General features: G+C 67.0%; 221 protein-coding genes, 2 tRNA genes, 1 other RNA gene and 1 riboswitch (2 of these 225 running past the window's edge). Of the genes, 95 read left to right on the forward strand and 129 right to left on the reverse strand.

All coding sequences use genetic code 11. The annotated features are described in order from the left end of the window. From MXB90_RS17715 to MXB90_RS00275, 5 genes are all read right to left on the reverse strand, one after another. On the reverse strand, positions 1-53 hold the beginning of the coding sequence (locus tag MXB90_RS17715) for a diguanylate cyclase domain-containing protein (protein WP_349665889.1). 1,036 nt of this gene lie to the left of the window's left edge; 53 of the gene's 1,089 nt are visible here — the first part of the coding sequence; the start codon lies at positions 51-53; its stop codon lies off the left edge, out of view. After that, positions 50-634 (reverse strand): heme NO-binding domain-containing protein, encoded by a 585-nt coding sequence (locus tag MXB90_RS00260; RefSeq protein WP_250039538.1) that lies wholly within the window; start codon positions 632-634, stop codon positions 50-52. Before MXB90_RS00260 ends, MXB90_RS17715 begins: the two co-directional genes overlap by 4 nt. A gap of 88 nt (positions 635-722) precedes the next feature. After that, positions 723-2,483, reverse strand: coding sequence for a DUF4153 domain-containing protein (locus MXB90_RS00265; protein WP_284040684.1), 1,761 nt, complete (start codon positions 2,481-2,483; stop codon positions 723-725). Between the two features lie 123 nt (positions 2,484-2,606). After that, positions 2,607-3,365 (reverse strand): HAD family hydrolase, encoded by a 759-nt coding sequence (locus MXB90_RS00270; RefSeq protein WP_250039541.1) that lies wholly within the window; start codon positions 3,363-3,365, stop codon positions 2,607-2,609. Continuing rightward, the gene (locus MXB90_RS00275; RefSeq protein ID WP_349665890.1) at positions 3,362-3,649 is read right to left on the reverse strand and encodes a DUF3572 domain-containing protein; all 288 of its coding nucleotides are present in this window, start codon (positions 3,647-3,649) and stop codon (positions 3,362-3,364) included. The genes MXB90_RS00270 and MXB90_RS00275 overlap by 4 nt, the downstream gene beginning before the upstream one ends. 85 nt (positions 3,650-3,734) lie before the next feature. On the opposite strand from MXB90_RS00275, the gene MXB90_RS00280 reads away from it, so the two are divergent. Beyond that, positions 3,735-5,132: a diguanylate cyclase domain-containing protein gene (locus MXB90_RS00280; RefSeq protein WP_250039568.1), complete on the forward strand. Its 1,398-nt coding sequence runs from the start codon at positions 3,735-3,737 to the stop codon at positions 5,130-5,132. A 24-nt stretch (positions 5,133-5,156) separates the two neighbouring features. Here the strand turns inward: MXB90_RS00280 and MXB90_RS00285 are convergent, their stop codons facing one another. The 4 genes from MXB90_RS00285 to MXB90_RS00300 all read right to left on the reverse strand — a co-directional run bounded on the left by MXB90_RS00285 (position 5,157) and on the right by MXB90_RS00300 (position 7,445). Next, entirely contained in the window at positions 5,157-5,681 is a 525-nt protein-coding gene (locus MXB90_RS00285; protein WP_250039569.1) for a periplasmic heavy metal sensor, read from the reverse strand. Position 5,682: 1 nt separating this feature from the next. Next, positions 5,683-6,111, reverse strand: a complete 429-nt coding sequence (locus tag MXB90_RS00290) for a dihydroorotate dehydrogenase (RefSeq protein WP_250039571.1) — start codon at positions 6,109-6,111, stop codon at positions 5,683-5,685. Beyond that, entirely contained in the window at positions 6,104-6,688 is a 585-nt protein-coding gene (locus MXB90_RS00295; protein WP_250039573.1) for an RNA polymerase sigma factor, read from the reverse strand. Before MXB90_RS00295 ends, MXB90_RS00290 begins: the two co-directional genes overlap by 8 nt. A gap of 85 nt (positions 6,689-6,773) precedes the next feature. Next, complete coding sequence (locus MXB90_RS00300) at positions 6,774-7,445, reverse strand: EF-hand domain-containing protein (protein ID WP_250039575.1); 672 nt, start codon at positions 7,443-7,445, stop codon at positions 6,774-6,776. Positions 7,446-7,610: 165 nt separating this feature from the next. Here MXB90_RS00300 and MXB90_RS00305 point away from each other — a divergent pair, with 165 nt between their 5' ends. After that, positions 7,611-8,021, forward strand: a complete 411-nt coding sequence (locus tag MXB90_RS00305) for a DUF983 domain-containing protein (protein WP_250039577.1) — start codon at positions 7,611-7,613, stop codon at positions 8,019-8,021. After that, positions 8,014-8,757, forward strand: coding sequence for an NUDIX hydrolase (locus MXB90_RS00310; protein ID WP_250039579.1), 744 nt, complete (start codon positions 8,014-8,016; stop codon positions 8,755-8,757). Before MXB90_RS00305 ends, MXB90_RS00310 begins: the two co-directional genes overlap by 8 nt. Here the strand turns inward: MXB90_RS00310 and MXB90_RS00315 are convergent. The 5 genes from MXB90_RS00315 to MXB90_RS00335 all read right to left on the reverse strand — a co-directional run bounded on the left by MXB90_RS00315 (position 8,751) and on the right by MXB90_RS00335 (position 11,785). After that, on the reverse strand, positions 8,751-9,677 hold the full coding sequence (locus MXB90_RS00315; RefSeq protein ID WP_250039581.1) for an AEC family transporter: 927 nt from the start codon (positions 9,675-9,677) through the stop codon (positions 8,751-8,753). The two genes, MXB90_RS00310 and MXB90_RS00315, sit on opposite strands and share 7 nt — an antisense overlap. Further along, complete coding sequence (locus MXB90_RS00320) at positions 9,674-10,198, reverse strand: lipocalin family protein (RefSeq protein WP_250039583.1); 525 nt, start codon at positions 10,196-10,198, stop codon at positions 9,674-9,676. The genes MXB90_RS00315 and MXB90_RS00320 overlap by 4 nt, the downstream gene beginning before the upstream one ends. Continuing rightward, positions 10,186-10,536, reverse strand: a complete 351-nt coding sequence (locus tag MXB90_RS00325; protein WP_250039585.1) for a hypothetical protein — start codon at positions 10,534-10,536, stop codon at positions 10,186-10,188. Before MXB90_RS00325 ends, MXB90_RS00320 begins: the two co-directional genes overlap by 13 nt. Before the next feature lie 13 nt (positions 10,537-10,549). Continuing rightward, entirely contained in the window at positions 10,550-11,593 is a 1,044-nt protein-coding gene (locus MXB90_RS00330) for an aldo/keto reductase (RefSeq protein WP_250039587.1), read from the reverse strand. A gap of 115 nt (positions 11,594-11,708) precedes the next feature. After that, positions 11,709-11,785 (reverse strand) — tRNA-Met (locus MXB90_RS00335). Positions 11,786-11,927: 142 nt separating this feature from the next. On the opposite strand from MXB90_RS00335, the gene selD reads away from it, so the two are divergent. Continuing rightward, positions 11,928-14,099, forward strand: a complete 2,172-nt coding sequence (gene selD / locus MXB90_RS00340; protein ID WP_250039590.1) for a selenide, water dikinase SelD — start codon at positions 11,928-11,930, stop codon at positions 14,097-14,099. Here the strand turns inward: selD and mnmH are convergent. From mnmH to MXB90_RS00355, 3 genes are all read right to left on the reverse strand, one after another. Continuing rightward, positions 14,089-15,147 carry a tRNA 2-selenouridine(34) synthase MnmH gene (mnmH, locus tag MXB90_RS00345; RefSeq protein WP_250039592.1) on the reverse strand — a complete coding sequence of 353 codons (1,059 nt, stop codon included), beginning with the start codon at positions 15,145-15,147 and terminating at the stop codon, positions 14,089-14,091. The genes selD and mnmH overlap by 11 nt on opposite strands. Continuing rightward, the gene (locus MXB90_RS00350; protein ID WP_250039594.1) at positions 15,148-15,771 is read right to left on the reverse strand and encodes a L,D-transpeptidase; all 624 of its coding nucleotides are present in this window, start codon (positions 15,769-15,771) and stop codon (positions 15,148-15,150) included. 82 nt (positions 15,772-15,853) lie between these two features. Beyond that, complete coding sequence (locus MXB90_RS00355) at positions 15,854-16,057, reverse strand: YgaP family membrane protein (RefSeq protein WP_250039595.1); 204 nt, start codon at positions 16,055-16,057, stop codon at positions 15,854-15,856. A 136-nt stretch (positions 16,058-16,193) separates the two neighbouring features. On the opposite strand from MXB90_RS00355, the gene MXB90_RS00360 reads away from it, so the two are divergent. Further along, positions 16,194-18,632, forward strand: coding sequence for a heavy metal translocating P-type ATPase (locus tag MXB90_RS00360; protein ID WP_250039596.1), 2,439 nt, complete (start codon positions 16,194-16,196; stop codon positions 18,630-18,632). Here MXB90_RS00360 and MXB90_RS00365 read toward each other — a convergent pair. The 3 genes from MXB90_RS00365 to glpD all read right to left on the reverse strand — a co-directional run bounded on the left by MXB90_RS00365 (position 18,629) and on the right by glpD (position 22,948). Continuing rightward, positions 18,629-19,768, reverse strand: coding sequence for an iron-containing alcohol dehydrogenase (locus MXB90_RS00365; RefSeq protein WP_250039597.1), 1,140 nt, complete (start codon positions 19,766-19,768; stop codon positions 18,629-18,631). The two genes, MXB90_RS00360 and MXB90_RS00365, sit on opposite strands and share 4 nt — an antisense overlap. Then, entirely contained in the window at positions 19,765-21,249 is a 1,485-nt protein-coding gene (gene glpK, locus MXB90_RS00370; protein WP_250039605.1) for a glycerol kinase GlpK, read from the reverse strand. The genes MXB90_RS00365 and glpK overlap by 4 nt, the downstream gene beginning before the upstream one ends. 115 nt (positions 21,250-21,364) lie before the next feature. Next, the gene (gene glpD, locus MXB90_RS00375; protein ID WP_250040517.1) at positions 21,365-22,948 is read right to left on the reverse strand and encodes a glycerol-3-phosphate dehydrogenase; all 1,584 of its coding nucleotides are present in this window, start codon (positions 22,946-22,948) and stop codon (positions 21,365-21,367) included. A gap of 194 nt (positions 22,949-23,142) precedes the next feature. Here glpD and MXB90_RS00380 point away from each other — a divergent pair, with 194 nt between their 5' ends. Together MXB90_RS00380 and MXB90_RS00385 are read left to right on the forward strand one after the other, a co-directional pair. Further along, positions 23,143-23,907 (forward strand): DeoR/GlpR family DNA-binding transcription regulator, encoded by a 765-nt coding sequence (locus tag MXB90_RS00380; RefSeq protein ID WP_250039607.1) that lies wholly within the window; start codon positions 23,143-23,145, stop codon positions 23,905-23,907. A 97-nt stretch (positions 23,908-24,004) separates the two neighbouring features. Beyond that, on the forward strand, positions 24,005-24,484 hold the full coding sequence (locus tag MXB90_RS00385; protein WP_250039609.1) for a lytic transglycosylase domain-containing protein: 480 nt from the start codon (positions 24,005-24,007) through the stop codon (positions 24,482-24,484). Positions 24,485-24,570: 86 nt separating this feature from the next. On the opposite strand, the gene MXB90_RS00390 is transcribed toward MXB90_RS00385, so the two are convergent. Together MXB90_RS00390 and MXB90_RS00395 are read right to left on the reverse strand one after the other, a co-directional pair. Beyond that, positions 24,571-27,096: an ABC transporter permease gene (locus MXB90_RS00390; protein WP_250039612.1), complete on the reverse strand. Its 2,526-nt coding sequence runs from the start codon at positions 27,094-27,096 to the stop codon at positions 24,571-24,573. After that, positions 27,093-27,806: an ABC transporter ATP-binding protein gene (locus tag MXB90_RS00395; RefSeq protein ID WP_250039614.1), complete on the reverse strand. Its 714-nt coding sequence runs from the start codon at positions 27,804-27,806 to the stop codon at positions 27,093-27,095. Before MXB90_RS00395 ends, MXB90_RS00390 begins: the two co-directional genes overlap by 4 nt. On the opposite strand from MXB90_RS00395, the gene MXB90_RS00400 reads away from it, so the two are divergent. Further along, on the forward strand, positions 27,805-28,515 hold the full coding sequence (locus MXB90_RS00400; protein WP_462982174.1) for an arylesterase: 711 nt from the start codon (positions 27,805-27,807) through the stop codon (positions 28,513-28,515). The two genes, MXB90_RS00395 and MXB90_RS00400, sit on opposite strands and share 2 nt — an antisense overlap. On the opposite strand, the gene MXB90_RS00405 is transcribed toward MXB90_RS00400, so the two are convergent. Both MXB90_RS00405 and hemC read right to left on the reverse strand, forming a co-directional pair. After that, positions 28,512-29,777 (reverse strand): MFS transporter, encoded by a 1,266-nt coding sequence (locus MXB90_RS00405; RefSeq protein ID WP_284040685.1) that lies wholly within the window; start codon positions 29,775-29,777, stop codon positions 28,512-28,514. The genes MXB90_RS00400 and MXB90_RS00405 overlap by 4 nt on opposite strands. A 78-nt stretch (positions 29,778-29,855) precedes the next feature. Beyond that, on the reverse strand, positions 29,856-30,800 hold the full coding sequence (gene hemC / locus MXB90_RS00410) for a hydroxymethylbilane synthase (protein WP_462982195.1): 945 nt from the start codon (positions 30,798-30,800) through the stop codon (positions 29,856-29,858). A 115-nt stretch (positions 30,801-30,915) separates the two neighbouring features. On the opposite strand from hemC, the gene hemE reads away from it, so the two are divergent. Continuing rightward, the gene (gene hemE / locus MXB90_RS00415; RefSeq protein ID WP_250039626.1) at positions 30,916-31,947 is read left to right on the forward strand and encodes a uroporphyrinogen decarboxylase; all 1,032 of its coding nucleotides are present in this window, start codon (positions 30,916-30,918) and stop codon (positions 31,945-31,947) included. Positions 31,948-31,971: 24 nt separating this feature from the next. Here hemE and MXB90_RS00420 read toward each other — a convergent pair whose 3' ends face one another. Both MXB90_RS00420 and hemF read right to left on the reverse strand, forming a co-directional pair. Continuing rightward, complete coding sequence (locus MXB90_RS00420; RefSeq protein ID WP_250039627.1) at positions 31,972-33,879, reverse strand: DEAD/DEAH box helicase; 1,908 nt, start codon at positions 33,877-33,879, stop codon at positions 31,972-31,974. A gap of 203 nt (positions 33,880-34,082) precedes the next feature. Continuing rightward, positions 34,083-34,973: an oxygen-dependent coproporphyrinogen oxidase gene (gene hemF, locus MXB90_RS00425; RefSeq protein WP_250039630.1), complete on the reverse strand. Its 891-nt coding sequence runs from the start codon at positions 34,971-34,973 to the stop codon at positions 34,083-34,085. A gap of 110 nt (positions 34,974-35,083) precedes the next feature. Between hemF and MXB90_RS00430 the strand changes: the two genes are divergently transcribed. Then, positions 35,084-35,515: a hypothetical protein gene (locus MXB90_RS00430; protein ID WP_250039632.1), complete on the forward strand. Its 432-nt coding sequence runs from the start codon at positions 35,084-35,086 to the stop codon at positions 35,513-35,515. Positions 35,516-35,533: 18 nt separating this feature from the next. Here the strand turns inward: MXB90_RS00430 and MXB90_RS00435 are convergent, their stop codons facing one another. The 3 genes from MXB90_RS00435 to clpS are packed head-to-tail and all read right to left on the reverse strand — an operon-like array spanning position 35,534 to position 37,692. Beyond that, entirely contained in the window at positions 35,534-36,343 is an 810-nt protein-coding gene (locus MXB90_RS00435; RefSeq protein ID WP_250039635.1) for an SDR family NAD(P)-dependent oxidoreductase, read from the reverse strand. Positions 36,344-36,380: 37 nt separating this feature from the next. Beyond that, complete coding sequence (locus MXB90_RS00440) at positions 36,381-37,355, reverse strand: class I SAM-dependent methyltransferase (RefSeq protein ID WP_250039639.1); 975 nt, start codon at positions 37,353-37,355, stop codon at positions 36,381-36,383. Positions 37,356-37,371: 16 nt separating this feature from the next. Further along, positions 37,372-37,692: an ATP-dependent Clp protease adapter ClpS gene (gene clpS / locus MXB90_RS00445; protein ID WP_250040519.1), complete on the reverse strand. Its 321-nt coding sequence runs from the start codon at positions 37,690-37,692 to the stop codon at positions 37,372-37,374. 380 nt (positions 37,693-38,072) lie between these two features. Here clpS and MXB90_RS00450 point away from each other — a divergent pair, with 380 nt between their 5' ends. Then, complete coding sequence (locus MXB90_RS00450; RefSeq protein ID WP_284040686.1) at positions 38,073-39,998, forward strand: D-alanyl-D-alanine carboxypeptidase family protein; 1,926 nt, start codon at positions 38,073-38,075, stop codon at positions 39,996-39,998. Positions 39,999-40,068: 70 nt separating this feature from the next. Here MXB90_RS00450 and ccoS read toward each other — a convergent pair whose 3' ends face one another. The 8 genes from ccoS to ccoN all read right to left on the reverse strand — a co-directional run bounded on the left by ccoS (position 40,069) and on the right by ccoN (position 48,060). Continuing rightward, complete coding sequence (ccoS, locus tag MXB90_RS00455; RefSeq protein ID WP_250039652.1) at positions 40,069-40,227, reverse strand: cbb3-type cytochrome oxidase assembly protein CcoS; 159 nt, start codon at positions 40,225-40,227, stop codon at positions 40,069-40,071. A gap of 7 nt (positions 40,228-40,234) precedes the next feature. Further along, positions 40,235-42,436: a heavy metal translocating P-type ATPase gene (locus MXB90_RS00460; RefSeq protein ID WP_250039654.1), complete on the reverse strand. Its 2,202-nt coding sequence runs from the start codon at positions 42,434-42,436 to the stop codon at positions 40,235-40,237. A gap of 3 nt (positions 42,437-42,439) precedes the next feature. Further along, on the reverse strand, positions 42,440-42,901 hold the full coding sequence (locus MXB90_RS00465) for a FixH family protein (protein WP_250039655.1): 462 nt from the start codon (positions 42,899-42,901) through the stop codon (positions 42,440-42,442). Positions 42,902-42,904: 3 nt separating this feature from the next. Continuing rightward, positions 42,905-44,344, reverse strand: a complete 1,440-nt coding sequence (gene ccoG, locus MXB90_RS00470) for a cytochrome c oxidase accessory protein CcoG (protein ID WP_250040530.1) — start codon at positions 44,342-44,344, stop codon at positions 42,905-42,907. Positions 44,345-44,612: 268 nt separating this feature from the next. Beyond that, positions 44,613-45,479: a cytochrome-c oxidase, cbb3-type subunit III gene (gene ccoP, locus MXB90_RS00475; RefSeq protein ID WP_250039661.1), complete on the reverse strand. Its 867-nt coding sequence runs from the start codon at positions 45,477-45,479 to the stop codon at positions 44,613-44,615. A gap of 12 nt (positions 45,480-45,491) precedes the next feature. Further along, entirely contained in the window at positions 45,492-45,701 is a 210-nt protein-coding gene (locus MXB90_RS00480) for a cbb3-type cytochrome oxidase subunit 3 (protein WP_250039664.1), read from the reverse strand. A gap of 11 nt (positions 45,702-45,712) precedes the next feature. Next, positions 45,713-46,441, reverse strand: a complete 729-nt coding sequence (gene ccoO / locus MXB90_RS00485; protein ID WP_250039670.1) for a cytochrome-c oxidase, cbb3-type subunit II — start codon at positions 46,439-46,441, stop codon at positions 45,713-45,715. Between the two features lie 14 nt (positions 46,442-46,455). After that, complete coding sequence (gene ccoN / locus MXB90_RS00490) at positions 46,456-48,060, reverse strand: cytochrome-c oxidase, cbb3-type subunit I (RefSeq protein WP_250039675.1); 1,605 nt, start codon at positions 48,058-48,060, stop codon at positions 46,456-46,458. Between the two features lie 276 nt (positions 48,061-48,336). On the opposite strand from ccoN, the gene MXB90_RS00495 reads away from it, so the two are divergent. Then, positions 48,337-49,176: a universal stress protein gene (locus MXB90_RS00495; RefSeq protein ID WP_250039678.1), complete on the forward strand. Its 840-nt coding sequence runs from the start codon at positions 48,337-48,339 to the stop codon at positions 49,174-49,176. A 63-nt stretch (positions 49,177-49,239) separates the two neighbouring features. On the opposite strand, the gene gstA is transcribed toward MXB90_RS00495, so the two are convergent. Both gstA and fnrL read right to left on the reverse strand, forming a co-directional pair. After that, complete coding sequence (gene gstA / locus MXB90_RS00500) at positions 49,240-49,851, reverse strand: glutathione transferase GstA (protein WP_250039683.1); 612 nt, start codon at positions 49,849-49,851, stop codon at positions 49,240-49,242. 137 nt (positions 49,852-49,988) lie between these two features. Then, positions 49,989-50,735, reverse strand: a complete 747-nt coding sequence (fnrL, locus tag MXB90_RS00505; RefSeq protein WP_250040532.1) for a transcriptional regulator FnrL — start codon at positions 50,733-50,735, stop codon at positions 49,989-49,991. 59 nt (positions 50,736-50,794) lie between these two features. On the opposite strand from fnrL, the gene hemN reads away from it, so the two are divergent. After that, positions 50,795-52,150 (forward strand): oxygen-independent coproporphyrinogen III oxidase, encoded by a 1,356-nt coding sequence (hemN, locus tag MXB90_RS00510; RefSeq protein WP_250039686.1) that lies wholly within the window; start codon positions 50,795-50,797, stop codon positions 52,148-52,150. Positions 52,151-52,196: 46 nt separating this feature from the next. Here the strand turns inward: hemN and dapA are convergent, their stop codons facing one another. From dapA to MXB90_RS00540, 6 genes are read right to left on the reverse strand one after another with little or no spacing between them, the layout of a single operon-like run. Beyond that, positions 52,197-53,090, reverse strand: coding sequence for a 4-hydroxy-tetrahydrodipicolinate synthase (gene dapA, locus MXB90_RS00515; RefSeq protein WP_250039687.1), 894 nt, complete (start codon positions 53,088-53,090; stop codon positions 52,197-52,199). 11 nt (positions 53,091-53,101) lie between these two features. Then, positions 53,102-53,764 (reverse strand): dihydrodipicolinate reductase C-terminal domain-containing protein, encoded by a 663-nt coding sequence (locus tag MXB90_RS00520; RefSeq protein WP_250039688.1) that lies wholly within the window; start codon positions 53,762-53,764, stop codon positions 53,102-53,104. After that, entirely contained in the window at positions 53,764-55,161 is a 1,398-nt protein-coding gene (locus MXB90_RS00525; RefSeq protein WP_250039694.1) for an aldehyde dehydrogenase family protein, read from the reverse strand. Before MXB90_RS00525 ends, MXB90_RS00520 begins: the two co-directional genes overlap by 1 nt. After that, positions 55,158-56,438, reverse strand: coding sequence for an FAD-dependent oxidoreductase (locus tag MXB90_RS00530; protein ID WP_250039699.1), 1,281 nt, complete (start codon positions 56,436-56,438; stop codon positions 55,158-55,160). Before MXB90_RS00530 ends, MXB90_RS00525 begins: the two co-directional genes overlap by 4 nt. Beyond that, the gene (locus MXB90_RS00535) at positions 56,431-56,688 is read right to left on the reverse strand and encodes a 2Fe-2S iron-sulfur cluster-binding protein (RefSeq protein WP_250039705.1); all 258 of its coding nucleotides are present in this window, start codon (positions 56,686-56,688) and stop codon (positions 56,431-56,433) included. Before MXB90_RS00535 ends, MXB90_RS00530 begins: the two co-directional genes overlap by 8 nt. Further along, entirely contained in the window at positions 56,685-57,845 is a 1,161-nt protein-coding gene (locus MXB90_RS00540; RefSeq protein WP_250039707.1) for an NAD(P)/FAD-dependent oxidoreductase, read from the reverse strand. The genes MXB90_RS00535 and MXB90_RS00540 overlap by 4 nt, the downstream gene beginning before the upstream one ends. Positions 57,846-58,186: 341 nt before the next feature. Here MXB90_RS00540 and MXB90_RS00545 point away from each other — a divergent pair, with 341 nt between their 5' ends. The 5 genes from MXB90_RS00545 (at position 58,187) to MXB90_RS00565 (ending at position 62,603) form a co-directional block, all read left to right on the forward strand. Next, positions 58,187-59,029 (forward strand): transporter substrate-binding domain-containing protein, encoded by an 843-nt coding sequence (locus MXB90_RS00545; protein ID WP_250039710.1) that lies wholly within the window; start codon positions 58,187-58,189, stop codon positions 59,027-59,029. Positions 59,030-59,092: 63 nt separating this feature from the next. Beyond that, entirely contained in the window at positions 59,093-59,755 is a 663-nt protein-coding gene (locus MXB90_RS00550) for an amino acid ABC transporter permease (RefSeq protein ID WP_250039713.1), read from the forward strand. A 15-nt stretch (positions 59,756-59,770) separates the two neighbouring features. Next, entirely contained in the window at positions 59,771-60,532 is a 762-nt protein-coding gene (locus MXB90_RS00555) for an amino acid ABC transporter ATP-binding protein (RefSeq protein ID WP_250039717.1), read from the forward strand. Between the two features lie 8 nt (positions 60,533-60,540). Continuing rightward, positions 60,541-61,641: a saccharopine dehydrogenase family protein gene (locus MXB90_RS00560; RefSeq protein WP_250039721.1), complete on the forward strand. Its 1,101-nt coding sequence runs from the start codon at positions 60,541-60,543 to the stop codon at positions 61,639-61,641. A 17-nt stretch (positions 61,642-61,658) separates the two neighbouring features. Further along, positions 61,659-62,603, forward strand: coding sequence for a LysR family transcriptional regulator (locus MXB90_RS00565; RefSeq protein ID WP_250039725.1), 945 nt, complete (start codon positions 61,659-61,661; stop codon positions 62,601-62,603). On the opposite strand, the gene MXB90_RS00570 is transcribed toward MXB90_RS00565, so the two are convergent. The 6 genes from MXB90_RS00570 to MXB90_RS00595 all read right to left on the reverse strand — a co-directional run bounded on the left by MXB90_RS00570 (position 62,600) and on the right by MXB90_RS00595 (position 70,303). Then, positions 62,600-63,817, reverse strand: coding sequence for a glycosyltransferase (locus MXB90_RS00570; RefSeq protein WP_250039726.1), 1,218 nt, complete (start codon positions 63,815-63,817; stop codon positions 62,600-62,602). The two genes, MXB90_RS00565 and MXB90_RS00570, sit on opposite strands and share 4 nt — an antisense overlap. Then, on the reverse strand, positions 63,814-65,409 hold the full coding sequence (locus tag MXB90_RS00575) for an ABC transporter ATP-binding protein (protein WP_250039729.1): 1,596 nt from the start codon (positions 65,407-65,409) through the stop codon (positions 63,814-63,816). The genes MXB90_RS00570 and MXB90_RS00575 overlap by 4 nt, the downstream gene beginning before the upstream one ends. Continuing rightward, entirely contained in the window at positions 65,406-66,512 is a 1,107-nt protein-coding gene (locus MXB90_RS00580) for an ABC transporter permease (RefSeq protein WP_250039733.1), read from the reverse strand. Before MXB90_RS00580 ends, MXB90_RS00575 begins: the two co-directional genes overlap by 4 nt. Next, positions 66,512-67,672, reverse strand: a complete 1,161-nt coding sequence (locus MXB90_RS00585; protein WP_250039734.1) for a microcin C ABC transporter permease YejB — start codon at positions 67,670-67,672, stop codon at positions 66,512-66,514. Before MXB90_RS00585 ends, MXB90_RS00580 begins: the two co-directional genes overlap by 1 nt. Positions 67,673-67,700: 28 nt before the next feature. Further along, positions 67,701-69,608 (reverse strand): extracellular solute-binding protein, encoded by a 1,908-nt coding sequence (locus MXB90_RS00590; protein ID WP_250039736.1) that lies wholly within the window; start codon positions 69,606-69,608, stop codon positions 67,701-67,703. A 164-nt stretch (positions 69,609-69,772) separates the two neighbouring features. Further along, entirely contained in the window at positions 69,773-70,303 is a 531-nt protein-coding gene (locus MXB90_RS00595) for a c-type cytochrome (RefSeq protein ID WP_250039738.1), read from the reverse strand. Between the two features lie 290 nt (positions 70,304-70,593). Between MXB90_RS00595 and MXB90_RS00600 the strand changes: the two genes are divergently transcribed. Further along, a complete protein-coding gene (locus MXB90_RS00600) occupies positions 70,594-71,427 on the forward strand; it encodes a prephenate dehydratase (RefSeq protein WP_250040534.1) in 834 nt (277 codons plus the stop codon). A gap of 14 nt (positions 71,428-71,441) precedes the next feature. Here the strand turns inward: MXB90_RS00600 and MXB90_RS00605 are convergent, their stop codons facing one another. Next, a complete protein-coding gene (locus tag MXB90_RS00605; RefSeq protein WP_250039740.1) occupies positions 71,442-71,903 on the reverse strand; it encodes an SRPBCC family protein in 462 nt (153 codons plus the stop codon). Between the two features lie 45 nt (positions 71,904-71,948). Beyond that, the gene (nudC, locus tag MXB90_RS00610; RefSeq protein WP_250039744.1) at positions 71,949-72,917 is read right to left on the reverse strand and encodes an NAD(+) diphosphatase; all 969 of its coding nucleotides are present in this window, start codon (positions 72,915-72,917) and stop codon (positions 71,949-71,951) included. A gap of 185 nt (positions 72,918-73,102) precedes the next feature. On the opposite strand from nudC, the gene MXB90_RS00615 reads away from it, so the two are divergent. The 10 genes from MXB90_RS00615 (at position 73,103) to MXB90_RS00660 (ending at position 81,626) form a co-directional block, all read left to right on the forward strand. Then, positions 73,103-75,049 (forward strand): bifunctional 2',3'-cyclic-nucleotide 2'-phosphodiesterase/3'-nucleotidase, encoded by a 1,947-nt coding sequence (locus MXB90_RS00615; protein ID WP_250039746.1) that lies wholly within the window; start codon positions 73,103-73,105, stop codon positions 75,047-75,049. Between the two features lie 74 nt (positions 75,050-75,123). After that, an RNA gene (ffs, locus tag MXB90_RS00620) (signal recognition particle sRNA small type) lies at positions 75,124-75,220 on the forward strand. 73 nt (positions 75,221-75,293) lie between these two features. Beyond that, on the forward strand, positions 75,294-77,060 hold the full coding sequence (locus MXB90_RS00625) for a DNA polymerase III subunit gamma/tau (protein ID WP_250039748.1): 1,767 nt from the start codon (positions 75,294-75,296) through the stop codon (positions 77,058-77,060). Positions 77,061-77,070: 10 nt separating this feature from the next. Continuing rightward, complete coding sequence (locus MXB90_RS00630) at positions 77,071-77,415, forward strand: YbaB/EbfC family nucleoid-associated protein (RefSeq protein ID WP_250039754.1); 345 nt, start codon at positions 77,071-77,073, stop codon at positions 77,413-77,415. Between the two features lie 7 nt (positions 77,416-77,422). After that, positions 77,423-78,022 (forward strand): recombination mediator RecR, encoded by a 600-nt coding sequence (gene recR / locus MXB90_RS00635; protein WP_250039759.1) that lies wholly within the window; start codon positions 77,423-77,425, stop codon positions 78,020-78,022. Between the two features lie 106 nt (positions 78,023-78,128). Further along, positions 78,129-78,794, forward strand: coding sequence for an FtsZ-binding protein FzlA (gene fzlA, locus MXB90_RS00640; protein WP_250039768.1), 666 nt, complete (start codon positions 78,129-78,131; stop codon positions 78,792-78,794). Between the two features lie 78 nt (positions 78,795-78,872). Next, positions 78,873-79,919: a tRNA epoxyqueuosine(34) reductase QueG gene (gene queG / locus MXB90_RS00645; protein ID WP_250039770.1), complete on the forward strand. Its 1,047-nt coding sequence runs from the start codon at positions 78,873-78,875 to the stop codon at positions 79,917-79,919. A gap of 64 nt (positions 79,920-79,983) precedes the next feature. Beyond that, positions 79,984-80,379 (forward strand): DUF1294 domain-containing protein, encoded by a 396-nt coding sequence (locus MXB90_RS00650; RefSeq protein ID WP_250039772.1) that lies wholly within the window; start codon positions 79,984-79,986, stop codon positions 80,377-80,379. A 44-nt stretch (positions 80,380-80,423) separates the two neighbouring features. Beyond that, a complete protein-coding gene (locus MXB90_RS00655) occupies positions 80,424-81,341 on the forward strand; it encodes a DMT family transporter (protein WP_250039774.1) in 918 nt (305 codons plus the stop codon). A gap of 93 nt (positions 81,342-81,434) precedes the next feature. Continuing rightward, the gene (locus tag MXB90_RS00660) at positions 81,435-81,626 is read left to right on the forward strand and encodes a hypothetical protein (protein WP_250039777.1); all 192 of its coding nucleotides are present in this window, start codon (positions 81,435-81,437) and stop codon (positions 81,624-81,626) included. A 41-nt stretch (positions 81,627-81,667) separates the two neighbouring features. Here the strand turns inward: MXB90_RS00660 and MXB90_RS00665 are convergent, their stop codons facing one another. Continuing rightward, on the reverse strand, positions 81,668-82,537 hold the full coding sequence (locus tag MXB90_RS00665; RefSeq protein ID WP_250039780.1) for a branched-chain amino acid aminotransferase: 870 nt from the start codon (positions 82,535-82,537) through the stop codon (positions 81,668-81,670). Positions 82,538-82,687: 150 nt separating this feature from the next. On the opposite strand from MXB90_RS00665, the gene MXB90_RS00670 reads away from it, so the two are divergent. The 6 genes from MXB90_RS00670 (at position 82,688) to MXB90_RS00695 (ending at position 87,664) form a co-directional block, all read left to right on the forward strand. Next, a complete protein-coding gene (locus MXB90_RS00670) occupies positions 82,688-83,188 on the forward strand; it encodes a MarR family winged helix-turn-helix transcriptional regulator (protein WP_250039794.1) in 501 nt (166 codons plus the stop codon). After that, positions 83,188-83,916: a response regulator gene (locus MXB90_RS00675; RefSeq protein ID WP_250039796.1), complete on the forward strand. Its 729-nt coding sequence runs from the start codon at positions 83,188-83,190 to the stop codon at positions 83,914-83,916. Before MXB90_RS00670 ends, MXB90_RS00675 begins: the two co-directional genes overlap by 1 nt. Before the next feature lie 202 nt (positions 83,917-84,118). Beyond that, positions 84,119-84,682 (forward strand): ubiquinol-cytochrome c reductase iron-sulfur subunit, encoded by a 564-nt coding sequence (gene petA / locus MXB90_RS00680; RefSeq protein ID WP_250039798.1) that lies wholly within the window; start codon positions 84,119-84,121, stop codon positions 84,680-84,682. A gap of 11 nt (positions 84,683-84,693) precedes the next feature. Continuing rightward, on the forward strand, positions 84,694-86,016 hold the full coding sequence (petB, locus tag MXB90_RS00685) for a cytochrome b (RefSeq protein ID WP_250039809.1): 1,323 nt from the start codon (positions 84,694-84,696) through the stop codon (positions 86,014-86,016). A gap of 14 nt (positions 86,017-86,030) precedes the next feature. Beyond that, positions 86,031-86,822, forward strand: coding sequence for a cytochrome c1 (locus MXB90_RS00690; RefSeq protein WP_250040543.1), 792 nt, complete (start codon positions 86,031-86,033; stop codon positions 86,820-86,822). Positions 86,823-86,932: 110 nt separating this feature from the next. Then, positions 86,933-87,664: an NYN domain-containing protein gene (locus MXB90_RS00695; protein ID WP_250039811.1), complete on the forward strand. Its 732-nt coding sequence runs from the start codon at positions 86,933-86,935 to the stop codon at positions 87,662-87,664. On the opposite strand, the gene MXB90_RS00700 is transcribed toward MXB90_RS00695, so the two are convergent. From MXB90_RS00700 to aroC, 3 genes are all read right to left on the reverse strand, one after another. Beyond that, on the reverse strand, positions 87,661-88,278 hold the full coding sequence (locus MXB90_RS00700) for a TetR/AcrR family transcriptional regulator (protein ID WP_250039812.1): 618 nt from the start codon (positions 88,276-88,278) through the stop codon (positions 87,661-87,663). The two genes, MXB90_RS00695 and MXB90_RS00700, sit on opposite strands and share 4 nt — an antisense overlap. Positions 88,279-88,356: 78 nt before the next feature. After that, complete coding sequence (locus tag MXB90_RS00705; RefSeq protein ID WP_250039813.1) at positions 88,357-89,145, reverse strand: glycosyltransferase family 2 protein; 789 nt, start codon at positions 89,143-89,145, stop codon at positions 88,357-88,359. A gap of 2 nt (positions 89,146-89,147) precedes the next feature. Continuing rightward, on the reverse strand, positions 89,148-90,248 hold the full coding sequence (gene aroC, locus MXB90_RS00710) for a chorismate synthase (protein ID WP_250039814.1): 1,101 nt from the start codon (positions 90,246-90,248) through the stop codon (positions 89,148-89,150). A 90-nt stretch (positions 90,249-90,338) separates the two neighbouring features. Continuing rightward, positions 90,339-90,439: riboswitch (TPP riboswitch) on the forward strand. A 38-nt stretch (positions 90,440-90,477) separates the two neighbouring features. Here aroC and thiB point away from each other — a divergent pair. From thiB to MXB90_RS00725, 3 genes are read left to right on the forward strand one after another with little or no spacing between them, the layout of a single operon-like run. Then, entirely contained in the window at positions 90,478-91,461 is a 984-nt protein-coding gene (gene thiB, locus MXB90_RS00715) for a thiamine ABC transporter substrate binding subunit (protein ID WP_250039815.1), read from the forward strand. Further along, complete coding sequence (locus MXB90_RS00720) at positions 91,437-92,981, forward strand: ABC transporter permease family protein (protein WP_250039816.1); 1,545 nt, start codon at positions 91,437-91,439, stop codon at positions 92,979-92,981. Before thiB ends, MXB90_RS00720 begins: the two co-directional genes overlap by 25 nt. Further along, positions 92,965-93,660 (forward strand): thiamine ABC transporter ATP-binding protein, encoded by a 696-nt coding sequence (locus tag MXB90_RS00725; protein WP_250039817.1) that lies wholly within the window; start codon positions 92,965-92,967, stop codon positions 93,658-93,660. Before MXB90_RS00720 ends, MXB90_RS00725 begins: the two co-directional genes overlap by 17 nt. Positions 93,661-93,723: 63 nt before the next feature. Here MXB90_RS00725 and MXB90_RS00730 read toward each other — a convergent pair whose 3' ends face one another. After that, positions 93,724-94,854 (reverse strand): S-(hydroxymethyl)glutathione dehydrogenase/class III alcohol dehydrogenase, encoded by a 1,131-nt coding sequence (locus MXB90_RS00730; RefSeq protein WP_250039819.1) that lies wholly within the window; start codon positions 94,852-94,854, stop codon positions 93,724-93,726. A gap of 75 nt (positions 94,855-94,929) precedes the next feature. Between MXB90_RS00730 and MXB90_RS00735 the strand changes: the two genes are divergently transcribed. Further along, a complete protein-coding gene (locus MXB90_RS00735; protein WP_250039822.1) occupies positions 94,930-95,262 on the forward strand; it encodes an I78 family peptidase inhibitor in 333 nt (110 codons plus the stop codon). Positions 95,263-95,266: 4 nt separating this feature from the next. Continuing rightward, positions 95,267-95,554, forward strand: a complete 288-nt coding sequence (locus MXB90_RS00740; RefSeq protein ID WP_250039825.1) for an I78 family peptidase inhibitor — start codon at positions 95,267-95,269, stop codon at positions 95,552-95,554. Between the two features lie 45 nt (positions 95,555-95,599). Here the strand turns inward: MXB90_RS00740 and MXB90_RS00745 are convergent, their stop codons facing one another. After that, positions 95,600-96,043: a c-type cytochrome gene (locus tag MXB90_RS00745; RefSeq protein WP_250039832.1), complete on the reverse strand. Its 444-nt coding sequence runs from the start codon at positions 96,041-96,043 to the stop codon at positions 95,600-95,602. Between the two features lie 201 nt (positions 96,044-96,244). Between MXB90_RS00745 and MXB90_RS00750 the strand changes: the two genes are divergently transcribed. After that, the gene (locus MXB90_RS00750) at positions 96,245-96,595 is read left to right on the forward strand and encodes a DUF2794 domain-containing protein (protein ID WP_250039834.1); all 351 of its coding nucleotides are present in this window, start codon (positions 96,245-96,247) and stop codon (positions 96,593-96,595) included. Between the two features lie 33 nt (positions 96,596-96,628). Here MXB90_RS00750 and MXB90_RS00755 read toward each other — a convergent pair whose 3' ends face one another. The 3 genes from MXB90_RS00755 to MXB90_RS00765 form a co-directional block, all read right to left on the reverse strand. Next, positions 96,629-97,456, reverse strand: a complete 828-nt coding sequence (locus MXB90_RS00755) for a C40 family peptidase (RefSeq protein WP_250039836.1) — start codon at positions 97,454-97,456, stop codon at positions 96,629-96,631. Continuing rightward, the gene (locus MXB90_RS00760; protein WP_250039839.1) at positions 97,453-98,853 is read right to left on the reverse strand and encodes a leucyl aminopeptidase family protein; all 1,401 of its coding nucleotides are present in this window, start codon (positions 98,851-98,853) and stop codon (positions 97,453-97,455) included. The genes MXB90_RS00755 and MXB90_RS00760 overlap by 4 nt, the downstream gene beginning before the upstream one ends. Before the next feature lie 107 nt (positions 98,854-98,960). Further along, positions 98,961-99,368 carry a hypothetical protein gene (locus tag MXB90_RS00765; protein WP_250039841.1) on the reverse strand — a complete coding sequence of 136 codons (408 nt, stop codon included), beginning with the start codon at positions 99,366-99,368 and terminating at the stop codon, positions 98,961-98,963. A 142-nt stretch (positions 99,369-99,510) separates the two neighbouring features. On the opposite strand from MXB90_RS00765, the gene MXB90_RS00770 reads away from it, so the two are divergent. Together MXB90_RS00770 and MXB90_RS00775 are read left to right on the forward strand one after the other, a co-directional pair. After that, positions 99,511-100,161, forward strand: a complete 651-nt coding sequence (locus MXB90_RS00770) for a carbonic anhydrase (protein WP_250039842.1) — start codon at positions 99,511-99,513, stop codon at positions 100,159-100,161. 94 nt (positions 100,162-100,255) lie between these two features. After that, positions 100,256-101,152, forward strand: coding sequence for a lysophospholipid acyltransferase family protein (locus MXB90_RS00775; RefSeq protein WP_250039843.1), 897 nt, complete (start codon positions 100,256-100,258; stop codon positions 101,150-101,152). Positions 101,153-101,163: 11 nt separating this feature from the next. Here the strand turns inward: MXB90_RS00775 and MXB90_RS00780 are convergent, their stop codons facing one another. From MXB90_RS00780 to MXB90_RS00815, 8 genes are all read right to left on the reverse strand, one after another. After that, complete coding sequence (locus tag MXB90_RS00780) at positions 101,164-102,768, reverse strand: DUF4139 domain-containing protein (RefSeq protein ID WP_250039844.1); 1,605 nt, start codon at positions 102,766-102,768, stop codon at positions 101,164-101,166. Between the two features lie 119 nt (positions 102,769-102,887). Then, on the reverse strand, positions 102,888-103,910 hold the full coding sequence (locus MXB90_RS00785) for an aspartate-semialdehyde dehydrogenase (protein WP_250039846.1): 1,023 nt from the start codon (positions 103,908-103,910) through the stop codon (positions 102,888-102,890). Between the two features lie 101 nt (positions 103,911-104,011). Then, on the reverse strand, positions 104,012-105,199 hold the full coding sequence (locus tag MXB90_RS00790) for an MFS transporter (RefSeq protein WP_250039848.1): 1,188 nt from the start codon (positions 105,197-105,199) through the stop codon (positions 104,012-104,014). A gap of 207 nt (positions 105,200-105,406) precedes the next feature. Then, positions 105,407-105,877 (reverse strand): Hsp20 family protein, encoded by a 471-nt coding sequence (locus tag MXB90_RS00795; RefSeq protein WP_250040545.1) that lies wholly within the window; start codon positions 105,875-105,877, stop codon positions 105,407-105,409. 214 nt (positions 105,878-106,091) lie between these two features. Further along, positions 106,092-106,865 carry a trypsin-like serine peptidase gene (locus MXB90_RS00800; protein WP_250040551.1) on the reverse strand — a complete coding sequence of 258 codons (774 nt, stop codon included), beginning with the start codon at positions 106,863-106,865 and terminating at the stop codon, positions 106,092-106,094. A gap of 57 nt (positions 106,866-106,922) precedes the next feature. Then, positions 106,923-108,206, reverse strand: a complete 1,284-nt coding sequence (glcF, locus tag MXB90_RS00805; RefSeq protein ID WP_250039850.1) for a glycolate oxidase subunit GlcF — start codon at positions 108,204-108,206, stop codon at positions 106,923-106,925. Further along, positions 108,206-109,294 carry an FAD-binding protein gene (locus tag MXB90_RS00810; protein WP_250039852.1) on the reverse strand — a complete coding sequence of 363 codons (1,089 nt, stop codon included), beginning with the start codon at positions 109,292-109,294 and terminating at the stop codon, positions 108,206-108,208. The genes glcF and MXB90_RS00810 overlap by 1 nt, the downstream gene beginning before the upstream one ends. A 47-nt stretch (positions 109,295-109,341) precedes the next feature. Further along, positions 109,342-110,775 carry an FAD-linked oxidase C-terminal domain-containing protein gene (locus MXB90_RS00815; protein WP_250039855.1) on the reverse strand — a complete coding sequence of 478 codons (1,434 nt, stop codon included), beginning with the start codon at positions 110,773-110,775 and terminating at the stop codon, positions 109,342-109,344. Between the two features lie 79 nt (positions 110,776-110,854). Between MXB90_RS00815 and MXB90_RS00820 the strand changes: the two genes are divergently transcribed. Next, a complete protein-coding gene (locus MXB90_RS00820) occupies positions 110,855-111,577 on the forward strand; it encodes a DUF599 domain-containing protein (RefSeq protein WP_250039858.1) in 723 nt (240 codons plus the stop codon). A 77-nt stretch (positions 111,578-111,654) separates the two neighbouring features. Here MXB90_RS00820 and MXB90_RS00825 read toward each other — a convergent pair whose 3' ends face one another. The 4 genes from MXB90_RS00825 to MXB90_RS00840 are packed head-to-tail and all read right to left on the reverse strand — an operon-like array spanning position 111,655 to position 118,461. Beyond that, entirely contained in the window at positions 111,655-113,766 is a 2,112-nt protein-coding gene (locus MXB90_RS00825) for a hypothetical protein (RefSeq protein WP_250039860.1), read from the reverse strand. Beyond that, entirely contained in the window at positions 113,763-116,564 is a 2,802-nt protein-coding gene (locus tag MXB90_RS00830; RefSeq protein ID WP_250039862.1) for a DUF4159 domain-containing protein, read from the reverse strand. Before MXB90_RS00830 ends, MXB90_RS00825 begins: the two co-directional genes overlap by 4 nt. Then, positions 116,564-117,457, reverse strand: coding sequence for a DUF58 domain-containing protein (locus MXB90_RS00835; RefSeq protein WP_250039865.1), 894 nt, complete (start codon positions 117,455-117,457; stop codon positions 116,564-116,566). The genes MXB90_RS00830 and MXB90_RS00835 overlap by 1 nt, the downstream gene beginning before the upstream one ends. Then, positions 117,454-118,461, reverse strand: a complete 1,008-nt coding sequence (locus MXB90_RS00840; protein ID WP_250039868.1) for an AAA family ATPase — start codon at positions 118,459-118,461, stop codon at positions 117,454-117,456. Before MXB90_RS00840 ends, MXB90_RS00835 begins: the two co-directional genes overlap by 4 nt. Positions 118,462-118,531: 70 nt before the next feature. On the opposite strand from MXB90_RS00840, the gene MXB90_RS00845 reads away from it, so the two are divergent. Continuing rightward, entirely contained in the window at positions 118,532-119,143 is a 612-nt protein-coding gene (locus tag MXB90_RS00845; RefSeq protein WP_250039869.1) for a DUF1285 domain-containing protein, read from the forward strand. Continuing rightward, entirely contained in the window at positions 119,143-119,925 is a 783-nt protein-coding gene (locus MXB90_RS00850) for a hydroxypyruvate isomerase family protein (RefSeq protein ID WP_250039870.1), read from the forward strand. Before MXB90_RS00845 ends, MXB90_RS00850 begins: the two co-directional genes overlap by 1 nt. Here the strand turns inward: MXB90_RS00850 and MXB90_RS00855 are convergent. The 3 genes from MXB90_RS00855 to MXB90_RS00865 form a co-directional block, all read right to left on the reverse strand. Next, on the reverse strand, positions 119,904-120,815 hold the full coding sequence (locus MXB90_RS00855) for a cation diffusion facilitator family transporter (RefSeq protein WP_250039871.1): 912 nt from the start codon (positions 120,813-120,815) through the stop codon (positions 119,904-119,906). The two genes, MXB90_RS00850 and MXB90_RS00855, sit on opposite strands and share 22 nt — an antisense overlap. 22 nt (positions 120,816-120,837) lie before the next feature. After that, complete coding sequence (gene polA / locus MXB90_RS00860) at positions 120,838-123,684, reverse strand: DNA polymerase I (protein ID WP_250039872.1); 2,847 nt, start codon at positions 123,682-123,684, stop codon at positions 120,838-120,840. A 61-nt stretch (positions 123,685-123,745) separates the two neighbouring features. After that, positions 123,746-123,931, reverse strand: coding sequence for a zinc-finger domain-containing protein (locus MXB90_RS00865; RefSeq protein WP_250039874.1), 186 nt, complete (start codon positions 123,929-123,931; stop codon positions 123,746-123,748). A 106-nt stretch (positions 123,932-124,037) separates the two neighbouring features. Here MXB90_RS00865 and MXB90_RS00870 point away from each other — a divergent pair, with 106 nt between their 5' ends. Continuing rightward, a complete protein-coding gene (locus MXB90_RS00870; RefSeq protein WP_250039876.1) occupies positions 124,038-124,970 on the forward strand; it encodes an ABC transporter ATP-binding protein in 933 nt (310 codons plus the stop codon). Positions 124,971-124,976: 6 nt separating this feature from the next. Here MXB90_RS00870 and MXB90_RS00875 read toward each other — a convergent pair whose 3' ends face one another. Beyond that, positions 124,977-125,795, reverse strand: coding sequence for a sulfotransferase family protein (locus MXB90_RS00875; RefSeq protein WP_250039878.1), 819 nt, complete (start codon positions 125,793-125,795; stop codon positions 124,977-124,979). 139 nt (positions 125,796-125,934) lie between these two features. Here MXB90_RS00875 and MXB90_RS00880 point away from each other — a divergent pair, with 139 nt between their 5' ends. Together MXB90_RS00880 and MXB90_RS00885 are read left to right on the forward strand one after the other, a co-directional pair. Then, on the forward strand, positions 125,935-127,512 hold the full coding sequence (locus tag MXB90_RS00880; RefSeq protein WP_250039880.1) for a DUF5928 domain-containing protein: 1,578 nt from the start codon (positions 125,935-125,937) through the stop codon (positions 127,510-127,512). A gap of 11 nt (positions 127,513-127,523) precedes the next feature. Then, a complete protein-coding gene (locus tag MXB90_RS00885; protein WP_250039882.1) occupies positions 127,524-127,904 on the forward strand; it encodes a histidine triad nucleotide-binding protein in 381 nt (126 codons plus the stop codon). A gap of 56 nt (positions 127,905-127,960) precedes the next feature. Here the strand turns inward: MXB90_RS00885 and MXB90_RS00890 are convergent, their stop codons facing one another. Together MXB90_RS00890 and nth are read right to left on the reverse strand one after the other, a co-directional pair. Beyond that, on the reverse strand, positions 127,961-128,947 hold the full coding sequence (locus MXB90_RS00890) for an adenosine kinase (protein WP_250039884.1): 987 nt from the start codon (positions 128,945-128,947) through the stop codon (positions 127,961-127,963). Next, positions 128,944-129,588 carry an endonuclease III gene (nth, locus tag MXB90_RS00895; protein ID WP_250039886.1) on the reverse strand — a complete coding sequence of 215 codons (645 nt, stop codon included), beginning with the start codon at positions 129,586-129,588 and terminating at the stop codon, positions 128,944-128,946. The genes MXB90_RS00890 and nth overlap by 4 nt, the downstream gene beginning before the upstream one ends. A 162-nt stretch (positions 129,589-129,750) precedes the next feature. Between nth and MXB90_RS00900 the strand changes: the two genes are divergently transcribed. The 4 genes from MXB90_RS00900 (at position 129,751) to MXB90_RS00915 (ending at position 133,339) form a co-directional block, all read left to right on the forward strand. Further along, the gene (locus MXB90_RS00900; RefSeq protein ID WP_250039888.1) at positions 129,751-130,734 is read left to right on the forward strand and encodes a Hint domain-containing protein; all 984 of its coding nucleotides are present in this window, start codon (positions 129,751-129,753) and stop codon (positions 130,732-130,734) included. Between the two features lie 70 nt (positions 130,735-130,804). Beyond that, positions 130,805-131,710, forward strand: a complete 906-nt coding sequence (locus tag MXB90_RS00905) for a methylated-DNA--[protein]-cysteine S-methyltransferase (protein WP_250039890.1) — start codon at positions 130,805-130,807, stop codon at positions 131,708-131,710. 108 nt (positions 131,711-131,818) lie between these two features. Further along, positions 131,819-132,472, forward strand: coding sequence for an OmpA family protein (locus MXB90_RS00910; RefSeq protein ID WP_250039893.1), 654 nt, complete (start codon positions 131,819-131,821; stop codon positions 132,470-132,472). Positions 132,473-132,571: 99 nt separating this feature from the next. After that, a complete protein-coding gene (locus MXB90_RS00915; protein ID WP_250039895.1) occupies positions 132,572-133,339 on the forward strand; it encodes a FadR/GntR family transcriptional regulator in 768 nt (255 codons plus the stop codon). A gap of 52 nt (positions 133,340-133,391) precedes the next feature. Here the strand turns inward: MXB90_RS00915 and MXB90_RS00920 are convergent, their stop codons facing one another. The 5 genes from MXB90_RS00920 to MXB90_RS00940 form a co-directional block, all read right to left on the reverse strand. Then, positions 133,392-133,946, reverse strand: a complete 555-nt coding sequence (locus MXB90_RS00920; protein WP_250039897.1) for a F0F1 ATP synthase subunit B — start codon at positions 133,944-133,946, stop codon at positions 133,392-133,394. Positions 133,947-133,950: 4 nt separating this feature from the next. Then, complete coding sequence (locus MXB90_RS00925; RefSeq protein WP_250039899.1) at positions 133,951-134,517, reverse strand: F0F1 ATP synthase subunit B'; 567 nt, start codon at positions 134,515-134,517, stop codon at positions 133,951-133,953. A 78-nt stretch (positions 134,518-134,595) separates the two neighbouring features. Beyond that, entirely contained in the window at positions 134,596-134,832 is a 237-nt protein-coding gene (locus tag MXB90_RS00930) for a F0F1 ATP synthase subunit C (RefSeq protein WP_250039901.1), read from the reverse strand. A gap of 52 nt (positions 134,833-134,884) precedes the next feature. Beyond that, positions 134,885-135,631 (reverse strand): F0F1 ATP synthase subunit A, encoded by a 747-nt coding sequence (locus tag MXB90_RS00935; protein WP_250039903.1) that lies wholly within the window; start codon positions 135,629-135,631, stop codon positions 134,885-134,887. 2 nt (positions 135,632-135,633) lie between these two features. Beyond that, a complete protein-coding gene (locus MXB90_RS00940) occupies positions 135,634-135,975 on the reverse strand; it encodes an AtpZ/AtpI family protein (protein WP_250039904.1) in 342 nt (113 codons plus the stop codon). Positions 135,976-136,201: 226 nt separating this feature from the next. On the opposite strand from MXB90_RS00940, the gene MXB90_RS00945 reads away from it, so the two are divergent. Beyond that, entirely contained in the window at positions 136,202-136,549 is a 348-nt protein-coding gene (locus MXB90_RS00945; protein WP_250039905.1) for an ArsR/SmtB family transcription factor, read from the forward strand. 57 nt (positions 136,550-136,606) lie between these two features. Here the strand turns inward: MXB90_RS00945 and MXB90_RS00950 are convergent, their stop codons facing one another. The 12 genes from MXB90_RS00950 to MXB90_RS01005 form a co-directional block, all read right to left on the reverse strand. After that, positions 136,607-136,774, reverse strand: a complete 168-nt coding sequence (locus tag MXB90_RS00950) for a hypothetical protein (protein ID WP_250039906.1) — start codon at positions 136,772-136,774, stop codon at positions 136,607-136,609. Between the two features lie 161 nt (positions 136,775-136,935). Beyond that, positions 136,936-137,712, reverse strand: a complete 777-nt coding sequence (locus MXB90_RS00955) for a succinate dehydrogenase iron-sulfur subunit (RefSeq protein ID WP_250039907.1) — start codon at positions 137,710-137,712, stop codon at positions 136,936-136,938. Positions 137,713-137,715: 3 nt separating this feature from the next. Then, complete coding sequence (locus MXB90_RS00960) at positions 137,716-138,021, reverse strand: hypothetical protein (RefSeq protein WP_250039908.1); 306 nt, start codon at positions 138,019-138,021, stop codon at positions 137,716-137,718. A 2-nt stretch (positions 138,022-138,023) separates the two neighbouring features. Beyond that, positions 138,024-139,829 carry a succinate dehydrogenase flavoprotein subunit gene (sdhA, locus tag MXB90_RS00965; protein WP_250039912.1) on the reverse strand — a complete coding sequence of 602 codons (1,806 nt, stop codon included), beginning with the start codon at positions 139,827-139,829 and terminating at the stop codon, positions 138,024-138,026. 12 nt (positions 139,830-139,841) lie between these two features. Continuing rightward, a complete protein-coding gene (sdhD, locus tag MXB90_RS00970) occupies positions 139,842-140,213 on the reverse strand; it encodes a succinate dehydrogenase, hydrophobic membrane anchor protein (protein WP_250039921.1) in 372 nt (123 codons plus the stop codon). A gap of 10 nt (positions 140,214-140,223) precedes the next feature. After that, complete coding sequence (gene sdhC / locus MXB90_RS00975; protein ID WP_250039923.1) at positions 140,224-140,607, reverse strand: succinate dehydrogenase, cytochrome b556 subunit; 384 nt, start codon at positions 140,605-140,607, stop codon at positions 140,224-140,226. Positions 140,608-140,858: 251 nt separating this feature from the next. After that, on the reverse strand, positions 140,859-141,506 hold the full coding sequence (locus MXB90_RS00980; RefSeq protein WP_250039926.1) for a TorF family putative porin: 648 nt from the start codon (positions 141,504-141,506) through the stop codon (positions 140,859-140,861). Positions 141,507-141,680: 174 nt separating this feature from the next. Next, positions 141,681-142,712: a MaoC family dehydratase gene (locus MXB90_RS00985; protein ID WP_250039928.1), complete on the reverse strand. Its 1,032-nt coding sequence runs from the start codon at positions 142,710-142,712 to the stop codon at positions 141,681-141,683. A gap of 1 nt (position 142,713) precedes the next feature. Then, the gene (locus MXB90_RS00990; RefSeq protein WP_250039930.1) at positions 142,714-142,917 is read right to left on the reverse strand and encodes a DUF1737 domain-containing protein; all 204 of its coding nucleotides are present in this window, start codon (positions 142,915-142,917) and stop codon (positions 142,714-142,716) included. A 4-nt stretch (positions 142,918-142,921) separates the two neighbouring features. Beyond that, positions 142,922-143,467, reverse strand: coding sequence for an NnrU family protein (locus MXB90_RS00995; RefSeq protein ID WP_250039932.1), 546 nt, complete (start codon positions 143,465-143,467; stop codon positions 142,922-142,924). A gap of 10 nt (positions 143,468-143,477) precedes the next feature. Continuing rightward, positions 143,478-144,347, reverse strand: coding sequence for a (3S)-malyl-CoA thioesterase (locus MXB90_RS01000; protein ID WP_250039933.1), 870 nt, complete (start codon positions 144,345-144,347; stop codon positions 143,478-143,480). A gap of 188 nt (positions 144,348-144,535) precedes the next feature. After that, a complete protein-coding gene (locus tag MXB90_RS01005) occupies positions 144,536-145,270 on the reverse strand; it encodes a sulfite exporter TauE/SafE family protein (RefSeq protein WP_250040552.1) in 735 nt (244 codons plus the stop codon). Positions 145,271-145,500: 230 nt separating this feature from the next. Between MXB90_RS01005 and mdh the strand changes: the two genes are divergently transcribed. From mdh to lpdA, 8 genes are all read left to right on the forward strand, one after another. Next, positions 145,501-146,463 (forward strand): malate dehydrogenase, encoded by a 963-nt coding sequence (gene mdh, locus MXB90_RS01010; RefSeq protein ID WP_250039934.1) that lies wholly within the window; start codon positions 145,501-145,503, stop codon positions 146,461-146,463. A gap of 96 nt (positions 146,464-146,559) precedes the next feature. Next, entirely contained in the window at positions 146,560-147,786 is a 1,227-nt protein-coding gene (locus MXB90_RS01015; protein ID WP_250039935.1) for a hypothetical protein, read from the forward strand. A gap of 8 nt (positions 147,787-147,794) precedes the next feature. After that, positions 147,795-148,496, forward strand: coding sequence for a class I SAM-dependent methyltransferase (locus tag MXB90_RS01020; RefSeq protein WP_250039936.1), 702 nt, complete (start codon positions 147,795-147,797; stop codon positions 148,494-148,496). Positions 148,497-148,685: 189 nt separating this feature from the next. After that, a complete protein-coding gene (gene sucC, locus MXB90_RS01025) occupies positions 148,686-149,879 on the forward strand; it encodes an ADP-forming succinate--CoA ligase subunit beta (protein ID WP_250039937.1) in 1,194 nt (397 codons plus the stop codon). A 4-nt stretch (positions 149,880-149,883) separates the two neighbouring features. After that, the gene (gene sucD / locus MXB90_RS01030) at positions 149,884-150,768 is read left to right on the forward strand and encodes a succinate--CoA ligase subunit alpha (RefSeq protein WP_250039940.1); all 885 of its coding nucleotides are present in this window, start codon (positions 149,884-149,886) and stop codon (positions 150,766-150,768) included. A 57-nt stretch (positions 150,769-150,825) separates the two neighbouring features. Continuing rightward, positions 150,826-153,786 (forward strand): 2-oxoglutarate dehydrogenase E1 component, encoded by a 2,961-nt coding sequence (locus MXB90_RS01035; protein WP_250039941.1) that lies wholly within the window; start codon positions 150,826-150,828, stop codon positions 153,784-153,786. Between the two features lies 1 nt (position 153,787). Next, positions 153,788-155,320 (forward strand): 2-oxoglutarate dehydrogenase complex dihydrolipoyllysine-residue succinyltransferase, encoded by a 1,533-nt coding sequence (gene odhB / locus MXB90_RS01040; protein WP_250039942.1) that lies wholly within the window; start codon positions 153,788-153,790, stop codon positions 155,318-155,320. A 115-nt stretch (positions 155,321-155,435) separates the two neighbouring features. Further along, entirely contained in the window at positions 155,436-156,824 is a 1,389-nt protein-coding gene (lpdA, locus tag MXB90_RS01045) for a dihydrolipoyl dehydrogenase (protein WP_250039943.1), read from the forward strand. Positions 156,825-156,950: 126 nt separating this feature from the next. On the opposite strand, the gene MXB90_RS01050 is transcribed toward lpdA, so the two are convergent. Both MXB90_RS01050 and MXB90_RS01055 read right to left on the reverse strand, forming a co-directional pair. After that, the gene (locus MXB90_RS01050; protein WP_250039944.1) at positions 156,951-157,595 is read right to left on the reverse strand and encodes a GntR family transcriptional regulator; all 645 of its coding nucleotides are present in this window, start codon (positions 157,593-157,595) and stop codon (positions 156,951-156,953) included. A gap of 54 nt (positions 157,596-157,649) precedes the next feature. Next, positions 157,650-158,414 carry a M48 family metallopeptidase gene (locus tag MXB90_RS01055; protein WP_462982181.1) on the reverse strand — a complete coding sequence of 255 codons (765 nt, stop codon included), beginning with the start codon at positions 158,412-158,414 and terminating at the stop codon, positions 157,650-157,652. 51 nt (positions 158,415-158,465) lie between these two features. Between MXB90_RS01055 and MXB90_RS01060 the strand changes: the two genes are divergently transcribed. The 3 genes from MXB90_RS01060 (at position 158,466) to MXB90_RS01070 (ending at position 159,444) form a co-directional block, all read left to right on the forward strand. Next, a complete protein-coding gene (locus tag MXB90_RS01060; protein ID WP_250039945.1) occupies positions 158,466-158,792 on the forward strand; it encodes a TIGR02300 family protein in 327 nt (108 codons plus the stop codon). Positions 158,793-158,992: 200 nt separating this feature from the next. Then, positions 158,993-159,068: transfer RNA gene (locus MXB90_RS01065), tRNA-Ala, on the forward strand. Positions 159,069-159,201: 133 nt separating this feature from the next. Beyond that, positions 159,202-159,444 carry a hypothetical protein gene (locus MXB90_RS01070; protein WP_250039946.1) on the forward strand — a complete coding sequence of 81 codons (243 nt, stop codon included), beginning with the start codon at positions 159,202-159,204 and terminating at the stop codon, positions 159,442-159,444. A 49-nt stretch (positions 159,445-159,493) separates the two neighbouring features. Here the strand turns inward: MXB90_RS01070 and MXB90_RS01075 are convergent, their stop codons facing one another. The 5 genes from MXB90_RS01075 to MXB90_RS01095 form a co-directional block, all read right to left on the reverse strand. Then, positions 159,494-160,270, reverse strand: a complete 777-nt coding sequence (locus tag MXB90_RS01075) for an enoyl-CoA hydratase-related protein (protein WP_250039948.1) — start codon at positions 160,268-160,270, stop codon at positions 159,494-159,496. A gap of 90 nt (positions 160,271-160,360) precedes the next feature. Next, positions 160,361-160,813: a cytochrome c-type biogenesis protein gene (locus tag MXB90_RS01080; protein WP_250039949.1), complete on the reverse strand. Its 453-nt coding sequence runs from the start codon at positions 160,811-160,813 to the stop codon at positions 160,361-160,363. A 4-nt stretch (positions 160,814-160,817) separates the two neighbouring features. After that, positions 160,818-162,779, reverse strand: a complete 1,962-nt coding sequence (locus MXB90_RS01085) for a heme lyase CcmF/NrfE family subunit (RefSeq protein ID WP_250039950.1) — start codon at positions 162,777-162,779, stop codon at positions 160,818-160,820. Positions 162,780-162,978: 199 nt separating this feature from the next. Beyond that, positions 162,979-163,413, reverse strand: coding sequence for an Lrp/AsnC family transcriptional regulator (locus MXB90_RS01090; RefSeq protein WP_250039952.1), 435 nt, complete (start codon positions 163,411-163,413; stop codon positions 162,979-162,981). Between the two features lie 64 nt (positions 163,414-163,477). Next, positions 163,478-163,954: an Lrp/AsnC family transcriptional regulator gene (locus MXB90_RS01095; protein ID WP_250039955.1), complete on the reverse strand. Its 477-nt coding sequence runs from the start codon at positions 163,952-163,954 to the stop codon at positions 163,478-163,480. A 103-nt stretch (positions 163,955-164,057) separates the two neighbouring features. Here MXB90_RS01095 and putA point away from each other — a divergent pair, with 103 nt between their 5' ends. After that, on the forward strand, positions 164,058-167,504 hold the full coding sequence (gene putA, locus MXB90_RS01100) for a bifunctional proline dehydrogenase/L-glutamate gamma-semialdehyde dehydrogenase PutA (protein WP_250039958.1): 3,447 nt from the start codon (positions 164,058-164,060) through the stop codon (positions 167,502-167,504). Positions 167,505-167,535: 31 nt separating this feature from the next. After that, positions 167,536-168,264 (forward strand): rhomboid family intramembrane serine protease, encoded by a 729-nt coding sequence (locus MXB90_RS01105; RefSeq protein ID WP_250039960.1) that lies wholly within the window; start codon positions 167,536-167,538, stop codon positions 168,262-168,264. Between the two features lie 136 nt (positions 168,265-168,400). On the opposite strand, the gene MXB90_RS01110 is transcribed toward MXB90_RS01105, so the two are convergent. Together MXB90_RS01110 and MXB90_RS01115 are read right to left on the reverse strand one after the other, a co-directional pair. Further along, the gene (locus MXB90_RS01110; RefSeq protein WP_250039962.1) at positions 168,401-169,192 is read right to left on the reverse strand and encodes an inositol monophosphatase family protein; all 792 of its coding nucleotides are present in this window, start codon (positions 169,190-169,192) and stop codon (positions 168,401-168,403) included. A 140-nt stretch (positions 169,193-169,332) separates the two neighbouring features. Next, positions 169,333-170,238: a LysR family transcriptional regulator gene (locus tag MXB90_RS01115; RefSeq protein WP_250039964.1), complete on the reverse strand. Its 906-nt coding sequence runs from the start codon at positions 170,236-170,238 to the stop codon at positions 169,333-169,335. 92 nt (positions 170,239-170,330) lie between these two features. Here MXB90_RS01115 and metF point away from each other — a divergent pair, with 92 nt between their 5' ends. Next, the gene (metF, locus tag MXB90_RS01120) at positions 170,331-171,197 is read left to right on the forward strand and encodes a methylenetetrahydrofolate reductase [NAD(P)H] (RefSeq protein WP_250039967.1); all 867 of its coding nucleotides are present in this window, start codon (positions 170,331-170,333) and stop codon (positions 171,195-171,197) included. Between the two features lie 61 nt (positions 171,198-171,258). On the opposite strand, the gene lepA is transcribed toward metF, so the two are convergent. Beyond that, entirely contained in the window at positions 171,259-173,058 is a 1,800-nt protein-coding gene (gene lepA, locus MXB90_RS01125; RefSeq protein ID WP_250039975.1) for a translation elongation factor 4, read from the reverse strand. Between the two features lie 118 nt (positions 173,059-173,176). On the opposite strand from lepA, the gene MXB90_RS01130 reads away from it, so the two are divergent. After that, a complete protein-coding gene (locus tag MXB90_RS01130) occupies positions 173,177-173,365 on the forward strand; it encodes a heavy-metal-associated domain-containing protein (RefSeq protein WP_250039980.1) in 189 nt (62 codons plus the stop codon). 177 nt (positions 173,366-173,542) lie between these two features. Further along, positions 173,543-173,842, forward strand: coding sequence for a hypothetical protein (locus MXB90_RS01135; protein ID WP_250039982.1), 300 nt, complete (start codon positions 173,543-173,545; stop codon positions 173,840-173,842). Here the strand turns inward: MXB90_RS01135 and MXB90_RS01140 are convergent. Continuing rightward, entirely contained in the window at positions 173,827-174,291 is a 465-nt protein-coding gene (locus MXB90_RS01140) for a low molecular weight protein-tyrosine-phosphatase (protein WP_250039984.1), read from the reverse strand. The genes MXB90_RS01135 and MXB90_RS01140 overlap by 16 nt on opposite strands. Before the next feature lie 27 nt (positions 174,292-174,318). Between MXB90_RS01140 and MXB90_RS01145 the strand changes: the two genes are divergently transcribed. Next, positions 174,319-175,011, forward strand: a complete 693-nt coding sequence (locus MXB90_RS01145; protein ID WP_250039986.1) for an NAD-dependent deacylase — start codon at positions 174,319-174,321, stop codon at positions 175,009-175,011. A 138-nt stretch (positions 175,012-175,149) separates the two neighbouring features. Here the strand turns inward: MXB90_RS01145 and MXB90_RS01150 are convergent, their stop codons facing one another. The 4 genes from MXB90_RS01150 to meaB all read right to left on the reverse strand — a co-directional run bounded on the left by MXB90_RS01150 (position 175,150) and on the right by meaB (position 177,621). Next, on the reverse strand, positions 175,150-175,671 hold the full coding sequence (locus tag MXB90_RS01150; RefSeq protein ID WP_250039988.1) for a copper chaperone PCu(A)C: 522 nt from the start codon (positions 175,669-175,671) through the stop codon (positions 175,150-175,152). Between the two features lie 49 nt (positions 175,672-175,720). Then, on the reverse strand, positions 175,721-176,071 hold the full coding sequence (locus tag MXB90_RS01155) for a hypothetical protein (protein ID WP_250039990.1): 351 nt from the start codon (positions 176,069-176,071) through the stop codon (positions 175,721-175,723). Positions 176,072-176,193: 122 nt separating this feature from the next. Continuing rightward, positions 176,194-176,481 (reverse strand): 50S ribosomal protein L28, encoded by a 288-nt coding sequence (rpmB, locus tag MXB90_RS01160; protein WP_250039992.1) that lies wholly within the window; start codon positions 176,479-176,481, stop codon positions 176,194-176,196. A 150-nt stretch (positions 176,482-176,631) separates the two neighbouring features. Next, a complete protein-coding gene (gene meaB / locus MXB90_RS01165) occupies positions 176,632-177,621 on the reverse strand; it encodes a methylmalonyl Co-A mutase-associated GTPase MeaB (protein ID WP_250039994.1) in 990 nt (329 codons plus the stop codon). A 120-nt stretch (positions 177,622-177,741) separates the two neighbouring features. Between meaB and MXB90_RS01170 the strand changes: the two genes are divergently transcribed. Both MXB90_RS01170 and hrpB read left to right on the forward strand, forming a co-directional pair. Then, positions 177,742-178,482 carry a DUF3108 domain-containing protein gene (locus MXB90_RS01170; RefSeq protein ID WP_250039996.1) on the forward strand — a complete coding sequence of 247 codons (741 nt, stop codon included), beginning with the start codon at positions 177,742-177,744 and terminating at the stop codon, positions 178,480-178,482. 7 nt (positions 178,483-178,489) lie between these two features. Further along, entirely contained in the window at positions 178,490-180,934 is a 2,445-nt protein-coding gene (gene hrpB / locus MXB90_RS01175) for an ATP-dependent helicase HrpB (RefSeq protein ID WP_250039998.1), read from the forward strand. Between the two features lie 272 nt (positions 180,935-181,206). On the opposite strand, the gene argF is transcribed toward hrpB, so the two are convergent. The 3 genes from argF to MXB90_RS01190 all read right to left on the reverse strand — a co-directional run bounded on the left by argF (position 181,207) and on the right by MXB90_RS01190 (position 184,462). Then, positions 181,207-182,133 (reverse strand): ornithine carbamoyltransferase, encoded by a 927-nt coding sequence (gene argF / locus MXB90_RS01180; protein ID WP_250040000.1) that lies wholly within the window; start codon positions 182,131-182,133, stop codon positions 181,207-181,209. Between the two features lie 67 nt (positions 182,134-182,200). Further along, on the reverse strand, positions 182,201-183,373 hold the full coding sequence (locus tag MXB90_RS01185) for an aspartate aminotransferase family protein (protein ID WP_250040001.1): 1,173 nt from the start codon (positions 183,371-183,373) through the stop codon (positions 182,201-182,203). A 303-nt stretch (positions 183,374-183,676) separates the two neighbouring features. Continuing rightward, complete coding sequence (locus MXB90_RS01190; protein WP_250040556.1) at positions 183,677-184,462, reverse strand: ABC transporter permease; 786 nt, start codon at positions 184,460-184,462, stop codon at positions 183,677-183,679. Between the two features lie 273 nt (positions 184,463-184,735). Between MXB90_RS01190 and MXB90_RS01195 the strand changes: the two genes are divergently transcribed. From MXB90_RS01195 to ptsP, 8 genes are all read left to right on the forward strand, one after another. Further along, positions 184,736-185,392 (forward strand): GcrA family cell cycle regulator, encoded by a 657-nt coding sequence (locus MXB90_RS01195; protein ID WP_250040002.1) that lies wholly within the window; start codon positions 184,736-184,738, stop codon positions 185,390-185,392. A gap of 89 nt (positions 185,393-185,481) precedes the next feature. Next, the gene (gene rimO / locus MXB90_RS01200) at positions 185,482-186,876 is read left to right on the forward strand and encodes a 30S ribosomal protein S12 methylthiotransferase RimO (protein WP_250040003.1); all 1,395 of its coding nucleotides are present in this window, start codon (positions 185,482-185,484) and stop codon (positions 186,874-186,876) included. A 118-nt stretch (positions 186,877-186,994) separates the two neighbouring features. Continuing rightward, entirely contained in the window at positions 186,995-187,486 is a 492-nt protein-coding gene (locus MXB90_RS01205) for a CAP domain-containing protein (RefSeq protein WP_250040004.1), read from the forward strand. A 196-nt stretch (positions 187,487-187,682) separates the two neighbouring features. After that, the gene (locus MXB90_RS01210; protein ID WP_250040005.1) at positions 187,683-188,786 is read left to right on the forward strand and encodes an efflux RND transporter periplasmic adaptor subunit; all 1,104 of its coding nucleotides are present in this window, start codon (positions 187,683-187,685) and stop codon (positions 188,784-188,786) included. A gap of 10 nt (positions 188,787-188,796) precedes the next feature. After that, entirely contained in the window at positions 188,797-191,865 is a 3,069-nt protein-coding gene (locus MXB90_RS01215; protein WP_250040007.1) for an efflux RND transporter permease subunit, read from the forward strand. Positions 191,866-191,975: 110 nt separating this feature from the next. Next, positions 191,976-192,416, forward strand: a complete 441-nt coding sequence (locus tag MXB90_RS01220) for a DUF1178 family protein (protein ID WP_250040010.1) — start codon at positions 191,976-191,978, stop codon at positions 192,414-192,416. Positions 192,417-192,500: 84 nt separating this feature from the next. Further along, complete coding sequence (locus MXB90_RS01225) at positions 192,501-193,760, forward strand: aspartate kinase (protein WP_250040013.1); 1,260 nt, start codon at positions 192,501-192,503, stop codon at positions 193,758-193,760. Positions 193,761-193,796: 36 nt separating this feature from the next. Further along, positions 193,797-196,037 carry a phosphoenolpyruvate--protein phosphotransferase gene (gene ptsP, locus MXB90_RS01230; RefSeq protein WP_250040015.1) on the forward strand — a complete coding sequence of 747 codons (2,241 nt, stop codon included), beginning with the start codon at positions 193,797-193,799 and terminating at the stop codon, positions 196,035-196,037. A gap of 119 nt (positions 196,038-196,156) precedes the next feature. Here ptsP and MXB90_RS01235 read toward each other — a convergent pair whose 3' ends face one another. Beyond that, positions 196,157-196,924: an EcsC family protein gene (locus MXB90_RS01235; RefSeq protein WP_250040017.1), complete on the reverse strand. Its 768-nt coding sequence runs from the start codon at positions 196,922-196,924 to the stop codon at positions 196,157-196,159. Between the two features lie 54 nt (positions 196,925-196,978). Further along, the gene (locus MXB90_RS01240; protein ID WP_250040020.1) at positions 196,979-197,464 is read right to left on the reverse strand and encodes a GNAT family N-acetyltransferase; all 486 of its coding nucleotides are present in this window, start codon (positions 197,462-197,464) and stop codon (positions 196,979-196,981) included. Positions 197,465-197,546: 82 nt separating this feature from the next. On the opposite strand from MXB90_RS01240, the gene MXB90_RS01245 reads away from it, so the two are divergent. Beyond that, positions 197,547-198,143, forward strand: a complete 597-nt coding sequence (locus MXB90_RS01245) for a flavin reductase family protein (RefSeq protein WP_250040022.1) — start codon at positions 197,547-197,549, stop codon at positions 198,141-198,143. A gap of 8 nt (positions 198,144-198,151) precedes the next feature. On the opposite strand, the gene MXB90_RS01250 is transcribed toward MXB90_RS01245, so the two are convergent. Continuing rightward, a complete protein-coding gene (locus tag MXB90_RS01250) occupies positions 198,152-199,018 on the reverse strand; it encodes a DMT family transporter (RefSeq protein WP_250040024.1) in 867 nt (288 codons plus the stop codon). A 137-nt stretch (positions 199,019-199,155) separates the two neighbouring features. Here MXB90_RS01250 and MXB90_RS01255 point away from each other — a divergent pair, with 137 nt between their 5' ends. Next, positions 199,156-200,043, forward strand: coding sequence for an S-methyl-5'-thioadenosine phosphorylase (locus tag MXB90_RS01255; RefSeq protein ID WP_250040025.1), 888 nt, complete (start codon positions 199,156-199,158; stop codon positions 200,041-200,043). Beyond that, positions 200,040-200,570, forward strand: coding sequence for an adenine phosphoribosyltransferase (locus MXB90_RS01260; protein ID WP_250040026.1), 531 nt, complete (start codon positions 200,040-200,042; stop codon positions 200,568-200,570). Before MXB90_RS01255 ends, MXB90_RS01260 begins: the two co-directional genes overlap by 4 nt. Before the next feature lie 165 nt (positions 200,571-200,735). Here the strand turns inward: MXB90_RS01260 and MXB90_RS01265 are convergent, their stop codons facing one another. The 10 genes from MXB90_RS01265 to coxB all read right to left on the reverse strand — a co-directional run bounded on the left by MXB90_RS01265 (position 200,736) and on the right by coxB (position 209,723). Next, positions 200,736-202,151: an FAD-binding oxidoreductase gene (locus tag MXB90_RS01265; protein WP_250040027.1), complete on the reverse strand. Its 1,416-nt coding sequence runs from the start codon at positions 202,149-202,151 to the stop codon at positions 200,736-200,738. 71 nt (positions 202,152-202,222) lie between these two features. Then, the gene (locus MXB90_RS01270; protein ID WP_250040028.1) at positions 202,223-202,807 is read right to left on the reverse strand and encodes a GNAT family N-acetyltransferase; all 585 of its coding nucleotides are present in this window, start codon (positions 202,805-202,807) and stop codon (positions 202,223-202,225) included. Then, entirely contained in the window at positions 202,807-204,069 is a 1,263-nt protein-coding gene (locus MXB90_RS01275; RefSeq protein ID WP_250040030.1) for a M16 family metallopeptidase, read from the reverse strand. The genes MXB90_RS01270 and MXB90_RS01275 overlap by 1 nt, the downstream gene beginning before the upstream one ends. Continuing rightward, positions 204,066-205,457 carry a threonine synthase gene (gene thrC, locus MXB90_RS01280; RefSeq protein ID WP_250040031.1) on the reverse strand — a complete coding sequence of 464 codons (1,392 nt, stop codon included), beginning with the start codon at positions 205,455-205,457 and terminating at the stop codon, positions 204,066-204,068. The genes MXB90_RS01275 and thrC overlap by 4 nt, the downstream gene beginning before the upstream one ends. 11 nt (positions 205,458-205,468) lie before the next feature. Continuing rightward, positions 205,469-206,146 carry an SURF1 family protein gene (locus MXB90_RS01285; protein WP_250040034.1) on the reverse strand — a complete coding sequence of 226 codons (678 nt, stop codon included), beginning with the start codon at positions 206,144-206,146 and terminating at the stop codon, positions 205,469-205,471. A 66-nt stretch (positions 206,147-206,212) separates the two neighbouring features. After that, complete coding sequence (locus tag MXB90_RS01290) at positions 206,213-207,013, reverse strand: cytochrome c oxidase subunit 3 (protein WP_250040036.1); 801 nt, start codon at positions 207,011-207,013, stop codon at positions 206,213-206,215. A 19-nt stretch (positions 207,014-207,032) separates the two neighbouring features. Then, entirely contained in the window at positions 207,033-207,608 is a 576-nt protein-coding gene (locus MXB90_RS01295; RefSeq protein ID WP_250040038.1) for a cytochrome c oxidase assembly protein, read from the reverse strand. Beyond that, positions 207,605-207,865 carry a hypothetical protein gene (locus tag MXB90_RS01300; protein WP_250040039.1) on the reverse strand — a complete coding sequence of 87 codons (261 nt, stop codon included), beginning with the start codon at positions 207,863-207,865 and terminating at the stop codon, positions 207,605-207,607. The genes MXB90_RS01295 and MXB90_RS01300 overlap by 4 nt, the downstream gene beginning before the upstream one ends. A 1-nt stretch (position 207,866) precedes the next feature. Next, positions 207,867-208,799, reverse strand: a complete 933-nt coding sequence (gene cyoE / locus MXB90_RS01305) for a heme o synthase (RefSeq protein ID WP_250040040.1) — start codon at positions 208,797-208,799, stop codon at positions 207,867-207,869. 57 nt (positions 208,800-208,856) lie between these two features. Further along, positions 208,857-209,723, reverse strand: a complete 867-nt coding sequence (gene coxB, locus MXB90_RS01310; RefSeq protein WP_462982182.1) for a cytochrome c oxidase subunit II — start codon at positions 209,721-209,723, stop codon at positions 208,857-208,859. Positions 209,724-209,897: 174 nt separating this feature from the next. On the opposite strand from coxB, the gene tldD reads away from it, so the two are divergent. The 5 genes from tldD to MXB90_RS01335 all read left to right on the forward strand — a co-directional run bounded on the left by tldD (position 209,898) and on the right by MXB90_RS01335 (position 216,966). Then, positions 209,898-211,319 (forward strand): metalloprotease TldD, encoded by a 1,422-nt coding sequence (gene tldD, locus MXB90_RS01315; RefSeq protein ID WP_250040041.1) that lies wholly within the window; start codon positions 209,898-209,900, stop codon positions 211,317-211,319. A gap of 273 nt (positions 211,320-211,592) precedes the next feature. Continuing rightward, complete coding sequence (dprA, locus tag MXB90_RS01320; protein WP_250040042.1) at positions 211,593-212,762, forward strand: DNA-processing protein DprA; 1,170 nt, start codon at positions 211,593-211,595, stop codon at positions 212,760-212,762. A gap of 149 nt (positions 212,763-212,911) precedes the next feature. Then, a complete protein-coding gene (gene topA / locus MXB90_RS01325) occupies positions 212,912-215,551 on the forward strand; it encodes a type I DNA topoisomerase (protein WP_250040043.1) in 2,640 nt (879 codons plus the stop codon). Positions 215,552-215,627: 76 nt separating this feature from the next. Next, positions 215,628-216,323 (forward strand): CoA transferase subunit A, encoded by a 696-nt coding sequence (locus MXB90_RS01330; protein WP_250040045.1) that lies wholly within the window; start codon positions 215,628-215,630, stop codon positions 216,321-216,323. Positions 216,324-216,336: 13 nt separating this feature from the next. Then, positions 216,337-216,966, forward strand: coding sequence for a 3-oxoacid CoA-transferase subunit B (locus MXB90_RS01335; RefSeq protein WP_250040048.1), 630 nt, complete (start codon positions 216,337-216,339; stop codon positions 216,964-216,966). 59 nt (positions 216,967-217,025) lie between these two features. Here MXB90_RS01335 and MXB90_RS01340 read toward each other — a convergent pair whose 3' ends face one another. Then, positions 217,026-217,868 (reverse strand): lytic transglycosylase domain-containing protein, encoded by an 843-nt coding sequence (locus MXB90_RS01340; protein WP_250040051.1) that lies wholly within the window; start codon positions 217,866-217,868, stop codon positions 217,026-217,028. A 368-nt stretch (positions 217,869-218,236) separates the two neighbouring features. Here MXB90_RS01340 and MXB90_RS01345 point away from each other — a divergent pair, with 368 nt between their 5' ends. The 6 genes from MXB90_RS01345 to MXB90_RS01370 form a co-directional block, all read left to right on the forward strand. Continuing rightward, positions 218,237-218,443, forward strand: coding sequence for a hypothetical protein (locus MXB90_RS01345; RefSeq protein WP_250040054.1), 207 nt, complete (start codon positions 218,237-218,239; stop codon positions 218,441-218,443). Positions 218,444-218,640: 197 nt separating this feature from the next. Next, positions 218,641-218,826 (forward strand): hypothetical protein, encoded by a 186-nt coding sequence (locus tag MXB90_RS01350; RefSeq protein WP_250040056.1) that lies wholly within the window; start codon positions 218,641-218,643, stop codon positions 218,824-218,826. Between the two features lie 160 nt (positions 218,827-218,986). Continuing rightward, the gene (gene cpaB, locus MXB90_RS01355; protein WP_250040058.1) at positions 218,987-219,856 is read left to right on the forward strand and encodes a Flp pilus assembly protein CpaB; all 870 of its coding nucleotides are present in this window, start codon (positions 218,987-218,989) and stop codon (positions 219,854-219,856) included. A gap of 203 nt (positions 219,857-220,059) precedes the next feature. After that, positions 220,060-221,475, forward strand: coding sequence for a type II and III secretion system protein family protein (locus MXB90_RS01360; RefSeq protein WP_250040059.1), 1,416 nt, complete (start codon positions 220,060-220,062; stop codon positions 221,473-221,475). A 22-nt stretch (positions 221,476-221,497) separates the two neighbouring features. Next, positions 221,498-222,142, forward strand: coding sequence for an OmpA family protein (locus MXB90_RS01365; RefSeq protein WP_250040060.1), 645 nt, complete (start codon positions 221,498-221,500; stop codon positions 222,140-222,142). 263 nt (positions 222,143-222,405) lie between these two features. Beyond that, positions 222,406-223,468, forward strand: the 5' portion of a protein-coding gene (locus tag MXB90_RS01370) for an AAA family ATPase (RefSeq protein ID WP_250040061.1). 203 nt of this gene lie beyond the right edge of the window; 1,063 of the gene's 1,266 nt are visible here — the first part of the coding sequence; the start codon lies at positions 222,406-222,408; the stop codon falls past the right edge of the window.

A 223,468-nucleotide genomic window follows, 5' to 3' on the forward strand; every position in this document is an offset into this window, starting at 1 on the left:
TCATCCCCCCCCGATCCGCCGCGCCCGGCGCCATCCGGCCCCGCCGCGATCACTGCGCCACCACCGGGCTGGCCAGATCAAACTGCCGGCCCTGATAAAACTGCGTTTCATGCAGACTGACCTGCAGCTGCGCATGTCCGCCCGCGTCCTGCTGCAATTCGATGATCGCAAGCGCCCCGTAATCATCCGCCATCGCCCGCAAAAGGCCCGCCAGCACCGGCCCCCAACCCGCGACCTTGGCCCGCACCTGAAGCAAAAAGCGGCCGGCGGTGGCGGCGGTCAGGCGGATTTCCGGCAGGTCCAGATCGGGCAGCGCCATCAACCCGCGGCCCTGCAATTCTTCCAGCGACAGCAGGAATTCGCCGTAATCCGTCCCGCCAAAACGCATCAGCCGGCGCAAAGGTTCGCGCGTCACCAGATAGGCGCCCAGATCTTCCAGCAGCGCCGCGCGGGGCTTGCCCAGCCGCGCCGCCGCCGCATCGATCATCGCATCGGTCAGCGGGTCGGGATAGTGCAACATCGCCTCAAACCCCTCGGGCGGCAGATGCGCCCGGCCCAGGACATCGCGCCACAACGCCTCACCATAGGTGTCGCGCAGAAAACATTGGATCGAGCGGTTGATCAGGCCGTGCATGGGCGTCTCTTTCAAATTCCGACCAGCCTAGCCGCGCCGGGTTAAGAAAGCGCCAATTGCCGCAGGGCCCGCTTGGCCCGGCCCGCCGTCACGGGGCCACGGTAAAGACCTGCCCCCCGGCCTGCACCGCCTGAATGCCGGACGGCACCAGCGCGATCCCCTCGGCCAGGACCAGATCGATCAGCGCGGCTTCGCCCAGGCCCTCGCCCGCCAGCGTCAGAACGGAACCACCCCGCCGCCAGACCCCTTCGGCCTGGATCAGAACCGGCGCGCTGCGCAGGCCCTGGCCCCAGCGATCCAGCAGCACCACGGCCTCCTCGCCGGGTTGATGGGGTAAAAGATCCGCCAGGATCAGCAGGCAGCCGGGGTTGCCCTGCGGCGTGCGGCGGCCACAGGCGGCGGCCCAGCCCTCCAGCTCGGGGGCGGCCACGGCGTCAAACAGGCCTTCGGGCAAGGTGCGGTCCCGCGGGACCACCGCCAGCCCATCGATCAGCGCGTCGATCACCGCAGCAGGCGCGGGTTGCGCCGGATCCAGCGCCGGATCCCAGGGGCCCGCGGCCTGATCCAGCGCCGCCAGCCGCCGCGCCAGCACCTCTTGCCCCGGCGCGCGGGCCTGCGCCTGCAGCCGCGCCAGCGCGGCCAGCCCCGGCTTGCCCCAGTCATGCGCAAACTGCCACAGCGGCAGATCGTCGGGCGTGCTGCGCCCCGCCTCAAGGCGCGCCAGCTGGGATCGCGTGGCGATCGCCTCGGGCGTGATCAGCGGCGTCAGCCACAGCGCGGCCCCCGCCAGCAGCGCCAGCGCCATCGCCAGATTGCCGCGCCGCACCCAACCCATCCAGCCCCGCCCGGTCAGCACCGCCAGCGCATAAAGCCCCGCATAGCCCAGCACCGCCGCCGCCGCCGCCGCCCCCGCCACACGCCCCGGGGTCCAGCCCTGCTGCGCCACCTGCAGCGCCAGCGCCCAGGCCGACAGCCCGCCCAGCACCGGCAGCAACAGCGCCAGCGCGCGCGCCGACAGCATCAGCACCGGCGCATGGGCCGCCTCGACATCATCCTGATCGACCGCGATGGCAATCAGCGAAATCGCTGCCGCCGCCACCGCCAGCAGGATGCCCGCGGGCGAAATCGGCCCGAACAGCGCCGTCAGCCCCCGGATCGGCAGCACCAGAACGAACACCGCCACAACCCCAAGCACCACCGGCAGCAACAGCCGCAACAGCCGCAACAACAGCTGCGCCGAGATCAGGTCGGACATCTCGGTCACGACCGACAGGCCCAGCCCAAGCACCGCCCCGCTCAGAACCCAGACCACCGGCGCCTCACCCAGCAAACGGTCCAGCAAGGTGATGCCCACCAGATTCAGCAGCGCCGCCAACAGCCACAGCACCACCCAGACAAAGCCCAGAAACAGCGCCGCCGCCGCATAGCGCACAACGATGTTCCAGGAATTGACAAACAGCGCCGCATAATCGCGCCAACCTTGCGCGCCGTGCTGGCCCATCGCCATGAGGAACGGCACCGGCAGCGCCGCCAGGATCACAGACGCCACCACCGGATGCCCCGCGCCCAGAAACGCACCCGCATCGGCAAAGCTGAACGAGTCCAGCACCATCAACAGCGCGACCGGAACCGCCACCGCCGCCGCCCCCGCCAAGGCCAGCCGCGGGCGCATCTGGCCGACCATCGCCAGCGCCGTGCCAAAGAATGCCGCCGCCAGCACCGTCAGCCCCAGATGCACCCGGCCCTGGGCCAGATCACCCGACAGGCCGGTCAGAACCCAGAACACCAGCCCCGCCAGCGCGCCCAGCGCGATGTGCTGCAACCGCCCGATGCCCGTGCTGCCGTCCATGCGACCCCCCTCAAAAAGCGCCTGACCGAACGCTAGACCCGCGCGCCCGGAATTGCCAGTGCGCCCGGACTTGCCCACACGCCCGGACTTGCCAGTGAAAGGGGCCAGCACAAGGCCGCGCCGCTAGGCGCGATGCAGCGCGTCCAGCCAGGCCGGGATCGCGCCGATGTCGGGCAGGACCGCATCCGCCTCGGGCGCCAGATCCTCGGCGCTGGCAGGGCCGCTCAGCACCGCCAGCGCGCGCATGCCCGCCGCACGTCCCGCGCGCAGATCGTGGCGGCTGTCGCCCACCATCACCACGCTGGCCGGCGCCACGCCCACCGCTGCGGCAAAGGCCAGCAACTGCCCCGGCGCGGGCTTGGCGCCATGGCCGCTGTCATAGCCCGCGACGAAATCGAACAGATCCAGCACCCCGGCATGGGTCAGATGCGCGCGCGCCGGGGCCTCGGCATCATTGGTGGCAAGGCCGATGCGCAGGCCGCGCCCGCGCAGATCGGCCAGCAACGGGCGCAGCGGCACCGCCGGGGCCAGCGGGGCCCGGGCGGCGCGGGCGTTCATCTGATTGATCAGCGCGGGACGGTCCTGCCCGCGCAGATGCGGCAACAACAGGTCGGCCACCTCTTCGACCGTTCCCGCGATCACCGGCGACTGGGGCGCGAACCGGCCCGCCGCGCGGCGCCCATCGGGCCCGGGCGGGGCAAAGCTGTAGCCGATCGCCGCGGCCAGGGTTTCGGCCAGCCCGTCATCACCCGCGCTTAAGGCCAGCAGCTCATCGCGCGCCCAGACGCCCCAACTGGCGTGAAAGTCGAACAGGGTGCCGTCCTTGTCGAACAGGATCGCGGAAATGTGATGACCCACCGCCTTCGTCCCCGGCCCGGTCACGTCCAATGCGCCATGTCGCCGCCGCCCAGCACCGCGCGCGCCTGCAGCGGCGCCCCGGGGGGAACCCCTGCCTCTTGCGCGAATTCGATGACCCATTCGTCCTGCATCAGCAGGAAATCCAGCACGGCGCAAAGGAATTCGGGATCTTGCGCGCGGGCGCGCAATTCCGAAACCCCCGCCCCGGTCGCGCCCAGAAAGGCCTGGAACACCTCATCGCGCGCCGCGATCCACCCCAGCGCCCGGATCGCCAGAACCTGGGCGGATTCTTGCCGCATTTCTGCCATGCCATGCCTCCGGAAAGGGTTTGTTAACCATTTGCGCCGAAAGATGGCGATGAGGTTACGAAACGTAAAGGGAGCGCGTGGCACCGTGGCAGGAAAAATCCTGATCGTTGACGATGTGGCCACAAATCGCATCGTGCTGAAAGTGAAACTTTCCAGCGCGCGCTATGACATCCTGCAGGCCGATACCGGCGCCGAGGCGCTGCGCATCGCCAGCCAGGACCGCCCCGATCTGATCCTGCTCAATGTTCAACTGGCGGGGATGGATGGGCTGGAAACCTGCCGCCGGCTGAAACGCGCGCCCGCCAGCGCGGCGATTCCGGTGGTTTTGGTGTCCAACGATGCGCTACCCGAAACGCGGCTGGCGGCGCTGCGCGCGGGGGCGGATGACCTGTTCGTCAAACCGCTGGATGAACTGGTGCTGCTGGCGCGCATGCGCAGCCTGCTGCGCAACCGCGAAACCGATGCGGAACTGCAGCTGCACGAAAGCACCTGCCGCGCGCTTGGCTTTGCCGAGGCCAACCCCGCCTTTGATCGCCCCGCCCGCATCGCGCTGGTCGCGCCCAGCCGCGAAACCGGCATGGCCTGGCGCGCGGCGCTGGCGCGGCGGATGGCGCGCGACCATCTGTTGCTGCTGACCCGCGAAGAGGCGCTGGCCCTGCCGCAGGACCGCGACCTGCCCGATGCCTATGTGCTGGCCGCCGATCTGACCGCGCCGGGCGAAGGGCTGCGGCTGATGTCGGAACTGCGCTCGCGCAGCGGCTCGCGCCATGCGGTGATCTGCATCGCCCTGCCGGATACCGCGCGCGACACCGCCGCGGTCGCGCTGGATCTGGGCGCAAGCGACCTGTTGCCGCTGGATCTGGGCACGCCCGAACGCGCCGACGAGGCGGTGTTGCGGCTGCGCGCGCAACTGGCGCGCAAGCGCGTGGCCGACCGCAAGCGCGAAAGGGTGGCCGATGGGCTGCGCCTGGCGGTCACCGACCCGCTGACCGGGCTTTACAACCGCCGCTATGCGATGCCGCATCTGGCCCGCATCGCCGAGCGCGCGCGCCAGACCGGGCGCAGCTTTGCGGTGATGGTGCTGGATCTGGACCGCTTCAAGACGATCAACGACACCTATGGCCATGCCGCTGGCGATTGCGTTCTGGTCAAGATCGCCCACCGCCTTGGCACCAACCTGCGCGAGGTAGACCTGCTGGCGCGCATCGGCGGCGAGGAATTTCTGATCGCCCTGCCCGACACCACGCCCGAGGCTGCGCAGATCGCGGCCGACCGGATCCGGCGGCTGGTGCAGGACCGCCCCGCAAGCCTGGGCGCGGGCTGCGGGACCATCCCAGTGACGGTGTCGATCGGTCTGGCGATGGGCGGCCCGGATCACGAGCCGGTCGAGGATCTGGTCGCGCGCGCCGATCAGGCGCTGCTGGGGGCAAAGGTGCAGGGGCGCAACCGGATCGCCATTTCGCGTCACCCCGATGCCGCCTGAACGGGGCCGGTCGCGCCGCCCCGTTCAGTCGCGCCTGTCTCGCACCCGCTCGCGCAGGCGCTCGGCGCCCTGTTCCAGCCGGTCGGCAAAGGCCTGCCGCTGCGCAGGCGTCATCGCGGCGATGCGGTCCATCAGCAACCGCCCGCCAAAGACCGACCGTTCCACAAGCCGGTCGCGATGGGCCTGGAAAATGACGCGCACGGCGGCCTCATCCCAGGGGTCGGCGCGCAGGGCTTCGACCAGACGGCTATGATCCTCGCGCGCGGCCTGGCGCATGGCGCGCAGGTTCTGGCCCTCGGCCTGGGCCGCGCGGCGCAGCGCCTCGCGGTCGGCGGGATCAAGCGCCTGGGTAAAGGCGCCGATGCTGACATCGCTGACCACGGGCGGGCGCATGGGGTGGCGTTCACGCGCGATCAGCCCCCCGGCCACCACCCCCGCCACCAGCAGGTTCAGCGTCACCGACAGGATAAAGACCGCGCGCACCCAGCCCCGCATCGGGGCCCGGGCGGGCGCGGCCGACCCCGCCTGTTCCTGATGATCCGTGCCCATCTCAGCCCTCCTGATCCAGCATCATCGCCAGCACATCCGTATCGGGCAACAGATCGACGGTGCCCAGCGCATCGGCCGTGCCCAGATAGCCCGCGGCGATGTCGCCCAGTTGCCCCATCCCGGCGAAGCCGATCCAGACCCCGGTCAAGGCCGCCGTGGCCATGCCGCCAATCCCGCGCCAACCGCCCAGCATGGCCAGAAGCTGCGCCAGAACGCCCCCGCCAACGCCACTGCCAAGGTCGTGCGCCGGCGCGACGGCCCGCGCGGGCGGCTGCTGCGCCAACCCCTCGGCCAGAATCCGCGCCATGAAGTCCGCCGAAGGTTCAGGCGGGCTTTGGCGGGCTGCGGCGAATGTGGCCGCCAGCAGATCCGCCTGCACATCCATCTGCGGGTTCATCCGGGGGTCGGCCCCTGCGATCTTGTCATCCATGCCCATAGCCCAAGTCCTCTCGTTGCCCGGCCAGCATCGCCGCCAAGGCGCGTTTGCCGCGCGCCGTCAGGCTTTCAACGGCCTCGACGCCAATATCCATCACTTCGGCAATCTCGGGATTGCTCAGCCCTTCCAGATGGCGCAGCACCACCGCCTGACGTTGCCGCGCCGGAAGCCGGTCCAGCGCCGCCTGAAGCGCCGCGGCCCGGTCCGCCTCGATCATCACATCCAGCACGGCGGGCCGGCCGTCCTCGGGTTCGGGCGCCTCATCCAGGCCCAGCCCGCGCCGCCGACGCAGCCGGTCGGTGGCCAGATTGGTCACCACCCGGTAAAGCCAGGTGGACAGCTTCGCCTCGCCCTGCCGCCAGTCGGGCGCGATCCGCCACAGCCGCAGCATCGCCTCCTGGCTCAGATCCTCGGCCTCGGCGGCATCACCCAGCATCCGATAGGCCACGCGATAGGCCAGCGGCGCCAGCCGCAGCGTCAGGCTGCGCGCCGCCGCGGGGTCCCCGTTGCCATAGAGGACCAGCAGCGCCTCATCCGAGGCATCGGTCAACGCGTCAAATGCCATATCCATGCATCCTGCGGCCTAGCGCGAAACCCCGTCAAAGGCAATTCAGCCCCGGGCGGGGTCAGACCCGCCCGGGAATTGGTTCTGGGGCTTAGTTGCCCATCTGCCCGCGCGGGCCCCAGCCATCGCCGCGGCCTTCACCGCGACCATCGCCCCGGCCCCAGCCGCGGTCCCCGTCGCAGCCCTTGTCACCGCGCTTGCCCCAGCCATGGCCGTGGCCATCGCCCCGGCCCTTGCCATCGCGGCCCTTGCCATCGCGGCCCTGCATCCGCTTTTGCACATTGGCCAGTTCCGCCGCGCTGATCGCGCCGTCGCCATCGGCATCCAGACGCTGGAACATCCGCGTGGGCATCGGGTTGGCCATCAGCTCGGCCGCGGTCAGCGCACCGTCGCCATCACTGTCGCGCGCCTCAAAACGCGCCTTGGCCCGGGCCTCGATGCGGGCTTGCGCCGCGCGCATTTCCTGCGCGACCAATTCCTCAAGCGTGATCTTGCCATCGCCATCGGCATCCAGCGCCGCCGCCTCGGCCGCACGGGCGGCACGGATTTCCTCGGCCGTCACCTTGCCATCGCCATCCGCGTCGAAGCGCTGGAAATCAAAGCCCATGCCACGCATCGGGCCAACCGCGGGCGCAGGCGCGCTGGCCCCTGCCTCGGGGGCGGCGGGCTGGGCTGCGTCCTGCGCCAGCACCGGCAGCGAAAGGCCGACACCGACCCCCGCCAGAAGCACCACCGCGACCGAATTCCTGAAGCTGCGTTTCATCCTGTCGTCTCCTGTGTTCATCACGGCATCGGCGCCGTCATACCAACCAAACGCACAGGCCCCGCCAATCCGTCGCCCGAACCGCGCCATTCACCAAAGCGTGATATTGTGTGCTTTCCCTGCGCCGCCATTCCGTGGATAAAGGGCCAAGCGAAGGAGATCACGATGGCTGCCACCGATACCGATCTGGAAGACGACCGCCCGATGGGCCCCGCGGTGCTGCGCGGCCTGATGTGCCGCTGCCCGGCCTGTGGCAAGGGGCGGGTGCTGCAGGGCTATCTGCGCGTGCGCGATGAATGCCCCGCCTGCCATGAGGTGTTTTCCCATCACCGCGCCGATGACGGGCCGGCCTATCTGACCATCCTGATCGTGGGGCACCTGATGGCCCCGCTGCTGATGTGGGCCTTTGTGACCTTCCGCCCCGACCCGATGACGATGATCGCGATCTTTGCCACCGGCTGTGTGGTGCTGTCGCTGGCGCTGCTGCCGGTGTTCAAGGGCATGATCGTGGCGATCCAGTGGTCGCGCCGGATGCATGGCTTTGGCGCCGAACCGGCCGGGGCAGCCGATGTCTGACACCGCCGCCGCCACCACGCCCCCCCCCACCACAGCGCCCGCCGCGCTGGACAAGACCCGCATCCGCGATGCCGCGACCATCCTTTTGGTGCGCCGCGATCTGCCTGCAGGGGCTTCGGTGCTGATGGGGATGCGCGGGGCGGGGGCGGCCTTCATGCCCTCGAAATACGTCTTTCCGGGTGGCGCGGTGGATGCCGATGACCGGCTGGTGCCGCTGGCGGCGCCGCTGGATGCGGCCAGCACCGCGCGGCTGGATCAGTTTGCCCCGGCGGGCGGCGCGGCGATGCTGGCGGCGGCGGCGGTGCGTGAACTGTGGGAGGAAACCGGCCTTGCGCTGGGGGCGCCCGGCACCTGGCCCGGCGCCATCCCCGACGACTGGGCCGGCTTTGCCGCCGAGGGGCTTTTGCCGGCGGCGGCGGCGCTGCGCTTTGTCTTCCGCGCGATCACGCCCCCCGGCCTGCCGCGCCGCTTTGACGCGCGCTTCTTCCTGGCCGATGCCACGCAGGTGGTCGGCGACCCCGATGATTTCTCGCGCGCCTGTGATGAGCTGTCGCACCTGCACTGGGTCCCCCTGCATGAAGCGCGGCGCCTGAACCTGCCCTTCATCACCGAGGTCGTCCTGGCCGAGGTTGCCGCCCTTGTCGCGGCCGCGGGCCAGGGCGCGATCCCGGCCCCCGACAGCGTGCCCTTCTTTGACAATTCCGGGCCGAAATCGATCTTTCGCAGGCTTCAGTAAAGCAGCGGCACCAACGCCAGCGTCAGCGGAATGGTCAGGAAGGCCGCAATCGTCTGCGCGGTGATCATCGCCGCCATCAGCCCCGTATCCGCCCCCATCTGGCGCGCCAGCGAATAGGCCGCCACCGCAACCGGCAGGGCGGCATAGATCATCGCCACCTGCGCCACCAGGATCGGCGGGCCGATCAGCCAGATCGCCGCCAGCGCCACCGCCGGAAACACCACCAGCTTTCCGACTGCGGCCAGCACCACCGGCCCGATCGCCGCGCGCATCCCTTGCAAGCGCAGGTTGGCCCCCACGCACAGCAACATCACCGGCAACGCGCCCTGCCCCAGCACCAGCGCCGTATCATGCAGCACCGGCACATGGTGCAGCCCCAGCGCATTGAACCCCAGCCCCAGCAGGATCGACAGGATCAGCGGGTTGCGCGCCAGTTCACGCAGCGTCCCGCCCAGCCGCGATCCCCCGCCCAGGCCCAGCATCCCCGCCAGCGCCGTGACCATCACCACATTGACCACCGGCACCAGCAGCGCCGATCCCAGCACCGCCGCCTGCAACCCGGCGGGCCCATACAGCGCCTCGGCAATGGCCAGGCCCACAAAGGTGTTGAACCGCCCGGCGCCCTGAATCACGTCGGTGCCCTGTTCAGGCGCCAGCCGCGCCATCCGCTGCGCCAGCCAGCCAAAGGCCACGGCAGCGAAAAACCCCGCATAGAGGATGCCCGCAAACCCGCCCATCGGCGCCGAGCCCAGATCCGCCGCCGAGATCTTGGCAAAGAACAGCGCCGGCATAAGCACCCAATAGACCAGCCGGTCATTCAGGTTCCAGAACTCGAACGACGGGATGCCGCCCCGGCGCAGGCCATAGCCCAGCACGATCAGCGCAAAGGTGGGCGCAATCGCCAGCCAGACCCCGATCATGGCGCGGATCCCCGCGCTGCGCCGATCTGCACCAGATCATAGCCGTTGAAGGCCAGAACCTCACGCGCGGCCGCCGCCAGGTCGGGGCGCAGCACCGGGTCGCGCGACAGAACCTGCGCCCACCGCCCCGAGGGCGTGCCAAGCACCGCCACCCGATAACCCTCATCGACCCAGAGAACAAAGACCGGCTCGCGGCCAAAGGCGGCATCGGCCATGATCCGACCGCCCGGCCCCGTCACCACCGCGCCCCCGGTCAGCGGCGCGGGCGCGCGGCCCGTGCAGTCGGTGCCCGTCAGCCGGTAGCGCCCCGGCCCCGCCATCGCCCAATCCTGCACCGCACCCGCACAGCCCGGCACATGCGATTGCGCCACATGCCAGCGCCCCGCAAAGCGGTCGGGCGCGAACAGCGCGACCGATGCGATGCGCACATCACCATCCCGCCGCGCCGGCGCGTCATCGACCGGCGCACAGGCCGCGGCGGCCAGCGCCACGGCAGACAGGGCAAGCGTCACTGCACGCATTCGGTCACCCGCAGGCCAGAGGCGGTGATCACCTCATGGCAGCCCAGCAGCGGCACGAAGGGCGCGCAGGTCATCGACCGCGCCAGACAGGCACCTTCGCAATCCGCCCCGGTCCGGCAGGCCCGCCCGGCATCGCGCGGCGTGCGCAGACAGACCCACACGCCCGTGCCTTCGCGCTGCCGAAAGGCCCCGCCGCCGGCTTCGCAGGCCATCCGGTCCAGCGCAATCCGCGCCTCGCCCACGGGGGGCAAGGGTGCCGGGGTGGCGGGGTCGCCGGCGGGCTTGCAGGCGGCCAGCGCCAGCATCCCGATCAGGCCAAGGCAGGCGGCCAGTCGCATCCGATCCCCCCGCCTAGAACGGCATGCCATGGGCGCGATGCGCCTGCCCGATGGCGCGCAGCACGTCCTTGGACAGCACCAGATCAGCGGCATCGAGCGAGCGGTCCAGCTGCGCGACCGAGGTGGCACCGATGATCGGGATCACCGGGAAGGGCCGCCCCATCACGAAGGCCACCGCCATCGTCACCGGGTCCAGCCCGGCATCCGCGGCGATCTTCAAATAGGTCTCGACTGCGGCCTCGGCCGGGGCGGTGATCCGCCCGCCCAGATCGCCATTGATCGCCCCGCGCGACCCTTCGGGCCGGGCGCCGCCGCGATACTTGCCGCTTAACAGCCCCGCCGCCAGCGGCGAATAGGCCAGCAGCGTCACATCCTCATTCACGCCCAATTCGGCCAGATCGCCGTCATACAGACGGCACAGAAGCGAATATTCATTCTGGATCGCGGCAGCGCGCGGTCCATGACCGGCCTCGGCCAGCGCGAGCCACTGCGCCATGCCCCAGGCGGATTCGTTCGACAGGCCGAAATGGCCGATCTTGCCCTCGGCCTGCAGCGCGGCCAGCGTTTCCAGACAGGCGGTCATGTCGGCCAGCGTCTGCGCCCGATCCTGCCCCGAGGCGTCAAAGCCCCAGATCTGGCGGAAATGATAGCTGCCCCGGTTCGGCCAGTGCAGCTGATACAGGTCGATATAATCGGTGCGCAGGCGGCGCAACGACGCATCAACCGCCGCGCGGATCGCCGCGGGCGTGATCGGCGCGCCGTCGCGCACCGCCGCCGATCCCTTGCCGGTGATCTTGGTGGCAATGACCAGATCGCCCCGCCGCCCCGATTTCGCCAGCCACGACCCGATGATTTCCTCGGTCCGGCCAACGGTTTCGGCCTTGACCGGATTGGTCGGATACATCTCGGCGGTGTCGATGAAATTCACGCCCCGCTCAATCGCGCGGTCGATCTGGGCATGACCCTCGGCCTCGGTGTTCTGGCTGCCCCAGGTCATCGACCCAAGGCACAGCGCGGAAACGGAAAGGCCGGTGCGGCCCAGCGGCAACATCTTCATGCAAAACTCCGGAAGTCTACCTGCCGCGCGACCCTGCCACAGCGTGCCGGGAAGGGGAAGGGCACGAAAACACCCCGGACCGGCTCCGGTGTTGCCGCGCCGAAAGGGGGATAAGTGGTGGCGAGGGAGGGACTCGAACCCTCGACCTTGCGATTATGAGTCGCACGCTCTAACCAGCTGAGCTACCTAGCCACTGTGGCGGGTCTCTAAGCGACCGGCCCGGGGGCGTCAAGGGGCGAAATCCGATTTCCGCCTCTGCCATCGCCTTTCGCCCGTTCCCCGTGGCGCGAGCGCGCGCCGCGCGCTAGGAATGCGCCGCAACCCGGAGCCCATGATGCAGACCACCCTTCCCCTGACCCGTGACCTTGTGCTGATCGGCGGCGGCCATACCCATGCGCTGGTGGCGCGGATGTGGGGGATGCGCCCCCTGCCCGGCGTGCGGCTGACGCTGATCAACCCGCTGCCCACGGCGGCCTATTCGGGGATGCTGCCGGGCCATGTCGCAGGCCATTACCCGCGCGAGGCGCTGCAGATCGACCTGGTGAAACTGGCCCGCCATGCCGGGGCGCGGCTGATCCTGGGCCGGGCCGAGGGCATCGACCGCGCCGCGCGGCTGATCCATGTGCCGGGCCGCGCGCCGATCGGCTATGACGTGGCGTCAATCGATATCGGCATCACCGCCGACATGCCCGCCCTGCCGGGCTTTGCCGACCATGCCGTGCCCGCCAAACCGCTGGATGCCTTTGCCGATCGCTGGGCGGCCTTTGCCGAAGCGCCCGGCCCCGGCCGGCGCGTTGCGGTCATCGGCGGCGGTGTAGCGGGGGTGGAACTGGCGCTGGCCGCCGCCCACCGGCTGGGCCCGGGGGCCGAGGTGACCGTGCTGGAGGCCGGGCCCGTCGCGCTGTCGGCGCTGGGGGCGGGGGCGCGGCGGCGGATGCTGGCCCATTGCGCGCGGCTGGGGGTGCGGCTGCGCCCCGATGCGCCGGTGGTGGCGCTGCGCCCGGGCGCGGTGGTGCTGCGCGGCGGGGCCGAGGTCGCGGCCGATTTCATCATCGGCACCGGCAGCACCCGGCCCGCGGGCTGGCTGGGCGACACCGGGCTGGACCTGACCGATGGGTTCGTCACGGTCGATGAAACACTGCGCAGCAGCGACCCGGCGATCTTTGCCGCGGGCGACATCGCCCATATGGCACATGCCCCGCGCCCCAAGGCGGGGGTGTTCGCCGTGCGCCAGGCACCGGTGCTGCTGCACAATCTGACCGCGGCGCTGTCGGGCGGGGGCCTGCGCGCCTACCGACCGCAGCGCGATTATCTGAAACTGGTGTCCACCGGCGACAAGCGGGCGGTGGCCGACAAATGGGGCCTGCCGCTGAACGGGGCCTGGCTGTGGCGCTGGAAGGACCGGATCGACCGGCGCTTCATGGCGATGGTGCATGACCTGCCCGCGATGGCGCCGCCGCCCTTGCCCGCGCCTGTGGCCCTGGGCCTGCGCGAGGAACTGGCCGGCAACAAACCGCTGTGCGGCGGTTGCGGGGCCAAGATGGGACGCGCGGGGCTGGCCGCCGCGCTGGCCGCCCTGCCCGTGCCGCAGCGCGCCGATGTGCTGGCCGGGGCGGGCGATGATGCCGCCGTGCTGCGCCATGGCGCGGGGCGGCAGGTGATCACCACCGACCATGTCCGCGCCTTCATCGAGGATCCCTGGCTTCTGGCGCGGATCGTCGCGATCCATGCGATGGGCGACATCTGGGCGATGGGCGCCCAGCCACAGGTCGCGCTGGCGCAGGTGACCCTGCCGCGCCTGTCGCAGGCCCTCCAGGAACGCAGCTTGCGCGAGATCCTGGATGCCGCGGGCGCGACCTTCCGCGCCGCGGGCGCCGATCTGGTGGGCGGCCACACCAGCATCGGGGCGGAACTGACGCTGGGCTTCACGCTGACCGGCCTTGCCCCGGACCGGATCATCGATCAGGCGGGGGCGCAGCCGGGCGATGCGCTGATCCTGACCAAGCCGATCGGCACCGGCGTGATCCTGGCGGCCGAGATGATGCGCGCCGCCCCCGGTGCGGCGGTGGCGGGCGCGCTGGCCAGCATGGCCCGCCCGTCCGGCGCGGCGGCGGCGCTGCTGGCGCCGCGGGCCCGGGCGATGACCGATGTGACGGGCTTTGGCCTGGCCGGGCATCTGCTGGGGATTCTCGAAGCCTCGGGCTGCGCGGCGCGGCTGGACCTGGCCGCGATCCCGCTGCTGGCGGGGGCCGAGGCGATGTCGGCGGCGGGCCACGGATCGACCCTGCTGCCCGCCAATATCGCCGCGCTTGCGGGCCTGTGCGACAGTCCCGACACCCCGGCCGGTCGGCTATTGCATGATCCGCAGACGGCGGGGGGGCTTTTGGCCGCGGTGCCCGCCGATCAGGCCGATGCGCTGGTGACAGCCTTGCGCGCGGGCGGCGATCCGGCGGCGGTGATCGGGCATCTGCACGCGGGCGCGCCGCATATCGCGGTCAGCGGCTGACCAGCTGCAACGCCGCCTGCGCCACCTGCCGCGCCAGCGCGGGCAGCGCCACGGGCGACAGATCATCGGCCGCAACCACCACATCGCGCCCATCGGCATGGCGCGCGCGGTGCTTTTCATAGCGCGGGTCGTAATGGCGGCGCATCAGGTCCAGCGCCAGCGGTTCAAGCGCGCGCTGATCGGCCAGCGACAGCCAGTCGGCGATTACCTCGGCGGGGTGCAGCGGGCGCAGCCGGGCCAACGTGTCGCGCAGCCGCGCGTCATCCCCCGCGACATCGGCATAGGCGCGCGCCAGATAGGCCGCGCGCGCCGCCGCCGGCACCGCCAGGCGCACGCGCGGGGCCGCACAGATCGCCTGCCACAGCCCGCGCGGCACGCTGACCGCACCGATGCGGGAACTTTCCGCCTCGACCAGAACGGGGCGGGACGGGTCCAGCCGCGCCAACGCCAGCGCCAGCCGCCCCTCAAAGGCCTTCTGGCTGGGCTGGCCGCCCGGCATCGCGCCAAACAGGCTGCCGCGATGGTTGGCCAGACCTTCCAGATCAATCACCTGATGCCCGGCTTCGGCGCACAGCTGCAGCAGTTCGGTCTTGGCCGATCCGGTATTGCCATCCAGCACCACCACCGGCGCGCGAACCGGGGCTGCCACAGCCTCGACCACCAGCCGACGCCAGCTTTTGTAGCCGCCCTCAACCAGCTCGGCGCGCCAGCCCACCTGCCGCAGGATTGTTGCGAACGACCCCGACCGCTGCCCGCCGCGCCAGCAATAGACCAGCGGACGCCAGCCCCCGGTCCGGTCGGCCAGCGGCCCCAGCAGATGGCGCGCGGCATTCTGTGCCACCAGCGCCGCGCCGATCTTGCGCGCATCGAACGGCGACACCTGTTTATAGATCGTGCCCACGCGGGCACGTTCCTCATTGTCCAGCACCGGCAGGTTGATCGCGCCGGGAATGTGATCCTCGGCATATTCGGCGGGCGAGCGCACGTCGATGATCTGATCAAATCCCAGCGCGTCCGCGTCCAGCACCGACCCAAGAACAAGGCCCATTCAGTAAACCGTGACCTTGGTGCCCAGATCGACCTGATCGTAAAGCGCGATCACATGGTCGTTGACCATGCGGATGCAGCCATTCGACACCGCGCGACCGATCGATTCCGGTTCCGTCGTGCCATGGATGCGGATCGCCGTGTCCCGCCCGTTCTGATAGAGATAAAGTGCCCGTGCCCCCAGCGGGTTCTTCGGCCCGCCCGGCATGCCATCGGCATATTTCGCATAGCGCGCCGGGTTGCGCGCGATCATCTGCGGCGTGGGCTTCCAGCGGGGCCATTCGACCTTGCGGCCGACCTCGGCCTCGCCGCGAAAGACCAGTTCGGCGGTGCCCACAGCCACGCCATAGCGCATCGCCTTGCGCCGTTCCACGATGTGATACAGGAAGAACATCTGCGACACGACGATGATCGAACCGGGCTCAAACTCCGGTTTCACGCTGACCAGCGTCGGGTAATATTGCGGGGCGATCGGCCATTGCGGCGCGGCGGCTGCGGCGGGGGATGCGCCCGCGGGCGGCGCGGGCGGGCGCACGGCCGTGCTGACCGTCTGCGCCCGCACGATGGCGGGGGCGGACAGGATCGGCAAGCTGCCAAGCGCGGCGATCAGGGCACGACGATTCATCATCCACTCCAGACGGTTACAAAGGCAGGCTAGCAAAGCAGGCCTGCCTTCTCAACCGCCCGCGCGCGGCATGGTTCCGAAATTACTGGAACGCGCAGCCCGACTTGACGCCGAATTTCGCCAGGATCTTGGCGGCGGGGCAGAAGCCGGTGAAGGCCGACTGCAGCATGTTGGCGCCGACGAACACGGTCAGCCAGACGAAATTGGCGTGGACGAAATAGGTCAGCAGGACGCTGATCAGGACCATCGTCCCGGCAAAGGCAAACATCACTCGGTCAAGCGTCATGGCGGATCTCCGGCCAGGGGTTTCAGTTGGGGCCTATCTAACATCGCGGCGAAACAAATTCAAGTTATCGAATATTTATTCGGCCAGGTTGACCCGGCCCGGTCCCGGGTCCACTTTCCCCGCGAAAGGGGGCGCCATGACCGCCACGACCAATTTCATCATCGAAGGGATGCATTGCGGCGCCTGCACGGGCCGGGTGGAACGCGCGCTGGCGGCCGAACCGGGCGTCAAAAGCGCCGCCGCCAACCTGATGGCGCGATCCGCGCGGGTGGAATTCGACGCGCCCGCCACGCCCGCCAGCCTTGCCGCCGCGCTGGACCGGGCGGGCTACCCCCCCGCCCGCGCGCAGACCCGGCTGGGCATCGCGGGGATGACCTGTGCCAGCTGCGCGGGCCGGGTGGAACGCGCGCTGGGGGCCGTGCCCGGCGTGATCGCCGCCCGCGTCAACCTGGCCACCGAAACGGCCGAGGTGGATTATGCCCAGGGCGCCGTCGCGCCCAGCGAGCTGGCCGTCGCGGTCACCGCGGCGGGCTATCCCGCCCGCGTCCTGACCGCCGGGGACCCCCCCGCCCCGATCACCGACCGCCAGGCCGCCGAGGCCGCACGGCTGGCGCGCGCGGTGCGGATCGCGGGCGCGCTGACCCTGCCGGTTTTCGTGCTGGCGATGGGCGGGCACATGATCCCCGCCTTTCACCACTGGATCGCCGCCACCCTGGGGGACCGGCTGAACCACCTGATCCAGATGGTGCTGACCGCCGCGGTGATGGCCGGGCCGGGGCGGGTGTTCCTGCGGCTTGGCTTCCCCGCCCTGCTGCGCGGCGCGCCAGAGATGAATTCGCTGGTCGCGCTGGGGGCCTCGGCGGCGTTTCTCTATTCGGCGGTGGTGACGCTGGCGCCGGGCCTCTTGCCCGAAACCGCGCGCGAGGTTTACTTTGAGGCCGCCGCCGTCATCGTCACGCTGATCCTGCTGGGCCGCTGGCTTGAGGCACGGGCCCGCGGACAGGCGGGTCAGGCGATCTCGCGCCTTGTCGGGCTGCGCCCCGCCACCGCACGGGTGGAACGCGCAACCGGCGTGGTCGAATTGCCGGTCGAGGAACTGGCGCCGGGCGACATCGTCCAGATCCTGCCGGGCGAACGTATCGCGGTCGATGGCATCGTCACCGAGGGCCACGGCTGGATCGACGAATCCATGCTGACGGGCGAACCAGCGCCGGTCGAAAAATCGCTGGGTCAGCCGGTCACCGGCGGCACGGTGAACGGCGCCGCCGCCCTGACGTTCCGCGTCACCGCGACGGGGGCCGACACGGTCCTTTCGCGCATCATCGCCCTGGTCGAAGAGGCGCAGGGCGGCAAGCTGCCGGTGCAGGCGCTGGTCGACAAGGTCACCCGCGTGTTCGTGCCCGTGGTGATCGCGCTGTCGGTGCTGACCTTCGCGCTATGGATGGCCTTTGCGCCCGCGCCCGCCTTTACCCACGCGCTGGTCGCGGCGATTTCGGTGATGATCATCGCCTGCCCCTGCGCGATGGGCCTGGCCACCCCGGTGTCGATCCTGGTCGGCACCGGGCGCGGGGCGGAACTGGGCCTTTTGTTCCGGCGCGGCGATGCGCTGCAACGGCTGTCGCAGGCCCGCATCGTCGCCTTTGACAAGACCGGCACCCTGACCGCGGGCCGCCCGGCCCTGACCGACCTGATCCCCGCCGAAGGGTTTGATGCAGATGAGGCACTGCGCCTGGCCGCCGGCGCCGAGGCGCGGTCCGAACACCCGCTGGCCCAGGCGATCCTGGCCGCCGCCGCCGGGCGTGGCCTGACACGTGCCCGCGCGCGCAAGACCACAGCCCTGGCCGGACGCGGGCTTTCGGCCGAGGTCGAGGGCCGCGCGCTTCTGCTGGGCAACACCCGCGCGCTGCGCGAGGCGGGGGTGGATACCGCCGCCCTGCAGCCCCGCGCCGACCAACTTGCGTCCGAGGGAAAAACCCCGGTCTGGCTGGCGCTGGATGGCCAACTTGCCGCGCTGATGGCGCTGGCCGATCCGGTCAAACCCGGCGCGCCACAGGCCGTCGCCGCGCTGCAGGCCGAAGGGGTCAGCGTGGTGATGATTTCGGGCGATACGCGCGCCACGGCAGAGGCGGTGGGCCGCAGCCTTTGCATCACCGAGGTCGTGGCCGAGGTTCTGCCCGAAGGCAAGGTCGCCGCGCTGGAAAACCTGAAGACCCGCGGCACGGTGGCCTTCGTGGGCGACGGCATCAACGACGCGCCCGCCCTTGCCGCCGCCGATGTCGGGCTGGCGATCGGCACCGGCACCGATGTCGCGATCGAGGCCGCCGAGGTCGTGCTGATGCAGGGCGACCCGCAAGGCGTGGCCCGCGCGCTGGCGCTTTCGCGCGCCACGATGCGCAACATCCGGCAAAACCTGTTCTGGGCCTTCGCCTACAATACCGCACTGATCCCGGTGGCAATGGGCGCGCTGGTGCCCTTTGGCGGGCCGGGCCTGTCGCCGATGCTGGCGGCGGGGGCGATGGCGTTTTCGTCTGTCTTCGTCGTCACCAACGCGCTGCGGCTGCGGCGCGCGGCCTAGCCCGCCGCCGCCATCGCCGCGACCAGATCGGCCACGCCCAGCGCAACCGGATTGCCCGCCATCGAACTGGACCGCAGCGCGGCTTCTGCCGCCAGCGGGCGCGCCTCGGGCGCGAGGCCCTGCGCGGTCAACGGCGGCAACCCCGCATCCGAGGCCCAGCGCGCCAGCGCGTAGAACGCCGTGCCGGGTGCGGCCCGCAAGGCCCGCGCCACCATCGCCCGGACCTCGGCAATGCGGTCGGCGGCAGGGCCGGTGGCCTTGGCGGCATTGGCCTGCAGCACCGGCGCCAGCAGCACCCCGCAAATCGCCCCATGCGCCGCCCCGGTCATGCCCCCGATCGGCCCGGCCAGCCCATGCACCGCGCCCAGCCCGCCATTGGCCAGCGCCAGCCCGCCACACAAGCTGACCCAGGCGATCTGATCGCGGGCCTCGGCATCCTCATCCTCCATCAGGCGGATCAGCGCGCCAAGCCCCAGGCCGATCGCGGGCCGGGTCAGCGCATCGGTAAAGGGCGTGGCCCGGGCGGACAGGAACGGCTCAATCACCTGGGTCAGCGCATCCAGCCCCGAGGCCAGCGTCACCGCGCGCGGGCAGTGATCGGTCAACGCAGGATCGACAATCGCCAGCCGCGCCAACATCCGGTCATCGCGCAGGCTGACCTTGCGGCCATGCGCGGGCAGGCCGATGACCGCGTTCTTCGTCACCTCGGCCCCGGTGCCGGCGGTGGTCGGGATGGCGATGAAGGGCAAGGGATCGGCCTGCAGCGGCAGGCCGCGACCCACGATTTCCAGATAATCCATCGCGCCCCCGGGCGCGGGCACCAAGGCCGCCACCGCCTTGGCCAGATCCATCGCCGCCCCGCCGCCAAAGCCCACCACAAAGCCCGCGCCACAGGCCCGCGCGGCGGCAACCGCGGCCTCCAGCGTGGCCAGATCGGGCTCGGCCCGGCAGGCGAAGGTGTCAACCGCGATGCCCTGCGCGCGCAGCCCCGCCAGCAGCCAGCCAGCCCGGCGCGCCTGGGCCCCATGCACCACAAAGCCGCGCGCGCCGAACCCCGCGATCAGGTCCGCCGCCCGGTCCGCCTCGCCCCGGCCGAACAGGATGCGGCCCGGCGCCGCGATGGAAAAGGGTGTCATACCATCATCGTGGCCTGCACGGCCCGCCCCCAGCGGGCATAACGTGCCGCCCGCGTCTGTTCATCCATGCCCGGTTCAAAGCGCCGCTCCAGCGCCCAACTGCGGGCGAAGTCCTCGGCCCCGGGATAAACCCCCGCGTGCATGCCCGCAAGCCAGGCCGCACCAAGGGCGGTGGTTTCCGTCACGCGCGGCCGGTCCACCGGCGCGCCGATGATGTCGGACAGGAACTGCATCGCCCAGTCCGAGGCCGCCATGCCGCCATCAACGCGCAGCACCCCCTGCCCCGCCCCGCCCCAATCGGCGCGCATCGCCTCCAGCAGGTCGCGGGTCTGAAACCCCACGCTTTCCAGCGCCGCCCGCGCCAGTTCGGCCGGGCCGGAATTGCGCGTCAGCCCATAGATCGCGCCGCGGCAATCAGGCCGCCAATAGGGCGCGCCAAGCCCGGTGAAGGCGGGCACCAGAACCACCGCCTGCGCGGGATCGGCGGCCTCGGCCAGGGCCTGGGTTTCGCCCGCCGCGCGGATGATCCGAAGCCCGTCGCGCAGCCATTGCACCACCGCCCCCGCGATGAAGATCGACCCTTCCAGCGCATAGGTGGGTGTGCCGTCCAGCTGATAGGCGATGGTCGTCAGCAGCCGATTGCCCGAGGCGACCCGCTGCGCCCCCGTATTCAGCAGCGCGAAACAGCCCGTGCCATAGGTCGATTTCATCATCCCCGGCGCAAGACAGGCCTGCCCCAGCGTGGCCGCCTGCTGATCACCCGCCACACCCCGGATCGGGATTTCGCACCCGAACAGATCGGCCCGCGTGACCCCGAAATCGGCGGCGCAATCGCGCACCTCGGGCAGGATCGCCATCGGGATGTCCAGAAGCCCGCAGATCTCGTCATCCCAGCGCCCGGCCCCGATGTCATACAGCATCGTGCGTGCGGCATTGGTGGCATCGGTCGCATGCACCCGCCCGCCGGTCAGCTTCCAGATCAGGAAACTGTCCACCGTGCCAAAGGCCAGCTCACCCGCCGCCGCCCGCGCCCGCGCGCCGGGAATGTGATCCAGCAGCCATTTCAGCTTGGTCCCCGAGAAATAGGGATCGCACAAAAGCCCGGTGCGCGCGGTGATCTTGGCTTCATGGCCGGCATCGCGCAGCGCCTCGCAGATGGCAGCGGTGCGCCGGTCCTGCCAGACGATGGCATTGTGCAGGGGCTGGCCCGTCGCTCGGTCCCACAGGATCGTGGTTTCACGCTGGTTGGTGATGCCGATTGCGGCAATATCACGCGCCTGCACGCCCGCCTTTGCGATCACGGCCCGCGCCGTGCCCGCCACGCTTGACCACAGATCCGCCGGATCATGTTCCACCCAGCCCGGCTGCGGATAGATCTGGCGAAATTCCTCTTGTGCCACGGCCACGATCCCCAGATCCGCATCGAACAGGATGGCGCGCGACGATGTGGTTCCCTGATCGACGGCCAGGATATGGGACATGCCGGATTCCTTTCATGCTCTTCTTCTTGGAAAAAATACTCCCGCCGGAGGCAAGAATTTTTTGAGTATTTGGGCCAAGAAGAAGCCCATGGGGCTTTTCGGGCCACCCCGGGGGTCAGCCGGGGCGGTGATCGGCCATGAAGGCGGCCAGTGCGGCGATCTGTTCGGGGGTCATGCGCAGGCCCAGCTTGCTGCGCCGCCAGATCACATCCTGGGCCGCGCGCGCCCATTCCCGGGTCATCAGCCAGCGCAGTTCCGCCTCGGTCAGGGTGGCGCCGAAGTCACGGCCCAGGTCGGCGGGCTTGCGCGCGGCGCCCAGGATCGCGCGGGCCTCGGTGCCATAAGCGCGCACCAGCCGGGCGGCCCAGTCTTCGGTCAGGAACGGATAGTCGGCCCGCAACCCCGCGATCAGCGCCGCCGCCCCGTCATGGGGAAAGTCGCCCCCCGGCAGCGGCACGCGCGCGGTCCAGTCGCCGCCCGCCCCGGGAAAGATCGGCGCCAGCTTTGCCAGCGCGCTTTCGGCCAGACGGCGGTAGGTGGTGATTTTGCCGCCGAAGACATTCAGAAGCGGCGCCCCGCCGCCCTCGCCCGGATCAAGGCCCAGCACATAGTCGCGCGTGGCCGCCGTGGCCGAACTAGCCCCGTCATTGTAAAGCGGTCGCACCCCGGAATAGGTCCAGACGATCTGGTCCCGTGTCACCGGGCGGGCCAGGTATTGCGCGGCGAAGGCGCAGAGATAATCCTGTTCCGCCTCGGTGCATTCGGCCTGATCGGGGCGGCCCTGGTGATCCATGTCGGTGGTGCCGATCAGGGTGAAATCCCGCTCATAGGGAATGGCAAAGATGATCCGGCCATCTGTGCCCTGGAAGAAATAGCATTTGTCATGGTCGAACAGGCGGCGGGTGACGATATGGCTGCCGCGGACCAGGCGCACGCCTTGCGTGGTGTTGATGCGCAAGGTTGTGCGGATCACATCCTCAACCCAGGGGCCGGCGGCATTGACCAGCGCGCGGGCGCGATGGGTGGCCCGACCCGCGGGGCCCTCGGTCACGACATGCCACAGATCGCCGCGCCGTTCGGCGCTGATCACGCGGGTGCGCACCATGATCCGCGCCCCGCGCGCCGCCGCATCGCGCGCGTTCAGCACCACCAGGCGCGCATCGTCGATCCAGCAATCGGAATATTCATAGGCGCGCCGGAACCGCGGCTGCAACGCCTGCCCCGCCGGATCGGTCCGCAGATCCAGCGTGCGCGTGCCCGGCAGGATGCGCCGCCCGCCCAGATGGTCATACATGAACAGCCCCAGCCGGATCAGCCAGAAGGGCCGGCGCCCCTTCATCCAGGGCATCCCCCGCGCCAAAAGGCGCGCGGTCGGCGTATCGGCGGCAAAGCGCATCTCGGGGTGCATCGGCAGCACGAAGCGCATCGGCCAGCTGATATGCGGCATCGCCACCAGCAGGGTTTCGCGTTCCTTCAGCGCCTCGCGCACCAGGCGGAATTCGAAATATTCCAGATAGCGCAGCCCGCCGTGGAACAGCTTGGTCGAGGCCGATGAGGTCGCCTGCGCCAGATCGCCCATCTCGGCCAGCACAACCGACAGCCCCCGCCCCGCCGCATCGCGCGCGATGCCGCAGCCGTTGATGCCGCCCCCGATGATGAACAGATCGGCCACCCCATCGGCGGCGCCGGGCCCGGTCATGACCACCTCCTGCTGCGGAATGGGGTCAGAAGGCGCGAAATGCGCGGTTTTGTCAAATGTCATTTTTCGTTTATATTCGTTCATGATCGTATTCATGTATATTCGCGCATTTCTGTGCAGGTCGCGGCGCCCGCCCGCATGACAGGCCCGCGCGACGATGCGACACGGCATGCGACACAGGCGGCAGGGGGCCCATGGCGACCAGCTTTCGACAGACAGAGATTCTGGACATCGCCCGATCCGAGGGCCGCGTCATCGTCGAGGCGCTGGCCGAACGCTTTGGCGTGACGCTGCAGACGATCCGGCGCGATCTGGCCGAGCTGGCCGATGCGGGCCTGCTGGACCGGGTGCATGGCGGCGCGGTGATGCGCACCGGGGTCAGCAACATCGGCTATGGCGCGCGGCGGCGCATGAATGCGGCGGCCAAGGCCGCGATCGGCCGGGCCTGCGCGCAGGCCATTCCGGACAACTGTTCGGTCATCCTCAACCTCGGGACCACGACCGAGGCGGTGGCGCGCGAATTGCTGGGCCACCGCAATATCACCGTGGTGACCAACAACATCAACGTGGCCAATATCCTGATGGCCAACGAAAGCTGTGACATCATGCTGACGGGGGGCGCGCTGCGGCGGTCGGACGGCGGGTTGGTGGGCGATCTGGCCACCGATGCGATCGAGCGGTTCAAGGTCGATTACGCGGTCATCGGCGTCTCGGCGCTGGATCACGATGGCGATCTGCTGGATTTCGACCTGGCCGAGGTGCGCGTCAGCCGCGCCATCCTGCGCCAGTCGCGCAAGGCGTTTCTGGTCGCCGATGCCAGCAAGCTGGACCGTTCGGCGCCGGTCCGGCTGGGATCTCTGGCGGATCTGGATGTGCTGTTCACCGATCGCGCGCCGCCCGAAGACCTGGCCCGGGCCTGTGCGGACTGGGGCACCGAGGTGCGGATCTGCCCGCCCTGATCGGCAAGGCGCCGCGCATCGGCCAATGCCATGATGAAAAACGCTTCCCCGCCTGGAAACACGCCGCTATCACAAGGCGTGATCGCAGGAGTGCCCGATGACCCCAATGTCCCGCCGCGTGATGCTTTTGTCGGGCCTGGCCGCCCTGGCCGGCTGTGGGGGCGATCCGCGCACCTCGACCAAGGCGCCGGGCGGCGATGTGGCCGGCCTGCACGCCGGGGAAACGCCGCAATTGCGCGCGCTGATCAACCGTTATGCCGATGAATATGGCGTGCCGCGCAGCCTTGTGCATCGGGTGGTGCAGCGCGAAAGCCGCTATAATCCGGGCGCGCGCAACGGCCCCTATTACGGGCTGATGCAGATCCTGCCGCAGACCGCGGGGACGATGGGCTTTCGCGGCAAGCCCGCGGATCTGCTCGATCCGGCGACGAATCTGAAATACGGCGTGAAATATCTGCGCGGGGCCTGGCTTGTTTCGGACGGGTCCGAGGAGCGGGCCGTGATGTGGTATGCGCGCGGCTATTACTATGAGGCCAAGCGCCGCGGCCTGCTGCGCGAAACCGGCCTGCGCAGCTGATCCCGCGCCCGCCCCGCCGGTCACGGGCCGGGGGACGGGTTTGAGTATTTTTGCCAAGAAGAAGCCAGCGGCCGCGCCGCGCGCGATCAGTCGCGCGCGCGCAGGATTTGTGCGGGGCGCGTGGCCAGCGGGCGGCGGGCAAAGACCAGTCCCGCCAATAGCGTGGCCAGCACCCCGCCCGCAACAATCGCGATGGCCGGAACCGGGGCAAAGTGGAATTCGGCCTCCATCACCAGCACCAGCACGGCCCAGCCTGCCAGCGCGCCAAACAGGATCGCAACGATCCCCGCCGCCGCCCCCATCAGCGCCGCGCGCAATGCGAAAGACGCCAGGATCCGCCCCCGCGATGCGCCCAGAACCTTGAGCAAGGCCGCTTCCCAGGCGCGGGCGCGCTCACCCGCGGCGGCCGCCCCGATCAGCACGACAAAGCCCGTCAGCAGCGTGACCCCCGCGGCCAGCGCAGTGGCCCGCGCGATGGCGCCCAGCGCCTCGGTGACGCGGTCGATGGCGTCGCGGACGCGGATTGCGGTGATGTTGGGGAAATCGCGCGCCAGATCGCGCAGGATCGCGGCCTCGGCCTGGGGCGGGGCGTAGATCGTAGCGATATGGGTGTGGGGCGCGCCCGCAAGTGCCGCGGGGTTCAGCGTCAGCACGAAGCCGATCCCGCCAGTGGCGAAATCCACTTCGCGCAGCGAGGTGATTTCCGCCTCGATATCGCGGCCAAGGACGTTGACGGTGATGCGGTCGCCCAAGCCCAGGCCCAGTTCGCCCGCCTCTTCGGCGGACATGCTGGCCTGCGCGGGGCCGGTGTAATCGGCGGGCCACCAGCTTCCCGCAACGACCTTGGTGCCCTCGGGCGGGGTGGCGGCATAGGTGATGCCGCGATCGCCCCGCACGACCCAATGTTCGCCCGCGACGGTGCGGGCATCTTGCCCGTTGATGCGGCTGACGACGCCGCGCAGCATCGGCGCGGTTTCGACCTTTTCCACCGCCTCCATCGCGGCAAGGCGCGTAAGGAAGGGGGAAATCTGGTCGGGCTGGATGTCGACGACGAAATAGGCGGGCGCGCGCTGCGGCAGGTCGCGGTCGATGGCGCTGCGCAGGCCGGCGTCGATCTGGCCCACGGCGGCCAGCACCGACAGGCCAAGGCCCAGCGACAGGATCACCGGCGCCGCCTCGCTGCGCGGACCACCGATGGCAGCCAGGGCCGCGCGCAGGACGGGGCGGCCACGGGCGCGATGCGCCGTGGCGCGCGCCAGCCAGCGCAGCCCCGTCGCGGCCAGCGTCAGGATGGCCAGCGCCGCCGCGATGCCCCCCAAGGTGCCCAGCGCCAGCGCCCAGAGCCCCGAAAACCAGACCGCCGCCGCCACCAGCGCCGCCAACAGCCCCGCGATCAGTGCCAGCGCGCCCGCCCCGGGCAGCCGCCGCCGCCCCGGCCCCAAATCGCGGTAAAGCGCGGCTGCCCGCACCTCGGCCATGCGGGCCAGCGGCCAGAGCGTGAAGATCGCCGCGACCAGCGCGCCGTAAAGCGCGGCCTCGGCCAGCGCGGCGGGGGCGATGGTGATGTCCACTGCAATCGGCATGCGTGCCGCAATCGCCCCGCGGGCCAGCCAGGGCAGCCCCGCGCCCAGCATCAGGCCCAGCGCGATGCCCGCCACCGTAAGCGCCCCCAGCTGGATCAGAAAGACGTTGCGGATCAGGGCATTGGTCGCCCCAATCGCCTTCAGCGTGGCGATGGTTTCGGCCTTGCGTTCCATCCAGGCGCGCACCGCCGCGGAAATGCCCACGCCCCCCACGGCAAGCCCGGCAAGCCCCACCAGGACCAGGAAAGATCCGATCCGGTCGACGAAGCGTTCCGCCCCCGGCGCGGCGCGGCGGCTGTCCTGCCAGCGCATCCCGGCGCCGGCGAAATCCGCTTCGGCCGCAGCCTGCAGGCTGTCAAGATCGGTGCCGGGCGGCAGGGTCAGCCGGTATTCGGTTTCAAACAGCGATCCCGGTTCCAGCAGGCCCGCACCGTCCAGCGCCTCTGTCAAAAGCAGCGTGCGCGGGCCCAGCGCAAAGCCGGTGCCGGTGCTGTCGGGTTCGCGCAGGATGCGCCCCGTCAGGATGAATTCCGCCCGCCCCAGACGAAAGCGGTCGCCGATGGCAAGGCCCAGCCGATCGGCCAGAACCGGGTCCAGAAGCGCGCCGTAAAGCCCGCCGGGCTGCCGCCCCAGCGCCTGATCCAGCGGCAGGGCCGGTTCGACCTGCACCGCGCCGGTCAGCGGATAGGCGCCGTCGACCGCCTTGACCTGGGTCAGCGCGCGGTCTTCACCCTCACCCGTACCCGCCACGATCATCGAGCGGAACTCGATCACCTCGGACAGGGCGGTGGCGCGGGTCGCCATCCAGGCGCGTTCCGCCTCTGTCGCGGTGCGATAGGTGAATTCCAGCTGCGCATCGCCGCCCAGCAGGATCGCGCCCTGATCGCGCAGCCCCGATTCGATGGCGACACGCACCGTGCCCACCCCCGCAATCGCCGCCACCCCCAGCATCAGGCACAACAGGAACACGCGGAACCCCGCGATGCCCCCGCGCAATTCGCGCCGCGCGATCCGGAAGGCCAGGCTCATGCGCGGGCCCCTTCGGCGCGCATCCCCTGCACCGCAGGCTCCTCAACCACCATGCCATCGGCCAGCCGCACGATCCGGTCACAGCGTTCGGCCAGTTCGGGCGCATGGGTCACCAGCACCAGCGTCGCGCCGTGCCGGTCGCGCAGGCCAAACAGCAGATCCATGATCGCCGCGCCATTGGCCGCATCCAGGTTGCCCGTCGGTTCATCCGCCAAAAACAGCGCAGGCCGCGGTGCCGCGGCGCGCGCCAGCGCCACGCGCTGCTGTTCGCCCCCCGACAATTCGGCCGGGTAATGGCTGCCGCGATGGCCAAGGCCGACGGCGTGCAATTCCGCCGCCGCGCGATCAAAGGCATCGGGCACACCGGCCAGTTCCAGCGGCAGAGCGACGTTTTCCAGCGCGGTCATGGTCGGAATCAGGTGGAAGGACTGGAAAACGATCCCCATATTCCCCCTGCGGAACCGGGCCAGCGCATCTTCCCCCATCGCGGAAAGATCCTGGCCCAGCGCCGTGACGGTGCCCCCCGTGGCCCGTTCCAACCCGCCCATGAGCATCAGGAGCGATGATTTGCCCGACCCCGAAGGCCCCGTCAGACCGACACTTTCCCCCCGCGCGACATCCAGCGTGATCCCGCGCAGGATCTCGACCGGGCCGGCATTGCCCTGCAGCGTCAGCCGGGCGTCACGCAAACTCAGAACGGTATCTTTCATGCCTGCCTTCTTTTCTGTCCTAACAAGGGGATATGGGCCGATCCGGCGCCTAAGCAACCTTGTTTTGACGACATTTTTTCTGGCTCTGCCGATCCTGGCCCTGCCTGCACGGGCCGAACCGCTGGAACTGGTGGCCCTGGGCGACAGTCTGACGCAGGGCTATGGCCTGCCCACCGATCAGGGGCTGGTGCCGCAACTGCAGGCCTGGCTGGCCGCGCGGGGCGCGGATGTGCGGGTGGTGAATGCAGGGGTGTCGGGCGATACCACGGCGGGGGGGCTGTCGCGGCTGGATTGGTCGCTGGGCCCGCAGACCGATGCGCTGATGGTGGCGCTTGGCGGCAATGACCTGCTGCGCGGCCTGCCCCCCGAGGAATCGCGGGCCAATCTGGACGCGATCCTGACCAAGGCGCGCGCCCGCGGCCTGCCGGTGCTGCTGGTGGGTCTGCCCGCGCCGGGCAATTACGGCCCCGACTACAAGGCCGATTTTGATGCGATCTGGCCCGAACTGGCGCAAAAGCACGGCGCGGTGCTGGTGCCGAACCTGCTGGCCCCGATCATGGAAACCCCGCCTGAACTGCGCGCAAAAACCGACCTGATGCAGGATGACAACATCCACCCCGCCCCCGCGGGCGTCGCCCTGGTGGTCGAGGCGCTGGGGCCAAAGGTGCTGGATCTGATCGCGCAGGCAGGGGCCGGACCGCGCGGCTAATCCCGCGACCGGCGGTCCATCGCCCACAGCGCGCCCGCGCCCAGAACGCACAGCCCCGCACCCAGCGCCGCGGCCAAGCCATAGCCCGCCACCGCCGCCCCCAGCGCAAACACGCTGGCACAGATCGCATCGCCCGCCAGTTTCTGCAGCGCCATCAGGCTGGCCCCCGCCCCCGGCCGCATCCCCAGCAGATCCTGCAGATAGGCCATCGGCTGGGTCAGCACCACCGCACCCCCCGCCGCCGCAGGCAGGATCAGCACCCAGACCCAAACGGTTTCGGCCAACACCGGCAGGAACGCCAGATGGCAGGCATAAAGCACCGCCCCCAGCCAGATCAGCACCGTCCGATCTATCCGGGTGATGATCGCGGGCAGCGCCAGCATGAAGGGCACCTCCAGCCCGGCGACGAACCCCGCATACAGCGCCACATCCGATGCCCCGCGCCCCGGCGTCTGCGAAAACACAAGGCCGATCACCACCAGATACAGCATCACCGCCCCACTGATCGTGCCCAGCGCCAGAACCCGCGCCAGAACGCGGATCTCGGCCATCTCGCGCAGGGCGGCGGCAAAGCTCAGCCCCGATTTCGGGTCCGGCCAGCGCGTCGCGCCGTCGCGCGGCCAATACCGCAGCGTCAACCCCAGGATCGCCGCTGCCAGCACCAGACAGACCGGATAGACCGCGATCAGCGGCGCGCCCGCGCCAAAGGCCACCGCCCAGACCGGCAGCACCACCACCCAGGGCAGCGCAAAGGCCGCCCGCAGCGCCGACAGGATCGCGCCGCGCTGCGACTCAGGGTGGATAGACGCGGCCAGACGCGCCAGCGCAAACAACTGGCCGAACAGCGACCCCGACAGCGGCAGGATCAGCGCATGGGCAATGACAAAGGCCAATGCACCCTGCCCCGCCCAGACCAGCCCCGTTCCCGCCGTCAGCAACCCCGCCGACAGCAAGGCAATGGCGCGGCGGTTCGCGCGCTGATCGGCCAGAATGCCAAACCCCACCGAGGCCGATACCGACAGGACCGAGGCCACCACCAGCACCGTCGAATAGGCCCCGTCCGACAGGCCGAACACCGTCACCGCCAGCGCCGAGACATAGGGCATCAAGGTCGCCGCATGGGCCCCGAACAGGATCAGCAACCCCGCGGCCAGCGCCAGCGCGGGATCGGTCAGGATCGGGCGAAAGGGGGCAAGGGCTTGGCGCAAGGCAGGCTCCGGGATCACGCGGCCCGTCTTGCGCCGACCGCGCGGGCGCGGCAAGGGCCAAAGCGGGATGCCGCTTCTTCTTGGCCCAAATACTCAATCAACGCCCATCCCCCGCGCCACGGGCAGGCGCCTTCAGCGCCAGTCGAAAAAGCCCTTGGGCGCGCGGGCCAAAAGCCGGCGGGCCAGATCGGCGCCCAGCTCGGCCGCCTGCGACACCGGCGCGCGCGCCTCATCGCGCAGCGCTTCGGACCCGTCGGGGCGCAGGATCTCGCCGCGCAGCCAGATCTGGTCGCCCTCCAGCAGCGCAAGCCCCGCGATCGGGGTTTCGCAGGACCCGTCCAGCGTGGCCAGAAAGGCGCGTTCCGCCGCCAGCCGCTGGCCCGTTGGCCCGTCATGGATCGCCGCCAGCAGCGCGGCGGCGCGGGCATCATCGGCCCGCCGCTCAATCCCGATGGCGCCTTGGGCCACGGCGGGCAGCATCTCATCCACCTCGATGGCGGACCGCGCGACATGGGTCATGCCCAGCCGGTTCAGCCCCGCCATCGCCAGGAAGGTCGCCACCGCGACGCCATCCTCCAGCTTCTTCAACCGGGTCTGCACATTGCCGCGAAACTCGACCAGCTTCAGGTCGGGGCGGCGGTTGGCCAGCTGCGCGCGCCGGCGCAGGCTGGATGAGCCGACCGTGGCGCCCTGCGGCAGATCGGCCAGCCGCTCCACCCCGGGCGAAACAAAGGCATCGCGCACATCTTCGCGCGGCAGATAGCAATCCAGCAGCAGGCCCGCAGGCTGGGCCGTGGGCATGTCCTTCATCGAATGCACGGCGATGTCGATGCGGCCTTCCAGCATCGCCTCTTCGATTTCCTTGGTGAACAGGCCCTTGCCGCCCAGTTCCTTCAACGGCTTGTCCGCCGCGATCAGCGCGGCATTGTCGCCCGTCGTGCGGATCACGACGATTTCAAAAGCGTCCTCGGGCAGGCCATGGGCCGCGATCAGGCGGGCGCGGGTTTCATGGGCCTGCGCCAGCGCCAGCGGCGAACCGCGGGTGCCGATCTTCAGGGGGGTCTTGGCGTTGGGCATCTGTTCCATGCCCCCGGCATAGCCGCGTCAAAAGGCCCGCGCAAGCGCACATGGGCTGCCTTTGGCTTGACATCGCGCCGCAGGGGGCGATGAAGGGGCAAGAAGGAGATCCAAGATGAGTGACAAGACGATCCTGCGCGCCCTTCGCGGCGAGGTTTTGCCCACGCCGCCGGTCTGGATGATGCGCCAGGCAGGCCGCTACCTGCCCGAATACCGCGCCACCCGCGCGCAGGCCGGGGATTTCCTGTCGCTGTGCTACAATTCCGATCTGGCGGCCGAGGTCACGCTGCAGCCGATTCGCCGCTATGGCTTTGACGCGGCGATCCTGTTTGCCGATATCCTGCTGCTGCCGCAGGCGCTTGGCGCGGATCTGTGGTTCGAAACCGGCGAAGGCCCGCGCCTGTCCACGATCACCGATGCCGATGGCTTGCGCGCGCTGAAAGGCAAGGATGACATCCACGACCACCTGGCCCCGATCTATGAAACCGTCCGCATCCTGACGCGCGAACTGCCACGCGAAACCACGCTGATCGGCTTTGCCGGCGCGCCCTGGACGGTGGCCACCTACATGATCGCGGGCCGCGGCACCAAGGACCAGGGCCCGGCCCACGCGCTGAAGGCCGCCGACCGCGCGACCTTTGCCGCGCTGATCGACCTGCTGACGGACGCGACCATCGAATACCTGTCAAAACAGGTCGAGGCCGGGGCCGAGGTCATCAAGATCTTCGACAGCTGGGCTGGAAGCCTGAAGGGCCAGGATTTCCACGATTTCGCCGTTGCGCCCGCGGCCCGCATCATCGCCGCGCTGAAGGCGCGCCACCCCGGCCTGCCAATCATCGCCTTCCCGCGTGAGGCGGGCCAAGGCTATGTCGGTTTCGCGAAAAAGACCGGCGCGGATTGCGTGGCCATCGACAATTCGGTGTCCGCCGAATGGGCGGCCGAACATGTGCAGGTCGATGGCTGTGTGCAAGGCAACCTTGACCCGCGCCACATGGTCACCGGCGGTCAGGATCTGGTGGATGAAACCCGGCGGATCGTGAAGGCCTTTTCCAAAGGCCCGCACATCTTCAACCTTGGCCACGGGATCACGCCCGATGCGAACCCCGACAACGTCGCCCTGATGATCGAGACGATCCGCAAGGGCTGACCCGAGGGGGCGAAACCGGGGCGATCAGCCCCGGCTTTTCGGCTTGCCGCCCGCGGGTTTGCCGCCCTTGGCACCGGCGGGCTTGCCAAACGGTTTCGCCCCCGGTTTACCGGCAGGTTTCGCGAATTTCGCCCGCGGCGCGGGGCGTTCACCCGGATCGCGCAGACCGGCGGATTCGAATTCCGACCGCGGCGGCCCCTTGCGATGGGGCTTTTTCGCGGGCGCAGCATCATCGCGCGGGCCGCGCGCGAAGGGTTTTTTCGCACCCTGGCCGCGCGGGGCGCCGTCACGCGGGCGATCCCATTTGCCCGGGCGCGGCGGGGCCGAGTCCAGCCCCTGCGGCGCGCCATCCAGCACATCGACGCCGATTTCCTGTTCCAGCGCGCGTTCAGGGCCAATCGCGGCCAGGAACCGCTGCCCGGCATCGGCATGGATCTGCACCACGGTGTGATCGTCGAAAATCCGGATCGCGCCGATGTCGCGGCGCGACAGGTCGCCCGCCCGGCACAGCATCGGCAACAACCACCGCGGATCGGCGCGCTGGTCGTGACCAATGGTCAGACGCACCCAAAGGCTTGGCCCGAAATCCGCCGCTGCGGCGCGCGGGCGCGCCCCATCGGGCGTCACCGGCACCAGATCCTCGGGCGCGGACCGCGCGGCCATATACTGGCGCACCACCGCCGCCGCCAGCGCGCGGGGCGGGAAACCTTCCAGCAGACGCGCGGCCAACGCCGCCTCATCCTCGCTGACCGGCGCGGTCAGGATCGGATCGGACAACAGCCGCTGCACATCGCGGGCTGAAACCTCTTCGGCCGAAGGCGCGGGCGCCCAGGTCGCGGTGATATTGGCGAAGCCCAACAGCCGTTCTGCCTTGCGTCGCGCCGCATGCGGAACGATCAGCGCGGACACGCCCTTGGACCCGGCCCGACCCGTCCGGCCCGACCGGTGCAACAGCGCCTCCTTGTTCTGCGGCAGATCGGCATGGACCACCAGCTCCAGCCCCGGCAGGTCGATCCCGCGCGCGGCCACATCGGTGGCGATACACACCCGCGCCCGCCCGTCGCGCATGGATTGCAGCGCGCGCGAGCGTTCCTCTTGCGTCAGTTCGCCCGACAGCGCCACCACCTGGAAGCCACGGTTCAGGAACCGCGTCGTCAGATGCGTGACCATGGCGCGCGTGGAACAGAAGACGATGGCGTTCTTCGCCTCATAAAACCGCAGCACGTTGACGATGGCATTTTCCCGATCCGCCTGATCGACCAGCAGCGCGCGATATTCGATATCGGCATGCTGTTCGCGCGAGGCGATGGTGGAAATCCGCTGCGCATCGCGCTGGAAGGTCGCGGCCAGACGCGCGATTTCCTTGCTGACGGTGGCCGAAAACATCAATGTGCGGCGATCGGCCGGCGCAGCCTCCAGGATGAATTCCAGATCCTCGCGGAAGCCCAGATCCAGCATCTCATCGGCCTCGTCCAGCACCGCCACGCGCAGCGCCGACAGATCCAGCGCCCCGCGCCGGATATGGTCGCAAATCCGCCCCGGCGTGCCCACAACGATATGCGCCCCGCGTTCCAGCGCGCGCCGTTCGGACCGGGCATCCATCCCGCCCACGGCGCCTGCAATCACCGCGCCGGTGGGCGCATAAAGCCATTCCAGCTCGCGCCGGACCTGCAGCGCCAGTTCGCGCGTCGGCGCGATGATCAGGGCGCGCGGCGCCTCCAGCAGGCCTATGCTGCCATCGGCCAGCAACTCGCCCGCCATCGCCAAGCCAAAGGCCACCGTCTTGCCCGACCCGGTCTGCGCGGACACCAGCAGGTCCGCCCCTGCAAGGCCCGGATCGGTCACCGCCTCCTGAACGGGGGTCAGGGCGGCATAGCCCTTGGCCGCCAGCCCTTGGGCAAGGGCGGGGTGAACGGTGGGAAACTGGGTCATGGGGGACGTCTTTCGGAAAACAGAAGGGGCCAACAGGCCGAAGCGCGCCTTCTAGCGCGTTCGCCCAGCCCTGTATAGCCCGAATCTCGGCGCCTCAAAACCCGGAACACCGCCCCCTTCGGCTTTGCAAAAATATCCCGGGGGGTGAGGGCAAAGCCCGAGGGGGGCAGCGCCCCCCTGCCCGGCCCGCTACCTCGCGCGGCTTATGGCCATTTCGCCAGCGGCGGCAGGCTCATCAGCACCGCATTGGCATCATGACCGGTTTCCAGCCCGAATTTCGTGCCCCGATCATAAACCAGGTTGTATTCGGCATAAAGCCCGCGGTGGATCAGCTGCACATCCTTGTCCGCATCGTCCCAGGTCGTGTCGCGCCGCCGCTCGGTCACCGGCAGGAAGGCGGGCAGAAACGCCTCGCCGACCGAACGGGTAAAGGCGAAATCGGCCTCCCAGTCGCCGGTGTTCAGATCATCATAGAAGATCCCGCCCACACCACGCGCCCGACCGCGATGGGGGACAAAGAAATACTCATCCGCCCAGGCCTTGAAACGCGCGTAATACTCCGGCGCATGGGCATCGCAGGCGCGCCGCATCTGGCCATGGAAATGCGCTGTATCCTCGGCATATTCGATGCAGGGGTTCAGGTCCGCCCCGCCGCCAAACCACCAGGCATGCGGGGTCCAGAACATCCGGGTGTTCATATGCACCGCGGGCGTGTGCGGGTTTTGCATATGCGCCACCAGGCTGATGCCGCTGGCCCAGAACCGCGGATCGCGGTCCATCCCCGGCACGCCGCGCGCGGCCATCGCCTTTTGCGCCCGGTCCCCCAGCGTGCCCCAGACGGTCGAGATGTTCACGCCCACCTTCTCGAACACCCGCCCGCCGCGCAGCACGCTCATCTTGCCGCCGCCTGCGTCGCTGCCATCGGGGGCGGCGCGTTTCGTGGGCGTCACCTCGAACCGTCCCGGCGCAAGCTGGGCAAAGGGGCCGCTGGTCTGGGCATCCTCCAACGCCTCGAAGGCGGCCACGATCCGGTCGCGCAGATCGGAAAACCACTGGCTTGCGCGCGCCTTGCGCTCGGTGAAATCCTCGGTCATCGCGGTCCTCCGTTCCATCCTGCCTTGCGCTCTCTAGCAGGCCGGGCGGCCGGCGGGAATGGACTTTTCCGCCCCTTCGCGTAAGATGACCCCAACCCAAAGGTGCCCCGATGCCGCGTCTTCTGCCCCCCGTCTTGCTGCGCCCCGCCCTGCTACCCCTGGCCCTGCTGATCCTGCTTGCCGCCTGCGGCACCCCGCAGGAACGCTGCATCGACCGCGCCACGCGCGAAGTGCGCGCGGTGGAACAGCTTCTGGCCGAGGTAGAGGGCAATCTGGCGCGCGGCTATGCCTGGGAAGAAACGTCCGTCACCCGCGTCCGCTGGGAGGTTTGCGGCTATCGCCAGATCCAGCGCGCCGATGGCACGATCGTGACCCTGCCCGACAGATGCATGCAGCCCTATACAGACACGATCCGCAGCCGCGTGGCGATCGACCCCGAGTCCGAAAAGCGCAAGCGCGATGCGCTGATCGCCAAGCGCCGCGCGCTTCTGCCCCAGGCCGAGGCCAATATCGCCGCCTGCAAGGCCACCTATCCGCAATGACCGCCCTGCCGGGGCGGATCAGAACGCGGGCACGCGCACCGCATCCAGCAGGCCGCGGCCCCCGTCCACCGTCAGGATCTGCCCGGTGACAAAGCCCGCGCCGTCGGACGCCAGGAACTGCACCGCCTCGGCCAGCTCGCTGGGGGCGGCGATGCGGCCCAGGGGCGTGCCCTCGGCGATCGCTTCGCGCCAATCGCCGTGATCACGCAGCGCCGCCTGCAGCGACGCGCTCATGACCGAGGCGAAGGACACCCCGTTCACCCGGATCCGGTGCGGTGCCAGCGCCACCGCCATGCCCCGCGTGGCCTGATCCTGCGCCGCGCAGGCGATGGAATAGGCCAGCAACTCGGGCTGGGTGCGGCAGGCCGCCAGCGTCGAGATATTGACGATCGAGCCGATCTCGCCCTCGGTCCGGCCTTCCTTTTCCGCCTGCGCGATCATGCGCCGCGCGATCAGCTGCGTCAGCCGAAGTGACCCCTTCATGTTCTGGCGCAGCATCGTATCCAGCACATCCTCGGCCGGGTCCAGCGGGTCGCAGGGCGCAAAGCTGCGCGCGGCATTGACCAGGATGTCGATCCGGTCAAAGGCGTCGATCGTGGCCGAACACAGGTTGTTCACCGTCAGCTTCTGGCACAGATCGCCCGCGAAATAGCGCGCCGGGCCTTCGGACTTGGCCGCCTCGCCCAGATCGGCCTCAAGCTTGGCTTCGTCGATATCGGCGAACATCACATTCGCGCCACGGTCAAGCAAATGCCGCGCGATGGCATTGCCGATGCCATGGGCCGCGCCGGTGACGATGGCGGTCTTGCCGGAAATGGAAAGAGACATGGGCCCCCCTGCGGACGTTGGGCTGGATGGATCGGTTTCAGCGCCGGGCGCGGATCACCTTGAAGGCGCTGTCGCCGCCGATTTCCTCAATCTCATGAAAGGCGGCGCGCAACGCCTCTTCATAGGGCAGATGGCGGTTGGCGACCATATACAGCGTGCCCGACAGCGACAGCATCGCCCCCGCCGCGCGGATGAACGCAGCCCCCAGCCCCGGATCGGCCGCGCGCGTGGTGTGGAACGGCGGGTTCATCACCACCGCGCCAAGCCGCGCTTCGGGGTCGAACCGCGTGGCATCGGCCCAGTGGAACCGCGCGCGCGGATCGGTGACGTTGCGCCGCGCACAGGCCAGCGCGGCGTGATCGGCCTCGATCAGGTGCAGCTCTTCGACGCCCTTGCGCGTCAGGATCTGCGCGGCAAGCCAGCCCCAGCCCGCGCCCAGATCGGCCACCCGCGCGGGCAGATGATCAGGCAGCGCCGCCGCCAGCAGCGCCGAGCCGCGATCGACCGCATCGGCGGAAAACACCCCCGCCACCGTGACAAAGCCCGGCGCGGGCGCGAATTCGCGGCCCTGCCAGTCGGCCAGCGCGGCGGGATCGGCGGCAAAGCAGAAGATCTTGCCATGCGCCTTGGCGATGGGCGCGCTGACGGGCAGGCGCTGGCGCAGATCCTTCAGGACGCTATCCACCCCGTCATGCTTGGCGCCATCCACCCAGACCGGGCCGCCGGGGCTGACGCGCTGGCAGGCCTCGGCCAGGATCGCGCGGGCCTCGGCCTTGGCGCGGGGCAAAAAGACCACCGCCGCGGCATAGGCGCCCTGCGCCTCGGCCGCGACATCGAACCCGCGGGCCGCCAGCGCGTCGAAATCGGGGCGGAACCCCTGGATCAGATGCAGCTGGTCCTGCGGCAGATCCGACAGATCGGTGCCGCCCAGCGGACGAAACACGGCAATGCGCCCTTGCGGCGGCAGGGCATCGGGCGCTTGCAGCGCAAGGGAAAGACGCGGGTGGGTCATGACAGCGGGCGGTGCCCTATTCCTTTTCCATCGTGCATTGCAGCGGATGCTGATGGCGGCGGGCGAAATCCATCACCTGCGCCACCTTGGTTTCCGCCACCTCGAACGAAAAGACGCCGACCACCGCCAGCCCCTTCTTGTGCACGGTCAGCATGATTTCGAACGCCTGGGCATGGGACAAGCCAAAGAACCGCTCCAGAATATGGACCACGAATTCCATCGGCGTGTAATCGTCATTCAACAACAGCACCTTGTACATCGGCGGGCGCTGTGTGCGGGTGCGGGTCTTGGTGGCGACGCCGGATTCCCCATCGGCATCGTCCTTGCGGTCGGCCATCATATGAAGGGGGGTCGTCACTGCGGCGCGCTCCTGCAGGGAATCGGGAAATCGGTGACAGGCAATATAGGCGGAAAGCGCGATATGAAAAGCCCGCGGCGGCGGGAATTGCCCCGCCCTGCCCTGCCCCCCGCAGGGATCGGCACAAAGGCCCTGCACGCGCGCCGGACCCGCCCGCCACCGCCCCGCCGCGCCGCGCGTCAGACACACACCACGGGTTGTGGCGCATCTGGCGGCAGCCACGACATTTACCCTATCCGAAAGATGTGAACTTTGCCCTGAAACACCTTGAAATTCTGCTGTTTTCAGATCGGGCAAGGCATGCTAGGCTTGGATCTGAGCATAAAGCCCCACCAAAAAACACGGGGCGCAGAGGCAGTATGAGGGCAGGAACCGTGACCACGCTTGCGCGCTGGGTCCGCTATGGGCTTTGGGCAATCCTCCTGGGTCTGGCACCGCTGACGGCGCTGGCGGCGCCCTATGCGGCCATTGTCCAGGACGCCCGAACCGGCGAAATCCTGTATTCCAAGAATGCCGATACCCGGCTGCACCCGGCCTCATTGACCAAGATGCTGACGCTTTACATCGCGTTTGAGGCGATCGAGCGTGGCGAAATCAGCCTGGATTCGATGGTCACCATATCGCGCAACGCCGCCGCCCAGCCCCCCTCGCGGCTGGGGCTGAAGGCGGGGCAAAAGATTGCCCTGCGGCATCTGATCCGCGCCGCGGCGATCAAATCGGCCAATGATGCGGCCAGCGCCATCGGCGATGCGATTTCGGGCGACGAGGCGGCCTTTGCCGCGCGGATGAACCGTACCGCCAAGGCGCTGGGGATGAAGAATTCCTCCTTTCGCAACGCCAATGGCCTGACGCGGGAAGGGCATCTGTCCACCGCGCATGACATGAACATCCTTGGCCGCCGGCTGTTTTACGATTTTCCGCAGTATTACAACATCTTCTCGCGTCGCACGGCGGATGCGGGCATGGCCAAGGTGGCCAATACCAACCGCCGCTTTCTGGATGCCTATGAAGGCGCCGACGGGATCAAGACGGGCTTCACCAATGCCGCGGGCTTCAATCTGACCGCCTCGGCGCAGCGCGGCGGCAAGCGCATCATCGCCACCGTCTTTGGCGGCACCTCGACCGCGCAGCGCAATGCGAAGATGGCGGAACTGATGGATATCGGCTTCAGCCGCGCCCCGTCGCGCGGGGATGAAAAGAAACCCGCCGCGCCGCAATACCTGGCCGATGCCGCGCCCCAGGGCGGTGCGGGCGCCTCGGCCAAGACGATCCGGCTGGTTGCCGCCCCCGCCAGCAGCCCGCGGCCCAAGGCCCGCCCCGGCGCCCGCCCCGATCCGGTGCAAGAGGCGGATGCGATCGCGCTGGCGCTGGCCTCGGCGCAGGCTGCGGTGGTCGCCGCCACCGCCGAGGCGGCCGTGGTCGCCGCACAGGCCGAGATCGCGGCAGCCGAACCCGAAGCCGCGCCCCAGGTCGAGGTTGCCTTGGCCGAGGTCGCCGTGGCCGAGGCCGCCCCTGCTGCCGTGCCCGCCCCGCCACCCCGGCCCGAGGCGATCCTGGCCGCGGCCAGCTCTGCCGTGGATACGCCCGATGCGCCGATCGCCGAGGAGATCGCAGCCGATATCACGCTGGCCGCTACCCCGCCCGCCGAGGCGGCAGAGCCCGTGGCCCCGCAGATCCGCATCGCCACCGCGGACACGCCGCGCCCGATGGCCGCGCCGCGCGCCGCGCCGACCCCGGCCGCGCCGACCCCCGCCGTCGCGCCGGTTGTGGCCGATGCAGGCGGCTTCGTTCAGGACACCGAACCCCAGCCCGAAACCCTGGCCCTGGCCGAGGCGGTGCTGACCGAAGATTTCGACGAAAGCCTGTCCGAAGGCGATGCCCAGCCCAGCGGGCCGGTCTTTGCCCAAAGCACCATGCCGCAGCCCGAAACGCTGGCGCTGGCCAGCGCACCGGCCGTGCGCACCGAAACGATGATCCTGGCCGCGCTGACCCCGCCCGCCCCTGCCCCGCGCGAAGAACCGGTGGTGGTGGCGCGCGTCTCCTCCTCGGGGGGGCGGCATTGGGGCGTCAGCCTGGGCAAATACAATTCGCATTTCCACGCCGAACGCGCGCTGCTGACCACGGCGCTGATGGAAACCGCCTCGCTGGGCGATGCGCTGCGCAAGGTGGCCAACCGCAAGGGCGGGTTTGAGGCGAATTTCGTCGGCATGAGCAAGGACGGCGCGGAACTGGCCTGCGCCCGGCTGACGGCGCGCGGCACCAGCTGCACGGTCTTTGGGCCCTGATCGCAGGCTTCCCTACCACATGCGAAAACCGCGCCCCTTGGGGCGCGGTTTTGTTTTGGTCATTGCGGGGTCACGATTTCGGCTTGTCGTCGAATTCGGTGGACAGGATGCGCTCGCTGTCGCCCTTGGGGTCATCGAACTGCCCGCGGCGCAGCGCCCAGAAGAAGGCCAGAAGGCCAATGCCCCCCAGCAACAACGAAATCGGGATCGAATAGGTCAGGGCTTCCATTGTCGCCTCACTTCAGCCGCAGCGCGTTCAGCGACACCGTAATCGAACTGAGCGACATCGCCAAGGCCGCCGCCAGCGGCGTCGCCAGACCGACCAGCGCGATCGGCACCGCAATCACGTTATACAGGAAGGAAATCCCGAAGTTTTCCTTGATCCGCTTGCGCGCCTTGACGGAAATCCGCACCGCCTCGGCCACGGGGGTCAGGTCCTGGCCCAGCAACACGATATCCGACGCCGTGCGCGCCGCATCCAGCGCCGAGGCGGGCGAAACCGACACATGCGCGCCGGCCAGCGCCGCGGTGTCGTTCAGCCCGTCCCCCACCATCAGCACATGGCGGCCCGCCGCGGTCAGGTCGCGCACAAGGGCGGCCTTTTCCTGCGGCAGAACGCCCGCGCGCCAATCGGCAATGCCCAGACGCTGCGCCAGATCCGCCACCGCGCCCTGCACATCGCCCGACACCAGCCAGACCTGCTTGCCCTGCGCGGCAAAGGCGCGCACGGCCTGTTCGGCACCGGGGCGCAGGCGGTCGGCAAAGCGGATCGACAGCGGCACCTGCCCTTCGATCGACAGATGGGTGGCGGTGACCGTGCCCGGTTCCGCCCCGATCCAGTCGGCCCGGCCCAGACGGACGCGGACATCGCCCCAGCGCCCCTCGATGCCATAGCCGGGCACCTCGCGCAGATCCTGCACCGATGCGGGCACCACCCCCAGCGCCCGGGCCGATTCCGCCAACGCGCGGGCCAGCGGATGGCCCGACGCCTCGGCCAGGGCGGCGGCGACGGCCAGCGCCTCGGGCGGCAGATCGGCCAGGTTTTCCGGCTCGGGCGCGCCCATGGTCAGGGTGCCGGTCTTGTCGAAGACGACGGTATCCACCTCGGCCAGGCGTTCCAGCGCGGTGCCGTCCTTGATCAGAAGGCCGCTGCGGAACAGCTTGCCCGAGGCCGCCGTGACCACCGCCGGCACCGCCAGCCCCAGCGCGCAAGGACAGGTGATGATCAGCACAGCCGCCGAAATATTCACCGCAAAGCGCAGATCGCCCCCGGTCTGCCACATCCAGAAGCCAAAGGCGGAAAACGACAAAAGATGCACCAGCGGCGAATAGGCGCGCGCGGCCCGTTCGGCCAGCGAGGTGTATTTGTTCTTGGCACTTTCCGCCGCCGCCACCAGATCGGCCATGCGATGCAGCGAACTGTCGCGCCCCGCCGCCGTCACCCGCAGCGTCAGGGGCCCGGTCAGGTTGACCTCACCCGCCGACAGCACCACGCCCGGCCCCGCCCAGACCGGCAGGCTTTCCCCCGTCAGAAGCGAGCGGTCGGTTTCCGACGTGCCCTCGACCACCTCGCCATCGGCGGGGATGCGCGCGCCGGGGCGGATGCGCACCAGATCGCCGGGCACCAGATCGCCCACCGGCACCACCACCTCGGCCCCGTCACGCAGGATCGTGGCGCGCGGCACCTCAAGCGCGGCCAGTTCCTCGGCGGCGGATCGCGCCACCGCGCGGGTGCGGTAATCCAGATAACGCCCGACCAGCAGGAAGAAGGTCAGCATTACCGCCGCATCGAAATAGGCGTGATGGCCCGAATGCATCGTTTCGAACACCGAAATCGACGAGGCCAGAACGATCGCCAGCGAAATCGGGAAATCCATGCCCAGCCGCCCCGCCTTCAGCGCCGTCCAGGCCGAGGCAAAGAAGGGCTGGCCCGCGAACAGCACCGTCGGCAGCGCGATGGCGCCGGAAATCCAATGGAACAGGTCGCGCGTGGCAGCCTCGGCCCCGGACCAGACCGAGATCGACAAAAGCATGATGTTCATCATGGCAAAGCCCGAAACGCCGATCCGCATCAGCAGATCGCGCCCGCGCTTGTCGGTCTCGGTCGCGGACAGAAGGCCGGGGTCCAGCTCATGCGCCTCATAGCCGATGCGGTCCAGCGTGCCGATCAGATCGGCGGCGGTCACCTGCGGTTCAGCATCGACGCTGACGCGCTTCATCGTCAGGTTCACCCGGGCCGATCGCACCCCTGGATGGCGGTGCAGCGCGCGTTCCACATCGGTGATGCAGACCGCGCAATGCGCCGTGGGCAGCGACAGGATCAGCCGCGCGTCGCGGGGTGCTGCCCCCGCGGCCAGCCGTTCGGCCGACGGCGCCGCAATACAGGCCGGACAGGCCGATGGCGATGCACGTTCGGACAGAAGCGGCGAGGCGGTCATGGGTTACCCCCGGATATACAGATCAAGGCGCTGGCGGAACGGCGTGCCATCGGCCGCCTTCGCCTGCAGATGGATCAGCCAGGCCCCCGGGTCCAGCGTCATCGGCGCCGAATAGATGCCGCCGCGATAGTCAAAGGCCGGGGTGCGGTCATCGCGCACATGGGTGGTGCGCCCGACCACGGCGGACAGTTCCGCCACCGGCGCGGGCAGGCCCGCCGCATCGCGGATGATCAGCGACAGCTGCCCATCGCCATATTCCGGCGTGACCTGCCAGCCCAGCGCGTCTTGGGCGTCACGCTCGGCATCGAAGGTCTGCGAGGCGACGTAGGAATTCTTGACCTCCAGCCCCGGAAAGGTGGACACGGCCTGCCAGGCCAGCACCAGATTGACCGCGATGATCACGCCAAAGGCCGAAACCGCGATGGCCAGCACATGGCGCCCGGTCAGGCGGAATTCTTTCGTCATGGTTCAGTTTGCCTTTCCGTTGAAGACCGTATCGGCGCTGACCCGATCAGTCGAGCTGGTATCGGCCACCCAAAGCCGGATGTCGATCCGGTCCGCGGTGGCCGGGGCGCTGCCGGCGGGTGCCTCGATATACAACCGCTGGGTCAGGGTTTCGTCGGCGGGCACGGTGACGGTATCGGCGCTCTGCCCTTCCAGCGACAGGCGCAGCCCCTCGGCCCCCGGCGCGGCCGAGGTGACGGTGATGCGGAATTCGGTCGGCTCACCCTGCTTGTTGCGCAGCCGCAGCGTATAGATGTTGCGGATCGCCCCGTCCGACAGCTGGACATACAGCGGGTCGCGCGCCGGCGTGACGTTGAAATCGATGGGCGAGCGCAGGAACAGCGCCACCACCAGCCCCACACCGATCGCCGACCACAGGCCGAAATAGATCATCGTGCGGACGCGGAAGATATGTTTCCAGACCTTCGTCGGATGGCCGCCCGCGCGTTCCATCGCCTCATCCTTGAGCGCGAGATAGTCGATCAGGCCACGCGGCTTGCCGACCTTGTCCATCATCTCGTTGCAGGCGTCGATGCACAGGCCGCAGGTGATGCATTCCAGCTGCTGGCCGTTGCGGATGTCGATCCCCATCGGGCAGACGTTGACGCAGGCCATGCAGTCGATGCAATCGCCCTGCGCGGGGTCCATCTCACCCTTCTTCAGCTTGCCGCGCGGCTCACCGCGCCATTCGCGATAGGCGATGGTGATCGTATCCTCATCCATCATCGCGGCCTGAATCCGCGGCCAGGGGCAGGCATAGATACAGATCTGTTCGCGCGCGAACCCGCCAAAGGCGAAGGTGGTCAGCGTCAGGATCGCCATCGTGGTATAGGCGACCGGATGGGCCTGGCCGGTGACCAGATCGACCATCAGCGTCGGCGCATCGGTGAAATAGAACACCCAGGCCCCGCCGGTGGCCAGCCCGATCAGCAACCACAGCGTCCATTTGGTGGTCCGCTTGCGGATCTTTTCGCCGTCCCATTTCTGCCGCAGCAGGCGGATGCGGGCGTTGCGGTCGCCTTCAACCCAGCGTTCGACCAGGATAAACAGGTCGGTCCAGACCGTCTGCGGGCAGGCATAGCCGCACCAAACCCGCCCCAGCGCCGAGGTGAACAGGAACAGCCCCAGCCCCGCCATGATCAGAAGGCCCGCAACGAAATAGAATTCATGCGGCCAGATCTCGATCATGAAGAAGAAGAAGCGCCGGTTGGCCAGATCGATCAGCACCGCCTGATCAGGCAGCGCCGGACCACGGTCCCAGCGGATCCAGGGCGTCAGGTAGTAGATGCCCAGCATCACCGCCATCAGCACCCATTTGAACGTGCGGAAATTGCCCTTCACGCGGCGCGGAAAGATCGGTTCGCGGGCGGCGTAAAGGGGGGCGGGTTCGTTGGGGTCGGTCACGCTCACGGGAGGCTCCGTTGGCTGGGGATCTGGAACGGTTCTGATATGCCGCGTCTGAAAATACTTTGACATGCGTCAAAAAGACAGGTTTGTGATACAACTTATATCAAGCAGATTGCGATGGGGCATTTTGCCCGATCCGCGCCCGACAGCGGGCGCAACGGCGGCAAGGACCGCGCGCGCTGAAAAGTCACCGGCGCCCCCAGGAAACGCGCGAACAGGACGGGGCGCCGGTGCTACCCGGGGGGCCAAGGCCCCCCCGAATGTCTTACTCGCCACCGCCAAGGCTGTGGACATAGGCGGTCACGGCCCGGATTTCGGCTTCGGACAGGCGCGTGTTCCAGTTCGGCATCACGCCGAACCGCGCGTTGGTCACCGATTCCGTCAGCGAGGCGACGTCGCCGCCGTAAAGCCAGATCGGGTCGGTCAGGTTCGGCGCACCCTGGAACCTGTCGCCGGTGCCGTCTTCCATGTGGCACGCGGCACAGTTGTCGGCATAGACGACGGCGCCTTCGGTCGCGGCGGCGGCATCATGATCTTGGCCCGACAACTGGCGGACGAATTGCACCACCTGATCGATCTGCTCTTTTTCCAGCAGGCCATCGGCCCCGAAACGCGGCATTTCCGAATAGCGCGCATCGGGGTCATCGGTGTTGCGGATGCCGTGGCTGATGGTCAGATGGATATCCTCCATCGTGCCGCCCCACAGCCAGTCGTTGTCCAGCAGGTTGGGATAGCCGACGTTGCCGCCCGCCCCTGCCCCGTGGCACTGCGCGCACCAGGTGCCAAAGACGGCCCGGCCCGCGTTCATGGTAAAGCTGGCCAGTTCCGGATCGGCGGCGATCTGGTTCAGATCGGCGGCGACCAGTTTCGCCTCGATCGGCGCGTTTGCCGCGGCATAACGCTCGATCTCGGCGGCGACATCGGCCCGGGTCGAATGACCCAGGATGCCCGGCGTCGCCTCATTGATCAGCGGCCAGGCCGGATAGGCGATGGAATAACCCACGCCCCAGACCACGGTCGCATAGAAGGTCCACAGCCACCAGCGCGGCAGGGGATTGTTGAACTCCTCGATGCCGTCCCACTCGTGGCCGGTCGTCTGGACCTCTTTTTGGATGGTCGGTTTTTTGCTCATCTCCACGCCTCCTTACAACGTGGCGCCGTCGCGGGCGGATGCGCGGTCGCGCACCGGATCGCTGGCGGGTTTGTCTTCGTTCCGGAAGGGGATGTTCGCGGTGTCGTCATGCGTCTTGCGGCTTCCGGGCCGCCAGGCCCAGAAGACAACAAAGATGAACGTGCCGAACAGGCCGAGCATCGCCCAGCTGTCCGCGAATTCCCGGAGGATGTGATAGTCCATCCCCCGCCCCCTTACCGGTTCGCCACGGGTTCGAAGGTCGAGAAGTCGACCATCGTGCCAAGCACCTGCAGATAGGCAATCAGCGCATCCATTTCCGAAATGCCGGGCTTGTTGTCAAAGTTGCGCACATTGACCTTGTCGTCATAGCGTTCCAGCAGACCGTCATAGTCGCTGTCGGGATCGGCCTGGGCTGCAAAGTCGGCCTTGGCCGCCTCGATCATGTCCGAGGTATAGGGCACGCCCACCATCGCATCGGCGGTCAGCCGATCCTCGATATAGGTCGCGTCGATCATCCGGTTCGACAGGAAGCCGTATTTCGGCATGATCGATTCCGGCACCACCGATTGCGGGTCCATCAGGTGATCGACGTGCCATGCATCGGAATAGCGCCCGCCCACCCGGGCAAGGTCGGGGCCCGTGCGCTTGGACCCCCACTGGAACGGATGGTCATACATCGATTCCGCCGCCAGGCTGTAATGGCCATAGCGTTCGACCTCATCGCGCATGGGGCGGATCATCTGGCTATGGCAGACATAGCAGCCTTCGCGCACATAGATGTCGCGCCCGGTCAGTTCCAGCGGCGTGTAGGGGCGAACCCCTTCCACCTTTTCGATCGTGTTCTCAAGATAGAACAGCGGAACGATTTCCACGATGCCGCCGACGGTGACGACAAGGAAGGACCCGATCAGCAGAAGCGTCGCGTTCTTTTCGATGACGCCGTGTTTGTCAAGAATTCCCATATCCGGTCCTCCCCTTATTCAGCCGGAACCGCAGAGACGCCGGCAGCCGCGTGGCGGGGCTGTTTGGCGACCGTGGCCCAGAGGTTGTAGACCATGATGATCGCCCCGGTCAGGTAAAGCACCCCGCCCAGACCGCGCACCACATACATCGGGAACTTGGCGGACACCGTGTCGGCAAAGGCGTTCACAAGGAAGCCCTGGCTGTCGACTTCGCGCCACATCAGGCCTTCCATGATGCCCGTGACCCACATCGAGGACGCGTAAAGCACGATCCCGATGGTGGCGAGCCAGAAGTGCCAGCTGACCAGCGATAGCGAATACAGCCGCTCACGCGCCCACAGACGCGGCACCAGGAAGTAAAGCGCGCCAAAGGTGATCATGCCGTTCCAGCCCAGCGCGCCGGAATGCACGTGACCGATGGTCCAGTCGGTGTAGTGGCTCAGCGAGTTCACGGCCTTGATCGACATCATCGGGCCTTCAAAGGTCGACATGCCGTAAAAGCCGATCGACACCACCATCATGCGGATGATCGGGTCGGTGCGCAGCTTGTCCCAGGCACCCGACAGCGTCATCAGGCCGTTGATCATGCCACCCCAGGACGGCATCCACAGGATCACCGACATCACCATGCCCAGCGTCGAGGCCCAGTCGGGAAGCGCGGTATAATGCAGGTGGTGGGGACCAGCCCAGATATAAAGGAAGATCAGCGCCCAGAAGTGCACGATCGACAGCTTGTAGGAATAGACCGGGCGTTCGGCCTGCTTGGGCACGAAGTAATACATCATCCCCAGGAAGCCCGCGGTCAGGAAGAAGCCCACCGCGTTATGCCCATACCACCACTGCGTCATCGCATCCTGCACGCCGGCAAAGACCTGCACCGACTTCGAGCCGAAGACGCTGACGGGAACCGACAGGTTGTTGACGATATGCAGCATGGCGATGGTCACGATGAAGGACAGGTAGAACCAGTTGGCCACATAGATGTGGGGTTCACGCCGCTTCAGGATCGTGCCCAGGAACACCATCAGATAGACGACCCAGACGATGGTCAGCCACCAGTCGACATACCATTCCGGCTCGGCATATTCCTTGGACTGCGTCGCGCCCAGGATATAGCCCGCCGCCGCCAGGACGATCATCAGCTGATAGCCCCAGAACACGAACCAGGCCGCGTTGCCGCCGAACAGGCGCGCCGCCGAGGTGCGCTGCACGACATAGAACGAGGTCGCGATCAGCGCGTTGCCCCCGAAGGCAAAGATCACCGCCGAGGTATGCAGCGGGCGCAGCTTGCCGAAGTTCAGATAGCCATGCGTCAGATCCGACAGGTTCAGCGCGGGAAAGGCCAGCTGGAACGCGATAATCGTACCGACAAGAAAGCCCACCACGCCCCAAAGCGCGGTCGCGATGACCCCGGCGCGGATGACGCCGTCGTTATATTCGTTCTGGGGCGCCGGCTGGCGGTCCCCCATCGTGCGCAGCACCCAGATGAACGCGATCGCCGCCGCCAGCATGACGGTCAGCGCGTTCACCATATAGGCGAGATCGCGCGCGTAATTGGCCGCGATCGCGGCCAACAGCGCGATCACGCCCAGCGCGATCAGCTTAAGATAATCCCACATTATAGCGTCCCTTCGTCTGTCTCGGCCCCCGACTCGGAATTCTGGCGGGGGTCTTTCCGACTGATGCCCTTGTGAGCCGGGGGCATCAACCATGCTTTGATCTGTATCAAATCCAATCCGCCGCACCGAGGCAATTTGTCACGCCGTCGCATCGCCGACACATCTTGAAAGATCGCGCCCCGAAAACGTTTCCTTGCACCTTGATCCGCATCAAGGCACTAATTTGTAACACGGCTAAGCATTCCCGTGACATTCTTTTTCCGGCGGAGGACCCGAATGAGCTATAAGTCAATCCTGACCATCGTCACCGATGTCGAGGCCGCGCGCGCGCAGATCGACACCGCAGTGGCCATGGCGCGGCGCGAGGATGCGCATCTGGACGTGCTTTGCATGGGCGTCGACCGGACCCAGACGGGCTATTACTACGCCGGCGCCACCGCCTTCATTCAGCAAGAGACCATCGAACGGGCGCAAGAAGATGCGCGTAACCTGGAAGCCGCGATGCGCGACCGGCTGGCCGCCGAGGACATCCGCTGGGGCGCCGAGGCGATCGTGGCGCAGCTGGGCGCGATTTCGGCCGTGGTGGGCATGCGCGCGCGCTTTGCCGATCTGGTGGTGATGGGCCGCCCCTATGCCAAGGGCCGTGGCCAGGAAATCGAAGCCGTGGTCGAAGCCGCAATGTTTGAAGGCCAGGCCCCCGCGCTGGTGGTGCCCGATGGCTATGTCGGCGCAATCGCACCGCGGCGCGTGGTCGTGGCCTGGAACCAGTCGAATGAAGCGCTAAGCGCGATCCGCAAGGCGCTGCCGCTGCTGAAGGCCGCCGATCTGGTGGACATCACCATCATCGACCCGCCCGCGCATGGCCCCGAACGGTCCGACCCCGGCGGTCAGCTGAGCCAGCTTCTGGCGCGCCACGGCGTCAAGGCCGAGGTTTCGGTGCTGGCCAAGACGATGCCGCGCGTGTCCGACGTGATCAACCGCCATGTGCGCGACAGCAATGCCGATCTGGTGGTGATGGGCGCCTATGGCCATTCGCGCTTCCGCGAAGCGATCCTGGGCGGGGCCACGCGCAACATGCTGGAAAATGCCGAAACCCCGGTGCTGATGGCGCATTGATCGCGCGACACATGGAAAAGGGGCGGCCCGGCGGGCCGCCCCTTCGCGTTCCGGCAGACCGGATCAGTTCAGCAGGCCTTCGGCCTTCATCGCCGCCTGCACCGCCGGGCGCGCCGCGACGCGGGCGCGCAAGCCCTGCAGGTGCGGGAAACCCGACAGGTCATGGCCGACAAAGGCCGACCAGTTCGTCACCGTGAACAGATAGGCATCGGCGGGGGTGAAGCTGTCGCCCGTCAGCCAGGCGCGGCCATCGGACAAAAGCCCCTCGATCCAGGCCAGCTTGGCATCCAGAATGGCCTTTTGCGCCGCGCGCCCCTCATCCGTGATGCCGGGGGCGAAGAAGGGCGAATAGGATTTGTGCAGCTCGGCAGAGATGTAGTTCAACAGCTCCTGCACCCGCGCGCGCGCCAGCGTGCCCGACGACGGCAGCAGATCCGCCGTGCCCGCATGATCCACCACGAACTGCATGATCGCGACGCCTTCGGTCAGCACCGCGCCATCGTCCAGCACCAGCGCCGGAACCGCGCCCTTGGGGTTGATCGCGCGAAAATCGGCCCCCGTTTCGGTCGTCTTGGCGCGGATATCGGCGCGTTCAATCGCGAAGGGGCGGCCGACCTCTTGCAGGGTGATGTGGCAGGCAAGCGAACAGGCACCGGGCGAATAGAAAAGCTTCATCGCAACACTTCCTTCTGCGGCGGCCAGACCATTCCGCCGCCCGGGGCGGAACCTAGGCCTGCACGGCAACGGGGAAAAGTGCGCCCACAGGCGCGGGACGCGCGCGCCCTGCACAGCAGCTGCGCGCAAACGCACAGTCAGACCAGGAAGCCACCGTCGCTGTCATCGCCCGCCTCTTCCATCAGGCGGTCCATGTCGGGCACGGTCACGTGGCGCTTGCCTTCCAGTTCAATCACCCCGTCACGCTTCAGCGCCGACATCTGCCGGCTGACGGTTTCCAGCGTCAGGCCCAGGTAATCGGCCATCGCCTCACGCGTCAGCGGCAGGTCGAAGGTCATCCGCCCATGCGCCGCGCGCATCTGCACCGCCGCATCGCGCCGCGCGATGATCGACAGCAGCGAGGCGATCTTTTCCCGCGCCGTCTTGCGGCCCAGCAGCAGCATCCATTCCCGCGCCGCATCCAGTTCGTCCAGCGTCATTTCAAGCAGCCGCTGGGCGATATGCGGGGTGCGGCCCATCATGTCCTCAAAGGGCTTCTTGCGGAAGCAGCACATCATCAGATCGGTGGTCGCCGTCACGTTATAGGCCGCGCATTCACGCCCCGGCCGGCCCACGAAATCGGATGGCAGCAACAGGCCCACCATCTGCGTGCGCCCGTCTTCCATCGTCTGGGTCAGCGTGGCGATGCCCGACACGACCGAGGCCACGAAATCCATCTTGTCGCCCGACCAGACAACGGTCTGGCCGGCCTCGAAGCTGCGGTAATACTTGATCTCTTCCAGCTGTTCGAGTTCATCACTTTCGCATCGCGCACAGACGGCACGATGGCGTATGGGACAGTCCCCGCAGCGAAGCGAGACCGGGTGGACATCGTCAGGGGCCATCATGGCTTTCTTGATTTGTGTCAATTTCTGTTGCGCGTAGTTCTATTAAGAATACCCGCATGGAACAGGAATCGCAACTCACCCGGCTCGGTCTTTTCGACGCACGGGTGCCCCGCTACACCAGCTACCCCACCGCGCCGCATTTCTCGGCCGATGTGGGGTCAGCGCAGTTTGAAGACTGGATCGCGGCGATCCCCGCCGGATCCTCGATCTCGCTTTACATGCATGTGCCGTTCTGTCGGCGGCTGTGCTGGTTCTGCGCCTGCCGCACGCAGGGCACGCAAAGCGACGATCCCGTCCGCGCCTATGCCGAGGTGCTGCTGGCGGAACTGAAGATGCTGAAGGATCGCCTGGCCCCCGGGGTCACGCTGTCGCGCCTGCACTGGGGCGGGGGCACGCCGACCTTGATGCCCGCCGACATGATGCGCCGCGTCGCGGATGCGGTGTTCGAGGCGGTGCCGATGGGCGAAGGCGCGGAATTCTCCGTCGAGATCGACCCCAATGAAATCGACGATGCGCGCATGGATGCGCTGGCCGCGGCGGGGATGAACCGCGCCTCGATCGGGGTGCAGGATTTCGATCCCCAGATCCAGCAGGTGATCGGCCGCGACCAAAGCTATGAGGTGACGCGCCGCGCGGTTGACATGATCCGCGACCGCGGCGTGCAAAGCCTGAATGCCGACATCCTTTATGGCCTGCCGCACCAGACCAACACCAAGATCGCGCAAAGCGTGCAGAAGTTGCTGTCGCTGTCGCCCGACCGGGTGGCGCTTTATGGCTATGCCCATGTGCCGTGGATGGCGCGCCGGCAGACGATGATCCCGTCCGACCACCTGCCCACGCCGCAGGAACGCCTGGCCCTGTTTGAAACCGCGCGACAGCTGTTCGTGGCCGATGGCTATGACGAAATCGGCATCGACCATTTCGCCCTGCCCACGGACGGGCTGGCCAAGGCGCAGAAGGCGGGCCTGCTGCGGCGCAACTTCCAGGGCTACACCGACGACCTGGCGCCGGTTCTGGTGGGGATGGGGGCTTCGTCGATCTCGCGCTTCCCGCAAGGCTTTGCGCAGAACGCCTCGGCCACCTCGGCCCATATCAAGGCGATCCGCGAGGGGCGGTTTTCCACCGCCCGCGGGCACGCCTTCAGCGATGAAGACAAGCTGCGGTCGCGCATGATCGAGGCGCTGATGTGCGATTTCCGCATCGACGCGGCCGAACTGATGCGCGACTACGGTGTGCCGCGCGCCCGGCTGGAAACGATGTTCGCCGATTGCGCCGCCAAGTTCGAGGATATGGTCGAGGTCACGCCCACCGGCCTGTTCATCCCCGAAAAGGGCCGCCCCCTGACGCGGATGATCGCGCGCAGCTTTGACGCCTATGACCTGTCAAAGGCTGGCCATTCCTCGGCGATCTGACCGGAACCGCAAAATGGGAAAGGGGCGCCAGTGGCGCCCCTGACCGTTACAGAAGGCCCGCGTTGGCCATGGCCGCGCGCAGATGCGCATCGCCCGCCGGCGACAGCGGCACCAGCGGCAGGCGCACCGTGTCGGACATGACGCCCGACAGCGCCAGCGCGCGTTTCACCGGGCTGGGGCTGCTTTCCACGAACATCGCGGCGGCCAGCGGCGACAGGCGTTCGTGTAGCGCCAGCGCATCCTCGCGCCGCCCCTCGGCCCAGGCGGTGTAAAGCGCCACAACCTCGGCGGGCAGATAGTTCGACAGGACCGAGGTCAGCCCCCGCGCCCCCAGCGCAAAGAACGGCAGCGCCAACCCGTCATCACCGCAATGCACCACGAAATCCGGCCCACAGGCCGCGCGCAGCGCGGTCACGCGGGCGGCATCGCCCCCGGCTTCCTTGATCGCGACAATGTTGCGATGCGCGCGCGCCAATGCCCCGGCGGTTTCCGGCGCGATCGCCACCCCGGTGCGCCCCGGAACGGAATACAGCATCACATCAACCGGCGCGGCCTCGGCAACGGCCGAAAAATGCGCGATCAGGCCTTCTTGCGTGGGCTTGTTGTAATAGGGCGTGATCAGCAACACCCCATGTGCCCCCGCATCCGCCGCGCGGCGGGTGGCGGCCACGCTCTTCTTCGTAACATTGCTGCCGGTGCCGGCCAGCACATAGGCGGCATTGCCCGCGCGCTTGACGGTATGGGCGATGACGGCCAGCGCCTCTTCTTCATCCAGGGTGGCGGCCTCGCCGGTGGTGCCGACGGGCACAAGCCCCGCGATCCCGGCCTCCAGCTGGCGGTCGATCAGGCGGTCATAGGCGTCCCAGTCGATGCTGCCCGCATCGGTGAAGGGGGTGACAAGGGCGGTGAAAACGCCGTTGAAACGGGTCAGATCGGTCATCGCAGGTCCTTTCAGGAAATGTCGGCGGGCGCATAGGCCCCGTTGGGCTGGCCCACCAGCCAGCGTGCGGCCGCCAGCGCGCCCGCGGCATAGGCGGCGCGGCTGGCAACTGTGAGGGTCAGGGAAATCTCGGCCACGCCCAGATCGAAGCGCAGCTTGTTGATGCCGGGCGTGTCACCGATGCGGTGGATTTCGGTGCCCACCGCGCGGCCATCGGCGGACAGATCGGCCACAAGCCCCTGCGTCGTGCCCGAGGCCGCAGGCTTTTTCTGCGCGTTATAGGTCTCGGCCACGGTCAGGCCCGCGCCGGGCAAGGCGGCGGCCAGCATCAGGCCGGCGCGGCGAAAAGCCTCAAACCCCAGCGTGAAATTCGCGCCGATCAGGATCGGTCGGCGCGCGCCTTCGGCCCGCAGGCGCGCGGCCTGATCGGGGGAAAATCCGGTCGTGCCGATCACCAGCGGCAGGGCATTGCCCGCCAGCCGGTCCAGCAGGTCCATCACCGCGGCGGGCGTGGAAAAATCGACCAGCACATCGGCATCGAACCCCGCCGCGGCCAGCGCCGCGCCGTCGCGCCCCGAAATCGCCTCGGCCAGGGTCAGATCGGCGGCGGCGCCGATCTGGGCCACGACCTCGCGCCCGACCTTGCCGCCCGCCCCCAGAACCGCGACCCGCATCAGTCGATCACCACGCGGGGTTCGGACATTTCGCGCATGGCGATGCGCACGCCCTCACGCCCAAGGCCGGACTGCTTGATCCCGCCGAAGGGCACATGTTCGGCGCGGAAATCGGGGCCTTCATTGACCATGATCCCGCCGACCTGAAGCCCCCGCGTCAGCTTGCGGATCGCGGCGTGGTCGTTACTGAAGATCCCGGCCTGAAGGCCATAGTCGGACCCGTTCACCTCGGCCATGGCCGCGTCCAGATCGACGAAGGGGCGCAGCGCCAGCACCGGGCCAAAGGTTTCTTCGGCCACCAGCTTCATTTCGGGCGTCACATCGGCCACCACGGTCGGCGCGATCAGGTTGCCCTCACGCGTGCCGCCCGCCAGCAGCCGCGCGCCCATCGACTGCGCCGCCGTCAAGCGGGCCATGATCTCGTCCGCCGCAGCGGCGTCGATCACCGGGCCCATCTGGGTCGCGCCATCCGCCGGATCGCCAAAGCGATGCGCGGCCACGCCTTCCAGCAACACCTGGGTAAAGGCGTCGGCAACATCCTGATGGACATAAAGCTTTTTCACCGCGGCACAGCTTTGCCCGGCGATTTCATAGCGGTGGCCAATGGCCGTGGCGGCGGCGGCGGCCAGATCGGCATCGGGCAGCACGAACAGCGGATCGTTGCCGCCCAGTTCCATCAGGCAACGCACAAGCCCGCTTTCGCGCTTCAGCGCCAGCCCCGCCTGCGGCCCGCCGGTGAAGGACAAAAGGTCGATCGGCGCGCGCGCCAGCGCCAGCGCCGCCTGCGCCCCGCCGTGGACGATCTGCACCAGATCGGTGGGAAAGCCCGCCTCAACCGTCAGCCGCACCAGATGATCGGCGGCCAGCGGCGCCTTGGGCGAGGGTTTGACCACCACCGCATTGCCCGCGCCGATCGCGGGGCCAAGCTTGTGGCACAGCAGGTTGACCGGATAATTGAAGGGCGTGATCGCCGCCACCACGCCGGTCGGCGCCAAGCTGACCACCGCCTGCCGGTCCACCCCGCCCGCGACGATGGCGCAATGCATCACCTCGCCATCGAGGAAGGTCGCGGCATCGCCCGACAGGCGCAGGGTGTTCTGCGCGCGGCGGATTTCGTTGCGCGCCTCGGTGATGGTCTTGCCCATCTCGGCGCAGACGGTCTGCGCCAGGGTCTCGGCATCGCGGGCGACCAGATCGGCCAGCCGGTTCAGCAGATCGCGCCGCTGATGCGGGGTCGAGGCGCGGAACCCCGCCGCCGCGACCTTGGCGCGGGTGACGGTGGCGCGGATCTCGGGTTCGGTGGTTTCGGGCAGTTCACCCACCACGGCGCCGGAAAACGGGTTGCGGATGGTGAAGCATTCGGCATTGGCGGTGCGCAGCGGCGCGGCAAGGGTCATCGGGTCTCTCCTTCGGTCTCGTCGGTGGCGGCCAGCAAATCGGCCACGGCAATGGGTCGGGCGGGCCAACGGGGCGCGCCGATCCCGGGGGTGGGTGTGTCGGGGCCCGGATTGTCAGCCGCAGCCAGTCGCGCGACCCAATCGCCGCAGAACCGGCCCTGACAGGGCCCCATCGCAAAGCGGCCATCCAGCCGCAGTTGCCGCGCGCGGGGGCTTGGCCCCAAAGCGCGCAGGTCGTTCACTGTGCGCGCCTCGCAGCGGCAGATCACGGTGTCGCCCGGCAGATCGGCCAACCGCGCCGCGCCGTCATGGGCGTAAAGCTGCGCCAGCAGGGCCTGCGCCGCGCGCTGGCGGGCAAGTTCGGCATCGGGCGCGGGTTCGGGCCGGCCCAGCAGGCGGGCGGCCAGCGCCGCACCCCCGGCCCGGCCATCGGCCAGCGCGGCGCGGGCGCCCAGCGCCTCGCGGCAATCGCCAAGGCGAACCACGGGCAGGGTTGCGCAATCGGGCAGGCCGATGTCATTGGAACGTATGCCGTCATGCAGCGCGATGTGATCGGCAGTGAGGCGCCGTCCACCCGTCGCCTCGGCCACCAGCGCGCCACCCTCGGCCCGGATCGCGGTCAGATGGGTGCCGGTCAGAATGGGCACCCGCGCCAGCCGCAGACGGGTAAGATAGGTCGCTGCCTCGGCCCAATAGCTGCGCGGCAGGCGCAGTGCGGCGAGCGGCCGGGCAAAGGGCCGACCGGCCTCCAGGATCGCCAGCGGCGGGCGGCCCAATTTCACCAGTTCCGCCCCCAGCGCCAGCAACAGCGGGCCAGACCCTGCCAGCAGCACCCGCCCCGCAGGCGCCTCGGCCAGGGTTTTCAGCCGCGTCTGCAGGCTGCCTGCGGTTTCCACCCCCGGCAGGGTCCAGCCCGGCCGCGGCTGCACGCTTTCGCGCGCGCCCAGCGCCAGCGCCAGCGCGCGGGGCCGGATCAGCCGGTTCATCGCGCCGGTCAACAGCACGGCGCCGGTATGATCCACCCCGCCAAAGCGCGTGCCCAGCGCCAGCGTGATCCGCCCGCCCTGCGCGGCAACGCCCGCCATCACCCCCGCCCAGCGACGCTTCTGCGCGCCCGAGGCGATGCTGCGCACGCCCGGCAGCGGCTGGCGGTGGATCGCACCGCCCACCGCCTGCGCCTGATCGACGACCAGCACGGGCAGGCCCGCGCGGGCCAGTTCGGTGGCCGCCGACAGGCCCGCAAGCCCCGCGCCGACGACAAGAACGGTGTCACGCATCATCGCCTCCGATCTCGGGGGAAAGCCGCAGGCCGTCGCGCGCGGGCAACAGGCAGGCTTCGGTGATCCGGCCCTCGGCGCGGATCAGACAGCCCTGGCACAGGCCGATGCCGCAGAACACGGCGCGCGCCTGCCCGGTGGGGGCGGTGCCAAAGGCCGCGATGCCCGCCCGCATCAGGGCGCTGGCGACGGTTTCACCCACGCGGAAGGGCACGGGCTGGCCGGCCCAGAAGATCGTTCCGGTCGTCATGCCCGTGCCTCCTGCAGGGGGGCGCCAAAGCGCGCAGGCGTCAGCGCCGCCAGATCGGTGGCCAGCGCATCGGTGGGCGCAAGGCCCTGGACCATCCGCGCGACCTCTCGCCCGATAAGGGCGGACAGGCAGATGCCGTCGCCTTCAAAGCCGGTGGCAACGGTGATGCGCGGCGCGCCCGGCAGCGGCCCGACGATAGGCAGGCTGTCGGCCACGGCCGCGCGGATACCTGCAAAGGCCCGGATCACGCGGCGCTCGGCCAGCGCGGGGAAGGCATCGACCGCCCGGCGCATCAGCTGGCGCATCGTGGCGAAATCGACACGGGTAGGATCGGCGTGATCCTCGCGGCTGGATCCGATCAGGAACTGGCCGGTGGTCAGCGGGTCGATCACCACGGGCGGCAAGGGCAGAACGCCGGGGGCGTCGGTCTTGGCCACCAGATAGGCGGCGGCGGTCAGCGACCCGGGCAAAGTCCCCGCCGGGCCACGGTCGGTCACGAACAACTGGCCCGCGCGCGGCTGCACCGGCAGGGCGGGAAACAGCGCCGGCGTGGACACGCCCAGCGCCGCCACCAGATGGCCCGCGCGCAAGCGCCGGTCGCCCAGATCGATCGTGACGCCCGCATCATCGGAGTCCAGCCCGCGGATGCGGGCGGGCCAGATCGGCGTGATTCCCGGCGCGGCCAGATAGGCGCGCACCGCCTTGTGGCCGGGCATGTGGCCTTCACCATCCAGCGTCACCAACCGTTCAACCGCGGCGCCCAGACCCGGCAGCGCGCCGGCACCGCCATCGCCCGTCACCCGCACCGGACCCGCAATCTGCGCCAGCTTGTCGATCAGCGCATCCAGGGCCGCGATTTCCGCATCGCCCTGACCGAAAACATACGAGGGGCGGGCATGGAAGGCCCCGGCCAGAAGCCCCTGCCCCGCCAGATCGCGGGTATAAAGCAATGAGGCCGAGGCCAGCCGCGCCAGGGGCCCGGGCTTTTTCGAGGCCACCGACACCGCCCCATCCGACGCCCCCGAGGCCGCCGCCGCCGGGCCCACCGCATCGATCACCGCCACCCGCAAACCGGCCTGCGCCAGATGCCAGGCGACCGAGGCGCCGACGATTCCGGCGCCGGCAATGGCCACGTCATGGTGAAGGGCTTGGGTCAAGGCGGGCTCCGCTTTGGGCTGTTGCGGGGAAAGGCGGGGTCGGGGCGGCGGGCCGGAACGCCCGTCATGGGGAAAGGCTAGCCCGCGCCCCAAGGCCGCGCGATGCAAATTTGCACCGCCAAGTTACAACAATTCTTGGAGGATTCTGCCGCATCGCAGAAAGACCTGATAACACGCCCGTCATTCTACAATATATTTTATAGGATAAGGGGGCTTTCTTGTATTGATCGAAGGCCCGAAACACGGTGCTGTGTCAACGACGGCCCCGACAGAGGGTCGCACCAACTCTGGCCGTTACCTTTCAGACCAGCGCGGGGCACCGCGTCAACACGGAGGACATGATGACGTTTCTGAAACGACTTGCCACGGGGGTTGCCGCTGCGGCAATCGCGCTTGGCACCAGCTTCGGCGCCGCCCAGGCGCAAGACAAATCCAAAGTGGATGAGATTCGCGACCGCGGCGTGCTGCGCATCGCCGGCATCCTGAACGAAGACCCCTATTTCTCGAAAGACCCGCGCACCGGCGAATGGCGCGGCTTTGTGGTGGAAATGGGCAAGGACATGGCCACCGAACTGGGCGTGGAACTTGAGGTTGTCGAATCCAGCTGGGCCAATTCGATCCTGGACGTGCAGTCGGGCAAGGTCGACCTGGCCTTCGCGCTGACCGCCCTGCCCAAGCGCGCGCTGTCGGTGCATTTCTCGGCGCCGACCTATTACAACAGCTTCGTCATCATCTCGCCCAAGGAAGAGCTGAAGGGCAAGACCTGGGCGGACCTGAACGATCCGGCCTATACGATCGCGGTGGACCTTGGCTCGGCCCAGGACCAGATCACCAAGGCCTATCTGCCGAAAGCCAACATCCTGCGCTTCAAGACCCGCGACGAGGCGGTTCTGGCGGTCGCCACCGGCAAGGCCGATGCGATCATCAACACCGTGTTCAACGGCATGGTCATGACCACCAAGAACGCCGCCATCGGCGAGGTCTATGTGCCGACGCCGATCCTGTCGTCGCCGTCCGTCGTCGGCATGGCGCATGATTCCGACGAAATCTGGCGCGGCTTCGTGTCGGCCTGGGCCGATTACAACCGCCGGGTCGGCAACAACCAGACCTGGATCCTGAAAGGGCTTGAACCTTTCGGCATCACCATTGATGACCTGCCCGAAGGCTTTGACATCAACGGCTAACCCCCCCCATGCGCGGGCCACTGCCGGCCCGCGCCCACCAGAAGACGGCAGGAGACAGGCCGCATGTACAATTGGGATTTCTATACGGTCCTGCAATCCTTCGACCTTTTCCTGCACGGGATCTGGACGACCTTCCTTTACACCCTGGGCTCGGTCGTGCTGGGCGTGATCATCGGGCTTGCCGCCTGTTTCGCGCGCCTGTCACGCTTTGCCACCCTGCGGATCGTGGCGCGCAGCTATCAGGAACTGTTCCGCTGCACGCCGCTGCTGGTGCAGATCCTGTGGGCCTATTACGCGCTGCCGATGCTGCTGGGCGTGTCGATTTCCAACACCACGGCGGGCCTGCTGACGCTGTCGCTGTATGTCGGCTCGTTCTACGCGGAAATCTTCCGCGGCGGCATCAACGCCATCGACAAGGGCCAGCGTGAGGCGGCCGCGGCGATCGGCATGTCGGGGGCGCAGGCAATGCGGCGCATCATCCTGCCGCAGGCGGTAAAAAAGATGCTGCCGGCCTTTATCAACCAGTCGGTGATCCAGGTCAAGAACACCTCGCTTCTCTATGCGATCTCGGTGGCGGAACTGACCTACATGACCTCGGTCGTGAACTCGGAAACCTACCGCCCGCTCGAGGCCTATTCACTAGCCGCGGTGATGTATTTCGTGATGCTCTTCCCGCTGACGCAGGTTGCCGATCACTTTGAACGCCGCATGCGCCGCAGCGACTGAGCCGGGAGAGGACAGATGACCAACAAACAACCCGCCATCGCCGTGCGCGGCCTGACCAAAAGCTTCGGCAAGCTGGATGTGCTGAAAGGCATAGACCTGGACCTGATGCCCGGCGAGGTGCTGGGCCTGATCGGGCCGTCGGGGTCGGGCAAATCCACGCTGATCCGCTGCCTGAACATGATGGAAACGCCCACCGGCGGGAAGATCCTGTTCCGCGGCCGCGCCGTCAGCACCCGGTTTCGCGGCACGGGCGACACCATCGGCATGGGCGAATTGCGCCGCAACGTCGGCATGGTGTTCCAGCATTTCAACCTGTTCCCGCATCTAAGCGTGCTGGACAACATCACCGAAGGCCCACGCGTCGTGCTGCGCCAGCCCCGTGCCGAGGCCGAGGCCGTGGCGATGGACCTGCTGGCGCAGGTGGGGCTGGCCGACAAGGCGCGCGCCTACCCTGCGCATCTGTCGGGCGGGCAGAAACAGCGCGTGGCAATTGCCCGGTCGCTGGCGATGAAGCCCGAGGTGCTGCTGCTGGATGAGGTGACATCGGCGCTTGACCCCGAACTGGTGGGCGAGGTGCTGGCGGTGATCCGGCGGCTGGCGGATGAAGGCATGACCATGGTTCTGGTGACGCATGAAATGGGCTTTGCCGCCGATGTAGCCAGCCGCGTGATCTTCATGGAACAGGGCCGCATCGCCGAGGAAGGCAGCCCCGAAGACATCCTGCGCAACCCGAAATCCGAACGCCTGCGCGGCTTCCTGTCGCGTTTTCACGCATGAGCCGGGGAATGGACAGACCTGTTCCGGTGCTGATCCTGGGCGCGGGCCGCATGGCCCAGCGCATCGCGCGGATGCTGGCGCAGGATGCGCGCTTTGATGCGGCGCTGGCCGCGCGCGATGGCGATGCGCTGGCGGGGGCCGATGGGCTGACCCGCCTGCCGCCGCTGACCGGCACCTTGCAAGAGGCGCTGTCGGGCGCGCTGCGCGGACGGCGCGCGGTGATCCTGGCCGATCCCGCCCTGCCCGCCCCCGATGTCGCCCGCGCGGCGATCGCGGCGGGGTGCCATTACCTGGACATCACCGAAAGCGCCGCCTCGGGGGCGGCGGTGGCGGCGCTTGCCGCGGACGCGCGCGCAACCGGGGTCAGCCTGGCACCGGGCTGCGGGCTGGCACCGGGCTATGTCACCGCCCTTGCCGCCGAGGCGCTGGAGGCCGCGGGCCCGCGTGATGAGATCACCGTTTTCGTGGGCGTGCTGCCCGCGCGGGCCGAAAACCGGCTGGGATATGCCAATATCTGGGGGATCGAGGGGCTGGTGGGCGAATATTCCGCCCCCTGCCTGGCGCTGCGTGAAGGTGGGCTTGCGGAATTGCCGCCCCTGTCAGAATCCGAGACCGTCTGCCTGAACGGCACGGAATTCGAAGCCTTCACCACCGCCGGCAGCCTGGATGCGCTGGCGCGCGCGCATCAGGGACGCGTGGGCGGGCTGGTTTTCAAGACCCTGCGCTATCCGGGCCACCTGGATTACATCCGTTTCCTGCTGGAAGATATGGGCCTGTCCAAGCGGCTTTACCAGTTCCGCACCCTGCTGACGACCGCCCTGCCCCGGACCGAGGAAGACCGCGTGCTGATCGCCATTCGCCGCCGCAGCGGGGCCAGCGAAAGCTGGTCGGCGCGCAGCCTGTGCGCGGGGCCCGATGGCACGGGGCGGCAAATCAGCGCGGTATCCACCGCGACGGCGGCCCATGTCTGCGCCACGCTGGACCTGATCGCGCAGGGCCAGACCCAGCCGGGGCTGATCGCGCCGGGGATGCTGGCGCCGGGGGCCTTGCGGATGTCGCCCTTCCTTTGCCATCTTGATCCGGCCGATGCGGCCATCCCGGCCGCCTGAACGCGGCGGGGGGCAGAATGGCACGGCAAGGCGGAACCGGACAGACAGGCGGCGCAGAAGCCCCGCCGCGCGGCGATGACCGGCGCCCCAAGATCGACATTTCCCTGTTGCAGACCTTTCATCTGGTCGCGCGGACCGGGTCGTTTTCCGCCGCCTCGCGGGAATTGAACATTTCCTATCAATCCGCCGCCAACCATGTGCGCCGGCTGGAGCAGCTATACGGCGCGCGGCTGATCGAGGCGGAAAAGGGCTCGCGCCATGTCACGCTGACGCCGCAGGGGCGCGCGCTGCATGCCTCCCTGGGCGAGGAACTGGAAACCATCCTGTCGCGCATCTCGGTGCTGCTGCATGATGTGCGATCGGTGCTGCGTGTCGGCGTGCCGCAGGCGCTGTTTCATCATTTCTTCCCCGCGATCCTGCAGGATTTCCGCGCCCAGGCCCCCGATATCGAGCTGGCCTTTTTCGAACGCGACACGACGCTGGAAAAGATGATGATGGAAGGCGCGCTGGACGCCGCCGTCAGCGAACGCAGCTTCAGCCACCCCGCGATCACCCAGCACCTGCTGGGCAGCTATCGGCTGGCGCTGGTCTGGCCCGCCGACTGGGGCATCCCGGAAACCGAAACCGATCTGGCGGCCTTTCGCGACCGGCCCTTCATCACCTATGAAAGCGGCCAGACGGTGCGCAGCCGCGCGCTGGATTACCTGACGCGCCAGATGCAGGCCCCGCCCCGGATTGCCACCACCGCCTCGGGCAGCACCAGCGTGACGCGGCTGATCGAGGCGGGCCTGGGCTATGGCGTGGTGCCCGAATGGGCCGCGGCCGAGGATTGCCCGAAGGTCATGCGCCGCGTGCTGGGCGGGATGGAACCGATGAAGTTATGGTTCGCCCATACCGCTTTTCTGGGCAACAACACCTATGTCCGCGCGCTGCACCATTGCTGCCGCAAGGCGCTGGGTTAGGCGCCCGCCGTTTCCACGAAATCGATCAGCCGCGGCAGGCAGTGGCGCTTCAGGTCATAGCGCGCGGTGATCGTGTCGCGCGCCGCCCGGCGCAACGGCGCGAAACGGTCGGGGTCGGCCAGCGCCGCAACCAGCGCGGCCGACCAGCCGGGAATGTCGAAGAAATCCACCAGCCGGCCGTTTTCGCCATCGCGGATCACCTCGCGCACGGGGGCGGTGTCCGATCCGATCACCAGCGCACCCGCGGCCATCGCCTCCATCAGGGACCAGGACAAAACGAACGGATAGGTCAGATAGGCATGGACACGCGTGACCTGCAGCAGCGCCAGATAATCGGTGTAAGGCAGCCGACCCGTGAAATGCACCCGCGACAGATCCAGCCCATCGCGCACCTCGGCCAGGAAGCGGTCCTTCCAGCTGATGCCATCCTTGGGCGCGGCACCATAGCTTTGCCCCTCGGCCCCCACGATCACCACCTGCGCGTCGGGCCGCGCCGCCAGAACCGCGGGCAACGCGCGGATGAAGCTGTGATAGCCGCGATAGGGTTCAAGTGATCGGCTGACAAAGCTGATCACCTCATCCCCCGCGCGCAGCACCGGGCCGTTCGGCACGGTAAAGCGCGCCTGCGTGTCGGGGCGGACGGTGTCGGTATCGATGCCGTCATGGCAAACCGTGATCTTGGCGCGCAGTTCGGGCGGGAAGGTCGCGGCCTGAAATTCGGTGGGCGCCAGCGCGGCATCCGCCTGCACCATCGCCTGCAGCAGATGGGCGGACCGCGCGGTGGTCAGAACCCGCCGGTCCAGATCGGGGCGGGCGAATTCCGGGTCGAAATCGGTATCAAGCCCCGTCGCGCGATACATCAGTTCGGCATAGACCAACAGCCGCGCCCCGGGCCAGACATCGCGCAGAAACAGCGTCTCGCCCCAGCCGGGATGGCCCAGGATCACATCGGGCACATAGCCGTGCCGGTCACGCAGCGCGCGGGCGGCGCGGGCCACGCGCAGGCCCCGTTCGGCGCAATCGGCATAGGTCCGCGTCAGCGCCGAGGACAGGGTGACAGGGTCCGGCGCGCGGTATTTCACAACCCGCACCGGCGACGGGCGGGTGTTGTGTTCCGCCGTCAGGGCCAGAACCTCATGCCCGCGGGCGGCCAGCGCGGGGGCCAGATGGGGGAACTGGCCGGGAAAGTTCTGATGGACGAACAGAACCTTCAAGCCACCGCCTCGCCCAGGGCCGCGCGCATCAACTGGCGTGTATAGTCGGTCTGCGGCGCGCCAAAGACCTGGGCCGCGGGGCCGGATTCAACGATATCGCCCTGTTTCATCACGATCACCTTGTGCGACATGGCCCGCACCACGCGCAGGTCATGGCTGATGAACAGATAGGCCAGCCCGTAGCGGGCCTGCAGGTCGCGCAGCAGGTCCACGATCTGCACCTGCACCGTCATGTCCAAGGCCGAGGTCGGCTCATCCAGCACCACCACGCGCGGGCGCAGGATCATCGCGCGGGCAATCGCCACGCGCTGGCGCTGGCCGCCGGAAAATTCATGCGGATAGCGGGTCATCGCGGCGGGGTCCAACCCGACCTCGGCCATGATCGCGGCCACCATGTCGCGCCGGTTGCGGCCCGGTTCAACCCCGTGAACCGTCAGCCCCTCGGCGATGATCTGTTCCACGGTCATGCGCGGCGACAGGCTGCCGAACGGATCCTGGAACACGATCTGCATATCGCGCCGCAGCCGCCGCAACTGCCCCGCCGACCAGCCGGAAATGTCCTGGCCGTCATAGACGATCGGGCCTTCGGACCCGATCAGCCGCATGATCGCCAGCGCCAGCGTGGTCTTGCCCGACCCGCTTTCGCCCACAATCCCCAGCGTCTCGCCCGCCCGCACGGAAATCGAGGCGTCGTTGACCGCCTTCACATGGCCCACCGTGCGGCGCATCAGCCCGCGCTGGATCGGGAACCAGACCTTCAGGTGGTCGGTCCGCACCAGGTCCTGCGCACCATCCGGCACCGGGCCCGCCAGGCCCTTGGGTTCGGCGGCCAGCAGCTTGCGGGTATAGGGATGCTGCGGATTGGCAAAGATGTCCGCCACCGGCCCCTGTTCGACGATCTCGCCCATCTGCATCACGCAGACCCGGTCGGCGATGCGGCGCACGATGCCCAGATCGTGGCTGATGAACAGAAGGCACATGCCCTCGGCGCGTTTCAGATCGGCCAGCAGGTCCAGGATCTGCGCCTGAATGGTCACATCCAGCGCCGTGGTCGGCTCATCCGCGATCAGCAGGTCCGGCCCGTTGGCCAGCGCCATCGCGATCATCACCCGCTGGCGCTGCCCGCCCGACAGCTGGTGCGGATAGTCCTGCAAGCGGCTTTCCGGGTTCTGGATGCCGACCTTGTCCAACAGCTCAATCACCCGCGCCCGCGCGGCCGCCCCGGTCAGGCCCTGATGCAGCGCCAAGCTTTCGGTGATCTGCTTTTCCAGCGTGTGCAGCGGGTTGAGCGAGGTCATCGGTTCCTGGAAGATGAAGGAAATATCGTTGCCCCGCACCTGCCGCAGCAGCGCCTCGGGGGCGCCGATCATTTCCTGCCCGCCATAGCGGACCGATCCCGCCACCTCGGCATTGCCGCCCAGAAGCGCCACGGTCGACAGTGCCGTGACCGACTTGCCCGAGCCGGATTCCCCCACCAGCGCCACGGTTTCGCCCTTGGCGACGGTGAAGCTGACACCCTTGACCGCCGGGATCACCTTCCCATCCTGCCGGAAGGCCACGCGCAAATCGTTGACCTCTAGCACCGCCGTCATTTGAACACCTTGCGCGGATCAAAGGCGTCGCGGACGCCTTCGAAGATGAACACCAGAAGCGACAACATGATCGCAAAGGTGAAAAACGCCGAAAACGCCAGCCACGGCGCCTGCAGGTTTTGCTTCGCCTGCAACGCCAATTCGCCCAGCGACGGCGCCGAGGACGGCAGCCCGTAGCCCAGATAATCCAGCGAGGCGAGCATCGAGATCGTCCCGGTGATGACAAAGGGCATCATCGTCAGCGTCGCCACCATCGCATTGGGCAGGATGTGGCGGAACATGATCACGCGGTCCGACACACCCAGGGCGCGGGCCGCACGGACATATTCGAAATTCCGCGCGCGCAGGAATTCCGCCCGCACCACGCCGGTCAGGGCGGGCCAGCCGAACAGGATCGCCACAAAGACCAGCAACCAGAAGCCCCGCCCCAGGATCGCGAACAGGATGATGATGACGTAAAGCGAGGGGGTCGAGGACCAGATTTCCAGCGCGCGCTGAAAGATCAGGTCGGTGCGCCCGCCGAAATAGCCCTGCACCGCGCCCGCCGCGATGCCAATGACCGAAGCGACGGTGGTGACGATCAGCGTGAACAGGATCGAGGTGCGGAAGCCATAGATCACCCGCGCCGCTACATCGCGCGCGGTATCGTCGGTGCCCAGCCAGTGCCGCGCATCGGGCGCGCTGGGGGCGGTGCCGACGTTGTTGATCGTGCGATAGTGGTAGGGGATCGGCGGCCAGATCATCCAGCCCGTTTCCACCGGCGCACCGTCCACCGTGCCGGTGCTGCGGGCCTCGGCCATGTAGGTGTCGGGGTCGTCCCAGCATTCCTCACGCCCGCCGGTCACGATCAGGCATTGCACCGCCTCATCGCGGTAGATCGCCTCGGTGCGGAAATCGCCGCCAAAGGCGGTTTCGGGATAGAAGCGATAGGCCGGGAAATAGAACTCGCCCCGGTAGCTGACGACGATCGGCTTGTCGTTGGCCAGCACCTCGGCAAACATCGAGGCGACAAACAGCACCAGAAACAGCCACAGCGACCAGAAGGCCCGCCGGTTGGCCTTGAAGTTACGCCAGCGGCGCGCGTTCAGCGGGGACAAAGCCATCAGCCGGCCCTCCGCTCAAAATCAATGCGCGGATCGACGAAGACATACATCAGATCCGACAGGATGCCGACCAGAAGCGAGATCAGGCCAAAGACGTAAAGCGTGCCAAAGATCACCGGATAGTTGCGTTCGACCGCCGCCTGAAAGCCCAGCAATCCCAGCCCGTCGAGCGAGAAGATCGTTTCCACGATGATCGAGGCGCCAAAGAACACGCCCAGAAACTGCGCCGGAAAGCCCGCGATCACGATCAGCATGGCGTTGCGGAAGACGTGGCCATACAGCACGCCGCGTTCCGACAGGCCCTTGGCCCGCGCAGTCATCACATATTGCTTGTTGATCTCATCCAGGAACGAGTTCTTGGTCAGCAGCGTCATCGTGGCAAAGCTGGCGATCGTGGTGGCGGTCACCGGCAGGGCGATGTGCCACAGGTAATCCAGCGCCTTGCCGATCGCGCTCAGATCCTCCCAGTTGTCCGAGGTCAGGCCCCGCAGCGGGAAGATCTTCCAATATGATCCGCCCGCGAACAGCACCATCAGCAGCACCGCGAACAGGAAGCCGGGGATCGCATAGCCCACGATGATCGCGCCGCTGGTCCAGGTGTCAAACGGGCTGCCATCGCGCACCGCCTTGCGGATGCCCAGCGGGATGGAAATCAGATAGGCCAGCAGCGTCGACCACAGGCCCAGCGTGATCGACACGGGCATCTTTTCCAGCACCAGTTCCACCACGGATTTCGAATGGAAGAAGCTTTGGCCGAAATCGAAGGTCAGGTAATTGCCCATCATGATGACAAAGCGTTCCACCGCCGGGATCGGCTCTTTTTCACATTCGGGCGCGCGGATGTCGGGCGTGCCGGTGAAGCCTTCAGCGCAGACGATCCGGGCAAAGCCCATCTGCACCTCAAGGCGGGCCAGCTGATCGGGGGAAATGCCGCGCGCGCCCTGATAGCCGCTGGCTTCAACGCCCTGCGCGCCGCCCGCAGCCCCCGCATCGCCGCCACCGGCGATGTTGCGCAGGCTGTCGGCCTCGCCCTCGACGCGGGCGATGATCTGTTCGATCGGCCCGCCCGGCACGAATTGCGTCAGCGTGAAGTTCACCACCATGATCCCGATCAGCGTCGGGATGATCAGCAGCAACCGCCGCAGGATATAGGCGCCCATGTCTGCCCTGCCCTTGCCCCGCCCCCGGTCAGAACGCGCCGGCGGCTTTCAGTTTTTCGGCCTTTTCGGCGTTGTACCACCAGAAGTCCAGTTCGCCCAGCGCATAGGGCGGCAGGTTTTCGGGGTGGTCGAACATGTCGTAATAGGCGACCGTATGGGTGGCCTTGTGCCACTGCGGCACCCAGAAGCGCAGCGCGCGCAAGGCCCGGTCCAGCGCGCGGACGCGGGTGGTCATCTCATCGCGGCTGTCGGCTTCCTCGACCAGCCGGATCAGCGCGTCGATCGCCGGATTGGCCAGCCCCATCGAGTTGAACACATCGCCCACCGCGGCCGATCCGAAATACTGCTGCAGCCCCGACCCGGGGATGTAATCCTGCCCCAGCTGGTCGGTGATCAGATCAAAGTCATGGCTGCGTTCGCGGTTGGTGAACTGTGCGTCATCCACGCGCGAATGCACCGCATCCACCCCAAGCGCGCGCAGGTTTTCGACGTAAGGGTTGATCACGCGGTCGAAGGTCTGGCTGTCGTTCAGGATCTCGACCCGCAGGGTTTGGCCGCGCGCATTGCGTCGCATGCCGTCATCGCCGACGGGCCAGCCCGCTTCATCCAGCAGCGCCGCGGCCTTGCGCAGATTGCCCCGGTCCAGTTGACGCGCGCCCGAAGCGGCGGGTTCCACCGCCGGATCGGTCAGGATGCCGGGGGGCAGGTCGGCGGCCAGCGGTTCCAGGATCGCGACCTCCTCGGGGCTGGGCACGCCTTCGGCGGCCAGGTCGGAATTGTCCCAGAACGACCGGGTGCGCGCGTAGATGCCGTAGAACAGCGTCTCATTCGACCATTCGAAATTGAACATCAGGCCCAGCGCCTCGCGCACGCGAATGTCCTGGAACCGGTCGCGGCGCAGGTTGATGGAAAAGGCCTGCCCGGTGCCGATCGCGCCAGATGGCAATTCGCGCTTGACCACATGGCCCGCGTTCAGCGCCGGGAAATCATAGCCCGTCGCCCAGATGATCGAGGACGCCTCGTTGCGGAAGGTATAGGCACCGGCCTTGAACCCCTCGAACGCGGCCTGATAGTCGCCGAAATATTCGATGCGGATCGTATCGAAATTGTTGCGGCCCCGGTTGATCGGCAGATCGCGGCCCCAATAGTCGGGGTTGCGCTTCCAGACCACGCGGGTGCCGCCCTCGGCGCGGTCGAACATATAGGGGCCCGACCCCAGGAAGGGGATGTTGCTGCTTTCTTCCAGATCGCGGTTGTGGCGTTCGAAATCCGCCTTGGAAAAGACCGGCAGGCCGCCGACCGTCTGGATGATGTCGCGGCGCGGATAGCCGGGGACAAAGGTGAACCGGATGCGCCGGTCGTCCAGCAGTTCGGCGGACTGGACCTTCTGGCTCAGCACCGTGCGAAAGGATGACAGGCCCTTGTCGCGGAAGGCTTCATAGGAAAACAGCACATCTTCGGCCGTCATCGGTGTGCCATCGGAAAAGGTGATCCCCTCGCGCAGGGTAAAGATCACCCAGTCGCGGCTTTCGGGATATTCCAGGCTTTCGGCCAGCAGCCCATAGGCCGCGCCGATTTCATCGGCCGTGGTGGTCAGCAGGCTTTCCAGCATCACGGACGACAGCGCCGCCGCGCGCCCCTTCAGCGTGAAGGGGTTGAAACTGTCGAATGCCCCCGAGGTCCATTCCGAAATCTCGCCGCCCTTCGGCGCATCGGGGTTCACATAGTCCAGATGCGCGAAATCGGGGCCGTATTTCAGATCGCCATAGGTCGAAATGCCATGCGCGGTGATGGTGTCCTGCGCCCGCCCGGCAGAGGCAAGCCCCGCCCATAGCGCCAGCGCGATGACAAGCGCCCCCATGGCGCGCAGGGTCACCCCCCATGACGTCTTGTCCAGTGCCGCCCCGCCCCGTGCAACCGCCTTTGTCTGAACCATATTCTCACCCCCCTGCGCTGCGCGGGTCCGCGCCATTCCGTCACCATTGGTAACGGGCCGGGGCGCGGGGCTTCAAGTTGCGATTGCGTGAGAAGGGCGCGAAAAGCAAAGGCCGCGCCCGGGGGCGCGGCCTGATTGTCCCCGGTGGGGGAAATCGTGCAGGATCAGTTCGAAACGCTCTGCAGATAGGCCAGAAGGTTGACGCGATCTTCCGGCTTGGGCAGACCGGCGAAGGCCATCTTGGTGTCGGGCAGGTAATCCTTGGGCTTGATCAGGAAGGCGTTCAGCTCTTCCAGCGTCCAGGTGCCGCCGTGGCTGGCCATGCCGGCCGAATAGGCAAAGCCGTCAACGGCGCCGATCGCGCGGTTCACGACGCCGTCCAGATGCGGGCCGGTGCCGTTCGACCCATCGACCTTGTGGCAGGCCCGGCACTTGCCAAAGACCTTTTCGCCCGCGGCCGCATCACCCGAATCAAGGGCCAGTTCCACGACTTCTTCCGCGGCTTCCTCGGCGCCCTCTTCGGCCACGTCCAGAAGCCCGCCCGGCGCCGCCGTCATACCCGCGACCTCTTCCCCGCCATGAGCGCCATGGCCAACGGAATAAAGCGCGCTGGCCGCCCAGTTGCCGAGAAGGAAGGCCAGAAGCGCGCCGATCACGGCACCCCCTGCCTTCGTGATAGTCATCGTGTCGAACATGGCTCTTCCCTGATGTGGCTGTTCAGTTGTGCGCATCTACCCGTTTCAGCCCCTGCATTTCAAGGCATGTTTCTGCGCGCAGCGGTCAATTTGGCCCTGCAGGGGCCGTTTTTCACGCCGGTCACGCGATCACCATGCCAAGCGTTGCGCCAAAGCCGCGCCCCGGGCCATTGGCGCAACGCGGGGGTTTCACGTCTTTCCCTGCCGCGCGCCGCGGTATAACGCAAGACAAGCGGCGCTCCGGCGCCAGGGATGATCGCAGCGAAAGAGGAGGCAGGATGAGCATGCATGTGAAAGGGCGGATCGCATTTCAGGGCGAACCGGGCGCCTATTCCCATCAGGCCTGCCGCCAGTCGCGCCCCGCGATGGAGGCCCTGCCCTGCGCCACCTTCGAAGAGGTGATCGAAACCGTCCGCAAGGGCGAGGCCGATCTGGCGATGCTGCCGGTGGAAAATTCCACCTACGGGCGCGTGGCCGACATCCACCACCTGCTGCCCGAAAGCGGCCTGCACATCGTGGATGAGGCCTTTGTGCGCGTCCACATCAACCTGCTGGCGGTGCCGGGCGCGAAGATCGACCAGATCGAGGCCGCGATGAGCCATACCGTCCTGTTGGGCCAGTGCCGCAGCTTCCTGCGCCAGCACAACCTGCGCATGATCACCGGCGCCGATACCGCCGGATCGGCCAAGATCGTGGCCGAACAGCGTGACCCGAAGGTGGCGGCGCTGGCCTCGGAACTGGCGGGGGAAATCTACGGGCTGGACTGCATCGCCCGCCATATCGAGGACCGGCAGAACAATACCACCCGCTTTCTGGTGATGGCGCGCGAACCCGACCTGAAACGTCGCGCCGACCGGATGATGACCACCTTCGTCTTCCGCGTGCGCAACATTCCGGCCGCGCTTTACAAGGCGATGGGCGGGTTCGCGACCAATGGCGTGAACATGACCAAGCTGGAAAGCTATATGGTGGACGGCAATTTCACCGCGACCCAGTTCTATGCCGACATCGAGGGCCATCCCGATGACACCAACGTGCGGCTGGCGCTGGAGGAATTGGGCTATTTCACCTCATCGCTGACGCTGCTGGGCGTCTACCCTGCCGATCCGCGCCGCCACGGCTGATCGCGGGGGGCGGTTCAGCCGGCGGGCCGCACCTCGATGCTGCGGGCGAAGGCGCGGATCTGATCGGCATATCGGCGCCGCAGATTGGCCCGCCCCAGGCGCGCCGCCTGCACCAGAACCCGCGCGCGCAGGCTGCGCGGGCGCAGGGTCAGCTCGACATGCATCCGCGTATGCGCCCGCGACAGCGGCAGCAGCGACACCACCAGCAACAGGTCGAAATTCGGGGAAATCCCGCCATATTCCACCCGCTCGGGCCGGTCAAAGCGGCGGATGTCGCCGATCAAAATGCGCTGCTTGCCGCGAAAGCGGAATTCGATTTCCCAGGTCATCCCCGCCCCGGGTTCGGCCCGTTCATCCAGACGCCGCAGGCTGACGCCTTCCCGCGCCGCCATGCGTTCAAACCGCGCGATGTCGGCAAGCGCATCAAAGACCGCCTCGGGCGTGGCGGCCACATCCTCGCGGCTGGAAAACTTCATGCGAACCCTCGTACTGCACCGGACCGAACCGGCGCCCTTGTGCCGTCAACCCAGCCCATCCGCAAGCCAGTGACGCAACAGCGCCCCCGCGATCGCACCGCGCCGGGGCGGGCGGATCTGCGGATCGGCGCCGGCAAAGATCGCGGCCAGACGTTCGCGGCTGACCCACAGCGCATCTTCAAGTTCCACCGGATCCAGCGTGATCGCCTCGGTCTCGGCCAGGCCCTGACAGCCCAGCATCAACGAGGCCGGAAACGGCCAGGGCTGCGAGGCGACATAGCGCACCGCCCCCACCGCCACGCCGGTTTCCTCGCGCACCTCGCGGCGCACGGCGGCCTCTAGGGTTTCGCCCGGCTCCATGAAACCCGCCAGGCAGGAATACATCCCCGCAGGCCAGCCCGGCGACCGGCCCAGCAGGGTCTTGTTCGCGCGCGTGACCAGCATGATCACCACCGGATCGGTGCGCGGAAAATGCGACACGCCGCAAGACGGGCAACGCCGCTGCCAGCCCGCCTGCACCGGGTCGGAGGCCGCACCGCAGGCCGCGCAGAACCGGTGCGTGGCATGCCAGCCGATCACCGCCCGGGCGGTCGCGGCCAGTTCCGCCTCGCGCGCGGACAACAGGCCCATGCGGGCGCGCAATTCGGCAAAGACATGGCCTTCGGGCAGATCGGGATGGACCTGTTCGGACGGGTCAAGGAAACCGGCCTCGGGCAAGGGGCCTTCGGGCGTCCAGCCCGACAGGTCCAGCGCAAAGCGCGGGCAATCGTCGGAAATGCCCAGCAGAATGGGCGGCTGGCCCGCATCGCGCAGCGCGCGATGGCCGGCCTCAACCCAGCCCAGCCCCGCGGCATCGGGCGCAAACAGCGGCTTGCCGCGCCACAGCGGCAAAACGCGCGCGCGCGGGTCCGACAAAAGCCGCGCCACCGCCGCCGGATCGCCACGCAGTTCCGCCGCACGTTCCAGCCCCGAATCGGCGAAGGCCATGTCCTGAAGCACCGTCCCGTATCGCATCCGCATCCCCCAATTGCCCGGCCCGATCTTGCACATTGCCCGCGCCCTGACCAGTGGGCCCGTGGGCAGGATCAAAATGGCAATTTCGTACTGGCGCGGCGGCAAATTTCGCCTTAAGGTTGTATTCGTCAGGTGTTGCATAAGTAATGGTGAACCCGCGCATGCGCCGGGAGTTTAGGACGAGTTTGACACATCAGGGCAAACCTGACCCAACCGCCGCCGGACAGGGCCTGCCCGATGCCCGGCGCGCGGCCCCGGTTGGCACGCGATTGCAGCTGCGGGTGCTGGAAACCAGCGACCTGCACATGAACATCCTGCCCTATGACTATTTCGCCGACCGCCCCTGTGACGCGCGGGGCCTTGCGCGCACCGCCACCCTGATCGCCGCCGCCCGCGCCGAGGTGGCCAATTGCCTGCTGCTGGACAATGGCGATTTCCTGCAGGGCAATCCGCTGGCCGATCATGTCGCGCGCACCTGCCTGGGGCGCAAGACGCCCAACCCGATGATCGCGGCGATGAACCACCTGGGCTATGATGCCGGGACGCTGGGCAACCACGAATTCAACTATGGCCTGCCGGTGCTGGAACGCGCGCTGCGCGATGCCGCCTTTCCGCTGGTCTCGGCCAATGTGGCGCGCGCGATCGGCGCCGATCCGCAGGGCGATGACACCTTCGTGCCGCCCTGGGTGCTGCTGGACCGGCGCTTGCGCGACGCACAGGGGCGCGAAATTTCGTTCCGGATTGGCGTGATCGGCTTTGTGCCGCCGCAGATCAGCGACTGGGACCGCGATCACCTGCAGGGCCGTATTGTCACGCGTGACATCGTGCAGGCCGCGCGCGCCCATGTGCCCGCGCTGCGCGCCGCAGGGGCCGATCTGGTGATCGCGCTGGCCCATACCGGCATCGGCGCGCCCGGCGCGGCGAACCGGGGGGAACAGGATGCGCTGGAACTGGCGGGGGTTGCGGGCATCGATGTGCTGCTGTGCGGTCACAGCCACCTGTCCTTCCCATCCACCCAGGCGCCGATGACCGCGGGGATCGACCCCGAACGCGGCGCCATCGGCGGCAAGCCCGCGCTGATGCCGGGGTTCTGGGGGTCGCATCTGGGGGTGCTGGATCTGGATCTGGTGCAGGACCCCGGGGGCTGGCGCGTGGCCGATTTCCGGGGCCAGCTGCGCCCGATCAGCACCCGCGGCCCCGATGGGGTGGCGCGCGCCACCACACCGGCCTGCCCCCGCATCACGGCGCTTGCACAGGCCGCGCATGACGAAACCCTGGCAGAGCTGCGCCGCCCCGTGGGCCGGACCGCGGCGCCGATCCACAGCTTCTTCGCGCTGGTCGCGCCCGATGCCGCGCTGACGCTGGTGGCGCAGGCGCAAGCCGCCCATGTCGCGCAGCGTCTGGCCGGGCGCCCCGAGGCGGCGCTGCCGCTGCTGTCGGCGGTGGCGCCGTTCAAATGCGGCGGGCGCGGCGGGCCGGATTTCTTCATCGACATTCCCGCAGGCCCGCTGCTGCGCAGCCATGTCAGCGATCTTTACATCTATCCCAACACGATCAGCGCGGTCGCGGTTTCGGGCGCCGATCTGGCGGAATGGATGGAACGCGCCGCAGGCCTGTTTTGCCAGATCACGCCGGGGCAGACCGATCAGCCGCTGATCGACCCGGATTTTCCCAGCTATAATTTCGATGTGATCGCCGGGCTGAGCTATCAGATCGACCTGACGGCCCCGGCGCGCTATGCCCCCGATGGCCGGCTGGCAAATCCCGGGGCGCGGCGCATCCATGCGCTGTGCCATCAGGGCCGGCCCGTCGCCCCCGGGGCGCGCTTTGTCGTGGCGACGAACAATTTCCGCACCGGGGGCGCGGGGCATTTCCCCGGCGCCACCGGCCCGGCGCTGGATCTGGGCGCCCCCCTGCCGGTGGCCACGGCACTGCTGGCCGAAATCGTCCGCCGCGGCAGCGTCACCCCCAGCGCCGCCCCGGTCTGGCGCTTTGCGCCGGTTGCCGGGGCCACGGCGGTCTTTGACACCAGCCGACACGCTGCCACGGTGCCCCTGCCCTCGGGCCGGTTTGACCTGCTGCGCGACGCCCCGGCCCCGGCGGGTTTTGCCCGCTTTCGCCTGCACCTGTGATCGCCACCCGCGCGCGCCGCCTTTTCCCGATTGCTTCCTTGCGAATCCGCCCCGCCCCCCCTATATCACCGCGTGAGAGGTTGGCGCGGGCGAGCGCCTCGCCAACCCGGTCAGGTCCGGAAGGAAGCAGCCGCAACGAGCCCCGCTTGGGTCGCTGTCCAGCCTCTCACCCCCACCCTCTGCGATCGGTTTGACTTGACCGCCCCGCCGACTAGACTGCCGGCGAATTTCAGGAGCGCGCCGCATGTCCGAGACGCCAGAGACCGGCTATCAGGTTCTCGCCCGCAAATACCGCCCCGCCACCTTTGCCGATCTGATCGGGCAAGAAGCGATGGTGCGCACGCTGAAAAACGCCTTTGCGGCCGACCGGATCGCCCATGCCTTCGTGATGACCGGGGTGCGCGGCGTGGGCAAGACCACCACCGCGCGGATCATCGCCAAGGGGCTGAACTGTGTCGGCCCCGACGGCACCGGCGGCCCCACGACCGAACCCTGCGGCACCTGCGAACATTGCAAGGCCATCGCCGAGGGCCGCCATGTCGATGTGATGGAAATGGACGCCGCCAGCCGCACCGGCGTGGGCGACATCCGCGAAATCATCGAAAGCGTGCATTACCGGGCCGCCAGCGCGCGCTTCAAGGTCTATATCATCGACGAGGTTCACATGCTGTCCACCAGCGCCTTCAACGCGCTGCTGAAGACGCTGGAAGAACCCCCCGCGCATGTGAAATTCATCTTCGCCACCACCGAGATTCGCAAGGTTCCGGTCACGGTGCTGTCGCGCTGTCAGCGGTTCGATCTGAAGCGCATCGAGCCCGAGGTGATGATGGCGCATCTGTCCCGCATCGCGGGCCTTGAGGGCGCAAGCCTCGCCCCCGATGCGCTGGCGCTGATCACGCGGGCGGCCGAAGGGTCAGTCCGCGACGCCATGAGCCTGATGGATCAGGCGATCGCGCATGGCGCGGGCGAAACCACCGCCGATCAGGTCCGCGCGATGCTGGGGCTGGCCGATCGCGGCCGGGTGCTGGACCTGTTCGACATGATCCTGAAGGGTCAGGCGGCCGAGGCGCTGGCGGAACTGGCCGGGCAATATGCCGATGGCGCCGATCCGATGGCGGTGCTGCGCGATCTGGCCGAAATCACGCACTGGATTTCCGTCATCAAGATCACGCCCGAAGCCGCCGAGGACCCGACCGTCCCCCCCGACGAACGCACGCGCGGCCAGGCGATGGCGGCCGCGATCCCGATGCGGGTGCTGACGCGGATGTGGCAGATGCTGCTGAAGGCGCTGGAAGAGGTCGCGGCGGCGCCGAACGCGATGATGGCCGCCGAAATGGCGGTGATCCGGCTGACCCATGTGGCCGACCTGCCCGACCCGGAAACCTTGCTGAAACGCGTCCAGCAGGGGCCGGGCGCGGGCGCCCCGGGCCGCGGCCCGGCACCGGGTGGCGCGCCGGTGCATGGGGCGCCGGTGGCGATGGGCGGGCCTGCGACCATGGCCGGGCCCGTGGCGCGCGGCCCGGTCACGTCGTCCGGCGCGGCGACGGCGCGGGCGGTGGCACCGGAAACGGCGCTGGCGCGCTTTGCCCGCTTTGAAGACGTGCTGGACCTGGTGCGCAAGATGCGCGACGTCAAGCTGCTGCTGGATATCGAAAACCACCTGCGGCTGGTGCATTACGCCCCCGGCCGGATCGAGTTTCAGCCCACGGGCAACGCGCCGCGCGATCTGGCGCAGGTTCTGGGCGCGCGGCTGCAGGGCTGGACCGGCGCGCGCTGGGGCGTGTCGGTCGTGGCCGAGGGCGGCGGCGAAACCATCGCCGAGGCGCGTGACGCCGACCGGCGCAAGGCCGAGGCCGAGGCGCAGGACAACCCCCTGGTGCAAGCGATCTTCGCCGCCTTTCCACAGGCGAAATTCGAGGATATCCGCACCGCCGAGGCCCTGACCGCCGAGGCCCGGGCCGAAGCCCTGCCCGAGGTCGAGGACGAATGGGACCCTTTCGAGGACAATTGAGGAGAGCGTGATGTTCAAGGGACTGGGCCAGCTTGGCGACATGGCCAAGATGATGAAGGCCGCCAAGGACATGCAGGACCGCATGGCCAGCCTGCAGGAAGACCTGGCGCAGCTGACCGTTCAGGGCGAATCCGGCGCGGGGCTGGTGCGCGCCACCGCCACCGCCAAGGGCGAGCTGACGGGGCTGTCGATCGACCCGTCGATCCTGGTGGCCTCGGAAAAAGAGGTGGTCGAGGATCTGATCCTGGCCGCGATCAAGGATGCGCAGAAGCGCGCCGCCGAACGCGCGCAGGCGGAAATGGCCAAGCTGGCGCAGGAATTGGGCCTGCCGCCGGGCATGAACCTGCCGGTCTGAGGCCGCCTTGGCCCGCGCGGCGGATGATATCGAGGCGCTGATCGCGCTGATGGCGCGGCTGCCGGGGCTTGGGCCACGCTCGGCCCGGCGGGCGGTGCTGCATCTGCTGCGCAAGCGCGCGGCCCTGATGGCGCCGCTGGCCGCCGCGATGGCCCATGTCGCCGAAACCGCGCGCGATTGCGCGATCTGCGGCAATATCTCTTCGGGCGAGATCTGTGAGATCTGCGCCGATCCCGCCCGCGCCACCGGTGAAATCTGCGTGGTCGAGGATGTGGCCGACCTGTGGGCGATGGAACGCGGGCGCGCCTTCAAGGGCCGGTATCACGTTCTGGGCGGCACGCTGTCGGCGCTGGATGCGGTGGGCCCCGAGGATCTGGGCATCCCGCGGCTGCTGGACCGGATCGGGGCGGAAGGCGTGCGCGAGGTGATCCTGGCGCTGAATGCCACGGTCGAGGGCCAGACCACCGCCCATTACATCGCCGAGGCGCTGGAGGGGCGCGACATCGCCATCACCAGCCTGGCGCAGGGTGTGCCGATCGGGGGCGAGCTGGATTACCTGGATGACGGCACGATTCAGGCGGCCTTGCGCGCAAGGCGGCGGTTCTGACCCTTTGCACCATTGATCCCCCGCCGGTGCGGGACTATCACGGGGCTAGGCCCCGCGGGCACACCCCACCGACCCCGCCGCTTTTGCAACCGCACGAGAGCCACGCATGAACCGCCTCTATCACGTCACGCTTTCGCCCTTTTGCCGCAAGGTCCGCCTGACACTGGCCGAGAAGAAGATCGAGGTGGAGCTGATCGAGGAACGCTACTGGGAACGCAGCACCGAATTCCTGCGCCGCAACCCGGCCGGAAAGGTGCCGATCCTGCGGATGGATGGCCGCGTCATGGCGGAAAGCCAGGCGATCTGCGAATTCATCGAGGAAACCTGTCCCACCCCGCCCCTGATGCCGCGCGACCCCGAGGCGCGCTATGAGGTGCGAAGGCTGTGTGCCTGGTTCGACGACAAGTTCAACGACGAGGTCACCCGCAAGGTGATGGGGGAACGGGTCTGGAAGAAGGTGATGAAGCTGGGCTATCCCGACAGCAAGACCGTGAAATCGGGGCTGGGGGCGATCAAGTATCACCTGGATTACATGGGCTGGCTGCTGGATCAGCGCCGCTGGCTGGCGGGCGATGTGATGACGCTGGCCGATTTCGCCGCCGCCGCGCATTTAAGCTGTCTGGACTATATCTCGGACGTGGATTGGGACCGGTCGGCCAATGTCAAGGACTGGTATGCCAAGATCAAGTCGCGCCCGGCCTTCCGGTCGCTTCTGGCCGATCAGCTGCCGGGCCTGCCGCCCGCGCCGCAATATGCAGAGCTTGATTTCTGATCGGGCGCGCGGGCGGGACGCGGCGGGGGCGCTGCCCCCGCACCCCCGAGGTATTTGCGGCAAGATGAAAGGCGCATCGTGACGGATTTGAAGGCGCGGCTGATCGGCAAGGCCCTGCAAGAGGGGTTTTCCAAGGCGCGCATCTGTCGGCCCGATGCCATCCCCGAGGCGGCCGCGCGGCTGGAGGCCTTTGTGGCGGCAGGGATGCATGGGCAGATGGGCTGGATGGCCGAGCGGATGGGCTGGCGCGGCGATCCGGCCGCGCTGTGGCCCGAGGCGCGTTCCGTCGTGATGCTGGCCGAGGTCTATACCCCCGAGGCCGACCCGACCGCAGTTCTGGGCCGCCCGGACCGGGGGGCCGTGTCGGTTTATGCGCAGGGCAAGGATTATCACGATCTGGCCAAGCGGCGGCTGAAGCGGGTTGGCCGCTGGCTGTTGGATGAGGCCGGGCGTGCGGGCCAAACCGCCGGGATCAAGGTCTTTGTCGATACCGCGCCGGTGATGGAAAAGCCGTTGGCGCAGGCGGCGGGGCTGGGCTGGCAGGGCAAGCACACCAATCTGCTGGCGCGGGATCTGGGCAACTGGTTCTTTCTGGGGGCAATCTTCACCACGCTGGACCTGGCGCCCGACGCGCCCGAGGTGAGCCATTGCGGATCGTGCCGGGCCTGTCTGGACGCCTGCCCGACAGGGGCCTTTCCCGCACCCTACCAGCTGGATGCGCGGCGCTGCATTTCGTATCTGACGATCGAGCACAAGGGGCCGGTGGACCCGGACCTGCGCGCGCGACTGGGCAACCGGATCTATGGCTGTGACGATTGTCTGGCGGCCTGTCCCTGGAACAAGTTCGCCGCCGCCGCGCATGAAATCGGCTATGCCCCGCGAGAGGTCGATGCGCCGCTGTTGGCGGAGCTTGCGGTGCTGGACGATGCCGGGTTTCGCGCGCGCTTTGCCGGCAGCCCGATCAAGCGCATCGGGCGCGACCGGATGGTGCGTAACGTTCTGTATGCAATCGGCAATTCCGGCCTACCCGCGCTGGCCGAGGTGGCGGCGGGACTGACCGCGGACCCAGACCCGGCGGTGGCCGATGCCGCCGCCTGGGCGCTGGCGCGGCTGCGCAAGCCCTAACTTTGCCATGATCGACTGGCAATCGAAACCGGATTGTCATCAAAGTTGCACCACAGATCCTTCCATGACCCTATTGCTTGCCTTTTTGGGCTACATCGTCTTTGCCAGCCTGTTCACCTTTCTGGTCTTTGCCGTGGACAAGCGGCGCGCGATCCGCGGCGACTGGCGCATTCCCGAGCGGACCTTGCTGTGGCTGTCTTTCTGGGGCGGCTCGCCGGGGGCCAAGGCCGCGCAGGCGTTGCTGCGCCACAAGACCAGAAAGCAGCCCTTCGCGCGACGGCTGAACCAGGTCATCGCGATACAGGGGGTGATCGGGGTTCTGGCCTTCACGCCCGCGGGGGCGCATCTGCACGACGCCGGAACCACGGTGGTGCAGCGGTTTCAGGAAGAGCTGGCCACCGCCCTGCCCGAACCGTCGCGCGAAAAATCCTTGCCGCGCCGGTTCGGCCCGGGGTCGTGATCCCGGGGGCTTCCCTTTCGCGCGGGTGTGGGTAACCTGCCGCCATGTCACCGCTTCGGGGTATCCTTCTTAAAATCGCCTCGGTCCTTGTGTTCATCGCCATGTCGGCGCTGATCAAGGCCACGGCGGCGCATGTGCCGGCGGGTGAGGCGGTGTTCTTTCGGTCCTTCTTTGCGATCCCGGTGATCCTGGTCTGGCTGGCCTGGCGACACGAGCTTGGGTCCGGCCTGCGGGTCGCGCAGCCGATGGGCCATGTCTGGCGCGGGGTCGTGGGGACGGCGGCGATGGGGTTCGGCTTTGCCGGCCTTGGCCTGTTGCCGCTGCCCGAGGTCACCGCGATCGGCTATGCCGCACCTCTGCTGACGGTGGTCTTTGCCGCGATGTTTCTGGGCGAGGAGGTGCGGTTGTTCCGGCTATCGGCAGTGGCGCTGGGGATGGTGGGGGTGCTGATCGTGCTGTCGCCGCGCCTTGGCACCTTTGGCGCCGCCACCGAGCGTGAGATGCTGGGCGCGGTGGTGGTGCTGGTGGGCGCGGCCTGTGCGGCACTGGCGCAGGTTTTCGTGCGCAAGCTGGTGGCCACCGAACGCACCTCGGCCATCGTGTTCTGGTTTTCGGTCACCGCCTCGGCGCTGTCGCTGGTCACATTGCCCTTCGGTTGGGTTCTGCCATCGGCATACGAAGCGATGCTGCTGGTTTCGGCGGGGCTGTTGGGCGGGTTGGGGCAGATCCTGCTGACATCCTCTTACCGGCATGCCGATGCCTCGATCGTGGCGCCGTTCGAATATGTCTCGATGATCTTCGCGCTGGCGATCGGCTTTGTCTTCTTCGATGAGGTGCCGACGCTGGTGATGCTGGGCGGCGCGGCGCTGGTTATCCTGGCGGGGGTGCTGATCATCTGGCGCGAACGCCAGCTGGGGATTGAACGCGCGCGCCAGCGCAAGGCGATGACCCCGCAGGGTTGAAAACCGCCCGTTCGCGCCCGCGCCGCAACTTGGGGATGAAATTCCGCGCGCAGGGCCCTATACTTTGGGCATGCACAGCTGAAGGAGGATCAGATGGGCCGACATATCATCGACCGCGCCACGCCCCGGGCCGAAGGCACCCGCGTGAAAACCTATCTGGATATGGATCGCAAAAGCGGGCTTCACCCGGCGATCCGCATCCTGTCACAGCGCCCCGCCACCCGCGGGGACGACGGGCGCAAATTACGCGAATTCGCCCGGATCGAACGCGGCCAGCGGGCCTGATCCGGGGATGGGTGGGCGCCGGACGCCCACCCGCCTTGCGATTAGCTGCGCACCAGCTTTTCGTAAGAGGCTGCGATGTCCAGCGTCAGCGCGCCGACCTCGAAAGTGTAATCCCCGATCTGGCCGATCGGCGTGACCTCGGCGGCGGTGCCGGTCAGCCAGGCCTGCTGGAAGCCTTCCAGTTCCGACGGCTCGATCCGGCGTTCATGCACGGTGATGCCCTTTTCCTTCAGCATCTGGATCACGGTCTGACGGGTGATGCCGTTCAGGAAGCAATCGGCCAGCGGGGTGTGCACCTCGCCATCCTTGACGAAGAAGATGTTGGCGCCGGTGCATTCCGCGACATAGCCGCGCCAGTCCATGAACAGCGCATCCGAACAGCCCTTGGCCTCGGCCGCGTGCTTGGACATGGTGCAGATCATGTAAAGGCCCGCCGCCTTGGCCGCGACCGGGATGGTTTCGGGGCTGGGGCGCTTCCATTTGGCTATGTCGATCTTGGCGCCCTTGGTCTTGGCGTCGCCGTAATAGGCGCCCCATTCCCAACCGGCGACCGCCAGCCGCACCGGGTTGCGCTTGGCCGAAACGCCCATGTCATCGCCCGCCCCGCGCCAGGCCACCGCGCGCACATAGGCGTCGGTCCAGTTGTTGGCCTTCAGCATGGCATATTTCGCCTCTTCGATCTGCTCGACCGAATAGGGGATTTCCATGTCCAGCAGGTTTGCCGACATGCGCAGACGTTCGGAATGTTCCACGGATTTGAAGATCTTGCCGTTATAGCAGCGTTCGCCCTCGAACACGGACGAGGCGTAGTGCAGGGCATGGGTCAGGATATGGACCTTGGCATCGCGCCATTCCACCAGCTTGCCATCCATCCAGATCCAGCCATCGCGATCGTCATAAGCACCGGCCATCTTGTCCTCCTTCGGAACCCGATTTGCAAATGTTGCGCCCGATTGGTCCGTTTCGGACATAAAGTTGCGCAAATTTAGCGGATCGGTAACAATTGATTCTTGGAAAGTCAACAACGCTGACATAAAATCGCGGCAAAGCGAGGGGGCACAATGGCCGACACCGGGGTTCAGGGCGGGGAAGCCCTTCTGTTTCTGACCGATGAGCAGTTGCGCCGCGGCATCGAGGCGATGTTCTTTGCCTATCGCGGCTTCACCGCCGACCCCGACAAGATCCTGGAACAGATGTCCTACGGGCGCGCGCATCACCGCGCGATGCATTTCATCAACCGCCAGCCGGGGCTGACCGTGACCACGCTTCTGTCGGTTCTGGGGGTGACCAAACAAAGCCTGAACCGCGTGCTGCGCACCCTGATCGAGGACGGCCTGGTCGAAAGCCGCGTGGGCCGCAAGGACAAGCGCGAACGCCACCTGTTCCTGACCGCGAAGGGCGCCGATCTGGAACGCGAACTGTCCGAGGCGCAGCGCGGGCGGATGCGTGCAGCCTATCGCGCCGCCGGCCCGCAGGCGGTCGCGGGCTTCCGCCAGGTGCTGGAGGCGATGATGGACCCCGAGATGCGCCGCCACTTCGCGACGATGCGGGACGGCGCCTGATGTCGGGCGGCGGGGCGGGCAATCAGCCGGGGGTGCATCTGCTGATCGTGGATGATGACGAACGCATCCGCGGCCTTTTGCAGAAGTTCCTGATCCGCAACGGCTTTCTGGTGACCGCGGCGCGCGATGCGGCACAGGCGCGGCGCCTGCTGGAGGGGTTGGAATTCAACCTGATCGTGCTGGATGTGATGATGCCGGGCGAGGATGGGCTTAGCCTGACGCGCGATCTGCGGCGCCGTCTGGACACGCCGATCCTTCTGTTGACCGCGCGCGGCGAAACCCGCGACCGGATCGAGGGGCTGGAGGCGGGGGCCGATGACTATCTGCCCAAACCCTTTGAACCCAAAGAGCTGTTGTTGCGCATCAACGCGATCCTGCGCCGCGCCCCGACAGAGGTGCCGACGGGCCCCAAGGCGCTGCATCTGGGCCCGCTGCGCTATGACCCGGACCGGGGCGAATTGTGGCAAGGCGACGTTCCGGTGCGCCTGACGGCGACCGAGGCGGCGTTGATGCGCATCTTTTCCGCCCGCGCGGGCGAGGTGGTCAGCCGCACCGAACTGATCGAGGAACTGGGCCGCGACCGGGGCGGCACCTCAGATGAGGGCGGCGGGGACCGCGCGGTGGACGTGCAGATCACCCGGCTGCGCCGCAAGATCGAACCCGACCCGCGCGAGCCGCGATTCCTTCAGACGGTGCGCGGGCTGGGCTACATGCTGTCCCCCGAATAGGCCCGCCGCCCGTGCCGTGCCACCGCGCGGGCAAAACTGCGGCAAATTGGCTATCGCGCTGCAGCATTTCAACCCCGCTGCGCGCTATTGTCTTCTGGACTGACAGGGATGTGATTGCTAATAGGTCGGCCATGTTTGGCGGCACAACGTGCGGCCCGGCAAGTCGTATCGGCCCACCCAAGGCCCGGGAAGGAGAGATTTCGTGTCCCACGCTGAAGAACACGCAGGCACCCGGAGGGATTTCCTCTACTACGCGACCGCAGGAACGGGCGCCGTCGTCACCGGCGCGGCCGTCTGGCCGCTGGTCAACCAGATGAACCCCTCGGCGGATGTGCAGGCGCTTGCCTCCATCTTCGTCGACATCTCGGGCGTCGAGCCTGGCACGCAGCTGACGGTGAAATGGCGCGGCAAGCCGGTCTTCATCCGCCGCCGCACCCAGGAAGAGATCGACAAGGCGCGGGCCGAAGACAATGCCGCCGACATCATCGACCCGCTGGCGCAGAACGCCAACAAGCCCGGCGCCAGCGCCGCGGATGAAAACCGGTCGCTGGACGAAGCGGGCGAATGGCTGGTGATGATCGGCGTGTGCACCCACCTGGGCTGTGTGCCGATCGGCAATGGCGCGGGCGAATTCGGCGGCTGGTTCTGCCCCTGCCACGGGTCGCATTACGACACCTCGGGGCGCATCCGCAAAGGCCCCGCGCCGCGCAACCTCGACATTCCGGTGGCGCAGTTCACCGATGACTCCACGATTCTGCTGGGCTGAGGGAGAGCACCATGTCCGGAATTCCGCACGACCATTACGAGCCCAAGACGGGCATCGAACAGTGGCTGCACAAGCGCCTGCCGATCGTGGCGCTGGCCTATGACACCATCATGATCCCCACGCCCAAGAACCTGAACTGGTGGTGGATCTGGGGGATCGTCCTTGCGTTCTGCCTTGTGCTGCAGATCGCGACCGGCATCGTTCTGGTGATGCATTACACCCCGCATGTCGACCTGGCCTTCGCCTCGGTCGAACATATCATGCGCGATGTGAACGGTGGCTGGGCGCTGCGCTACATCCACGCCAACGGCGCCTCGCTGTTCTTCCTGGCGGTCTATATCCACATCTTCCGCGGTCTGTTCTACGGGTCCTACAAGGCCCCGCGCGAAATCACCTGGATCGTGGGCATGATCATCTATCTGTGCATGATGGGCACCGCCTTCATGGGCTATGTGCTGCCCTGGGGCCAGATGTCCTTCTGGGGCGCGACCGTGATCACCGGCCTGTTCGGCGCGATCCCGGGCATCGGCGAGCCGATCCAGACCTGGCTGCTGGGCGGCCCGGCGGTGGACAACGCGACGCTGAACCGCTTCTTCTCGCTGCACTACCTGCTGCCCTTCGTGATCGCCGCGCTGGTCGCGGTCCACATCTGGGCCTTCCACACCACCGGCAACAACAACCCCACCGGGGTTGAGGTGCGCCGCACCTCGAAGGCCGAGGCCGAAAAGGACACCCTGCCCTTCTGGCCCTATTTCGTGATCAAGGATCTGTTCGCGCTGTCGCTGATTCTGCTGGTCTTCTTCGCGGTCGTGGGCTTCATGCCGAACTACCTGGGCCACCCCGACAACTATATCGAGGCGAACCCGCTGGTGACCCCCGCCCATATCGTGCCGGAATGGTATTTCCTGCCGTTCTACGCGATCCTGCGGGCCTTCACCGCCGATGTCTGGGTCGTGATCGCGGTGGAATGGGTGACCTTCGGCATCGTCGACGCCAAGTTCTTCGGCGTGCTGGCGATGTTCGGCGCGATCGCCGTGATGGCGCTGGCGCCCTGGCTGGATACCTCGTCGGTGCGTTCGGGCCGCTATCGCCCGATGTTCAAGTGGTGGTTCTACCTGCTGGTGATCGACTTCATCGTTCTGATGTGGTGCGGCGCCATGCCGGCCGAGGAACCCTATGCCTCGATCTCGCTGATCGGTGCGGCCTACTGGTTCGCCTATTTCCTCGTGATCCTGCCGCTTCTGGGCGTGATCGAAAAGCCGCTGCCGCAGCCGGCCACGATCGAGGAAGATTTCAACGCGCATTACGGCGCCGACGCGACCCCGGCCGAGTAAGGAAAAGGACCGATATCATGAAAAAACTTCTGATCTCTGCCGTTTCCGCGCTGATGCTCGGGTCCGGCGCCGCGCTGGCGGCGGGTGCCGAAGGCCATGTCGAAGATTTCGCCTTCAGCTTTGAAGGCCCGTTCGGCACATATGATGAACAGCAGCTGCGCCGCGGCTTCCAGGTCTATCGGGAGGTCTGCTCGTCCTGCCACGGCCTGCAATATGTGCCGCTGCGCACGCTGGCCGACACCGACGGCCTGGGCATGGACCCCGCTTGGGTCCGCGCCTATGCCGCCGAGCTGGATGAGGTGATGGATGCCGAAACCGGCGAGCCGCGTCCGCGCAAGGAAACCGACATGTTCCCCACCCGCTCGGGTGAGGGCATGGGGCCGGACCTGTCGCTGATGGCCAAGGCGCGCGTGGGCTTCCACGGGCCCTATGGCACCGGCATCAACCAGTTCTTCCGCGGCATCGGCGGGCCGGAATATATCGCCTCGCTGCTGACGGGTTACACGGGTGAGGAGAAAGAGGAAGCCGGTTCCTATTTCTACGAAAACCACACCTTCCCCGGTGGCTGGATCGCGATGGCCGCGCCGCTGATGGATGACCTGATCGAGTATGAGGACGGCACCCCCGCCACGGTTGAAAACATGGCGACCGATGTGGCGGCCTTCATGATGTGGACGGCGGAACCCAAGATGATGGCGCGCAAGCAGATGGGCTTTGTCGCGGTCATCATGCTGACGGTGCTGACGGCGCTGCTCTATCTGACCAACAAGCGGATCTGGGCGCCCCACAAGGGCCGCCACGTCTGATCCGGCCGACATGGCCCCCGAACGCGCCCCACCGGGGCGCGTTTTCTTTTGGTCATGGCGCTTGCCGCGTCGCCACGATAGGCTGGCGGCAAATCCGGAAAGGAAGACCCATGGCCGAACCCCGCGCCCCGCGCCTGTGCGTCCTGATCGACGCCGACAACGTCCCCGCCAGCTATGCCGAGGCGATCTTTGAAGAAATCGCCAGCCTGGGCGAGGCCAGCGTGCGGCGCATCTATGGCGACTGGTCGGCGCAGCGTCTGGGCAAATGGGCCGAGCGGGTCGCGGCCCTGGGCCTGGTTGCCGATCAGCAATTCGCCAATACCAAGGGCAAGAACGCGTCCGACATCGGGCTGGTGATCGCGGCGATGGATTTCCTGCATTCGGGCCTGTTCGACGGCTTTGTTCTGGTGTCCTCGGACAGCGATTTCACCCGCCTGGCCGCGCGCATCCGCGAACAGGGGCTGGATGTCTATGGCATCGGCGAAAAGAAGACGCCCGAAGCCTTTCGCATGGCCTGCAAGCGGTTCATCTATGTCGAGAACCTGGGCGCCGAAGAACCCGCCACCCGCGATGAACCGCGCCCCGGCGGCGCCGAATCCCCGCGCGGCAAGGAGCCCGCCAAGAACGCGATCCCGCTGATCGTGGCGGCGATGCGCGCCATCGGCGGGGATGAGGAATGGTATTCCTTGGGCCAGATCGGCCAGTTCATCACCCAGGCCAATCCCGACTTCGACACCCGCAGCTATGGTGCGGCGAAGCTGTCGGATCTGATCAAGAAAACCGGCCGGTTTGAGGTGCAGCACGGCCCCGGCGGCCAGCTGACCGTGCGCGATCTGGCCTAGCCGCGTCTGCCATAGCGCGCCATGAACATCTGCACCGCGCCCTCGATCACGCGGGCGCGGTCGGGCGCCGGGCAACAGGGGCTGACGCCGAACAGCAGGCGGGCGTGGATATCGGCCTTGCACAATTCGGCGAACTGATCGGCGGCCAGGTCGAAATCCTCGATCGCCAGCTCGCCCCGCCCCGCCGCCTGGCGCAGGTAATCCACCAGCCGTTCGCGCACCAGAAGCGGCCCGGACTGATAGAATTCACGCCCAAGCGCGGGAAAGCGGTCACTTTCGGCCACGCAAACGCGATAGACGCGCGTCCCGAATTCCGAGGTCATGAAGGCGATGATGCGTTCGGCCGCTGCGCGCAGCACCTGTTCAGGTGGCAACGCGGGATCGATCAGTTCCACCGCAGCATCGGCCTGGCGGCGGCATTCGGTCTTGGCGACCTCCATGAACAACAGGCGCTTGTCGGGGAAATAGCTGTAAAGCGTCGCCTTGCTGACCCCCGCCTCGCGCGCGATGTCATCGACGCTGGCCCCTTCGAAGCCGTCCCGCAGAAAGACCGTCCGCGCGCCGTCCAGCACCTGGTCGAACTTGCGGCCCTTGCGGATGGCGGGGTCGGTCATGGCGGTTCCTTCCGGTGGTGATGCACGGCGGCACCCCCAGCATAGACTGATCGGTTCAGTTGGGGCAACGGCCGATCGTCACACCCCGGGCGCCCGCAGCACCCCCAGCGCGCGGGCCAGGCGCGGCGCTTTGTGGCGCAGGACGCCGCAAAGCGCGTAATGGGCGAAATACCACGTCGCCAGCGGCAACGGCAGGCCCAGGTGAACGCGATACATCGCCCAGGTCCCCCGCGCGGCCCGCCCCTTGCCTGCGGACAGCGTGGCATGGCCGTGATGATAGATGCACAGCACCTCATTCAGGCCGGCCGCCTCGGTGCCGCTGCGCAAAAGCGCGATCAGGAAAGCGAAATCCTGCCGCCGGCGCAACGCGGGCATCCGCCGCGCGCCCAGCCAGGCGCGGTCGATCATCACGGTGGAAAAGCCCATGACATTGGTTTTCAGGAAGGCCGGCATGGCAATCCGCCGCGGCAGGCCGATGGCCTCTTGGTCCCCGGTCAGATCGTTATGGCGCAGATAGGCGGTGGCGGCGATCCGCGCGCCGGTGGTCTGCAGAAAGGCGGTCTGGCGGGCCAGCTTTTCGGGCAGCCATTCGTCATCGGCATCCAGAAAGGCCAGCCAGCGCCCCCGCGCCGCGTCGATCCCGGCATTGCGCGCAGGCCCCGCGCCGCGATTGCCGGGCAGGCGGATCACCCGGATGCGCGGATCGGCCAGATAGGGCGACAGCGCGTCCAGGCTGGCATCGGTGGACCCGTCATCCACCACGATCGCCTCCCAGTCGGTCAGGGTCTGCGCCTGGACCGAGGCCAGCGCACGCCCGATGACCCCGGCGGCGTTGTGACAGGGGATGATGACGCTGACCTCGGCCAAGGTCAGCCGATCCGCCCGCGCGCGCCGCCGGTCTGGCCGCGATCCATGAGCAGATGATCCAGGATCACGCAGGCCATCATCGCCTCGGCCACCGGAACCGCGCGGATGCCGACGCAGGGATCGTGGCGGCCCTTGGTCACCACCTCGACCTCTTCGCCCGCCACGTTGATCGACCGACGCGGCGTCAGGATCGACGAGGTCGGCTTGACCGAGAAACGCAGGATGATCGGCTGGCCGGTGGTGATGCCGCCCAAGATTCCGCCGGCATGGTTGGTCAGGAATTCGGGCCCGTCCGGCCCCATGCGGATTTCGTCGGCATTGTCGATGCCGGTCAGGCCCGCCGCCGCCATCCCCTCGCCGATCTCGACGCCCTTGACGGCGTTGATCGACATCATCGCGGCGGCCAGGTCGGTATCCATCTTGGCATAGATCGGCGCGCCAAGGCCCGGGGGCACACCCTCGGCCAGCAGCTCGATCATCGCGCCGACGGAACTGTGGCCCTTGCGGATCGCGTCCAGGTAATCGGCCCATTCATCGACCACGGCGGCATCGGGAATGAAGAAGGGATTGCGCAGAATCTCATCGCGGTCGAACCGTTCGCGGCTGATCTGCTTGGCGCCCATCTGCACCATGTAGCCGGTAATCCGCAGATCGGGCACCAGCGCCTTCAGCACCGCCTGCGCCACGCCCCCCGCCGCCACCCGCGCCGCGGTTTCGCGCGCGCTGGACCGCCCGCCCCCGCGATAATCGCGCAGGCCGTATTTCTGGTGATAGGTGATGTCGGCGTGACCGGGGCGGAACTGGCGCGCGATTTCGCCATAATCCTTGCTGCGCTGATCGGTGTTTTCAATCATCAGCTGGATCGGCGTGCCGGTCGTGCGCCCTTCGAAAACGCCCGACAGGATGCGGACCTGATCGGGTTCCTGGCGCTGGGTCGTCATCTTTGACTGGCCCGGCCTGCGGCGGTCCAGGAAGACCTGGATGAAATCTTCGGAAATCTCGATCCCCGGGGGGCAGCCATCCACCGTCGCGCCGATCGCGGGCCCGTGGCTTTCGCCCCAGGTGGTGACACGGAACAGGTGACCGAAGGTATTGAAACTCATCACAGCTCTCCTCTCGCCCCACGGCATAGCGGCGCAGGGGGGCTGGCTCAAGCGATTTCCCTTGCGAAAGGCCACGGCGGGCCTATGTTACGGCCCACCTCGGGGTGCCCGGCTGGGCTGAGATGCGGCAACGCGAACCCGTTGAACCTGAACCGGTTAAGACCGGCGGAGGGAAGGTAGCACGGGGCATCCCCGGCCTGACCCCGCCCGTCAGCCATTGGAGACCCAGATGCGAACCACTCTGATGCTTGCGGGACTTTTTGCAGCCACCAGCGCCGTGGCGGATGAAAAGCCCGTCCTGACTGTCTATGCGCCCGATTACTTCACCTCGGAATGGGGTCCCGGCCCCGCGATCGAAAAGGGCTTTGAGGCGACCTGCGCCTGCGATCTGAAATTCGTGGCCGGTGACGTGCTGCCCCGTCTGCTTCTGGAAGGCGACCGGACCGACGCCGATGTGGTCATCGGCCTGACCATCGACGTGCTGGCCCGCGCCCGCGCCACGGGGCTTTTCGCGCCCCACGGGCAGGACAATGCCGCCCTGACCCTGCCGGTCGCCTGGGACGACGACACCTTCCTGCCCTTCAACTGGAGCGAGACGGCCTTTGTCTATGACACCACCCGCCTGGCCAATCCGCCCAGCTCGTTCGAAGATCTGCTGAACGCGCCCGATAGTCTGAAAATTGCAATTCAGGACCCGCGTTCGTCGATTTCGGGGCTGGCAATGTTGCTTTGGGTCAAGGCGGTCTATGGCGATCGCGCGCCCGAGGCCTGGGCGAAACTGGCGCCCAAGGTGCTGACCGTGACTGCCGGCTGGTCGGAAAGCTATGGCCTGTTCACCGATGGCGAGGTGGATATGGTGCTCAGCTACACCACCTCGCCCGCCTATCACATCATCGCGGAACAAGACACGACCAAGGCCGCCGCGATCTTCCCCGAGGGGCATTACTTCCTGACCGAGGTTGCCGCCCAGCTGGCCGGCACCGACCAGCCCGATCTGGCAGCCGCCTTCATGGACTATGTCGTGTCCGATGATTTCCAGGGCATGATTGCCACCGGCAACTGGTCCTATCCCGCGGTCATCAAGGACGGCTTCCTGCCCGAGGGCTTTGCCGCCCTGCCCCGCCCCGACAAGACCCTGTTCTATTCCGAGGCCGACGCCGAGGCTCTGCGCCAACCCGCATTGGACGAATGGCTCGCCGCCTTCGCGAAATAAGCTGGCCCGCGCCGCTGGCAGCCCTGCTGGTGGCGGCGCTGGTGCTGGGAACGCTCGGCGCGGTGGCGATCCGCGCCGGGGGCTTTGGTGTGCTGCGCCCCACCGACCTGTCGGCGCTGTGGTTCACGATCTGGCAGGCGGCGGTGTCGGCGGCGGTGTCGTGCCTGCTGGCGGTGCCGGTGGCCCGCGCGCTGGCGCGGCGGCGGTTTCGGGGCCGGGGTCTGCTGATTTCGCTGTTGGGGGCGCCCTTCATCCTGCCCACGATCGTGGCGGTGATGGGGCTTCTGACGGTCTTTGGCCGGCGCGGCATGGTCAATGCCGGGCTGGAAGGGATGGGCCTGCCGGGCCTGACCATCTATGGCGCGCATGGGGTGATTCTGGCCCATGTCTTCTTCAACCTGCCGCTGGCCACCCGGATGATCCTGCACGGCTGGCAGGGCATCCCGGCGGAACGGTTCCGGCTGGCCGCAGCCCTCGGGTTCGGCCCCGGCGACATCCGCCGCCATCTGGAAATCCCGATGCTGCGCGCCATCCTGCCGGGGGCCTTTCTGGCGATCTTCCTTGTCTGCCTGACGTCCTTTGCCGTCGCGCTGACGCTGGGCGGCGGCCCACGCGCCACGACCGTCGAACTGGCGATCTATCAGGCCTTCCGCTTCGATTTCGACCTTGCCCGCGCCGCAAGCCTTGGCCTGGTGCAGGTGGCGCTGTGCCTTGGCGCGCTGGCGATCACCGCGCGCGTCACCCTGCCCTCCAGCTTTGGCGCGGGGCTTGATCGCCCCCTGCCGATGCAGGCGCCGGGCCGCGCGGCAGTGGTCCATGACATCATCGCCATCACAACCGCCACGGCCTTTCTGCTGGTGCCCATCGGCACGGTCCTGGCCCGCGGCCTGCCCGGGATCGGCGCACTGCCCCCAAGCCTTTGGGCGGCCACCGGCACATCGGTCGCGCTGGCGCTGGGGTCAACCGCGCTGACACTGGCGCTTGCGCTGCCGCTGGCGCTGGCCGCAACCCGCGCCACCTGGGCCGAGGCGGCGGGGATGCTTCCCCTGACCGCCTCATCGCTGGTGATCGGCACGGGGCTGTTCGTGATTCTGCGCCCCGTGGTGAACCCCACCGCCCTTGCCCTGCCCGTCACCCTGGTCGTCAATGCAGCCATGTCGCTGCCCTTCGCGCTGCGCATGATCCTGCCCGAGGCGCGGGTGCTGGCCGCCGATTATGACCGCCTGGCCACCTCTCTGGGGCTGGCCGGCCTTGCGCGTCTGCGCTATCTGACCCTGCCGCGCCTGGCGCGCCCGCTTGGCTTTTCGGCCGGGCTGTCGGCGGCCTTCTCGATGGGCGATCTGGGCGTCATCACGCTGTTCGCCGGGGGTGACCAGAAAACCCTGCCGCTTGCCCTGTTTCAACTGATGGGCGCCTATCGCATGGATCAGGCCGCGGCGGCGGCGGCGGTGCTGATGGCGCTGACCTTCGCCCTGTTCTGGGCCTTTGACCGGATCGGACAACATGCTGACCCTAGATAAACTGCACATATGCCAGGGTGATTTCCACCTGCGCGCTGATCTGACCGTGCCGCGCGGGGCGCGCTGCGCAATCATGGGGCCTTCGGGCGGGGGCAAGTCCACGCTTCTGGCCGCCATCGCGGGCTTCCTGCCCCCGGTCTCGGGCCGCATCCTGTGGGACGGGCAGGACATCACCGCCCAGCCCCCCGGCGAACGCCCCCTGTCGATCCTGTTTCAGGACCAGAACCTGTTCCCGCACCTCAGCGTCGCGCAAAACCTTGCCATCGGCCTGTCGCCACAGCTGCGGCTGAACGCCGATCAACAGGCGCGCATCGATCAGGCCCTGGACCGCACCGGCCTGCAGGGGCTGGCCCGCCGCAAGCCCGGCGCGCTGTCGGGCGGTCAACAAAGCCGCGTGGCGCTGGCCCGCGCCCTGCTGCGCGCGCGCCCTCTGCTGTTGCTGGATGAACCCTTTGCCGCGCTGGGGCCCGCGCTGAAACGCGACATGCTTGACCTGGTCGATGCCATCGCCAGCGAACAGGGCGCCACTGTGCTGATGGTCACCCACGACCCCGAGGATGCCCGCGCCTTCGCCGACCTGACCCTGCTGGTGGCCGAAGGGCGCGCGCATCCGCCCCAGCCCACCGGACCGCTGCTGGACAACCCGCCCCCGGCGCTGCGCGTCTATCTGGGCGGGTGATCCTTCATCTTGCCACAAATACCTCACGGGGGTGCGGGGGTGTGAAACCCCCGCCTGCCCCACCTAGAACAAGACGACCGAGCGGATCGATTCGCCCGCATGCATCAGATCGAAGGCCTTGTTGATGTCTTCCAGCGGCATGGTGTGGGTGATCATCGGATCGATCTCGATCTTGCCATCCATGTACCAATCCACGATCTGCGGCACATCGGTGCGCCCGCGCGCGCCGCCAAAGGCCGTGCCCTTCCACACCCGCCCGGTGACCAGCTGGAACGGCCGGGTCTGGATCTCGGCCCCGGAGGGGGCCACGCCGATGATGATCGACTGCCCCCAGCCGCGATGGGTGCATTCCAGCGCATCGCGCATCACCTTGACGTTGCCGGTGCAGTCAAAGGAATAATCCGCCCCGCCGATCTGATCGAAGGGCGTTTTCGTCATGTTGACGATATGGCTGACGATATCGCCGTCGATTTCCTTGGGATTGACGAAATGGGTCATGCCGAACCGCTCGCCCCATTCCTTCTTGGCATTGTTCAGATCGACCCCGATGATCATGTCGGCGCCCGCCAGACGCAGCCCCTGGATCACGTTCAGCCCGATCCCGCCCAGGCCGAAAACAACGGCCTTGGCGCCGATTTCCACCTTGGCGGTGTTGATCACCGCGCCGATGCCGGTGGTGACGCCGCAGCCGATGTAGCAGACCTTGTCAAAGGGCGCGTCGGGCCGGATCTTGGCCAGCGCGATTTCGGGCACCACCGTGTGGTTGGCGAAGGTCGAACAGCCCATGTAGTGATGGATCGGCGTGCCATCCAGCATCGAAAACCGCGTCGTGCCATCGGGCAAAAGCCCCTGCCCCTGGGTCGACCGGATCGCGGTGCACAGGTTGGTCTTCTGGCTGAGACAGGACGGGCACTGGCGGCATTCGGGGGTGTAAAGCGGGATCACATGGTCGCCGGGCTTCAGCGTGGTGACGCCGGGCCCGACCTCGACAACCACGCCCGCGCCTTCATGGCCCAGGATCGCGGGGAAGATGCCTTCTGGGTCTGCTCCCGACAATGTGAATTCGTCGGTGTGACAGATGCCGGTGGCCTTGATTTCCACCAGAACCTCGCCCTGTTTCGGGCCTTCCAGGTTCACTTCCATGATTTCAAGCGGTTTCCCGGGGGCAAGGGCGACGGCGGCACGGGTTCTCATGGGTAAATCCTCGCTGTATAGATGCGCGAAGCCTGCGGCAAAGCCCGCGCAAGAGCAACCTCAGGAAGCGACAAAATGACCAGATTTTCCGCCTTGGCCGCCGTGATCCTGCTGGCCGCCTGCCAGCCCCCGATGCCGATCGAGGAACCGATGCCCCAGACCCCGGCGCCGATGCTGCTGGGTGCCGATCCTGCCGGCGGTCTGGAAGAACGCATGCCCGACACCTGCAAGGCGATCGACTATGTGGCCTATCTGGGCCAGCCCGGCGGCGTGATTGCCACCATCCCCTTCACCCAGCCCCATCGCGTGGTGGAATGGCGCGGGATCGAGGCGCAGGAATACAATCCCCAGCGCGTCGTGTTCCGGCTGGATGCGGCGGGCAACATCTACAACATCGACTGCGGCTGATCGGGTGGCGCGCGCGATCCCCCTGGCGCTGATCGCGGGGCTGGCATTGGCGGGCTGCCGGATGGCGCCCGCCTTGCCCGCCGATCCGGTCGATCCGGGCGCGGATGCCTGTGGCGCGTCCCGGCTGCAGTATCTGATCGGCCAGCCCGAATCGGTGCTGGACGGGATGCGGTTCGACGCGCCCGTCCGCGTGATCCGCCCCGGCATGGCGGTGACGATGGATTATCGTCCCGACCGGCTGAACATCGAGATCGACGCCCGGAACCGAATCGCGCGGGTTCACTGTTCGTGACCCGCGCGGCATCGGCCCCCGGTCCAGCGCCGGACGCTGAACGGCTTAGTTCGTCTGGATGCGGAAGTCGGTGTGACAATCCTTGCAGGCACCGGCAACGGCACCCATGCCGGCCCGCAGCGCATCAAGCGAGCTGGTATCGATCCCCTGCGCGGCCTTGAACAGCGCATCCGACCGGGCGGTGAAGGTTTCAAAATCAGTCCAGATCTCGGGCTTGGCCTCGGTGACGGGGTCGGTTTCATTGGCCTCGAAAGCCTGCGGAATTTCCGCGGCGGCGGCGGCCAGCGCGGCGGCGGCCTCGGCGGCCTTGTCGGCATCAAAGTCGGCCTTGCCTTGCGCCATGTCACCAAGAATGCCGGTATTGACGCGCACCACGCCCATCAGGTCCATCCGTTCCTTCACCACCGGATTTTGCACGCCTTCCTTGGCGACCGCGACGCCCGCCGCCAGGATCAGGCCAAGCGTCAGCATCTTGCTGGAAAATGTCATGTGAAACTCCCTTGTTAACACCGTGGCGACAGCATAGCGCGGCCAAGGCCCTTCGCACAGGCCCGCCATCCCCGCATGGGCCGGATCGCGCGCATGATCACCTGAATGTCATTGCCGGGTTGCGCGCGCCGCAGGGGGATATTTCGCGCGCCACGCGCCCGCGCGCTTGATTTGGGGCAGGCCCGCTGCCACCTTGGGAATATGACCATGCAGATCCCGCCCGTCTTACCCCCTGGCCCTGCCACCGCCCCCGCGCAGGTCGCCTTCGACCGGGCGGAACTGTCGGTGATCCTGTCGCTTTACGGGCGAATGGTCGCCGCCGGCGAATGGCGCGACTATGGCATGAGCTTTCTGCGCGACATGGCGGTGTTTTCGGTCTTTCGTCGTGCCGCCGAACACCCGATCTACCGCATCGAGAAACGCCCCGCCCTGCGCGCCCGGCAGGGGCAATATGCCGTGGTCGGCATGGACGGACAGATCCTGAAGCGCGGGCATGACCTGCCCACGGTGCTGCGCGTGCTGGAACGCAAGCTGATCCGCCCCGTCGACTGAACCTGTCCCGAAACCGGCGGGCCGTTCCCTTGGTCAGTTGCGCCGGTGCAGGCCCAGAAACGGCCCCTCGCCCGCGGCCTCGATCCGGCGCAGGCAGCTGTCGATCCGTTCATGCGCCACATTCATCGAATGGCCATTGGCATGGATCAGCACATCCGCATCACAGGCCAGCGCCACATGCCCCTTCCAGAAGAACAGATCCCCCCGCCGCGCCGGCGCGCCGGGCGGCAGCGGCGCGCCCAGTGCGCGGTGCTGCAGGTCGCTGTCACCGGGGCAATCCAGCCCACAGGCGGCAAAGGCCAGCTGCACCAGCCCCGAACAATCGATGCCAGACCGCGAATTGCCGCCCCACAGATAGGGCGTGCCGATCAGGCTTTGGGCGACGCTGACCGGATCCTCGGCCCAGTCGCCCAGCGCGCGCAGATGCTGGCGCGGGACAAAGCCCTGCGGGGTGATGGCGAACATCCCCTGCCATCCGGTCACGCAGACCCGCGCACCCAGCGACAACAGGGCCGTTTCGCGCTGCTTGATCGAGGGGCCGGGGTAGATGTGGGTGGCAGGCGCCGCGACCCAATGGGTCGGCGCGCAGGCCGGGCCCAGCGCCGCCGCATCCAGCCAGCCGCAATAGCCATCGGCCTCGGCGCGCACAAAGGCATGGCCATCCATGCGGTCCAGCACCAGAAGCGATGCGCCCATCAGCAGCTGGCGGTCACGCGCCCCGCCGGGCGTGGCGCAAAGATCGGCCAGGGGCGCGGCCACGCAGGCGGGATCGCCTTCCACGAAACGCTCGGCCGCCAGCTGGCCGCGCAGGCTTACATGCGCGACGCGGCCATTGGCGGGGGTCAGGCGGCGGTCGGTCACAGGCCCAGAACCTCGGGCAGGGCCTCCAGCAGGGCGCGCGCGCCCTGGCCCACGCCGCCCTTGGGCCGGGCGGGGGCGGCGGTGGGCTGCCAGCCGTAGATGTCGAAATGCGCAAACCGCGCGGTCGCGGTGACAAAACGGCGCAGGAACAGCGCCGCCGTGATCGACCCCGCCATCCCGCCCGAAGGCGCATTGTCCAGATCTGCGATGGCCGGTTCGATCAGCGGCTCATAGGGCGCCCAGAAGGGCATGCGCCATAGCGGATCGGCCACCCGCGCCGCCGCCCCTGCCAGCGCGGCGGCCAGCGCGTCATCATCGGTGTAGAAGGGTGGCAGATCCGGGCCCAACGCCACCCGCGCCGCCCCCGTCAACGTGGCCATGCAGATCAGCAGATCCGGCGTTTCCTCATCCGCCAGCGCAAGCGCATCGGCCAGCACCAGCCGCCCCTCGGCATCGGTATTGTTGACCTCGACGGTCAGGCCCTTGCGGCTGGTCAGCACGTCCTGCGGGCGAAACGCATTGCCCGCCACCGCGTTTTCCACCGCCGGAACCAGCACCCGAAGCCGCACCGGCACGCCCAGCGCCATGATCATCCGCGCCAGCCCCATCACCGTGGCCGCCCCGCCCATGTCCTTCTTCATCAGCCCCATCGAGGCCGCAGGCTTCAGATCAAGGCCCCCGGTGTCAAAGCACACGCCCTTGCCCACCAGCGTCAGCCGCGGTCCCGTCCCGCCCCAGCGCAGGTCCAGCAGGCGTGGCGCGCGCGGGCTGGCGCGGCCCACCGCGTGGATCATCGGCAGGTTTTCTTCCAGCAGACGGTCGCCCCGGATCACACGCGTCTCGGCGCCGAAAGCATCGGCCAGCGCCAGGAAGGCGGCCTCCAGCTCATCGGGGCCCATGTCGGACGCGGGCGTGTTGATCAGATCGCGGGTGAGCCATTCCCCCTGCGCGATCGCCTCAACCCGGGCGTTATCCACCCCCGCGGGGCATTTCAGGCGCGCTTTCAGGGGCTTGGCGGATTTGTAGCGGGCAAAGCGATAGCCCGCCAGCAACCAGCCCAAGGCCGCCTCTTGCGCCTGCTGCTGGGTCAGATCGCCCTCAAGGTGCCAATCGCCTTCGGGCAAGCCTTCGGCGGCGCGGGCAAGGGCGAAACGGTTGCGCGCCAGCGCCTCGGGGCCGCCCAGCCCGAACAAGGCCGCCTGCTGCGTGCCATCAGCCCCCGGCAACAGGCACAACTGCCCGGAGGCGCCGGAAAAGCCCTGCGCCGCAGCCCACCGCGCCTGCGCGGGCGGCAGCGCTGCCAGCACCGTGGCCGCCGCGGCCTCGGGCACCAGATGCAGCGGGCGGCTGTCGGCGTCGGCGGGGGCAAAACGCAGGCTGTCGGTAGCGGTCGTCATGGCGGAACCTTTCGCAACGGATCGTTGCGCGCAGCCTAACCGCTGGCACAGCGCCCGCAAGGGGCCGCCGGGCACCACAAGGCCAAGGCCCTTACCGCAGCCCCGGCCTACCCTGCCGGATCGGGGCGCAGATCCTGCAGGTCCCACACCGCCATCAGCGATCTGGCGCCCACGCGCTGCAACCGCGCCAGCGTTGCCGCCAGCGCCACGCCATCGCCCGCCGCCGCGCAGCACGCCACATCGCGCCCGACACCAGCCAGCATCGACAGGCCGATCTGGAGGGCCAGTTGCGCCAGATCCTCGGCCATGGTGATCAGCGACAGATCGCCCTGAAACGCCGCCGCCTCGATGCCCGACATCTGCACCGCCAGATCCTCCATCGCGGCGGAAATCAACCGCTCGGCCCCCGCGGGCCCAAGTTCCGAAAACAACGCCACGATCCGGTCCCGTTCCACGCCGACCCTTTCGTCATGGCGCATGCGCGCAATTGCCGACACCCCGTCCCCCTTCGCCATCCTATTTACCCCCGGGGCCCACCACCGGCCCCGCGCGACCATGGCGCGATTTCCTCAAGAAATGGTTTGCACCGATGGAAAACCTCTCGAATTTCGTGCCGGACCTGCCTATCTAGGCGGCGAACCCCGGAAAGGAGTGACGATGAAGGACCATGTGCGCCCGCTGCCATCCTATCTGATCCACCGCTATCACGGCTGGAAGGCAACCACCTATTCCGAGAACCGCACCTGGTATCGGCGGCTGGCCGAAGACGGCCAGCGCCCGCGCGCGATGGTCATTTCCTGCTGCGATTCGCGCGTTCACGTCACCTCGATCTTCGGCGCGGATCAGGGTGAGTTCTTCATTCACCGCAACATCGCCAACCTGGTGCCGCCCTACAACCCAGACGGCGACCATCACGGCACCTCGGCGGCGGTGGAATATGCGGTCCGCGCGCTGAAGGTGGCGCATGTGATCGTGCTGGGCCATTCGCAATGCGGCGGTGTTGCGGGCTGCCATGACATGTGCACCGGCCACGCCCCCGAGCTGGAGGAAAAGACCTCGTTCGTGGGCACCTGGCTGAACCTGCTGCGCCCGGGGTTTGAGCGTGTGAAAGACCTGCCCGCAGAACGCCGCATCGAGGCGCTGGAACGCGAGTCGGTGGTGATCAGCCTGGAAAACCTGATGACCTTCCCCTTCGTCAAATCCGCGCTGGAAGCCGGTGACATGACGCTGCACGGGTTGTGGACGGATATCGGCGAAGGCGGGCTGGAACAGTATGATCCGGTCAGCGGGAAGTTCATCCCGCTGTGAACGGCCCGCCGCGCAGGGCCGCAGCCGCGTGACCGGATCATCCGGCGCGCGCGGCCCGGCGCGCCGTTGCGGCACAGGAAAGGGGGTCCCCGCCATGCCAGACCATCGTAGCGGCCAGATCCGTCCCACCCTGCGTGAACGGCTGGAATATGCCGCCATCGCGTCGATCCTGGGGTTTCTGCGGCTGTTCCCCTATCGGTGGCGGGTGCCGCTGGCGGGCTGGGTCGTTGCGCGCGTGGTGGCGCCGCTGACGGGCATGCGGCGGCGCATACGGGCCAATCTTGACCTGGTCTGCCCCGACCTGCCCCCCGCCGAGCGCCGCGCGATCGAACGGGGCGTGCCCGACAATTTTGGCCGCATGTTCGCCGAGATGTTCTCGCCCGAGGATTTCGCGGCGGTCGTCGCGGCCACCCAGCTGGCGGGGCCGGGGCTGGCCGATCTGCGCCGCGCCCAGGCCGAAGGCCGGCCGATCGTGGCGGTGTCAGGCCATTTCGGCAATTATGACATCGGCCGCGCGCGGTTGATCCACGAAGGGCTGAACGTGGGGGGCCTCTATCGGCCGATGAACAACCGCCTGTTCAACCGGATCTATGTGCGCGCCATTTCCCGCGTGGGGGGGCCGCTGTTCATCCGCGACAAGGCCGGCTTTGGCCAGATGCTGCGCCATCTGCGGGCGGGCAACACGGTGGCGATCCTGCTGGATCAGCACATCGGCAGCGGTGCCCGGCTGCGGTTTTTCGGCCATCCGGCGCGCACCGCGCTGTCGGCGGCACAGATGGCGCTGCGCTATGATGCGCTTCTGATCCCGATCTATGCGATCCGCCAGCCCGACGGGATCAGCTTCCGGATCGAGGTGGAACAGCCGATCCCGCCTTCGGATGAGCTGTCGATGACCCAGGCCATCAATGACAGCCTGGAGGCGCAGGTGCGCCGCCACATGGATCAGTGGCTATGGATCCACCGGCGCTGGAAAGACCGGGGCGGCGCCTAGCGCCGCCCGGATCAGTGCAGCACCTGCCCTTCGGGCCAGGTCAGCGTGGTTTCCAGCGTGATCTCCTGCGTTTCACCGGCGGCCAGCGCCACCTCCCAGGCCAGGATGCCGCGCCCGCCATCCAGATCGGTTTCGGTTGCCGCAGGCCGCGCGGTGTGGCGGATCACCAGATCCTCCTGTTCGGAATAGGGCACCTGGTCGATCACCCGCACCGGCCAGTCCTGATCGGTCAGGTTGCGCACCGTCAGCACCGCGCGTTCGGTCAGCTCATTCGAGCGGGTGATGACGCCACGGTCGCCCTCGGTCCGGTCGGGAACCTGGCGTTCCAGCACGATCCCGTCGATCGCACCAAAGCCCAGCCGCAGGTCATCGCCCGCCGCCGTCAGCGGCAGATGCGACTGGCCCACCATCGCGCCATCGACAAATAGCGTGGCAGGCCCCGGCAGCAGCACCTGCCCGCTGTCATTGACGGTTTCGGCCACCAGATAGGCGGTCGCATCGCGCGAGGGCACGGCCTCGGCCACGACCTCGGGGGTGAAGGCCAGATCATCCAGCCGCAGGCGCAGCGCCTCGACCCCGTCGCGGATATCGACGGGCGCGGGATAGCGATAGGTGACGGTGGCACCCATCATCGCAAGCCCCGCGGTTTCGGGCACGGGGGCGGCGGCGCCGACCATCATGTCGGTGGCAAGCCCTTCGGCATATTTGGCCTGCGGGGCCACCATCGTGCGGGGGCTGGGGGCATCGGGCGGGCTGATCCGGCGCAGCCAGGGCCACAGCGGCGTGGGGTCCGCCCGATCCGACGGGCGGGCGGTGGACAGGGTCAGATCGACCCCGCGCCAATCCTCGCCCGAAGCCTGGGTCACAAAGACCCCGCGGTCCAGCGACAGGCGATTGGCGGCCCGGTCCAGCCGCAGGTCATAGGTCGGCTGCCAGCTGGCATCGGGGGTGAATGTGGTGATGCTGATCCGGCCAGCACCTTCGACGCTGGCGCGCAGGGTGGCGCGGCCCGCGGTTTCGTCGATCAGCGCGGCCAGCGCCTGGCGGGCCTTGTCCAGCGCCTCGCGGTCGGGGACAAGCGCGCGGTCGGCGGCCAGGGCCTGTTGTTCTGCATCCAGTGCTTCGCGGCTGGCGGCCAGGGCCTCGTCGCCCACCATGCGCGCAAGCGCGCGCAGATCCTCGGGCGTGGCCGTATCGGGGGCAAGGCCGCGCAGGAAGACGATGCGTTCCTCGGCGGCCCTGGCCTTCAGCCGGATCGCGGCCACGCCCGCCTCGGCGGTGGCCAGCGCGATTTCCAGCCGTTCCACCTCGGCCCGGGCGGCGGCGACGGCGGGCGGGGTCAGATCGCCGGTGGCGGGCGGACGCCCCTCGATCAGCGTGACCGCGCCGATCGCCACCCCCTCGCCCACCACGCGCAAGGTTGCCGGGTCGGTGCCCTGCGGCAGATCGGGGATGATCAGATCATGCACACCCGCGGGCGCGGTCAGATAGACCAGTCGGGTGACATTGGCGCCCCAGGGATAGAGCGTGACAGAGGTAACGCGGCTGCTGGCCTCAATCGTATCGGCCCAAAGGGCGGCGGGGGCGGTGGTGGACAAAAGGGCGACAAGGGACAAGGTGAAAGGGCGCATCGGGGAACCTCGCATGGCAATGGCCAAAGCCTTCCCCCAACCCCGCCCAAAAGCAAGAGGGCCCCGCATCGCAGGGCCCTCACATTCGCGGCAAAAGGCGAAGATCAGCCTTTCTTCAGGCAGCGGTTGCCCAGCGTCTCGGCGATCTGCACGGCGTTCAGCGCCGCGCCCTTGCGCAGGTTGTCCGACACGCACCACAGGTTGATGCCGTTGTCGATGGTGCTGTCCTGACGGATGCGGCTGATATAGGTGGCATAATCGCCCACGCATTCGACCGGGGTCATGTAGCCACCCGCCTCGCGCTTGTCGACGACCAGGATCCCCGGCGCCTCACGCAGGATGTCGCGGGCCTCGGCCTCGTCCAGGAAATCCTCGAACTCGATGTTGATCGCCTCGGAATGGCCCACGAAGACCGGCACGCGCACGCAGGTCGCGGTGACCTTGATCGACTTGTCGAGGATCTTCTTGGTTTCCGCGACCATCTTCCATTCTTCCTTGGTCTGACCATCCTCAAGGAAAACGTCGATATGCGGGATCACGTTGAAGGCGATCTGCTTGGGATAGACCTTGGGGGCCACTTCCTGACCGGGCACATAGAGGCCCTTGGTCTGGTTCCACAGCTCGTCAATCGCTTCCTTGCCGGTGCCCGACACGGATTGGTAGGTCGACACCACGACGCGCTTGATGCGGGCGCGGTCGTGCAGGGGCTTCAGCGCCACAACCATCTGCGCGGTGGAACAGTTCGGGTTGGCGATGATGTTCTTGGTCTTGTAACCCTCAACCGCCTCGGGGTTTACTTCGGGCACCACCAGCGGCACATCGGGGTCGTAGCGGTAGAGCGACGAGTTGTCGATCACCACGCAGCCCTGACCGGCGGCGATGGGGGCGTATTTCTTGGTCGCATCCGAGCCGATGGCAAAGAAGGCGATGTCATAGCCGGTGAAGTCAAAGCCCTCGATGTCCTTGGTCTTGAGGGTCTTGTCGCCAAAGCTGACCTCGGTTCCCAGCGATTTGCGCGACGCCAGCGCCACGATTTCATCGACGGGGAACTGGCGCTCGGCCAGGATGTTCAGCATTTCGCGGCCCACGTTGCCCGTGGCGCCCGCGACGACGACTTTGTAGCCCATCAGGACCTCCTTCGCGAAAGAACGACGCCCCTTAACGGAAAGGCGCGCGATTGGGAAGGGCTTCGTGGGCGCTTGCGCTTTTGTGATGCAGGAAAGGCGCGTCAGACCTCATCGCCGCGGGTGCGGCTGAAGGCATAAAGCGCCAGCCCCGCGATCAGCGGCAGCAGGAAGAACAGGAACAAGGCGGCAAAGGCCTCGGCCGGGGTGCCGCGGGCCTGCGCGCTTTCGAACACCGGGCGCGAGGCGAACTGGAACAGCCCCACCCCGCCGATCGAAAACATGTTCAAAAGCGTCACCCCCCGCCCCATCAGATGCGGCGGAAAGAAGCTGCGCCCATGCGCCATCATCGCCGGGAAGGACGCGCCGAACAGCCCGATCGCGGCGATCATCGCGGTGGATGCCCAGAACCCCGGCCCCGGCATCAGCCACAGCAGGCACAGGATCACCACCTGCAGCGCATTGCCCAGCAAGACCACGCGCTTGTGGCTGCCCAGAACCCGGTCGGCGGCGCCATAGGCAAAGTTGCCCGCCACCATCGCCAGCCCCATGACCAGCATCGCCAGCCCGATCGCGGCGGTATCGGCGCCATAAAGCGTGCTGAAATAGGGCCCCGCCCAGACACCGCGCAGGCCCGCGGCGGCGGCGTAATTCACACCGATCAGCGGCAGAAGGAACCAGATCGCGGGCAGACGCAGGATGTCCAGCACCGAACCGCCCCCCGTGGCCGGGCGGGTAATCCGTTCAGGGTCGCGGGTAAAGCGCGCGATGGCCAGCGCCACGACCAGCGTGATCACCGCCAGCCCCCATAGCGCCTGGCGCCAGCCCGCCGTCTCGATCAGCCACGCCAGCGGCGCGGCGCCGGCCAGGTTGCCCAGGCTGCCCACGCCGATCGTCGCCCCCGCCAGCGTGCCGAAGATCGCGGGCGGGAAGCTGCGGGCAAAGATGTAATAGGCCCCCATCAGAACCGGCGCGCAGCCGATGCCGATCAGCACCATGGCCAGATGCACCGCCATCGGCCCCTGCGCCAGCGCAAAGACCGCCGCCCCGCCGCCCCCGCCCAGGCCCAGCAGCACCGAGACCGTCAGCCGCGGCCCGATCCGGTCCAGCGCCTCGCCCACGGGGATCTGCATCAGCGCAAAGGCGATGTACCAAAGACCCAGCGACACCGCCAGATCGGTGCCGCTTGCGCCGATCTCGGACCCCAGGACAGGGGTCAGAACCGCCAGGCAGGCGCGGTAGAACTGGCTCAGGACATAGCCGGCCACGAGAAAGGCGATACTGACGCGCATGTGATCCCTCCAAAGGCGGGGGCAAGCTGCCGGATGGGGCGGGCCGGCGCAAGGGGATTGTTGACGGGCGGGTTGTTGCCGGGGGCTGGAGCTTTGGGCCGGGAGCCCGCGATCCGGCGAAAAGATGGTTCCCAGCGGGAACTTTCATTGAAAGGGGCGCGCGGGGGAACCGCGCGCCCGGATCGGGATCAAGCGATCACGAGGGGATCAGGCCTGAAGGGTCTCGACCGCGCGGCCTTCGACCGTGGCGGGGCCGGAAATCTCGATCCGGCGGGGCTTCAGCGCCTCGGGCACCTCATGCACCAAATCGATGTGCAGCATCCCGTCCACATGGCTGGCGCCCGCAACGCGGACATGATCGGCCAGCGCGAAGCGGCGTTCAAACGCACGCGTTGCGATGCCGCGATGCAAGAAGGTGCGCCCGGCATCGGCCGGATCGGCGGCCTTGCGCCCCGTCACGATCAACGCGCCCTCGCGCAGTTCCACGGCCAGATCGTCACTGGCAAAACCCGCCACCGCGATCGAAATGCGGTAGGCGTTTTCATCGGTCTTTTCGATATTGTAGGGGGGATAGGTCGGCTGGGCCACATCGGCCGACAGGACCCGGTCCATCAGATCGGCCACCCGGTCAAAGCCGACGGTGGCACGGTAAAGCGGCGAAAGATCAAAGCTGCGCATGGTTTCATCCTCTGTTGAGCGATGCTGCATGGCCCGCCCCATCGCGGGGCCGGGCGGATCACCGGGGCCCATCAGGCACCCCGGTTCAATTGATCTGGGAAAGCGCGCGCGCGGTTTCAAGCCCCCGCGCGCGTGGCGGGTGCGGAAGCCTCCGGCGGGGATATTTGGGCAAAGCCGAAGGGGCAGGCGCGGCGTCGGAAACCGGGGCGGCGGCCTAGGGGCGCAGGAATTTCGCGCCATTCGTGCGGGTAAACTGCCCCTCGCCCGCGCCGGGGCGTGCGGCAAGCGCGGCGCGCAGATCGGCCACCGCGCCGACCAGCGTGCCCAGTGAGACCTTGCGGTCATTCAGTTCCGCCTTGGCCGAGACGACCGAGACGATGCGCGGCTCGCCCCCGCGCATCGCAAAGACCGGCGCGCCGGATGACCCGAAATCGGCCGCGCAGGACAAAAGCAGCACGCTGCCTTCGCGGTTCATCACGCTGCACAATTCTTCCAGCGCGGGTGCCTCGGCCCGGTCATGCGCGTAGGACACGACACCGACCTGATCGCCGGGCCCCGGCGGGTCATCCAGCGCGAAAGGGTGGACCTTGGGCAGGCGGATCGGCTGATCAAGTTCCACCAGGGCCAGATCCCAGGCGACGCGGTCGATGCGGTCGCGGCCCTGAAAGCTGTAATCAGGATGGGCCAGCGCCCGGCGCGCCCCGCGATAGGCCACCGCCCGGCCATTGCGCCAGCCGGCGCGGAATTCGATCCGGGCGGCATCGATCATCTTGCCGGTTTCGCGTTCGAACAGGCAATGCGCCGCCGTCAGCACCAGATCGGGGGCGATCAGCGTTCCGGTGCAGAAGCTGTTCTGGCCCAGATCCAGCCGGCCCACCGCTTCCCAGCCGCGGGTGTCATCGCCCGTGGCCAGAAGCCGCAGGCCCTGCGCCGCAGTCGACAGGGGCTGGGCGCAGATCAGGGCAAGGACAAGGGCGATCAGGCGCATCGGGGCATCCGTCATCGTCGGGTCAAAGGCCCCCGATAGCGCAAGCCTTGGGCGAGATTAAGGCAGATCGGCCAGCGCGCGCGGCTTCGGCCCGCCGGTCGCCCAATCCAGCAGTTCCACTGTGTGGACAATGGGCACCTGCGTCCCCGACCCGATCTGCATCATGCAGCCGATGTTCCCGGCCGCGATCACCTGGGGCGATTTCGCCTCAAGCGTGGCGACCTTGCGGCGCTTGAGTTCAGCGGAAATCTCGGGTTGCAGCAGGTTATAGGTGCCGGCCGAGCCGCAGCACAGATGGCTGTCAACAGGTTCCACCACCTCAAAGCCCGCGGCCTTCAGCAGGGTTTTGGGCGCGGTTTTCACCTGTTGGCCATGCTGCAGCGAACAGGCCGCGTGATAGGCCACGCGCAGCGCCTTGGGGGCGGTTTCGGGCAGGCCGATGCGTTCGAGGAATTCGGTCACGTCGCAGGCCAGCCCCGCGACCTTGGCCGCATCCTGGGCCAGGTCCGTGGTGCGGAACATATGGCCGTAATCCTTGACGGTCGTGCCGCAGCCGCTGGTGTTGATGATGATCGCGTCCAGATCGCCCTCGCCCAAAAAGGCGCGGATATTGGCGCGGGCCTGGGCATGGCTTTCGCCTTCGCGGCCCATATGGTGGGTCAGCGCGCCGCAGCAGCCCATGCCGCGCGGGATCACCACCTCGCACCCCAGGCGGCGCAGCAGGCGGATCGTGGCATCGTTGATATCGGTGTTCAGCGCCTTTTGCGCACAGCCCGTCAGCAGCGCCACGCGATAGCGTTTCGCGCCGCGCGGGACGAAGGTCTGCGGATCGTCATTGCGGCTGACCGGGGGCACCTGTTTTGGCGCCATCGCGATCATCGCGCGCAGCCGGGCATCGGGGATGGCGCGGGCAAAGGGCCGCGCGATCTTGGCCCCCAGCAGCGCCAGCCGGAACCGCCCCGGATAGGGCACCACCTTGGCCAGCATCCAGCGCAGGGCGCGGTCGTGCCAGGGGCGGCGATAGGTTTTCTCGACATGGGCGCGGGCATGGTCGATCAGGTGCATGTAATGCACGCCCGAGGGACAGGTGGTCATGCAGGCCAGGCACGACAGGCAGCGGTCGATATGCTTGACCGTCTTGGCATCGGCGGGCCGGTCGTTTTCCAGCATGTCCTTGATCAGATAGATCCGGCCACGCGGGCTGTCCAACTCATCGCCCAGCACCTGATAGGTCGGGCAAGTGGCGGTGCAGAACCCGCAATGCACGCAGGCGCGCAGGATTTCATTGGCCCGCGCGATGCCCGGATCGGCCAGTTGCGTTTCGGTGAAATGCGTCTGCATCAGCCCATCCTTCCGGGGTTCAGAATCCCACGCGGGTCGAATTTGGCGCGTAGCCCCGCCGACAGCGCCGCGATGGGCGCGGGTTCGGGATGAAACGCCCCGGGCCCCTGCCCCCGCATCCGGGTTGCGTGGCCGGTGAACGCCCCGGCCCGGGCGCGGGCATCGACGCCTTCGGGCACCAGCGCCCAGATCAGCCCGCCGCCCCAGTCCAGCACCACCGGATAGCCCAGCCGCGCGATGACCGACGGTGCCTGCGACGGCTTGACCGAAAACCGCCACAGATCGCCCGTGGCCCCCTGGAAGGGCGCCACCTCGCCCAGATCGCGCCACAGCGCCGCCGATCCGTCGCGTTCATCGACCACCCGGCCAAAACGCGCCAGCAGAACCGCCAGCCGCCCGGCGCGGTAATCCACCGATTCGGCCAGCCCCTCGACGCGGATCATCGCGCCCACGCCCGGCAGCCAGCCCGCGCCGCTGACATCATAGGGCGAGCCCAGCGCCGCCGTCAGCGCCGGCACCGCCTCGGCCGCGGTCAGGCCGGGCAGGATCAGCGTGGCCTGCGCACCCGCGGCGGGCAGCAACTTGAAGCTGACCTCGCTTAAAACCCCCAGCGTGCCCCAGCTGCCTGCCAGCAGCTTGACCAGATCATAGCCGGTGACGTTTTTCATCACCCGACCGCCGTTCTTTACGACCGTCCCGGTGCCATCGACGTAGCGCACGCCGATCAGGCTGTCGCGGCAGGCACCCGCCTGCACCCGGCGCGGCCCCGACACATTGGCCGCCACCACGCCGCCCACCGTGCTGTCGCCCGCAGCGCCCAGCACCGGGCCCCAGCGCACGGGTTCAAACGGCAGGCGCTGGCCTTCGGCGGCAATCGCGGCCTCGACCTCGGCCAGCGGCGTGCCTGCGCGCACCACCAGCGTCAGCGCCCCGGGTTCATACAGCGTGATGCCGCGCAGCGCGCCGGTTTCCAGCACCGCACCGTCCAGCGCCGCACCAACGGGTCGGGTGCCCCCACCCACGATCTGCAAGGGGCCATCCGCGTCGCGGATCGCCTCGGCCAGCTGCGCTTCGGTTTCAGGTCTCATCACGTTGGTTCTTTCTGGCTGAACGGGCACCGGGCAAGGCGGGCGCATCACGCCGCGCGGCGGCTTTCGCTGGCGGGCAGCGGGAAGACCTTGGCGGGGTTCAAAAGCCAGGCCGGGTCGAACACATCCTTGACGCGCATCTGCGCCTCAAGATCCGCGGGGGCGAATTGCACCACCATCAGATCGCGCTTTTCGATGCCCACGCCATGTTCGCCGGTCAGGCAACCGCCCACCTCGACGCAAAGCTTGAGGATTTCGGCCCCGAACGCCTCGCATTTTTCCAGATCACCGGGCTTGTTGGCATTATAAAGGATCAGCGGATGCATGTTGCCATCGCCCGCATGGAACACATTGCCCACATCCAGCCCGAACTCGCGCGACATCTCGCCGATGCGGCGCAGCACCAGGGGCAGGCTGGACACCGGAATGGTGCCGTCCAGACACATGTAATCGTTGATCTGGCCCATCGCGCCAAAGGCCGATTTGCGGCCCAGCCAGATGCGGCGGGCCTCATCCTCGGTGCGGGCTTCGCGGAATTCCACCGGGTTGTGGCGTTCGGCGATCTGGCGGATCAGGCCCAGCTGTTCGGCGATCTCGGCCTCGCTGCCCTCAACCTCGACGATCAGAAGCGCCTCGCAATCGGGATAGCCGGCATGGGCGAAATCCTCGGTGGCGCGGATGCAGGGGCGGTCCATGAATTCGATCGCCACCGGCAGCACGCCCGCGCGGATGATGTCGGCCACGCATTCGCCCGCCACCTCATTCGAGGCATAGCCGATCAGCACCGGGCGCGCGCCCTCGGGCTTGGGCAGGATGCGCAAGGTGGCCTCGGTCACCACGCCCAGCTGGCCCTCGGACCCGCAGATCACGCCCAACAGGTCCAGCCCCGCCGCATCGCAGAACGGTCCACCGATTTCCAGCACCTCGCCAGCCATGGTCACCATCGTGACGCCCAGCAGGTTGTTCGTCGTCACGCCGTATTTCAGGCAATGCGCCCCGCCCGAATTCATCGCGATATTGCCCGAAATCGCGCAGGCCAGCTGGCTGGACGGATCGGGGGCATAGAACCAGCCATCGCCTTCGACCGCGCCGGTGACCGACAGGTTGGTGCGCCCCGCCTCAACCCGGATGAAGCGGTTGTCGTAATCGACCTCCAGCACCGCATTCATCCGCGCCAGCCCCAGGATCACCGCATCCTGCGACGGCATCGAACCGCCCGCCAGGCTGGTGCCCGCACCACGCGGCACCACCGGCACCCCTTCTGCATGGCAGATGCGCAGGGCGGCGGCGACCTCGGCGGTGGTGCGCGGCAGCACCACGGCCAGCGGCATGCAGCGATAGGCCGACAGCGCATCGCATTCATAGGCCCGCGTTTCGGCCGGGTCGTCGATCACGGCATCGGCGGGCAATTGCGCGCGCAGCCGCGCGACGATATCCGCCTTGCGGGCCAGAACAGCGGGATTCGGGGTGGGCATCTGCATGATAAATCCTCCACTGGTCAGTTTTTATAACCAATTTTGCCATATGGCAACAGAAGATCGCCCGCGCTAGGCTGTGGTCATGAGCGCAGATATCACCACGATCGCCGCAAAACTTCCCACGATCGGGCCGCTGGGCCCGGCCGATCTGGGCGCACTGGCGCTGCTTGTGGGGTGCTGGCTGGGAATCGGCTGGCTGTCCGAACATCCGCCCAAGGGACGCATCTCGGTGGGCCTGCTGATGGAGGGGTATCGGCGCGAATGGATGCGCCAGTTCGTGACCCGCAGCCCGCGGATCTTTGATTCCGCCATCATCGACAGCCTGCGACACGGCACCACCTTCTTCGCGTCAACCGCGCTGATCGCGATCGGGGGCGGCTTTGCGCTGATCGGCAATCCGGGGCGGCTGACGGAACTGGCCTCGGGGCTGGCGCTGGAAACGGGACCGGCGCTGTTGTGGGAAACCAAGATCCTGGTGGCGGTGCTGCTGGGGGCCAATGCCTTCCTGAAGTTCGTCTGGTCGCACCGGCTGTTCAATTATTGCGCCATCGTTATGGCGTCAGTGCCCAATGAGGTGTGCGCCGAGGCCTATGCCCGCGCTGCCCAGGCCGCCGAGGTGAACATCAACGCCGCCAAGGGATTCAATCGAGGGTTGCGGTCGGTCTATTTCGCGCTGGCATCCTTGGCCTGGCTGCTGGGGCCGCTGGCGCTGACGGGGGCGGCGGTGTTTACCACGGCGATGCTGTGGCGGCGCGAATTCGCCTCGACCTCACGCGGGGCGCTGCTGGCGGGGGCACCGCAGTAGGCCACCGTTTGGCGCGTGCGGGGCGTCGGATGCCTCCGGCGGAGGTATTTGGGGCAAGATGAAAGCGCAGGTCGCGATCATGCAGTCGGGCCGCGGCGGCCGCGCCCCTCGATCATCCAGGCGGCCAGGGCCAGCAGGGCGGCAAGCCCAAGCAGCGCCCAATCGGGCAGGATCGGGGCCACGCGGATGTCGGTGGTGGCGGTGGCGCCGCGCGGGGTGATGCCGATCCAGCCGCGGCCAGCGGCGGTATGGCCTTCGCGCACCCGGCGCAGATCGGGGATGCCGTCCTCGATCCGGGTCACGGCACCGGCGCTGGCGGCCAGAGCGGCGGCCAGGGGCGCGCCGCTGGCGATGGTCTGTTCGAATTCGCGCGGCGCGGCGGGGCCAAGCGCCACGACGCGGTCCAGATCGCCGTGGCGCAGCCGATACAGCCCCGGCCCCGGCGCGGTCCATCGCGCGGTGAACCGCCCCGGGGCGGTTTCGGCCAGCGCCACATCGGCCTGCGCGCCATCGGGGCCGGTGATCGTGACGGCGCCTGTGTCTTGCTGCATTGTGCGGCGCACCACGGTCAGGGCCAGGCTGCCGGGATCAACCTCGGCGTAAAGCGCCTCTTCCTCAAGTTCGGGTTCCTTCATCGACCAATGCGCGATGCGGCGCAGCAGTTCCAGCTGCGGCCCGCCGCCTTCATAGCCGCGATCCCACAGCCAGGCGTGATCAGACCCCAGAAGCGCCACCCGCCCCGCGCCCTGTCGGTCAAGGATCAACAGCGGTGTGCCCGCGGCGCCTTCCATCACCACCTGGCCGCGCACGCCCGACAGTTCGATCTGGCGCAGCCAGCGGCCCCAGTGCGGGCGGCTGGCATCGACCGTGCCATCGGGCCCGATCACCGGGGCACCGTCCAGCCCCGCGGTGACGGGGTGGCGCGCGCCGTCCGCGGTGACGCGGGGCAGGAAGGCCTGGGCCAGAACCCGGCCGCTGGGGCGGGCGGGCATGATTGTGCCCAGCGCGGTCTGCCACAGGCTTTGCACGGTGGCGAATTCCGGCCCCGCCGAGATCAAGACCGCGCCGCCGCGTTCGACATAGGCGCGGATATTGTCGAAATAGCCCGCCGGCAGGATGCCACGCGTGGCGTAGCGGTCAAAGATGATCAGGTCGAATTCGTCGATCTTTTCAACGAAGAGTTCCTGCGTCGGGAAGGCGATCAGCGACAGTTCCGAGACCGGCACCCCGTCCTGTTTTTCCGGCGGTCGCAGGATGGTGAAATGCACCAGATCCACCGCCGCATCCGATTTCAGCAGGTTGCGCCAGGTGCGTTCGCCCGCATGCGGTTCGCCCGACACCAACAGCACCCGCAGCCGGTCACGCACCCCGTTGATCTGCACCACGGCGGCATTGTTGCGATCGGTCAGCTCACCTTGCGCGGGGTCCAGCGTGAACTGAACCACGTTCTGCCCGCCGTGGGTCAGGATCAGCGGCAGTTCCAGATCCTGCCCGACCTCGACCTGATAGCTTTGCGGATCTTCGCCGTCGATGGCGATGGACAGCGTGGCGCGGGTGCCCACCGTGGCGGGAACGGCGCCCAGATCCTCGATCCGCAGCCGGATCGAGACCGGTTCACCGATGATGCCGAAGGCGGGGGCGGTCTGGATCACCAACCGCCGGTCCCAATCGGTCGCGCGCCCTGTCAGCAGGACATGCACCGGGGCGGGCATGGGCGGCATCAGATCAGCGTCATGGGCCTGTCCGTCGGTGACCAGAATGGCGCCGGCGACGCGGGCGCGGGGTTCCTCGGCCAAGGCCTGGGCCAGGGTAGTGGCGATCAGGCTGCCCGCATTCTCGGCCCCGTCCGCCACCCGCAGGCGGCGGATTTCGGTGTTGGTCAGGGCGGTGATGGCGCGCGTCATGGCGGCCATGGCGGCATCGGTCTGATCGGGGCGGCCCGGAAGATCCTGGCTTGCGCTGCGGTCTTCCAGCAGGAAGACGATGTCGGACAGCGGTTCCCGCGTTTCGCGCTGAACCGCCGGTTGCGCCAGCGCCAACAGCAGCACCAGCGCCGCCCCCGCCCGCAGCGCCCAGCCGCGCAGCCCCCGCCACAGCGCCAGCGCCAGCAGCACCAGCGCCAACCCCGCCGCGGCCCAGATCGCAGGCCAGGGCAAAAGCGGCGCGAAGATCACGCTCAGCCCGGTCATTGCCCCAGCCTTTCCAGAAGATCGGGCACATGGACCTGATCGGATTTGTAGTTGCCGGTCAGCACATGCATCACCAGATTGACCCCGAAACGATAGGCAATCTCGCGCTGACGTTCGCCCGCCTGGCCGCGCCCGACAGGAAACAGCGCCATGCCGCGCGCATCGGTGGCCCAGGCGGCGGCCCAGTCATTGCCGCCGATCACCACCGGCGTCACCCCGTCATTCAGGTTGCGAAACGGCATCCCCTCGGCCTGTTCGGCATCGGGGGGGGCGGCCTCGACCCAGATCGAGGTGCCCGCGTGACGGCCGGGGAAATCCTGCAGCAGGTAGAAGGTGCGGGTCAGGACATGGTCCGGCGGGATCGGTTCCAGCGGCGGGATGTCCAGCGGCGCGGCCAGCGCCTGCAGCCGGCGGCCCGCATCGGTCGCGGCGCCAAAACCCGCGATATCGGCATCGCGCGTGTCGAACAGAATCATGCCACCGCCGCGCAGATAGCGGTTCAGCCGGGCATAGGCCATCGGCGAGGGCGCGGGCTGATCGGCGGTGATGGGCCAATAGAGGAACGTGAACAGCGCCAGATCGTCGGTTTCCGGATCGACCGCCATCGGCGCCGAAGGTTCCACCGTCGTGCGCCGGGTCAGCACCTGCGACAGCCCCGCCAGGCCCGCGGCGGCGATCCGGTCGGTTTCGGCATCGCCGGTGATGACATGGGCCAGAACCACATTTCCCGCCGCGGCAATGGCGCGCGCCTCATCCATCCGGGGGGCGTCCGATGGGGCGGCGGTCATCTGGGCCTCGGCCCCGGTCGCGGGCAGGATCAGCGCCAGCGCCAGCGCCGCCGCAATCCCCGCGCGCGGCCCGCGCAGCCGCCCCGACAGCGCCAGCGACGCCAGGATATCGGCCAGCAGCAGCACCAGCGACGCCAACAGCAGCGCCCCCTTCAGCGGGGTCTGCTGCGGGGTCACCGCCCCCTCGACCGGCACCGAGGCGGGCCAGCTGGCACGGGCCAGCACCTGATCCGGGCCGATCACGTTCAGCGCGACCGCGCGGCCCTCGGCGGCATAAAGACCCGGCGGCAGGTCGGCCCCCGGTCCCGCGCCCGCCAGCGCCGCCGCAAGCGCGGCACCGTCAACACCGGGCGCCTCGGCCGCATCCTGCAACCGCCCGAACGCATCGATCAGGCGCGCCGGAACCCAGGTCACGCCCGCCAGATCGCCCGCCTCGGGGGGCGTGGCGCGGGCGGAAATCGCCAGCCGTTCCAGCATGCGCACGAACAGGCCCGACAGCGGCAGCGACGACCATTCGGCGTTGGCGGTGACATGGAACAGCACCACCGACCCATCGCCGAAGGCCGCCCGCGTCACCAGCGGCGTGCCGTCTTCCAGCGCGGCAATGGTGCGTTCGGCCAGTTCGGGCGCGGGTTCGGCCATCACCTGCGCGCGCACCGTCACATCGGCGGGCAGATCCAGCCCCGCGAAGGGCGAGCCTTCGGGGAAAGGCCCAAGCCGGCGCGGCTCGCCCCAGCTCATGGTGCCGCCGATCGACCGCCCCCCCGCGCGCAGCCGCACCGGCAACAGCGGATCGGCGCCGCTTTGCGCCGCCGCCAGCCGGGGCCCGGCAAAGCGCACCAGAAGCCCGCCTTCTTCAACCCATTCGGCCAGGCGGTCGGCCTCGGGCAGATCCGCCAGATCAGCAATATCGGCCAGAATGATCACATCGGGCGCGGCCAGAAGCACATCGGCCAGTCCACCTTCCAGCAGATCGGCGCTGGGGGCCAGCGCCTGGCGCAGGTAATGGGTGGGCGACAACAGCTCCAGCCCCTCGCGGGCAGCGCCGCCCGCGACCAGCGCCACCTTGCGCCGCTTGACCGCATCATCGGTCAGCGCCACCGCGCCCGCGCTGCGCTGGCCGGCGATTTCAAAGCGCGCAATGCGGTTGCGCAGTTCCGGGGGCAGGTCGAACACCGCCGCGCCCAGCCCCTCGGGGCCGATCGTGGCCGGGGCGCGGGCCAAATCACGCTCGATCCCGTTGGGGTCGAGCCCGATCGCCGCGACCTCGATGGTCGTGGCGGGCGGGGCGCCGGGCGCGGTCGCGGCCAACACGGTGACGTGCAGCCCGCCATCCTCGATCCGGGCGGGGCGCAGGGCCAGGACCGGGGTGCCCGGTTCCCAGACGCGCAGATTGCCCCGCGCCGACAGGGCCGCCAGCAGATCGGCGCGTGCGGGATGCGCCAGACCATCGGACAGCCACAGCGTGTCAAAGCGCCCTTCCGGCAGGATCGCCGCGGGATCGGCAGGCACAGGCGGGGCCCAGGGCCGGGGCGTGATGCCGGGCAGCGCCGCGGCCATATCCTCGGCCGGGGCAAAGACGGGCGGGACGGGGGGCGGATCGGACAGCAGCACCAGGGCCGCGGGCCTGCCCGCGCGCCCGGCCTCATCCAGTGCGTCGGTGATGCGTTCCACCCGGCGCGGCCAGTCCCGGGCCGAGGCCCAGCCGCCATCCTCGACGATCAGCAGCGGGCCATCGGCGGGCGCTTGCACCACCGGATTCAGCACCGGCCCGGCAAAGCCGATGATCGCCGCCGCAATCGCCGCCATGCGCAGCAGCAAAAGCCACCAGGGCGTGCGGTCGGCCTGTTGATCTTCGTCCGTCAGCCCCAGCAGCAGCGCCACCCCCGGAAAGCGCCGCCGCACCGGCGCGGGCGGAACCGCGCGCAGCAAAAGCCACAGCACCGGCAAGGCCAGCAGCCCCAGCAACAGCCAGGGCGCGCCAAAGCCAAGGGGGCCGATCATCCACATCAGCGCCCCCGCCCCAACGCGCCATGCAGCCACAACAGCGCGCCCTGCGCGGGCGCGCCGGTGTGATGGGTCGAAAACTGCCAGCCCGCCTGCCCGGCCAGCTGCGCCAGCCGGTCACGCCGTTCCGCCAGCCGCGCCAGATAGCGCGCGCGCAGATCGCCCGCCTGGCGGGTTTCGTGGCGCAGGCTGCCGCCCATGCTTTCAAAGATCGTGCGCCCGTCGAAGGGGAAATCCTCCTCGACCGGGTCCAGCACCTGCAACATCACCCCGCTGACGCCGCGATCGGCCAGCGCGCCCAGCGCCGCCGCGACCGGGGCCGGATCGCCCAGGAAATCCGACAGAAAGACCACCCGCGACCGCGGCATCACCGCCGCCACCTCGGGCGCGCCGTAATCGCCCGCAGCGGCAGGGGAAGACAACAGCCCCGCCAGATGCATCAGCTGCGCGCGGCCCGGGCGCGGCGGCGCCAGCGGCCCGGTCAGCCCCACCCGTTCGCCCGCGCGGATCATCAGCACGGCCAGCGCCAGCGCCAGAAGCCGCGCCCGCGCACCCTTTTCGGGGCGGTCCCCGCCGCCCGAAAACCGCATCGAGGCGGCCGCGTCGACCCACAGATGCACCGATTGCGCCAGTTGCCATTCGCGGTCGCGCACATATTGCTGATCCGACCGGGCCGATCGGCGCCAGTCGACAAAGCGCGCCTCATCGCCGGGATGGGCGGGGCGGTATTGCCAGAAATCCTCGCCCGCGCCGGCGCGGCGGCGGCCGTGACCGCCCATCTGCACCGCGGCGGCCAGATGTTCCGCCGCCACCAGCAGCGGCGGCAGCGCCTGGGCCGCGCCCTCGGCCTGACGCCGAAGGTCCAGCGCCGCGGCGCTATCGGGGGCAAGGCTCACGCCGCGGCCTCATGGCCGGTGACCTGGGCGGCCACGCGGTCAATCACGCCCGCCAGCGTTTCGCCACGCGCCCGCGCCGCAAACGACAGCGCCATACGGTGGCTGAGCACCGGACGCGCCAGCGCCAACACATCTTCCGCCGAGGGTGCCAGCCGCCCCTGCAACAGGGCGCGCGCCCGCACCGTCAGCATCAAGGCCTGCGCGGCGCGCGGCCCCGGCCCCCAGGCCAGCGCCTCACGCGCGGCGGGGGCCGCCTCGGGTTCATCGGGGCGGCATGCGCGGACCAGATCCAGGATCAGCTCGACCACCGCCTCGCCCACCGGCATGCGCCGCACCAGCGCCTGCGCGGCGATCAGATCATCCGCGCTGAACACCTGATGCGCGGCGGTTTCGGTCGCGCCGGTCGTGGCCAGAAGGATGCCGCGTTCGGTGTCGCGGTCGGGGTAATCCACGTCGATCTGCACCAGGAAACGGTCCAGCTGCGCCTCGGGCAGGGGATAGGTGCCTTCCTGTTCGATCGGGTTTTGCGTGGCCAGCACATGGAACGGCCGGCCCAGCGGGCGGTGGACGCCGGCCACCGTCACCTCGCGCTCCTGCATCGCCTGCAGCAGCGCCGATTGCGTGCGCGGGCTGGCGCGGTTGATTTCATCGGCCATCAGCAGCTGGCAGAACACCGGGCCCTCGATGAAGCGAAAGGCGCGGCTGCCGTCGGCGGCGGTTTCCAGCACCTCGGACCCCAGGATATCGGCGGGCATCAGGTCGGGGGTGAACTGGATGCGGCTGGATTTCAGCCCCATCACGGTGGCCAATGTGTCGACCAGCATCGTCTTGCCCAGCCCCGGCAAGCCCACCAGAAGCCCGTGCCCCCCCGACAAAAGCGCCGCCAGCACCAGTTCGACCACCCGGTCCTGGCCGATGAAACGCTGCTCGATCGAGGCCCGCGCCTGCGCCAGCCTGTCGCCCAAGGCTTCGATTTCCGTGATCAGATCCCCCGGACCGGCCATGACAACGCCCCCCTTCACGCTATAATCCCCTTCACGAGATAACGGTAACCGACGGATTGGCAAAGCCCGGATGACAGAAACAGACAAGTCACAACAGAACGTGAACCCCCAACCGGCGCCCCCCACGGCCGAGGGGCTGGCGGCGGCGGCGGGCAAGGCGGCGAAGAAAGGCCCGCCCCCGGTGCATCTGTGGAACCCGCCCTTTTGCGGCGATCTGGATATCGAAATCCGCCGCGATGGCAGCTGGTTCTATCTGGGCACGCCGATCGGCCGGCCCGCGCTGGTCAAGCTGTTCGCGTCAATCCTGAAGCTGGAGGATGGCAAGTATTTCCTGGTCACGCCGGTGGAAAAGGTGGGCATCCGCGTGGTCGATGCGCCCTTTGTCGCGGTCGATGTGGAACAGACCGGCACGGGCGCCGATCAGGCGCTGCGCTTTACCACCAATGTGGGCGATACCGTCACCGCGGGCCCCGACAACCCGATCCGGGTGGAACGCGACGCCGATGGCACGCCTGCGCCCTATGTCCATATCCGCCGCGGGCTGGAGGCGCTGATCGACCGCAAGACCTTTTACCGGCTGGTTGATATCGCCCGCCCCGCAACGCATCAGGGGCAGGACTGGCTGGGCCTGTGGTCGCAAGGCACGTTCTTCCCGATCATCCCGGTGGCCGAGCTGTCCTGATGCCGCGATTTGCCGCGAACCTGACCTTTCTGTTCACGGAACTACCCCTGACCCAGCGGTTCGCAGCGGCCCGCGCGGCGGGCTTTGGCGCGGTGGAACTGCTGTTTCCCTATGACACCCCGGCGCGCGACATCCGCGCGGGGCTGGATAACAATGGGCTGGATTTCGCGCTGATGAACGTGCCGGTGCCCGACTGGGCGGCGGGCGGGCGGGGCTGTGCCGCCCTGCCCGGGGCCGAAGCGCGGTTTCGCGCGGAATTCGCCCAGGCGCTGGACCTGGCAGAGGTGCTGAACCCGGGGCGGATTCACATCATGGCGGGCTGCGCAACGGGGGGCCGCGCGCAGGACACCTTCCTGCGCAACCTGGATTGGGCCGCACGGCAGGCCCCCGACCGCGCGCTGACGATCGAGCCGATCAACCCGGTCGACATGCCGGGCTATTTCCTGGGTGATTTCGATCTGGCGGCGCAGGTGCTGGATGCAATCGGCGCGCCCAATCTGCGCCTGCAATTCGATGCCTATCACGCGCATAGCATCACCGGCGATGTGCCGGGCGCCTGGACGCGCCACGGGGCGCGCGCCAGCCATGTGCAGATCGCGGGCTTTCCCGGGCGGCATGAACCGGCGGGCGGGCAGATCGACTTTGACGCCTTCTTTGCCCGGCTGGACCGGGACGGCTATGCCGGCTTTGTCAGCGCCGAATACATCCCCGCGGGCGATACGGTGGCGGGCCTTGGCTGGCTGGCCCGGGCGCAGGCCGTTCAGCAGCCGACGGCGCCCTGATCGGCACAGCCAAGCGCGGGGCTTTCCGGTTCCAGCGTGGCGTGGGTCAGGCCGAAATCGCGTGCCAGCATCGCCTTGGCCCCGGCGATCACGGCGGCGAAATCGGCGCCATCCTGCACGACCAGATGGGCTTGAAAGGCGGTGCGCCTTTCATCGATCTGCCACAGGTGGACGTGATGCACATCTGCCACGGCCGGTTCGGCGCGCAGCCGCGCCACCACCTGCGCCACATCCTGCGCGACCGGCGCCCCCAGCATCAGGATGCGCAGAACGGGCCGGATGTCGCCCGCGACATGCCACAGGATGAACAGCGAAATCCCGATGGTCAGCAGCGGATCAACCAGCCGCCAGTCATAAAGCAGGATCAGCCCGCCCCCGATGATCACCGCGACCGAGGCCCCGGCATCGGCCAGATTGTGCAAAAAGGCCGCGCGGATGTTCAGGCTTTCGCGCGAAAGCCGCCAGGTCAGCCCCGCCGTCACCAGATCGACCAGCAGCGCCAGCCCCGCCAGCCAGATCACAACCCAGCCCGCAACCCCCGGCGGATCGGCCAGCCGGCCCGCCGCCTCGACCAGCAGCCAAAGTGCGATGACGATCAGCACGACATAATTGACCAGCGCAGCCACCACCTCGGCCCGGGCCCAGCCAAAGCTCATGCCCGGGTCGGCGGCGCGCTGCGCCAGATGGCGCGCGCCAAAGGCCAGCACCAGCGCCGCCGCATCCGACAGGTTGTGCACGCCATCGGCGATCAGCGCGACGGACCCCGCGATCAGCCCGCCGATAATCTGCGCGACGGACAAGCCGACGTTGACCGCCACCGCCGCCGCCATGCGCCGATCCCCCGCCGCGCGGGGCAGATGGCCGTGGTGGTGGTGATGGTCATGGGGCACGGGTTGGACCCTTTCCGTAAGCCTAGTGCGCCTCGGCCCAGCTTGCGCCCTGCCCTGCATCGACGACAAGGGGGATCGACAGGCGCTGCGCGGGTTCCGCGGCCCCTTCCATCGTGGCGCGGGCGGCGGCGATCAGGGCATCGACGGCGGTTTCGTCCACCTCAAAGATCAGTTCGTCATGCACCTGCAACAGCATCGTCGCGGGCAGCCCGGCGATTGCGGCGGGCATGCGCACCATGGCGCGGCGGATGATGTCGGCGGCCGCGCCCTGAATCGGCGCGTTGATCGCCGCGCGCTTGGCAAAGCCCGCGCTGGGGCCCTTGGCGTTGATTTCGGGCGTGTGGATCTTGCGGCCAAAGATGGTCTGGACGAAGCCGTGTTCTTTGGCGAAGGCTACGGTGTCGTCCATGTATTTGCGGATGCCGGGGAAGCGTTCGAAATAACGGTCGATAAAGCCCTGCGCCTCGGCCCGCGGGATACGCAGGTTGCGCGCCAGGCCAAAGCCCGAGATGCCGTAGATCACGCCAAAGTTGATCGCCTTGGCCTGACGCCGGATATCGGGCGTCATCTGGTCCAGCGGGACGTTGAACATTTCCGACGCGGTCATCGCGTGAATGTCGATACCATCGCGGAAGGCCTGCTTCATCGCGGGCAGATCGGCGACATGGGCCAGAATCCGCAGCTCGATCTGGCTGTAGTCGAGGCTGACGATCCGCATGCCAGGGCCTGCCACGAAAGCCTCGCGGATGCGGCGGCCCTCTTCCGAGCGGACGGGGATGTTCTGCAGGTTCGGATCGGTCGAGGCCAGCCGCCCCGTCGCCGCGCCTGAAATCACATAGGAGGTGTGCACCCGGCCCGTTTCCGGGTTCACATGGGTCTGCAACGCGTCCGTATAGGTGGATTTCAGCTTGGCGATCTGGCGCCAGTCCAGCACGCGCGCGGCCAGTTCGGCGGCGCGGGGGTTGTCTTCGGATGCGGCGATATCCTCCAGCACATCGGCGCCGGTAGAATAGGCGCCGGCCTTGCCCTTGGCCCCGCCCGCCACGCCCAGCTGGTCAAACAGGATCTCGCCCAGCTGCTTGGGGCTGCCGACGTTGAAGGGCTGGCCGGCGATATCCTGAATCTCGGACTCAAGCCCTGCCATCTTTTGCGCGAAGGCATTGGACATGCGCGACAGGACCTGCGCGTCCACGCGAACGCCGGCCATTTCCATATCGGCCAGAACCGGGACCAGCGGGCGTTCCATCGTTTCATAGACGGTGGTGACCCGTTCGCGGTGCAGGCGCGGGCGGAAGGCCTGCCACAGGCGCAGGGTGATGTCGGCATCCTCGGCGGCATAGGCGGTGGCCTTGTCGACCGGCACGCGGTCAAAGGTGATCTGCGCCTTACCCGAACCCAGCAGTTCCTTGATCGGGATCGGGCTGTGGCCCAGATATTCCTGCGCCAGCGCATCCATGCCGTGGCCATGCAGGCCGGAAAACATCGCATAGCTCATCAGCATCGTATCATCGAAGGGCGCGACGCGGATGCCGTGGCGGGCAAAGATCTTGAAGTCATACTTCATGTTCTGCCCGATTTTCAGGATCGCGGCATCCTCCAGCACCGGCTTGAGCAGCGCCAGCGCCTGATCCAGCGGCATCTGGTCGGGCGCAAGTGCGGCGCCGCCGAACAGATCATCGCCCCCCGTCTTGTGACCCAGCGGGATATAGGCGGCCTGCCCCGGTTCGATGCAAAGCGACACCCCCACCAGTTCGGCGCGCATTTCATCCAGGCTGGTGGTTTCGGTATCGACCGCGACCCAGCCCCGCGCGCGGGCCTGATCCAGCCAGCCCGCCAGAGTTTCCGCATCGCGGATGCAGGTATAGGCGGCATGATCGAAGGGAACCTTCTCGGCGGGGGGCAAGCCCCCCTCTGCGCCGGTTCCGCGGCCCGGGGCCGCGGGCGCGTCCCCGGCAGGCGCCGCGGCGGGCGGCGGGGGTTCGGCCCCGAACTTGTCGGCCACGCGCTTGGTCAGCGTGCGGAATTCCATGCGGTTGAGGAACTCCATCAACTGCGCGGGATCGGGGTCCTTCACCTCAAGATCATCCAGCGCGAAATCCAGCGGGGTTTCGTCGAACAACGTTACCAGCCGCTTGGAAACCCGGATCTGGTCGGCGAAATTCTGCAAGGTCTCGCGCCGCTTGGGCTGTTTGATTTCGCCCGCGCGGTCCAGAAGCGTTTCCAGATCGCCATATTCGTTGATCAGAAGCGCCGCCGTCTTGATGCCGATGCCGGGCGCGCCGGGCACGTTGTCGACCGAATCGCCCGCCAGCGCCTGCACGTCCACGACCCGGTCAGGGCCGACGCCGAATTTCGCCGCGACCTCATCAGGGCCGATGCGCAGGCCCTTCATCGCATCCAGCATCTCGACCCCGCCGCCGACCAGCTGCATCAGATCCTTGTCGGACGAGATGATGGTGACGCGCCCGCCCGCGTCACGCGCCTGGCGGGCAAGGGTGGCAATGATGTCATCGGCCTCATAATCCTGTACCTCGATGCAGGCCAGGTTGAAGGCCCGCGTCGCATCGCGCGTCAGCGGAAACTGTGGGCGCAGATCTTCGGGCAATTCCGGGCGGTTGGCCTTGTAATCGGGATAGATGTCGTTGCGGAAGGTTTTGGAGGAATGGTCAAAGATCACCGCCGCATGGGTGGGGGCATCGTCGCCCTTGGCATCCTCGATATACTTGAAGATCATGTTGGCGAACCCCGCCACCGCGCCCACCGGCAGGCCGTCGGATTTCCGCGTCAGCGGCGGCAGGGCGTGATAGGCGCGGAAGATGAAGGCCGAGCCGTCGATCAGATGCAGGTGACAGCCTTTGCCAAAGCCCATTCCCGGCCCTCCTTCATGTCAGCAATTTCCGGGGCCGCAGGCGGCGCGACCCGGTCGGCGATCAGTGATCGTCGTGGGCGTGTTCGCGATCGATCACGAAGCGCTTGTCGCAATAGGGGCATTCGACAAAACCGGTGTCATGCGGGATCGTCAGCCAGACGCGCGGATGGCCCAGCGCGCCTTCGCCCCCGTCGCAGGCGACTTTCCAGCGTGTCACGGTCTGGGTTTCGGGGGGGGCGATGGTCATCGGCGGGGCTCCGTTCGAAAGGCCCTTGCGGGGCGCACTGCTTGAGGTTGGGCGCCGGGCGCCCTAACTTGGTGCGCATGATAGCGATTGGTGAAGGGCGGGCAAGGTGGAACGGCAGGCGATTGTGATCGAAGGTCTGCGCAAGACCTATGCGGCAACGGGTCGGCAGGCCCCGAAAGAGGCGCTGAAGGGCGTGGACCTATCGATCCCGGCCGGGTCGATCTTTGGCCTGCTGGGGCCGAATGGCGCGGGCAAGTCCACGATGATCAACATCCTGGCGGGGCTTGTGCGCAAGACCGCCGGCAAGGTCACGATCTGGGGCTTTGACCAGGATGTGAACCCGCGCCAGTCGCGCGCGGCGATCGGCGTGATGCCGCAGGAATTGAACATGGACCCGTTCTTTTCCCCCCGCGCGGCGCTGGAAATGCAGGCGGGGCTGTATGGCGTGCCCGCCCGCGACCGCTGGACGGATGAGATTCTGGAGCTGGTCGGCCTGACCGAACAGGCCGAGGCCTATGCGCGCAACCTGTCGGGCGGGATGAAACGGCGGCTGTTGCTGGCCAAGGCGCTGGTGCACCGGCCGCAGGTTCTGGTGCTGGACGAACCCACCGCCGGCGTCGATATCGAGCTGCGCAATATGCTGTGGACCAATGTGCGCAAGCTGAACGCGCAGGGCATGACCATCATCCTGACCACGCATTACCTGGAAGAGGCCGAGGAGATGTGCGACGAAATCGCCATCATCGACCGCGGCCGGCTGATCGTGCGCGACACCACGCCCGCGCTGCTGCGCAGGCTGGATGGCAAGGCGCTGGTGGTCGAACCCGAGGGCGAGGCCCCCGACACGATCGCCCTGCCCGACGGCATCACGATGGAACGCCGCGCGGATGGGCAGATCGCCTTTCACTATCGCCGGTCACAAACCAGCGCCGAGGCGGTGCTGGACGCGATCCGGCAAGGCGGCATCCGCATCCGCGACGTGGCCTCGGAACAGCCCGGCCTGGAAGAAGTGTTCGTGGCGCTGACCACCAAGGGCTAGGCCGTCTCAGGCGGCCAGCTTGGCATGCACCTCGTCCAAATCAATCTCGCCCACCGGGTATTTGTTGTCCGGATCGTCGAAATCATAGCGGAACAGCTGGAAATCCTTCTTGTAGATTTCCCAGACCAGATGGCGTGACAGATCGTCGAAATAGGCCGAAACGGGGTGGGCGCGCTTGGGCCCGTGGCCTTCGCTTTCATTGAACCGCGGGATCGCGCCCAGATCCACCGGATGCGGCGTCTGGATCGCATCCAGAACGGTCTGCATCCCCTCATTGAACTTTTCGGTAAAGAAGATGTGGTCGTAGCGCCCGCCATTGACGATGAAGGTCGAGATATGGCCCGACATGGCCGACCAGTGGATGTCCGGCTCCATCGGGCGGCGCCAGCGAATCGTGTCGCGCGCGAATAGCAAAAACCGCCGGAAGCTGGCGATCTGGTCGAAATCGAAACCGTTTTCCGGGCTGCCGACCTGCACCCCGTAACGCTGCGCCAGTTGCGGCACCAGATTGCCGCGATAGCGTTTGCCGTTGCGCTGGATGCCGGCGATCTTGTCGAAGAAGGACGACAGGATCCGCGCATAGGGGTTGCGCACGCAGGTGAAGGCAAAGGATTTGTGCGCGCGCACGTTGCCCTCGATCAGCGGCTGGCTTTCGGGCTGGGACCATTTGTGCAGCCCGGCGGTCGAATCGTGGATGTCCCCATCGAAGAACCGCCCGTGATCGGAATAGAACATGATCTGCCCGATGGTCGAACAGGCGCATTTGGGCACCACGCGGTACACGACGCTTTCGCTTTCCGTCATCCAGGTGCCGGGGAAACCCATCAAATCACTCCTGCAAACACACGGGCCGGGCCCGAACCGACAATTCCCGCCCTTTGAAGCAAACTGCCCCTGTCTTTTCAACGGGCATTGGCGGTATCTAGGCGAAATCTGATGTCTATTGCTGTTGATCCGGTTAACGATGGCCAAAATCGCCTTCATCCTGCTGACCCACAAGGACCCCGACGGGATCATCCGTCAGGCCGAACGGCTGACCGCGGCGGGCGATTTCGTCGCGATCCATTTCGATGCGCGCGCAAGCGGCGACGATTTCGCCCGCATCCGCACGGCCTTGGGGGACAATCCGGCGGTCACCTTCGCGCGGCGGCGGCTGAAATGCGGCTGGGGCGAATGGAGCCTGGTCGGCGCCACCCTGGAGGCGGTGAAGGCCGCCGTCGCGGCCTTTCCGCAGGCCACGCATTTCTACATGCTGTCGGGCGATTGCATGCCGATCAAGACCGCCGAATTCGCCCATGCCTATCTGGATGCCGAGGATGTGGATTATATCGAAAGCTTCGATTTCTTCACCTCGGACTGGATCAAGACGGGGCTGAAGGAAGACCGGCTGATCTATCGCCACTGGTTCAACGAACGCACCCGCAAATGGGCGTTCTACAAAAGCTATGAATGGCAGAAGAAACTGGGCCTGACCCGCGCGATCCCCGAGGATCTGCAGATGATGATCGGCTCGCAATGGTGGTGCCTGCGCCGGCGCACGGTGGAATGGGTGCTGGATTTCTGCCGCGACCGGCCCGATGTGATGCGCTTTTTCCGCACCACCTGGATCCCGGATGAAACCTTCTTTCAGACCATCGTCCGCCATCTGGTGCCCGACCGCGAAATCCGCACCCGCGCGCTGACCTTCCTGATGTTCACCGATTACGGCATGCCGGTGACCTTCTACAACGACCATTACGACATGCTGCTAAGCCAGGATTTCCTGTTCGCGCGCAAGATCAGCCCCGATGCGATGCTGCTGAAGGACCGGCTGGGCAGCCTGTGGACCCAGACCGGCGTGCGGTTCCCGATCTCGAACGAGGGGCGCAGTCTTTACAGCTTTCTGACCGGGCGCGGCCGGATTGGGCGGCGCTTTGCCCCGCGCTTCTGGGAAACCGAATCCAGCCTGGGGCGGGAACGGACCCTGCTGATGGTGGTGTGCAAGAAATGGCATGTCGCCAAGCGCCTGGTGCATCAGATCCGGCACCGGACCGGGATTCCGGTGGTGGAATACCTGTTCAATGAAGAAAACACCCCCCTGCCCGATCTGGGCGGCATCCAGTCGACGATGGACAAGCGCACCCGCCACCGTCGCGCGCTGATGCGGATGCTGTTCGACTTTCACGGCACCGACCGGCTGGTGATCTGCCTGGACCCGTCGTCCTTTGATCTGATGCAGGATTTCACATCCGACAAGGCGACTACCCGCATCCTGGAAATCGAATGCGATTTCACCGATGACTATCTGCTGGGCCACGCCCGCCGCGTGGGCCTTGCCGGCGAGCGGTCCCCGCAAGAGGTGATCGACCGGCTGTTGCCCACGATCCGCTATGACCTGCGCTTTGAAAGCGACCGGATGCGCGATGCGCAATTCCCCAGCTTCCTGCGCATGCGTCAGGGCGCCGATGTCGGGGCCAATGCCCGGGTGCTGGCGCGGTTTCTGGACATCGCGCCCGATCTTGCGCATCAGATCGGTGCGACCGATTATCTGTTCGTCGATTGAGGAGTGACCCCGTGGCCTATGCCTATGACGAAATGAACGTCTTTGCCCGCATCCTGCGCGGTGAAATCCCCGCCAACACGGTGCTGGAAACCGACCATACCCTGGCGTTTCGCGATATCGCGCCGCAGGCCCCCGATCATGTGCTGGTCATCCCCAAGGGCCGCTACGTCTGTTTCGACCATTTCGCGGCCGAGGCCAGCGCCGAGGAGATCGTCGATTTCCACCGCGCCGCGGCCAAGGTCTGTCAGATGCTGGGCATCGCGCCGGGCGCGAATGGCGGCGGCTATCGCACGATTTCCAACGCGGGCGAGGCCGGTGTGCAGGAAGTGCCGCATTACCACATGCATATCCTGGCCGGGCGCCCGCTGGGCCGAATGCTGCAAAAGGCCTGAACGGCCCGGACGGGCGCGCGCCTTGGCTGCGCGCCCGCAACAGGGGCAGATCAGGATCAGATCAGCCGCTGCGCGCGAAACAGCGCCTTGACGTCCGCCTCGGGGCGCGCGCCGAAATGGCTGATCACCTCGGCCGCGGCGATACAGCCCATGCGGCCCGCGACGTCCAGGCTTTGCCCCGTCGCCACGCCATACAGGAAGCCCGCCGCGAACTGATCGCCCGCCCCGGTCGCATCCACCGGCACGACGCGATGCACCGGCACCTCGACCCGTTCATCGCCCGCGATCAGCACCACATCCGCCCCCGACCGGGTGCAGACCACCAGCCCGCAATCGCGCGCGGCCTGATCCAGGGCACTGTCCAGATCGGTCTGATACAGCGCTTCCCATTCGTGCTGATTGCCGATGACATAGTCCATCGCCTCGCTGACCAGCCGGCGGAAGCTGTCGCGGTGGCGGTTCACGCAGAACGGATCGGACAGCGCGATCCCGGCCTTGCCGCCGCCGCGCCGACAGGCCTGCGCCGCCTTGAGGAAGGCCGCCTTGCCGTGATCCTTGTCGAACAGATAGCCTTCCAGGAACAGGATCGCGGCATGTTCCACCACATCCAGCGGCACGTCCCCAGTTCCCAGATCGGCCGAGATCCCCAGATAGGTGTTCATCGACCGCTCGCCATCCGGTGTGACGAAGATCATGGATCGTGAGGTGGGCAGATCGCCGCCCGCGACCGGCGGGTTGATGAAATCGGTGCCCTCCGCGGCCATCGAGGCGGCATAGAACCGGCCCAGCGCATCATCGCGCACGCGCCCGATGAAGGCCGTCGACAGCCCCAGATTGCCAAGCCCGGCCAGCGTGTTGGCAACCGATCCGCCGGGTGCCTGGGTGCGTTCGGACATCGCCGCATAAAGCGTTTCCGCGCGGTCCCGTTCGATCAACTGCATGATGCCCTTCTCGATCCCCATGTGATCCAGAAAGCTGTCGTCGGTCTGCGCCAGAACATCGACAACGGCATTGCCGATGCCCACCACCTGATAGGGTTTCACGGGGTCTTCTCCTCATACTGGCAGAGGTCACGGATCAGGCAGGCCCCGCATTTGGGCTTGCGCGCGACACAGATATAGCGGCCATGCAGGATCAGCCAGTGATGCGCATGGCGTTGGTATTCGACGGGCACGTTGTCTTCGATGGCGCGTTCGACCGCATCGACATCGCGGCCCGGGCAGATGCCGCTGCGGTTGCCGATGCGGAAGATATGCGTGTCGACCGCCTGTGCGGGATGGGCGAACCACATGTTCAGCACCACATTGGCCGTCTTGCGCCCCACCCCCGGCAGCGCCTGCAACGCCGCGCGCGAGGAGGGCACCTGACCATCAAAGCGATCCACAAGGATCTGGCTCATGCGGATGACGTTCTTGGCCTTCTGGCGGAACAGGCCGATCGTCTTGATATGATCTGTCAGGCCCGCCTCGCCCAAGGCCAGCATCTTTTCGGGCGTATCGGCGATGGCAAACAGCGCGCGCGTCGCCTTGTTGACGCCCGCGTCGGTCGCCTGCGCCGACAGCGCCACAGCGACCAGAAGCGTGTAGGCGTTCACATGCTCCAGCTCGCCCTTGGGATGCGGTTCCGCCGCCTCGAATCGGCGGAAGACCTCTTTCATCGCGTGATAATCAAGTTGCTTTGCCATGGCCCACCCTGTGCCCGCCCCCTATGCCCGCCCGGCAGGCGCCCGGCAAGGCCTTCGGCCAGATGACGCAGAAAAACGCGCAGGCCACAGCGGCGTTAACCTCGTATTTGCAGGCTGTCTGCATGCTGGCGCGGAAAGCCCTGCGGAACAGAAAGGTTCGCCATGCATCTTTGCTACCCGGCCACGGCGCTGCAGTTTGATCCCGGCCGCGAAAGCTGGCGGATCGATCCGGATTTCGGCGGGGAAGACCGGCTGTGGCGGATTGGGGATCAGGACGGGGTCGCGGTTCTGACGGATGGTCTGGGCCGCACGATCCGGCACGGGGCGGCGGCCGCAACCGGGCAGCCGCTGTTGCTGCGCCACCCCGACGGTGGTGTGATCCGACTGGATCGGCTGATCCTGGACGGCGGGCTTTGCCTTTACCTGCCCCCCGCGCCGCTGGACGCGGAACTGGCCTATGCCGCCGCCGCGCCCGGGCACGGCCGGGCGGTGGATGTGGCATCGCTGATCCGGCTGCCCTGGCTGGGCGGCGGGACGATGGTGGCCACGGATGACGGCTTGCAGCCGGTTGATTGGCTGCGCCCCGGCGATCGGGTGCTGACCCGCGACAACGGCTATCAGCGCCTGTTGTGGCTGGGCAAGACCGTCATCCCGCGCCACTGCCCGCCCGAGGCGTGGCCCCGCACCCTGACGCCCGCTGATCTGGGCACCGCAGATATGGACTCCGCTGGGTCCGATCCCATTGCCAGCGACGGGGCGGCGCCACCGCCCGCGCGCGACCTGCTGCTGGGTCCGGGCCAGCGGGTTCTGCTGACCGGGCCGAACCTGCAGCTGTGGTTCGGCGAATCGGAAACCTTCGCCCCCGCGGGGGCCCTTGGCACGCCCCTGTCGGCGATCCGCGACCGGATCGTGATGTATCACCTGCTGTTCGCCGCGCCCGAGGTGTTTTTGGCCGACGGGGTCTGGCTTGCCAGCGTGCAGGCGGATGCCGATTACCTGCAAACCCTGCCCGCGCCGTTACGCGCAGCCTGCGGCGCGCAGTTGCTGACCGCCCACGCCACCGCCGCGCGCGCCGTGCTGGAGGGGTGGGAACTGGCATTGGTGCGCCAGGCCCATGGCGGGCAATTGCCACGGATGGCCGCATGATGCGCTTTGCGCAGGTTCCGGGTCGCGTCCGCCCGCGCAGGCGCCTAATCTGTCGGGGACGGAGGCCAGAATGCCCAACACCCCGAACCCGAACCCCAGCACCGCCGAAACGGCACCGCAATCGCTGCTGGACTCGCATTATCATTACCGCCTGATCGCCCGGGCGCTGGAACGGATCGACGCGGCCGATGGCCCGATCAGCCTTGCCACGCTGGCCGCGGATCTTGGCCTTAGCCCGGCCCATTTCCAGCGGGTCTTTTCCAGCTGGGTCGGCGTGTCGCCCAAACGCTATCAGCAATATCTGTCACTGACCCTTGCGCGCGACCTGCTGGCGCGGCGCTGGCCGCTGCAGGCGGTGGCCGACCGGGCGGGCCTGTCCGGCGCCAGCCGGCTGCACGATCTGTTCCTGCGCTGGGAAGCGATGAGCCCCGGCGACTTTGCCCGGGGCGGCGATGGCCTGTCGATCCGCTGGGGCTGGTTCCCCTCGGCCTTCGGCGAGGTGCTGGCGATGGGCACCGCGCGCGGCATCTGCGGGTTGGGCTTTGCCGAAGACACCGGCCGCGAGGCCACCTTCGCCGATCTGGCGGCGCGCTGGCCGGGGGCCGATCTGCGCGAAGACCCCGGCGCGCTTGCCGCTTGGGTCGAGGCGGCCCTTGGCCAGCGCGGAGAGGCGCGAATGGTTCTGCTGGGCGCGCCCTTCCAGATCAAGGTCTGGGAGGCCCTGCTGCAGATCCCGTCGGGGCAGGTCACGACCTATTCCGACATCGCCACCGCAATTGGCCACCCCCGCGCGGTGCGCGCCGTGGGCACCGCGGTGGGCCGCAACCCGCTGGCCTGGCTGATCCCGTGCCACCGGGTGCTGCGCCGGTCGGGCGCGCTGGGGGGCTATCACTGGGGCCTGCCGGTCAAGCGCGCGATGCTGGCCTGGGAGGCCGCCCGGTTCGAGGCCGATCACCCGCCGCTCGCCAGGACGTGATGCGCAGAAACCTGCCGGTGGCGCAGAAGTCATGGAACATTTCGTCCCGAAGCGCGTAATGTGTGCCAGAGGCCCGCGACGCGGGTTCGGAATGAGAGGCTGACCAGCATGAATGCAAGATTTTCCCTGATGGCGGGCGTGGCCGGGCTGTTTGCCCTGTCGGCCTGCACCGACCCCTATGCCACCGGCACCACCGACAACAGCCGCCAGACCACCGGCATGATCACCGGCGCGCTGATCGGCGGCGCGCTGGCCCACGACCGTGGCGGCGATGAAAAGCTGACCAAGACGGCCGCGGGGGCCGTGGTCGGCGGTCTGATCGGGGGCGCGATCGGCGCGCAGCTGGACCGCCAGGCCCAGGAACTGCGCCGCGATCTGGATACCGACGGCGTGCGGATCGTCAACACCGGGTCCGAGCTGATCGTGACCATGCCGCAGGACGTGCTGTTCGCGGTCGACAGCGCATCCGTGCGGCCCGACCTGCAGCGCGACCTGTATACGCTGGCAGGCAGCCTGAACCGCTATCCGAACACCACGGTGAACGTGATCGGCCATACCGACAACACCGGCTCGGCCAGCTATAACCAGCGCCTGTCGCAAGATCGCGCCAATTCGGTGGCCAATGTCCTGATCAGTGCCGGCGTCCCGCGTCAGCGCGTCGTGGCCATCGGTCGGGGCGAAGACCAGCCGATTGCTTCCAACCTGACGGCCGAGGGACGCGCCCAGAACCGGCGCGTGGAATTCGTCATCCGCCCCAACTGATCGCGCCACAGATCCTGTCAAAGGCCGGGCCCACGCCCGGCCTTTTCCATTGTGCCCCCGCCCAAGTGGTCATACATCTTTACCGATCGGGAGGGGGCCATGCCGTTTCAGAAGATTGAATCCGAAAAACTGTCGCGCGCCGTCGAGCGCCAGATCGAAACCCTGATCCTGCAGGGCATCCTGCGACCGGGGGAACGTCTGCCCTCGGAACGCGAACTGTCCGAACGGCTGGGTGTGTCGCGGCCCAGCCTACGCGAGGCGGTTGCCGCGCTTCAAGATGCCGGCCTGCTGACCACCCGCGCCGGCGCCGGCATCTATGTGGCCGAGGTGCTGGGCGCCGCCTTCTCGCCCGCGCTGATCCGGCTTTTTGCGCAGCACGATCAGGCGGTGTTCGACTATATCTCATTCCGGCGCGACATGGAGGGGCTGGCCGCCGAACGCGCCGCCCAACTGGGCACGGATACCGATCTGAAGGTGATCGACACCATCTTTCAGCGCATGATGGCCGCGCATGACAAGCGCAACCCGACCGAAGAGGCCGCGCTGGACGCGCAATTCCATATCGCGATCATCGAGGCCAGCCACAATGTCATCATGCTGCACATGATGCGCGCGATGTTCGGCCTGCTGAAGGAAGGGGTATTCTACAACCGGTCCGTCATGTTCCGGAACCGGTCCACCCGCGACACGCTTCTGGCGCAGCACAAAGCCATCAATGATGCCCTGCAGGCGCGCGATCCGGTCGCGGCCCGCGCCGCCGTGTCCGAGCACATGGATTTCGTGGAAATGGTGCAGGCCGAACAACGCAAGGCCGACCGGAACGAGGCACTGGCCCAGCTGCGCCTGCAACAAGAAACCGGGCGCTGAACTGAAAAACCCGGCCCAAGGGCCGGGTTCTTTATTCGTGATGTCCGCAGGTTTAGTGCAGACGCTTTTCGACTTCGGCGATCGAGGCATCGATCAGGCCAGCCTGATCCTTGGCCGACATCTGCTTGGCCAGAACCTCGCCCGCGGCGGCAATCGCCACGCTGACAGCACGGTCCTTGACCTCACGCAGGGCCGAGGACTCGGCCGAGGCGATCTGATCTTCGGCCGCCTTCAGACGACGTGCGATCGATGCCTTCAGCTCTTCCTTGGCGGATTCGGCCGCAGCCTGCGCATCGCGCTTGGCAGCAACGACGATCTGATCGGCCTGGTCCTGAACCTCACGCGCCTTGCGTTCATAGGACGCCAGGATCGCCTGGGCCTCTTCGCGCAGCGCGCGCGCTTCTTCCAGATCGGCCTTGATGCCCGCGGCGCGCTTGTCCAGCAGGCCACCGATCATGCCCGGCACCTTGAAGTAGACCAGAATGCCGACGAACAGCAGGAAGGCCAGCGTCACGATGAAGTCGGTGTTCTTCAGGCTGAAGAACGGGCCGGAAGCAGCCAGCGCGGGATGGGCGGCGAGGATGAAAAGAACGGAAAGTTTTTTCATGGCCTTACCCTTTCAGCCGCGCATCGACGGCAGCCGCAAGCGCCTTTTCATCGGCCTTGCCACCCAGCGCCGCGACGATTTCGGCGGCGGCATCGCGGGCAACGGCTTCCACCGCCTCCAGCGCGCCGGCGCGGATCGTCCCGATCCGGGCTTCCGATTCCGCGGCACGAGCCGCGATTTCGGCATCGGCATGGGCGGTGGCGGCATCCAGATCCTTCTGGATTTCGGCACGCGCCTCGGCCACGATTTTCTGCGCCTGGGCGCGGGCGTCGGCCAATGCCTTTTCATAGGCGGCCTCGGCGTCCTTCGCCTTCAGCTTGAAGTCTTCGGCGGCGCTAAGATCGCCGGCGATGGTGCCCTGGCGATCGGCCAGAACCGCGCCAATGCGCGGCAGCGCAATGCGCGACAGAACCCAGTAGATCACGACCAAGGTGACCAGAAGCCAGAAGATCTGGTTCGGGAAAGTCGCGAAATCCAGTTGCGGCATGCCCGCAGATTCGGCCGCGTGGCCAGCGGCAGTGGCCGCGCCATGCGCCGCGTCGGCAGCCGCTTCGTGCGTTTCAGTTGCCATGTCGTCCCCCTGGACCCTTAAGATAACCGGATGGGCCTGCGTTACAGGCCCATCCGACCGCAAGGATGCAAATCAGGATCAGACCGCGAACAGCAGCAGAAGCGCGACCAGGAACGAGAAGATGCCCAGCGCTTCCGCGAAGGCCATGCCGATGAACAGCGTGGCGGTCTGGCCAGCGGCGGCCGAGGGGTTGCGCAGCGCGCCGTTCAGGAAGTTACCCGCGACGTTGCCCACCCCGACGGCGGCGCCCGCCATGCCGATGCAGGCCAGGCCTGCGCCGAGGTATTGACCGAGTTCCGAGATGCTGCCTTCCATTGTGGTGCTCCTTGAGGATTGGAAAGGTTGAAAAGGATTGCAGGTCCGCGCCTTAGTGGCCCGGGTGCAACGCGTCTTTCAGGTAGACGCAGGTGAGGATGGTGAACACGTAGGCCTGGATCAGCGCCACGAGCACTTCAAGACCGTACATCGCGGTGATGGCGACGACCGAAACCGGGGCGATGGCGGCAATCGCGGCAAAGCCCGCGAACACCTTGATCACCGCGTGGCCCGCCATGATGTTGCCGGCAAGACGAATGGAATGCGAAACGGGACGCACGAAGTAGGAAATCACTTCGATCACCGCCAGCACCGGGCGCAGCGCCAGCGGCGCCGAAGACACCCAGAACAGGCCCAGGAAATGCGTGCCATGCTTGACCAGACCAAGCAGCGTCACGCCCAGGAAGACGAACAGCGCCAGAACCGCGGTCACCGCGATATGCGAGGTGGTCGAGAAGGATTTGGGCAGCAGGCCCAGGAAGTTGGCGAAGACGATGAAGCTGAACAGCGTCATCACATAGGGGAAATACTTCAGCCCCTCTTTGCCGCAGATATCCTCGACCATCTTGTGCACAAGGCCAAAGGTCAGCTCGGCGATCGACTGCATCCGGGTCGGCACGACGGCGCGGCCGCGGGTGCCGACAACCAGCACCAGCACGATGGCCAGAACCGTCAGCGCCATCCACAGGGTCACGTTCGTGGGGGTATACCAGTGGATCGGCCCCTCGCCAAAGAGGGGCTTCACGATGAACTGATCCATCGGATGGAACACAAGACCGCTGCCAGCTTCTTCCGCCACGACTATCTTTCCTCTTCCTCAGCGGCCTCGGCCGCCGCGCGTTTTTCGTTCATCTCCGCCGCGGTGCGCAGCATGACGCGCACCCCGGCGACAAGGCCCAGCATCGTGAACACGACCATCAGCAAGGGCATCGTGCCAAACAGCACATCAAGCCCGTAACCGACGCCGAAGCCGATGCCCAGCCCCGAAACCATTTCGATGACCATCCGCCACGCCATGTCGGCCTGCGAAAACCCGGTCATCCCGCGGCCCCCCGGCTCCTGCGTCTTGCGCACCTTTGCCAGCTTCTCTTCCAGCGTTTTCAGCCGGTTCGGATCTGGACCATCGGTAGGCGCGCCGGACATCAAGGGACCCCGCATTCAGTCCCGCGTTTGGTAAGCGTCACAGCGGCGTGAGTCAAGCAGATCCCGGCGCCGGGGCATACGGCGCAAGGCAATGTTTTTGCTTGATTTTCCTGTTTTCACGTCGAAACACCCGGCGCCAATGCCGGGCTGATCGCGCTCACACCCGGGCCGGGGCATATTCAACCGGATGGTTGACGATCCGTGGCGCCTGCCCCATGACTGCCCCATGACCAGCGCCCCGCAAAGCCCCCTCGATGCGATCTTCGCCGCGCTTGCGGACCCGACGCGGCGCGCGATCCTGACGATGCTGCTGGAGGACGACATGGCCGTGACCGACGTGGCCGCGCCCTTTGCCATGTCGCTGGCGGCGATTTCCAAGCACCTGGCGGTCCTGGCCGAGGCCGGGCTGATCGCGCAGGAAAAGCGCGGTCGGGTGAAATGGTGCAAGCTGGAGCCCGAGGCGATGCGCGCCGCCGCGGTCTGGATGCGCGGCTTTGGTCAGGTGGACCCGATCGACCTGGACGCGTTTGAGCGGTTCCTGGAAAGCGAGCTGAGCCAGCCCCCCGCTGACTGACGCGGCCCGGCGCATGAAAAACCCGGCCGCAGGGGCCGGGCCAAGGGGCTACGGCACTCAGGCGGCGGTGTAATAGCCATACATCTGGTCAAGCGCCGTCAGGCTTTCCGGCGCAGGCGCGGGGCGTGCCTCGGGCCGGTAATAGGCCAGCGATTCCTCTAGCGCCTTGGTCGCGGTGGCAGCCTCGGCCGCGGATTTGCGGGTCAGGTTGACGATCTTGCTCATGGAACTCTCCGGGTTTCAGAGTTCCTCCCTGCGACAAATATAAACCAAACGGTTCGGATTGCGATGCCAATCCCTGCAACGGCGCCATGCAGTTTCTGCAATGCAGCAAAAAGCCCCGGCAGAACCGGGGCTTTGCAGTGTCGCGTCAAGGGATCGGTAGATCAGACGACCCGTTCCACCATCATCTTCTTGATATGGGCAATCGCCTTGGCCGGGTTCAGGCCCTTCGGGCAGGTCTTGGTGCAGTTCATGATCGTGTGGCAACGATAGAGCTTGAACGGGTCTTCCAGCGCATCCAGACGTTCGCCGGTCGCCTCATCACGACTGTCGATGATCCAGCGATAGGCATGCAGCAGCGCCGCCGGGCCAAGGTATTTGTCGCCGTTCCACCAATAGCTCGGGCACGAGGTCGAGCAGCTGGCGCACATCACGCATTCATACAGACCGTCCAGCTTCCTGCGATCCTCGATCGACTGGCGCCATTCCTTGGCGGGGCGGTTGGTCTTGGTTTCCAGCCAGGGCATGATGCTGGCGTGCTGGGCGTAGAAATGCGTCAGGTCCGGGATCAGGTCCTTGACCACCGGCATGTGCGGCAGCGGATAGATTTTCACATCGCCCTTGATCTCATCCAGGCCATAGATGCAGGCCAGCGTGTTGATGCCGTCGATGTTCATCGCACAGGACCCGCAGATCCCTTCGCGGCAGGACCGCCGGAAGGTGAGGGTCGGGTCGATTTCATTCTTGATCTTGATCAGCGCGTCCAGAACCATCGGGCCGCACTTGTCCATGTCGATGAAATAGGTGTCGACCCGGGGGTTTTCGCCGGTTTCCGGGTCCCAGCGATAGATCTGGAACTTGCGGACGTTCTTGGCGTCCGGCTTCGGCCAGGTCTTGCCGACGCGGATTTTCGAGTTCTTGGGAAGCGTGAGCTGAACCATGGATTATCCCTTCCACTCAGTTCGGGAATAAAGCGGCCGCGTCGGAAGCTGGCCGGATTTGTTGTAGACGCAGCGGTTATACACCTCGGCGGGGTCGCGGCCCATCAGATAGTCGGAGGAGATTTCCACCCCCAGGCTGCCGCTGGTGCCCCCGTCCGAGGCGACGCCAAGCGCCAGCGTGCCGCGCGGGCGCTGCGCAAGTTCGGCTTCGCGCAGGCAAATCTCTTCGGCGCGTTCCACCGGGATGGGCGCGCAGCCCGCCCCCAGCAGAACCGCCGCAAGGGCGAGATATGCCCGCGCGCCGCCCATGATCAGAAGGTACGTGCCTTCGGCGCGATCCGGGCCAGGCTGATGCCGCCCTCGGCCTCGGTCGTCAGCGGATCGGTGATGACCGGGCGGTAGGACAACGCCACCTTGTTGCCATCGACGCGGCTGACGGTGTGGACCCGCCAGTTTTCGTCGTCGCGCGTGGTGTGATCCTCGGACGCGTGGGCGCCGCGGGATTCCTTGCGCGCCTCGGCGCCGACGATCGTGGCCAGCGCGTTGGGCATCAGGTTGGTCAGTTCCAGCGTTTCCATCAGGTCGCTGTTCCAGATCAGGCTGCGATCGGTGACGTGCAGATCGTCCATCTTGGCGGCGATCGCGGTCATCTTTTCAACGCCTTCCTTCAGCGTCTTGTCGGTGCGGAACACGGCCGCATCGGCCTGCATCGTCTTTTGCATCTCAAGGCGCAGTTCGGCGGTCGGCATCGTGCCCTTGGCATGGCGCAGCCCGTCGAAGCGGTCGAAGGCCTTGTCGATGCTGGGCTTGCTCAGGACCGGGTTCGACTTGGAGCGGTCGACCACCTGACCCGCGCGGATCGCCGCGGCGCGGCCGAACACCACCAGGTCGATCAGCGAGTTCGAGCCCAGACGGTTGGCCCCGTGCACGCTGGCACAACCCGCTTCGCCCACGGCCATCAGGCCCGGCACGATCGCGGTGGGGTTTTCGGCGGTCGGGTTCAGCACCTCGCCCCAGTAGTTGGTGGGAATGCCGCCCATGTTGTAGTGCACCGTCGGCAGAACCGGGATCGGTTCCTTGGTCACATCGACGCCGGCAAAGATCTTGGCCGATTCCGAAATGCCCGGCAGACGTTCGGCCAGCGCCTCGGCCGGCAGGTGCGACAGGTTCAGGTGGATGTGGTCCTTGCCCTCACCCACGCCGCGGCCTTCGCGAATTTCCATCGTCATGCAGCGCGACACATAATCCCGCGGCGCCAGATCCTTGTAGTGCGGGGCATAGCGTTCCATGAACCGCTCGCCTTCCGAGTTGGTCAGGTAACCACCCTCGCCGCGCGCGCCTTCGGTGATCAGACAGCCCGACCCATAGATGCCGGTCGGGTGGAACTGCACGAATTCCATGTCCTGCAGCGCAAGGCCCGCACGCGCCACCATCCCGCCGCCGTCGCCGGTGCAGGTATGGGCCGAGGTCGCGCTGAAATAGGCGCGGCCATAGCCGCCCGTGGCCAGCACCACCATCTTGGCGTTGAACACATGCATCGTGCCGTCATCCAGCTTCCAGCAGACGACACCCTGGCACACGCCATCATCCGACATGATCAGGTCGATGGCGAAATATTCGATGAAGAATTCGGCCTTCTGCTTCAAGCTTTGACCGTAAAGCGTGTGCAGGATCGCGTGGCCGGTGCGGTCGGCCGCGGCGCAGGTGCGCTGCACCGGCGGGCCGTCGCCGAATTCGGTGGTGTGGCCGCCGAAGGGGCGCTGATAGATCTTGCCCTCTTCGGTGCGCGAAAACGGCACGCCGTAATGTTCCAGCTCGTAAACCGCCTTGGGCGCCTCACGCGCAAGGTATTCCATCGCGTCGGTATCGCCCAGCCAGTCCGAACCCTTGACGGTGTCGAACATGTGCCACTGCCAATGGTCCGGCCCCATATTGGAAAGCGAGGCCGCGATGCCGCCCTGCGCCGCAACCGTGTGCGAACGGGTCGGGAAAACCTTGGTCACGCAGGCCGTGCGCAGGCCCTGTTCGGCCATGCCCAGCGTGGCGCGCAGACCCGCGCCGCCGGCACCGACCACCACGACGTCATAATCATGCGTCTCGTAGGTATAAGCTGCCATCTTTCAGTTCCTTCAGAGCGCGATCTTGGCCAGCGCGAAAAGCCCGGTGGCGATCACCGCATAAGAGAGCGAGGTCACGGCGATGATGCCGATCTTGCGCGCGGTGCCACGGGCGTAATCCTCGATCATGATCTGTGCGCCCTTGGCGAAATGGCGCATCGCCACGAACAGCGTCAGCGCGGTGACGATGGCCGGGAAGGGGCGCGCGAAGGTGGCGACCACCTGTTCCTGCCCCTGCCCCAGCGCGCGGCCGAAGATGATCAGGAAGACCGGCACCAGAAAGGCCAGCGCCACGGCGGTCACGGTCATGAACCAGTGATGTTCGGTCCCGGTCCCCGAGGCGCCCTTGCCCTCGGCCCGTTTACGATCGGTCAGGTAACGCATGCTTGCCCCCTCAGACCAGAATGATGGTGATGATCGTCAGCACGACCGACCCGATGATGCAGGCCCAGCCCAGCTTTTCGGCGGTCTCGATTTCCAGGCCCTTGCCGGCATCGAAATACAGGTGCCGCAGCCCGGCCAGGAAGTGATACCACACCGCCCAGAGCGAGCCGGTGAAGACCAGATCCCCGAACCATGAGGTCGCAACCGCGTTGGCGGTAGCGAAATAGTCCGCACTGGTCGCCGCCGCAAGCAGCCACCACACCGCCAGCAGAACACCCACGATCAGCGCATTGCCAGTGATCCGGGTCAGGATCGAGCTGATCGAGGTGATCTGCGGGCGGTAGATTTGCAGGTGGGGGGAAAGGGGACGTTCAACCCGTTTCACATCAGCCATGATAGTTCCCTTCGTCTGGCAGGCCCGCGCGGGACACGCGCGAACAGGCTGTCACTTGGGCCAAAGCAATAGCGGTTTTTCGCCCGAAGTCACGGGGTCTTTGCAGCCTCGGGGTGCAAATTTGGCCGCGTTAGCGCAAAAGTTCGGCAAATGTGATCACGAAAATATGGGTGTGATCACATATATCGGACAAGCCGCAAAACAAAAGGGGCGGGTGTCGCCACCCGCCCCCTGTCCGCGTCACGCACGCATCAGCGGCTCAACAGCGTCATGTCATAGGACAGCGAAAAGACCAGGATCCCGTCGTCGATGTCGCTGTCGTGATAGCTCAGGTCCACAGAGGCCGCGTCGGACAGCGCATAGGTCAGGCCAAGGCTGCCATAGTCCTGCGCGTCCTTGATCGTGCCGATCTCGGCGGACAGACCCCACCTGTCGTTCAGCGCATAGGTCATGCCCAGGCTGGAATTCAGGACATCCGAGCTTGGATCAAAGGCGAAGTTCGCCGACACCTCAAGCGCATCCGTCACCGGCGCGCCGATCGCAAAGGTCACCTCGCCGCAGCAATTTCCGCTGTCGTCATAGAAATAGCGGGTATAGCCCACGTCGTAGCTGACGCCCTGACCGAACTCGCCACGGTAGCCCAGGTACAGGTCAAGCTCTGCCTCATCAACGCCATCGCCCACCGTCGAGGCCCATGCCCCCACATAGTAGCCGCGCGACTCGGCCTCGACATAGCCTTGCAGGGCCGGGTTGTCGTTGGAAACGGACACGCCGTTCGACACATAGTTGCTGGTGGCGGTCACACCGGCGCTGACCGTCATGTCCTGGGCCTGCGATGCCACGGGCAAAGCGGCGAACGCCGCGGCGAAGGCAACAGCGGAAACGCGCGAAAAAGTCATGTTCAGGTCCTTCTGAGAAGTTTGGCGGGGCCAGAGCGCGGGGGCGACGGGCATCCCGATCCGACACACCACGAATAAGACTGCATAATCCGCAAGTCACCTGCGGATATCCCGGCTTCCGCAACTTCCCATAAAAGCGGCGCCGATTGTGGCGCCGCTGCATCGCCCTGCCCCTTACTTCGGCATCAAGGCCCAGTAATCCAGATCCAGCAGAACCTCGGGGGCATATTTACAGTCGTCGCCCTTCAACGCGAAGGGCGCGGCGCCTTGCTTGACCGCCACCAGCCGCAGCCGGATCGCGCCGACGCCGGGGGCCTCGGTGTCGGCCTTGTCCAGCACCTCGGACCAGGCCTTGACGGTGTCGCCCGCGAAACAGGGGTTGGCATGCGCGCCCCCGTTCAGCGCCACGATCATCTGGGCATTGGCCAGCCCGTTAAACGACAGCGCGCGGGCCATGCTGATGACGTGGCCGCCATAGATCAGGCGCTTGCCATCCTCGCGGAAGGTCGCATCGAAATGGACCTTGGCGGTGTTCTGCCACAGGCGGGTGGCAATCATGTGCTCGGCTTCCTCGATCGTGACGCCATCGACATGGTCGATCTTTTCGCCAATCTCATAATCGCCCCAGCGGTGCGGCTCACCGGCCTGGGTGAAATCATAATCGCTGAAATCCAGCCCCTCGGGGATCACCAGATCGGCGGGCGCCACCACCTTCTTCAGCGTCGGGATCACCTCTTCGGGTGCGGGGGCGTCGGTGTCGCGCTTGCGGACCATGACCCAGCGGACATATTCCAGTACCGGCTCATCATTCTGGTTCAGACCGCGGGTGCGGACATAGACCACGCCCGACTTGCCGTTGGAATTCTGCTTCAGCCCGATCACCTCGGATTCCGACCGCAGCGTGTCGCCCGGATAGACCGGCGCCAGCCAGCGCCCCTCTGCATAGCCAAGGTTGGCGACCGCGTTCAGCGACACATCCGGCACCGTCTTGCCAAAGACCACGTGGAACGCGATCAGATCATCGACCGGAGAGCCATCCAAGCCACAGCGCGCCGCGAATTCATCCGACGAATAAATCGCCCCGCGCGCCGGATAAAGCGCGTGATAAAGCGCCCGCTCCCCCTCGGCCACGGTGCGCGGCACGGCATGGGCGATCACCTGCCCCACGCGGTAATCCTCGAAGAAACGGCCCGGATTGGTCTTCATCTTACTGCTCTCCCAGTTTCAGATCGGGGTGGTAGTCGCCGGGCACCTCTTTCACCACGGCCTGCGCACAGCGCATCACACCCTTGGCCGCGTCAAAGGCATAGGCGGGCGACCCGTGCAGTTCCCACCCTTTCGACAGGGCCAGGCTGACCTTGTGGCAGAAGGCCGAGGTGTCATCCTCGGTCAGCAGACGATACAGTTTCATACCCTCACCCGAATGCAGGATAGCCCAGCGCGTAATGCAGCCCGGCAATGGCGCCAAAGACGATCACGGTGCCCAGGATGGCAAAGAGTTCCATCTTGCCGCCCTTGCCCACAGGCGGGGTCCAGCGCGGCTCGGCCCGGTTGATCAAAGCGATCTCGACCAGCGCCCAGACCGCCAGCCCGCCGAACAGCACGAAGGATGCCACATCGCCATTGACCAGCAGATGCGCCACCGACCACAGCAGGAAACCGATCTGCATCGGGTGGCGGATCTTGCGCGCCAGGGCCGTCTTCATGCCCGCCGCGGCGAACAGATAGAGCGAGACCAGCATCAGCAGGTTGTTGATCCCCACCAGTGCGGGGCTGCGGCCCCAATAAACCGCGCCATCGGCGGCGCGATAGCCGATCACCATCAACACGACCGATATCGCCACCAGACCGCCCACCATGGCGCGGCCCTGCGGCCCCATCGCGGCCCGTGCCTGCGGGGCCAGCCGCTTGAACAGATGCGGCAGCGACCACAACAGGACGCCAAGGATCAGTAAAGTCATCGCAAACCTCTCACATGCCCATCGCGGCGATGGCCTCGGCTTTCGCAAGGATCTGCCGCGCGGTCACGATATGCAGGTTTTCCACGATCTTGCCATCCACAACCGCCACGCCCTGCCCCTGGCGCTGCGCCTCGTCGAAGGCGGCGATCTGGCGACGGGCCAGGTCGATCTCGGCCTCGGAGGGCGCAAAGGCGGCATTGGCGGTGTCCAGCTGCGCGGGGTGGATCAGCGTCTTGCCGTCAAAGCCCATGTCGCGCCCCTGATCGCATTCGGCGCGCAGGCCATCTTCATCCTTGAAGGCATTGTAGACACCATCGACGATGATCCGCCCATGCGCGCGCGCCGCCAGCAGGCACAGCCCCAGCCCCGCCTGCATCGCCAGACGGTCGGGGCGGAAGCGGCTGCCCAGTTCCTTGGCCAGGTCGTTGGTGCCCATCACCATGCCCTGCAGCCGCGGATGGGCGGCGATCTCGGCCGCGTTCAGCATGCCCAGCGCGGTTTCCATCATCGCCCACAGCGGCACGGCCGGGATCAGTTCGGCCACCGCATCCAGATCGGCGGCTTTCGACACCTTGGGGATCAGCACTGCATCGACCTTGGCCCCCGCCTTGATCGCGGCAGCAAAGGCCACCAGATCATCGCGGCCCCAGTCGCTATCCAGCCCGTTGACCCGCACGATGCGCGCGCGCGCGCCATAATCGGCGCTGGTCAGGGTCTGCGCCAGAAGCGCGCGGGCATTGACCTTTTCCTCGACCGCGACCGCATCTTCCAGATCGAAGATGATCGCATCACAAGCCAGGTCCCGCGCCTTTTCCAGCGCGCGCTCTTTCGAGCCGGGGATGTAGAGCACCGAACGATAGGGGCGGGCGGGGGCGTGCATGATTCTCTCCTCGCAATATTCTTTCGCCAAGGACCACATCCGCGCCACTTTACGCAAGCCCGATTTGCCGCAATGCAGAATGCGCCCGGTGACGGGCCCGGCACATCTGCGGCTTCTTCTTGGCCCAAATACTCAGGTCGCGCCTGCCCCACCCGTGGGACAGTTGAGTATTTTGACCAAGAAGAAGATCAGAACGCCTGCCAGATCAGCCGAAGCGAGATCAGCAAAAGCGCCCAGATCACGATGCGAAAGAACAGCACCTGCGGGATCACGCGCACCGCCCACACCCCCAGAAAGACCGCCGCCGCCGCCGGGGCCATCAGCATCACCGCCACGCCCAGGCTGGCGGTATTGATCTGGCCCAGCGCCCAATAGGGCGGCAGCTTCATCGCGTTGATGAAGGCAAACAGGATCGTCGAAGTGCCCGCGAACACCGTTTTCGACATGCCCAGCGGCAGCGAATAGACCTGCCAGGGCGGGCCGCCCGAATGGCTGACAAAGCTGGTGAAGCCGGTCAGCGCGCCCCAGAACAGGCCGGGGACCACGCGCGCGGGGCGCGGCTCGGCCACGGCGGGGCGGCGCAGGATCGCGTTCAGCGCAAAGACCGCGCCGATCACGCCCACCATCATGCCAACCCAGCGTTCGCTGACCAGGCTGGCCGTGGCCCAGCCAAAGGCGATGCCCGCCACCGCCGCCGGCGCCACGATCATCAGGACGCGGCGGTCGAATTCCTTGCGCCAGGCCCAAAGCCCGAAGACATCCGACACCATGTAGACCGGCAGCAGAAGCCCCGCCGCCTGCACCGGGCTCATGACCAGGGCAAGAAGCGGCACTGCGATGCCCGCGATCACCGGCAGCCCGCCCTTCGACAGCCCGACCGAGATAGCGGCGATCACCGCCAGCACCCAGCCCAGAAGATCCAGTTCCACTCAAAACTCCCTGCCGAGAATCGGCCCTGCCCCCCGAAGTCCTAGCCCCGCGCCCCGCGAAAGGCACGGGGGGCATCGGGAAATTTTAGCGCAAACGCGGTGTACAACGGCATACGAAAATACGCGCCGGGGCGCCGCCGCGCCGCGGCACCCTTGCCAGACTTGGCGCAAAGGGCTAACCCATCCGCGTCAACAACCCACCACCCCGTTTTTCGGAGGATTCCATGGCTCGACCCAAGATCGCCCTCATCGGCGCCGGCCAGATCGGCGGCACGCTCGCCCATCTCGCCGCCATCAAGGAACTCGGTGACGTCGTCCTGTTCGACATCGCCGAAGGCACGCCCCAGGGCAAGGCGCTCGACATCGCCGAATCCGGTCCCTCCGAGGGCTTCGATGCCGTGATGAAGGGCACCAACGATTACGCCGACATCGCGGGCGCCGATGTCTGCATCGTGACCGCTGGCGTGCCGCGCAAGCCGGGCATGAGCCGCGATGACCTGCTGGGCATCAACCTGAAGGTGATGAAATCGGTCGGCGAAGGCATTGCCAAATACGCCCCGAACGCCTTTGTGATCTGCATCACCAACCCGCTGGACGCGATGGTCTGGGCGCTGCGCGAATTCTCGGGCCTGCCGCATGAAAAAGTCGTCGGCATGGCCGGCGTGCTGGATTCGGCGCGCTTCCGCCACTTCCTGTCGGTGGAATTCAATGTTTCGATGCGCGACGTCACCGCCTTCGTGCTGGGCGGCCACGGCGACACGATGGTGCCGCTGGCGCGCTATTCGACAGTTGCGGGCATCCCGCTGCCCGACCTGGTGCAGATGGGCTGGACGACGCAGGAGAAACTGGACGCGATCATCCAGCGCACCCGCGACGGCGGCGCCGAGATCGTCGGCCTGCTGAAAACCGGCTCGGCCTTCTATGCGCCCGCCACCAGCGCCATCGAGATGGCCGAGGCTTACCTGAAGGACCAGAAGCGCCTTCTGCCCTGCGCGGCCTATGTCAAGGGCGCCTTCGGGCTTGACGGCATGTATGTCGGCGTTCCGACCATCATCGGTGCCGGCGGCATCGAGAAGGTCGTGGACATCAAGCTGAACAAGGACGAGCAGGCGATGTTCGACAAGTCGATCGACGCAGTGAAGGGCCTGGTTGAGGCCTGCAAGGGCATCGACCCGTCGCTCGCCTGACGCTGTTACGGTTTTTTGCCTTGAATGCGCGGCCCCGGGCCGCGCATTCTTTTTGCCAAGTCCTTTATTTTAACGAGTTCACTCAAGGAAACCTCCATGAAACCCGCCTTTGCTGCCGCCCTGCTGGCGCTGACAGTCGCCACGCCTGCCGCCGCCGATCTGTCGCTGTCGCAGGCGATCGGTCAGGATGGCATCGCCACAACGCTGGCGCGGCTGGACGCGCTTGACCGCGCGCCCGGCCCCGAGGAGCATTTTGCCAAGGCGGGCCTGCGGTTTCTGGGCGGCATCGAATCCGCCATGCAGCTTCAATGGCGCACCGGCATGGATCAGGCCGCGGGCAATGCGGGCGAGACGCTGGGCGTGCCGCTGCTGCGCCTGCCGCTGCCGCCGAACCCCGCGCCCGAGGCGTTTTCGGGCGCGCTGGTGTCGCAGTTGTTCGCCGATCTGGACGCCGGGATGGATCGCGCGCGCCAGGATCTGGCCGCCCTGCCCGAGGACGCCGAATTCGGGCTGGAGATCGCCTTTGACGACCTGTGGTTCGACGTGAACGCCAACGGCATTCGGGATCCGGACGAAGATGCCGGCGCGCTGCTGGGGCCTCAGCTGATGGGCTGGCAGTGGCAGAACCGCGACCCCGCCCAGCCGCTGCCGGTGATCCGCTTCGATACCGCCGATGCGGCCTGGCTGACGGCCTATACGCATCTGCTGTCGGGCCTGTCGAACACGATCCTTGCCTATGACCCGGCGGCGGCGATCGACCGTGTGCTGGCCGCGCGCAAGGCGATCAAGGTCGCCCCGCCCAATTCCGGCGATCCGTGGGATTTCGATTCCTCGTTCGGGCAATTCGCCGATGCCTTTGCCATGCTGGAAGGGGCGGTGAATGCCGAACCCGACGTGACCCGCGCGCAGGCCGCCAAGGCGCATTTCCTGGCAACCAGCGCCCACAACCGCCGGTTCTGGACGCTGGTCGCGCAGGAAACCGACAATGACCGCGAATGGGTGCCGGGCGAGGGCCAGACCTCGGCCCTTGGCTTCGATCTGCCACCGGGCACCGGCGATGTCTGGCAGGCCGTGCTGGCCGATGGCGAGGCGCTGCTGACCGGCCGCGTGCTGCTGCCTTACTGGCGGGGGCCCACAGGTCAGGGCGTGAACCTTGGCCGCATGTTCGACGAGCCCCGGCCGATCAGCGTGACGGGCTGGGTCCAGGGCTGGGCGGCGGTGCCCTATATTGAACAGGGGGCGCGGATCAACGCCGACAGCCTGCGACGGTTTGAAGAGTTGATGCTGGGCAATGCCGCGCTGATGGCGGTCTTTCTGAACTGAGGGCGATGATGGGCCATCCGACATCCGGCAAGACCACAAGCCCCGCCTCGCCCTATCTGGTGCCCGGCTTCTATGACCGGGCCCTGGCCGCCGGTCGGCACCGCGACATCATCGGCGGCCGGTGGGAGGAAACCGGCACGATCCAGATGCAGATGCTGCTGGCCGAGGGGCTGCGCCCCCACCACCGGCTGCTGGACATCGGCTGCGGCCCGTTGCGCACGGGCTGCCGTGTCGTGCCCTACCTGGACCCGGGGCATTACTGGGGCACCGATCTGTCGGGGGCGCTGATGCGCAAGGGCCACGCCGAGGAACTGACCGAGGCCGACCGCGCCCGCCTGCCCCTGTCGCAGCTGGTCGAGGATGGCGATTTCGGCTTTCCCGGCCTGCCCGATGAGTTTGACTATATCCTGTGTTTCGCAGTCTTCACCCATCTGCCGATGAACCACCTGCGCCGCGCGCTGCTGCGGGTGTCGGCGCGGTTTCCGCGGTTCGAGAAATTCCTGTTCACCGTTTTTCTGGCCCCCGATGCCGCGGCGGCGCTTGGCCCCGTGCGCCAACCCGACGGGGTCGTGACCCATGACATCCGCCCGCCCTATCACCTGCTGGCCGAGGATGTGGCCCACTTTGCCGCACAGGCCGGCCTGCGGGTTCAGATCCGCCCCGACCGGTTGCCCCGCGGGCAGGTGCTGTGCGTGGCGACTCGGGCCTGAGGGGCACGCCGCATTGCGGCATTGCAGCATGGCGGTAAACGAACTCCTTCTTGTGATCACACTTTTCAGGCCTGTGATCACAAACGTCGATTTTATGCGCGGGAAGCTGCCTGCGACGCATTTAGCAGTTTGTGGGCGGGGCCGGATGTGTCAAGAACCCCCAAATCTCACCAGCATGGGACAGGTGCCATGAACATCCATGAATATCAGGCGAAGCAGCTCCTCAAGAGCTACGGCTGCCCGGTCTCGAACGGCCGTATCGTTCTGAAGGCCGATGAGGCCAAATCCGCCGCCAGCGAACTGGACGGCCCGCTTTGGGTCGTGAAGGCCCAGATCCACGCGGGTGGCCGCGGCAAGGGCAAGTTCAAGGAAGCCGAAGCCGGTGAAAAGGGCGGTGTCCGCCTGGCCAAGTCGGTCGAAGAGGCCGAAACGCTCGCCAAGCAGATGCTGGGCCGCACGCTGGTGACGCATCAGACCGGCCCCGCGGGCAAGCAGGTCAACCGCATCTACATCGAAGACGGCAGCGACATTTCGCGTGAGCTGTATCTGGCGCTGCTGGTGGATCGCCAGACCTCGCGCATTTCCTTTGTCGTGTCGACCGAAGGCGGCATGGACATCGAGGAAGTTGCGGCCAAGACCCCCGAAAAGATCGTCTCGTTCAGCGTCGATCCGGCGACCGGCCTGTCGGATTTCCACGGCCGCCGCGTGGCCTTTGCGCTGGGCCTTGAAGGCGCCCAGGTCAAGCAGTGCGTGCAGCTGGTGAAAAACCTCTACCGTGCCTTCGTCGAGAAGGACATGGAGATGCTGGAAATCAACCCGCTGATCGTCATGACCGACGGCAACCTGAAGGTGCTGGACGCCAAGCTGGGCTTTGACAACAACGCCCTTTATCGCCAGCCCGACATCCTCGCGCTGCGCGACGAGACCGAAGAAGACCCGAAAGAACTGGCCGCGTCGAAGTTCGACCTGAACTATATCGCGCTGGACGGTGAAATCGGCTGCATGGTGAACGGCGCGGGCCTTGCGATGGCCACGATGGACATCATCAAGCTTTACGGCGCGGAACCGGCCAACTTCCTCGACGTGGGCGGCGGCGCGACCAAGGAAAAGGTCACCGAGGCGTTCAAGATCATCACCTCGGACCCGAATGTCAAAGGCATCCTGGTCAACATCTTCGGCGGCATCATGCGCTGCGACATCATCGCCGAGGGCGTCATTGCCGCGGTGAAGGACGTGGGCCTGAAGGTTCCGCTGGTCGTCCGCCTTGAAGGCACCAACGTCGAAAAGGGCAAGGAGATCATCCAGAACTCCGGCCTGAACGTCATCGCCGGCGACAACCTTGCCGATGCAGCACAAAAAATCGTCAAAGCGGTGAAGGGGTAATCCAATGGCCGTTCTCGTCAACGAAAACACCAAAGTCATCTGCCAGGGCTTCACCGGCAGCCAAGGCACGTTCCACTCGGAACAGGCGATCGCCTATGGCACCAAGATGGTCGGCGGCGTGACCCCCGGCAAAGGCGGCACCACGCACCTGAACCTGCCGGTATTCGACAGCGTCCACGCGGCCAAGGAAGTGACCGGCGCGAATGCCTCGGTGATCTACGTTCCGCCGCCGTTCGCCGCCGATTCGATCCTTGAGGCGATCGACGCCGAGATGGAGCTGATCGTCTGCATCACCGAAGGCATCCCGGTGCTGGACATGATGAAGGTCAAGCGCGCCCTGGTGAACTCCAAGTCGCGGCTGATCGGGCCGAACTGCCCCGGCGTCATCACCCCCGGCGCCTGCAAGATCGGCATCATGCCGGGCCACATCCACCAGCGCGGCAGCGTCGGTGTCGTGTCCCGTTCGGGCACGCTGACCTATGAAGCCGTGAAGCAGACCTCGGATCTGGGCCTTGGCCAGTCCTCGGCCGTGGGCATCGGCGGCGACCCGATCAAGGGCACCGAGCACCTTGAAGTGCTGGAAATGTTCCTGGCCGACCCGGAAACCCAGTCGATCATCATGATCGGTGAAATCGGCGGTTCCGCCGAAGAGGAAGCCGCGCAGTTCCTGGCCGATGAAAAGAAGCGTGGCCGCTGGAAGCCGACCGCCGGCTTCATCGCGGGCCGCACCGCCCCCCCCGGCCGCCGCATGGGCCATGCCGGCGCGATCGTGTCGGGCGGCAAGGGCGACGCGGAAAGCAAGATCGAGGCGATGCGCTCGGCCGGCATCGTCGTCGCCGAAAGCCCGGCGCATCTGGGCGAAGCCGTGATGAAGGCGCTCGGCAAGTAACATGTCAATGCCGCGCCCCAAGGGGGGCGCGGTTTCCCCATTCTGTCAGGTGCAGCCATGACCGACCAATCCCCGAACGACCAGTTCCACGCCTCCTCCTTCCTGCAGGGGCACAATGCGGACTATGTCGAACAGCTTTACGCGCGCTTTGCCGCCGACCCGTCCTCGGTCGATGCGGCATGGGCGGCCTTTTTCCATTCGCTGGGCGATGCCGAGCTGGATGTGACGAAATCGGCTTCGGGCGCGTCATGGGAACGGTCGGACTGGCCGCCGGTTCCGGCCGATGACCTGACCGCCGCGCTGACCGGCGAATGGCCGGTCGCCAAAGAGGGCAAGGCCGCGGGCGACAAGATCCGCGCCAAGGCCGCCGAGGCGGGCGTGACCGTATCCGATGAACAGATCAAGCGCGCCGTGCTGGATTCGATCCGCGCGCTGATGATCATCCGCGCCTACCGTATCCGCGGGCATCTGATCGCCGATGTCGATCCGCTTGGGATGCGCGATGCCGCGCTGCACCCCGAACTGGACCCCAAGTCCTACGGCTTCACCGACGCCGACATGGACCGCCCGATCTTCATCGACAATGTTCTGGGCCTGACCCATGCGTCGATGCGCCAGATCCTGGACATCGTGAAGCGCACCTATTGCGGCACCTTCGCGCTGCAATACATGCATATTTCCGACCCCGAGGAAGCCGCCTGGCTGAAGGAGCGGATCGAAGGCTACGGCAAGGAAATCAGCTTCACCCGCGAAGGCCGCCGCGCCATCCTGAACAAGCTGGTCGAGGCCGAGGGTTTTGAAAAATTCCTGCATGTCAAATACATGGGCACCAAGCGCTTCGGTCTTGACGGCGGCGAGGCGCTGATCCCGGCGATGGAACAGATCATCAAGCGCGGTGGCGCGCTGGGTCTGAAGGAAGTTGTCATCGGCATGCCGCACCGCGGCCGCCTGAACGTGCTGGCCAATGTGATGGGCAAGCCGTTCCGCGCGATCTTCCACGAATTCCAGGGCGGGTCTTACAAGCCCGAGGATGTGGATGGTTCGGGCGATGTGAAATATCACCTTGGCGCCTCGTCCGACCGGGAATTCGACGGCAACAAGGTCCACCTGTCGCTGACCGCCAACCCCAGCCACCTTGAGGCGGTGAACCCCGTGGTGCTGGGCAAGGTCCGCGCCAAGCAAGACCAGCTGAACGATACCGAGCGTTATCAGGTTCTGCCGATCCTGCTGCATGGGGACGCGGCCTTTGCCGGACAGGGCGTTGTCGCGGAATGCTTTGGCCTGTCGGGCCTGCGCGGGCATCGCACCGGCGGCACCATGCATATCGTGGTGAACAACCAGATCGGTTTCACCACCGCGCCGCATTTCAGCCGGTCGTCCCCCTACCCGACCGACATCGCCCTGATGGTCGAGGCGCCGATCTTCCACGTAAACGGCGATGACCCCGAGGCCGTGGTCCATGCCGCCAAGGTCGCCACCGAATTCCGCCAGAAGTTCCACAAGGACGTGGTGATCGACATCTTCTGCTACCGCCGCTTCGGTCACAACGAAGGCGACGAGCCGATGTTCACCAACCCGGTGATGTACAAGCGCATCAAGGGTCACAAGACCACCCTGCAACTTTATACCGAACGTCTGGTGGCCGACGGGCTGATCCCCGAAGGCGAGATCGAGGATATGAAGGCCGCCTTCCAGGCCCACCTGAACGAAGAGTTCGAGGCCGGCAAGAACTTCAAGCCGAACAAGGCCGACTGGCTGGATGGCCGCTGGTCGGGTCTTGACCGCGAGCGCGAGGAATATGACGCCGGCGCCACCGCGATCACGCCCGAAACGATGGCCGAGGTCGGGCGGGCGCTGTCCACGGCCCCGCAGAACTTCGACCTGCACAAGACCGTGGCGCGCCAGCTGGACGCCAAGGCCAAGATGTTCGAATCCGGCAAGGGCTTTGACTGGGCGACTGCCGAGGCGCTGGCGTTTGGTTCGCTTCTGACCGAAGGCTTCCCCGTCCGCCTGTCCGGCCAGGACTGCACCCGCGGCACGTTCAGCCAGCGCCATTCCGGCCTGATCGACCAGACGACCGAAGAACGCTACTACCCGCTGAACCATGTCCGGGCCGGTCAGGCGCGTTATGAAGTCATCGACTCGATGCTGTCGGAATATGCGGTTCTGGGCTTCGAATACGGCTTTTCACTGTCCGAACCCAAGGCCCTTGTCATGTGGGAGGCCCAGTTCGGCGATTTCGCCAATGGCGCGCAGATCATGTTCGACCAGTTCATCAACTCGGGCGAGCGGAAATGGCTGCGGATGTCGGGTCTTGTCTGCCTGCTGCCGCATGGCTTCGAAGGCCAGGGGCCGGAACATTCCTCGGCCCGTCTGGAACGTTTCCTGCAACTGTCGGCCGAAGACAACTGGATCGTGGCCAACTGCTCGACCCCGGCCAACTATTTCCACATCCTGCGCCGCCAGCTGCACCGCAACTTCCGCAAGCCGCTGATCCTGATGACGCCGAAATCGCTGCTGCGTCATCCGCTGTGCGTGTCGAAGGCCGATGAATTCACCACCGGTTCCTTCTTCCGTCGGGTGATGTGGGACGATGCCGACACCCAGCACACCGGCAATTCCGAGTTCAAGCTGGCCGCGGATGACAAGATCAAGCGCGTCGTGATCTGTTCGGGCAAGGTCTATTACGACCTGCTGGCCGAACGCGACAAGCGCGGCCTGTCGGACGTGTATCTGCTGCGGCTGGAACAGTTCTATCCCTTCCCGGCCCATTCGATGGTCAAGGAACTGTCCCGCTTCAAGGATGCGGAAATCGTCTGGTGCCAGGAAGAGCCCAAGAACCAGGGCGCCTGGACCTTTGTCGAACCGAACCTGGAATGGGTGCTGACCAAGATCGAGGCCCGCCACAGCCGCGCCCGCTATGCCGGCCGCGTCGCCTCGGCCTCGCCCGCCACGGGTCTGGCCAGCCGCCACAAGGCCGAACAGGACGCGCTGATCCACGACGCGCTGGAGGGCTGATATGGCAATCGAGGTCCGCGTTCCAACGCTGGGCGAAAGCGTATCCGAGGCCACCGTGGCCACCTGGTTCAAGAAACCGGGTGACACGGTCGCCGCGGATGAGATGCTTTGCGAACTGGAAACCGACAAGGTGACGGTCGAGGTTCCCTCGCCCGCCGCCGGCGTCCTGGCCGAGATCGTCGCCCCCGAGGGCGAAACGGTCGGCGTCAACGCCCTGCTTGCACAAATCACCGAGGCCGGGGCGACCGGCGCGAAACCCGACACGACTGGCCCGCGTTCCAAAGCCGGAAGCGCGCCGCAAACCCAAGAGGTCAAAATGACTGACGTAATGGTGCCCGCGCTTGGCGAAAGCGTCTCCGAAGCGACCGTGTCCACCTGGTTCAAGAAGGTTGGCGATACTGTCGCGCAGGACGAGATGCTCTGCGAACTTGAAACCGACAAGGTCTCGGTCGAGGTGCCCTCGCCCGTCGCAGGCGTGCTGACCGAAATCCTGGCGCACGAAGGCACCACCGTCGATGCCAAGGCGCGCCTGGCCGTGGTCGCCGAAGGCGCAACCGCCGCGGCCCCCAAGGCCGAGGCCGCCGCCGCCGTCGGATCGCCCGGCGCCGGCCCCGAACAGGCGACGCCGCGCAAGGATGTCGAACATGCCCCCGCCGCGAAAAAGGCGATGGCCGAAGCCGGTCTTGGCGCCGATCAGGTCACCGGCACCGGCCGCGACGGCCGCATCATGAAGGAAGACGTGGCCCGCGCCGCGGCCGCCCCCGCCCCGGCCGCCGTGTCGATCGCGCCTGCGCCCGCCAGCGCCCCGCGCGCGCCCGTCCCCGCCGATGACGCCGCCCGCGAAGAACGCGTCAAGATGACCCGCCTGCGCGCCACCATCGCGCGCCGCCTGAAGGATGCGCAGAACACCGCCGCGATGCTGACGACCTATAATGAGGTCGACATGTCCGGCATCATGGAGCTGCGCAACACCTTCAAGGACCAGTTTGAGAAGAAGCACGGCGTGAAGATGGGCTTCATGTCCTTCTTCGTGAAGGCCTGCTGTCACGCCCTGAAAGAGGTCCCCGAGGTCAATGCCGAAATCGACGGCGGCGACATCGTCTACAAGAACTATGTCCACATGGGCGTGGCCGTCGGCACCCCCTCGGGCCTTGTCGTGCCGGTGGTGCGTGACGCCGACCAGATGGGCTTTGCCGCGATCGAAAAGAAGATCGCCGAACTGGGCGTTCGCGCCCGCGACGGCAAGCTGTCCATGGCCGAAATGCAGGGCGGCAGCTTCACCATCTCGAACGGCGGCGTCTATGGCTCGCTGATGTCCTCGCCGATCCTGAACCCGCCGCAGTCGGGCATCCTCGGCATGCACAAGATCCAGGACCGCCCCGTCGTGGTGAACGGCCAGATCGTGATCCGCCCGATGATGTATCTGGCGCTCAGCTACGACCACCGCATCGTCGACGGCAAGGGCGCGGTCACCTTCCTCGTGCGCGTCAAGGAAGCGCTCGAGGATCCGCGCCGCCTGCTGATGGATCTGTGATCGACCGGGGCGGCCCTGCGCCGCCCCTTTTCTTCCCCGCCCCTTCTTCTTGGCGGAAATACTCCGGGGGGCACGGGGGGCAGCGCCCCCCGCCAGATCTCAAAGGAACGGACCAATGGCAGAATTCGATGTCATCGTGATCGGCGGCGGCCCCGGCGGCTATGTCTGCGCGATCCGCTGCGCCCAGCTGGGCCTGAAAACCGCTTGCGTCGAAGGACGCGAGAGCCTTGGCGGCACCTGCCTCAACGTCGGCTGCATCCCCTCGAAGGCGCTTTTGAACGCCACGCACCACCTGCACGAAACCCATGAAAACTTTGAAAAAATGGGCCTGATGGGCGCCAAGGTCAAGGTCGACTGGGCAAAGATGCAGGCCTACAAGGGCGATGTCATTTCCGGCAACACCAAAGGCATCGAATTCCTGTTCAAGAAGAACAAGGTGACCTGGCTCAAGGGCTGGGGTTCGATCCCCGCCGCCGGTCAGGTCAAGGTCGGCGACGAGGTTCACTCGGCCAAAGCCATCGTCATCGCCACCGGCTCGGAACCCGCGTCGCTGCCGGGGATCGAGATTGACGAGGAAACCGTCGTCACCTCGACCGGCGCGCTCGCGCTGCCGAAAATTCCGAAATCGATGGTGGTGATCGGCGCGGGCGTCATCGGCCTCGAAATGGGCTCGGTCTATGCCCGTCTGGGCACGCAGGTGACTGTGGTCGAATATCTCGACGCAATCACCCCCGGCATGGACGGCGAGGTCGCCAAGTCCTTCCAGCGCATCCTGTCCAAACAGGGGCTGAAGTTCGTCCTTGGCGCCGCCGTTCAGGGCGTGGACAAGGCCAAGGGCAAGAACACGGTGCGCTACAAGCTGCGCAAGGACGATACCGAGGCCTACCTTGAGGCCGAGGTCGTGCTGGTCGCCACCGGCCGCAAGCCCTACACCGCCGGTCTGGGCCTGGAAGCCGCTGGCGTGGAAATCCTGCCGCGCGGCCAGGTCAAGACCGACGCGCATTGGCAAACCTCGGTCCCCGGCATCTACGCGATCGGCGATGCGATCACCGGCCCGATGCTCGCCCACAAGGCCGAGGATGAAGGCATGGCCGTCGCCGAGGTGATCGCCGGCAAGCATGGTCATGTGAACTATGACGTGATCCCCGGCGTGATCTACACCACGCCCGAGGTCGCCTCGGTCGGCAAGACCGAAGAGGTTCTGAAACAGGAAGGCCGCGCCTACAAGGTCGGCAAGTTTTCCTTCATGGGCAATGGCCGCGCCAAGGCCGTGTTCCAGGGCGAAGGCTTCGTCAAGCTGATCGCCGACAAGGAAACCGACCGCATCCTGGGCTGCCACATCATCGGCCCCGCCGCGGGCGACCTGATCCATGAGGTCTGCGTTGCGATGGAATTCGGCGCCTCGGCCCAGGATCTGGCCCTGACCTGCCACGCCCACCCGACCTATTCGGAAGCGGTGCGCGAAGCGGCGCTGGCCTGTGGTGACGGCGCGATCCACGCCTGACGCGGCGGCCCGGCATTCCCCGAAAGGCGGCGCCATGCGCCGCCTTTTTCGTTTCACGCCGATCCCCTTCGGCTTTGTCCAAATATCCCGGGGGTCAGGGCCGCAGGCCCAAGGGGGCAGCGCCCCCTAGCCCGCCAGATGCCGCAGGCCATGCGTCACATCGGTGCGCACCGCCAACCGCAACGCCGGCTCATCCCCCGCCCGCAGCGCCGCCAGGATCATGCGGTGATGGCGCGGCGGTTCATTACGCTGCACCCGGCCATACAGCGCGCGCATGGTGGGGCCCAGCTGCAGCCAGATCGTCTCGATCACGGCCAGCATGGCGGGCGCCTGAGCGCGCAGATAAAGCGTGCGGTGAAATTCCAGGTTCGTGCGGATATAGGCCACCGCATCCTGTTTCGCCACCGCCTCGGCATTCGAGGTGTTGATCGCGGCAAGCCGGTCGATCAGCGCCAGGTGGGCCCGCGGCAAGGCCCGCGCCGCCAATTCCGGCTCGATCAGTGCGCGCAGCGCGGCCAGTTCCTCGATCCGGTCGTTCGACAGCTCGGGCGTTGCCACCCGTCCGGATGACGACAGCGTCAGCGCCCCCTCGGCCACCAGCCGGCGCAGTGCCTCACGCGCGGGGGTCATCGACACGCCATGCGCCTTGCCCAGGCCCCGCAGCGTCAGCGCCTGTCCCGGCAACAGCTCGCCATGCATGATCTGCTGGCGCAGGCTGCGGTAAAGCCGGTCATGCGCGGCCGTTTCAATGGGGCGGGCGGAAAGGGTCATGGGAAAACGTGATCACAAATTCCACCTGGCGTCAATCGCCCCCGGCGGTCGACCTCAATCCCCAAACCGGATCGCATGCAGCGCGCTGCCGTGCCGTTTCAGCCAGGCCCGTTCGGGCGCAAATCCGGGGCGCAGCCCCTCGACCACGGCCCAGAAGGCGGGTGAATGGTTCATCTGCGCCAGATGCGCCACCTCATGCGCCGCGACATAGTCCAACACGCCTTCTGGCGCCATCACCAGACGCCAATTATACATCAGGCAGCCATCCGCCGTGCACGACCCCCAGCGCGATCGGGTGTCGCGCAGCGTCAGCCGCCGGTAGGGCCGCCCCAGCGCCGCGGCATAGCGGTCCGAGGCCGCCTGAAGCCGCTGGCGTGCGGCCAGCTTGAAGAACGCCTCCAGCCGGGTTGCCACGCGCCCGGCCTCGGGCGGCACCAGGATCTGCGCCCCCTCCAGACGCGGGGCGGGCACGGGGGCCGCCACCACCTGCCGGTCCTGGCCCAGAAACGGAAGCACAGCGCCGATCTCGGCCCGGCGCGGGGGGGCGGCCTGCGCCACCGTCGCGCGCAGCCAGTCGGCCTTGTCATGGGCAAAGGCAAGCGCCTCGGATTCGCGCGCCCAGACCGGCAGCGTCAGCGTGACCTTGCCATCCAGCCGCGACACCCGCAGCGCAAAACGCCGCGCCCGGGCCGACCGGCGCAGGGTCAGCGCAACCTCGGGCGTTCCGGGGATCAGGGCGCGGGTCAGGGCGGGTCTCCTGTAACGGATGGGTGTGGCGGGGCGCGCAGGGACGAAAAGACTTTGACACCCCGCGGTCATTGTGGCAGTTGGCTTCGACTCTCTGAATAAGAGCGATGCCAGGAGATTTCCATGCCGAAAGAGGAATGGGGCGTCAAGCGCCTCTGCCCGCATTGCGCGAGCCGGTTCTACGACCTGAAGAACGACCCGATGACCTGCCCGGTCTGCACCAACAGCTTCACGGTGGAAAGCCTGACCGTGGGCCGCGGGCGCACGGTCGTGGCCGAAAAGACCACGCGTGAGCGTAGCCTTGATGTTGACGATCTGGCGGATGACGAAGATCTCGACGCCGATACCGGCGACGTCGATCTGGACGATGATCTGCTGGAGGATGACGAGGACGACAACGTCTCGCTGGACGAGATCGCGGACGTCAGCGCCAATGACGAAGAAAGCTGATCCTTTCCGGATCTTCCAATCGAAAGACGCGGGGGCCTTTCCCCGCGTTTTTTCGTTTTCGACCAGGGTCTGACGGCAGGTTCGGCGGGCGCATCGATTTTTGCGGCGGAATGTGGAAATTCCTCTTGCGCCCATCTTGGGAACTGCCTATACGACCCCCCACGCGAGTTGCCCAACCGGGCGGCACGCAGACCTCCGGTGGGGCCATAGCTCAGTTGGGAGAGCGCTTGAATGGCATTCAAGAGGTCAGGGGTTCGACTCCCCTTGGCTCCACCAATTCTCCTTATGTCTGAATTAGATACCTGCCTTCGGGCAACGCCCCGTGCGGGTGTTTTCGCATTGGTATGACGCGGCACATTCCCTGTGAAGCTGCTGCGATGTCGGGGTGTGACATCCCAAGGAATTGGTATTGGTGAAGTCCGTTCTGCGCCTGCTGGCCCGCTTGGCCGTGACACTTGCCCTGCTGGCGTTCTGGGCCTGGCAGAGCGAGCCGTTGCTGGATGCCATGGCACGCCGGGGTTGGTTCGGGTCCTGCTTTGAAGGGGCCTGCGGTTACGCAGCCGCCTTCCTCTATTGGCCCTTGCTCAGCCTAGGCCTGACAGTGGTGTCCCTGATGTTGATCCTCTGGCTGAAGCGCCGCGCGTGGCGCTGACCGGGCGGCGGGTGCGCGTCGGCACGGGCCCGCCGCCCGGCGCCGTCGGTCAGCGTCCCTCGAAGCGGGCGGGGCGCTTTTCCAGGAATGCCAGAACGCCTTCGCGGAAATCGCGGCTTTGGCCCAGCTGGCCCTGCAATTCCGCCTCGCGCGCCAGTTGCCCGTCCAGATCCTGGGCATAGCTGCCACGCAGCGCCCGTTTGACGGCGCTGTAGGCAAGGGTTGGCCCCGATGCCAGCTGGGCGGCGCGGGCGCGCCAGTGGGCCGCGAAATCGGCATCTGGCACGGCTTCCCAGATCATCCCCCAGTCTGCGGCCTGCCGCGCACTGATTCTGTCGGCAAACAGCGCCGCCCCCATCGCGCGGGCAAAGCCGATCTGGCGCGGCAGCCAGTAGGTGCCCCCCGCATCCGGCATCAACCCGATCCGGGTGAACGCCTGCACAAAGGCCGCGCTTTCAGCCGCGATCACCACATCCGCCGCAAGCGCCAGATTGGCCCCTGCCCCGGCTGCGGCGCCATTGACCGCCGCGATCACCGGCACCGGGCAATCATAGATCGCGCGCAGCATGGGTTCATATTCGTCGCGCAGGACACGCTCCAGATCCAGCCCGGCGGCATCGGCGCCGTCGCCCAGATCCTGCCCTGAACAGAATGCCCGCCCCTCGCCGGTCAGGACAATCGCCCGCGCCTCGGCGGTCGCGCGGTGCAGCGCCGCGGTCAGTTCCGCCCGCATCTGGGTGTTAAGCGCATTCATCACCTCGGGGCGGGCCAGCGTCAGCACCGCCAGCCCCTCGGACAGGTCATATCGGATCGTTGTATAGGGCATCGCGCCGCTCCTCTGCCATTGTATGGGGCAGATTAACGCCTGGGCGCAGCGGCGAAAGAGCCAGATTCGCGGGCGCGCCGCGACGTGGCGTTATTCCTTCAGCAATTCTTCCAGCCGGGCGCGTTCCGCCTCGGACAGGGCCGGGCCTGCGGCCTCGTCCCGGCGCCGGTTGCGCAGGAAGACAAAGGCACCGCCCAGCGCCACCACAAGCGCCGCCGGGCCCACCAGCCACAGCACCAGATTGGCACCGCGGCGGTCGGGTTCGAACAGCACATATTCGCCATAGCGGGTGACGATGTAATCCAGCACCTGGCTGTCGGTATCGCCCGCCAGCAGCCGTTCGCGCACCGCCACTCGCAAGTCGCGCGACACCTCGGCGTTCGATTCGTCGATATTCTCGCCCTGACAGACCGGGCAGCGCAGAACCTTGCTGATCTCTCGCGCGCGGGCCTCAAGCGCGGGATCGGACAGGACCTCATCGGGCTGCACAGCGGCCAGCGGGGTGGCCAGTAGGGCCAGGCACAGGGTCAGGCGTTTCAGCATCGGATCACTCCGCCGGGGTTGCGGTGACGGGGGTGGCCTTGCGCGCGCCCGCGGCCACGCGGAAGCGCCGGTCCGTCAAGCTCAGGACACCGCCCAGCGACATCAGGATCGAGCCCGCCCAGATCCAGTTGGCGAAAGGCTTGATATAGGTGCGCACCGCCCAGCCGCCATCCGCCTGCGCATCGCCGATCACCAGATAGACATCGCGGGTAAAGCGATAGTCGATCGCGGCCTCGGTCGTGGGCATTGCCTGCACCGGATAGACGCGCTTTTCGGGGTGCAGCACGGCGGTCAGTTGGCCGCCCTCGCGCACCGACATCGTCGCCATGGTCGAGGTGTAGTTCGGGCCCGGCACCTCTTCGACCTTGTCCAGCGTGATTTCATAGCCCGCAACGGTGAAGGGTTCGCCGATCTGGGCCACGCGGATATCCTCGGCCTGCCAGGCGGTCAGCAGGGCAATGCCGATGAAGGTGACACCAAGGCCACCATGCGCGGTGGCCTTGCCCCAATCGGCGCGCGGCAGACGCAGGATGCGCGCAGGCGTGCGCCCGGCGCGGACCCAGAGTTCGGTCAGCGCCCCGAACACAAGCCAGCTGCCAAGCCCCGCGCCAACCAGCGCGATACCCGACCGCCCGGTGCCCACCGACCAGGCCAGAAGACCCACCGCCAGCGCCAGCACCGCCGCCGGGATCAGCGGGCGGATCGTGCGGGCCAGCTTGGCGCGTTTCCAGGGCATCATCGCGCCCACCGGCAGCACCAGCGCCAGGATCAGCATGAAGGGGGTGAAGGCCTGATTGAAGAAAGGCGCGCCCACCGAAAGCTTGCGGTCCCAGAACATTTCGGCCACCAGCGGCCAGACCGTGCCCACGAACACCACCAGCGCCGACACCGCCAGCAGGATGTTGTTCAGCACCAGCGCGCTTTCGCGGCTGACCATGCCAAAGATGCCACGCGCCTGCATCGCGCCCGCGCGCGCGGCATAGAGCGTCAGCGCCCCACCCACGAAACCGGCCAGAATCATCAGGATGAAGATCCCGCGTTCCGGGTCATTGGCAAAGCTGTGGACCGAGGTGATGACGCCCGAGCGCACGATGAACGTGCCGATCAGCGAAAATCCGAAGGCCATGATCGCCAGAAGGATGGTCCAGCTTTTCAGCGCCTCGCGTTTTTCCACGACGATGGCGGAATGCAGCAGCGCGGCGGCCAGCAGCCAGGGCATGAAGCTGGCGTTTTCCACCGGATCCCAGAACCAGAAACCGCCCCAGCCCAGTTCGTAATAGGCCCACCACGACCCCAGCGCGATGCCGATGGTCAGGAACACCCAGGCCGCCAGCGTCCAGGGCCGCACCCAGCGCGCCCAGGCGGCATCCACGCGCCCCTCGATCAGGGCGGCGACGGCAAAGCTGAAGGCCATCGAAAGACCCACATAGCCCAGGTAAAGAAACGGCGGGTGGAAGGCCAGGCCGGGGTCTTGCAGCAACGGGTTCAGGTCACGCCCGTTGAAGGGCGGATCCGCCAGCCGCACGAAGGGGTTTGAGGTGAACAGGATGAAGGCCAGGAACGCCACGCCGATCATCGACTGCACCGACAGCACCCGCGCGCGCAGCTTGGGCGGCAGGGCCGTGCCGAACCATGAGGCCGCCGCCCCGAACAGCGCCACGATCAGCACCCACAGCAGCATCGACCCTTCGTGGTTCCCCCAGACGCCCGAAATCTTGTAAAGCATCGGCTTGTCGGTGTGCGAATTGGCCCAGACCAGTTCCAGCGAGAAGTCCGAGGTGACAAAGGCCCAGGTCAGCGCCGCGAAGGAAAAACCGATCAGCAGGAATTGCGCAGACGCCGCGGGTTCCCCCACCGCCATCCAGCCCGACCAGCCCCGCCAGGCCCCGATCAGCGGCACCACCGCCTGAATGATCGCCACGCCGAAGGCGAGGATCAGGGCAAAATGTCCAAGTTCGGTCAGCATCGCATCCTCCTGTTCGCGCGCTGATCATAGGGCCAACTGCGCCCGGGGCCAAGGAGGATGCGCCGCCATGTCGCGGGGATCACGACACCGGGATCAGGAAATGGGGGCGCTGCCCCCCGTCGCCTGACGGCGACGCCCCCCGGGATATTTGCGCAAAGCCGAAGGGGGCGGGTCCGGGGGCAGCCTGGGGCGCGGCGGATCAGAGCCGGGCCGAGGGCCGGCGGGTGGCCAGAAGCAGGTTCGTTTCCGATGTCGTGACCCCTTCAAGCCGCCGGATCTGCGCCAGGATGTCATCCAGTTCGACCAGCGTGCGGGTGCCGATCTCGACGATCAGATCCCATTTTCCATTGGTCGCATGCACCGCCTGCACCGCCGGCAGGCCCAGAAGCCGCGCCACGATCCGGTCGGTGCCGCGCCCCTCGATGCCGATCATCATCAGCCCGCGGACCGGGGCGGCGGTGACATCGGCGCGGGTCATCACCGTGAAACCCGCGATTTCGCCCCGCGCCACCAACCGCTCTATCCGGCCGCGCACCGTGGCGCGTGAAATGCCCAGCTGCGCGGCCAGGTCGGACACCGCCGCCCGCCCGTCGCGCCGCAGCGCCGCGATCAGCCGTTGGTCGGTTTCATCCATCGCACACTCCTGACGGTTCGAGATTTCGCAGGCCTTGCCCCGGGCGGCGGTGTCGCGGGCGCGGTCAGGGCGTCATGACGGGGCCTGCGTCCTTCACCGCCTCCATCGCGACATAGGTCGAGGTTGCCGCCACATGCGGCAGGGATGAGATGCTTTCCGCCATGACCCGGCGATAATCCCCGATATCGCCGGTGCGCACCTTCAGCAGATAGTCGAAGCCGCCCGCGATCATGTGGCATTCCTCGATTTCCGGCACGGCGCGGACGGCGCGGTTGAACGCCTGCAGCGCGGCTTCGCGGGTGTCGGACAGGCGCACCTCGACGAAGGCCACATGCGCCAGGCCCAGGCGAATCGGCGACAGGATCGCGCGGTATCCGGCGATCACGCCGCTTTCCTCAAGCTGCTTGATCCGCGCCTGCACGGGCGATTTCGTCAGCCCCACGCGGCGCGCGATCTCGGTCGCGGACATGCGCCCGTCAGCCGACAGCAGAGCCAGAATCGCCTGATCGTAGCGATCCATCTGCGGAAAGTCGTTTGACATGCCCACCCCCGGAATTTCAGTCGTTTCACCCGCAAAACCGACAAGAACGGGAAAACCGCCCGCGAAATCCCCGATATGATGGCCCAAACCGCAGGAGCGCGCAATGCACACGATCGCACAGACCATCGAAACCGGAACCCTGCAGCCCGAAGCGCCCCTGCTGGCGCGGCTGATCGAACAGGCCGCCCTGGACGTCCCCGCCCGCGCCCGCATCCGTGCCGCCGGGGCGGATCTGGTGCGCCGCATCCGCGCCGATGTGCGGCCCGGCCTGATGGAGGTGTTCCTGGCAGAATACGGTCTTTCGACCGAAGAGGGAATTGCCCTGATGTGTCTGGCCGAGGCGCTGTTGCGGGTGCCGGATGCCGAAACCATGGACGCGTTGATCGAGGACAAGATCGCGCCGTCGGACTGGGGCCGCCATCTGGGCAAATCGGCGTCAAGCCTGGTGAACGCCTCGACCTGGGCCTTGATGCTGACCGGCAAGGTGCTGGAGGATCGCGAACCCGGCGTCGTCGGCCATCTGCGCGCCGCCGTGCGCCGACTGGGCGAGCCGGTGATCCGCACCGCCGTATCGCGCGCGATGAAGGAAATGGGCCGCCAGTTCGTTCTGGGCGAAACCATCCAGTCCGCGATGAAGCGCGCCCAGACGCAGGAAGCGGCAGGCTACAGTTACAGTTATGACATGCTGGGCGAGGCGGCGCGCACCGCCGCCGATGCCACGCGATATGAGGCCAGCTATGCCGCCGCCATTGCCGCCATCGCCGGGGCCTGCCGGGGTGGGGACGTGCGCGCCAATCCGGGTATCTCGGTCAAGCTTTCGGCGCTGCATCCGCGCTATGAGGTCGCGCAAGAGGCCCGCGTGATGGCCGAACTGGTGCCCGTGGTCACGCGGCTGGCCCGGCTGGCTGCGGCGGCGGGCATGGGGTTCAACATCGACGCGGAAGAGGCTGATCGCCTGACCCTGTCGCTCAAGGTGATCGAAGCGGTGCTTGCCGATCCGCAGCTGGCGGGCTGGGACGGGTTTGGCGTGGTGGTGCAGGCTTACGGTCGGCGCGCGGGCGCGGTGATCGACTGGCTTTACGCGCTGGCGGGCCAGCTGGACCGCAAGATCATGGTGCGGCTGGTGAAGGGCGCCTATTGGGACGCCGAGATCAAGCGTGCCCAGGTGCTGGGGCTGGCCGATTTCCCGGTCTTCACCCGCAAGATCGCCACCGATGTCAGCTATATCGCCAATGCCCGCAAGCTGCTGGGGATGACCGACCGGATCTATCCGCAATTCGCCACCCACAACGCCCATACGGTCGCTGCCGTGCTGGACATGGCGGGCGATGCGCCGTTCGAATTCCAGCGCCTGCATGGCATGGGCGAACGGCTGCACGATATCGTGCTGAAAGATCGCGGCACCCGCTGCAGGATCTATGCCCCCGTTGGCGCACATCGCGACCTGCTGGCCTATCTGGTGCGCCGGTTGCTGGAAAACGGCGCGAATTCCAGCTTCGTGAACCAGATAATGGATGAGGACGTGCCCCCCGAGGTCGTCGCCGCCTGCCCCCTGACCGCGCTGGAAGATCTGGCCGATCCGGTCAACCCGCGCCTGACCCGGCCTGCCGATCTGTTCGCCCCGGATCGGCGCAACAGCCGGGGCTTCGATCTGACCGATGCCGGCACGCTTGCGGTGATCGAGGCCGCGCGCGCACCCGCCGCCACGGGCCTGCTGCCCGATGCGGCGCCGCTGCTGGCCGCCCCGGCGCAACCCCTGCCTGCCCAGCCGGTGCAAAACCCCGCGACGGGCGAAACGGTGGGCCATGTCCACCCCGCCAGCGCGCCCGATGTGCAGGCCGCGCTGGCCGCCGCCCGCATCTGGCAGGCCCCGGCGACCGAGCGCGCGCAGGTCCTGAACCGTGCCGCGAATCTGTATGAGGCCGAATTCGGCCCGATCTTTGCCACGCTTGCGCGCGAGGCGGGCAAGACCCAGGGCGATGCCGTGGGCGAATTGCGCGAGGCGGTGGATTTCCTGCGCTATTATGCGGCACAGGCCAGCGGCCTGACCGCCCCCCCGCGCGGGGTGTTTGCCTGTATCAGCCCCTGGAACTTCCCTCTGGCCATCTTCACCGGCCAGATCGCGGCGGCGCTGGCGGCCGGAAACGGCGTGCTGGCCAAGCCCGCAGAACAGACCCCGCTGATCGCGGCGCAGGCGGTGCGGCTGTTGCACAAGGCCGGTGTGCCGCCCCATGCGCTGCAACTGCTGCCGGGTGACGGGCCCACGGTCGGTGCGGCGCTGACCTCGGATCCGCGGGTGGCGGGCGTGGCCTTCACCGGATCGACGGAAACCGCACAGGCGATCCGCCGCGCCATGGCCCGGCACCTGGCCCCCGATGCACCGCTGATCGCGGAAACCGGCGGGCTGAACGCGATGATCGTCGATTCCACCGCCCTGCCCGAACAGGCAGTGCGCGATATCCTGGCCTCGGCCTTCCAGTCGGCGGGCCAGCGCTGTTCGGCGCTGCGCTGTCTTTACGTGCAAAACGACATTGCCCCGCATCTGATCGACATGCTCTGCGGCGCGATGCAGGAATTGCGGATGGGCGACCCCTGGCATCTGCCCACCGACATCGGCCCGGTGATCGATGACGAGGCCGCCAGTGACATCCGCACCTATATCGAGGCCGCCCGCCGTGACGGCCGCGTCATCCTTGACCTGCCCGCCCCGCCAACGGGGCATTTCATCGGCCCCACCGTGATCCGCGTGACCGGCATTGCCGACCTTGGGCGTGAAATCTTTGGCCCCGTGCTGCATGTCGCCACCTTCGAGGCCGAAGACCTGCCCCGCGTCATCGCCGATATCAACGCCACCGGCTATGGCCTGACCTTCGGGCTGCACACCCGCATCGACAACCGCGTGCAAGAGGTGACCGAGGCACTGGCCGTGGGCAACATCTACGTCAACCGCAACCAGATCGGCGCGGTGGTGGGCAGCCAGCCCTTTGGCGGCGAGGGGCTATCGGGCACCGGGCCCAAGGCGGGCGGGCCGGACTATATGGCGCGGTTCTGCGCCCCGCAACCCGCCACCCCCGTCGCGGCAACGCCATCGGCCGCTGCCATCGAGGCGACGCAGGTGCAGGCCGCGCTGGACGCTGCCCCCCCTGCCCCCACGCTGCCCACCACGGCACTGCCCGGGCCCACGGGGGAATCGAACCGCCTGACGCGCCATGCCCGCGACCCGATCCTGTGCCTTGGCCCCGGACCTGCGGCAGCGCGGGCCCAGGCGCAGGCCGTGCAACGGCTTGGCGGGCGCGCGGTCGAGGTCACTGCCCCCCTGCCGCCAGACGCGCTGACCACGCTGCGGGGCTTTTCCGCGGCGATCTGGTGGGGCGATGGCACGACCGGCACCGCCCTGGCGCAGGCCCTGGCCCGGCGCCCCGGCCCGATCCTTCCGCTGATCGGCGCCATGCCCGATGCGGCCCATGTCGCGCATGAACGCCACATCTGCATCGACACCACCGCCTCGGGCGGCAACGCGGCGCTGCTGGCCAGCGCGGGAACCGCTTGACCGTGCCCCGCGGATCGGAAAGGCTCGCGCCATGTTTCCGATCCGCGACCACAACCCGGCCACGACAACCCCCTGGATGACCTGGGCGCTGATCGCGCTCAATCTGGGGATGTTCCTGCTGACCTCACCCTGGCTGGGCGCGATGTTCGGCCTGTGGGAAATGGGCGCGCTCTACCCCGCCGCGGTGATGGAGGGGTTCTGGCTGCACGGGCTGATCACCCACATGTTCCTACATGCCGGGCTGATGCATATCGCGGGCAACATGCTGTTCCTGTGGGTCTTTGGCGACAACATGGAAGAACAGCTTGGCCATTTCGGCTTTGCGCTTTTCTACCTGGCCGGTGGTCTTGCGGCCGCGGCGGCGCAAATCCTGGCCGATCCCTATAGCACCATCCCGATGGTCGGCGCCTCGGGCGCGATCGCGGGCGTGATGGGCGGCTATCTTCTGATGTTCCCCAAGGCGCGGATCGACGTGCTGTTCATCATCGTGATCCTGGTGAAAATCATCCCGATCCCCGCCTGGATCGTGCTGGGGGTCTGGTTCGGTCTGCAGGTGCTGAACGGCACCACCGCGGGCGACGGCGGCGGGGTCGCTTATTGGGCCCATGCCGGCGGCTTTGCGGCCGGTGTGGCGCTGATGATCCCGCATTGGCTCAGGCGTGGCGGCCCGGCCTACTGGAACCGCACCCACGGCCACCCGCCGCACCCCGAAACGCACTACAGCCGATCCAGCATACCCGTGGTGCGCAGACGACGCTGACCGCACCTTTTCTTCTTGGCCGAAATACTCCGGGGGGTGGTCTCATCGGCCCCATCAAGGGGCTGATGAGGCCCGGGGGGCAGCGCCCCCCGCACCTAGCGCGAAACCTTGCGGCCCGATCAGACCTGCGCCCGGATCAAGCCGATGCGCGCAGGATCTTGCACAGCGGGTCGAACAGCTGCGCATTGGTGGCGATGATCGCGCCCGATTCGAAAATGTCGCGCCCTTCGCGGACCGGACCGGTGAACCCGCCCGCTTCCTTCACCAGAAGCATCCCCGCCGCCATGTCCCAGGCGCTGATCCCGCGTTCCCAATAGCCATCGAACCGACCCGCGGCGACATAGGCCAGATCCAGCGAGGCCGCGCCAAAGCGGCGCACCCCGGCGCAGACCGGCATCAGGCGCGCGAAATCCTGCAGCGTGGCTGGCAGCGTCGACTTGCCCCCAAAGGGGACGCCGGTGGCAAATATCGCCTCGATCATGTTGCGCCGCCCCGACACGCGCAGGCGGGTTTCGTTCATGAAGGCGCCAAGGCCCTTTTCGGCGTAGTAAAGTTCATCCTTTGCAGCGTCGAAGATGACACCGGCCACAACCTCGCCCTTGTGTTCCAGCGCGATGGACACCGCCCAATGCGGCAGGCCGTGCAGGAAGTTGGTGGTGCCATCCAGCGGATCGACGATCCAGCGCCGGGTCGGGTCTTCGCCGGGCTCTTCGCCGGTTTCCTCGCCCAGCCAGCCATACGAGGGGCGGGCACCGCGCAGTTCTTCCTTGATGATGCGTTCCGCCTCACGGTCGGCGCGGGTGACGAAATCCCCCGGCCCCTTGGCCGAGACCTGAAGGTTTTCCACCTCGCGGAAGTCTTTCACGAGGGAACGGCCTGCCTTGCGGGCGGCCTTGATCATCAGGTTGAGGTTCGCGCTGCCTTGCATCGGGGGCTCCTTCACATCAAGCGCGTGCCATACACGGGCGGGGACGGGATTCCAAGGGCTTTGCGCGGATCGGCTGGTGTTGCAACGGGGGGCTGTCTGCCCCCCGCACCCCCCGAGGATATTTTCGCAAAGCCGAAGGGTCAGACGCGCTGCAGTTTGACCGGCTCGGTCCGTGCCAGGCGCAGGAAATGGGCCATGAAGGGCTGGGTCGCATCCTCGGCGCGGGTGGCGGCGTAAAGCCGTTTGGTCAGGCCTTTTTCGGTGACGGGGCGGGTGATGTAATCGGGCTGGTATTTAACCTCGCGCAGGACCCAGTCGGGCAGCACCGCCACGCCGCGCCCGGAGGCCACCAGCATCAGGATCACGGCGGTCAGTTCGACCTGGCGCTGCGCGCGCGGTTCGACCCGGGCCGGCGTCAGCAGTTCGGTGAAAATGTCGATCCGGCCACGGTCGACCGGATAGGTGATCAGGGTCTGGTCGCGGAAATCCTCGGCCACGACAAAGGGTTTTGCGGCCAGCGGGTTGGTGGCGGCGGCAACAAAGGTGGGCGAATAGTCGAACAGCGGGTTGAAGATGATGCCGTCAAGCGCCTCGGGGTCGGAAGAGATCACCAGATCGACCTCTTCGCGCATCAAGGCGGGCAGCGCGTTGAATGCCAGGCCCGCGCGGATGTCGACGTCGATATCGGGCCAGGCGCGGCGGAACTGTTCCAGCACCGGGAACAGCCAGTCAAAGCAGGCGTGGCATTCGATGGCGATGTGCAGCCGGCCCGCGCGGCCCTGGCGCAGGGCCGAGAATTCTTCTTCGGCGGCCTCGATCTCGGGCAGGATGCGTTCGGCTAGCCGCAGCAGTCGCAGCCCCGCCGCCGACAGTTTCAGCGGCTTGGACCGGCGCACGAACAATTCCACCCCGGCCTGATCTTCCAGCCCCTTGACCTGATGCGACAGTGCCGATTGCGTGATGTGCAGCATGTCGGCGGCCCGGGCCAGCCCACCCGCATCATGGATGGCCTTGATCGTGCGCAGGTGGCGAAGTTCCAGGTGCATCTTGAACGAAACCTCATAACGTTCTTGAGGATTATGAGTTTGTCTCACATCGCCATATCTGGCACAAGGGGGCCAACGAAAGGATACCGACCATGACCTCGCCCCGCGTCAGCTTTGAATTCTTCCCGCCGCAGTCGCTGGAGGCCTCGTTCCGGCTGTGGGAAACCGCGCAGGTTCTGGCGCCGCTGAAGCCGTCCTTCGTGTCGGTCACCTATGGCGCGGGCGGCACCACGCGCAAGCTGACCCATGAGGCGGTGGAAACGATCCACAAGAATTACGGTCTGAACGTGGCCGCACATCTGACCTGTGTCGATGCGACCCGGGCCGAGACGATGGAAATCGTCGATGCCTATGCCGCGGCGGGCGTGACCGAAATCGTGGCGCTGCGGGGCGATCCGCCGAAGGGCAGTGACCGGTTCACGCCGCATCCGCAGGGCTTTGCCTCCTCGGTCGAGCTGATCGAGGCGCTGGCCCAGGATGGGCGCTTTACCATTCGCTGCGGCGCCTATCCCGAGCCCCACCCCGAAGCCACGGATGCGCTGGCGGATGTGCGCTGGCTGAAGCGCAAGGTGGATGCGGGCGCGACCAGCGCGATCACCCAGTTCTTCTTTGAGGCCGAGACCTTCTTTCGGTTCCGCGATGCCTGCGAAAAGGAAGGAATCACCGCGAAGATCATCCCCGGCATCCTGCCGATCCAGTCCTGGGCGGGCGCAAAGCGCTTTGCCGCGCGCTGCGGCACCAGCGTGCCGGCCTGGGTGGAAGAGGCGTTTGTGGCCGCCGTGCGCGACGGGCGCGAACAGCTGCTGGCGACGGCGCTGTGCACCGAACTGTGCGACGAGCTGATCCGTGGCGGGGTCGAGGATCTGCATTTCTACACGCTGAACCGCCCCGGCCTGACGCGCGATGTGTGCCATGCCCTGGGCGTGACGCCGGACGCCAGCCTGGAAAAGGTCGCCTGAACCGGCCCATTGCCACAGCGGAATGGAAAAACCCGGCCCCATCTTTGGGCCGGGTTTTTCGTCAGTCGTCCATCTTCAGCGCCGAGATGAAGGCGGATTGCGGGATTTCCACCTTGCCGAACTGACGCATCTTCTTCTTGCCGGCCTTTTGCTTTTCCAGCAGCTTCTTTTTCCGCGTCGCGTCGCCGCCATAGCATTTCGCGGTCACGTCCTTGCGCATCGCGCTTAGCGTTTCGCGCGCGATCACCCGGCCACCGATCGCGGCCTGAATCGGGATCTTGAACATGTGGCGCGGGATCAGCTCTTTGAGCTTTTCCACCATCGCGCGGCCACGGGCCTCGGCCCGGTCGCGGTGCACCATGATCGACAGCGCGTCGACCGGTTCATCATTCACCAGGATCGACATCTTCACCAGAAAATCCTCGCGGTATTCCGAGATCTGGTAGTCGAAGCTGGCATAGCCCTTGGTGACCGATTTCAGCCGGTCGTAGAAGTCGAACACGACCTCGGCCAGCGGCAGGTCATAGACGACCATGGCACGGCTGCCGGCATAGGTCAGGTCCAGCTGGATGCCACGGCGGTCCTGGCACAGTTTCAGCACATCGCCCAGATATTCGTCGGGCACCATGATCGTGGCCTTGATGCGCGGTTCCTCGATATGGTCGACATAGGTCAGGTCGGGCATGTCGGCGGGGTTGTGCAGGTCACGCACCTCGCCATCCTTCATGTGCAGCTTGAACACCACGCTGGGCGCGGTGGTGATCAGGTCCAGATCATATTCGCGTTCCAGACGGTCGCGCACGACCTCCAGATGCAGAAGCCCCAGGAAGCCGCAGCGGAAGCCGAACCCCAGCGCGGCCGAGGTTTCCATTTCATAGCTGAAAGAGGCGTCGTTCAGCGCCAGTTTTTCAATCGCGTCGCGCAAGCCTTCGAAATCATTGGCGTCCACCGGGAACAGGCCGCAGAACACCACCGGCTGCGCGGGCTTGAAGCCCGGCAGGGGCACTTCGCAGCCCTTTTTCTCATGCGTGATCGTGTCGCCCACGCGGGTGTCGCGCACCTGCTTGATGGATGCGGTCAGAACGCCAATCTCGCCCGGGCCAAGTTCCGCGATGTCCACCATCTGCGGCTTCAGCACCGCCAGCTTGTCGATGCCATAGACCGCGCCGGTCTGCATCATCTTGATGCGGTCGCCCTTGCGGATCACACCGTCCATCACGCGGATCATCACGACGACGCCCAGATAGGGGTCATACCAGCTGTCAACCAGCATCGCCTTGAGCGGTGCGTTACGGTCGCCCTTCGGCGCGGGCAGGCGCGTCACGATCGCTTCCAGCACGTCGGGGATGCCTAGGCCCGATTTCGCCGAAATCGGGATCGCTTCGCTGGCGTCGATGCCGATCACATCCTCGATCTGTTCCTTGACCCGGTCCGGTTCCGCCGCCGGCAGGTCGATCTTGTTCAGCACCGGCACGATTTCATGGCCCGCGTCGATCGCCTGATAGACATTGGCCAGCGTCTGCGCCTCGACCCCCTGGGACGCGTCGACCACCAGCAGGCTGCCTTCGACGGCGCGCATGGACCGGCTGACCTCATAGGCAAAATCGACGTGGCCGGGGGTGTCGATCAGGTTCAGGATGTAGGTCTGTCCATCCTTGGCCGGATATTCGATCCGCACCGTGTTGGCCTTGATCGTGATGCCGCGTTCCCGCTCGATATCCATGCTGTCGAGCATCTGCGCCTTCATGTCGCGCTCGGCCACCGTGCCGGTCATCTGGATGAGCCGGTCGGCGAGGGTGGATTTGCCGTGGTCAATATGGGCCACGATCGAGAAGTTGCGGATGAGATCAAGCTGGGTCATGGCCGGGCATATAGCTTGGAAAACAGGGGCCGGGAAGGGGGATTGCAGCGGCGCACGCCATTGACGCGCGCGCGCTTTCGGGCGAATGATCCGCCCCAGCCCGCGCAGGAGAAACGCCATGATCCTTTCCGTCCCCCAGATGAGCTGCGGCCATTGCAAGGCCGCCATCGAATCGGCCCTGGCCGCCGTGGGCGCCAAGGCCGATTTCGACATGGAAAACCGTGAGGTTGAGGTTGAGGGCCTGCCCGAAGCCACGGTCCTGGCCGCGCTGAAAGCCGCCGGGTATGAGGCCGAGGTTATCGGCTAAGCCACCCTTGGGGGGGCACGGCCGGCCCGCCCCCAACCCCTTGGGGCCCTGCGGCCAAGCCGCGCAGAGCGGCGGGTTCCCGCGCATTTCGTTGAATTTTCTTGCCTGCTGGCCTATCATTGCGCGCAAATAAGGACGCGCGGACACCGATTCCGCGCCGGAACAAGAGGCAGAGCAATGAAGAAATCCCTGCTTGTGGCAGCTTTCGTCGCCTTGGGCGCGGCCCCCGCGCTGGCCGGCCCCATCGACAGCGCCTGCATGAAGGCCGGCCGCGCCGCCGACCGGGCGCTGTGCGGCTGCATCCAGCAAGTCGCAAACAGCACGCTGAGCCGGGGCGACCAGCGCAAGGCCGCCGCCTTCTTCAAGGACCCCCACAAGGCACAAGAGGTGCGCCAATCCAGCCGCCGCAGCGATGAGGCGTTCTGGCTGCGCTACAAGAATTTCGCCGCCACCGCCGAGGCTTATTGCGCGCGCTGAAGCGCCGCGATCAGTCCAGCCGCGCGCGTCTCGATCAGGTCGAGGCAGCCGTCGAAATCACGGGTGAAATAGGGGTCCGGCACATCGGCCGGGCCAATGCGGGCGCTGCTGCCCGCATCCTCCAGAAACAGCCGCAGCGCCGCGCGCGGCTGTGCGGGCGCGATCCGCGCCGCATCGCGCAGGTTTTGCCTATCCATCGCCAGAAACAGGTCGAAGTCGCGGAAATCACGCGCCTGCAACTGTCGGGCGCGCAAGGGGGACAGGTCATAGCCGCGCGCCCGGGCCGCGGCCTGCATCGGGCCATAGGGCGGCTCGCCGACATGCCAATCGCCTGTGCCGGCGCTGTCGGCATCAACCGTCAGGCCCGCCCGGGTGGCCAGATGGCGAAACACCCCCTCGGCGGCGGGGGAACGACAGATATTGCCAAGGCAGAGAAACAGGATACGCATACCAACAGGATAACGCAGGGGGCAGGGATGGAAAAGATCGTCATTCTGACCGGGGCGGGCATTTCGGCCGAAAGCGGGCTGCGCACCTTTCGCGATGCGGGCGGGCTGTGGGAAGGCTACCGGATCGAAGAGGTCGCCACCCCCGAGGCCTTTGCCCGCGACCCGGCTCTGGTGCATGACTTCTACAACATGCGCCGCGCGGCGGCCGCCGCCGCCCGACCCAATGCGGCCCATGCGGCGCTGGCGCGGCTGGAAGCGGCGGGTCGGCACGAGGTGTTGATCGTGACGCAGAATGTCGATGACCTGCATGAACGTGCCGGCTCGGTGCATGTGATCCACATGCACGGGTCCCTCGCGGGTGCGCTTTGCGCGGCCTGCGGGTACCGCTGGGCGGCACCCGCGGTCATGGCCCCGCAAGACCCCTGCCCCGCCTGCGCGCGTCCCGCCACGCGGCCCGATATCGTCTGGTTCGGCGAAATGCCCTATCAGATGGACCGGATCTGGCAGGCGCTGCGGCAGGCGGATCTGTTCGTCTCGATCGGCACATCGGGTAATGTCTACCCGGCGGCGGCCTTCGTGCAGGATGCCGCGCGCGCCGGGGCACGGACGCTGGAACTGAACCTGGAACCATCGCTGGGCGCGCGGGATTTCGACGAAGCGCGGATAGGCCCGGCAAGCCGGATCGTGCCGGATTGGGTGGACACCTTGCTGCGGGCCTGAGCGCGGAGGGGGGGGCGCTGCCCCCCGCCTTGCGGCCCCTGGACGGGGCCGAACGGCGCCCCCCGGGATATTTTAGCAAAGCCGAAGAGCGGACAGGGGCCGCCGTTGCGGCGGCCCGCTGGGCTAGTTGGGTGGGGGTCAGTTCGAGGGCGCGTGCATGTGCTTGGGCGGCATGCCTGCGGGCGCGCCATGCATATGCTGCATCTGCTGGCCCATCGCCGCCCCGTCGCGTTGCAGGTCAACGGGGATGTCCACGACAAGCTCGCCGGCCTGTTCGAAGGTCAGCGTGACGGTGACGACATCGCCATGGCTCAGGCCCTGGCGCAGGCCCAGGAACATGACGTGATCGCCACCGCGTTGCAGCGCGTGGTTGCCACCGGCGGGAATGACGAAGCCTTCGGGAACGTGAAGCATCTGCATGACGCCCTTGTCATCGGCCTTGTGGGTGTGCAGCTCGACCCGGTCCGCGATGTCCGAGGACGCCGCGATAAGCCGGTCATCGACCGCGCCGGTATTTTCAATCTGCATGAACGCCGCGCCGGATTTCGACATGGCGGTCGAGACCCGCGCATAGGGGTCGTGAACGGTGATGCCTTCGGCAAAGGCAGGCAGGGCAAAGGCGACCGCCGTGGCGGCCAGAAGCGACTTGAGGAGGGACATTCCCGTCTCCTTGAATGGTCTTTGGGTTGATTGGAACGAAGGGGCCGGATCAGACCAGCGGCGGGCCGCGGGCCCGGGCACGCATCACCGCGCGCGAGGCGGGCGCGGCGGGTTCGGGGACGACCAGCGCGACGGCCTGGCCTTCGGGGCGCAGCGGAACGGGGGCTGGCACCCCCACCGCAGCCATCATCCCAAGCACCATGTCGGGGCACAGATGCACCGGCCCGGTGGGCTGACCGCGGTCATCGACGCTGATCGTGGTCATGCCATAGCCGGTGCAGATCACGATTTCACCGGCAACGCGGGCTTGTCCCCGCGCGACGGCCATGGTCAGGCTCGTCGCCGCAAGGATCGCCGCGAAAAGAAAAGCGGCTGCGCTGCGGGCGTGACGTCGTGTCATGATCCCCACATAATCCTTTGTGCCGGCCTATGGAAGGCCGCGCGGCACAAGGCCACGGGCGGGGCACATGCAAAAGGCCCCGCCGCTGGCGGGGCCTTGAGAAATGGTCAGCAATCGCGCGATCAGGCGGCGGCTTGCGCCTTGGCGATGGCTTTCTTGATCTTCAGCGCATTGGCGGACAGTTCTGCGTCCTTGGCCTTGGCCAGGAACGCGTCCAGACCACCGCGGTGGTCGACCGAGCGCAGGCCGGCAGCCGAGATGCGCAGCTTGAACGACTGGCCCAGCACGTCCGAGATCAGGGTGACTTCGTTGAGGTTCGGCAGGAAGCGGCGACGCGTCTTGTTGTTCGCGTGGCTCACGTTGTTGCCCGTCATCGGGCCCTTGCCGGTCAGTTCGCAGACGCGCGACATGGCATCAATCCTTCGTTTCCTTAGGGCGATTTGCCCGTCTTTTCCTAACATCAACGGGCGCCGCAACGGCAGCGCCCGGAATTCCGTTCGCGGGGGATACGGGGAAAGCGGCGCGCCGTCAAGCGATTCATCGCCGAAATCGCGCCGCTTTCAGCCCCGCAGCACCGCAAGCATTTCGGCCGCAGCCGCCGCAGGCGCGGTGCGCCCCCCGGCCACATCCGCGCCCAGCGCTTCCATCCGCGCCCGGATCACAGGGTCGGCGGTCAGGCGCGCCAGAAGGCCCTCACGCACCTCGGCTTCGAACCAGTGGCGGGCCTGCTGGGCGCGGCGACTGTCGAAATGCCCCTGATCGCGGCGCCAGCGGGCCAGGGCCTGCATGTCGTCCCAGGCGGCCTTCAGCCCCTCTTCGGCCAGGGCGGACACCGGCAGCGCCTTGGGAAAGCCTGCGGGATCCTGCGGGCGCTTTCGCAGCAGGCGCAGCGCGCCCGCGTAATCGGCCACGGTGCGCATCGCGGCGGGCTTCAGATCGCCATCGGCCTTGTTGACCAGAATCAGGTCGGCCATTTCCATGATGCCGCGTTTCACGCCCTGCAGCTCATCCCCGCCGGCGGGGGCCAGCAGCAGGATGAACAGATCCGACATATCCGCCACCAGCGTTTCGGATTGGCCCACCCCCACCGTCTCGATCAGCACCACGTCATAGCCCGCCGCCTCGCACAGGCTGACAGCTTCGCGGGTGCGCCGGGCAACGCCGCCCAGATGCGCCTGGCTGGGCGAGGGGCGGATGAAGGCATTCGGATCGCGCGACAGACGTTCCATACGGGTCTTGTCGCCCAGAATCGACCCCCCCGACCGGGCCGAGCTTGGGTCGACCGCCAGCACCGCCACCTTCAGCCCCTGTGCCGTCAGCATCATGCCAAACGCTTCGATGAAGGTGGATTTGCCCACCCCCGGCGTGCCCGACAGGCCGATCCGCAGCGCCTGCCGCCCCGCGGTCGCCAGCCGTTCCAGCAACGCGGTGGCCTGCGCGCGGTGATCGGCGCGCCCCGATTCCACCAGCGTGATCGCCCGCGCCAGCGCCCGGCGATCGCCGTTCAGGATGGCCGGGGCAAGATCGGTCGCGGGGGAATGGACAGTCATGGGCAGGCCTTCGCGCGGAAAAATGACGAAACCGTCACCATTCGTGACGGCGGCACGGGTTTCTTGCCCGCTCGGGGCGGTATATGTCCAGAGCGAAGGTCCGAATTCATGAGGTCTGCCATGCTTTCCCTCCCCCACACTGCACGTCGTGGGCTGGCCGTTGCCATGCTGCTGGCCGTGGTGGGCCAGCCGGTGCTGGCCAATCAGACCGACAGCGGGACCTTTTCGCTATCGCTGCGCGGCATCCCGGCGGGCGAGCTGAAGTTTTCGGGCACGATCAACGCCACCAGCTATGCAGTGAACGGCACATTGCGCAGCACGGGCATCCTGGGGGCGGTGCGCAAGGTGCGCTATGACGCCGCGGTCCAGGGCAGCCATGCGCAGGGCCGGTTCACCCCGTCCAGCTATACCGAAAAGGCCGATACCTCGAAACGCCAGTCGGAATCGGTCATGGCCTACAAGGCGGGCGTCCCGCAGGTCGAGGTTTACAATCCCCCCCGCGCGCCCCGCCCCGGCGACATCGACCCGGCCACCCAGGGCGGCACCATCGACCCGCTGACCGCGCTTTTCGCCGTGCTGCGCGACGTGCCTGAGGCCCAGGCCTGCAGTTTTAGCGCCTTCATGTTCGACGGCCGCCGCCGCAGCCAGATCGCGCTGACATCCCCGCAACCCGCGGACGATGGCACCGTCACCTGCGCGGGCGAATACCGCCGTCTAGCCGGGTTTTCCGACAAGGAGATGGCCGAGAAGGTCAGCTTCCCCTTCCGCCTGACCTATGTCCCCACGGGCGACGGGCAGCTGCGGGTTGATGAGGTGTCGATGGACACGCTCTATGGCAAAGGGCGGCTGAAACGGCGATAAGGCCGGGGTGAGTGACCACCTGCCCATAGATGACGCGCTGCCCGCGCTGAAGGACGCCCTGGCCCGGGCGGGCCGCGCCGTGCTGATGGCACCGCCCGGCGCGGGTAAGACCACGCGCGTGCCCTTGGCGCTGCTCGATCAGGTCGCGGGCCGGATCGTGATGCTGGAACCCCGCCGCCTGGCCGCGCGCGCCGCCGCCGAACGCATGGCCGAAACCCTGGGTGAAACCGTGGGCGCAACCGTCGGCTACCGCATCCGCGGCGAGACGAAGGTATCGAAGGCCACCCGGATCGAGGTGGTCACCGAAGGCATCCTGACGCGGATGATCCAGTCGGACCCCGAACTGTCGGGCGTGGGGCTGGTGATCTTCGACGAATTCCACGAACGGTCCCTGAACGCCGATCTGGGCCTGGCTCTGGTATGGGAGGCGCGCGGCGCCCTGCGCCCCGATCTGCAGCTGCTGGTGATGTCGGCCACGCTGGATGCCGACCCCGTCGCCGCGCTGCTGGAAGATGCCCCGGTGGTCCGTTCCGAAGGCCGCGCCTTCCCGGTGGACACCCGCTGGCTGGGCCGCCCCATCGCCCCGGGCCTGCGGTTTGAAGCCGCCGTGGCGGGCCTTGTCGAACAGGCCGTGGCAGAAACAGGCGGCGGCGTTCTGGTCTTCCTGCCCGGCGAGGCCGAGATCCGCCGGGTTGAGGCCGCGCTGAAGGGCCGCCTGCCCCACGGCGCCGCAATCCGCCCGCTGTTCGGCGCGATGGACTTTGCCGCCCAGCGCGCCGCCATTGCCCCCGCCGCATCGGGGCGCAAGGTGGTGCTGGCCACCGCGATCGCGGAAACCTCGCTGACGATCCAGGATATCCGGGTGGTGGTCGATGCGGGCCGCGCCCGGCGCGCGCGCTTTGACCCCGGGTCGGGCATGGCGCGGCTGGTCACCGAACGCGTCAGCCGCGCCGAGGCCGAACAACGCCGGGGCCGCGCGGGGCGGGTGGCGGAAGGCACCTGCTACCGGATGTGGACGAAGGGAGAGGAAGGCGCCCTGCCCGCCTTTGCCCCCCCCGAAATCACCGTGGCCGATCTGGCCGGGCTTGCGCTGGAACTGGCGCTTTGGGGGTCGGACGGGGGCGATCTGGCCTTCCTGACCCCGCCGCCCGCCCCTGCGCTGGCCGAGGCGCGGGCGCTGCTGGAAGGCCTTGGCGCGCTGGACCACGGTCGCATCACCGCACATGGCCGGGCGCTGGCCGCGCTGCCGCTGCATCCGCGCCTGGGCCACATGCTGGTGACCGCCGGCCCCGAGGCCGCAACGCTGGCCGCCCTGCTGGCCGAACGTGATCCGCTGCGCGGCGCGCCCGCCGATCTGGCCCTGCGCATCGCCGCCATCCGCGACCCAAGGGCGTTTGAACACGATCACCCCCACCCCGTCCATCGCGGCACCGTGGACCGCATCCGCGCCGAGGCCAAGCGCCTGTCGCGCCTGGTTCAGCTGCCCGCGCGCAGCTTCAGCCTGCCGGAAATGGCCGCGCTGGCCTATCCCGACCGCATCGGCCTGCGCCGCAAGGGCGAAGCGCCGCGCTACGTGCTCTCGGGCGGCAAGGGTGCGGTCGCGGCCGAGGGCGACCCGCTGGGCAGCAGCCGCCTGATCGTCGCCACCGATCTGGACGGCGACCCGCGCGAGGCGCGCATCCGCCAGGGCATCGCCCTGCCCGACGCCAGCCTGCGGCGCTTGTTCGGCCATGCGATCAGCTGGCATGACCTCTGCGAATGGTCCCGCCGCGAAGGCCGCGTGATTGCCCGGCGGCAGGAACGCTTTGCCGCGCTGGTGCTGGAAGACAGGCACTGGCCCGACGCCCCGCCCGAGGCGCTGGCCGGTGGCGCCCTGGACGGCCTGCGCCAGATCGGCCTGCCGCTGACCCCCGCCGCGCGACGCTTTCGCGCGCGCGTCGAACTGCTGCGCGCCCAGGGCGCCGACCTGCCCGATTTCACCGACGAGGGCCTTCTGGCCCGCGCCGAAGACTGGCTCTTGCCGCATCTGGCGGGCAAACGAACCGAGGCCGACCTGCGCGCGCTGGACCTGACAGAGGCGCTGAAGGGCGCGCTTGACTGGGACCAGCTGCAGCTGGTCAACCGCCTGGCCCCCAGCCATTTCGAAACGCCGCTCGGTCGGCGGGTGCCGATCGATTATGATGGCCCAGCCCCGGGCATCGAAGTCCGCCTGCAGGAACTTTTCGGCGTGACCGAACACCCGACCGTGGGACCGCGGCGCATGGCGCTGCGGATCACGCTGCTGTCGCCGGGCGGCAAACCGGTGCAGGTGACGATGGACCTGCCCGGATTCTGGGCGACATCCTATGCCGATGTGCGCAAGGAGATGCGCGGCCGCTATCCCCGCCACCCCTGGCCCGAAGACCCGCACGAGGCCGACCCGACCCTGCGGGCAAAGCCGCGCGGAACCTGAGCGGTGCAGGGGGCGCTGCCCCCTCTTGGCTTCGCCAATTCACCCCCGGGATATTTGGACAAAGCCGAAGGCATCAGGGGTTTCTTAACCAGAATCGGGCAAGGTCAGTGCACGGTACAGGCGGGGACGCCGATGACCGTCAAAGCCGAAGGCACCCGACTTGCCCGCCCCTCTGCGGATCAAGTCGGGTGTTTTTCATTCTGCCTTCGGCTTTGTCCAAATATCCCGGGGGTGAGGCGCGCCAGCGCCAAGGGGGGCAGCGCCCCCCTGCCTCATTTGCCCAGACACCAGCGCATCACCGCCTTTTGCGCATGCAGCCGGTTTTCCGCCTCATCGAAGACGACCGAGTGCGGACCGTCCATCACAGCCGAGGTCACCTCGTCGTTGCGATGGGCGGGCAGGCAGTGCATGAACAGCGCATCTGAATTTGCCTCGGCCATCAGCGCCTCATTGACCTGATAGCCGCGCAGCTGGTTGTGGCGGCGTTCCTTGGCCGATTCCGGATCATGCATGCTGACCCAGGTATCGGTCACGACCAGATCGGCGCCCTGGACCGCCTTGAACGGATCGCGCTCAACCTCGACCTTCACGCCTTTGGAACGGGCAAAGTCGATCCATTCGCGTTCCGGGTCCAGCGTCTGCGGCCCGGTGAAGGTGAAGTCAAAGCCGAACTGCCCCGCCGCATGCAGAAAGCTGGCGCAGACGTTGTTGCCATCGCCCGACCAGACCACCTTGCGGCCTGCGATGGGGCCGCGATGTTCCTCATAGGTCACGATGTCGGCCATGATCTGGCAGGGATGGGTGCGGTTGGTCAGCCCGTTGATCACCGGCACGGTCGCGTGTTCGGCCATTTCCAGCAGCGTCGCCTCTTCGAAGGTGCGGATCATGATCAGGTCGACATAGCGCGACAGCACCCGGGCCGTATCGGCGATGGTTTCGCCATGGCCCAGCTGCATTTCCTTGCCCGACAGCACCATCGTCTGCCCGCCCATCTGGCGCACCCCCACATCAAAGCTGACGCGGGTCCGGGTCGAGGGCTTTTCGAAGATCAGGGCGACCATGTGCCCCGCCAGCGGCTGTTCGTCATCGGGCGCGGCTTTGGGGCGGCCGTTGCGGGCGTCTTTCATCATGCGGGCGGTGTCGATCATCGCGCGCAGATCTTCGGGCCGGGTCGTGTGGATATCAAGGAAATGGTTCATCGGTCAGGCTTTCGTGGCGGGTGCCGGGGCATGCTGCCCGGCTTTCCGGGATTGAATGGGAAAGGGATCAGGGCCTCAAGGCGGTCGCGGCGCGATTAAGCCTTGCGACGGCTTCGGCGATTTCCTCATCCGTGATGTTCAGCGCGGGCAAAAGCCGCAGGACATTGTCGGCCGCCGGCACCGTCAGCAGCTTCTGGTCATAGCCGGCCTTGACCACATCGGCGGGCGCGGCCTTGCATTTCAGCCCCAGCATCAGCCCCTGACCGCGCACATGATCAAAGACGTCGGGATGCGCGGCGACAAGACCTTCCAGCTTCTGCCGCAGCAGCGCGGCCTTGCGGTTCACCTCGGCCAGGAACGCGGGCGCCGCAACGATTTCAAGCACCCGTGCCCCCACCGCGCATCCCAGCGGGTTGCCGCCATAGGTCGACCCATGCGTGCCCGCGGTCATGCCCGAGGCCGCCTTTTCCGTGGCCAGAACCGCACCCAGCGGAAAGCCGCCACCGATGCCCTTGGCGATCATCATGATGTCGGGCGTGACGCCTGCCCATTCATGCGCGAACAGCTTACCCGTACGGCCCACCCCGCATTGCACCTCATCAAAGATCAGCAGCGCGCCGGTTTCATCGCACAGATCGCGCAGGCCCTTCAGGCACTGATCCGGCACCGGCCGGATACCGCCCTCGCCCTGGATCGGCTCGATCAAGACGGCCGCGGTGCGGTTGGTGACCGCCGCGCGCAACCCGTCATGATCGCCCCATTTCACCTGCCGGAACCCGGGCAGCAGGGGGCCAAAGCCCTTGGTCATCTTTTCCGACCCCGCCGCCGCGATCGCGGCCGAGGACCGGCCATGGAACGCCCCTTCAAAGGTCACGATCTCGACCCGGTCGGGATCGCCCTGTTCATACCAGAACTTGCGCGCCATCTTGACGACCAGCTCTGCCGCCTCGGTCCCCGAATTGGTGAAGAACACCGTATCGGCGAAGGTCTGATCGACCAGCAGGTCGGCCAGGCGCTTCTGCTCGGGGATCTCATACAGGTTCGACACATGCCACAGCTTCGCGGCCTGCGCGGTCAGGGCCTCGACCAGCTGGGGGTTGGCATGGCCCAGCGCGTTGACCGCGATCCCCGCGCCCAGATCCAGGTATCGGGTGCCATCCGCCGTTTCAAGCCAGCTGCCAGAGCCTTTGACGAAGGCAAGCGGGGCGCGATTATAGGTGGGCAGGATGGAAGGGATCATCATGTGACTCCAGAAAGGGAAGGCCAAGGGGTGCAACAGGCCCGGCGGGCTGTCAACGGTTTCGGCGGTTTCACGCGGGATTTGGGCAAGATGTGGCACGCGGCCACGGGGGATCGGACGTCAGGCGCGGGTGGCGCTGCGTCGGGGACGTCGGGAAAGGGCGGTCCATGCGATCATGACCACCCCCTAGCGCGCCCGCACGCCCAAGTCAAAACCTTCCTGTTTTCGGCTTTGCGCAAATATCCCGGGGGTGAATTGGCCAAAGGCCAAGAGGGGGCAGCGCCCCCTTGCCCCCCAACCGGCTCAGGGCTTCATCCGATAGCCCGAGCGCAGCCACGACCAGGCCAGACCCAAAACGATCAGGCAGGCCAACACCACCACGCCCAGCCCCTGCCAGGGCGAGGCATCTGACACACCGATGAACCCATAACGCGCGCCGTCGATCAGGTAGAACACCGGATTGGCATGGGTCGCCGCGCGAAAGGCCGGGGGCAGCGCCTCGACCGAATAGAACGTGCCTGACAGGAAGGACAGCGGGGTGACAACGAAATTGGTGATCGCCGCCATCTGGTCGAACTTGTTGGCCCAGATCGCGGCCAGTACGCCCAGGCCCCCCAGCAGCACCGCCCCCAGCACCACCCAGGCCAGCGCCCAAAGCGGATGGGCCACACCCTGCCCCACCACCAGCCACAACCCCACCGCGATCACCGCCGCCACCACCAGCGCGCGCGCGACCGAGCCGATCAGGTAGCCCGCCAATATCTCCCACGGCGCCAGCGGCGGCATCAACGTGTCGACGATATTGCCCTGCACCTTGGCAATCACGATCGAGGATGACGTATTGGCAAAGGCATTCTGGATCACCGTCATCATCAGGATGCCCGGCGCCAGGAACACCAGATAGGACACGCCCATCACATCCGCCCGGCCCGCACCGAAGGCCAGCGCGAAGACCGTCAGGAACAGACCTGCCGTGATCAGGGGCGCCAGAACCGTCTGCTGCCAGACCGCCAGAAACCGGCGGATCTCGCGCCAGCCCAGCATCGCAAGCCCCAGCCAGTTCACCCGCCCGAAACGGCGCACCCCCATGTCGATCATTGTCCACCTCTGCTTTCGCGGCGCCGCAGGTCTAGCACCGGCGGGCAGGGCGGGCAATGCGGGGCCGGGGGCTTCGGGGCCGCCATCTGGCATCCGCCCCGGCCCGGGTGGCGAAAACCGGGGCACAGGCGACCTCGGCGGACTGCGGGCCTTGAAATCCGGGGGCCTGGCTTGTATCTCGGAGCATCCCGATTAGATTGGGGCCAAGCGGCAAACCGAACCTGCGCCCGGCATGTCCGGGCCGGAAATGTTGAAAGGCAGTCCATGTCCTGGACCGATGAACGCGTCGAGACGCTTAAGAAGATGTGGGCCGATGGCCAGTCGGCCAGCCAGATCGCCAAAGAGCTGGGCGGCGTGACGCGCAATGCGGTGATCGGCAAGGTGCATCGGCTGGGCCTGTCGAACCGCGTCGGCGGCCCCGGCGAACCCGCAGCCCCCACCCCGGCCCCGGTGACACCGCAAGCGGCGGCCCCCGCGGCCAAGCCCGCCCGCCCCGCCGACCCGGCGCCAGAGGCCGCGGCGCCGCAGGCCCGCCCGGCCCCGGCCGCAGCCCCCGCGCCCCCCAAGCCCGCGCCGCAACCGGCGCAGGCCGCCCCGGCCAGCCCCGCCCCCCGCGCGCCCGAACCCGTCGCGCCGCTGCGCCGTGCGATCATTCCGGCGGGCCAGCCGCTGCCGCCGCAGCCTTCGGCCAATGAAATCAGCCCCGAGGCGCTGGCCAAGGTGGGTGAGGTCGAAAAGCGCGCCCGCAAGATCAGCCTGATGGAGCTGACCGAGCGCACCTGCAAATGGCCGATCGGCGACCCGGCGACCGAACATTTCTGGTTCTGCGGCCTGCCCAGCCAGCCCGGAAAACCCTATTGCGAGGCCCATGTCGGCGTCGCCTTCCAACCGATGAGCGCGCGGCGCGACCGTCGCCGCTAAGGGCGGGCGGGGCAACCCGCCACCTTATGAAATCCCGACCCGAGTGAAAGCAGGACCGTTCCGGTCCGCTTTTGCGTTGGAGGCCCCGAATGACCAGCAATCCCCCGAACCTCCGCCCCGACCTGGCCCCCGCCCCGGTGTTCAACACGCAGCGCCGCGCGGGCCAGCCGACGATCGGCATGGTCAGCCTCGGCTGCCCCAAGGCGCTGGTCGACAGCGAACGCATCCTGACCCGGCTGCGCGCCGAAGGCTATGCGATCAGCCCCGATTACAAGGGCGCCGATGCGGTGATCGTGAACACCTGCGGCTTTCTGGACAGCGCCAAGGCCGAAAGCCTGGAAGCCATCGGCGAAGCTTTGCAGGAAAACGGCAAGGTCATTGTCACGGGCTGCCTGGGGGCCGAGCCCGACTACATCACCGGCGCGCATCCAAAGGTGCTGGCCGTGACCGGGCCGCATCAATACGAACAGGTGCTGGATGCGGTCCATGCCGCGGTGCCGCCCGCACCCGACCCGTTCATCGACCTGCTGCCCGCCACCGGGATCAAGCTGACCCCGCGCCATTTCAGCTATCTGAAGATCTCGGAAGGCTGCAACCACAAGTGCAAGTTCTGCATCATCCCCGACATGCGCGGCCGTCTGGTCAGCCGCCCCGCCCATGCTATTTTGCGTGAGGCCGAAAAGCTGCTGGATGCCGGGGTGCGCGAACTTTTGGTGATCAGCCAGGACACCTCGGCCTATGGGGTTGACCGCAAGCACGACCTGTCGCCCTGGAAGGGCGGCGAGGTGCGCGCCCATATCACCGACCTGGCCCGCGAACTGGGCCGTCTGGCGCAGCCCGCGGGCGCCTGGGTGCGGCTGCATTACGTCTACCCCTACCCGCATGTGCGCGACCTGATCCCGCTGATGGCGGACGGGCTGATCCTGCCCTATCTGGATATTCCGTTCCAGCACGCCCATCCCGATACGCTGCGGCGCATGGCGCGCCCCGCGGCGGCGGCAAAGACGCTGGACGAAATCGCCGCCTGGCGCCGCGCCTGCCCCGACATCACGCTGCGGTCGACCTTCATCGTCGGCTATCCCGGCGAGACGGAAGCAGAATTCCAGACCCTGCTGGACTGGCTGGATGAGGCGCAATTGGATCGCGTCGGATGTTTCCAGTATGAGAATGTGGCAGGCGCCCGGTCAAACGACCTGCCCCACCATGTGCCCGATGCCGTCAAGCAAGAGCGTTGGGACCGCTTCATGGAAAAGGCCCAAGCCATTTCCGAGGCAAAGCTGGCGGCCAAGGTGGGGACCATCCAGCAGGTGATCGTGGATGCGGTCGATGCCGAGGGCGCGACCTGCCGGACCCGCGCCGATGCCCCCGAAATCGACGGCAACCTGTTCATCGATGACGGGTTTGAGGGGCTGGCCCCCGGCGACATGGTCACCGTCGAGGTTGAGGAAGCCGGGGAATATGACCTTTGGGGCCGGCTGGCCTGACAGGCGCGCGAAAATCCGCCGGGCTTAACGGTTTGTCATGAAATTTCCGCAAGCATGGCTGAACTTGGCCGCGAATCCGGTTTACACACGCGGCAGTTGTCAGCGGAAGGGGCGCGGGATGCGGCGGATCAAGGCGATTCTCATTCTGATCACGACCTGCGGGATGTTCGCGGGCGCCGCACCGGCGCTGGCGGTCAGCTGCGGCGGCGCCCCGGCCGAGGTCACGCGGGCCATGATCCAGATGGTGAATGCCGAACGCAAACGCGCCGGGCTGCCCGCGCTTGGCCATGACAGGAAACTGGACAAGGCCGCCCAGGCCCATGCCTGCGACATGGCGCGGCGCGGCTTCTTTTCGCACAACGGATCAGGCGGGACCACGCCCAAGACGCGGGTAAAGAAAGTCGGCTACAAAACCTGCCTGACGGCCGAGAACATTTCATTCGGGTGGCGGTCGGCGGAACAGGTGATGCAGGATCTGATGCAATCCAAGGGCCACCGCGACAATATCCTGCGCCGCAATGTTGGGGAAATCGGCATTGGCTATGTGCCGCGCACCGGCAACCAGGGCCCCTGGTGGGTGCAGGTTTTCGCCAAACCCTGCCGGGGGTGATACCCGGGGTGGGCTTTGGACCGCCACCGCGCCAGGCGATTTTGCAACATCTCCCTTTACGAAACCGCTTCGCGCAACACATGTGCGCAGAAGCGGTTGACTCTGTCGACCGCATCTGAACCTTTCGGTTCAGTATTCGCCAGCGGGCCACGCGCCGCGCTGGCGTCATGTGTTTGAACGGGATTCAGGGGCCAACATGATCAAACGTCTTATCATCGCTGTCATCCTTCTGGGGGTCATCGGCGGCGGCATTGTCGGGTTCAACCTGTTCCGTTCAAAAATGATCGCCGATTTCTTCGCCAACATGCCCGTGGCCCCGGTCACCGTATCCGTCACCGAGGCGCAGTCGCAGCGTTGGCAGCCGGGTCTTGATGCGATCGGGACGGCGCGGGCCGCACAGGGCGTCGATCTGGCGGTCGAGGCCGTCGGCATCGTGCGCGAGGTCGCCTTTGCCGCCAATGACCGCGTCGAAAAGGGGCAGGTTCTTCTACAGATCGACGACCGGACCGAACGCGCGGATCTGGCCGCGGCGCAGGCGGCGCTGGAACTGGCGGAAACCGCGCTGACGCGGGTGCGCGAACTGCGCGAACGCGGCGTTTCGGCCACCACCACGCTGGATCAGGCCGAGGCCGAGGCGGTATCGGCCCGCGCCACCGTGGCCAAGCTGAACGCGGTTCTGGAAACCAAGCGTCTGACCGCGCCGTTTTCCGGTGTGATCGGCATCCCGCAGGTGGAACCGGGCCAGTTCGTCACCCCCGGCACCGTCTATGCCACGCTGCAGGACCGTGACCGGATGCGCGTCGATTTCACGCTGACCGAACAGCAGGTGGGCCTGGTTTCGGCCGGGCAACCGGTGACCGTCGTGTCCGAAGTGGGGGATCTGGTGCTGACGGGCAAGGTGGCGGGGATCGAGCCCAAGATCGACCCGAATTCGCGCCTGGTGACGATCCGCGCCGATGTTGAAAACGCCGAAGATCGCCTGACGCCGGGCCAGTTCCTGCGCGTCACCGTGGCCCTGCCCGCCGAAGATGGGGTGATCGCCTTGCCGCAAACGGTCGTCAGTTCAACGCTTTATGGCGATTCTGTCTATGTGGTGCGCGCCGGCGACACGGCGGATGCGCCCGAAAAGGTGGAACAGGTTTTCGTGCACCTGGGCCGGCGGTCCGGCGCGTTGGTGGAAATCGTCGAAGGCGTGCAACCCGGCGACCGGGTGGTGAATGCGGGGCAGAACAAGCTGTCACCCGGTGCGGCGGTGGTGATCGATAACACCGTGTCGCCCGACACCGCGAACGGCAACTGAGGCACGCGCGATGCATTTCACCGAACTTTTCATCCGCCGCCCGGTCCTGTCCACCGTCCTTGGGGCCTTCATGCTGCTGCTGGGGTTCCAGGCGGCCTTCAACCTGCCCGTCCGGCAATATCCCGAGGTCGAGGAAACCGTGGTGACCATCACCACGATCTATCCCGGCGCCGCGCCCGAGCTGATCCAGGGCTTCATCACCGCCCCCATCGCAGCCGCCGTGGCGACGACGGAAAACATCGACTATGTCACCTCGCAGTCGCGGCCCTCGGCCTCGGTCGTGTCGGTGCAGATGCAACTGGGCGCCAACCCCGACGTCGCCCTGACCGAGGTTCTGGCCAAGGTGCAGCAGGTCCGCGGCCAGCTGCCGGGCGAGGCCGAGGATCCGGTGATCGTCAAGGGCACGGGGATGCAATTCGCGCTGATGTATCTGGCGGCGCAAAACCCCAACATGACGCCCGAACAGCTGACTGAGTATCTGGAACGGGTGATCCGCCCGCGCATGTCCACGATCCCGGGCGTGGCCGAAATTCAGGTGATCGGCGCGTCGAACTATGCGATGCGGGTCTGGATCGACCCGCTGAAGCTGGCCGCGCGCGGCGTCACCGCATCCGAGGTTCTGGCCGCGATCCGTGCGTCGAACTTCCTGTCGGCGCCGGGCAAGACCGAAAACGAATATGTCGCCCAATCGATTACGCTGAAATCCACCCTGCAAACGCCCGAGGCCTTCGGCGCCTTGCCGATCCGGGCCACGGGCGATGCGGTGGTGCGCCTGCGCGATGTGGCGCAGGTCGAGCTTGCCTCGGACCAGTCGGGCGAGATCGTCACCTTCAACGGCCAGCCCGGCACCTTCATCGGCGTCTTCCCGACACCGGCGGCCAACCCGCTGGACACCGCGGCGGCCGTGGTCGCCGAACTGCCGCGCATCAATGAAACCCTGCCCCAGGGCATGCAGATCGAGCTGGTCTACGATTCCACCGAGACGATTTCGGCCTCGATCACCGAGGTGTTCAAGACCATCGCCGAGGCGGTCGCGATCGTGGTCGTGGTGATCTTGCTGTTCCTTGGATCCTTCCGGTCGGTGCTGATGCCGATCGTCACCATCCCGCTGTCGCTGGTGGGGGTGATGGCGGTGCTGCTGGCGCTGGGCTATTCGATCAACCTGCTGACGCTGCTGGCGATGGTGCTGGCGATCGGGCTGGTGGTCGATGACGCGATCGTGGTGGTGGAAAACATCCACCGCCATATCGAAGACGGCATGAAGCCCCTGCCCGCCGCCGTGAAGGGCATGAAGGAAATCACCGGCCCGGTCATCGCCATGACGATCACGCTGGCCGCGGTGTTGGCGCCGCTGGCCTTTACCGGCGGGCTGACGGGGGCGCTGTTCACCGAATTCGCCTTTACGTTGGCGGGGGCGGTGATTCTGTCAGGGATCATCGCGCTGACGATCACACCGATGATGTCGGCGCGCCTTCTTAGCCACGGCACCACGTCGCGCTTCCAGCGCTGGGTGGATCGCAAATCCGACTGGCTGGCGGGCTGGTATGGGCGGCGCGTGGGATCGTCGCTGGATTACCGGCCGGTCACGGTGCTGATCGTGGCGGTGCTGGTGGGGGTGACGGGGTTCATGTTCGTCAACACATCAACCGAGCTGGCCCCGGAAGAGGATCAGGGCGCGCTGTTCGCCTTCCTCAACGGGCCGCGCTATGCCACCGACGATTATACGCAGATGTATATCGACCGGGTCGAGGCGATCACCGGCGACATGGAGGAGGTGCGAACCGACTTTTCCATCGCGGGCTTTGGTGGCCAGGGCAATACCGGCATCTACATCTGGGCGCTGAAGGATTGGGCCGAACGCACCCGCAGCCAGAAAGAGATCCAGCAGGACATTCAGGCAAGCCTGAACACGGTGCCGGGCGTGCAGGGCTTTGTCTTTGCGCCCCCCACCCTGCCGGGCACGGGCGGCGGCCTGCCGATTTCCATGGTGATCCAGTCGATCCACGCCCCCGACCGGGTGGCCGAGGTGGCCGACCAGATCAAGGCGCGGGCCCAGGCCACAGGCAAGTTCATCATCGTTCAGAACTCGCTGGCCTTCGATGCGCCCGAGGTGCGCGTGACCATCGACCGCGACCGGGCCGCCACGCTGAACGTGCCGGTGGCCGAAATCGGCGCGACGCTGGGCCTTTTGGTGGGCGGCGGTGCCGTGGCGCAGTTCGACCGCGATTCCAACAGCTATGACATCATCACCCAGGTGCCGCGCGATTTCCGTGCCAACCCCGAACAGCTGGGCAGCTTCTTCGTGCGTGCCGCGACCGGTGAAATGGTGCCGCTGTCCTCGGTCGTGACGATCGACACCGGCGTTGCCGCGGCTTCGGTCGAACAGTTCAACCAGCTGAATTCCGCCACCATCTCGGCGCTGCCGCTGCCGGGCCAATCCACCGGCGACGGCCTGGCCGAGATTGAGCGGATCGCGCGCGAGGTGATGCCCGACGGCTTCTTCATCGACTATTCCGGCCAGTCGCGGCTGGAGGTGAAGCAGGGCAACACCATCCTGATCGCCTTTGCCGCGGCGGTCGTGGTGATCTATCTGGTCCTGGCCGCGCAGTTCGAAAGCTTCCGCGACCCGTTCATCATCCTGATGTCGGTGCCGCTGACGATCTTCGGGGCAGTGTTGCCGCTGAACCTCGGGCTGGGGACGCTGAACATCTATAGCCAGGTGGGTCTGATCACGCTGATCGGCCTGATCACCAAGCACGGCATCCTGATGGTGGAATTCGCCAACCAGCAGCGTGAGGAGCACGCCCTGACCCGGCGCGATGCGATCGTCGAGGCCGCCAAGATCCGTCTGCGGCCGATCCTGATGACGACGGCGGCGATGGCGCTGGCGGTGGTGCCCTTGATCATCGCCGAAGGCGCGGGCGCCGCCGCCCGGCAGGCGATGGGCATCGTCATCTTCTCGGGGCTGCTGGTGGGCACCATGTTCACGCTGTTCGTGGTGCCGATGTTCTACACCTTCATCTCGCCGTCCGACAAAGCCTGGCGCGCCGCGCGTGAGGCCAGGCTGGCAGCGGGCTGACCCACAGCCCCGACCCATGGGCCCCCGTCGTGCCGCGACGGGGGCGCCCCCCAAAGGCTTGCATTCGCCGCGCGCTGGCATAGATGTGGGTCAGGGAAACAGGTGCGCCAATGATCCGGTTCACGCTAAAATGCGATCAGGACCACAGCTTTGACAGCTGGTTCAAATCCGCCGAGGCCTTCGACACGCTCAAGGCCTCGGGGATGGTGTCCTGCGCGGTCTGTGGATCGGCCAAGGTGGAAAAGGCGCTGATGGCCCCGGCGGTGCGCCCCGCGCGCAAGGCGGCCAGCCCCCAGCCCACGGCCGAACGCCCGCTGACCGCGCCACCGTCCGAGCTGGAACAGGCGATCACCGCCCTGCGACGCCATGTTGAGGAAAATTCCGATTACGTCGGGCTGAACTTTGCCGCCGAGGCGCGCGCGATGCATCTGGGTGAGGCGCCCGAACGCGCGATCCACGGCGAGGCCAAGCTGGAAGATGCCCGCGCCCTGCTGGAAGACGGCATCGCGGTGGCCCCCCTGCCCTTTCTGCCCAGCCGCAAGACGAACTGATCTGCCCCGCGCCGCCCCCTTGCAAGCGCGGCCCCCTTCCGTTAGCAGGGGCGCAATTCTTTCGGGCGGTCCAGGGGGGTATCCATGCCGCTTCTCGTGATGAAATTCGGTGGCACCTCGGTGGCCGATCTGGCGCGGATCAAGAACGCGGCGCAAAAGGTCAAACGCGAGGTGGAACGCGGCTATGACGTGATCGTCATCGTCTCGGCCATGTCGGGCAAGACGAACGAACTGGTGGGCTGGGTCGAACAGACCTCGCCGCTGTTCGATGCGCGCGAATATGACGCGGTCGTGTCCTCGGGCGAAAACGTCACCGCGGGCCTGATGGCCCTGACGCTGCAGGAAATGGACGTTCCCGCGCGCAGCTGGCAGGGCTGGCAGGTGCCGATCAACACCACCTCGGCGCATTCGGCGGCCCGGTTCGTCAGTATCCCCCGCGACAATATCGACGCGAAATTTGCCGAAGGCATGAAGGTTGCCGTGATCGCGGGCTTCCAGGGCGTCAGCCCCGAAGGCCGGATCACCACCCTGGGCCGGGGCGGGTCGGATACGACCGCCGTCGCCTTTGCCGCCGCTTTCGGCGCGGAACGCTGCGACATCTACACCGATGTGGACGGGGTCTATACCACCGACCCGCGCATCAGTTCAAAGGCGCGCAAGCTGGACAAGATCGCCTATGAGGAGATGCTTGAACTGGCATCATTGGGCGCGAAAGTGCTGCAGACCCGCTCGGTCGAGCTGGCGATGCGCTTCAACGTGCGCCTGCGGGTGCTGTCCTCATTCGAGGAAACCGACGAAACCTCTGGAACCCTGGTCTGCGGTGAGGAAGAAATCATGGAATCGAAAGTTGTTTCCGGCGTGGCCTACAGCCGCGATGAAGCCAAGATCACCCTGGTCACCGTCGAGGACCGCCCCGGTATCGCCGCCGCGATCTTTGGCCCGCTGTCCGAGGCCGGCGTGAACGTGGACATGATCGTCCAGAACATTTCCGAAAAGGATTATGAAAATCACCCCGGCGCGGTGACCGACATGACCTTTTCCTGCCCGATCAACCAGGTCGCGCGCGCGAAAAAGGCGATGGAAGACGCCCGCACCGCCGGTCTGATCAACTATGACGACCTGGCCGTCGACACCGAGGTGGCCAAGGTTTCGGTCGTCGGCATCGGCATGCGGTCACACGCAGGGGTTGCGGCGACCATGTTCAAGGCACTTTCTGCGGAAAATGTGAACATCAAGGTGATTTCCACCTCCGAGATCAAGATTTCTGTTCTGATCGACCGGAAATATATGGAACTGGCGGTTCAGGCGCTTCATGATGCCTTCGAACTGGAGAAATCGGCCTGATCTGACGGCCTGCACCACGGGGGCGAAGCAGGGCACATGCCCGACCGCAGTGAGAGCGACAGCCGCACCCTGCTGCGGCGCCTGCGCGACACGCTGGCAACCCCGGGCAAGGGGCAGGAACGGCTTGACCGGATCACCCATCTGATCGCGGATTCGATGCAGACGCAGGTCTGCTCGATCTACCTGTTCCGCGACCCCGAGACGCTTGAGCTTTGCGCCACCGAAGGGCTGAACCCCGAGGCCGTGCACCAGACCCGCCTGAAGCTGGGCGAGGGTCTGGTGGGCCGGGTCGCCCGATCGGGCCGGCCGATCAATACCGGCGATGCGCCATCCGAAAAAGGTTTCCGCTACATGCCGGAAACCGGCGAGGAAATCTATTCCAGCTTCCTTGGCGTGCCGATCCAGCGGGTCGGCGAACGGCTGGGCGTGCTGGTGGTGCAGTCGAAAGACGCACGGCAGTTTTCCGAAGACGAGGTCTATGGCCTTGAGGTCGTGGCGATGGTCCTGGCCGAGATGACGGAGCTGGGCGCCTTCGTGGGCGACGGCGAAGGCATCGGCGCGGCGCATCAATTCCCGCTGGTCTTCCGCGGTGCCACCGGCCAGGAAGGCGCCGCCGAAGGCCGCGTCTGGCTGCATGAGCCGCGCGTGGTCGTGACCAACCCCGTCGGCGACGACCCCGAGGCCGAGCGCGCCCGCCTGGAAGAAGCGGTCGAGAAACTGCGCGCCCAGATCGACGGGATGCTGACCGACAGCAGCGGCATGGACAAGGACCACCGGCAGGTGCTGGAAACCTACCGGATGCTGGCCCATTCCCGCGGCTGGATGCGGCGGATGACCGAAGACATCGGCCTGGGCCTGTCGGCCGAGGCGGCGGTGGAAAAAGAACAATCCACCGCGCGGGCGCGGCTGGAACAATCGACCGACGCCTATCTGCGCGACCGCCTGCATGACATCGACGACCTGTCGAACCGGCTGCTGCGCATCCTGACCGGCCAGGGCAAGGATACCGGCGCCGAACTGCCCGAAAACCCGGTTCTGGTGGCGCGCAACATCGGCCCGGCCGAACTTCTGGAATATGGCCGGGCGCTGAAGGGCGTGGTGCTGGAAGAAGGCTCGGTCGGCAGCCATGCCGCCATCGTCGCCCGCGCCCTGGCGATCCCGCTGGTGATCCACGCCGCCCGCATCACCACCGAGGCGCTGAACGGCGATGCGATCCTGGTCGATGGCGATCAGGGTATGGTGCATCTGCGCCCCGAAGAAACCGTCGCCAGCGCCTTCCGCGACAAGATCGCGATGCAGGCCGAGGCGCAGAAACGCTATGCCAGCCTGCGCGACCAGCCCGCCGAGGCGCGCTGCGGCACGCGGCTGTCGCTGATGATGAATGCCGGGCTGATGGCCGATCTGCCCTCGCTGGAAGGGTCGGGGGCGGATGGGGTCGGCCTGTTCCGCACCGAACTGCAGTTCCTGATCCGCAGCCGCGTGCCCCGCCGCGCCGAACTGGCCGCGCTTTATGGCCGGGTGATGGATGCCGCCCAGGGCCGGCGGGTGCAATTCCGCACCCTGGATATCGGATCGGACAAGGTCCTGCCCTATATGAAACCGCAAGACGAGCCGAACCCCGCGATGGGCTGGCGCGCGATCCGGGTGGGGCTGGACAAGACGGGCGTGCTGCGGATGCAGCTACAGGCGCTGCTGCGCGGCGCGCGCGGCCGGCCGCTGTCGGTCATGTTCCCCTTCGTCGCCACCCCCGGCGAGTTCGCGGCTGCCCGCGCAATGCTTTTGCGCGAACGCGACCGCGAGGCCAGCCTGGGCCATGCCGTGCCCGAAGACCTGCGCATCGGCGCCATGCTGGAAACGCCCTCGCTGGCCTATGCCCCCGACAGCTTTTTCCGGGGCTGCGACTTCCTGTCGATCGGGGGCAACGACCTGAAACAGTTCTTCTTTGCCGCCGACCGCGAAAACGAGCGCGTGCGCCGACGCTATGACACGCTGGACACCAGCTTTCTGACCTTCCTGGAAACCATCGTGGCGCGCTGCGCGGCATCCGGCACGGCCCTGTCCTTCTGCGGCGAGGATGCCGGCCGCCCGGTCGAGGCGATGGCCTTGGCCGCCCTGGGCTTTCACACGCTGTCGATGCGGCCCGCCTCGATCGGGCCGGTCAAGCATCTGGTGCGCCGCGCCGATCTGACCCGGCTGAAGGCGGTCATCGACCACGCCCGCGCCGATGGCGCGCCCTCGGTCCGCCCGGCGGTAACGGCCTATCTGTCATCGCTTTAACCCCGCGGCACATCAGCGATGGGGGGGGAATGAGTATTTTTGCCAAGAAGAAGCATGCCGTTTCTTCTTGGACCAAATACTCCCGCCGGAGGCATCCGCGGCCAGAGCCTGCGCAACGGTCAGACTTTGGCGGTGATCCGCGCCACAAGTTCCTCACGCAACAGCCCCTCATCCAGCGCGCTGTCGCGGGCAAGGCGTTTCAGGCCGAAATGCACGCGCGCGATATCCTGATAATAGCTGGTGAAGGTATAGTTGATCGCGGCCCCGGCAACCGCGCCCAGGACGGGCGCGGTCTGGGCCGCAAGTTTCTGCCCCATGACCGCCGCCAACCGGGGCGCCACGCGGGCGATCAGGCCGTGCAGGCTGGCCCCGGTGATCGTGACCTTGGCTGCCAGAAAACCCATGTCGGTGCCATCGTCGCGTGTCAGCGGCCCGGCCGCGGCAAAGACCCGAAGGCAGTCCAGCCGCACCGCGTCATTAGCGGGATCAAAGCCGTGCTCGGCCGCGATTCCCTGGATCGCGCGCAGCAGCATCGTCACCGTGAAGGGCAATTCCGCAAGCGCCCCCGGCAAGCCGCCAAAGCCCCCCGCCGCCCCCATTGCCGTGGTCAGCGCGCGGTTGACCCAGTCGCCACGGTCGGCCACCAGCCCGCGTGACCGTTCGGCCGCGCCGAAGGCGGTTTCCAGCGCGCGGGCGGTCGCGCCCTCCAGCCCGTCGCGCACCGGGGCGGGCAGTTTTGCCATCAGGGTTTCGGCAGAGCCCCCGACATAGGTCAGCAGCTGCATCCCCAGCCCGGCGGCGCCATTGTGTCGGCGCGCCAGCGCGTCAAGTTCTCCAAGGATGGCCGGATCGGTGACGGGGGGCAGGATTTCGGGCTGTGCGGTCATCGCCTTCTCCTTCGCATCGCCCTGATATGGGGGGATTGCGTGGCCTGTGCCAGATCAGACGCGCGCCTTTTTCACCTCGCCCCGAACGCCATCCCAGGCGCCGGGCACCAGTTCAAGGCCCAGGACACGGTCGGGGTTGGTTGGCGGCGGCATGATCACCCCATCCAGCTTTTCAAAGCCGAAGCGCGAATAATAGGGCGCATCGCCCACCAGCATGACCCGTTCCCAACCCAGCTTGCGCGCCTCGGCCAGGCTTTCGTGGATCAAGAGCCCGCCCAGCCCTTCGCCCTGCCGGGTGGGGTGCACCGCGACCGGGCCCAGAAGCAGGACGCGCTTGCCGCCCACCTCGACCGGCCAATAGCGGATGACGGCGGCCAGGACGCCATCTTGGCGCAGCGTCAGGCACAGCGGCGCAACCTTGGGCACGCCTTCGCGCAGCCGGTAAGAAGACAGCGCCGTGCGCCCCGGCGCGAAGCACAGGTCATACAGGGCCTCTACCTCCCACCAGTCGGCATCGGCTTCCTCTTCCAGCTGATACATCCTGCGCGCCGCCCCCCGGAAATCACCTGGAAACGCGCCTAGCACGGGGCTAGGTCAGGGGCAAACATGTAAGGAATGCGCGATGTTCTACCGACCCGAGGATGGCCACGGTCTGCCCCACAACCCGTTCAACGCGATCGTCGCGCCGCGGCCCATCGCCTGGATTTCGACCCGCGGCAGGCTGGGCGACAACCTGGCGCCCTATTCGTTCTTCAATGCGGTCGCTTATGTTCCGCCCCAGGTGATGTTCGCGTCAACCTCGGCCAAGGCGGACCGGGGCGACACCAAGGACACGGTCGCGCAGATCCGCGAAACCGGGGCGTTCTGCGTCAATCTGGTCGAGTTCGCGCTGAAGGATGCGATGAACGCAAGCTGCGCGGATCTGCCCGCGGGGACGGATGAATTTCAGGTGGCGGGCCTGGACAAGGCAGACTGCGAAACCATCCCCTGCCCGCGCGTGGCCCAGGCCCCGGCCGCGCTGGAATGCCGGCTGGTGCGGATCGAGCCCTTGTTGGGCGACAACAACTTTCTTGTTCTGGGTCAGGTGACGGGTGTGCATATCCGCCCCGATTGCCTGCAAGACGGGCGCTATGCCCCGCCGGACCGGCTGGCGCGGCTGGGCTATCACGATTACGCGGCGGTGCGCGACACATTTGCGATGCGCCGCCCCGGGGCCTAGCCGGCTGACTAGCCGCTGGGACCGGCGCGCCGCCCCCGCAGCAGGGTATAGACGCCGCTGGCGATGATCACGGCAGATCCGATCAGCGTGGCGGCATCGGGCCGTTCACCAAAGGCAACTGCGCCCAGGATCAGCGCAAAGATCAGCCGCGTGTAGCGGAAGGGCGTCACCACCGACACCTCGCCGATGCGCATCGCCGCCGTCAGGCCCCAATAGGCCGCGACGCCAAAGACGGTGGCGGCCAGGATCTGGCCCGCCGCCCCCAGCCCCGGCCATACCGCCCCCCCTGTGAAGGCCAGAAGCCCCGCCCCGGTGGGGATCAGCATGGCAAAGCCGTAGATGCCCAGCTGCATGTTCGACAGCACCTTCGGCGCGGCCCGCGTGGCCAGATCGCGCCCGGCAAAGCCCAGCATGCCCATCACCGTGAACAGCGCGGCGGGCACGAACCCCGCCATCCCCGGGCGCAGCACGATCAGAACGCCCAGAAAGCCGATGACAATCGCCGCCCAGCGCCGTGGCCCAACCCTTTCGCCAAAGATCAGCGCCGCCCCCGCCACCACCACCAGCGGCGTCGCCTGCAAGATCGCCGAGGCATTCGACAGCGGCGTCAGCGCAATGCCCAGCGTATAGCCAAGCCTGCCGATCACCTCCATCACCGCCTTCACGATCATCGCGCGGCCCAGAATCGCGGGATGGAACAGCCGTTCGCCGCGCCGCGCCGTCAGCGCCATGAAGGCCAGCATTCCGCCAAGGCCGAACAGCATCAGCACCTGACCGACCGGCAGGGCCTGCGCGGCGCGCTTGATGAACATGTCCTCCAGCGCAAACAGCCCCATGGCCGCGACCATCAGCACCGATCCCCGGATGTTTTCCAAAGCGCCCCCCGTTCTTGCCGTCGCCGCATCTGCGGCCTTGGTATAGCGCAGGCGCGGCGCGCTGACAGGCGCAATCGGGGCTTTTCCCCGGTGCCGCGCAGGCATAATCTGCCCCCACCATAACGGAGGCGTGTCGGATGCAGACCATGATCGGCGTGATCGGCGGTTCAGGGATCTATGACATCGCGGGCCTGCAGGACGCGACCTGGGTTGAGGTGAACACCCCCTGGGGGGCGCCATCGGACCTGATCCTGACGGGCACGCTGGACGGCAGGCCGATGGCCTTTCTGCCCCGCCACGGCCGGGGCCATGTGCATACCCCGGCAACCGTACCCTACCGCGCCAATATCGATGCGCTGAAACGGCTTGGGGTCACCGATGTGGTCGCCGTCTCGGCGGTGGGGTCGCTGAATGCGGCCATGGCGCCGGGCGATTTCGTGGTGGTCGATCAATATATCGACCGCACCTTCGGCCGGGTGAAATCCTTTTTCGGGCCGGGCCTGGTGGGCCATGTCAGCCTGGCACATCCCACCTGCGCGCGCCTGTCGCGGGCCTGCGCCAGCGCCGCGGCCGAGGCCGGCGTGATGGTGCATGAAACCGGCACCTACCTGGCGATGGAAGGGCCGCAGTTTTCCACCCTTGCCGAAAGCCGGATGTACCGCAGCTGGGGCTGCGACGTGATCGGCATGACCGGCATGCCCGAGGCCAAGCTCGCCCGCGAGGCGGAACTTTGCTATGCCTCGATCGCCATGGTCACCGATTACGATTGCTGGCACCCCGACCATGACGCGGTCGATGTGGCAGTTGTCATCCAGACGCTGGGCCGAAACGCCGGGGCCGCGCGCCAGATGGTCGCGCATCTGCCCCGCGCCCTGCCCGGCCCCGGCACCCCCTGCCCCTGCGGCTGTGACCGGGCGCTGGATAACGCGATCATGACCGCGCCTGAAAAGCGCGACCCCCAGCTTGTCGCGCGGCTGGATGCCGTGGCAGGCCGCGTCCTTACCCCCCGACCGGAGAAAGCATGAAAACCGTCAAGGATTACATCCGCACCATCGCCGATTTCCCCCACGAAGGCATCCTGTTCCGCGATGTCACCACGCTGTTCGCCGATGCGCGCGGCTTTCGCATGGCGGTGGATCAGCTGCTGCACCCCTGGGCTGGCGAACGGATCGACAAGGTCGTGGGCCTTGAGGCGCGCGGCTTCATCCTGGGCGGCGCGATCGCGCATCAGCTGTCCAAGGGCTTCGTTCCGATCCGGAAAAAGGGCAAGCTGCCGGGTGCCACGATCAGCCAAGCCTACAAGCTGGAATATGGCGAGGCGATCATGGAGATCCACGCCGATGCGCTGCAGCCCGGCGAAAGGGTGCTGATCGTCGATGACCTGCTGGCAACCGGCGGCACCTGCGAGGCAGGCATCCGCCTGATCGAGCGCCTGGGCGGGGAAATCGTCGGCTGCACCTTCATCGTCGACCTGCCCGAACTGGGCGGACGCAAAGTGCTGGAATCCTTGGGCGTTCAGGTCAATGTCCTGTGCGAATTCGAAGGGCTTTAGGGGGGCGTCGGGCGTAATCCCACCGGATCCGCGCATCGGTAACCATTCCGCAACGCGAATCATGTCACACAGCGGATGCCTGATGGTTCAGGGCTGCTTGCAAAACACGTGAACCAAAGTGCCGCGCCCTGCCGTTCCCCCCGGCAGGGCGTATTGCCCCCCAGATCACAACGCGCGCAACACCGCGCCGGGGTTCATGATGCCACCGGGGTCCAGCGCCGCCTTGATGGCACGCATTGCCGCCAGCTTGCCCGGATCGCCAAATCGTTCCAGATCGGCCACCTTCAACCGCCCGATCCCGTGTTCGGCCGAAACCGATCCCCCCAGCGCATCGACGATCTCATGGATGCAATCCTTGATCCTCGGCCGGTCCGCCTCATGGTCGGCGCGGGTCCCTCCCGGAACGGGAAAGACGTTGTAATGCAGATTGCCATCGCCCACATGCCCAAAGCAGTTGACGCGATAGTCCCCCATCGCCGCCAGCGCCGCATCGGCCCGCGCGATAAACGCGGGCAGCGCGGCCAGCGGGACCGAGATGTCGTGGCTGGAAATCGCCCCTATCCGGCGGTTCGCCTCGGGCAGGCTTTCCCGCAGGGTCCAGAACGCGGCGCGCTGGGCCTCGCTTTGGGCAATCACGCCGTCAGTGACCAACCCGGCCTCGGCCCCCGCCTCGAACAGGCCCGCCAGCGCCTCTTGGGGGTCAAGACCCTGCGGCAATCCAACCTCGACCAGCACCATCCAGGCGGGCGGGCGCGCAAAGGGCTGGCGCAGTTCGGGCCCCACCTCATCCAGGAACAAAAGCCCCTGACGCCCGATCAGCTCAAAGGCCGACATACAGCCGCCCATCCGCGCCTCGGCCAGCGCAAGCAGTGCCAGCGCCTCGGCCGGGCCCGGCACGGCCAGCATCGCCGTCCCCTGCCCCGCGGGGCGCGGAAACAGGCGCAGGCTGGCCGCGGTGATCACGCCCAGCGTGCCCTCGGCCCCGATCAGCAGATCCTTCAGATCATAGCCGGTATTGTCCTTGCGCAGGCGCTTCAACCCGCGCAGCACGGTGCCATCGGGCAAAACCGCCTCGACCCCAAGGCACAGATCCCGCGCATTGCCATAGCGCAGCACATTCACCCCGCCCGCATTGGTCGAAAGACAGCCGCCAATCCGCGCACTGCCCTGGCTGGCCAGCGACAAGGGAAAGATCCGCCCGGTTGCTTCTGCCGCCTCTTGCACCGCCTGCAAGGTCGTGCCCGCCTCGACGATCAGCACATTGCCCACCGGATCGACCTCGCGCACCGCCGTCATCCGCTCCAGCGACAGGATCACCGGCGCGGGGCCCTCGGGCGCGACCTGCCCGCCGACCAGCCCGGTGCCACCGCCATAGGGCACCACCCCCACCCGCGCCGCCGAACACAGGCGCACCACTGCCGCCACCTCATCCACCAAACGGGGGCGCACCAGCACCCCGCCCCGGCCCGTGAACCGGCCCCGCGGCTCTTCCAGATGCCGCGGCTCGGGCCGCTCGGCCCGCAGCCCCGCCACCTCGGCCTCAAGGGCGCGTGCAAATTCTTCAGTCGCAGGCTTCAGCATCGCTTCGCGCTTTCATCTTGCCCCAAATACCTCGGGGGGGTCCGAAGGACGGGGGCAGCGCCCCCAATCCCTCAGCCGATTTCGGTTCGCCCCCGCCTGTCCCCGCGCAGATTGGCGTAAAGCACATGATTGCGCCAGCGGCCGTTGATCTGCAGATAGCTTTGCGCCACGCCTTCATATTTGAAGCCCGATTTTTCCAGCACCCCGCGGGACGCCGCATTTTCCGGCAGGCAGGCCGCCTCGATCCGGCTCAGGTCCAAAGCGGTGAAGGCATGATGCACCACCGCGCGGATTGCCTCGCGCATGAACCCCTGACGGGCGTGGCGCGCGCCCACCCAATAGCCCAGCGTCCCCGCCTGCGCGGGTCCGCGCCGGATATTGTCCAGCGTGATCGCGCCCAGCACCGCGCCATCCTCGCGCCGGATCAGGAACAGCGGCAGCGCCGTCCCCGAACTTGCCGCCCGGGCCGCCCAATAGACCCGGTTGGCAAAGGCCTTGCGTCCCAGGTGGTCATGCGCCCAGGACGGCTCCCACTGGGTCAGGAAATCACGACTTTCCTCGCGCAGCCAGGCCCAGTCGCGAAAGTCCGAATGCTGCGGCAGGCGCAGCGTCATCCGCTCCGTCTCGATCCGCAGCTTCCGACGGCGCGTCAGCATCAGGCGACAAGCCTTTCGCGCAACGCCTCCAGCGCGGGCGCGGCCTGGACGGGGCCATACAGCGCCAGCGCCGATCGCCCCGAACCGGCCAGGCTTTCGCCATAGGCCCGCACCGCATCGCGGCTGACTGCGTCGATCTTGGCGGTGATCTCCTCCAGCCCCGGAATCCGGCCCCAGATCGCCAGGTTGCGCGCCATCCGTTCGGCGCGGGCCGAGGGGCTTTCCAGCCCCATCAGCATCCCCGCCTTCATCTGCGCGCGGGCGCGGGCCACTTCGGCCTCGGTCATGTCATCGGCGGCGCGCTTCATCTCATCAATGGTCAGCGCGCACAGCTCACCGATTTCCTCGGCCGAGGTGCCGGCATAGATCGTGATCATGCCGGTGTCGTCATAGGCCCCAGCCTGGGCAAAGATCGAATAGCACAGCCCGCGTTCCTCGCGGATCTTCTGGAACAGGCGGCTGGACATGCCTCCCCCCAGCGCCGTGGTATAGACCTGCGCGGTATAGATCGCCGGGTCGCGATAGCCCGGGCCTTCCAGCGCCAGCGCGAAATGGACCTGTTCCAGATCCTTCAATTCACGCCGTTCGGCGCCCTGCCAGCGCGCGGGCTGCACCGGATGCGCGCCCACGGGGCGCAACGCGCCAAAGATCGCCTCGGCCTGTTTCACGATCGCGGTGTGATCCACCGCGCCCGCCGCCGACAGGATCATCTGATCGGGCCCGTAATGTTCAGCAACAAAGCCCGACAGATCCCCCCGCCCGAAGGCCGAAACCCGTTCCGCCGGGCCCAGGATCGTGCGACCCATCGGCTGATCCGGGTAGGCGGCTTCCTGCAGCCAATCAAAGATGATGTCATCGGGCGTGTCCAGCGCCTGACCGATTTCCTGCAAGATCACATGGCGTTCCACCTCGATCTCGCGCGGGTCGAAGACCGGGTTCAGAACGATGTCGGAAATCACGTCCAGCGCGCGGGCCACATCCTCGCCCAGCACACGGGCGTAATAGGCCGTCATCTCGCGTGAGGTATAGGCATTGATATAGCCGCCCACATCCTCGATTTCCTCGGCGATGCGCAGCGCGCTGCGGGTCTTGGTGCCCTTGAAGGCCATGTGTTCCAGGAAATGCGCAATGCCGTTCTGCTCGGCCCGTTCATGCCGGCCACCCGCCGTCACCCATATCCCGACCGAGGCCGAGGCCAGCCCCGGCATATTCTCGGTCACGATCCGCAGGCCGTTGGGAAGCGTGGTCAGGTTGATCGTCAATGGCGGCGCCTTTCACGGATCAGCGCTTCAAGCGCCGACAGGTCATTGGGAACACGGGTCACCCGTTCGGGCCGGTCGAACAGATCGGCCATACGGGGGGGCAGCGCCGGGCGGATGCCGGTGGCGGCCTGCACCGCATCGGGGAATTTCGCCGGGTGCGCGGTGGCCAGCGTCACCATCGGCACGGGCGCGGTCGCATGGGCATGGCCCACGCGCACACCGACCGCGGAATGAGGGCACAGCAATTCGCCCGACCGGGTCAGTTCCTGGGTGATGGTTTCCGAGGTTTCCTGTTCGGACACCCGGCCCGAGGTGTAGATTTCGCGCAGCGCCTGCAGCGCGCCCTGGCTGACGGTGAAGCCGCCCTGCGCCTTCAATTCATCCATCAACTGCGCCACCGCCGCGCCATCGCGGCCATAGGCCCAGAACAACGCGCGTTCAAAGTTCGAGCTGATCTGAATATCCATCGACGGGCTAATCGAGGGCTTGACCCCGTCCATCCGGTATTCACCCGTGGTCAGGCAGCGGTGCAGGATGTCGTTCTGGTTCGTCGCCACCACCAGCTTGTCGATCGGCAGGCCCATTTCGCGCGCGATGAAGCCCGCAAAAATGTCGCCGAAATTGCCGGTGGGCACGGTGAAGCTGACCTTGCGGGCGGGCGCGCCCAGCGACACGGCGGCGGTGAAGTAATAGACCACCTGCGCCAGGACGCGCGCCCAGTTGATCGAGTTCACACCCGCCAGCCCAACCTCATCGCGGAAGGCGAAGTCGTTGAACATGTCCTTCAGGCGGTTCTGGCAATCGTCAAAGGTGCCATCCAGCGCAAGCGCATGGACGTTGGATTCCGACGGCGTCGTCATCTGGCGGCGCTGCACATCCGACACGCGGCCATGCGGGAACAGGATCACCACATCGACATTATCAAGGCCGCGGAACGCCTCGATCGCGGCTGATCCGGTATCGCCCGAGGTGGCGCCGACGATGGTAATGCGGCGGCCTTCCTTCGCCAGCGCGATCTGGAACAGCTGCCCGATCACCTGCATGGCGAAATCCTTGAAGGCCAGCGTGGGCCCGTGGAACAGCTCCAGCAGGAAATGCCCCGGCGCCAGCTGCACCAGCGGCGCGCGCGCGACATGGCCAAAGCCCGCATAGGCCCGGTCGATCGCGCCCTTCAACTCGGCCTCGGTGAAGGTATCGCCCACGAAGGGCTTCATCACGCGCAGCGCGACCTCTTCATAGGGCAGACCGGCCAGCGCGGCGATGTCGGCCGGGGTCATCACCGGGATCGTCTCGGGCACATAGAGCCCGCCGTCGCGGGCCAGACCCGTCAGCATCGCTTCGCCGAAGCTCAGGACCGGGGCCTGCCCCCGGGTGGAGATATAGCGCATCAACTCGCCCTTCAGATTTGTCTTTGCCTGATACGCCACAGAAGGAACGCTGTCATCCCCGACCACACGGCGGCCAGCGAAAACCAGGTGATGGCGTAATTCAGATGGTCATTCGGAACGCCGGTTATGGACACCGGCTGCGGGCTGATGCCCTGGGCGTCGCCCGCGACTTGCGCGGCCACGACCAGCAACGGCTCGGTCCCCAGATGGGCGGCCATGGCGGGCACGTCGCGGGCGAACCACAGGCCTTCGGCCAGATCGGGCGCGGGGGTATAGCTGTCGGCCTCGGCGGGCCAGTGCAGGTTGCCGGTCACGATCAGCGGCACGGCGGGGCGGGCATCGCGGCGGCCCTTTTCCGGCAGGAAGCCACGGTCCAGCAGAATCCGCCGACCATCGCCGGTTTCAAAGGCGGCGATCACCTGAAACCCCGCGCCAATGCCTTTCTGCCCCGACAGGACCAGAATCTCTTGCCCCGTCGTCGCGCCGGCCAGTTCGACGGGCGTGTATTTCAACGCCACCGGATCGGCCCCCGCCGCGGGCAGCGGCCCCGGCGCGCCACCGATCTGGGCGGAAATCTCGGCCAGCATCGCGCGCTTCCAGTCCAGGCGGTCCAGCTGCCAGAACCCCAGCGCCAACAGAACGGCGCAGCCGCCAAGGCCCAGAAGAAGGGGAAAGACATAGCGCATCATCACAGGCTCCAAATGCAAGGCGCGGGGGTTTCCCCCCGCGCCGGTCATGAGTCAATCGGTCAGGACCTAGCGACCCCAGACATAGATCGAAGCGAACAGGAACAGCCAGACCACATCGACAAAGTGCCAGTACCAGGCAGCGGCCTCAAAGCCCACATGCTGCTGCGGGGTGAAATGGCCCTTCAGCGCCCGGATCAGGCAGACCAGCAGGAAGATCGTGCCGATGATGACGTGGAAGCCGTGGAAGCCCGTCGCCATGAAGAAGTTCGCGCCATAGATGTTGCCGGCCAGGCCGAAGGCCGCGTGGCTGTATTCATAGGCCTGCAGCAGGGTAAAGAAGAAGCCCAGGATCACCGTCAGCACCAGGCCGCTGATCACATCCTTGCGGTTGTTTTCATGCACCAGCGCATGGTGCGCCCAGGTCAGCGTGGCGCCCGACAGCAGCAGGATCAGCGTGTTGATCAGCGGCAGGTGCCAGGGGTCGAAGGTTTCAATCCCTGCAGGCGGCCAGACGCCATCGACCAGCGGGCTGTCGGGGCCCATCGGATACAGCGCGTGCTTGAAGAAGCTCCAGAACCAGGCGACGAAGAACATCACCTCGGACATGACGAACAGGATGAAGCCATAGCGCAGGCCGATCCGCACCACCGGGGTGTGATCGCCGGTCTCGCCTTCGCGCACCACGTCCGACCACCAGCCGAACATGCAATACAGCACCAGCGCCAGGCCGATGAAGAAGACCCAGGGCGTCGTGCCGGTCATCCACAGGACGGCGCCGAACAGCATGACGAACGCGCCGACCGAGCTTAGGAACGGCCAGATCGACGGGGGCAGAATGTGGTAATCGTGGTTTTTCGCGTGCGCCATTTCGATTTCCTGTTGGGCCTCAGTTGACGGGCGCCGTTACCGCAGGCCCAAGGGCGGCCTGCTGTTCGGGCAACTTGGTTTCATAAAAGGTGTAGGACAGCGTGATCTGGCGGATATGGCCGGCATCACGATCCTTCACCAGGGCGGGATCGACGTAGAACGAGACCGGCATCTGCACCCGTTCGCCGGGTTGCAGCACCTGTTCGGTGAAGCAGAAGCAGTCGATCTTGTCGAAATAGTAACCGGCAAGGTCAGGGGCGACGTTATAGCTGGCGGTGCCGGCGATCACCCGGTCGGTGGGGTTGTAGGCCTCATAGAAGGCAAGGCCGGTTTCACCGATCCGCAGGGTCATCTCACGCTGGACCGGCTTGAACTGCCAGTCCATCCCCTTGGCGGTGTTCGCGTCAAAGCGCACCGTGACCAGTTCATCCAGGATGACGTCGGATTCCGCCTCGGCGACATTGGTGGTGCCACCATAGCCGGTAACGCGGCAGAACCAGTCGTAGAACGGCACCGCCGCCCAGGCCAGCGCGCCCATCAGCACGACCACGCCAACCAGGCGCAGGGCGATGCGGTTATTGGCCTGCGCGTTCATTGTCCGGGCCCCGTGGTGGCGGGGGCAATCGGCGCGCCAGGCGCAATTACCGGCGCGGCGGGGCGGTTGACCGGCTCGGTCGCCGGGGTGATCGACACGCGCGGCTGGTGGTCAAAACCTTCCAGGCTGACGCCGGTCTGCACCTTGGCGATGGTCAGGCCAAAGACCAGCGCGGCGAAGCCCACCAGAACCAGGCCCAGCCCCATGTTCCGCCCGAAGCGGCGCTGATGCAGGGCGCTGTCTTTCGTGATTGCCATGTTACCAGATCCCCAACCCGAAGGCGCGCAGGGCCGAATCGGCCAGAAGCGCAGTGAAATGTGCGAAGAGATACAGCAGCGAGAAGCGGAAAAATGCTTTCTCGGCCTTGTAGCCATCGGCCTCGGCCGCAGCCTCATCGCGGGCGCGGATCGCCCAAGCCCCGCGGATGAACAACGCGTTTAGCACAAGGCTAGTCAACAGATAGACCGGCCCGCCGATCGTGGTAAAGGCCGTGCCCACCGCCACCGGCGCCAGGATCAGCGTGTAGCCAAGGATGTGGCGGCGGGTGACCTTGCGGCCATGCGTCACGGTCAGCATCGGCACGCCGGCGTTGGAATAATCATCCTTCATGAACAGCGCCAGCGCCCAGAAATGCGGCGGCGTCCACAGGAAGATCAGCAGAAACATCGCCACCGATTCGACGCTGATGCCGCCCGTCGCAACGGCCCAGCCGATCATCGGGGGGAAGGCCCCCGCCGCGCCGCCGATCACGATGTTCTGCGGGGTCGTGCGTTTCAGCCACATCGTATAGACGACGGCATAGAAAAAGATGGTGAAGGCCAGGAACAGCCCGGCAAAGACATTCGCCGCCAGCGCCAGCATGACACAGCTGATCCCGGCCAGCGCCAGACCAAAGCCCAGCGCCTCACCCTCGGTGACGCGGCCCGCGGGAATCGGGCGGCTCTGGGTGCGGCGCATCACGCGGTCGATGTCGGCGTCATACCACATGTTCAGCGCGCCCGAGGCACCGCCGCCCAGCGCGATGAACAGCACGGCAGTAAAGGCCACAAAGGGATGCACAGGCGCGGGCGCGACCAACAGCCCGACCAGCGCGGTGAACACCACCAGCGACATGACCCGCGGCTTGAGCAGCGCGACGTAATCGCCAAACTGCGCCTCGCCCCCGCGATCGATGATGCCGATATCGCTCATGTCCCGTTACTCCCTCCGGGTGTGGGCGCCGGGCTGCCCCGGCGCGCCGCGATCAGATCAGTTCGACGCCAGCTTCACGGGCGCGTCGGTATCCAGCGCCGCAAAGCCATCCTGCGCGCGGGCCACCCAGTCGGCATAAACCTCTTCCGAGACGACCTTGACGACGATGGGCATGTAGGAATGGGCCTGACCGCACAGTTCCGAACACTGGCCGAAATAGACGCCTTCCTGTTCGGCCTTGAACCACAGCTGCGCGATGCGGCCCGGAACGCCATCCTGCTTCACGGCGAAGGCCGGAATGGTCCAGGAATGGATCACATCGGCCGCGGTCACCTGCATCACGACGGTCTTGTTGACCGGCACCACAACCGCATTGTCGGTGGCCAGCAGGTATTCATCGGGCTCATAGCCATGCGCGGCCAGTTCTTCCTTGGGCAGCATCAGCGCGTCGAAGGCGATTCCCTCATCGGCATATTCATAGCCCCAGTACCACTGATAGCCGGTCGCCTTGATGACGACATCGGCCGCCGGGATTTCCTGCTGCTTCCACAGCGCCGGCAGCGAGAACGACCCGATGACGACCAGAATCAGGATCGGCACCACCGTCCAGGTCACCTCGATCGGGGTGTTGTGGGTAAAGCGCGCCGGCGTCGGGTTCACACGACGGTTGAAGCGCAGGATGGCGTAGACCATCAGCGCCACCACGAAGATCGTGATCACGGTGATGATATACAGCACCATCCCGTCCAGCCACTGCTGGTCGCGCGCCAGTTCGGTCGCGGCAGGCTGAAAGCCAATGCCATCGGCCACCGGTTTGCCGACACGCGGCAGGCCGGTGATCATGTCCTGGGCCAGCGCGGACCCGGCCAGCATGGTCGAGGTGAAAGCAGCCGCGAGGCCGCGGCGAATGGTCGCAAAACGCATAGTGTTTTCCCGTTCCCTGATGCGGCTCTCCCTGCCGCGCAACGCCTTTGCGCCCCGAAAGGCCCATCCCCGTTGTATGACGGCAGCTTAAAATCATATTAGATGCACAGCAACAAGCAAAAGCTGCGACACCATGCCGCTTTTTGATCCAGATCAATGACGAAAGAGACACCGATGACCGCAGAGCGCTTCGCCCCCTTCGACACCTTGCTGGATCGTGACGAGGCCTTGGCCACGTTGCGCGCGGCCACCGCCGGGGCAGAAGATGGGGAATTGTTCCTGGAACGCCGCCGGTCCGAGGCACTGGTCTTCGATGACGGCCGGGTCAAGACCGCAAGCTATGATGCCTCGGAGGGATTCGGCCTGCGCGCCGTGCGCGGCGAGGTGGCGGGCTATGCCCATTCGACCGAGATTTCGGGCGCGGCGCTGAAACGTGCCGCCGAAACCGCGCGGCTTGCGGTGGGCGATGGCGGCGGCGTCATGGCCCCACCCCCGCCCGGCACCAACCGCAAGCTTTACGGCGATGCCGATCCGATGGCCGATGCCCCCTTTGCCGCCAAGATCGACATCCTGCGCGAGATCGATGCCTATGCCCGCGGCTTGGACCGGCGCGTGGTGCAGGTCTCGGCCAGCATGGCGGCCAGCCTGCAAGAGGTCTTCATCCTGCGCCCCGAAGGCGGCCTGGTCAGCGACATCCGCCCCATGGCACGGCTGAACATCTCGGTCATCGTGGAAGAAAACGGTCGCCGGGAATCGGGCGGCCACGGCGGCGGCGGGCGCTTTGGCCTGACGGGGCTGATTGACCCGGCGCATTGGAAGCCCGTCACCCAAGAGGCGCTGCGCATCGCGCTGGTGAACCTGCGCGCCGAACCCGCCCCGGCGGGTCAGATGGATGTGGTTCTGGGCCCCGGCTGGCCGGGCGTGCTGCTGCATGAGGCGGTGGGCCACGGGCTGGAAGGCGATTTCAACCGCAAGAAGACCTCGGCCTTTGCGGGCCTCATGGGGCAGCAGGTGGCCGCGAAGGGCGTGACCGTGCTGGACGATGGCACGATTCCGGATCGGCGCGGCTCGATCTCGGTTGATGATGAGGGCACGCCTTCGGGGAAAAACGTGCTGATCGAGGACGGCATCCTGGTGGGCTTCATGCAGGATCGGCAAAACGCGCGCCTGATGGGGGTGACCCCCACCGGCAACGGGCGGCGCGAAAGCTATGCCCATATCCCGATGCCGCGCATGACCAACACCTACATGCTGGGCGGGACCGCCGAACCGGCGGCGATTCTGGCCGATCTGAAAGACGGGATCTATGCCGTGGGCTTCGGCGGCGGGCAGGTCGACATCACCAACGGCAAGTTCGTCTTTTCCTGCACCGAGGCCTACCGGGTGAAAAACGGCGTGCTGGGCGCGCCGGTCAAAGGCGCCACACTGATCGGCGACGGCCCGACCGCGATGCGCCAGATCCGCGCAATCGGCAATGACATGGCGCTCGACCCCGGCATCGGCAATTGCGGCAAGGCCGGGCAATGGGTGCCTGTGGGCGTGGGACAGCCCACGTTGATGATCGGCGGGCTGACGGTGGGTGGTTCGGCCACCTGACGGGCGCTGCGGCGGGCGGCACCTGCGGAAGCGCTCCGCGCGGGAGTATTTCGGCCAAGAAGAAACCTACGCTTCTTCTTGGCGAAATACTCCGGGGGGTGAGGCGCGCCCGCGCCGAGGGGGGCAGCGCCCCCCCTGCCCCCGTTCCGTCCCTACGCCGGTCAGGGGTAGCGTGCGGAAAAATCACCGGACCGGCACCGAATCGTTGCGGCGTAAACCACTTGTTAACGTTAAGGGCGCTATACCGATCCTGCGAATGAGGCGGAGGGACGGATGAAAGCAGATTTGTTTTCTTACCCCACCCCCTTCACCCCACCCACCACGGAAGAAGATGAACTGTCGTCGCTCCGTCTCATTCGTTCCCGTCGCGTGGGGCCGACGACCTTTCACCGCATGATCGCCGAACATGGCAGCGCCGATGCCGCGCTGGCAGCTCTGCCCGAGATGGCACGCGCTGCCGGGATCACGGATTACGCCCCCTGCCCCGAAGGCGTCGCACGGGCCGAGATCCGGGCGGCGCGGCGCATGGGCGCGCGGCTGCTGCGGATTGGCGCGCCGGGGTATCCGCAGCTTCTGGCGGCGCTGCCCGATGCGCCCCCGCTGATCTGGACCTTGGGGGATTCGGCGCTGCTGGCGCGCCCGATGGTGGCGCTTGTGGGGGCACGCAATGCCTCATCCCTGGGCGGGCGCATGGCGCGCAAGCTGGCCGAGGAGCTGGGGGCGGCGGGCTATGTCGTCGTCTCGGGGCTGGCCCGCGGGATCGACACGGCGGCCCACAAGGCCGCGCTGGCCACCGGCACGGTCGCGGTTCAGGCCGGCGGGGTCGACACGATATATCCTGAGGAGAATGCGGGCCTTGCCGCGCAGATCGCGGCAACCGGCCTGCGCCTATCCGAACAGGCGATGGGGCTTGAACCGCAGGCGCGCCATTTCCCGATGCGCAACCGCATCATCGCAGGGCTGTGCCGCGCCGTTGTGGTGGTTGAGGCTGCATCGCGATCGGGCAGCCTGATCACCGCGCGGATGGCGCTGGACCAGGGGCGCGAGGTGCTGGCGGTTCCGGGCCATCCGCTCGATCCGCGCGCAGGCGGCTGCAATACGCTGATCCGCGATGGCGCCACCCTGATCCGTGGCGCCGAGGATGTTCTGGCCGCCCTTGAAGCGGCCGGTTTCGGACTGCCCGCGCCCGAAGCTGCCCGCGCGCCCCGAACGGCGGAGGCCCCCGTGCCGCAGATCCCACCCGCGCAAGCGGCCCCATCCCCGGCGTCCGACACGATCGGCGCGCGGATCCTGGACCGTCTGGGCCCCAGCCCCGTGGCCGAGGATCAGCTGATCCGGGACCTTGGCCTGTCGGCTGGACAGTTCGCGGCCGCGCTGGTGCAACTGGAAATGGACGGCCAGATCCAGCGTCAGCCCGGCGGCCTGATCGGCCGTGCAGTCTAGCGCTACAGCCCTGCCCGCGGACCACCCGGCCGGCAGGGCGCGCGCGCGACGCCCGGTCGACCTTCGGGAAAGTCTCATTGACAATCCCCCCGCAAGGCACACATGTTCCGCGCCCAAAGCGTTTTGCCCGAGTATGAAAAGAGGAAGTCATGGCCGTTGTCGTTGTCGAATCCCCCGCAAAGGCCAAGACGATCAACAAATACCTGGGGTCCGACTACACGGTTCTGGCCTCGTTCGGGCATGTGCGCGACCTGCCGCCCAAGGACGGATCGGTCGATCCCGACCAGGAATTCGCCATGAAATGGGAGGTCGCGGCCGACAGCAAGAAGCACATCCGCGCGATCACCGAAGCGCTGAAGACCGATGATGAACTGATCCTGGCCACCGACCCCGACCGCGAGGGCGAGGCGATTTCGTGGCACCTGCAAGAGGCGCTGGCCGACAAGTTGAAGAAGAAGAAGGTCAGCCGCGTGACCTTCAATGCGATCACCAAGCCCGCGATCCTTGAGGCGATGAAGCACCCCCGCCAGGTCGATACCGCGCTGGTCGAGGCCTATCTGGCGCGGCGCGCGCTGGATTATCTGGTGGGGTTCAACCTGTCGCCCGTGCTGTGGCGCAAGTTGCCGGGCGCAAAATCGGCGGGCCGGGTGCAATCGGTCTGCCTGCGCCTGATCGTCGAACGCGAGATGGAGATCGAGGCGTTCCGCGCCCGCGAATACTGGACCGTCACCGCCACGCTGGTCACCCCGCGCGGCCAGGAATTCAGCGCAAGGCTGACGGTGCTGGGCGGCAAGAAGCTGGACAAGTTCGATCTGGCCAATGAAACGGCGGCGGAACTTGCGGTGCAGGCCGTGACCTCGCGCCCGCTGACGGTGAAATCGGTCGAGGCCAAGCCCGCTACCCGCAACCCCTACCCGCCCTTCATGACCTCGACCCTGCAGCAGGAAGCCAGCCGCAAATTCGGCATGGGCGCCAAGGCCTGCATGTCGGCGGCGCAGCGGCTGTATGAAGCGGGCCACATCACCTATATGCGGACCGACGGTATCGACATGGCCCCCGAGGCGGTGATGGCCGCGCGCGATGAGATCAAGCGCCGCTTCGGGGCCGATTACGTCCCCGACAGCCCCCGCATGTACAAGAACAAGGCCAAGAATGCGCAGGAAGCGCATGAATGCATCCGCCCCACCGACATGGCGATGTCGCCCGACCGGCTGAACGTCGAGGCCGATCAGCGCAAGCTTTATGATCTGATCTGGAAGCGCACGATTGCCAGCCAGATGGCGGCGGCGCGGCTGGAACGCACCACGGTGGATGTGGGCAGCAACGATGGCCAGGTTGAATTGCGCGCGACCGGGCAGGTGGTGACCTTCGACGGCTTCCTGAAGATCTATGATCAGGGCCGCGACGATGACGAAAGCGACGACGGCGCCCGCCTGCCGCAGATCATGCAGGGCGAACCCGCCGACAAGCGCGCGATCACGCCCGAACAGCATTTCACCCAGCCCCCACCCCGCTATACCGAGGCGACGCTGGTCAAGCGGATGGAAGAACTGGGCATCGGGCGACCGTCGACCTATGCCTCGATCGTCACGACCATCCAGGACCGCGGCTATGTGCGCAAGGACAAGAACCGGCTGATCCCGGAAGACACCGGGCGGTTGGTGACGGCCTTTCTGGCGAATTACTTCCGTCGCTATGTGGAATATGACTTCACCGCCGATCTGGAAGACCAACTGGATGACATCTCGGCCGGGGACCGTGATTACAAAGAGGTGCTGGCCCGATTCTGGCGCGATTTCTCTGCGGCGCTGGGGGAAACGTCGGAACTGCGGATTTCCGAGGTGCTGGACAAGATCGATGAGGTGCTGGGCCCGCATCTGTATCCGCCACGCGCCGATGGTGGCGACCCGCGCACCTGCCCGACCTGTGGCGCGGGTCGGCTGAACCTCAAGACCGCGCGGTCAGGCGGGGCGTTCATCGGCTGTTCGAACTATCCCGAATGCCGCTATACCCGCCCGCTGTCGGCGCCCGGCGATGGCGAGGCGGCGGCGCTGGATGGCAAGGTTCTGGGCCAGGATGAGGGCGCCGACATCACGCTGCGAATCGGTCGTTTCGGCCCCTATGTCCAGAAGGGCGAGGCGACAGCCGATCAGCCCAAGCCCCCGCGCGCCAGCCTGCCCAAGGGCTGGTCGCCCGAAAGCATGGATCTGGACCGCGCGCTGATGCTGTTGTCGCTGCCGCGCCAGATCGGCACCCACCCCGAGGATGGCGAGCCCGTCGAGGCCAGCATCGGCCGCTTTGGTCCCTATGTGAAGCACAACAAGACCTACGCGAACCTGCCCGACGTCGATGAGGTCTTTACCATCGGCATGAACCGCGCGGTCGAGGTTCTGGCGCAAAAGGCCGCGCGCGGCCCCGGCGGGCGTGGGGCCGCCGCCCAGCCGATCAAGGATCTGGGCGAACACCCTGATGGCGGCGCCATCCAGGTCATGCCCGGGCGCTATGGGCCCTATGTGAAATGGGGCAAGGTCAACGCGACCATCCCCAAGGACGCAGCCCCCGAGGCGATCACCCTGGAAGAGGCCCTGCCCCTGCTGGCCGCCAAGGCTACCAAGGGGGGCAAGAAGGCCCCGGCCCGCAAGGCGCCCGCGAAAAAGGCCCCGGCAAAGGCAGCCGCCAAGACGCCCGCCAAGACCGCAACCAAGGCCACAACCAAAACCGCCGGTGCCAAGAAGCCCGCGGCGAAAAAGGCCGCACCCAAGAAGGCGGGAACCGGCGAGGACGCATGATCCCTTGCTGCGCCGCCGCATTGACTTGCGCAATGCGGCGGGCCACAAAACCCTAGCGATTTAGGAGGAGCGTTCCATGAACAAGGTCTACGGGACCGCGGCAGAGGCCCTGGACGGGCTTTTGCACGACGGGATGACGATGGCGGCCGGGGGATTTGGGCTTTGCGGCATCCCCGAGCTGTTGATTGCGGCGATCCGCGATGCGGGGACAAAGGACATCACCATCGCCTCGAACAACTGCGGGGTGGATGATTTCGGTCTGGGCATCCTGCTCAAGACCCGGCAGATCAAGAAGATGATCTCCTCCTACGTCGGGGAAAACGCCGAATTCATGCGCCAATACCTGTCGGGTGAGCTGGAGCTGGAATTCAACCCGCAAGGCACACTGGCCGAACGCATGCGCGCGGGCGGTGCGGGGATTCCGGGCTTTTACACGAAAACCGGCGTCGGCACGGTGATCGCCGATGGCAAGGACCACAAGGATTTCAACGGCGAAACCTATATCCTGGAAACCGGCCTGGTGATGGATCTGGCGATCGTCAAGGCCTGGAAGGCCGACACCTCGGGCAACCTGATCTTCCGCAAGACGGCGCGCAACTTCAACGTGCCGGCGGCGACCTGCGGGCGGGTCTGCGTGGCCGAGGTCGAGGAAATCGTGCCGCTGGGCAGCCTGGACCCCGACCACATCCACCTGCCCGGCATCTATGTGCACCGCCTGATCCAGGGCCAGCACGAAAAGCGCATCGAACAGCGCACCACGCGCGCAGCCTGAGGGGGAACGCATCATGGCATGGGACCGCAACCAGATGGCCGCCCGCGCGGCAAAGGAACTGCGCGACGGGATGTATGTGAACCTTGGCATCGGGATCCCGACGCTGGTGGCCAATTACATCCCCGAAGGGGTTAACGTGACGCTTCAATCGGAAAACGGGATGCTGGGCATCGGCCCCTTCCCGACCGAGGACCAAGTCGACCCCGATCTGATCAACGCCGGCAAGCAGACGATCACCGAACTGCCGCAGACCGCCTATTTCGACAGCGCCACCAGCTTTGCGATGATCCGCGGCGGCAAGATCGCCATGGCGATCCTGGGCGCGATGGAGGTCAGCGAGCGCGGCGATCTGGCGAACTGGATGATCCCGGGCAAGCTGGTCAAGGGCATGGGCGGGGCGATGGATCTGGTCGCCGGCGTCAAGCGCGTGGTGGTGGTGATGGACCACACCAACAAGGCCGGCGAGTCCAAGGTGCTGCACGACTGCACCCTGCCGCTGACCGGCAAGGGCGTGGTGGACCGCATCATCACCAACCTGGGCGTGCTGGATGTGGGCCACAAGGGCCTGCACATCGTTGAACTGGCCGATGGCGTCACCGAGGCCGAACTGCGCGCCGCGACCGAGGCCACCATCGTCGACTAAGGCAGGAACAGGAACACCGGGGGCCCCGCATAGGCTGCGGGGCCTTTTTCATGGGGTAGTCAGGTGCCCTTCAGCGCAAAGACACAGCCGTCGGTCACAAGCTCGGGCGGGGTGCGGCACAGGCCGCGCGCCACGGTCCAGGCGGCCAGAACCTTGGGCACATAGGCGCGGGTTTCCGCAAACGGTGGCACACCGCCGTTCTTCTTCACCGCATTTTCACCCGCATTATAGGCGGCCAGCACCATCAGCGGGTCGCGGTCGAATTCCTTCATCAGCCAGTCCAGATAGGCCACGCCGCCGCGGATGTTCTGCACCGGATCGACGCTGTCGCCGACCTTGAACCGATCCGCCGTGGCCGGGATCAGCTGCATCAAACCCACCGCCCCGGCGGATGACACCGCATCCACCCGCCCGCCGCTTTCGATGCCGATCACCGCCAGCACCAGCGCGGGCGACACCTCGGTGCCGATCGTGGCGGCCAGGATGTCGGCACCGTGGCGGGCCGCGATATCCTGCAGATGGGCCAGCCGTGGCGCGGCCACCGCCTTGCCCCCCGGCCCCTGCGACAGCGCCGCCAGCGCCTTGCCAAAGCGCCCGTCGCGGTCGCCCAGGCTGGGCGAGACGGCATCCCAATACCAGTCATAGACGCCCGGCCCCTTGGGCGCCGCCGCATCGGGCAGGCGCGTCACCGGGGTAAAGGGCCTGGCGGCGGCGGTGGCCAGCGCGCGGCGCTGTTCCTCTGGGTCGATCTGGATCGTCAGGAACCGCTTGGTGCCGGGCTGCGGCACGCCCACGCGCTTGGGCTGGATGTCATTCGTGATAGGCGCGGCAAGCTCTGCCCCCGCGGGCGCGGCGCCAAGCGCCACACAGATCGCCATCGCCCCTGCCCATATGCGGTGCATCCCGGCCGTCCTGCCTTGTGAAATACCTGCTCTGGGGTCTTTGCCCCTTGAATTTCTTATCCGCGCATCAGGCCGAAAAATCCAGAAAAACCGGCCAAATGGGGGCGAAAGCGCCCAAAATCGGCCGGAAGGCAACAGGTTTCCGGGGCGGAAAATCCGAAAATTTAGGAATTTTTCATTTATTTTCAATGTCTTGCTGAAATTTCCCAAAGAAAATTAACGCTTCGTGAAAAGGCCCAAGGCATGCCCAAATCCTGCCACCATCCGAAGGCGATATAGGGACATGCCGCGACGGTGAGGCCACAGCAACACAGGGCCAGCGACCCGGGGCGCGGAGGATGCAACCAGTGACCGCAAGGGGAAATACGATGAAACTGTTCAAATTCGCTCGCAAGATCCGCACCGAAGAAGACGGCGCTGTGACCGTTGACTGGGTCGTGCTGACCGCTGCCGTTGTTGGCCTGGGCGCGCTGGCGCTGAGCTTCATCCGTCAGGGCACCGAAGATCTGGCCACCGGGATCGGCGGCTACATGACCACCGAATCGACGAACGTTGGCGTTGTTCCGGAAAGCTGATCTGTTCAACGGACGAGACTTGAATTGGGCCACGCAGATCACGCGTGGCCCAATCGTTTTGTAGTCACCCCGAGGCAGCCACGTTGCTCGACCCAATATTTTCCCTAATCTGCCCGAATTTGGCCCAGATACCGGGGCAACCTGACGCAAGTGCGGCCGATGACGGCAGCCCCCAGGGAGATTGATGAGGATTAGCGATGAAAACCAGTTTTGCTGCCCTGTGGACGATTTGGAACGACGAAGATGGCGCGGTCACGGTTGACTGGGTCTTGCTGACGGCAGTTGTGGTGGGCTTCGGCGCGATGGTCGTTGGCCTGCTGTTCGAAGGGACTTCGTCGCTGTCCGAAGCCATCGCGACCTACCTGAGCGCGCGCGAAGTCTAACCCAGCCAGGCACACCGGCCTTAACCGGTTTACTTATTCGCGCCGCCGCTTCAAAGTTCCCGCGGAAATCCGCCACGGTGTTGCCACTTTTTGCGCTCAGGAAGGCGAAAATGCCCCGGGCCGCAGCCAGGTTGGCGGTGTATGAGGAAGGAGTAGTCGGATGCGTATGGTTGTTGTGCTGGTGCTGGCGCTAGGCATCGCCCTTGCAGGAGGCGCGGTCTACATGGCGCAGGAAACGATCACCCGCGCCCAGGCAGAACGGGACTATCTACTGCGCGAGCGCCAAAAATCGCCGCAGCTGATCGATGTGGTGGTGGTCAAACGCCCGCTGGAATACGGTGAACGCTTTACCCGCGACGATCTGGAGGTCATCAAGGTTCAGGCCGGCAAGGTGCCCGAAGGCGCCTATCAGGCGATCACCGTGGCGCAAGACGCCCAGAACGCCCCCCGCGCCGTGTTTGTGGACGCCGAAACCCGCCCCCGCGCCGCGCTGCGGTCTTTCGCAGCCTTTGAGCCGATCCTGGAAAGCAAGGTCACCGCGCCGGGCACCGATGCGGGCATTCACGCCGCGCTGTCGGCCAACATGCGCGCCTTTACCATCAATGTGGATGTCGCCTCGGGTGTGTCGGGCTTTTTGCGTCCGGGCGATCATGTCGATGTCTACTGGTCGGGCCAGATCAACGGCCAGCCGGTCACCAAGCTGATCGACACCAACCTGCGCCTGATCGCCGTGGACCAAAGCGCCGATGCTGACCGTAGCGAAACCACCCGGATCGCGCGCACCGTCACGGCCGAAGTGTCCCCCGAACAGGTCGCCGCGCTGACGCTGGCGCAATCCACGGGGCGGCTGACGCTGTCGCTGGTGGGGATGCAGAACACCAGTGAAATCGGCGCGATCGAGATTGACCGCGACCAGCTGCTGGGCGTCACCGCCCCCGAGGTTGTTAAGGTCGAGGCCGCCAAGGTCTGCACCATCCGCACCCGCAAGGGCGCCGATGTCGTCGAGGTTCAGATCCCCTGCACCAACTGACCCTGCCCCGCCGCGCACAGCGTTGGCGGGACAGGCAGGCGACACCCGGCCTGTTGCAGGATTTCCACATGAACGCCCTGCGGCAATGCGTTGATTCTTGCAAAAATATCGCAACTCGCGCATGGTGTGGAAAATTTCGGGCAAAAGTTCCTAAGGCGGGCAGCAGATCCGCCATGTGACGTGATCAGAGAGGCAGGATCACAATGAGTATGAAATATCTGATTCAGGCCGGGCTTTTGGGCAGCGCGCTGGCATTTGGCATGGCGGCGCCGGTTGCGGCGGAAACGCTGCGGGTGATGTCCGGCTCGGCTTCCAGCCCGCTGAACGTTCCGATGAACCGCGCGGTGGTGGTGGAAAGCGACCAGCCCTTTGCGGAACTGTCGATCGCCAACCCCGGCATTGCCGATATCACCACGCTGTCGGACCGCACGATCTATGTGCTGGGCAAGGTGCCGGGCCGTACGACGATGACCATCCTGGGCGCCGACGGCAAGCTGATCACCAATGTCGAGGTGCAGGTCACCCCCGACATCGGCGAATTCAAGGAACGGCTGCGCCAGATCCTGCCCGGCGAGACCATTGAGGTGCGCACCGCCAACGACGGGGTCGTGCTGTCGGGCACCGTTTCGTCGACGGCCAAGCTGGACCGCGCGCTGGACCTGGCCCAACGTTACGCCCCGGACCGGGTGTCGAACCTGATGACGGTGGGCGGCACCCAGCAGGTGATGCTGAAGGTGCGCTTTGCCGAAATGCAGCGATCCGTGTCCAAGAACCTGTCGGCCTCGCTGGGGGTGCGCGGGGTGACGGGGGATGTGGGCGTTGCGTCGGGCACGGGCAACTATACCTCGAACGGGGCGCTTTCCAGTTCCTTCGACAATGGCAATTTCCCGGTGAAAGCCACCTCGACCGGGGCGCTGGGGCTGGGGTTCACCTCGGGCAACCTGGAATTCGCGGTGCTGCTGGAGGCGCTGGAATCCAAGGGCGTCGTGCGCACGCTGGCCGAACCGAACCTGACCGCGCTGTCGGGCCAGGAGGCCAAGTTCCTGGCCGGCGGGGAATACCCGATCCCGGTGGTCGATGACGGCAGCATCTCGATTGAATACAAGCCCTTCGGCGTCGAAATGTCGTTCATTCCGCGCGTGGTGGATGGCGATATCATCAACCTGGCGATCACCGCGGCGGTGTCGGAAATCGACACCTCGGTCAGCCTGCAGTCGGGCGGCTTTTCGGTCAACGCCTTCAAGCGGCGCGAAACCAAGACCACCGTGGAAATGCGCGATGGCGAAAGCTTTGCCATCGCCGGCCTGCTGCAGGACAGCTTCAACGATCTGAACGCGCAGGTGCCGTGGCTTGGCGACGTGCCGGTTCTGGGCGCGCTGTTCCGCTCGGCGGATTACAAGCGCCAGCAATCGGAACTGGTGATCATCGTGACACCGCATCTGGTTTCGCCGACGCGCGGCGAGGCGTTGGCCTTGCCCACCGACCGGGTCCGCCCGCCGACCGAGGCGGAGCTGTTCCTGTTTGGCAAGGCCGCGGCCAGCACCGGCCCGAAATCCGGCGCGGCCGCCGAAGTGGCCAAGCAGGATTTCTCGGGCTCCTACGGCTATGTGATGGAGTGAGCGGATGAACAGGGGGCCAGCAATGCGCAATCTCATGCTCGCGGCGGCGGTTCTGGCGCTGGCCGCCTGCGAACCGGCCGCCCGCGGTTTCTATTCCGAGGCGGGAAGCGAACTTGACACCGGCGGCTTCGGCAATGCCACGATGAACAACACCCTGGTGCAAAGCGGCGATCGCGATCTGGCGATCAACCTGACCAACCGCTTTGCCGCCGAGGTGCCCAACACCGTGACCTTTGCCTTCAACTCCTCGGTTCTGGACGGTCAGGCCCAGGCAGCCCTGCGCCAGCAGGCAGACTGGATCCGGCAGTTCCCCGAGGTGCGCTTCCGCGTCTATGGCCATACCGATCTGGTCGGATCGGAAAGCTACAACAAGGCGCTTGGCCTGCGCCGGGCGCAGGCGGTGGTGGCCTATCTGGCCAGCCAGGGCATTTCGCGCACACGGCTTGAGGCCGTCGTTTCCTTCGGCGAAACGCAGCCCCTTGTCTACACCCAGGCGCCCGAGGAACGGAACCGCCGCACCGTCACCGAGGTGTCGGGCTTTGTCAAAGGCCACCCGATGGTGCTGAACGGCAAATATGCCGCCGTGATCTTCCGCGAATATGTGCGCAGCGCCGCGCCGGCGCACACGCTGAACGATACGGTCATCCAGACGGGCACCGGCGGCTAAGCGACCACAGCGTCACAATCAGAACCGAACGCGGCGGCCTTTTGAAAACAAAGGCCGCCGTTTCCGTTCAATCGTAAACCGAAATCGCACAATTGGAACATTATAGCCCCAATGTCGCCAAGATTCCCGACGACCTTGAACCTAGGCAAAAGTGGCATGACCCCGAGTCGTGCCCGGATGGCGGGATCGGTCTGACAGATGAATGGCAAAAGCATGATCATCGGTAAGGCGACCCGGATCCGCGTGCAAAAGGACGTGAGGCTATGAGTACCGCAGCAGTTCTGAAACCCGAACCCGCGCCGATCGTGGCCTGCACGATCTCGCGCGATGTGGCGAATTTCGATCTTCTGATCGAGGATATGGAAGCCGAACTTGGCGAAAGCTGGGGCGACCTGACCTTTGACGACGCGGTTCAGTTCCTGTCGCAACCCGATGCCGATTCGCTGGAATTCGTGGCCGTCGCCGTGGACAGCCAGGATGAAGCGGATCTGGCCCGGATTTCCGAGGTGATCACCACCGCCAAGGACCGGGGCATCCGGGTGATCGTGATCGCCGAAGAGGTCAGCCCGATCGCCCTGCATCAGCTGCTGCGGCTGGGGGCGGATGATTTCGTCCCCTACCCCCTGCCCGAAGGCGCCCTGCATGAGGCGATCGAGCGGCTTGGCCAGGCCGATGCCCCCGCCGCCATGTTGCCCCCCCATGTCAGCGAAACCGCCGATACCACCTTCAAGGCGACCGGCGGGCGCGATGGCGTGGTGCTGCCGGTGCACGGCCTGTCGGGCGGCGTGGGCGCCACGACCTTTGCGGTGAACCTGGCCTGGGAGCTGGCGCGCGAACAGAAGAAGGGGGCGCCCGCGCCGCGGGTCTGTCTGCTGGATTTCGATTTCCAGTATGGCTCGACCGCGACCTATCTGGACCTGCCGCGCCGCGAGGTGGTGTTTGAACTGCTGTCGGACACGGCGCATATGGACGCCTCATCCTTCCGGCAGGCGCTGTTGACCTTCAATGACCGGCTGCATGTGCTGACCGCGCCGGTCGACATGCTGCCGCTGGACATCGTCACCAGCGAGGATGTGAACCGCATCATCGACATGGCACGGGCCAATTTCGACTTTGTCGTGATCGACATGCCTTCGACCGTGGTGCAATGGACCGAGGCGGTCCTGCAGCAGGCAAAGGTCTATTTCGCCCTGCTGGAACTTGACATGCGGTCGGCACAAAATGCGCTGCGGATGATCCGCGCGCTGAAGGCCGAGGGGCTTCCGGCGGAAAAGCTGCGATTCATCCTGAACCGCGCGCCGAAATTCACCGACCTGACCGGCAAGT

Source organism: Phaeovulum molybdatiresistens, assembly GCF_023544865.1.
Classification (GTDB): domain Bacteria; phylum Pseudomonadota; class Alphaproteobacteria; order Rhodobacterales; family Rhodobacteraceae; genus Pontitalea.

What these genes read in the sequence shown, in the direction of transcription:
- MXB90_RS00675 (WP_250039796.1), top strand. Translation starts at nt 83,188, where the DNA reads ATGTCGGGCGGCGGGGCGGGCAATCAGCCGGGGGTGCATCTGCTGATC.
- lepA (WP_250039975.1), bottom strand. Translation starts at nt 173,058, where the DNA reads ATGACCCAGCTTGATCTCATCCGCAACTTCTCGATCGTGGCCCATATT.
- MXB90_RS00735 (WP_250039822.1), top strand. Translation starts at nt 94,930, where the DNA reads ATGACCAGATTTTCCGCCTTGGCCGCCGTGATCCTGCTGGCCGCCTGC.
- MXB90_RS01335 (WP_250040048.1), top strand. Translation starts at nt 216,337, where the DNA reads ATGGCATGGGACCGCAACCAGATGGCCGCCCGCGCGGCAAAGGAACTG.
- MXB90_RS00580 (WP_250039733.1), bottom strand. Translation starts at nt 66,512, where the DNA reads ATGGCTTTGTCCCCGCTGAACGCGCGCCGCTGGCGTAACTTCAAGGCC.
- glcF (WP_250039850.1), bottom strand. Translation starts at nt 108,206, where the DNA reads ATGCAGACGCATTTCACCGAAACGCAACTGGCCGATCCGGGCATCGCG.
- MXB90_RS00900 (WP_250039888.1), top strand. Translation starts at nt 129,751, where the DNA reads ATGCATCTTTGCTACCCGGCCACGGCGCTGCAGTTTGATCCCGGCCGC.
- MXB90_RS00945 (WP_250039905.1), top strand. Translation starts at nt 136,202, where the DNA reads ATGACCAGCGCCCCGCAAAGCCCCCTCGATGCGATCTTCGCCGCGCTT.
- MXB90_RS01365 (WP_250040060.1), top strand. Translation starts at nt 221,498, where the DNA reads ATGCGCAATCTCATGCTCGCGGCGGCGGTTCTGGCGCTGGCCGCCTGC.
- MXB90_RS01210 (WP_250040005.1), top strand. Translation starts at nt 187,683, where the DNA reads ATGATCAAACGTCTTATCATCGCTGTCATCCTTCTGGGGGTCATCGGC.
- MXB90_RS01245 (WP_250040022.1), top strand. Translation starts at nt 197,547, where the DNA reads ATGTTCTACCGACCCGAGGATGGCCACGGTCTGCCCCACAACCCGTTC.
- MXB90_RS01235 (WP_250040017.1), bottom strand. Translation starts at nt 196,924, where the DNA reads ATGACCGCACAGCCCGAAATCCTGCCCCCCGTCACCGATCCGGCCATC.
- ccoS (WP_250039652.1), bottom strand. Translation starts at nt 40,227, where the DNA reads ATGGAAGCCCTGACCTATTCGATCCCGATTTCGTTGTTGCTGGGGGGC.
- MXB90_RS01195 (WP_250040002.1), top strand. Translation starts at nt 184,736, where the DNA reads ATGTCCTGGACCGATGAACGCGTCGAGACGCTTAAGAAGATGTGGGCC.
- MXB90_RS01130 (WP_250039980.1), top strand. Translation starts at nt 173,177, where the DNA reads ATGATCCTTTCCGTCCCCCAGATGAGCTGCGGCCATTGCAAGGCCGCC.
- fnrL (WP_250040532.1), bottom strand. Translation starts at nt 50,735, where the DNA reads ATGGCCCCTGACGATGTCCACCCGGTCTCGCTTCGCTGCGGGGACTGT.
- MXB90_RS01225 (WP_250040013.1), top strand. Translation starts at nt 192,501, where the DNA reads ATGCCGCTTCTCGTGATGAAATTCGGTGGCACCTCGGTGGCCGATCTG.
- MXB90_RS01345 (WP_250040054.1), top strand. Translation starts at nt 218,237, where the DNA reads ATGAAACTGTTCAAATTCGCTCGCAAGATCCGCACCGAAGAAGACGGC.
- MXB90_RS00300 (WP_250039575.1), bottom strand. Translation starts at nt 7,445, where the DNA reads ATGAAACGCAGCTTCAGGAATTCGGTCGCGGTGGTGCTTCTGGCGGGG.
- hemE (WP_250039626.1), top strand. Translation starts at nt 30,916, where the DNA reads ATGAGTGACAAGACGATCCTGCGCGCCCTTCGCGGCGAGGTTTTGCCC.
- MXB90_RS01350 (WP_250040056.1), top strand. Translation starts at nt 218,641, where the DNA reads ATGAAAACCAGTTTTGCTGCCCTGTGGACGATTTGGAACGACGAAGAT.
- tldD (WP_250040041.1), top strand. Translation starts at nt 209,898, where the DNA reads ATGACCGCAGAGCGCTTCGCCCCCTTCGACACCTTGCTGGATCGTGAC.
- hemN (WP_250039686.1), top strand. Translation starts at nt 50,795, where the DNA reads ATGGAACAGGAATCGCAACTCACCCGGCTCGGTCTTTTCGACGCACGG.
- MXB90_RS00820 (WP_250039858.1), top strand. Translation starts at nt 110,855, where the DNA reads ATGAGCGCAGATATCACCACGATCGCCGCAAAACTTCCCACGATCGGG.
- MXB90_RS00420 (WP_250039627.1), bottom strand. Translation starts at nt 33,879, where the DNA reads ATGACCCAGTTTCCCACCGTTCACCCCGCCCTTGCCCAAGGGCTGGCG.
- MXB90_RS00575 (WP_250039729.1), bottom strand. Translation starts at nt 65,409, where the DNA reads ATGACGGCGGTGCTAGAGGTCAACGATTTGCGCGTGGCCTTCCGGCAG.
- MXB90_RS01135 (WP_250039982.1), top strand. Translation starts at nt 173,543, where the DNA reads ATGAAGAAATCCCTGCTTGTGGCAGCTTTCGTCGCCTTGGGCGCGGCC.
- MXB90_RS01205 (WP_250040004.1), top strand. Translation starts at nt 186,995, where the DNA reads ATGCGGCGGATCAAGGCGATTCTCATTCTGATCACGACCTGCGGGATG.
- MXB90_RS00465 (WP_250039655.1), bottom strand. Translation starts at nt 42,901, where the DNA reads ATGACGAAAGAATTCCGCCTGACCGGGCGCCATGTGCTGGCCATCGCG.
- MXB90_RS01110 (WP_250039962.1), bottom strand. Translation starts at nt 169,192, where the DNA reads ATGCAAGGCAGCGCGAACCTCAACCTGATGATCAAGGCCGCCCGCAAG.
- MXB90_RS00725 (WP_250039817.1), top strand. Translation starts at nt 92,965, where the DNA reads ATGCTGACCCTAGATAAACTGCACATATGCCAGGGTGATTTCCACCTG.
- MXB90_RS00560 (WP_250039721.1), top strand. Translation starts at nt 60,541, where the DNA reads ATGGACAGACCTGTTCCGGTGCTGATCCTGGGCGCGGGCCGCATGGCC.
- MXB90_RS00830 (WP_250039862.1), bottom strand. Translation starts at nt 116,564, where the DNA reads ATGTGGATGATCGGCCCCCTTGGCTTTGGCGCGCCCTGGCTGTTGCTG.
- odhB (WP_250039942.1), top strand. Translation starts at nt 153,788, where the DNA reads ATGGCAATCGAGGTCCGCGTTCCAACGCTGGGCGAAAGCGTATCCGAG.
- MXB90_RS00530 (WP_250039699.1), bottom strand. Translation starts at nt 56,438, where the DNA reads ATGCGTGACACCGTTCTTGTCGTCGGCGCGGGGCTTGCGGGCCTGTCG.
- lpdA (WP_250039943.1), top strand. Translation starts at nt 155,436, where the DNA reads ATGGCAGAATTCGATGTCATCGTGATCGGCGGCGGCCCCGGCGGCTAT.
- MXB90_RS00880 (WP_250039880.1), top strand. Translation starts at nt 125,935, where the DNA reads ATGGCCAAAATCGCCTTCATCCTGCTGACCCACAAGGACCCCGACGGG.
- metF (WP_250039967.1), top strand. Translation starts at nt 170,331, where the DNA reads ATGACCTCGCCCCGCGTCAGCTTTGAATTCTTCCCGCCGCAGTCGCTG.
- MXB90_RS00980 (WP_250039926.1), bottom strand. Translation starts at nt 141,506, where the DNA reads ATGACTTTTTCGCGCGTTTCCGCTGTTGCCTTCGCCGCGGCGTTCGCC.
- rpmB (WP_250039992.1), bottom strand. Translation starts at nt 176,481, where the DNA reads ATGTCGCGCGTCTGCGAACTGACCGGCAAGGGCCCGATGACGGGCAAC.
- coxB (WP_462982182.1), bottom strand. Translation starts at nt 209,723, where the DNA reads ATGCGTTTTGCGACCATTCGCCGCGGCCTCGCGGCTGCTTTCACCTCG.
- MXB90_RS00290 (WP_250039571.1), bottom strand. Translation starts at nt 6,111, where the DNA reads ATGGATGACAAGATCGCAGGGGCCGACCCCCGGATGAACCCGCAGATG.
- MXB90_RS01330 (WP_250040045.1), top strand. Translation starts at nt 215,628, where the DNA reads ATGAACAAGGTCTACGGGACCGCGGCAGAGGCCCTGGACGGGCTTTTG.
- MXB90_RS00545 (WP_250039710.1), top strand. Translation starts at nt 58,187, where the DNA reads ATGACGTTTCTGAAACGACTTGCCACGGGGGTTGCCGCTGCGGCAATC.
- MXB90_RS00905 (WP_250039890.1), top strand. Translation starts at nt 130,805, where the DNA reads ATGCCCAACACCCCGAACCCGAACCCCAGCACCGCCGAAACGGCACCG.
- dapA (WP_250039687.1), bottom strand. Translation starts at nt 53,090, where the DNA reads ATGACCGATCTGACCCGTTTCAACGGCGTTTTCACCGCCCTTGTCACC.
- MXB90_RS00590 (WP_250039736.1), bottom strand. Translation starts at nt 69,608, where the DNA reads ATGGTTCAGACAAAGGCGGTTGCACGGGGCGGGGCGGCACTGGACAAG.
- gstA (WP_250039683.1), bottom strand. Translation starts at nt 49,851, where the DNA reads ATGAAGCTTTTCTATTCGCCCGGTGCCTGTTCGCTTGCCTGCCACATC.
- MXB90_RS01090 (WP_250039952.1), bottom strand. Translation starts at nt 163,413, where the DNA reads ATGGATGAAACCGACCAACGGCTGATCGCGGCGCTGCGGCGCGACGGG.
- MXB90_RS01155 (WP_250039990.1), bottom strand. Translation starts at nt 176,071, where the DNA reads ATGACACGACGTCACGCCCGCAGCGCAGCCGCTTTTCTTTTCGCGGCG.
- MXB90_RS00775 (WP_250039843.1), top strand. Translation starts at nt 100,256, where the DNA reads ATGCCAGACCATCGTAGCGGCCAGATCCGTCCCACCCTGCGTGAACGG.
- MXB90_RS00585 (WP_250039734.1), bottom strand. Translation starts at nt 67,672, where the DNA reads ATGGGCGCCTATATCCTGCGGCGGTTGCTGCTGATCATCCCGACGCTG.
- MXB90_RS00440 (WP_250039639.1), bottom strand. Translation starts at nt 37,355, where the DNA reads ATGACCCACCCGCGTCTTTCCCTTGCGCTGCAAGCGCCCGATGCCCTG.
- MXB90_RS00960 (WP_250039908.1), bottom strand. Translation starts at nt 138,021, where the DNA reads ATGGGCGGCGCGCGGGCATATCTCGCCCTTGCGGCGGTTCTGCTGGGG.
- dprA (WP_250040042.1), top strand. Translation starts at nt 211,593, where the DNA reads ATGAAAGCAGATTTGTTTTCTTACCCCACCCCCTTCACCCCACCCACC.
- MXB90_RS01295 (WP_250040038.1), bottom strand. Translation starts at nt 207,608, where the DNA reads ATGAACGCGCAGGCCAATAACCGCATCGCCCTGCGCCTGGTTGGCGTG.
- MXB90_RS00460 (WP_250039654.1), bottom strand. Translation starts at nt 42,436, where the DNA reads ATGACCGCCTCGCCGCTTCTGTCCGAACGTGCATCGCCATCGGCCTGT.
- petB (WP_250039809.1), top strand. Translation starts at nt 84,694, where the DNA reads ATGTCCGGAATTCCGCACGACCATTACGAGCCCAAGACGGGCATCGAA.
- cpaB (WP_250040058.1), top strand. Translation starts at nt 218,987, where the DNA reads ATGCGTATGGTTGTTGTGCTGGTGCTGGCGCTAGGCATCGCCCTTGCA.
- sdhA (WP_250039912.1), bottom strand. Translation starts at nt 139,829, where the DNA reads ATGGCAGCTTATACCTACGAGACGCATGATTATGACGTCGTGGTGGTC.
- MXB90_RS01265 (WP_250040027.1), bottom strand. Translation starts at nt 202,151, where the DNA reads ATGCTGAAGCCTGCGACTGAAGAATTTGCACGCGCCCTTGAGGCCGAG.
- MXB90_RS01095 (WP_250039955.1), bottom strand. Translation starts at nt 163,954, where the DNA reads ATGTCAAACGACTTTCCGCAGATGGATCGCTACGATCAGGCGATTCTG.
- MXB90_RS01190 (WP_250040556.1), bottom strand. Translation starts at nt 184,462, where the DNA reads ATGGGGGTGCGCCGTTTCGGGCGGGTGAACTGGCTGGGGCTTGCGATG.
- MXB90_RS00365 (WP_250039597.1), bottom strand. Translation starts at nt 19,768, where the DNA reads ATGACACCCTTTTCCATCGCGGCGCCGGGCCGCATCCTGTTCGGCCGG.
- MXB90_RS00320 (WP_250039583.1), bottom strand. Translation starts at nt 10,198, where the DNA reads ATGCGTGCAGTGACGCTTGCCCTGTCTGCCGTGGCGCTGGCCGCCGCG.
- MXB90_RS01075 (WP_250039948.1), bottom strand. Translation starts at nt 160,270, where the DNA reads ATGCCCTATACAACGATCCGATATGACCTGTCCGAGGGGCTGGCGGTG.
- glpK (WP_250039605.1), bottom strand. Translation starts at nt 21,249, where the DNA reads ATGTCCCATATCCTGGCCGTCGATCAGGGAACCACATCGTCGCGCGCC.
- MXB90_RS00495 (WP_250039678.1), top strand. Translation starts at nt 48,337, where the DNA reads ATGAGCTATAAGTCAATCCTGACCATCGTCACCGATGTCGAGGCCGCG.
- polA (WP_250039872.1), bottom strand. Translation starts at nt 123,684, where the DNA reads ATGGGCTTTGGCAAAGGCTGTCACCTGCATCTGATCGACGGCTCGGCC.
- aroC (WP_250039814.1), bottom strand. Translation starts at nt 90,248, where the DNA reads ATGAGTTTCAATACCTTCGGTCACCTGTTCCGTGTCACCACCTGGGGC.
- MXB90_RS00275 (WP_349665890.1), bottom strand. Translation starts at nt 3,649, where the DNA reads ATGGCAGAAATGCGGCAAGAATCCGCCCAGGTTCTGGCGATCCGGGCG.
- MXB90_RS00535 (WP_250039705.1), bottom strand. Translation starts at nt 56,688, where the DNA reads ATGACGACCGGAACGATCTTCTGGGCCGGCCAGCCCGTGCCCTTCCGC.
- MXB90_RS00700 (WP_250039812.1), bottom strand. Translation starts at nt 88,278, where the DNA reads ATGACCGACCCCGCCATCCGCAAGGGCCGCAAGTTCGACCAGGTGCTG.
- MXB90_RS00260 (WP_250039538.1), bottom strand. Translation starts at nt 634, where the DNA reads ATGCACGGCCTGATCAACCGCTCGATCCAATGTTTTCTGCGCGACACC.
- MXB90_RS00795 (WP_250040545.1), bottom strand. Translation starts at nt 105,877, where the DNA reads ATGCGCAGCTTTGATCTTTCGCCGCTTTACCGTGCCACCGTCGGCTTT.
- MXB90_RS00800 (WP_250040551.1), bottom strand. Translation starts at nt 106,865, where the DNA reads ATGCGCCTGATCGCCCTTGTCCTTGCCCTGATCTGCGCCCAGCCCCTG.
- MXB90_RS00565 (WP_250039725.1), top strand. Translation starts at nt 61,659, where the DNA reads ATGGCACGGCAAGGCGGAACCGGACAGACAGGCGGCGCAGAAGCCCCG.
- MXB90_RS00695 (WP_250039811.1), top strand. Translation starts at nt 86,933, where the DNA reads ATGGCCGAACCCCGCGCCCCGCGCCTGTGCGTCCTGATCGACGCCGAC.
- MXB90_RS00380 (WP_250039607.1), top strand. Translation starts at nt 23,143, where the DNA reads ATGGCGACCAGCTTTCGACAGACAGAGATTCTGGACATCGCCCGATCC.
- MXB90_RS00875 (WP_250039878.1), bottom strand. Translation starts at nt 125,795, where the DNA reads ATGGGTTTCCCCGGCACCTGGATGACGGAAAGCGAAAGCGTCGTGTAC.
- MXB90_RS00605 (WP_250039740.1), bottom strand. Translation starts at nt 71,903, where the DNA reads ATGAAGTTTTCCAGCCGCGAGGATGTGGCCGCCACGCCCGAGGCGGTC.
- MXB90_RS01240 (WP_250040020.1), bottom strand. Translation starts at nt 197,464, where the DNA reads ATGTATCAGCTGGAAGAGGAAGCCGATGCCGACTGGTGGGAGGTAGAG.
- MXB90_RS00630 (WP_250039754.1), top strand. Translation starts at nt 77,071, where the DNA reads ATGTTCAAGGGACTGGGCCAGCTTGGCGACATGGCCAAGATGATGAAG.
- MXB90_RS00770 (WP_250039842.1), top strand. Translation starts at nt 99,511, where the DNA reads ATGAAGGACCATGTGCGCCCGCTGCCATCCTATCTGATCCACCGCTAT.
- MXB90_RS01270 (WP_250040028.1), bottom strand. Translation starts at nt 202,807, where the DNA reads ATGCTGACGCGCCGTCGGAAGCTGCGGATCGAGACGGAGCGGATGACG.
- MXB90_RS01255 (WP_250040025.1), top strand. Translation starts at nt 199,156, where the DNA reads ATGCAGACCATGATCGGCGTGATCGGCGGTTCAGGGATCTATGACATC.
- clpS (WP_250040519.1), bottom strand. Translation starts at nt 37,692, where the DNA reads ATGGCCGACCGCAAGGACGATGCCGATGGGGAATCCGGCGTCGCCACC.
- MXB90_RS01340 (WP_250040051.1), bottom strand. Translation starts at nt 217,868, where the DNA reads ATGCACCGCATATGGGCAGGGGCGATGGCGATCTGTGTGGCGCTTGGC.
- MXB90_RS00325 (WP_250039585.1), bottom strand. Translation starts at nt 10,536, where the DNA reads ATGCGACTGGCCGCCTGCCTTGGCCTGATCGGGATGCTGGCGCTGGCC.
- MXB90_RS00810 (WP_250039852.1), bottom strand. Translation starts at nt 109,294, where the DNA reads ATGAGACCTGAAACCGAAGCGCAGCTGGCCGAGGCGATCCGCGACGCG.
- MXB90_RS00390 (WP_250039612.1), bottom strand. Translation starts at nt 27,096, where the DNA reads ATGAGCCTGGCCTTCCGGATCGCGCGGCGCGAATTGCGCGGGGGCATC.
- MXB90_RS00995 (WP_250039932.1), bottom strand. Translation starts at nt 143,467, where the DNA reads ATGACTTTACTGATCCTTGGCGTCCTGTTGTGGTCGCTGCCGCATCTG.
- MXB90_RS00435 (WP_250039635.1), bottom strand. Translation starts at nt 36,343, where the DNA reads ATGTCTCTTTCCATTTCCGGCAAGACCGCCATCGTCACCGGCGCGGCC.
- MXB90_RS01150 (WP_250039988.1), bottom strand. Translation starts at nt 175,671, where the DNA reads ATGTCCCTCCTCAAGTCGCTTCTGGCCGCCACGGCGGTCGCCTTTGCC.
- MXB90_RS00660 (WP_250039777.1), top strand. Translation starts at nt 81,435, where the DNA reads ATGGGCCGACATATCATCGACCGCGCCACGCCCCGGGCCGAAGGCACC.
- mdh (WP_250039934.1), top strand. Translation starts at nt 145,501, where the DNA reads ATGGCTCGACCCAAGATCGCCCTCATCGGCGCCGGCCAGATCGGCGGC.
- MXB90_RS01055 (WP_462982181.1), bottom strand. Translation starts at nt 158,414, where the DNA reads ATGACCGCGGGGTGTCAAAGTCTTTTCGTCCCTGCGCGCCCCGCCACA.
- MXB90_RS00595 (WP_250039738.1), bottom strand. Translation starts at nt 70,303, where the DNA reads ATGTTCGACACGATGACTATCACGAAGGCAGGGGGTGCCGTGATCGGC.
- MXB90_RS01290 (WP_250040036.1), bottom strand. Translation starts at nt 207,013, where the DNA reads ATGGCGCACGCGAAAAACCACGATTACCACATTCTGCCCCCGTCGATC.
- MXB90_RS00385 (WP_250039609.1), top strand. Translation starts at nt 24,005, where the DNA reads ATGACCCCAATGTCCCGCCGCGTGATGCTTTTGTCGGGCCTGGCCGCC.
- MXB90_RS00845 (WP_250039869.1), top strand. Translation starts at nt 118,532, where the DNA reads ATGACAGAAACAGACAAGTCACAACAGAACGTGAACCCCCAACCGGCG.
- MXB90_RS00720 (WP_250039816.1), top strand. Translation starts at nt 91,437, where the DNA reads ATGGCTCGCCGCCTTCGCGAAATAAGCTGGCCCGCGCCGCTGGCAGCC.
- MXB90_RS00985 (WP_250039928.1), bottom strand. Translation starts at nt 142,712, where the DNA reads ATGAAGACCAATCCGGGCCGTTTCTTCGAGGATTACCGCGTGGGGCAG.
- MXB90_RS00350 (WP_250039594.1), bottom strand. Translation starts at nt 15,771, where the DNA reads ATGAATCGTCGTGCCCTGATCGCCGCGCTTGGCAGCTTGCCGATCCTG.
- MXB90_RS01145 (WP_250039986.1), top strand. Translation starts at nt 174,319, where the DNA reads ATGGAAAAGATCGTCATTCTGACCGGGGCGGGCATTTCGGCCGAAAGC.
- ptsP (WP_250040015.1), top strand. Translation starts at nt 193,797, where the DNA reads ATGCCCGACCGCAGTGAGAGCGACAGCCGCACCCTGCTGCGGCGCCTG.
- MXB90_RS00925 (WP_250039899.1), bottom strand. Translation starts at nt 134,517, where the DNA reads ATGGCAACTGAAACGCACGAAGCGGCTGCCGACGCGGCGCATGGCGCG.
- MXB90_RS00520 (WP_250039688.1), bottom strand. Translation starts at nt 53,764, where the DNA reads ATGCGGGTCGCGGTTCTGGGGGCGGGCGGCAAGGTCGGGCGCGAGGTC.
- MXB90_RS01215 (WP_250040007.1), top strand. Translation starts at nt 188,797, where the DNA reads ATGCATTTCACCGAACTTTTCATCCGCCGCCCGGTCCTGTCCACCGTC.
- MXB90_RS00330 (WP_250039587.1), bottom strand. Translation starts at nt 11,593, where the DNA reads ATGAAGATGTTGCCGCTGGGCCGCACCGGCCTTTCCGTTTCCGCGCTG.
- MXB90_RS00910 (WP_250039893.1), top strand. Translation starts at nt 131,819, where the DNA reads ATGAATGCAAGATTTTCCCTGATGGCGGGCGTGGCCGGGCTGTTTGCC.
- MXB90_RS01000 (WP_250039933.1), bottom strand. Translation starts at nt 144,347, where the DNA reads ATGCACGCCCCCGCCCGCCCCTATCGTTCGGTGCTCTACATCCCCGGC.
- MXB90_RS00950 (WP_250039906.1), bottom strand. Translation starts at nt 136,774, where the DNA reads ATGAGCAAGATCGTCAACCTGACCCGCAAATCCGCGGCCGAGGCTGCC.
- MXB90_RS00865 (WP_250039874.1), bottom strand. Translation starts at nt 123,931, where the DNA reads ATGACCATCGCCCCCCCCGAAACCCAGACCGTGACACGCTGGAAAGTC.
- sucC (WP_250039937.1), top strand. Translation starts at nt 148,686, where the DNA reads ATGAACATCCATGAATATCAGGCGAAGCAGCTCCTCAAGAGCTACGGC.
- MXB90_RS00395 (WP_250039614.1), bottom strand. Translation starts at nt 27,806, where the DNA reads ATGAAAGATACCGTTCTGAGTTTGCGTGACGCCCGGCTGACGCTGCAG.
- MXB90_RS00850 (WP_250039870.1), top strand. Translation starts at nt 119,143, where the DNA reads ATGCCGCGATTTGCCGCGAACCTGACCTTTCTGTTCACGGAACTACCC.
- MXB90_RS00305 (WP_250039577.1), top strand. Translation starts at nt 7,611, where the DNA reads ATGGCTGCCACCGATACCGATCTGGAAGACGACCGCCCGATGGGCCCC.
- MXB90_RS00730 (WP_250039819.1), bottom strand. Translation starts at nt 94,854, where the DNA reads ATGAGAACCCGTGCCGCCGTCGCCCTTGCCCCCGGGAAACCGCTTGAA.
- MXB90_RS01020 (WP_250039936.1), top strand. Translation starts at nt 147,795, where the DNA reads ATGGGCCATCCGACATCCGGCAAGACCACAAGCCCCGCCTCGCCCTAT.
- MXB90_RS00625 (WP_250039748.1), top strand. Translation starts at nt 75,294, where the DNA reads ATGTCCGAGACGCCAGAGACCGGCTATCAGGTTCTCGCCCGCAAATAC.
- MXB90_RS00525 (WP_250039694.1), bottom strand. Translation starts at nt 55,161, where the DNA reads ATGACCCTTGCCGCGCCGCTGCGCACCGCCAATGCCGAATGCTTCACC.
- MXB90_RS01170 (WP_250039996.1), top strand. Translation starts at nt 177,742, where the DNA reads ATGCTTTCCCTCCCCCACACTGCACGTCGTGGGCTGGCCGTTGCCATG.
- MXB90_RS00265 (WP_284040684.1), bottom strand. Translation starts at nt 2,483, where the DNA reads ATGGACGGCAGCACGGGCATCGGGCGGTTGCAGCACATCGCGCTGGGC.
- thrC (WP_250040031.1), bottom strand. Translation starts at nt 205,457, where the DNA reads ATGCGCTATATCTCCACCCGGGGGCAGGCCCCGGTCCTGAGCTTCGGC.
- MXB90_RS00745 (WP_250039832.1), bottom strand. Translation starts at nt 96,043, where the DNA reads ATGACATTTTCCAGCAAGATGCTGACGCTTGGCCTGATCCTGGCGGCG.
- MXB90_RS01140 (WP_250039984.1), bottom strand. Translation starts at nt 174,291, where the DNA reads ATGCGTATCCTGTTTCTCTGCCTTGGCAATATCTGTCGTTCCCCCGCC.
- MXB90_RS01300 (WP_250040039.1), bottom strand. Translation starts at nt 207,865, where the DNA reads ATGGCAATCACGAAAGACAGCGCCCTGCATCAGCGCCGCTTCGGGCGG.
- nudC (WP_250039744.1), bottom strand. Translation starts at nt 72,917, where the DNA reads ATGCGATACGGGACGGTGCTTCAGGACATGGCCTTCGCCGATTCGGGG.
- MXB90_RS00785 (WP_250039846.1), bottom strand. Translation starts at nt 103,910, where the DNA reads ATGGGCTACAAAGTCGTCGTCGCGGGCGCCACGGGCAACGTGGGCCGC.
- glpD (WP_250040517.1), bottom strand. Translation starts at nt 22,948, where the DNA reads ATGACCGGGCCCGGCGCCGCCGATGGGGTGGCCGATCTGTTCATCATC.
- MXB90_RS00655 (WP_250039774.1), top strand. Translation starts at nt 80,424, where the DNA reads ATGTCACCGCTTCGGGGTATCCTTCTTAAAATCGCCTCGGTCCTTGTG.
- MXB90_RS01085 (WP_250039950.1), bottom strand. Translation starts at nt 162,779, where the DNA reads ATGCTGACCGAACTTGGACATTTTGCCCTGATCCTCGCCTTCGGCGTG.
- MXB90_RS00430 (WP_250039632.1), top strand. Translation starts at nt 35,084, where the DNA reads ATGCCGCGTCTTCTGCCCCCCGTCTTGCTGCGCCCCGCCCTGCTACCC.
- MXB90_RS00930 (WP_250039901.1), bottom strand. Translation starts at nt 134,832, where the DNA reads ATGGAAGGCAGCATCTCGGAACTCGGTCAATACCTCGGCGCAGGCCTG.
- MXB90_RS00955 (WP_250039907.1), bottom strand. Translation starts at nt 137,712, where the DNA reads ATGGTTCAGCTCACGCTTCCCAAGAACTCGAAAATCCGCGTCGGCAAG.
- MXB90_RS00920 (WP_250039897.1), bottom strand. Translation starts at nt 133,946, where the DNA reads ATGAAAAAACTTTCCGTTCTTTTCATCCTCGCCGCCCATCCCGCGCTG.
- MXB90_RS00295 (WP_250039573.1), bottom strand. Translation starts at nt 6,688, where the DNA reads ATGGATATGGCATTTGACGCGTTGACCGATGCCTCGGATGAGGCGCTG.
- MXB90_RS01080 (WP_250039949.1), bottom strand. Translation starts at nt 160,813, where the DNA reads ATGCTGAAACGCCTGACCCTGTGCCTGGCCCTACTGGCCACCCCGCTG.
- hemF (WP_250039630.1), bottom strand. Translation starts at nt 34,973, where the DNA reads ATGACCGAGGATTTCACCGAGCGCAAGGCGCGCGCAAGCCAGTGGTTT.
- topA (WP_250040043.1), top strand. Translation starts at nt 212,912, where the DNA reads ATGGCCGTTGTCGTTGTCGAATCCCCCGCAAAGGCCAAGACGATCAAC.
- MXB90_RS01260 (WP_250040026.1), top strand. Translation starts at nt 200,040, where the DNA reads ATGAAAACCGTCAAGGATTACATCCGCACCATCGCCGATTTCCCCCAC.
- ccoP (WP_250039661.1), bottom strand. Translation starts at nt 45,479, where the DNA reads ATGAGCAAAAAACCGACCATCCAAAAAGAGGTCCAGACGACCGGCCAC.
- sdhC (WP_250039923.1), bottom strand. Translation starts at nt 140,607, where the DNA reads ATGGCTGATGTGAAACGGGTTGAACGTCCCCTTTCCCCCCACCTGCAA.
- MXB90_RS00750 (WP_250039834.1), top strand. Translation starts at nt 96,245, where the DNA reads ATGACCATGCAGATCCCGCCCGTCTTACCCCCTGGCCCTGCCACCGCC.
- MXB90_RS00310 (WP_250039579.1), top strand. Translation starts at nt 8,014, where the DNA reads ATGTCTGACACCGCCGCCGCCACCACGCCCCCCCCCACCACAGCGCCC.
- MXB90_RS01060 (WP_250039945.1), top strand. Translation starts at nt 158,466, where the DNA reads ATGCCGAAAGAGGAATGGGGCGTCAAGCGCCTCTGCCCGCATTGCGCG.
- MXB90_RS00825 (WP_250039860.1), bottom strand. Translation starts at nt 113,766, where the DNA reads ATGACCGGGCTGAGCGTGATCTTCGCGCCGCTTTTGCCCTGGCCTGCG.
- MXB90_RS01015 (WP_250039935.1), top strand. Translation starts at nt 146,560, where the DNA reads ATGAAACCCGCCTTTGCTGCCGCCCTGCTGGCGCTGACAGTCGCCACG.
- sucD (WP_250039940.1), top strand. Translation starts at nt 149,884, where the DNA reads ATGGCCGTTCTCGTCAACGAAAACACCAAAGTCATCTGCCAGGGCTTC.
- MXB90_RS01185 (WP_250040001.1), bottom strand. Translation starts at nt 183,373, where the DNA reads ATGATCCCTTCCATCCTGCCCACCTATAATCGCGCCCCGCTTGCCTTC.
- MXB90_RS00400 (WP_462982174.1), top strand. Translation starts at nt 27,805, where the DNA reads ATGCCTGCCTTCTTTTCTGTCCTAACAAGGGGATATGGGCCGATCCGG.
- MXB90_RS00990 (WP_250039930.1), bottom strand. Translation starts at nt 142,917, where the DNA reads ATGAAACTGTATCGTCTGCTGACCGAGGATGACACCTCGGCCTTCTGC.
- MXB90_RS00940 (WP_250039904.1), bottom strand. Translation starts at nt 135,975, where the DNA reads ATGTCCGGCGCGCCTACCGATGGTCCAGATCCGAACCGGCTGAAAACG.
- MXB90_RS00650 (WP_250039772.1), top strand. Translation starts at nt 79,984, where the DNA reads ATGACCCTATTGCTTGCCTTTTTGGGCTACATCGTCTTTGCCAGCCTG.
- nth (WP_250039886.1), bottom strand. Translation starts at nt 129,588, where the DNA reads ATGGCAAAGCAACTTGATTATCACGCGATGAAAGAGGTCTTCCGCCGA.
- MXB90_RS00670 (WP_250039794.1), top strand. Translation starts at nt 82,688, where the DNA reads ATGGCCGACACCGGGGTTCAGGGCGGGGAAGCCCTTCTGTTTCTGACC.
- cyoE (WP_250040040.1), bottom strand. Translation starts at nt 208,799, where the DNA reads ATGAGCGATATCGGCATCATCGATCGCGGGGGCGAGGCGCAGTTTGGC.
- MXB90_RS00450 (WP_284040686.1), top strand. Translation starts at nt 38,073, where the DNA reads ATGAGGGCAGGAACCGTGACCACGCTTGCGCGCTGGGTCCGCTATGGG.
- MXB90_RS01035 (WP_250039941.1), top strand. Translation starts at nt 150,826, where the DNA reads ATGACCGACCAATCCCCGAACGACCAGTTCCACGCCTCCTCCTTCCTG.
- MXB90_RS01050 (WP_250039944.1), bottom strand. Translation starts at nt 157,595, where the DNA reads ATGACCCTTTCCGCCCGCCCCATTGAAACGGCCGCGCATGACCGGCTT.
- MXB90_RS00285 (WP_250039569.1), bottom strand. Translation starts at nt 5,681, where the DNA reads ATGGGCACGGATCATCAGGAACAGGCGGGGTCGGCCGCGCCCGCCCGG.
- MXB90_RS01220 (WP_250040010.1), top strand. Translation starts at nt 191,976, where the DNA reads ATGATCCGGTTCACGCTAAAATGCGATCAGGACCACAGCTTTGACAGC.
- hemC (WP_462982195.1), bottom strand. Translation starts at nt 30,800, where the DNA reads ATGCCCAACGCCAAGACCCCCCTGAAGATCGGCACCCGCGGTTCGCCG.
- MXB90_RS01360 (WP_250040059.1), top strand. Translation starts at nt 220,060, where the DNA reads ATGAGTATGAAATATCTGATTCAGGCCGGGCTTTTGGGCAGCGCGCTG.
- MXB90_RS01105 (WP_250039960.1), top strand. Translation starts at nt 167,536, where the DNA reads ATGTTTCCGATCCGCGACCACAACCCGGCCACGACAACCCCCTGGATG.
- MXB90_RS00555 (WP_250039717.1), top strand. Translation starts at nt 59,771, where the DNA reads ATGACCAACAAACAACCCGCCATCGCCGTGCGCGGCCTGACCAAAAGC.
- MXB90_RS00815 (WP_250039855.1), bottom strand. Translation starts at nt 110,775, where the DNA reads ATGCAGATGCCCACCCCGAATCCCGCTGTTCTGGCCCGCAAGGCGGAT.
- MXB90_RS00665 (WP_250039780.1), bottom strand. Translation starts at nt 82,537, where the DNA reads ATGGCCGGTGCTTATGACGATCGCGATGGCTGGATCTGGATGGATGGC.
- putA (WP_250039958.1), top strand. Translation starts at nt 164,058, where the DNA reads ATGCACACGATCGCACAGACCATCGAAACCGGAACCCTGCAGCCCGAA.
- MXB90_RS00765 (WP_250039841.1), bottom strand. Translation starts at nt 99,368, where the DNA reads ATGGCGAAGGGGGACGGGGTGTCGGCAATTGCGCGCATGCGCCATGAC.
- MXB90_RS01285 (WP_250040034.1), bottom strand. Translation starts at nt 206,146, where the DNA reads ATGATGCGCTATGTCTTTCCCCTTCTTCTGGGCCTTGGCGGCTGCGCC.
- MXB90_RS00840 (WP_250039868.1), bottom strand. Translation starts at nt 118,461, where the DNA reads ATGGCCGGTCCGGGGGATCTGATCACGGAAATCGAAGCCTTGGGCGAC.
- MXB90_RS01115 (WP_250039964.1), bottom strand. Translation starts at nt 170,238, where the DNA reads ATGCACCTGGAACTTCGCCACCTGCGCACGATCAAGGCCATCCATGAT.
- MXB90_RS00915 (WP_250039895.1), top strand. Translation starts at nt 132,572, where the DNA reads ATGCCGTTTCAGAAGATTGAATCCGAAAAACTGTCGCGCGCCGTCGAG.
- thiB (WP_250039815.1), top strand. Translation starts at nt 90,478, where the DNA reads ATGCGAACCACTCTGATGCTTGCGGGACTTTTTGCAGCCACCAGCGCC.
- fzlA (WP_250039768.1), top strand. Translation starts at nt 78,129, where the DNA reads ATGAACCGCCTCTATCACGTCACGCTTTCGCCCTTTTGCCGCAAGGTC.
- MXB90_RS00315 (WP_250039581.1), bottom strand. Translation starts at nt 9,677, where the DNA reads ATGATCGGGGTCTGGCTGGCGATTGCGCCCACCTTTGCGCTGATCGTG.
- MXB90_RS00550 (WP_250039713.1), top strand. Translation starts at nt 59,093, where the DNA reads ATGTACAATTGGGATTTCTATACGGTCCTGCAATCCTTCGACCTTTTC.
- meaB (WP_250039994.1), bottom strand. Translation starts at nt 177,621, where the DNA reads ATGACTGTCCATTCCCCCGCGACCGATCTTGCCCCGGCCATCCTGAAC.
- MXB90_RS00480 (WP_250039664.1), bottom strand. Translation starts at nt 45,701, where the DNA reads ATGGACTATCACATCCTCCGGGAATTCGCGGACAGCTGGGCGATGCTC.
- rimO (WP_250040003.1), top strand. Translation starts at nt 185,482, where the DNA reads ATGACCAGCAATCCCCCGAACCTCCGCCCCGACCTGGCCCCCGCCCCG.
- mnmH (WP_250039592.1), bottom strand. Translation starts at nt 15,147, where the DNA reads ATGGGCCTTGTTCTTGGGTCGGTGCTGGACGCGGACGCGCTGGGATTT.
- MXB90_RS00355 (WP_250039595.1), bottom strand. Translation starts at nt 16,057, where the DNA reads ATGACGCTTGACCGAGTGATGTTTGCCTTTGCCGGGACGATGGTCCTG.
- argF (WP_250040000.1), bottom strand. Translation starts at nt 182,133, where the DNA reads ATGAACCATTTCCTTGATATCCACACGACCCGGCCCGAAGATCTGCGC.
- MXB90_RS00360 (WP_250039596.1), top strand. Translation starts at nt 16,194, where the DNA reads ATGACCGCCACGACCAATTTCATCATCGAAGGGATGCATTGCGGCGCC.
- ccoN (WP_250039675.1), bottom strand. Translation starts at nt 48,060, where the DNA reads ATGTGGGATTATCTTAAGCTGATCGCGCTGGGCGTGATCGCGCTGTTG.
- sdhD (WP_250039921.1), bottom strand. Translation starts at nt 140,213, where the DNA reads ATGCGTTACCTGACCGATCGTAAACGGGCCGAGGGCAAGGGCGCCTCG.
- MXB90_RS00790 (WP_250039848.1), bottom strand. Translation starts at nt 105,199, where the DNA reads ATGCGCGTCAGTATCGCCTTTCTCGTGGCCGGCTATGTCCTGAGCCAG.
- selD (WP_250039590.1), top strand. Translation starts at nt 11,928, where the DNA reads ATGCAGACCACCCTTCCCCTGACCCGTGACCTTGTGCTGATCGGCGGC.
- MXB90_RS00760 (WP_250039839.1), bottom strand. Translation starts at nt 98,853, where the DNA reads ATGACGACCGCTACCGACAGCCTGCGTTTTGCCCCCGCCGACGCCGAC.
- ccoO (WP_250039670.1), bottom strand. Translation starts at nt 46,441, where the DNA reads ATGGGAATTCTTGACAAACACGGCGTCATCGAAAAGAACGCGACGCTT.